At 61.9% G+C, this 225,213-nt stretch carries 210 protein-coding genes, 2 tRNA genes and 33 pseudogenes (2 of these 245 running past the window's edge); 115 read left to right on the top strand and 130 right to left on the bottom strand.

What is annotated here, in order from left to right; all coding sequences use genetic code 11:
• Both G5575_RS02945 and G5575_RS02940 read left to right on the top strand, forming a co-directional pair.
• A protein-coding gene (locus G5575_RS02945) for a complex I NDUFA9 subunit family protein (protein ID WP_164533017.1) crosses the window boundary here: on the top strand, positions 1-436 show its 3' portion. 572 nt of this gene lie to the left of the window's left edge; only the last 436 of its 1,008 coding nucleotides appear in the window; its start codon lies beyond the left edge, outside the window; its stop codon occupies positions 434-436.
• Between the two features lie 152 nt (positions 437-588).
• The gene (locus G5575_RS02940; RefSeq protein ID WP_164533016.1) at positions 589-1,332 is read left to right on the top strand and encodes a PadR family transcriptional regulator; all 744 of its coding nucleotides are present in this window, start codon (positions 589-591) and stop codon (positions 1,330-1,332) included.
• 49 nt (positions 1,333-1,381) lie between these two features.
• On the opposite strand, the gene G5575_RS02935 is transcribed toward G5575_RS02940, so the two are convergent.
• The 13 genes and pseudogenes from G5575_RS02935 to G5575_RS02875 all read right to left on the bottom strand — a co-directional run bounded on the left by G5575_RS02935 (position 1,382) and on the right by G5575_RS02875 (position 19,472).
• Positions 1,382-1,762 (bottom strand): DUF2147 domain-containing protein, encoded by a 381-nt coding sequence (locus tag G5575_RS02935; protein WP_164533015.1) that lies wholly within the window; start codon positions 1,760-1,762, stop codon positions 1,382-1,384.
• A gap of 157 nt (positions 1,763-1,919) precedes the next feature.
• Positions 1,920-2,837, bottom strand: a complete 918-nt coding sequence (locus G5575_RS02930) for a methyltransferase (RefSeq protein ID WP_235935531.1) — start codon at positions 2,835-2,837, stop codon at positions 1,920-1,922.
• 366 nt (positions 2,838-3,203) lie between these two features.
• Positions 3,204-3,770: a NifU family protein gene (locus tag G5575_RS02925; RefSeq protein ID WP_164533014.1), complete on the bottom strand. Its 567-nt coding sequence runs from the start codon at positions 3,768-3,770 to the stop codon at positions 3,204-3,206.
• A 128-nt stretch (positions 3,771-3,898) separates the two neighbouring features.
• A complete protein-coding gene (locus tag G5575_RS02920; RefSeq protein WP_164533013.1) occupies positions 3,899-4,372 on the bottom strand; it encodes a universal stress protein in 474 nt (157 codons plus the stop codon).
• A 9-nt stretch (positions 4,373-4,381) separates the two neighbouring features.
• On the bottom strand, positions 4,382-5,413 hold the full coding sequence (gene trpS, locus G5575_RS02915) for a tryptophan--tRNA ligase (protein ID WP_164533012.1): 1,032 nt from the start codon (positions 5,411-5,413) through the stop codon (positions 4,382-4,384).
• A 146-nt stretch (positions 5,414-5,559) separates the two neighbouring features.
• Positions 5,560-6,938: pseudogene (gene murJ / locus G5575_RS02910) on the bottom strand (murein biosynthesis integral membrane protein MurJ); the annotation flags it as partial.
• A 364-nt stretch (positions 6,939-7,302) separates the two neighbouring features.
• Complete coding sequence (locus tag G5575_RS02905; RefSeq protein ID WP_164533011.1) at positions 7,303-10,104, bottom strand: [protein-PII] uridylyltransferase; 2,802 nt, start codon at positions 10,102-10,104, stop codon at positions 7,303-7,305.
• A pseudogene (gene mutS / locus G5575_RS02900) lies at positions 10,085-12,783 on the bottom strand (DNA mismatch repair protein MutS). The gene G5575_RS02905 and the pseudogene mutS overlap by 20 nt, the downstream one beginning before the upstream one ends.
• An 82-nt stretch (positions 12,784-12,865) precedes the next feature.
• A pseudogene (locus G5575_RS02895) lies at positions 12,866-13,686 on the bottom strand (DUF2189 domain-containing protein).
• Between the two features lie 140 nt (positions 13,687-13,826).
• Positions 13,827-15,464 (bottom strand): glycoside hydrolase family 43 protein, encoded by a 1,638-nt coding sequence (locus G5575_RS02890; protein WP_164533722.1) that lies wholly within the window; start codon positions 15,462-15,464, stop codon positions 13,827-13,829.
• Positions 15,465-15,609: 145 nt separating this feature from the next.
• Positions 15,610-16,917 (bottom strand): xylose isomerase, encoded by a 1,308-nt coding sequence (xylA, locus tag G5575_RS02885; protein ID WP_164533010.1) that lies wholly within the window; start codon positions 16,915-16,917, stop codon positions 15,610-15,612.
• On the bottom strand, positions 16,914-18,374 hold the full coding sequence (xylB, locus tag G5575_RS02880) for a xylulokinase (protein WP_164533009.1): 1,461 nt from the start codon (positions 18,372-18,374) through the stop codon (positions 16,914-16,916). Before xylB ends, xylA begins: the two co-directional genes overlap by 4 nt.
• A gap of 87 nt (positions 18,375-18,461) precedes the next feature.
• On the bottom strand, positions 18,462-19,472 hold the full coding sequence (locus G5575_RS02875; RefSeq protein ID WP_164533008.1) for a LacI family DNA-binding transcriptional regulator: 1,011 nt from the start codon (positions 19,470-19,472) through the stop codon (positions 18,462-18,464).
• 152 nt (positions 19,473-19,624) lie between these two features.
• Between G5575_RS02875 and G5575_RS02870 the strand changes: the two genes are divergently transcribed.
• From G5575_RS02870 to G5575_RS02865, 3 genes are all read left to right on the top strand, one after another.
• Positions 19,625-20,635, top strand: a complete 1,011-nt coding sequence (locus tag G5575_RS02870) for an aldose epimerase family protein (RefSeq protein WP_164533007.1) — start codon at positions 19,625-19,627, stop codon at positions 20,633-20,635.
• Positions 20,636-20,708: 73 nt separating this feature from the next.
• Positions 20,709-20,918: a helix-turn-helix transcriptional regulator gene (locus G5575_RS21440; protein ID WP_328765810.1), complete on the top strand. Its 210-nt coding sequence runs from the start codon at positions 20,709-20,711 to the stop codon at positions 20,916-20,918.
• Entirely contained in the window at positions 20,906-21,412 is a 507-nt protein-coding gene (locus G5575_RS02865; protein WP_328765809.1) for a helix-turn-helix transcriptional regulator, read from the top strand. The genes G5575_RS21440 and G5575_RS02865 overlap by 13 nt, the downstream gene beginning before the upstream one ends.
• A gap of 50 nt (positions 21,413-21,462) precedes the next feature.
• Here G5575_RS02865 and G5575_RS02860 read toward each other — a convergent pair whose 3' ends face one another.
• From G5575_RS02860 to G5575_RS19870, 5 genes and pseudogenes are all read right to left on the bottom strand, one after another.
• Entirely contained in the window at positions 21,463-21,825 is a 363-nt protein-coding gene (locus tag G5575_RS02860; protein ID WP_207632977.1) for a DUF1294 domain-containing protein, read from the bottom strand.
• 8 nt (positions 21,826-21,833) lie between these two features.
• A complete protein-coding gene (locus G5575_RS02855) occupies positions 21,834-22,100 on the bottom strand; it encodes a cold-shock protein (protein ID WP_164533005.1) in 267 nt (88 codons plus the stop codon).
• Between the two features lie 60 nt (positions 22,101-22,160).
• The gene (locus tag G5575_RS02850) at positions 22,161-22,613 is read right to left on the bottom strand and encodes an NUDIX domain-containing protein (protein ID WP_164533004.1); all 453 of its coding nucleotides are present in this window, start codon (positions 22,611-22,613) and stop codon (positions 22,161-22,163) included.
• Positions 22,610-23,608, bottom strand: coding sequence for a YifB family Mg chelatase-like AAA ATPase (locus G5575_RS19875; RefSeq protein ID WP_328765808.1), 999 nt, complete (start codon positions 23,606-23,608; stop codon positions 22,610-22,612). Before G5575_RS19875 ends, G5575_RS02850 begins: the two co-directional genes overlap by 4 nt.
• Before the next feature lie 26 nt (positions 23,609-23,634).
• Positions 23,635-24,134: pseudogene (locus tag G5575_RS19870) on the bottom strand (magnesium chelatase domain-containing protein).
• A 235-nt stretch (positions 24,135-24,369) separates the two neighbouring features.
• Here G5575_RS19870 and G5575_RS02840 point away from each other — a divergent pair.
• The 4 genes and pseudogenes from G5575_RS02840 (at position 24,370) to G5575_RS02825 (ending at position 28,045) form a co-directional block, all read left to right on the top strand.
• On the top strand, positions 24,370-25,149 hold the full coding sequence (locus G5575_RS02840; protein ID WP_235935530.1) for a glycoside hydrolase family 25 protein: 780 nt from the start codon (positions 24,370-24,372) through the stop codon (positions 25,147-25,149).
• Positions 25,150-25,238: 89 nt separating this feature from the next.
• Positions 25,239-26,230: pseudogene (locus G5575_RS02835) on the top strand (SPFH domain-containing protein).
• 7 nt (positions 26,231-26,237) lie between these two features.
• Complete coding sequence (locus tag G5575_RS02830) at positions 26,238-26,687, top strand: NfeD family protein (RefSeq protein ID WP_164533003.1); 450 nt, start codon at positions 26,238-26,240, stop codon at positions 26,685-26,687.
• Between the two features lie 98 nt (positions 26,688-26,785).
• Positions 26,786-28,045: an outer membrane beta-barrel protein gene (locus G5575_RS02825; RefSeq protein ID WP_164533002.1), complete on the top strand. Its 1,260-nt coding sequence runs from the start codon at positions 26,786-26,788 to the stop codon at positions 28,043-28,045.
• Here G5575_RS02825 and galU read toward each other — a convergent pair.
• Positions 28,042-28,924, bottom strand: a pseudogene (gene galU / locus G5575_RS02820) (UTP--glucose-1-phosphate uridylyltransferase GalU). The gene G5575_RS02825 and the pseudogene galU overlap by 4 nt on opposite strands.
• A gap of 96 nt (positions 28,925-29,020) precedes the next feature.
• On the opposite strand from galU, the gene galE reads away from it, so the two are divergent.
• From galE to G5575_RS02800, 4 genes and pseudogenes are all read left to right on the top strand, one after another.
• Positions 29,021-30,004, top strand: coding sequence for a UDP-glucose 4-epimerase GalE (gene galE, locus G5575_RS02815; protein WP_207632975.1), 984 nt, complete (start codon positions 29,021-29,023; stop codon positions 30,002-30,004).
• Positions 30,005-30,006: 2 nt separating this feature from the next.
• Positions 30,007-30,896, top strand: a pseudogene (locus G5575_RS02810) (lytic murein transglycosylase); the annotation flags it as partial.
• Positions 30,879-31,199 carry a peptidoglycan-binding domain-containing protein gene (locus G5575_RS02805; protein WP_207632974.1) on the top strand — a complete coding sequence of 107 codons (321 nt, stop codon included), beginning with the start codon at positions 30,879-30,881 and terminating at the stop codon, positions 31,197-31,199. The pseudogene G5575_RS02810 and the gene G5575_RS02805, both read left to right, overlap by 18 nt.
• A gap of 71 nt (positions 31,200-31,270) precedes the next feature.
• Positions 31,271-32,473 carry an SGNH/GDSL hydrolase family protein gene (locus tag G5575_RS02800; RefSeq protein ID WP_164532999.1) on the top strand — a complete coding sequence of 401 codons (1,203 nt, stop codon included), beginning with the start codon at positions 31,271-31,273 and terminating at the stop codon, positions 32,471-32,473.
• 204 nt (positions 32,474-32,677) lie between these two features.
• Here G5575_RS02800 and G5575_RS02795 read toward each other — a convergent pair whose 3' ends face one another.
• From G5575_RS02795 to rph, 8 genes and pseudogenes are all read right to left on the bottom strand, one after another.
• The gene (locus tag G5575_RS02795) at positions 32,678-33,304 is read right to left on the bottom strand and encodes a MarC family protein (protein WP_164532998.1); all 627 of its coding nucleotides are present in this window, start codon (positions 33,302-33,304) and stop codon (positions 32,678-32,680) included.
• Positions 33,301-34,245, bottom strand: a pseudogene (gene gshB / locus G5575_RS02790) (glutathione synthase). The gene G5575_RS02795 and the pseudogene gshB overlap by 4 nt, the downstream one beginning before the upstream one ends.
• Before the next feature lie 4 nt (positions 34,246-34,249).
• Complete coding sequence (locus tag G5575_RS02785) at positions 34,250-34,639, bottom strand: YraN family protein (protein ID WP_164532997.1); 390 nt, start codon at positions 34,637-34,639, stop codon at positions 34,250-34,252.
• A complete protein-coding gene (locus tag G5575_RS19865; protein ID WP_235935528.1) occupies positions 34,608-34,910 on the bottom strand; it encodes an SAM-dependent methyltransferase in 303 nt (100 codons plus the stop codon). The genes G5575_RS02785 and G5575_RS19865 overlap by 32 nt, the downstream gene beginning before the upstream one ends.
• An 86-nt stretch (positions 34,911-34,996) precedes the next feature.
• Positions 34,997-35,485 (bottom strand): 16S rRNA (cytidine(1402)-2'-O)-methyltransferase, encoded by a 489-nt coding sequence (gene rsmI / locus G5575_RS19860; RefSeq protein WP_328765807.1) that lies wholly within the window; start codon positions 35,483-35,485, stop codon positions 34,997-34,999.
• Between the two features lie 13 nt (positions 35,486-35,498).
• A pseudogene (gene hemW, locus G5575_RS02775) lies at positions 35,499-36,651 on the bottom strand (radical SAM family heme chaperone HemW).
• A complete protein-coding gene (rdgB, locus tag G5575_RS02770) occupies positions 36,644-37,288 on the bottom strand; it encodes an RdgB/HAM1 family non-canonical purine NTP pyrophosphatase (protein ID WP_164532996.1) in 645 nt (214 codons plus the stop codon). The pseudogene hemW and the gene rdgB overlap by 8 nt, the downstream one beginning before the upstream one ends.
• Positions 37,289-37,466: 178 nt before the next feature.
• Complete coding sequence (rph, locus tag G5575_RS02765; RefSeq protein WP_164532995.1) at positions 37,467-38,183, bottom strand: ribonuclease PH; 717 nt, start codon at positions 38,181-38,183, stop codon at positions 37,467-37,469.
• Positions 38,184-38,322: 139 nt separating this feature from the next.
• Here rph and hrcA point away from each other — a divergent pair, with 139 nt between their 5' ends.
• Positions 38,323-39,405 carry a heat-inducible transcriptional repressor HrcA gene (hrcA, locus tag G5575_RS02760; protein WP_164532994.1) on the top strand — a complete coding sequence of 361 codons (1,083 nt, stop codon included), beginning with the start codon at positions 38,323-38,325 and terminating at the stop codon, positions 39,403-39,405.
• 63 nt (positions 39,406-39,468) lie between these two features.
• On the top strand, positions 39,469-40,050 hold the full coding sequence (gene grpE / locus G5575_RS02755; protein WP_164532993.1) for a nucleotide exchange factor GrpE: 582 nt from the start codon (positions 39,469-39,471) through the stop codon (positions 40,048-40,050).
• Positions 40,051-40,084: 34 nt separating this feature from the next.
• On the opposite strand, the gene pncA is transcribed toward grpE, so the two are convergent.
• The 3 genes and pseudogenes from pncA to pabB form a co-directional block, all read right to left on the bottom strand.
• Entirely contained in the window at positions 40,085-40,717 is a 633-nt protein-coding gene (pncA, locus tag G5575_RS02750; protein ID WP_164532992.1) for a bifunctional nicotinamidase/pyrazinamidase, read from the bottom strand.
• Positions 40,714-41,085, bottom strand: coding sequence for an aminotransferase class IV (locus tag G5575_RS02745; RefSeq protein WP_328765900.1), 372 nt, complete (start codon positions 41,083-41,085; stop codon positions 40,714-40,716). Before G5575_RS02745 ends, pncA begins: the two co-directional genes overlap by 4 nt.
• Before the next feature lie 278 nt (positions 41,086-41,363).
• Positions 41,364-42,470 (bottom strand): annotated as a pseudogene (gene pabB, locus G5575_RS02740) (aminodeoxychorismate synthase component I); the annotation flags it as partial.
• 146 nt (positions 42,471-42,616) lie between these two features.
• Between pabB and G5575_RS02735 the strand changes: the two are divergent.
• From G5575_RS02735 to dnaJ, 3 genes are all read left to right on the top strand, one after another.
• The gene (locus tag G5575_RS02735; protein ID WP_164532990.1) at positions 42,617-42,949 is read left to right on the top strand and encodes a hypothetical protein; all 333 of its coding nucleotides are present in this window, start codon (positions 42,617-42,619) and stop codon (positions 42,947-42,949) included.
• Positions 42,950-43,171: 222 nt separating this feature from the next.
• Positions 43,172-45,085 carry a molecular chaperone DnaK gene (gene dnaK / locus G5575_RS02730; RefSeq protein ID WP_164532989.1) on the top strand — a complete coding sequence of 638 codons (1,914 nt, stop codon included), beginning with the start codon at positions 43,172-43,174 and terminating at the stop codon, positions 45,083-45,085.
• A 341-nt stretch (positions 45,086-45,426) separates the two neighbouring features.
• On the top strand, positions 45,427-46,563 hold the full coding sequence (gene dnaJ / locus G5575_RS02725) for a molecular chaperone DnaJ (protein WP_164532988.1): 1,137 nt from the start codon (positions 45,427-45,429) through the stop codon (positions 46,561-46,563).
• 108 nt (positions 46,564-46,671) lie between these two features.
• Here dnaJ and G5575_RS02720 read toward each other — a convergent pair whose 3' ends face one another.
• Positions 46,672-47,079: a VOC family protein gene (locus tag G5575_RS02720; protein WP_164532987.1), complete on the bottom strand. Its 408-nt coding sequence runs from the start codon at positions 47,077-47,079 to the stop codon at positions 46,672-46,674.
• 94 nt (positions 47,080-47,173) lie between these two features.
• Here G5575_RS02720 and G5575_RS02715 point away from each other — a divergent pair, with 94 nt between their 5' ends.
• The 3 genes from G5575_RS02715 to pyrF are packed head-to-tail and all read left to right on the top strand — an operon-like array spanning position 47,174 to position 49,096.
• Positions 47,174-47,719, top strand: coding sequence for an NADPH-dependent FMN reductase (locus G5575_RS02715; RefSeq protein WP_164532986.1), 546 nt, complete (start codon positions 47,174-47,176; stop codon positions 47,717-47,719).
• Between the two features lie 3 nt (positions 47,720-47,722).
• Positions 47,723-48,361 (top strand): histidine phosphatase family protein, encoded by a 639-nt coding sequence (locus G5575_RS02710; RefSeq protein WP_164532985.1) that lies wholly within the window; start codon positions 47,723-47,725, stop codon positions 48,359-48,361.
• A gap of 12 nt (positions 48,362-48,373) precedes the next feature.
• A complete protein-coding gene (gene pyrF / locus G5575_RS02705; protein WP_407924846.1) occupies positions 48,374-49,096 on the top strand; it encodes an orotidine-5'-phosphate decarboxylase in 723 nt (240 codons plus the stop codon).
• A 109-nt stretch (positions 49,097-49,205) separates the two neighbouring features.
• Here the strand turns inward: pyrF and G5575_RS02700 are convergent, their stop codons facing one another.
• Both G5575_RS02700 and G5575_RS02695 read right to left on the bottom strand, forming a co-directional pair.
• The gene (locus tag G5575_RS02700; protein WP_164532983.1) at positions 49,206-50,210 is read right to left on the bottom strand and encodes an adenosine kinase; all 1,005 of its coding nucleotides are present in this window, start codon (positions 50,208-50,210) and stop codon (positions 49,206-49,208) included.
• Positions 50,211-50,272: 62 nt separating this feature from the next.
• Complete coding sequence (locus tag G5575_RS02695; RefSeq protein WP_164532982.1) at positions 50,273-50,833, bottom strand: TetR/AcrR family transcriptional regulator; 561 nt, start codon at positions 50,831-50,833, stop codon at positions 50,273-50,275.
• Positions 50,834-50,887: 54 nt separating this feature from the next.
• Between G5575_RS02695 and G5575_RS02690 the strand changes: the two genes are divergently transcribed.
• Positions 50,888-51,328 carry a DUF2214 family protein gene (locus G5575_RS02690; RefSeq protein WP_164532981.1) on the top strand — a complete coding sequence of 147 codons (441 nt, stop codon included), beginning with the start codon at positions 50,888-50,890 and terminating at the stop codon, positions 51,326-51,328.
• On the opposite strand, the pseudogene nth reads toward G5575_RS02690, so the two are convergent.
• A pseudogene (nth, locus tag G5575_RS02685) lies at positions 51,325-52,022 on the bottom strand (endonuclease III). The gene G5575_RS02690 and the pseudogene nth sit on opposite strands and share 4 nt — an antisense overlap.
• Positions 52,023-52,059: 37 nt before the next feature.
• On the opposite strand from nth, the gene G5575_RS02680 reads away from it, so the two are divergent.
• On the top strand, positions 52,060-52,551 hold the full coding sequence (locus G5575_RS02680) for a DUF2244 domain-containing protein (protein WP_164532980.1): 492 nt from the start codon (positions 52,060-52,062) through the stop codon (positions 52,549-52,551).
• Between the two features lie 71 nt (positions 52,552-52,622).
• Positions 52,623-53,489 carry a methylated-DNA--[protein]-cysteine S-methyltransferase gene (locus G5575_RS02675; protein WP_164532979.1) on the top strand — a complete coding sequence of 289 codons (867 nt, stop codon included), beginning with the start codon at positions 52,623-52,625 and terminating at the stop codon, positions 53,487-53,489.
• 36 nt (positions 53,490-53,525) lie between these two features.
• On the opposite strand, the gene G5575_RS02670 is transcribed toward G5575_RS02675, so the two are convergent.
• Positions 53,526-54,140 carry a 2,3-bisphosphoglycerate-dependent phosphoglycerate mutase gene (locus tag G5575_RS02670; RefSeq protein ID WP_164532978.1) on the bottom strand — a complete coding sequence of 205 codons (615 nt, stop codon included), beginning with the start codon at positions 54,138-54,140 and terminating at the stop codon, positions 53,526-53,528.
• 17 nt (positions 54,141-54,157) lie between these two features.
• Positions 54,158-54,969, bottom strand: a pseudogene (dapB, locus tag G5575_RS02665) (4-hydroxy-tetrahydrodipicolinate reductase).
• Between the two features lie 114 nt (positions 54,970-55,083).
• On the opposite strand from dapB, the gene G5575_RS02660 reads away from it, so the two are divergent.
• Entirely contained in the window at positions 55,084-55,434 is a 351-nt protein-coding gene (locus tag G5575_RS02660) for a VOC family protein (protein ID WP_164532977.1), read from the top strand.
• Between the two features lie 106 nt (positions 55,435-55,540).
• Here G5575_RS02660 and coaA read toward each other — a convergent pair whose 3' ends face one another.
• From coaA to hisB, 7 genes are all read right to left on the bottom strand, one after another.
• Entirely contained in the window at positions 55,541-56,491 is a 951-nt protein-coding gene (coaA, locus tag G5575_RS02655; RefSeq protein ID WP_164532976.1) for a type I pantothenate kinase, read from the bottom strand.
• Positions 56,491-56,808 carry a phosphoribosyl-ATP diphosphatase gene (locus G5575_RS02650; RefSeq protein ID WP_164532975.1) on the bottom strand — a complete coding sequence of 106 codons (318 nt, stop codon included), beginning with the start codon at positions 56,806-56,808 and terminating at the stop codon, positions 56,491-56,493. The genes coaA and G5575_RS02650 overlap by 1 nt, the downstream gene beginning before the upstream one ends.
• A complete protein-coding gene (hisF, locus tag G5575_RS02645; protein ID WP_164532974.1) occupies positions 56,805-57,611 on the bottom strand; it encodes an imidazole glycerol phosphate synthase subunit HisF in 807 nt (268 codons plus the stop codon). The genes G5575_RS02650 and hisF overlap by 4 nt, the downstream gene beginning before the upstream one ends.
• Positions 57,608-57,922: a hypothetical protein gene (locus G5575_RS02640; RefSeq protein WP_164532973.1), complete on the bottom strand. Its 315-nt coding sequence runs from the start codon at positions 57,920-57,922 to the stop codon at positions 57,608-57,610. Before G5575_RS02640 ends, hisF begins: the two co-directional genes overlap by 4 nt.
• The gene (gene hisA / locus G5575_RS02635; protein WP_164532972.1) at positions 57,919-58,647 is read right to left on the bottom strand and encodes a 1-(5-phosphoribosyl)-5-[(5-phosphoribosylamino)methylideneamino]imidazole-4-carboxamide isomerase; all 729 of its coding nucleotides are present in this window, start codon (positions 58,645-58,647) and stop codon (positions 57,919-57,921) included. Before hisA ends, G5575_RS02640 begins: the two co-directional genes overlap by 4 nt.
• A gap of 140 nt (positions 58,648-58,787) precedes the next feature.
• A complete protein-coding gene (gene hisH / locus G5575_RS02630; protein ID WP_235935526.1) occupies positions 58,788-59,441 on the bottom strand; it encodes an imidazole glycerol phosphate synthase subunit HisH in 654 nt (217 codons plus the stop codon).
• Between the two features lie 140 nt (positions 59,442-59,581).
• A complete protein-coding gene (hisB, locus tag G5575_RS02625; RefSeq protein WP_164532971.1) occupies positions 59,582-60,169 on the bottom strand; it encodes an imidazoleglycerol-phosphate dehydratase HisB in 588 nt (195 codons plus the stop codon).
• Positions 60,170-60,433: 264 nt separating this feature from the next.
• Here hisB and hslV point away from each other — a divergent pair.
• Together hslV and hslU are read left to right on the top strand one after the other, a co-directional pair.
• Positions 60,434-60,986: pseudogene (gene hslV / locus G5575_RS02620) on the top strand (ATP-dependent protease subunit HslV).
• Between the two features lie 66 nt (positions 60,987-61,052).
• Positions 61,053-62,357, top strand: a complete 1,305-nt coding sequence (hslU, locus tag G5575_RS02615) for an ATP-dependent protease ATPase subunit HslU (RefSeq protein WP_407924833.1) — start codon at positions 61,053-61,055, stop codon at positions 62,355-62,357.
• A 114-nt stretch (positions 62,358-62,471) separates the two neighbouring features.
• On the opposite strand, the gene G5575_RS02610 is transcribed toward hslU, so the two are convergent.
• From G5575_RS02610 to G5575_RS22040, 4 genes and pseudogenes are all read right to left on the bottom strand, one after another.
• Complete coding sequence (locus tag G5575_RS02610) at positions 62,472-62,840, bottom strand: helix-turn-helix domain-containing protein (RefSeq protein WP_164532969.1); 369 nt, start codon at positions 62,838-62,840, stop codon at positions 62,472-62,474.
• Entirely contained in the window at positions 62,837-63,418 is a 582-nt protein-coding gene (locus G5575_RS02605) for a Smr/MutS family protein (RefSeq protein WP_164532968.1), read from the bottom strand. Before G5575_RS02605 ends, G5575_RS02610 begins: the two co-directional genes overlap by 4 nt.
• Before the next feature lie 24 nt (positions 63,419-63,442).
• Positions 63,443-63,790, bottom strand: a complete 348-nt coding sequence (locus G5575_RS19855) for a Tim44/TimA family putative adaptor protein (protein WP_235935525.1) — start codon at positions 63,788-63,790, stop codon at positions 63,443-63,445.
• Positions 63,791-63,821: 31 nt separating this feature from the next.
• A pseudogene (locus G5575_RS22040) lies at positions 63,822-64,166 on the bottom strand (Tim44/TimA family putative adaptor protein); the annotation flags it as partial.
• A 165-nt stretch (positions 64,167-64,331) separates the two neighbouring features.
• Here G5575_RS22040 and G5575_RS02595 point away from each other — a divergent pair.
• Both G5575_RS02595 and secB read left to right on the top strand, forming a co-directional pair.
• A complete protein-coding gene (locus tag G5575_RS02595) occupies positions 64,332-64,790 on the top strand; it encodes an FxsA family protein (protein ID WP_164532966.1) in 459 nt (152 codons plus the stop codon).
• Between the two features lie 84 nt (positions 64,791-64,874).
• Complete coding sequence (secB, locus tag G5575_RS02590) at positions 64,875-65,393, top strand: protein-export chaperone SecB (RefSeq protein WP_164532965.1); 519 nt, start codon at positions 64,875-64,877, stop codon at positions 65,391-65,393.
• Between the two features lie 82 nt (positions 65,394-65,475).
• On the opposite strand, the pseudogene dnaQ reads toward secB, so the two are convergent.
• The 4 genes and pseudogenes from dnaQ to G5575_RS02570 form a co-directional block, all read right to left on the bottom strand.
• Positions 65,476-66,182 (bottom strand): annotated as a pseudogene (gene dnaQ, locus G5575_RS02585) (DNA polymerase III subunit epsilon).
• Entirely contained in the window at positions 66,182-66,778 is a 597-nt protein-coding gene (gene coaE, locus G5575_RS02580) for a dephospho-CoA kinase (RefSeq protein WP_164532964.1), read from the bottom strand. The pseudogene dnaQ and the gene coaE overlap by 1 nt, the downstream one beginning before the upstream one ends.
• Before the next feature lie 3 nt (positions 66,779-66,781).
• Positions 66,782-67,612: a shikimate dehydrogenase gene (locus tag G5575_RS02575; protein WP_164532963.1), complete on the bottom strand. Its 831-nt coding sequence runs from the start codon at positions 67,610-67,612 to the stop codon at positions 66,782-66,784.
• Positions 67,609-68,226 carry a Maf family protein gene (locus G5575_RS02570; RefSeq protein WP_235935519.1) on the bottom strand — a complete coding sequence of 206 codons (618 nt, stop codon included), beginning with the start codon at positions 68,224-68,226 and terminating at the stop codon, positions 67,609-67,611. The genes G5575_RS02575 and G5575_RS02570 overlap by 4 nt, the downstream gene beginning before the upstream one ends.
• Positions 68,227-68,660: 434 nt before the next feature.
• On the opposite strand from G5575_RS02570, the gene hemE reads away from it, so the two are divergent.
• From hemE to G5575_RS02530, 8 genes and pseudogenes are all read left to right on the top strand, one after another.
• Positions 68,661-69,695 carry a uroporphyrinogen decarboxylase gene (hemE, locus tag G5575_RS02565; protein WP_164532962.1) on the top strand — a complete coding sequence of 345 codons (1,035 nt, stop codon included), beginning with the start codon at positions 68,661-68,663 and terminating at the stop codon, positions 69,693-69,695.
• A gap of 18 nt (positions 69,696-69,713) precedes the next feature.
• On the top strand, positions 69,714-70,139 hold the full coding sequence (hemJ, locus tag G5575_RS02560) for a protoporphyrinogen oxidase HemJ (protein ID WP_164532961.1): 426 nt from the start codon (positions 69,714-69,716) through the stop codon (positions 70,137-70,139).
• A 170-nt stretch (positions 70,140-70,309) separates the two neighbouring features.
• On the top strand, positions 70,310-71,575 hold the full coding sequence (rho, locus tag G5575_RS02555) for a transcription termination factor Rho (protein ID WP_164532960.1): 1,266 nt from the start codon (positions 70,310-70,312) through the stop codon (positions 71,573-71,575).
• A gap of 21 nt (positions 71,576-71,596) precedes the next feature.
• Positions 71,597-72,889, top strand: a complete 1,293-nt coding sequence (gene mnmE / locus G5575_RS02550) for a tRNA uridine-5-carboxymethylaminomethyl(34) synthesis GTPase MnmE (protein ID WP_164532959.1) — start codon at positions 71,597-71,599, stop codon at positions 72,887-72,889.
• Between the two features lie 80 nt (positions 72,890-72,969).
• Positions 72,970-74,832, top strand: a complete 1,863-nt coding sequence (mnmG, locus tag G5575_RS02545) for a tRNA uridine-5-carboxymethylaminomethyl(34) synthesis enzyme MnmG (RefSeq protein WP_164532958.1) — start codon at positions 72,970-72,972, stop codon at positions 74,830-74,832.
• Positions 74,832-75,473, top strand: a complete 642-nt coding sequence (gene rsmG, locus G5575_RS02540; protein ID WP_164532957.1) for a 16S rRNA (guanine(527)-N(7))-methyltransferase RsmG — start codon at positions 74,832-74,834, stop codon at positions 75,471-75,473. Before mnmG ends, rsmG begins: the two co-directional genes overlap by 1 nt.
• Before the next feature lie 19 nt (positions 75,474-75,492).
• Positions 75,493-76,292, top strand: a pseudogene (locus G5575_RS02535) (ParA family protein).
• Between the two features lie 9 nt (positions 76,293-76,301).
• A pseudogene (locus G5575_RS02530) lies at positions 76,302-77,176 on the top strand (ParB/RepB/Spo0J family partition protein).
• On the opposite strand, the gene holA reads toward G5575_RS02530, so the two are convergent.
• The gene (gene holA / locus G5575_RS02525; protein ID WP_164532956.1) at positions 77,177-78,199 is read right to left on the bottom strand and encodes a DNA polymerase III subunit delta; all 1,023 of its coding nucleotides are present in this window, start codon (positions 78,197-78,199) and stop codon (positions 77,177-77,179) included.
• The gene (gene leuS / locus G5575_RS02520) at positions 78,196-80,793 is read right to left on the bottom strand and encodes a leucine--tRNA ligase (protein ID WP_164532955.1); all 2,598 of its coding nucleotides are present in this window, start codon (positions 80,791-80,793) and stop codon (positions 78,196-78,198) included. Before leuS ends, holA begins: the two co-directional genes overlap by 4 nt.
• Before the next feature lie 128 nt (positions 80,794-80,921).
• Between leuS and G5575_RS02515 the strand changes: the two are divergent.
• The 3 genes and pseudogenes from G5575_RS02515 (at position 80,922) to G5575_RS02505 (ending at position 82,983) form a co-directional block, all read left to right on the top strand.
• Positions 80,922-81,609, top strand: a pseudogene (locus tag G5575_RS02515) (YggS family pyridoxal phosphate-dependent enzyme).
• A gap of 136 nt (positions 81,610-81,745) precedes the next feature.
• Entirely contained in the window at positions 81,746-82,429 is a 684-nt protein-coding gene (locus G5575_RS02510; RefSeq protein ID WP_164532954.1) for a response regulator transcription factor, read from the top strand.
• Between the two features lie 95 nt (positions 82,430-82,524).
• Positions 82,525-82,983 (top strand): Crp/Fnr family transcriptional regulator, encoded by a 459-nt coding sequence (locus G5575_RS02505; RefSeq protein ID WP_164532953.1) that lies wholly within the window; start codon positions 82,525-82,527, stop codon positions 82,981-82,983.
• Here G5575_RS02505 and G5575_RS02500 read toward each other — a convergent pair.
• From G5575_RS02500 to G5575_RS22030, 6 genes and pseudogenes are all read right to left on the bottom strand, one after another.
• Positions 82,980-83,792, bottom strand: coding sequence for an exodeoxyribonuclease III (locus G5575_RS02500; protein ID WP_164532952.1), 813 nt, complete (start codon positions 83,790-83,792; stop codon positions 82,980-82,982). The genes G5575_RS02505 and G5575_RS02500 overlap by 4 nt on opposite strands.
• A gap of 135 nt (positions 83,793-83,927) precedes the next feature.
• Complete coding sequence (gene rplS, locus G5575_RS02495; protein WP_164532951.1) at positions 83,928-84,488, bottom strand: 50S ribosomal protein L19; 561 nt, start codon at positions 84,486-84,488, stop codon at positions 83,928-83,930.
• Positions 84,489-84,720: 232 nt separating this feature from the next.
• A complete protein-coding gene (trmD, locus tag G5575_RS02490; RefSeq protein WP_164532950.1) occupies positions 84,721-85,443 on the bottom strand; it encodes a tRNA (guanosine(37)-N1)-methyltransferase TrmD in 723 nt (240 codons plus the stop codon).
• Entirely contained in the window at positions 85,440-85,976 is a 537-nt protein-coding gene (gene rimM / locus G5575_RS02485; RefSeq protein WP_164532949.1) for a ribosome maturation factor RimM, read from the bottom strand. The genes trmD and rimM overlap by 4 nt, the downstream gene beginning before the upstream one ends.
• A gap of 54 nt (positions 85,977-86,030) precedes the next feature.
• Positions 86,031-86,357 carry a DUF4893 domain-containing protein gene (locus tag G5575_RS22035; RefSeq protein ID WP_407924845.1) on the bottom strand — a complete coding sequence of 109 codons (327 nt, stop codon included), beginning with the start codon at positions 86,355-86,357 and terminating at the stop codon, positions 86,031-86,033.
• Positions 86,240-86,623, bottom strand: a pseudogene (locus G5575_RS22030) (DUF4893 domain-containing protein); the annotation flags it as partial. The pseudogene G5575_RS22030 and the gene G5575_RS22035, both read right to left, overlap by 118 nt.
• 74 nt (positions 86,624-86,697) lie before the next feature.
• Here G5575_RS22030 and G5575_RS02475 point away from each other — a divergent pair.
• Positions 86,698-87,078: a hypothetical protein gene (locus G5575_RS02475; protein WP_164532947.1), complete on the top strand. Its 381-nt coding sequence runs from the start codon at positions 86,698-86,700 to the stop codon at positions 87,076-87,078.
• A 21-nt stretch (positions 87,079-87,099) separates the two neighbouring features.
• Here G5575_RS02475 and G5575_RS02470 read toward each other — a convergent pair whose 3' ends face one another.
• From G5575_RS02470 to htpX, 12 genes and pseudogenes are all read right to left on the bottom strand, one after another.
• Positions 87,100-87,474 (bottom strand): metallopeptidase family protein, encoded by a 375-nt coding sequence (locus tag G5575_RS02470; RefSeq protein WP_164533717.1) that lies wholly within the window; start codon positions 87,472-87,474, stop codon positions 87,100-87,102.
• A gap of 53 nt (positions 87,475-87,527) precedes the next feature.
• Positions 87,528-88,934 (bottom strand): 3-isopropylmalate dehydratase large subunit, encoded by a 1,407-nt coding sequence (gene leuC / locus G5575_RS02465; RefSeq protein ID WP_164532946.1) that lies wholly within the window; start codon positions 88,932-88,934, stop codon positions 87,528-87,530.
• Between the two features lie 92 nt (positions 88,935-89,026).
• Complete coding sequence (locus G5575_RS02460; protein ID WP_164532945.1) at positions 89,027-89,824, bottom strand: lipopolysaccharide biosynthesis protein; 798 nt, start codon at positions 89,822-89,824, stop codon at positions 89,027-89,029.
• On the bottom strand, positions 89,779-90,249 hold the full coding sequence (locus G5575_RS02455; protein WP_164532944.1) for a hypothetical protein: 471 nt from the start codon (positions 90,247-90,249) through the stop codon (positions 89,779-89,781). The genes G5575_RS02460 and G5575_RS02455 overlap by 46 nt, the downstream gene beginning before the upstream one ends.
• Positions 90,246-90,383 (bottom strand): hypothetical protein, encoded by a 138-nt coding sequence (locus tag G5575_RS02450; RefSeq protein ID WP_164532943.1) that lies wholly within the window; start codon positions 90,381-90,383, stop codon positions 90,246-90,248. Before G5575_RS02450 ends, G5575_RS02455 begins: the two co-directional genes overlap by 4 nt.
• Positions 90,384-90,477: 94 nt before the next feature.
• Positions 90,478-92,060: pseudogene (gene purH, locus G5575_RS02445) on the bottom strand (bifunctional phosphoribosylaminoimidazolecarboxamide formyltransferase/IMP cyclohydrolase).
• Between the two features lie 65 nt (positions 92,061-92,125).
• Positions 92,126-92,797 (bottom strand): heparinase II/III-family protein, encoded by a 672-nt coding sequence (locus G5575_RS02440; protein ID WP_328765899.1) that lies wholly within the window; start codon positions 92,795-92,797, stop codon positions 92,126-92,128.
• Entirely contained in the window at positions 92,797-92,985 is a 189-nt protein-coding gene (locus G5575_RS02435) for a hypothetical protein (protein WP_164532941.1), read from the bottom strand. The genes G5575_RS02440 and G5575_RS02435 overlap by 1 nt, the downstream gene beginning before the upstream one ends.
• Positions 92,986-93,011: 26 nt before the next feature.
• Complete coding sequence (locus G5575_RS02430; RefSeq protein WP_164532940.1) at positions 93,012-93,731, bottom strand: hypothetical protein; 720 nt, start codon at positions 93,729-93,731, stop codon at positions 93,012-93,014.
• A 108-nt stretch (positions 93,732-93,839) separates the two neighbouring features.
• Positions 93,840-94,214: an RsmB/NOP family class I SAM-dependent RNA methyltransferase gene (locus G5575_RS20940; protein ID WP_164532939.1), complete on the bottom strand. Its 375-nt coding sequence runs from the start codon at positions 94,212-94,214 to the stop codon at positions 93,840-93,842.
• The gene (locus G5575_RS02420; RefSeq protein ID WP_164532938.1) at positions 94,189-95,184 is read right to left on the bottom strand and encodes a transcription antitermination factor NusB; all 996 of its coding nucleotides are present in this window, start codon (positions 95,182-95,184) and stop codon (positions 94,189-94,191) included. The genes G5575_RS20940 and G5575_RS02420 overlap by 26 nt, the downstream gene beginning before the upstream one ends.
• Positions 95,185-95,189: 5 nt before the next feature.
• Positions 95,190-96,173, bottom strand: a complete 984-nt coding sequence (gene htpX / locus G5575_RS02415; protein ID WP_164532937.1) for a zinc metalloprotease HtpX — start codon at positions 96,171-96,173, stop codon at positions 95,190-95,192.
• A 97-nt stretch (positions 96,174-96,270) separates the two neighbouring features.
• Here htpX and G5575_RS02410 point away from each other — a divergent pair, with 97 nt between their 5' ends.
• On the top strand, positions 96,271-96,459 hold the full coding sequence (locus tag G5575_RS02410) for a DUF1674 domain-containing protein (RefSeq protein ID WP_164532936.1): 189 nt from the start codon (positions 96,271-96,273) through the stop codon (positions 96,457-96,459).
• Between the two features lie 119 nt (positions 96,460-96,578).
• Here G5575_RS02410 and G5575_RS02405 read toward each other — a convergent pair whose 3' ends face one another.
• The 6 genes from G5575_RS02405 to ccmA form a co-directional block, all read right to left on the bottom strand.
• A complete protein-coding gene (locus G5575_RS02405; protein WP_164532935.1) occupies positions 96,579-96,728 on the bottom strand; it encodes a Flp family type IVb pilin in 150 nt (49 codons plus the stop codon).
• A 61-nt stretch (positions 96,729-96,789) separates the two neighbouring features.
• A complete protein-coding gene (locus tag G5575_RS02400) occupies positions 96,790-97,323 on the bottom strand; it encodes a DsbE family thiol:disulfide interchange protein (RefSeq protein WP_164533716.1) in 534 nt (177 codons plus the stop codon).
• Complete coding sequence (ccmD, locus tag G5575_RS02395; protein WP_207632972.1) at positions 97,323-97,469, bottom strand: heme exporter protein CcmD; 147 nt, start codon at positions 97,467-97,469, stop codon at positions 97,323-97,325. Before ccmD ends, G5575_RS02400 begins: the two co-directional genes overlap by 1 nt.
• Positions 97,466-98,227, bottom strand: coding sequence for a heme ABC transporter permease (locus tag G5575_RS02390; protein WP_164532934.1), 762 nt, complete (start codon positions 98,225-98,227; stop codon positions 97,466-97,468). Before G5575_RS02390 ends, ccmD begins: the two co-directional genes overlap by 4 nt.
• Positions 98,224-98,901, bottom strand: coding sequence for a heme exporter protein CcmB (gene ccmB / locus G5575_RS02385; RefSeq protein ID WP_164532933.1), 678 nt, complete (start codon positions 98,899-98,901; stop codon positions 98,224-98,226). The genes G5575_RS02390 and ccmB overlap by 4 nt, the downstream gene beginning before the upstream one ends.
• Positions 98,898-99,485 (bottom strand): heme ABC exporter ATP-binding protein CcmA, encoded by a 588-nt coding sequence (ccmA, locus tag G5575_RS02380; RefSeq protein WP_328765898.1) that lies wholly within the window; start codon positions 99,483-99,485, stop codon positions 98,898-98,900. Before ccmA ends, ccmB begins: the two co-directional genes overlap by 4 nt.
• Positions 99,486-99,680: 195 nt before the next feature.
• Here ccmA and acnA point away from each other — a divergent pair, with 195 nt between their 5' ends.
• The 3 genes and pseudogenes from acnA (at position 99,681) to G5575_RS02365 (ending at position 104,027) form a co-directional block, all read left to right on the top strand.
• A complete protein-coding gene (gene acnA, locus G5575_RS02375; protein WP_164532931.1) occupies positions 99,681-102,371 on the top strand; it encodes an aconitate hydratase AcnA in 2,691 nt (896 codons plus the stop codon).
• A gap of 303 nt (positions 102,372-102,674) precedes the next feature.
• Positions 102,675-103,408: pseudogene (locus tag G5575_RS22025) on the top strand (DUF1223 domain-containing protein).
• Positions 103,409-103,643: 235 nt separating this feature from the next.
• Positions 103,644-104,027, top strand: coding sequence for a DUF2794 domain-containing protein (locus G5575_RS02365; RefSeq protein ID WP_164532930.1), 384 nt, complete (start codon positions 103,644-103,646; stop codon positions 104,025-104,027).
• A 119-nt stretch (positions 104,028-104,146) separates the two neighbouring features.
• Here G5575_RS02365 and G5575_RS02360 read toward each other — a convergent pair whose 3' ends face one another.
• Entirely contained in the window at positions 104,147-104,644 is a 498-nt protein-coding gene (locus G5575_RS02360; protein WP_164532929.1) for a GNAT family N-acetyltransferase, read from the bottom strand.
• 75 nt (positions 104,645-104,719) lie between these two features.
• Positions 104,720-105,445, bottom strand: a complete 726-nt coding sequence (locus G5575_RS02355; protein ID WP_164532928.1) for a Bax inhibitor-1/YccA family protein — start codon at positions 105,443-105,445, stop codon at positions 104,720-104,722.
• 201 nt (positions 105,446-105,646) lie between these two features.
• Here G5575_RS02355 and thpR point away from each other — a divergent pair, with 201 nt between their 5' ends.
• The 7 genes and pseudogenes from thpR to G5575_RS02325 all read left to right on the top strand — a co-directional run bounded on the left by thpR (position 105,647) and on the right by G5575_RS02325 (position 109,604).
• Entirely contained in the window at positions 105,647-106,186 is a 540-nt protein-coding gene (gene thpR, locus G5575_RS02350; RefSeq protein ID WP_164532927.1) for an RNA 2',3'-cyclic phosphodiesterase, read from the top strand.
• A 207-nt stretch (positions 106,187-106,393) separates the two neighbouring features.
• Positions 106,394-106,915 carry an invasion associated locus B family protein gene (locus tag G5575_RS02345; protein ID WP_164532926.1) on the top strand — a complete coding sequence of 174 codons (522 nt, stop codon included), beginning with the start codon at positions 106,394-106,396 and terminating at the stop codon, positions 106,913-106,915.
• 82 nt (positions 106,916-106,997) lie between these two features.
• Positions 106,998-107,501 (top strand): invasion associated locus B family protein, encoded by a 504-nt coding sequence (locus tag G5575_RS02340; protein ID WP_164532925.1) that lies wholly within the window; start codon positions 106,998-107,000, stop codon positions 107,499-107,501.
• 1 nt (position 107,502) lies between these two features.
• Positions 107,503-107,727, top strand: coding sequence for an amino acid transporter (locus G5575_RS02335; protein ID WP_328765806.1), 225 nt, complete (start codon positions 107,503-107,505; stop codon positions 107,725-107,727).
• Entirely contained in the window at positions 107,724-107,846 is a 123-nt protein-coding gene (locus G5575_RS20935) for a hypothetical protein (protein ID WP_268904370.1), read from the top strand. Before G5575_RS02335 ends, G5575_RS20935 begins: the two co-directional genes overlap by 4 nt.
• Positions 107,847-108,019: 173 nt before the next feature.
• Positions 108,020-109,230: pseudogene (gene rlmN / locus G5575_RS02330) on the top strand (23S rRNA (adenine(2503)-C(2))-methyltransferase RlmN).
• Between the two features lie 29 nt (positions 109,231-109,259).
• Positions 109,260-109,604 carry a restriction endonuclease gene (locus G5575_RS02325; protein ID WP_164533713.1) on the top strand — a complete coding sequence of 115 codons (345 nt, stop codon included), beginning with the start codon at positions 109,260-109,262 and terminating at the stop codon, positions 109,602-109,604.
• Here the strand turns inward: G5575_RS02325 and G5575_RS02320 are convergent.
• Genes G5575_RS02320 through G5575_RS02310 form a run of 3 tightly spaced genes read right to left on the bottom strand, consistent with a single transcriptional unit; the run spans position 109,601 to position 111,304 of the window.
• Positions 109,601-109,759, bottom strand: coding sequence for a YqaE/Pmp3 family membrane protein (locus tag G5575_RS02320; RefSeq protein ID WP_164532924.1), 159 nt, complete (start codon positions 109,757-109,759; stop codon positions 109,601-109,603). The genes G5575_RS02325 and G5575_RS02320 overlap by 4 nt on opposite strands.
• 55 nt (positions 109,760-109,814) lie before the next feature.
• A complete protein-coding gene (locus G5575_RS02315; RefSeq protein WP_164532923.1) occupies positions 109,815-110,663 on the bottom strand; it encodes a 23S rRNA (adenine(2030)-N(6))-methyltransferase RlmJ in 849 nt (282 codons plus the stop codon).
• Positions 110,660-111,304 (bottom strand): LysE family translocator, encoded by a 645-nt coding sequence (locus tag G5575_RS02310; RefSeq protein WP_164532922.1) that lies wholly within the window; start codon positions 111,302-111,304, stop codon positions 110,660-110,662. Before G5575_RS02310 ends, G5575_RS02315 begins: the two co-directional genes overlap by 4 nt.
• A gap of 109 nt (positions 111,305-111,413) precedes the next feature.
• Between G5575_RS02310 and G5575_RS02305 the strand changes: the two genes are divergently transcribed.
• Together G5575_RS02305 and G5575_RS02300 are read left to right on the top strand one after the other, a co-directional pair.
• Positions 111,414-112,637: an argininosuccinate synthase gene (locus G5575_RS02305; protein WP_164532921.1), complete on the top strand. Its 1,224-nt coding sequence runs from the start codon at positions 111,414-111,416 to the stop codon at positions 112,635-112,637.
• Between the two features lie 135 nt (positions 112,638-112,772).
• Positions 112,773-114,899 carry a putative bifunctional diguanylate cyclase/phosphodiesterase gene (locus tag G5575_RS02300; RefSeq protein WP_164532920.1) on the top strand — a complete coding sequence of 709 codons (2,127 nt, stop codon included), beginning with the start codon at positions 112,773-112,775 and terminating at the stop codon, positions 114,897-114,899.
• Between the two features lie 5 nt (positions 114,900-114,904).
• Here the strand turns inward: G5575_RS02300 and G5575_RS21435 are convergent, their stop codons facing one another.
• Positions 114,905-116,242, bottom strand: coding sequence for a PAS domain-containing protein (locus G5575_RS21435; protein ID WP_328765897.1), 1,338 nt, complete (start codon positions 116,240-116,242; stop codon positions 114,905-114,907).
• 457 nt (positions 116,243-116,699) lie between these two features.
• On the opposite strand from G5575_RS21435, the gene typA reads away from it, so the two are divergent.
• The 5 genes from typA to G5575_RS02270 all read left to right on the top strand — a co-directional run bounded on the left by typA (position 116,700) and on the right by G5575_RS02270 (position 122,457).
• Positions 116,700-118,514: a translational GTPase TypA gene (gene typA, locus G5575_RS02290; RefSeq protein ID WP_164532919.1), complete on the top strand. Its 1,815-nt coding sequence runs from the start codon at positions 116,700-116,702 to the stop codon at positions 118,512-118,514.
• A 144-nt stretch (positions 118,515-118,658) separates the two neighbouring features.
• Positions 118,659-119,267 carry a DedA family protein gene (locus tag G5575_RS02285; RefSeq protein WP_164532918.1) on the top strand — a complete coding sequence of 203 codons (609 nt, stop codon included), beginning with the start codon at positions 118,659-118,661 and terminating at the stop codon, positions 119,265-119,267.
• A gap of 136 nt (positions 119,268-119,403) precedes the next feature.
• A complete protein-coding gene (locus G5575_RS02280) occupies positions 119,404-119,706 on the top strand; it encodes a YggT family protein (protein ID WP_164532917.1) in 303 nt (100 codons plus the stop codon).
• Between the two features lie 159 nt (positions 119,707-119,865).
• A complete protein-coding gene (locus G5575_RS02275) occupies positions 119,866-122,004 on the top strand; it encodes a sodium-translocating pyrophosphatase (RefSeq protein ID WP_164532916.1) in 2,139 nt (712 codons plus the stop codon).
• A gap of 201 nt (positions 122,005-122,205) precedes the next feature.
• Complete coding sequence (locus G5575_RS02270; RefSeq protein ID WP_164532915.1) at positions 122,206-122,457, top strand: VOC family protein; 252 nt, start codon at positions 122,206-122,208, stop codon at positions 122,455-122,457.
• Between the two features lie 39 nt (positions 122,458-122,496).
• Here the strand turns inward: G5575_RS02270 and G5575_RS02265 are convergent, their stop codons facing one another.
• Together G5575_RS02265 and G5575_RS02260 are read right to left on the bottom strand one after the other, a co-directional pair.
• Positions 122,497-122,682: a hypothetical protein gene (locus G5575_RS02265; RefSeq protein ID WP_164532914.1), complete on the bottom strand. Its 186-nt coding sequence runs from the start codon at positions 122,680-122,682 to the stop codon at positions 122,497-122,499.
• A gap of 118 nt (positions 122,683-122,800) precedes the next feature.
• Positions 122,801-123,160, bottom strand: a complete 360-nt coding sequence (locus tag G5575_RS02260) for a MarR family winged helix-turn-helix transcriptional regulator (RefSeq protein ID WP_164532913.1) — start codon at positions 123,158-123,160, stop codon at positions 122,801-122,803.
• Between the two features lie 78 nt (positions 123,161-123,238).
• Between G5575_RS02260 and G5575_RS02255 the strand changes: the two genes are divergently transcribed.
• Positions 123,239-123,763 (top strand): cytochrome b, encoded by a 525-nt coding sequence (locus G5575_RS02255; protein ID WP_164532912.1) that lies wholly within the window; start codon positions 123,239-123,241, stop codon positions 123,761-123,763.
• Positions 123,764-123,950: 187 nt separating this feature from the next.
• On the opposite strand, the gene G5575_RS02250 is transcribed toward G5575_RS02255, so the two are convergent.
• A complete protein-coding gene (locus tag G5575_RS02250) occupies positions 123,951-125,327 on the bottom strand; it encodes a serine hydrolase (RefSeq protein ID WP_164532911.1) in 1,377 nt (458 codons plus the stop codon).
• Between the two features lie 59 nt (positions 125,328-125,386).
• Positions 125,387-125,920, bottom strand: a complete 534-nt coding sequence (gene ppa, locus G5575_RS02245) for an inorganic diphosphatase (RefSeq protein WP_164532910.1) — start codon at positions 125,918-125,920, stop codon at positions 125,387-125,389.
• A 128-nt stretch (positions 125,921-126,048) separates the two neighbouring features.
• Here ppa and G5575_RS02240 point away from each other — a divergent pair, with 128 nt between their 5' ends.
• Positions 126,049-126,615 (top strand): hypothetical protein, encoded by a 567-nt coding sequence (locus G5575_RS02240; RefSeq protein WP_164532909.1) that lies wholly within the window; start codon positions 126,049-126,051, stop codon positions 126,613-126,615.
• On the opposite strand, the gene G5575_RS02235 is transcribed toward G5575_RS02240, so the two are convergent.
• Positions 126,609-127,064, bottom strand: coding sequence for a tellurite resistance TerB family protein (locus tag G5575_RS02235; protein ID WP_164532908.1), 456 nt, complete (start codon positions 127,062-127,064; stop codon positions 126,609-126,611). The two genes, G5575_RS02240 and G5575_RS02235, sit on opposite strands and share 7 nt — an antisense overlap.
• A gap of 206 nt (positions 127,065-127,270) precedes the next feature.
• On the opposite strand from G5575_RS02235, the gene G5575_RS02230 reads away from it, so the two are divergent.
• From G5575_RS02230 to G5575_RS02190, 10 genes and pseudogenes are all read left to right on the top strand, one after another.
• Positions 127,271-128,077 (top strand): ImuA family protein, encoded by an 807-nt coding sequence (locus tag G5575_RS02230; protein WP_207632971.1) that lies wholly within the window; start codon positions 127,271-127,273, stop codon positions 128,075-128,077.
• A gap of 25 nt (positions 128,078-128,102) precedes the next feature.
• Positions 128,103-128,315, top strand: coding sequence for a hypothetical protein (locus tag G5575_RS02225; RefSeq protein WP_164532906.1), 213 nt, complete (start codon positions 128,103-128,105; stop codon positions 128,313-128,315).
• Positions 128,312-129,844 (top strand): Y-family DNA polymerase, encoded by a 1,533-nt coding sequence (locus G5575_RS19825; RefSeq protein ID WP_235935514.1) that lies wholly within the window; start codon positions 128,312-128,314, stop codon positions 129,842-129,844. Before G5575_RS02225 ends, G5575_RS19825 begins: the two co-directional genes overlap by 4 nt.
• Positions 129,750-131,794: pseudogene (locus G5575_RS21430) on the top strand (error-prone DNA polymerase); the annotation flags it as partial. The gene G5575_RS19825 and the pseudogene G5575_RS21430, both read left to right, overlap by 95 nt.
• Entirely contained in the window at positions 131,780-132,601 is an 822-nt protein-coding gene (locus G5575_RS19210; RefSeq protein WP_407924844.1) for a helix-hairpin-helix domain-containing protein, read from the top strand. The pseudogene G5575_RS21430 and the gene G5575_RS19210, both read left to right, overlap by 15 nt.
• Entirely contained in the window at positions 132,577-133,098 is a 522-nt protein-coding gene (locus G5575_RS19205; protein ID WP_164532903.1) for an OB-fold nucleic acid binding domain-containing protein, read from the top strand. The genes G5575_RS19210 and G5575_RS19205 overlap by 25 nt, the downstream gene beginning before the upstream one ends.
• Positions 133,099-133,202: 104 nt before the next feature.
• Positions 133,203-134,897, top strand: coding sequence for a diguanylate cyclase domain-containing protein (locus tag G5575_RS02205; RefSeq protein ID WP_164532902.1), 1,695 nt, complete (start codon positions 133,203-133,205; stop codon positions 134,895-134,897).
• A complete protein-coding gene (locus tag G5575_RS02200) occupies positions 134,804-135,511 on the top strand; it encodes an EAL domain-containing protein (protein ID WP_328765805.1) in 708 nt (235 codons plus the stop codon). Before G5575_RS02205 ends, G5575_RS02200 begins: the two co-directional genes overlap by 94 nt.
• Before the next feature lie 134 nt (positions 135,512-135,645).
• Positions 135,646-136,392 (top strand): N-acyl amino acid synthase FeeM domain-containing protein, encoded by a 747-nt coding sequence (locus tag G5575_RS02195; protein WP_164532901.1) that lies wholly within the window; start codon positions 135,646-135,648, stop codon positions 136,390-136,392.
• 109 nt (positions 136,393-136,501) lie between these two features.
• Positions 136,502-136,894, top strand: a complete 393-nt coding sequence (locus G5575_RS02190) for an MAPEG family protein (protein WP_164532900.1) — start codon at positions 136,502-136,504, stop codon at positions 136,892-136,894.
• A gap of 27 nt (positions 136,895-136,921) precedes the next feature.
• Here the strand turns inward: G5575_RS02190 and G5575_RS02185 are convergent.
• The 6 genes from G5575_RS02185 to hemC all read right to left on the bottom strand — a co-directional run bounded on the left by G5575_RS02185 (position 136,922) and on the right by hemC (position 141,314).
• A tRNA-Thr gene (locus tag G5575_RS02185) sits at positions 136,922-136,997 on the bottom strand.
• A 12-nt stretch (positions 136,998-137,009) separates the two neighbouring features.
• Positions 137,010-137,300 (bottom strand): hypothetical protein, encoded by a 291-nt coding sequence (locus tag G5575_RS02180; RefSeq protein WP_164532899.1) that lies wholly within the window; start codon positions 137,298-137,300, stop codon positions 137,010-137,012.
• Positions 137,300-138,394, bottom strand: a complete 1,095-nt coding sequence (locus G5575_RS02175) for a heme biosynthesis protein HemY (protein WP_164532898.1) — start codon at positions 138,392-138,394, stop codon at positions 137,300-137,302. Before G5575_RS02175 ends, G5575_RS02180 begins: the two co-directional genes overlap by 1 nt.
• Complete coding sequence (locus G5575_RS02170; protein WP_164532897.1) at positions 138,391-139,629, bottom strand: COG4223 family protein; 1,239 nt, start codon at positions 139,627-139,629, stop codon at positions 138,391-138,393. The genes G5575_RS02175 and G5575_RS02170 overlap by 4 nt, the downstream gene beginning before the upstream one ends.
• A gap of 24 nt (positions 139,630-139,653) precedes the next feature.
• Entirely contained in the window at positions 139,654-140,388 is a 735-nt protein-coding gene (locus tag G5575_RS02165; RefSeq protein ID WP_164532896.1) for a uroporphyrinogen-III synthase, read from the bottom strand.
• Positions 140,376-141,314: a hydroxymethylbilane synthase gene (gene hemC / locus G5575_RS02160; RefSeq protein WP_164532895.1), complete on the bottom strand. Its 939-nt coding sequence runs from the start codon at positions 141,312-141,314 to the stop codon at positions 140,376-140,378. The genes G5575_RS02165 and hemC overlap by 13 nt, the downstream gene beginning before the upstream one ends.
• 53 nt (positions 141,315-141,367) lie before the next feature.
• Here hemC and tsaD point away from each other — a divergent pair, with 53 nt between their 5' ends.
• From tsaD to G5575_RS02140, 4 genes are read left to right on the top strand one after another with little or no spacing between them, the layout of a single operon-like run.
• Positions 141,368-142,447, top strand: a complete 1,080-nt coding sequence (gene tsaD, locus G5575_RS02155) for a tRNA (adenosine(37)-N6)-threonylcarbamoyltransferase complex transferase subunit TsaD (protein WP_328765804.1) — start codon at positions 141,368-141,370, stop codon at positions 142,445-142,447.
• A complete protein-coding gene (locus G5575_RS02150; RefSeq protein WP_164532894.1) occupies positions 142,437-143,423 on the top strand; it encodes an NAD(P)H-dependent glycerol-3-phosphate dehydrogenase in 987 nt (328 codons plus the stop codon). Before tsaD ends, G5575_RS02150 begins: the two co-directional genes overlap by 11 nt.
• A 2-nt stretch (positions 143,424-143,425) precedes the next feature.
• The gene (locus tag G5575_RS02145; protein WP_164532893.1) at positions 143,426-143,719 is read left to right on the top strand and encodes a YciI family protein; all 294 of its coding nucleotides are present in this window, start codon (positions 143,426-143,428) and stop codon (positions 143,717-143,719) included.
• A gap of 4 nt (positions 143,720-143,723) precedes the next feature.
• Positions 143,724-144,158: an EVE domain-containing protein gene (locus G5575_RS02140; RefSeq protein ID WP_164532892.1), complete on the top strand. Its 435-nt coding sequence runs from the start codon at positions 143,724-143,726 to the stop codon at positions 144,156-144,158.
• A gap of 527 nt (positions 144,159-144,685) precedes the next feature.
• Here G5575_RS02140 and G5575_RS02135 read toward each other — a convergent pair.
• The 4 genes from G5575_RS02135 to dapF all read right to left on the bottom strand — a co-directional run bounded on the left by G5575_RS02135 (position 144,686) and on the right by dapF (position 148,973).
• Complete coding sequence (locus G5575_RS02135; protein ID WP_164532891.1) at positions 144,686-145,318, bottom strand: septation protein A; 633 nt, start codon at positions 145,316-145,318, stop codon at positions 144,686-144,688.
• 188 nt (positions 145,319-145,506) lie between these two features.
• Positions 145,507-146,742, bottom strand: coding sequence for a signal recognition particle-docking protein FtsY (gene ftsY, locus G5575_RS02130; RefSeq protein WP_164532890.1), 1,236 nt, complete (start codon positions 146,740-146,742; stop codon positions 145,507-145,509).
• Between the two features lie 120 nt (positions 146,743-146,862).
• Positions 146,863-148,125, bottom strand: coding sequence for a tRNA (N(6)-L-threonylcarbamoyladenosine(37)-C(2))-methylthiotransferase MtaB (mtaB, locus tag G5575_RS02125; RefSeq protein ID WP_164532889.1), 1,263 nt, complete (start codon positions 148,123-148,125; stop codon positions 146,863-146,865).
• Positions 148,125-148,973, bottom strand: a complete 849-nt coding sequence (gene dapF, locus G5575_RS02120) for a diaminopimelate epimerase (protein WP_216629838.1) — start codon at positions 148,971-148,973, stop codon at positions 148,125-148,127. Before dapF ends, mtaB begins: the two co-directional genes overlap by 1 nt.
• A 239-nt stretch (positions 148,974-149,212) precedes the next feature.
• Here dapF and G5575_RS02115 point away from each other — a divergent pair, with 239 nt between their 5' ends.
• Both G5575_RS02115 and G5575_RS02110 read left to right on the top strand, forming a co-directional pair.
• Positions 149,213-150,388 (top strand): GNAT family N-acetyltransferase, encoded by a 1,176-nt coding sequence (locus tag G5575_RS02115; RefSeq protein ID WP_164532887.1) that lies wholly within the window; start codon positions 149,213-149,215, stop codon positions 150,386-150,388.
• Positions 150,385-151,337 (top strand): annotated as a pseudogene (locus tag G5575_RS02110) (cupin-like domain-containing protein). The gene G5575_RS02115 and the pseudogene G5575_RS02110 overlap by 4 nt, the downstream one beginning before the upstream one ends.
• Positions 151,338-151,369: 32 nt before the next feature.
• Here the strand turns inward: G5575_RS02110 and G5575_RS02105 are convergent.
• Complete coding sequence (locus tag G5575_RS02105) at positions 151,370-152,533, bottom strand: GNAT family N-acetyltransferase (protein ID WP_164532886.1); 1,164 nt, start codon at positions 152,531-152,533, stop codon at positions 151,370-151,372.
• A 294-nt stretch (positions 152,534-152,827) separates the two neighbouring features.
• On the opposite strand from G5575_RS02105, the gene ffh reads away from it, so the two are divergent.
• Together ffh and rpsP are read left to right on the top strand one after the other, a co-directional pair.
• Entirely contained in the window at positions 152,828-154,411 is a 1,584-nt protein-coding gene (ffh, locus tag G5575_RS02100; RefSeq protein ID WP_164532885.1) for a signal recognition particle protein, read from the top strand.
• Positions 154,412-154,436: 25 nt separating this feature from the next.
• The gene (gene rpsP / locus G5575_RS02095) at positions 154,437-154,802 is read left to right on the top strand and encodes a 30S ribosomal protein S16 (protein ID WP_164532884.1); all 366 of its coding nucleotides are present in this window, start codon (positions 154,437-154,439) and stop codon (positions 154,800-154,802) included.
• 127 nt (positions 154,803-154,929) lie between these two features.
• Here the strand turns inward: rpsP and leuB are convergent, their stop codons facing one another.
• From leuB to argC, 4 genes are all read right to left on the bottom strand, one after another.
• Positions 154,930-156,030 carry a 3-isopropylmalate dehydrogenase gene (gene leuB / locus G5575_RS02090; protein WP_164532883.1) on the bottom strand — a complete coding sequence of 367 codons (1,101 nt, stop codon included), beginning with the start codon at positions 156,028-156,030 and terminating at the stop codon, positions 154,930-154,932.
• Between the two features lie 12 nt (positions 156,031-156,042).
• Positions 156,043-156,432 (bottom strand): RidA family protein, encoded by a 390-nt coding sequence (locus G5575_RS02085; protein ID WP_164532882.1) that lies wholly within the window; start codon positions 156,430-156,432, stop codon positions 156,043-156,045.
• 9 nt (positions 156,433-156,441) lie between these two features.
• Entirely contained in the window at positions 156,442-157,047 is a 606-nt protein-coding gene (leuD, locus tag G5575_RS02080; RefSeq protein WP_164532881.1) for a 3-isopropylmalate dehydratase small subunit, read from the bottom strand.
• A gap of 588 nt (positions 157,048-157,635) precedes the next feature.
• Positions 157,636-158,589: an N-acetyl-gamma-glutamyl-phosphate reductase gene (argC, locus tag G5575_RS02075; protein WP_164532880.1), complete on the bottom strand. Its 954-nt coding sequence runs from the start codon at positions 158,587-158,589 to the stop codon at positions 157,636-157,638.
• 190 nt (positions 158,590-158,779) lie between these two features.
• Between argC and deoD the strand changes: the two genes are divergently transcribed.
• Both deoD and G5575_RS02065 read left to right on the top strand, forming a co-directional pair.
• Positions 158,780-159,424 carry a purine-nucleoside phosphorylase gene (gene deoD / locus G5575_RS02070; RefSeq protein WP_235935508.1) on the top strand — a complete coding sequence of 215 codons (645 nt, stop codon included), beginning with the start codon at positions 158,780-158,782 and terminating at the stop codon, positions 159,422-159,424.
• On the top strand, positions 159,421-159,789 hold the full coding sequence (locus G5575_RS02065) for a DUF1304 domain-containing protein (protein WP_164532879.1): 369 nt from the start codon (positions 159,421-159,423) through the stop codon (positions 159,787-159,789). Before deoD ends, G5575_RS02065 begins: the two co-directional genes overlap by 4 nt.
• Positions 159,790-159,968: 179 nt before the next feature.
• On the opposite strand, the pseudogene G5575_RS02060 reads toward G5575_RS02065, so the two are convergent.
• Positions 159,969-161,360: pseudogene (locus G5575_RS02060) on the bottom strand (M20/M25/M40 family metallo-hydrolase).
• A 120-nt stretch (positions 161,361-161,480) separates the two neighbouring features.
• Here G5575_RS02060 and G5575_RS02055 point away from each other — a divergent pair.
• From G5575_RS02055 to G5575_RS02005, 11 genes are all read left to right on the top strand, one after another.
• Entirely contained in the window at positions 161,481-162,254 is a 774-nt protein-coding gene (locus G5575_RS02055) for a FadR/GntR family transcriptional regulator (RefSeq protein WP_164532878.1), read from the top strand.
• A 210-nt stretch (positions 162,255-162,464) separates the two neighbouring features.
• On the top strand, positions 162,465-163,988 hold the full coding sequence (locus G5575_RS02050) for a glucan biosynthesis protein (RefSeq protein WP_235935507.1): 1,524 nt from the start codon (positions 162,465-162,467) through the stop codon (positions 163,986-163,988).
• A complete protein-coding gene (locus G5575_RS02045; protein ID WP_164532876.1) occupies positions 163,985-164,122 on the top strand; it encodes a hypothetical protein in 138 nt (45 codons plus the stop codon). The genes G5575_RS02050 and G5575_RS02045 overlap by 4 nt, the downstream gene beginning before the upstream one ends.
• Positions 164,123-164,132: 10 nt before the next feature.
• On the top strand, positions 164,133-165,902 hold the full coding sequence (gene mdoH, locus G5575_RS02040; RefSeq protein WP_164532875.1) for a glucans biosynthesis glucosyltransferase MdoH: 1,770 nt from the start codon (positions 164,133-164,135) through the stop codon (positions 165,900-165,902).
• Complete coding sequence (locus G5575_RS02035) at positions 165,889-167,115, top strand: OpgC family protein (RefSeq protein WP_164532874.1); 1,227 nt, start codon at positions 165,889-165,891, stop codon at positions 167,113-167,115. The genes mdoH and G5575_RS02035 overlap by 14 nt, the downstream gene beginning before the upstream one ends.
• Before the next feature lie 88 nt (positions 167,116-167,203).
• A complete protein-coding gene (locus tag G5575_RS02030) occupies positions 167,204-167,461 on the top strand; it encodes a GlsB/YeaQ/YmgE family stress response membrane protein (RefSeq protein WP_164532873.1) in 258 nt (85 codons plus the stop codon).
• A 21-nt stretch (positions 167,462-167,482) separates the two neighbouring features.
• On the top strand, positions 167,483-167,983 hold the full coding sequence (locus G5575_RS02025) for a YidB family protein (RefSeq protein ID WP_164532872.1): 501 nt from the start codon (positions 167,483-167,485) through the stop codon (positions 167,981-167,983).
• 223 nt (positions 167,984-168,206) lie between these two features.
• Complete coding sequence (locus tag G5575_RS02020; protein ID WP_164532871.1) at positions 168,207-168,749, top strand: DUF6538 domain-containing protein; 543 nt, start codon at positions 168,207-168,209, stop codon at positions 168,747-168,749.
• A gap of 2 nt (positions 168,750-168,751) precedes the next feature.
• The gene (locus G5575_RS02015; protein WP_164532870.1) at positions 168,752-169,654 is read left to right on the top strand and encodes a tyrosine-type recombinase/integrase; all 903 of its coding nucleotides are present in this window, start codon (positions 168,752-168,754) and stop codon (positions 169,652-169,654) included.
• Positions 169,655-169,816: 162 nt separating this feature from the next.
• Entirely contained in the window at positions 169,817-169,987 is a 171-nt protein-coding gene (locus tag G5575_RS19200; protein WP_207632968.1) for a hypothetical protein, read from the top strand.
• The gene (locus G5575_RS02005) at positions 169,981-170,187 is read left to right on the top strand and encodes a hypothetical protein (RefSeq protein ID WP_164532869.1); all 207 of its coding nucleotides are present in this window, start codon (positions 169,981-169,983) and stop codon (positions 170,185-170,187) included. The genes G5575_RS19200 and G5575_RS02005 overlap by 7 nt, the downstream gene beginning before the upstream one ends.
• 296 nt (positions 170,188-170,483) lie before the next feature.
• Here G5575_RS02005 and G5575_RS02000 read toward each other — a convergent pair whose 3' ends face one another.
• The 6 genes and pseudogenes from G5575_RS02000 to G5575_RS01975 form a co-directional block, all read right to left on the bottom strand.
• Positions 170,484-171,971 carry a hypothetical protein gene (locus G5575_RS02000; protein ID WP_164532868.1) on the bottom strand — a complete coding sequence of 496 codons (1,488 nt, stop codon included), beginning with the start codon at positions 171,969-171,971 and terminating at the stop codon, positions 170,484-170,486.
• A gap of 168 nt (positions 171,972-172,139) precedes the next feature.
• On the bottom strand, positions 172,140-172,880 hold the full coding sequence (locus G5575_RS19815; RefSeq protein WP_164532867.1) for an AAA domain-containing protein: 741 nt from the start codon (positions 172,878-172,880) through the stop codon (positions 172,140-172,142).
• A pseudogene (locus G5575_RS19810) lies at positions 172,829-175,183 on the bottom strand (AAA domain-containing protein); the annotation flags it as partial. The pseudogene G5575_RS19810 and the gene G5575_RS19815, both read right to left, overlap by 52 nt.
• Complete coding sequence (locus tag G5575_RS01985) at positions 175,144-175,848, bottom strand: serine/threonine-protein kinase (RefSeq protein ID WP_164532865.1); 705 nt, start codon at positions 175,846-175,848, stop codon at positions 175,144-175,146. The gene G5575_RS01985 and the pseudogene G5575_RS19810, both read right to left, overlap by 40 nt.
• Positions 175,849-175,991: 143 nt before the next feature.
• On the bottom strand, positions 175,992-176,918 hold the full coding sequence (locus tag G5575_RS01980) for a nuclease-related domain-containing protein (protein ID WP_164532864.1): 927 nt from the start codon (positions 176,916-176,918) through the stop codon (positions 175,992-175,994).
• A gap of 769 nt (positions 176,919-177,687) precedes the next feature.
• Positions 177,688-178,671, bottom strand: a complete 984-nt coding sequence (locus G5575_RS01975) for a helix-turn-helix transcriptional regulator (protein ID WP_164532863.1) — start codon at positions 178,669-178,671, stop codon at positions 177,688-177,690.
• Positions 178,672-178,756: 85 nt separating this feature from the next.
• On the opposite strand from G5575_RS01975, the gene G5575_RS19805 reads away from it, so the two are divergent.
• The 5 genes and pseudogenes from G5575_RS19805 (at position 178,757) to G5575_RS01960 (ending at position 186,741) form a co-directional block, all read left to right on the top strand.
• Positions 178,757-179,254, top strand: coding sequence for a hypothetical protein (locus tag G5575_RS19805; protein WP_235935868.1), 498 nt, complete (start codon positions 178,757-178,759; stop codon positions 179,252-179,254).
• 76 nt (positions 179,255-179,330) lie between these two features.
• Positions 179,331-181,355: pseudogene (locus G5575_RS19800) on the top strand (TM0106 family RecB-like putative nuclease); the annotation flags it as partial.
• Positions 181,301-182,095, top strand: coding sequence for a DEAD/DEAH box helicase (locus G5575_RS19795; protein ID WP_328765803.1), 795 nt, complete (start codon positions 181,301-181,303; stop codon positions 182,093-182,095). The pseudogene G5575_RS19800 and the gene G5575_RS19795, both read left to right, overlap by 55 nt.
• 94 nt (positions 182,096-182,189) lie before the next feature.
• Positions 182,190-182,420: a DUF4357 domain-containing protein gene (locus G5575_RS01965; protein WP_207632967.1), complete on the top strand. Its 231-nt coding sequence runs from the start codon at positions 182,190-182,192 to the stop codon at positions 182,418-182,420.
• A gap of 409 nt (positions 182,421-182,829) precedes the next feature.
• Positions 182,830-186,741, top strand: a complete 3,912-nt coding sequence (locus G5575_RS01960) for a DUF3883 domain-containing protein (protein WP_164532862.1) — start codon at positions 182,830-182,832, stop codon at positions 186,739-186,741.
• Positions 186,742-187,051: 310 nt separating this feature from the next.
• On the opposite strand, the gene G5575_RS01955 is transcribed toward G5575_RS01960, so the two are convergent.
• The 7 genes and pseudogenes from G5575_RS01955 to G5575_RS01930 all read right to left on the bottom strand — a co-directional run bounded on the left by G5575_RS01955 (position 187,052) and on the right by G5575_RS01930 (position 192,872).
• Positions 187,052-187,216 (bottom strand): hypothetical protein, encoded by a 165-nt coding sequence (locus G5575_RS01955; protein ID WP_235935504.1) that lies wholly within the window; start codon positions 187,214-187,216, stop codon positions 187,052-187,054.
• A gap of 1 nt (position 187,217) precedes the next feature.
• Positions 187,218-187,517: a hypothetical protein gene (locus G5575_RS01950; protein WP_164532860.1), complete on the bottom strand. Its 300-nt coding sequence runs from the start codon at positions 187,515-187,517 to the stop codon at positions 187,218-187,220.
• Positions 187,514-188,548: a site-specific integrase gene (locus G5575_RS01945; protein WP_164532859.1), complete on the bottom strand. Its 1,035-nt coding sequence runs from the start codon at positions 188,546-188,548 to the stop codon at positions 187,514-187,516. Before G5575_RS01945 ends, G5575_RS01950 begins: the two co-directional genes overlap by 4 nt.
• Positions 188,545-189,768 (bottom strand): hypothetical protein, encoded by a 1,224-nt coding sequence (locus tag G5575_RS01940; RefSeq protein ID WP_164532858.1) that lies wholly within the window; start codon positions 189,766-189,768, stop codon positions 188,545-188,547. The genes G5575_RS01945 and G5575_RS01940 overlap by 4 nt, the downstream gene beginning before the upstream one ends.
• A gap of 857 nt (positions 189,769-190,625) precedes the next feature.
• Positions 190,626-190,895 (bottom strand): annotated as a pseudogene (locus tag G5575_RS01935) (hypothetical protein); the annotation flags it as partial.
• A gap of 441 nt (positions 190,896-191,336) precedes the next feature.
• Positions 191,337-191,462: a hypothetical protein gene (locus G5575_RS20930; protein WP_268904369.1), complete on the bottom strand. Its 126-nt coding sequence runs from the start codon at positions 191,460-191,462 to the stop codon at positions 191,337-191,339.
• 276 nt (positions 191,463-191,738) lie between these two features.
• Positions 191,739-192,872 (bottom strand): cysteine desulfurase family protein, encoded by a 1,134-nt coding sequence (locus G5575_RS01930; RefSeq protein ID WP_207632966.1) that lies wholly within the window; start codon positions 192,870-192,872, stop codon positions 191,739-191,741.
• A gap of 94 nt (positions 192,873-192,966) precedes the next feature.
• Between G5575_RS01930 and G5575_RS01925 the strand changes: the two genes are divergently transcribed.
• The 8 genes from G5575_RS01925 (at position 192,967) to G5575_RS01885 (ending at position 207,055) form a co-directional block, all read left to right on the top strand.
• Positions 192,967-193,947: a DUF4007 family protein gene (locus G5575_RS01925; RefSeq protein WP_164532857.1), complete on the top strand. Its 981-nt coding sequence runs from the start codon at positions 192,967-192,969 to the stop codon at positions 193,945-193,947.
• A complete protein-coding gene (locus G5575_RS19790; RefSeq protein WP_235935503.1) occupies positions 193,944-198,122 on the top strand; it encodes a phosphoadenosine phosphosulfate reductase domain-containing protein in 4,179 nt (1,392 codons plus the stop codon). Before G5575_RS01925 ends, G5575_RS19790 begins: the two co-directional genes overlap by 4 nt.
• A 269-nt stretch (positions 198,123-198,391) precedes the next feature.
• The gene (locus G5575_RS01910) at positions 198,392-199,540 is read left to right on the top strand and encodes a hypothetical protein (RefSeq protein ID WP_164532856.1); all 1,149 of its coding nucleotides are present in this window, start codon (positions 198,392-198,394) and stop codon (positions 199,538-199,540) included.
• 32 nt (positions 199,541-199,572) lie between these two features.
• A complete protein-coding gene (locus tag G5575_RS01905; RefSeq protein ID WP_164532855.1) occupies positions 199,573-200,001 on the top strand; it encodes a hypothetical protein in 429 nt (142 codons plus the stop codon).
• Entirely contained in the window at positions 200,001-201,650 is a 1,650-nt protein-coding gene (locus G5575_RS01900) for a hypothetical protein (protein ID WP_164532854.1), read from the top strand. Before G5575_RS01905 ends, G5575_RS01900 begins: the two co-directional genes overlap by 1 nt.
• On the top strand, positions 201,647-202,414 hold the full coding sequence (locus G5575_RS01895; RefSeq protein ID WP_164532853.1) for a hypothetical protein: 768 nt from the start codon (positions 201,647-201,649) through the stop codon (positions 202,412-202,414). Before G5575_RS01900 ends, G5575_RS01895 begins: the two co-directional genes overlap by 4 nt.
• Positions 202,327-204,582, top strand: coding sequence for a hypothetical protein (locus tag G5575_RS01890; RefSeq protein ID WP_164532852.1), 2,256 nt, complete (start codon positions 202,327-202,329; stop codon positions 204,580-204,582). The genes G5575_RS01895 and G5575_RS01890 overlap by 88 nt, the downstream gene beginning before the upstream one ends.
• A complete protein-coding gene (locus G5575_RS01885) occupies positions 204,539-207,055 on the top strand; it encodes an FtsK/SpoIIIE domain-containing protein (protein ID WP_164532851.1) in 2,517 nt (838 codons plus the stop codon). Before G5575_RS01890 ends, G5575_RS01885 begins: the two co-directional genes overlap by 44 nt.
• A gap of 399 nt (positions 207,056-207,454) precedes the next feature.
• Here G5575_RS01885 and G5575_RS01880 read toward each other — a convergent pair whose 3' ends face one another.
• From G5575_RS01880 to G5575_RS01855, 6 genes are all read right to left on the bottom strand, one after another.
• Entirely contained in the window at positions 207,455-207,682 is a 228-nt protein-coding gene (locus G5575_RS01880) for a DNA-binding protein (protein ID WP_164532850.1), read from the bottom strand.
• Between the two features lie 438 nt (positions 207,683-208,120).
• Positions 208,121-209,998: an AAA family ATPase gene (locus G5575_RS01875; RefSeq protein ID WP_164532849.1), complete on the bottom strand. Its 1,878-nt coding sequence runs from the start codon at positions 209,996-209,998 to the stop codon at positions 208,121-208,123.
• Positions 209,999-210,134: 136 nt separating this feature from the next.
• Complete coding sequence (locus tag G5575_RS01870; protein WP_164532848.1) at positions 210,135-210,899, bottom strand: hypothetical protein; 765 nt, start codon at positions 210,897-210,899, stop codon at positions 210,135-210,137.
• A gap of 638 nt (positions 210,900-211,537) precedes the next feature.
• A tRNA-Ala gene (locus tag G5575_RS01865) sits at positions 211,538-211,613 on the bottom strand.
• 50 nt (positions 211,614-211,663) lie between these two features.
• Positions 211,664-212,680, bottom strand: coding sequence for an NAD-dependent epimerase/dehydratase family protein (locus tag G5575_RS01860; RefSeq protein WP_164532847.1), 1,017 nt, complete (start codon positions 212,678-212,680; stop codon positions 211,664-211,666).
• Positions 212,680-213,687: a Gfo/Idh/MocA family protein gene (locus G5575_RS01855; RefSeq protein ID WP_164532846.1), complete on the bottom strand. Its 1,008-nt coding sequence runs from the start codon at positions 213,685-213,687 to the stop codon at positions 212,680-212,682. Before G5575_RS01855 ends, G5575_RS01860 begins: the two co-directional genes overlap by 1 nt.
• Positions 213,688-213,846: 159 nt before the next feature.
• On the opposite strand from G5575_RS01855, the pseudogene G5575_RS01850 reads away from it, so the two are divergent.
• From G5575_RS01850 to G5575_RS01840, 3 genes and pseudogenes are all read left to right on the top strand, one after another.
• Positions 213,847-215,183 (top strand): annotated as a pseudogene (locus G5575_RS01850) (hypothetical protein).
• 5 nt (positions 215,184-215,188) lie between these two features.
• Positions 215,189-215,974, top strand: coding sequence for a COG3904 family protein (locus G5575_RS01845; RefSeq protein ID WP_235935502.1), 786 nt, complete (start codon positions 215,189-215,191; stop codon positions 215,972-215,974).
• A 75-nt stretch (positions 215,975-216,049) separates the two neighbouring features.
• Positions 216,050-216,337, top strand: coding sequence for a hypothetical protein (locus tag G5575_RS01840; RefSeq protein ID WP_164532844.1), 288 nt, complete (start codon positions 216,050-216,052; stop codon positions 216,335-216,337).
• A 107-nt stretch (positions 216,338-216,444) separates the two neighbouring features.
• On the opposite strand, the pseudogene G5575_RS01835 reads toward G5575_RS01840, so the two are convergent.
• A pseudogene (locus tag G5575_RS01835) lies at positions 216,445-217,400 on the bottom strand (LLM class flavin-dependent oxidoreductase).
• A gap of 257 nt (positions 217,401-217,657) precedes the next feature.
• On the opposite strand from G5575_RS01835, the gene G5575_RS01830 reads away from it, so the two are divergent.
• Both G5575_RS01830 and G5575_RS01825 read left to right on the top strand, forming a co-directional pair.
• Entirely contained in the window at positions 217,658-218,254 is a 597-nt protein-coding gene (locus G5575_RS01830) for an acyloxyacyl hydrolase (RefSeq protein WP_164532843.1), read from the top strand.
• A gap of 106 nt (positions 218,255-218,360) precedes the next feature.
• Complete coding sequence (locus G5575_RS01825) at positions 218,361-218,909, top strand: acyloxyacyl hydrolase (RefSeq protein ID WP_164532842.1); 549 nt, start codon at positions 218,361-218,363, stop codon at positions 218,907-218,909.
• Position 218,910: 1 nt separating this feature from the next.
• On the opposite strand, the gene G5575_RS01820 is transcribed toward G5575_RS01825, so the two are convergent.
• Both G5575_RS01820 and G5575_RS20925 read right to left on the bottom strand, forming a co-directional pair.
• Positions 218,911-219,753 carry a BaiN/RdsA family NAD(P)/FAD-dependent oxidoreductase gene (locus G5575_RS01820; protein ID WP_268904367.1) on the bottom strand — a complete coding sequence of 281 codons (843 nt, stop codon included), beginning with the start codon at positions 219,751-219,753 and terminating at the stop codon, positions 218,911-218,913.
• Positions 219,674-220,102, bottom strand: coding sequence for an FAD-dependent oxidoreductase (locus G5575_RS20925; RefSeq protein ID WP_268904366.1), 429 nt, complete (start codon positions 220,100-220,102; stop codon positions 219,674-219,676). The genes G5575_RS01820 and G5575_RS20925 overlap by 80 nt, the downstream gene beginning before the upstream one ends.
• Positions 220,103-220,417: 315 nt before the next feature.
• Between G5575_RS20925 and G5575_RS01815 the strand changes: the two are divergent.
• The 4 genes and pseudogenes from G5575_RS01815 to G5575_RS22015 all read left to right on the top strand — a co-directional run.
• A pseudogene (locus G5575_RS01815) lies at positions 220,418-221,462 on the top strand (aspartate-semialdehyde dehydrogenase).
• On the top strand, positions 221,463-221,930 hold the full coding sequence (locus G5575_RS01810; protein WP_164532841.1) for a GNAT family N-acetyltransferase: 468 nt from the start codon (positions 221,463-221,465) through the stop codon (positions 221,928-221,930).
• Between the two features lie 18 nt (positions 221,931-221,948).
• Positions 221,949-222,281, top strand: a pseudogene (locus tag G5575_RS22020) (EamA family transporter); the annotation flags it as partial.
• A gap of 233 nt (positions 222,282-222,514) precedes the next feature.
• Positions 222,515-222,727 (top strand): annotated as a pseudogene (locus tag G5575_RS22015) (hypothetical protein); the annotation flags it as partial.
• Between the two features lie 116 nt (positions 222,728-222,843).
• Here the strand turns inward: G5575_RS22015 and G5575_RS01800 are convergent.
• Complete coding sequence (locus G5575_RS01800) at positions 222,844-223,089, bottom strand: EF-hand domain-containing protein (protein ID WP_164532839.1); 246 nt, start codon at positions 223,087-223,089, stop codon at positions 222,844-222,846.
• A 296-nt stretch (positions 223,090-223,385) separates the two neighbouring features.
• Positions 223,386-224,024, bottom strand: a complete 639-nt coding sequence (locus G5575_RS01795) for a carbonic anhydrase (RefSeq protein ID WP_164532838.1) — start codon at positions 224,022-224,024, stop codon at positions 223,386-223,388.
• Between the two features lie 71 nt (positions 224,025-224,095).
• Here G5575_RS01795 and G5575_RS01790 point away from each other — a divergent pair, with 71 nt between their 5' ends.
• Positions 224,096-224,302 (top strand): DUF1737 domain-containing protein, encoded by a 207-nt coding sequence (locus G5575_RS01790; RefSeq protein ID WP_164532837.1) that lies wholly within the window; start codon positions 224,096-224,098, stop codon positions 224,300-224,302.
• Between the two features lie 211 nt (positions 224,303-224,513).
• On the opposite strand, the gene G5575_RS01785 is transcribed toward G5575_RS01790, so the two are convergent.
• Positions 224,514-224,930, bottom strand: a complete 417-nt coding sequence (locus G5575_RS01785) for an SRPBCC family protein (RefSeq protein WP_164532836.1) — start codon at positions 224,928-224,930, stop codon at positions 224,514-224,516.
• On the bottom strand, positions 224,927-225,213 hold the 3' portion of the coding sequence (locus G5575_RS01780) for a DUF1801 domain-containing protein (protein ID WP_164532835.1). Its footprint extends 109 nt past the window's final position; 287 of the gene's 396 nt are visible here — the last part of the coding sequence; its start codon lies off the right edge, out of view; the stop codon is at positions 224,927-224,929. The genes G5575_RS01785 and G5575_RS01780 overlap by 4 nt, the downstream gene beginning before the upstream one ends.

The following is a 225,213-nucleotide window of genomic DNA, read 5'->3' as shown; positions in this document are numbered from 1 at the left end:
CGTCTTTGTTGGCGATGTTGCCGAAGCTTTCGCCAAGGCGGCGGAAGGCGAGGTGCCGACCGGTCGTGCCTATGAGCTGGGCGGTCCAACAATCGAGACGCACAAGGCGCTGCTGCAGCGCATCTTACGCGAAGCCGGACGCAAGCGAGCATTGATCCCGCTGCCAAAGCCCTTGGCAAAATTCACCGCTGCGGTGCTGGGCATCCTGCCTGTGCCGGCCTTGATCACCGGCGACCAGGTGGAGTTGCTTGGCGTCGACAATGTCGTTTCGCCCGAGGCGATCGCCGAAAGCCGGACCTTTGAGGCCTTTGGCATCACGCCCAAGAGCATGGACGAGATCCTGCCGACCTATATGTGGCGCTTCCGCCGCCATGGGCAGTTCGACCGCGATGGCATGAGCGAAGACGCTGGCGTCAATCCCAGCGTCACCAGCTAACGCTACACAGCAAAGACCCAAGACTTGGCGCGCCCGCCTGTCCGGGCGCTGGCGTCGCTCGTGCCATTTTTCTTCCAAGATATATCTTGAAACCCGCGCAAATGGTGCCGATCTCCTACGCAAGGGTTTGATGATATATCTGGAGACAGAGCATGGCACACAAAGACAATGACATCGACTGGAAACGGTTCGAGCAAATGGCGCGCCGCGGTTGGGGTCGCATGGCGCGCATGGCCGGCGACGAGTTCGGCAATCTGGGCAATTGGGGCGGAAACCTTCGGGTGGGCCGCATGCTGGCTTCGGGCGACCTGCGCCTCGTCGCGCTTTATCTCATCGAGCAGCAGCCGCGGCACGGCTATGACCTGATCAAGGCGGTAGAAGAACGCTCCAAAGGCGTTTATTCGCCGAGCCCAGGCATCGTCTATCCGGCGCTGACCTATCTTGAAGAAGCGGGCTTCGTGACGTCCTCCGCCGACGGCAACAAGAAGCTCTATGCCATTACCGATGAAGGCCGGAAGCATCTCGAGGAAAACCGGGACGCCGTGTCCGGTACGCTCGACTTTCTTGCCCGTACCGGCGAGCAGATGAACCGGTTCCGCGAATTCGTGAAGGCGGACTGGCCGTTCGGTGGCGAAGGCCGTGCTGAGGACGGTAACGTGCCGCCCAACTGGGGGAACGCGGCCCGCATCGTGGTCCTCGCCACGAGCATGCGCCTGACCGGCCTATGCATGACGCCGTGCCGGAGCTTGAAGCTGCCCGCAAGACGCTCAAGGATGCCATCAAGAAAGCGCGTCGCGGTAGCGACGAGCAGCAGCGGCAGGCCGCAGAGATCCTGCGCCGCGCGGCGGCGGAAGTCGTGGCCCTTGGCGACGACGACGTCGATCTCTAAGCAGTAAAGAAAAAGCCCCGGACCAAAGTCCGGGGCTTTTTTCAGATCAGGCCCAATTAAGTGCGGGCGTAATCGATGCTGTTGCAGAGGATGCCTTGGCAACCCGTGATCTTGAGGGTGTTGGCATCGACCAGCTCGACGATGGCCTTGGCATTGCCGCCGTTGAGCGAGATGTTGCCTTCCCACTTGTTGGGGCCGGTCGGGACGCCTTGAACAACCTGCTGGTTGACGAAGGCCAGGTTTTCTTCGGTGCGCGAGTCACCCTGAATGTCGTTCAGCGTGCCGCAGAGATTGGTGTTGCCATCACCACAAAGCGAGAAGGTGAAGGTGGTGCCCCAACGGTCTTTCCAGGTGCCTTCCGGCGAAGCGTCCTGAGCAAAGGTCGGCACAGCAAAGAGAGCTGCGATCGATGCAGCGGCAAGAATCGTTTTCATCATGGCGGTTCTCTGATTTGTCGGCACATGGAAGTCCACGCGCCGGATTACGTTAGCCCTGCCCACCAAACGCTCGGAGTGGACGAGAGTTGCGCAGGTTACCGCGTAAACGTCGCGGCCAGCTCGATGTGGGTCGACCACGCGAACTGATCCACGGCAATTAGACTTTCCAGCCTGAACCCGGCCTGAACGAGAATAGCGGCGTCGCGGGCAAAGGTTTTGGGGTCGCAGGCGACGTAGACGACGCGCTTGAGCTTGAGAGCGCAATCTCCCGCACCTGCGCCTCGGCGCCGGCGCGTGGCGGATCGAGCACCACGGCGTCAAAGCCGAGCTCGAAACGGGTGAGCGGGTCGCGGAACAGGTCACGCGGCTTGGCGGTAATTGCCTTGAGCCCCTTGGCAAAGCGTGTGGCCTTGCTCAGTGCTGCGGTCGCCGCCTTGTCGCTGTCAGCGGCAAGGACCTGCGCCTTCTCCGCCAGGCGCAGCGCAAAAGGCCCGATCCCGCAGAACAGATCCGCCACAGTTTTGCTTTTGCCGATGGCCGAGGTGACATAGTCGGCAAGCACCTGCTCTGCTTCCGCCGTGGCCTGGAGGAAACTGCCGATCGGCAGGTCGACTTCGGCCTTTCCCATGCTCACGCTAAGCTGCTGGCGCTGCGCGATCATCTCGTCGTCGAGTGCCAGCCGGGCGAGGCCGAGCTGGTTGACCATTGGCACCAATTTTTCGACGCGGGTGCCCTTGGGTGCCTTGCGGATGGCGACGTCGATGCCGGCATTGGTGGCGGTCAGACTGATGTCGCATTCACCCACGGCGGCACCGAGCGCGCGGGCTATCTCGGGTGCACGCTGCTGCAGGGCAGGGACGAGGATCGGGCAGGCCTCGATGTTCAAAAGCTCATGGCTGCGGATGCGCATATAGCCGGCAGCATCTTTTCGGGCATGCAGCGTTGCGCGGCGGCGGCCTTCGCCATGGGCCAGAACGAAGCGCTCGACCTTGGCGTCGAGCCCAGCATAGCGGAGCGGGGTTTCGACCAGTCCGGTCTTGAAAGCGATGTAGGCGTCGGCACCCAGATGCTGCAACTGGCAGCCACCGCAGGTGCCGAAATAGGGGCAAAAAGGCTCGATGCGATCGGGGGAGGGGTTAGGACCTCGAGCAGCGTGCCGCGCTCGCCTTCCGCCTCGATCGAAACGGTTTCGCCCGGCAGCGCGAAAGGCACGAAGACGCGGGCTCCATCGAGCGTGGCGATGCCTTCGCCCTTTGGCCAAGAGCTTCGATCGTGGTGGTCAACGGCATGCGGTGCTCTCGGATAACACAAAGGCCCGACCATTGCTGATCGGGCCCTTGGGCTTGCTGCTTATTGGAAGGCCACCAGCCATTCAACCATAGCTTTCATGGCTTTGCCCGCTAAAACAGGCCCACTGGGCCCGTTTTGCCTGCGGCCGCGTTCAAACCTGCTGAACAGCCTCCACACCCGGTACGAAGTGGCGGAGGAGGTTTTCGATGCCGTTCTTGAGCGTTGCGGTCGAGGAGGGGCAGCCGGAGCAGGCGCCCTGCATGTGAAGGAAGACGGTACCTTCCTTGAAACCCTTGAAGATGATGTCGCCGCCATCCATGGCAACCGCAGGACGGACGCGGGTCGCCAACAATTCCTTGATGACTTCGACCATTTCCTTGTCGTCGTCTTCAAAGAACTCATCGACTTCGCTGAAGTCGACCAGGGGCGCGCTGTCGTCTAGAACGACCGGCTTGCCGGAAAGGAAATGGTCCATGATGACGCCGAGAATCGCCGGCTTGATATGGGCCCAGTTGGTCTCGTCCTTGGTCACCGAAATGAAGTCGGAGCCGAGGAAAACGCCTTCGACGCCGGAGATGGCGAAAAGGCCCATAGCGAGGGGCGAGGTAGCGGCGGCTTCGGGGGTGCGGAAGTCACGCGGCTCGCCCGGCAGCACGTCGCGGCCTGGCAAAAATTTCAGCGTCGCCGGGTTCGGCGTGGCTTCTGTCTGGATGAACATGGGACTTTCCGCGTTAGAATGTTTCTAAAATAGACCTCTGCACTCAAGATGCAAGGGGCGCTTTGCATGGGAGCCGAGCAAAAACAGCGACCACAGTAGCCCTCATCCTGAGGGCTTCGGAAGAATCTCTAACAGATCGCGATGACGTCCTCGTCCGACATGTGCCCAGGCACGATGGTGAGGGGGATGGGAAGCACATTGGCGCGGGCGGCGAAGTGGGTGACCATGGGTCCCGGACCATCGGGCGACTTGGACGCGGCAAGGACGAGAATGGCGATGTCGTTGTCACGGGCGATCACCGCTTCGATTTCTTCAGGCCCATTGCCCTCACGCACTACGGTCTCGGTGCGGATGCCGCCGATGTCGCGCATGCGGGCGAGGCGGGCATCGAGATTGCGCTCGGCTTCTTCGACCGCTTCGGCACGCAGCACGTCTTCGACGCCCAATCCGATGAATTCAGGCGCAGGGATCACGGTCATCAGAACGACGGTGCCGCCGGTGCGCTTGGTGCGATAGGCGGCAAAGGTCAGGGCGCGATCGCATTCCTCGGTCTCGTCGATGAGGACCAGGAACTTTCGGCGGTATTCGGCTTCGGACACCATCGTCATCTCCTAGCGCACGAAGCCGACGATGTTTCGCACATCGGCCATGATCGGCTGGGCGATGGCGCGGGCGCGATCGGCACCGTCGCGCAGGATGCGGTCCATTTCGCCGCGATCGGCAACGAGCCGCTTCATTTCATCGGCAATGGGCGAAAGCGACGCGACGGCAAGATCGGCCAAAGCCGGCTTGAACTTGCCCCAGCCTTGCCCGCCAAATTCGGCTAGCACCTGGCCGACATTCTGGTTCGACAAAGCCGCATAGATGCCGACGAGATTTTCGGCTTCAGGACGATTTTCGAGGCCGGCGGCTTCGGAGGGCAGGGGCTCGGCATCGGAGGTGGCGCGCTTGATCTTTTTGGCGATGGCGTCGGCGTCGTCCATCATGAAGATCGTGGCAAGGTCCGAACTTTCCGACTTGCTCATCTTCTTCCCGCCGTCCTTTAGCGATTTGACGCGCATGGCGGGACCGGTGGCCAGCGTTTCGGTGATGGGGAAGAACTCGTCTTCGCCGCTCAGCGCCTTGATCTGTTTTTTGAAGTCGTGATTGAATTTCTTGGCGATGTCACGCGTCAGCTCGAGGTGTTGGCGCTGGTCTTCACCCACCGGCACGGCCGTAGCCTTGTAGAGGAGGATGTCGGCCGCCATCAGCGAGGGGTAAGCGAACAAGCCCAGCGACACCTGTTCGCTGTTTTCGCCGGCCTTGTCCTTGAACTGGGTCATGCGCGCCATCCAGCCCATGCGGGCGACGCAGTTGAAAATCCAGCTGAGCTCGGCGTGTTCGACGACCTGGCTCTGGTTGAAGATGATGGACTTGGTCGGATCGACGCCCGCAGCGATGTAAGCGGCAGCGATCTCGTAGGTCCAGCGCTTCAGATCTTCCGGGTCCTGCCAGACGGTGATCGCGTGCATGTCGACCACGCAATAGATGGTCTCATGCGTATCCTGCAGCGGCACAAAACGGCGGATGGCGCCAAGGTAATTGCCCAGGTGCAGATCGCCCGAAGGTTTGATGCCGGAAAATACGCGGGGTGTGAAAGTCATGAGAAACCCGAACTGTTAGTGTGGGACATCTATCTCTGATCACACGCGATGTCATCCCGGCCCTGAGCCGGGATCCATCCTGAGATCTCAAGATGGGCCCCGGCTCAAGGCCGGGGTGACACCCGGTGGGTGAGTAAATTGGGTGCTTACTTTGACCGCCGCAGTCTGCGGAACAGCATGCCCAGGCGCTGGGTGCCGGAGATGTGGGCGAGGGTGAAGTAGGTGACGAAGCCGAAGAGCATGATCACCGAAAGGACGCCGAGCTGCTGCCAGAGCGGTACGCCCGGGTCAAGGTAGTGGGCACCGCGATCGGCAAGGATCCAGAGCGCGGAGCCCATGATCAGGCTGATGAGGACAATGGCGAGTTGCGCCAGCCACTGATGCCGCGTGAGGCGGAAATGGCCGCGCAGGGCCAGGGTTACGGCCAGGAGGGCAACGTTGACCCAGGCCGAAGCGGCGGTCGCGATGGCGATGCCGACATGGATCAGGGTGGGGAAGAGCCAGATGGAAATGGCGATGTTGACCACGACGCTGACACCGGCAAAGAGCGTCGGCGTGATCGTGTCCTCGCGGGCAAAAAGCCCGGTTGCAGAACCCGGATCAGCACATAGGCGGGGAGGCCGGTGGAGAAGGCGACCAGCGCCTGCGCCGTCTGCACCGTGGCGATGGCGTCGAACTGGCCGCGTTCGAAGAGGACGCGGACGATGGGTTCGGCCAGTGCGATCAGGGCGACGGCGGCCGGCATGGTCAGCAGCATGGAAACGAAAAGGGACTGGTCCTGCGACGCGCGGGCCTCGGCTTCGCGGCCACCCTTGAGGTGACGGCTGAGTTCGGGGAGCAGGACGGTGCCGATGGCGATGCCAATAATGCCCAGCGGCAGCTGGTAAAGGCGATCGGCATAGGAGAGGACGGAGATCGCGTTATCGGCGCCGGAGGCGATGATTGTGCCAACGAAGATGTTGATCTGGGTAATGCCGCCGGCAAGAATTGCCGGAATGGCCAGAACCCAGAAGCGGCGCACTTCGGGATCGAAACGCGGCAGCTGAAAGCGTGGGCGGAAGCCGGCGCGATCGATCGCCGACCAGACCAGCCAGAGTTGGGCGACGCCGCCGGCCATGGTGGCGATGGCCACCCAGATCGTCGCATCGGCAGGGCTCATTATCCAAAAGGTCGCGAGCGGGATCATGACCGCGATGTTGACGAGGTTGAGCAGCACCGGCGCGAAGGCAGCGGCAAAAAAGCGCCCGAGCGTGTTGAGGATCGCCCCATAGGCCGCCATCAGCGACATGCAGGCGAGATAGGGGAACATGATCCGCGTCAAAAGCACGGTGAGGTCGAATTTTTGCTGATCGTCGACGAAGCCGGGGACGAAGGCCACCATGATCTGCGGCATGAAGATTTCGACGACAATGGTGACGACGATCAGCATGGCGACGAGCCAGCTCATGACGCGCGCCGCCAGCAGTTTTGCCCCGTCCTCGCCCTGCTGTTCGAGCGCACCGGAGAACATGGGCACGAAGGCAGTATTGAAGGCGCCTTCGGCAAAAAGGCGGCGGAAGAGGTTGGGAAAACGAAAGGCGGCAAAAAGGCGTCGGCGGCAGGGCCGGTGCCGAGCACGGCCGCCATCAGGGCGTCACGGGCAAAGCCGGCGACCCGGGAAACGAGAGTTAGGGAGCCGACGGAGAGAAAGTTGCGGAAGAGGCTCAAGAGGAAACTACCCCCACCCTAGCTGCGCTACGGCCAGGTGGCCGAGCTGCGCTACCCTCCCCACAAGGGGGAGCGAGGGGTTCAGCGCAAGCGGATAGATCTGGCGCCTCCCTCCCCTTGATGGGGAGGGAACGAGGGTGGGGTGGGGCCACACGCACAAGATGCTGGGTGCGTGCCCCAAATCACCCATTCGCCACCCGCTTCTCCTCTACCGGACGCTTTTCGAAGACGCTCATCAGCGCGTCGTGGATTTTACGCTGCCGCTGTTTCACGTGAATCTTCTGGCCGGTGAGGTCGGTGACGTAGAAGACGTCGACGGCCTTTTCGCCATAGGTGCCGATATGGGCGGAGCCGATGGTGAGGCTGAGGTCGGAGATTTCGCGCGTGAGGGCGTAAAGAAGACCGATCCGGTCGAGGCCCGAGACCTCGATGACGGTGAACTTTTCCGAGATGGCATTGGATACCGAGACCTCGGCCGGCAAAGCGAAGGGTTTTAGGCGGCGGTTGTGTCGGGATTCCTTGCCGAGGTCGATCAGCACGGTGCGTTTGCCTTGCAGCAATTGCTTGACCGTATCGATAATGCGGGTAGCGCGGACCTTTTCGTCTTCATCGGAGGTGAAAGAGCGGCGGAGGCGAAAAGTGTCGATGGCATAGCCGTCGCGGGTCGAAAAGATCTGCGCGCCGATGATGGACGCATCCTGCATGGTGCAGGCGCCGGCGATCAGAGACAGCAGCCGTGGATGGTCGGGGACGTAGAAGCTGACCTCGGTAATGCCCTCGAAGGCCTTGACGCGGATGGAGCCGGCAAAGGCCTGCGCCGTCGAGTCCGCCTGGCGGATCAGGCGCGCATGCTCGGTTTGCAGTTCCGGTTCGGCGCGCAACCAATAATGGTCGTAGTGGCGGGCGATATAGGTCTCGATGGCGTCCGGCGCCCAGGTGGTGAGCGTGGCGGCGAGCGCCCGGCGTGCCTGCTCCACGCGATCGGACTGGCTGACCTGCGAGTGGCCGCCGGAGAGCAATGGCTCGGTGGCGTAGTAGAGGGCACGCAACAGCGAGCCCTTCCAGCCGGTCCAGACGCCGGGACCGACGGCGCGAATATCGCAGGCGGTGAGGATCATCAGCAGCGCCAGGCGCTGCGGCGACTGCACCACATCGGCAAAAGCGATGGCGGTTTCGGGGTCCTGGATATCGCGAGCCTGGGCGATCTCGGACATCAGCAGGTGATATTCGATCAGCCAGGCGACAGTGTCGGTTTCGGCGGCGGAGAGGCCAAAGCGCGGACAGAGTTTTCGCGCGATGCGGGCGCCGGCAATGGAGTGATCCTCCGGGCGGCCCTTGGCGATGTCGTGGAGGAAGAGCGCCACATAAAGCAGCCGCGTATCGTTGAGCTGTGGCAGCAATTCATGGGTCAGCGGCAGTTCCTGGCGCATGCCGCCATTGGCGATATCGGCCATGACGCCCACCGAGCGGATCAGATGCTCGTCCACCGTATAGTGGTGGTACATGTTGAACTGCATCAGTGCGACGATCTTGCCGAAATCGGGGACGAACTTGCCGAGCACGCCGCTCTCGTTCATCTGCCGCAGGATGCGCTCGACCGAGAGAGGGCTCGTGAGGATGGCGAGGAAATGCTCGTTGGCCTTGGGATCGTTCTGCAAGTGATTGTCGATCAGGCGCAGCGAGTCCCGGATGACCTTGATGGCGTCGGGATGGAACAGCAGTTCCTCGCGTCCGGCGACCAGGAAGGCGCGGATGATGTTGACCGGATCGCGCTCGAAGACGTCCGGCGTTGCAAGATTGAGCCTTCCGGTATCGACGATGAAGGCGGTTTCGCCCTTGATCTTGCTCTTGCCTGAGCGGAACGGGGCCAGCACTCGGCCAACCAGATCCATGTCCTTGGCGTGGTGGAATTCGAGACTGGCGCAGATGATGCGGGTGAGGTCGCCGACATCCTTGGCGACCAGGAAATAGCGCTTCATGAAGCGCTCGACGCCCAGCATGCCGAGGCGCTGCGCATAGCCCATGCGCGAGGCGAGTTCGGGCTGAACGTCGAAGGTCAGTTTTTCGTCGGCGCGGCCGGTGATGTAGTGAAGGTGGCAGCGCACGGCCCAGAGAAAGTCTTCGGCGCGCGAAAAGAGCTTGTACTCGCCCGGATTGAGCACGCCCTTGCCGACCAGCTCCTGCGAAGTTTTGACCTGGTAGAAGTATTTGCCGATCCAGAACAGGGTGTTGAGGTCGCGCAAACCTCCTTTGCCGTCCTTGATATTGGGCTCGACCACATAGCGGGTATTGCCCATCTGCCGGTGCCGTTCATCGCGCTCAGCCATCTTGGCGGCGATGAATTCGGGTCCGGTCTTGGGCATGATCTCGGTTTCGAAGCGATGCACCAGCTGGTCGAAGAGCGTGCGGTCGCCGGTGAGGAAGCGAGCTTCAAGCGTTGCCGTACGCACCGTCATGTCAGCGCGAGCCATGCGGATGCATTCGTCGACCGAACGGACGGCATGGCCAACCTTCTGGCCAAGGTCCCACAGCATATAGAGGATATATTCGGTGACCTGCTCGCCCCAGGGCGTCTGCTTATAGGGCAGGATGAAGAGGAGATCGATGTCGGAGCCCGGCGCGAGGGTGCCGCGGCCATAGCCGCCGACGGCGGAGAGCGCGATGGCTTCGGCGCCGGAGGGGTTGGTCACCGGATAGACCCGCGTCGTCGCAAAGCGATGAATGGCGGTGATGATTTCGTCCTGCGCGGCGGAAAGGTTCTGCGCGCAGCGGGTGCCCTTGCCGGTTGCCAAGAGCTCGGCCTCGGCATTCTGACGCGCCGCGGTCAGCGTTTCGCGGAAATGAGCGAGGACGGCCTGGCGGGCAGAGGTGTCCCTGGCCGAACCCTCGCCCACAAGGGCATCGAGCTCGGCAATGATCTGATCTGCGGTCTTAAGCCCGAACTGCGGCTTTTTGGGCCGTGCCTCAGTTTCGGCGAGCGTCATCACGGATTTTCTTCAAGTGGTAAAGCGCCTCAATGGCCTCACGCGGGGTCATCTCATCCGGCCGGATTGTATCCAGCGCTTCGTGAACAACGTCCTTAGCCTTTTCGGCGGGGGCGGGCCGATGGGCAAAGAGCGGAAGATCGTCTAGCACGCTGGCCTTGTCCTTGGAAGACGCCGTGCCGACCGAGCGCTGCTCAAGCACATCAAGAACTTGTTTGGCGCGGGCGATGACCGGATCGGGGAGGCCGGCGAGCCGCGCCACCTGGATGCCATAGGAGCGATCCGCGGCGCCGGGGCCAACCTCGTGCAGGAAAACGACCTCGCCCTCCCATTCGCGCACTTTCATGGTGACGTTGGAAACCCGGCTCAGCGTCTTGGCGAGACTGGTCAGTTCATGGAAGTGGGTGGCGAAGAGCGCGCGGCAGCCAGTGGTCTCGTGCAAGGCCTCGACGGCGGCCCAGGCGATGGAGAGGCCGTCAAAGGTCGCGGTGCCGCGGCCGATTTCGTCAAGCACAACCAAGCTGCGACGAGTCGCACGGTTCAGAATGGCGGCGGTTTCGACCATTTCGACCATGAAGGTCGAGCGGCCATGGGCGATGTCGTCGGAAGCGCCGACGCGGGAAAAGAGGCGGTCGACGACGCCGATATGGGCCGAGTCGGCGGGGACGTAGCAGCCCATTTGCGCGAGGATGGCGATCAGGGCGTTCTGGCGGAGGAAGGTGGATTTACCGCCCATGTTTGGGCCGGTGACGAGCCAGAGCGAGCCGCCGCCTTCGGCGTCGCTGCCGGAAAGGTCGGCGTGGTTGGCGACAAAGCTTTGGCCTTCGGTCTTAACCATGAGCTCGACCACGGGGTGGCGGCCGCCTTCGATCGCGAAGGCAAGGCTGTCATCGACCTCGGGGCGGCAATAGGCGCGGGTGGCGGAGACTTCGGCGAGGGCCGCGGTGACGTCGAGTTCGGCGAGGGCATCGGCGAGGGCCTGCAACTCGAGCGTTTGCGCCAAGACCGCTTCGCGCAGGCGGGTGAAGATCGCGATTTCAATATCGAGCGCGGCGCCGTGGGCCTGGGCGATGCGGGTTTCGAGCTCGGCCAGTTCGGTGGTGGTGAAGCGCATGCAATTGGCAAGCGTCTGGCGGCGGATAAAGGTTTCGCGGAAGGGGGCTTCCAAGAGCCGGGCGCCATGGGCGGCGGGCACTTCGACGAAAAAACCGAGGACGCCGTTATGCTTGATCTTGAGCGATCGCAAATCGGTTTCGTCCATCAGCCGGGCCTGGAGGGCAGCGACCACGGCGCGGGTTTCCGAGCCCAGCGCGCGTTCTTCGTCAAGGCGCCCGTCATAGGCCGGGCGGACGAAGCCGCCATCGCGGGAAAGGAGCGGGAGGTCGTCGTCGAGCGCTGCGGCAAGCTCGGTGGCGAGGTCGCGCGGCGCCGCGGCGAGGGTCGCGGTGAGCTCTTGGAGGTTCTCCGGCAAGTCCGGCTGGCGCCCAAGTTGCTCAGCCAGATTGAGTGCAGCCGCGATCGCCCTCCCGGCACAGGCGAGATCGCGCGGTCCACCGCGTTCCAGCGCCAGCCGGGAAAGGGCACGTGCAAGGTCGGGGGCGGCCTTGAGGTCGGCGCGAAGCTGGGCACGCAGCAGCGTATCGTCGACGAGCCGCGCCACGGCATCGAGCCGGCGATTGATGGCCTTGCTGTCGCGCAGGGGCGCAGCGAGGCGGCTGGCAAGGAGGCGGGCGCCGGGCGCGGTGACCGTCAGGTCGATGGCGTGGCGCAGCGAGCCCTTGGATTGACCGCGCTGGGTCTGGAGGATTTCGAGCGAGGAGCGCGTTGCCGCATCGATCGCCATCGTCGTGCCGGTCGCCGCTGTAACCGGGGGCGCAACGGCGCGCGGCGGCCTTTTTGCGACTCGCCGACATAACCGACCAGCGCTCCGAGCGCAGCCCGGCTGGCGCGCGACAGCGAGGTCGGATCAAAGAGGTCCGCGGCAAAGGCCTGCCGCAGGAGAGGCATGGCAACTTCGCTATCCACCGTCTCGATGATCGTCGCGATGGGCAACCAGGCGGGCGGATAAAGATGCCGCTCGGTCAAAAGAGCGCGCGTCGCATCGGTCAACAACAGTTCGGCCGGGTCGATGCGGGCCATTTCGTCGGCAAGCTCGGCGGCAGTGAGATCTGCGACAAAGGTTTCGCCGGTAGAAATATCGGCCCAGGCGAGGGCGAAATCGGTCTCGCCGTGGCGCACCATGGAGAGCGCTGCAAGGTAATTGGACGATCGCGCGTCGAGATGATCGTCCTCGGTCAGCGTGCCGGGGGTGACCAGCCGGACGACGTCGCGTTTGACGACGGACTTGGAACCGCGCTTCTTGGCTTCGGCGGGGTCTTCCATCTGCTCGCAGATGGCGACGCGGTGGCCGAGTTTGATCAGCTTGTTAAGGTAGTCGTTGGCCGCGTGGATCGGCACGCCGCACATGCCGATCGGCTGACCCAGATGCGTGCCGCGCTTGGTGAGGACGATGCCGAGAGCAGCGCTCGCGACCTCAGCGTCTTCAAAGAAGAGCTCGTAGAAATCGCCCATGCGATAAAACAGCAGATAGCCGGGATTGACCGCCTTGATCTCGAAATACTGCGCCATCATCGGCGTCAGGCCCTGCGGCTGGGCGGTATCGATCGGCGTCTGGTCCATCAAGCAGAAAGGTCCCGGCGGAAAGCCGAGACCTTATGACCTTGCACCAAAAAAACAACCGCCCCGGCCAAGCTTTGCCCCGCTAGTTGCTGGCCGTGCGGATCACCGAGGCCGGTTCGACAACTTTGCGATAGAGGTGCCAGGTGGCGTGGCCGAAAATCGGCAGGACCACGGCGAGACCGACAAAGAGCGGCAGCGAGCCGAGGAAGAGGCCGGCACCGACGATCAGGCCCCAGGCGAGCATTGGCACGGGATTGTGCATCACCGCACGCAACGAGGTTTCGATGGCGACATAAGCGCCCACGTCGCGATCAAGCAGCAGCGGGAAGGCGATAACGGTGGTGCAGAGCACGACAAGGGCGAAGAGCGCGCCTAGCGCGGAGCCGGCGGCAAGCAGCGTCAGGCCACCGGGTTCGGATGTTACCTGGGTCAGAAGTCCGGTCAGCGTGCGGGGCGTCGAGGCGCCGAAGAGCGACTCGTAAAGCGCCTGGGCGCCGGTCAGCCAAAGGGTGAACAGCACCAAAAGCATGGCGCCGACAGCCAGGATTGAGCCGATGGCCGGGGAGCGGAAGACACTCAGTGCCTCGCTCCAACTCGTGTCCTCCCCATCTCGCGGCGGCGCGAAATTTCGTAAAGCGGGAGGGCGGCGATGGGTCCGAGGAGGGCGAAGCCACCCACCAGAGGATACAGCAGCGGCCAGGTGTGGAAACCTTCCATCCACACCGTCAGCACGATGCCGATGATCGGGTAGATCAGGATCAACAGAATGTAGTGGCTGGGCTTGGCCCAGAAATCGGCGGCGCCGCGGCGCAGAACGTCGCTGAGGTCGGCGGTGGAAATGGTGCGGATCGCCGGCATGTCGAGCTTATCGCCGACGCCGGCCATGATATGCATTCGGGCCATAAAGGTCTCTCCTCGGGTAAGGAGGCCGCAAGACCCGGCGTGGCGCCGATTGTGGCACGTGACGCAGAACCTGCGACCGCTACAAAGGAAAGCCTACGCCTCGCGCCGGAGGTTGTCGCCCCCGGCGCGAGAAATCGTGATCAGGCGGAGTAGCCGCGACCGGCGACCAGTTCTTCGACTTCATAGCGATCGCTTGGGTCGTGCTGCGGGCGATAGATGAAGTAGTCGAAATCGGCAGGGCTGGCAGTGCCGTTGAGGTCATGGGCGGCGACGCCGACGAAGGCGCCGGTAAAACTGCCATGGGCCTGGTGGCCGCCGCACTCGTCCGAAAGGATCGAGGCATCGAAGACCGGGCCGATCGGCTGCAGTGCCTGGCCTTCAAGAGCGTAGAAGAACTGGAGGGCGCGGCCGCGAATGGTGAGGGCCAGCTTGACCTTGCCCTCATTGGGGATCTGCACCGGAGCGGCGGGGAATTTGAGCTTGCCGTCGGGCCAGCTCATTTCCGACGACATCAGCAAGAGTTCGCGCTGGCCATCGGCATGGGCGGTCACCGCCAGGTAGAAAAAGTTGTAGCGGCTGTAATAGGCGGTGAGACCCGCCATGGTGCGCTCGTCGGTTGCCTTGAAGTCGACAACGGTTTCGGCATCGTAGGAAAAGTGCGTCTGGCGGCGGGCAACCAGCGCCTGTTCGAACCAGGAGCCGATGGATTCGCGGCCAAACAAACGAAGCTTGCCGCCCTCGGTCGAGAAGATGCGCTCCGGTTCAGGGGTACGCAGCCACTGGAAATCCTTGTGCAAGCCGTTTTCGAACGTGTAGCGCTGCTCGGCCCAACAGACCTGTTCATCCCGGGTACCCGGGACCTCGACATGAAGGGACGGCACGGGCCCGTTCTTGACGTAAAGCCAGTCGTCGTCACCCCAATAGGCTTCCTGGATCGAGGTTTCGCGGCCAAGCACGCAGCGGCGCTCCTGCGTGGTCGGGCGGCCGCCGAGATGGACGAGATAGGTCTTGCCATCGGGGGTTTCGACGATGTCGCCATGGCCGGCGCGCTGGATGGCGGCGAGCGGCGCGTCCTTGGAGGTCAAAATGTGCTTGTCGGGATGGGTCTCGTATTGCCCGTCGAGGGTGCGCGAGCGGGCAAAGGTGCAAGCATGGTCATAGGCCGTGCCGCCTTCCGCGGTGAGGAGGTAATACCAACCGTTACGCTTATAGATATGCGGGCCTTCGACGAGCTTGAGGTCGGTGCCCTTGTAGATATTGGTGATCGGGCCGACGAGCTTTCCAGCCTCGGGATCGAATTCCTGGATGACGATGCCCGAGAACAACAACGGACGAACGCGGTGGTCCCAGGTCATGTTAACGAACCATTTGCGGCCGTCGTCGTCATGGAACAGCGAGGGGTCGAAGCCCGAGGAATTGGTATAGATCGGGTCGGACCAGGGGCCTTCGATGTTTTCGGCCCAGACGATGTAGTTGTGCGCGTCCTTGAACGAGCCGTCCTTGCGCTTGACGTCGGTATAGACCAGCCAGAAGCGCTCGCCGTCATGGGTCAGGTCTGGCGCCCAGACGCCGCAGCTATCCGGATCGCCGCGCATGTCGAGCTGCGTCTTGCGGGTCAGGGGCCGGGTGACGAGGTCCCAGTTGGCGAGATCCTTGGAATGATGGATCTGGACGCCGGGAAACCATTCGAAGGTCGAGGTGGCGATGTAGTAATCGTCGCCGACGCGGAGGATGGAGGGATCCGGGTTGAAGCCGGGGAGGATGGGGTTGGTCAGCAATGGCATGACGATGCAGCTCCAGCGCCTCCCTCCCCCTTGAGGGGGGGAATGAGGGTGGGGGTCGTTTAGTGGATCACCGAGGGACCCCCACCCCCAGCCCCTCCCCTCAAGGGGGGAGGGAGCCGAGGGCCGGCGGCCCGCGATGTCAAACGTACCGATTAACCAGGTTTTCGAGATATTCCTGGCGGCCGGACTTGGGCTGCGGGTTGATGTTGTCGGCTTCAACCTTGGCCGCGATGTCGGCGAGGCTGAGCTTGCCGCCCAGGATGTCGGCGCCGATGCCGGAATTCCACCCGTCGTAGCGGTCATCGAGGAGCTTGTCGAATTCGCCGTCCTCGATCAGCGCGGCAGCGCCCTTGAGGCCGCGGGCCAGCGTGTCTAGGCCGAGGATGTGGCCATGCAGCAGGTCGGCGGGGTCGAGCGACTGGCGGCGCACCTTGGCGTCGAAGTTGAAGCCGCCCTTGCCGAGGCCGCCTTGCTTCAAAATGTAGTAGAAGGCCAGCGCCATTTCGCCCGCATTGTTGGGGAAATGGTCGGTATCCCAGCCGGACTGGAGGTCGTTGCGGTTGGCGTCGACCGAGCCGAGCTGGCCGAGCGACGAGGCGACGGCGAGTTCGTGCTCGAAGCTATGGCCGGCAAGGAAGGCGTGGCCGACTTCGATATTGCACTTCACCTTCTTTTCGAGACCGTACTTCTGCAGGAAGCCATAAACGGTGGCGACGTCGAAATCGTACTGGTGCTTGGAGGGTTCCTGCGGCTTGGGCTCGATCAGGATCTGGCCGGTAAAGCCGATCTTTTCGGCATGCTCGATCACCAGCGTCAGGAAACGGGCCATCTGGTCCTGTTCCTGGCCGATCTTGGTGTTGAGCAGGGTTTCGTAACCTTCGCGGCCACCCCAGAGCACGTAGTTTTCGCCGCCCAGTTCATGGGTCAGCTCGAGCACGGTCTTCACCTGGCCGGCGGCATAGGCGAAGACGGCCGGATCGGGATTGGTCGCGGCACCGGCCATGTAGCGGCGGTTGGAAAAGAGGTTAGCCGTGCCCCAGAGGAGCTTCTTGCCGGTTTCCTGCATCTTTTGCGCAATGATGTCGCCGATGACGCGGAGGTTCTTGTTGCTCTCGGCCAGCGTTTCGCCTTCGGGCGCGACGTCAACGTCGTGGAACGCAAAGAAGGGCACGTCGATGAGGTTGAAGAATTCGAAGGCCACTTCGGCCTTGAGCTTGGCGCCTTCAAGACCCTTGTCGAACCAGGGACGATCGAATGTGCGGCCGCCGAACGGGTCGCCGCCTTCCTGCGCCAGCGTGTGCCAATAGGCGATGGCGGGGCGGATATGGTCTTCCATGCGCTTGCCGGCGACCAGTTCGTCCTTGTTGTAGTGGCGATAGGCCAGCGCATTCTTGCTGGACGTGCCTTCGAACTTGACCTGTTCCAGGCCCTTGAAAAAATCGCTCACGAACGTGCCTCCTCGATGGCGGGGTAGAGTGCGCGGTAGCGCGCATATTGATCGGAATAGGCGGCCGACAGGGATCGGTCGGGCGCAATGGTTGTCTTTATCGGCGGCATGGTCATGACGTCGGCCGGGTCGGCGCCGGTTGCCGCGCAAAGCCCGAGCCGCGCCGCGCCCAGCGCACCGCCAAAATCGCCGTCCTCGGGGAGGGCGATCTCCATGTCAAGATTGGTGGCCAGCATCTTGAGCCACAGGGCAGATTTCGACCCGCCACCAACCGCCAGGAGGCGGTCGATCCTTGTGCCGGCATCGGCGAGCACACGCTGGCAATCGCGCATGGCGAAGGTTACGCCTTCCATGACGGCCTGGGCCAACTGCGCGGTTTCGGTCGACTGGCTGAGGCCGGTGAAGGAGCCGCGCGCGCCAGCATTGTTATGTGGCGTCCGTTCGCCGGAAAGGTAGGGCAGGAAGATGGTTTCGCCCGGGCCCTTGAACTGCGCTTCGGCTTCGGCCGAAAGCTCGGCCTGCTTCTTGCCGGTGATGCGGCTGAGCCAATTCAGCGAATCGGTGGCCGAGAGGATGACGCCCATCTGGTGCCAGGTATCGGGGATAGCGTGGCAGAAGGCGTGGACGGCGCCTTCGGTATTGGGGCTGAAGCGGTCGTTGGAAACAAAGAGCACGCCGGAAGTGCCGAGCGACACGAAACCTTCGCCGGGGCGGATGGCGCCGATGCCGCAGGCGGCAGCAGCGTTGTCGCCGGCGCCGCCAGCAATCACCACCTTGCCCATGCCCCAGCGCGCGGCGAGTTCGGGCTTGAGCTCGGCGGCAATGGCCGAGCCTTCGACGAGGCGCGGCATGTGGGCGCGGCTAAGGCCAGTGACACCGAGCAGTTCATCGGACCAGTCGCGCTTCGCCACATCGAGCCACAATGTGCCGGCAGCGTCGGACATGTCTTCCACATGCTCGCCGCTCAGCAAAAGCCGCACATAGGATTTGGGCAGCAGAACTTTCTTGAGTTGGCGGTAGATGTCGGGCTCGTGCTTGCGGACCCAGGCGATTTTCGGTGCGGTGAAGCCGGGCATGGCGATGTTGCCGGCGAGGTCGCGCAGGTTGGGCAGCGCCGCTTCCATTTCGAGGCATTCGGCGGCGGAGCGGCCGTCGTTCCACAAAATAGCCGGGCGCAGGACCTCGTCGTTGTCGCCGAGCAGCGTTGCCCCATGCATGTGGCCGGAAAGGCCAATGCCCTTGACGGCAGCGAGTTCTGCCGGATGCTTGGCCTTGAGCGCGTCGATGGCACCGAGCGTGGCGGTCCACCAGTCCTGGGGGTTCTGTTCGGACCAGCCGGGATGCGGGCGGACGGGCTCAACCGCAGGGGCAGAAGCGTCGCCGATGGGCTTACCGACGTCGTCGATCAGCAGCGCCTTGACGCCGGACGTGCCGATATCAATGCCGAGAAATGTCATGAGGCACGTACCTCAAGAACCTTCATCACAAACATCGATCATCCTCCCTCGGCCTTTTGGCCGCGCCGCTTTTCGCATGGCGCTTACTTACCTGAGATTGTCGCGCAGGAAAATCCCAATTTCAATGGGGTTTGTTTCAGCGCTGCGGCCGGTGCCAAGGGCCAGGGCGCGGGCGGCGCTGATGGCTTCGCGAATTTCGCCGTCGGGGTTTTGGTCGAGCACGACGTCGATGGCGCCACTGCGGAGTCCGGCGCGCGTCGGGGCGGTCAATTCATGAGCAATGACGCGAAGATGGCTCGAACACCCGTTGCGCTCCAACGCTTCGACGAGGCCGGCATTGCCGGCGCCGAGATTGTAGAGGCCGGCAAGATCGGGGTGCTGGTCGAGGAGGCCGGTGACGATATCGCCTGTTTCGGCGCGCTCGTCGTGACCTTCGGCCAGGCCGATGATCTCGACGCTTTCGAACTCGGCGGCAAGCGCCGATTTGAAGCCTTCAAGCCGCTCGGCATGATCGCGCAGGTGAAGCGAGCCGGCGACGACCGCGACCTGGCCGCCACCCGGCAGGAAGCGACCGAGAAGGGAGGCTGCGGTGCGGCCGGCTGCGACATTGTCGATGCCTATGAAATTGCGCCGGGCTGAGCCGGGAAGGTCCGATACCAGGGTCATCACCGCAATGCCGCGGCGATGGGCGGCGTCGACGGCGGCGATGATTTCGGGCTCTTCGCTGGCAACGATCACTGCGCAGTCGCAGGCGCGCGGATCGAGGGCATCGAGGTTTTGCGCCAGAGCCAGGGCATCAAGCGCCCGCATGCGGCGGGTTTCAAGATGCATGCGATCGGCGAGGGCTGGGCCGAAGCGGCGGTCGACGGCAGCGGCAAGGCTGTCCATGAATTCGTTGGAGCCGTCGGGGATGAAGAAGATGACGTGGAGATCGCGAGCCCGCGCCATCAGCGAGGCATTGAGGTCGCGCGAAAAGCCGAGCTTGCTTATGGCGTCTTCGACTTTTTCCGCCGTAGCGGCGCGCACGCCGGGCCGGCCATTGAGCACCCGGTCGACCGTTGCCAGCGATACGCCCGCGGCTCGCGCAACATCGTGCACGGTGGCCCGGCGCCTTAAGCTTTCATCGGTCAACCTAGAACCCTCACCATCCGTCGCAAAGACTTGCGGGCGTTGCGCCCCACCGTCAAGTGCGCCGTTGCGAGCGGCGCATGATCGGGCTAGACCTCACGCCGCAATTGGGAGGGAAGAACATGGCTGTCACGGTTTCCGAATTCGGTACGTTCCGCGGCCAGCGGGTCGATCAGTTCCGGCTGGTGAGCGATACCGGGGTCGAGGTCGATATCATCTCCTATGGCGTCGTGGTGCGCGACTGGCGGGTGCCGGTTGCTGGGGGTACGCGTAGCGTGGTCCTCGGCTTTGACACGTTCGAGCCCTATCCCGAGCATTCGCCGCATTTCGGCTCGATCGCCGGGCGCGTCGCCAATCGCATCAAGGATGCAAGCTTTACGCTCGACGGCGTGAAGCACGAGCTCGTTGCCAACGAGGGATCGCTGACCCTGCATGGCGGTCCGGAGGGCTTGGGCCGGCAGGTGTGGAATGGGCAGGTCGACAGCGCCAACAACGCGGTGCGCTTTACCCATCATTCCCTGCATGGCGCCATGGGCTTTCCGGGGAGCGTCAATTTTTCGGCGACCTATACGCTCAAGGGCAACCGCTTGCGGCTCGAGCTCGATGCCACGACCGACCGGCCGACGCCGCTCAGCGTCGTGCAGCATCAGTATTTTAACCTCGGCACGACCGAAACGGTGCTCGATCACACGATCCAGGTGAACTCCTCGGCCTATTCCGAAGTCGGCCCCGACCTTTGCCCCACCGGCGCAATCCTCCCCTCGCGCGGCACCATCTATGACCTGCGCCAAGGGCGCACCATGCGCGATGCCCAGGGGCAGGGCGTGGACTACGATATCGGCATGATGCTCGACAGCGGCCGCAACAAGGCCGAGCCGATCGCAACCGTGGTCTCGCCGAACCAAGACCTCACCCTCAAGCTTTGGAGCGATCGGCCGGCTGTACAGGTCTATAATGGCGTCTGGACCGACGTTGCGGTGCCCGGTCTTGGCGGCAAGCGCTATGGCAAGTCGTCGGGCTTCTGCCTCGAGGATCAGATGCTGAGCGATGCGCTGCACAATCCCCATTTCCCCAACATCATCTATTCGCCCGAGCGCCCCTATTCGCATTGGAGCGAGTTCGAGATCGCGTAAGGCTTGGCAAAGGCTAGCAGTCTGCTAACCGATCGAATTTGGATGCGACGAAAAGCGAAGCGCGGGAGACGAAATGGATAAGACAGAGCGTCTTTTTTCCATCATGGACGCCCTCCGGCGTCATCGTCGGCCGATCACTGCCGCCGCGCTGGCCGAAGAGCAGAAAGTGTCGGTGCGCACGCTGTATCGGGATATCCAGACGCTGATCGGGCTGGGCGCGCCGATCGATGGCGAAGCGGGCGTCGGCTATATGCTGCGGCCTGGTTTTTCTTGCCGCCGCTGATGTTTAGCCCCGAGGAACTCGAGGCGCTGGTGCTGGGCGCACGTTGGGTCGAGACGCAGCCGGACGATGATCTTGGCGCGGCCGCCCGCAACGCACTGGCGAAGATCGCCACGGCGTCGCCGGAAGACCTGCGTGACCGGATCAGCGACACGGCGCTCTGGCCGATGGCGGTGTGGGGGCGAAGCAAGCGGCCCATTCCGGTCCTCGGCGACATTCGCCTCGCCATGCGGCAGGAGCGGGCGGTGCGGATCGATTATGAGGACGAGCAAGGCCGCTCGACGTCGCGGATTATCTGGCCGGTGGGGCTGGCTTTTTACGAGGGCAAGCAGACGATTGCTGCTTTTTGCCTGTTGCGGCAGGCGTTCCGCAGTTTCCGGACCGACCGCATCGGGCAGCTGGTGATCACCGAAGAGCGCTATGGCAAGCGCCGTGCGGTGCTGGAGCGGGAATGGCGTGACACCTGGCGCAATGAGGCGCAGGCGGCCGAGCTTTAGGTTTCACGTGAATCAGGAATGTGGATTCACGTGAAACAGTTATCCACAGGCTAAAGGCCGACGAGGCTTGCGAGGTCGCTGGGCTCGATAAAGCCTGTAGCCATGCCGGCCAGCCAGAGCAGGTGGACACCCGCCAGCAGCACAGTGGTGGCGACATAGCTCGATTTGCGCGTCTTGTGTCGGTAGACGGCCTGTCCGGCAAGCCCGCCAATGATGCCGAAGCAGAGGTCGACACCCAAGAGGGTCACCTCGCTGATGCGCCATTGATTCTGCTCGGCAAAATTCTTGTCCATGCCATAGAGCACGAACGCGACGCCGCCCATCGCGGCATAGATCAACCCCGTTTCCAACGGTATTTGGCCGAGGACGATGCCACCGATCAGAGCCAAGGCCATGATCCCCGCCACGGGCATGCGCCAGTCTAGCGGTCGCGCTTCCGGCGGCAGGCCGCGTTGCAAGACTTCACGTGTCGGACGGGGATGGCACCGGCGATGGCGACCATCATGGCCTGTAGTCGGCCTTCCCTGTCCTTGCTCGAGGTGAATGTCACGCGGTCCCCGGCTCGGGGGCGATTGACTATACGGGCAATGGAGGTGATGTGGACGAAATATCGAACGCCATCGTCCCCGGCGATGAAGCCGAAGCCGCGTTCATCATTCCATTGCACCAGTTCGCCGCTTAGCTTCATCTTGCCCCTCGCCACGGCAAAACTAGCCGCTGCGCGCTTAAAAAGTGCTGAGCGAAATGGCTAGAAAATCGACTGACGCAGTGGCAGCTTGATGGGCGATGCAAGGCCACGCTCGAGATCGGCCCAAAAGCCTTTGCGCAGTATTTCGGGAAAGACATGGCCTTGGGGCAGGGCATGGCGCGAAAACCAGCCGGCCTCGACGATGCTTTCGTTTTTTGCCGGATTGTTGCCGGTGTCGATTTCGCCTGAAAGGTAGTCGGCGACAAACCAGAATTTGACGGCACGGCCGGTGTTGTCGATGAGCTCATCGATATAGGCAAGGGTATGGGCGCGGACGCTGATGCCGGTTTCCTCTAACGCCTCGCGCTCGGCCGCCTGATGCAGCTCTTCGCTGCCCTCGACACCGCCGCCCGGCCCAGACCAGAAATCATGCCTGCCCGGCCGAAAGTGGCGGACAAGAAGAATACGGTCGTCGCGCAGGGCCAGCACACCGGCGGAAATGCGGTGCCTCATGCCGAGCCAAAATTGAGGCGATAACTCAGGGCCTCGGCAATGTGGGGGCGCGCGACTTTTTCGGAGCCCGCAAGATCGGCCAGGGTCCGGGCGACCTTGAGAACGCGATGATAGGCGCGGGCAGAAAGGTTGAAGCGTTCGGCCGCCTGCAGCAGCAGGCTCTGGCTTTCCCGATCAGGCTCGACCATGCGCTCGATCAGGGCTGAAGAGGCGGCAGCATTAGTGAGGATATCGGGATGACCGGCAGCTTCGTAGCGGTGACGTTGACGCTCCCGCGCAGCGGCGACGCGGCTGGCCACGGTAACGGACGGTTCGGGCGCAGCGCCGGCGACGATCATGTCACTGGCAGACACGGCGGGCACGTCGATGCGGATATCGATGCGATCGAGGAACGGCCCCGATATGCGGGCCTGGTAGTCTGTCGAACAGGCAGCGCCGCGCTTGCAGGTGTGGCCCGGCGTTCCCGCCATGCCGCATTTGCAAGGGTTCATCGCCGCAATCAACTGAAAGCGGCTGGGATAGGAGACGCGGGCATTGGCGCGCGCAATGACGGTTTCACCGCTTTCCAAGGGCTGGCGCAGGCTGTCGAGCACGCTGGGCTGGAATTCCGGCAGCTCATCGAGAAACAGTACGCCATTATGCGCCAAGCTCGCTTCGCCGGGCCGCACCTTTAAACCGCCACCGATCAAGGCGGCCATCGAGGCAGAATGATGCGGCGCGCGGAATGGGCGGCGATCGGACAAGGCTCCGCCGGCAAGTTCGCCCGCGATGGACTGGATCATCGATACATCCAGCAATTCGCGTGGCGTCAGCGGCGGCAGGATGGAAGGCAGGCGCGCGGCAAGCATGCTTTTACCGGCACCGGGTGGGCCGACCATAAGCAGATTATGGCCACCGGCAGCGGCGACTTCCAGCGCCCGCCGGGCCACGGCCTGGCCACGCACATCCATGAGGTCAGGCAGATCGCCTGCGGCCAGCAGCTGTTTGCCAGGCACGGGGCGGCCCTGCAGCTGGTGGCCGGTCAGGTGATTGACCAGCGCGAGAAGGAGTCGGCGGCAATAATGTCGACGTCTTCGCTGGCCCAGGCGGCTTCCGGCCCGGACAGTTTGGGACAGACGATGCCCAGTCCACGTCCATGAGCGGAAATCGCGGCCGGCAGGATGCCGCCGACATGGGCGAGGCGACCATCAAGGCCCAACTCGCCTAAGGCCAGATAGCCGTCCAGCGCATCTTGCGGAATGGCGCCGATGGCGCTCATCAGCGCGAGGGCGATCGGCAGGTCATAGTGACTGCCTTCCTTGGGCAGGTCGGCTGGCGCCAGATTGATGGTGATGCGCTTGGGGGCAGACCGAGACCCGAGGCGATCAGCGCCGCGCGGACGCGCTCGCCGCTTTCGCGCACGGCCTTGTCGCCCAGCCCGACGATGACCAAAGCGGGCAAGCCGGGGGCGATATGAGCCTGCACATCGACCGGCACGGCGTCGATACCCTGAAACGCTACCGTGGCTACGCGGGTGACCATGCCGCCTCCCAAATTCCTCATTAATTGGACGCTAGCAGAGCAAGAAAAGAACGTAAAGCGAACATATTAGAGTGCGTTAACCATGCCGCCTTCGAGTTTGGTTACCCTAAGGGCCCATTAACCGCGCCATGTTGATTCAATCCCAGTTTCGTCTTGCTGCAGAGTGCTCGGATTGATCATCGCTTCCCGGCTTGTCCGCTCCCTACCCGCCTTCGCCCGCGGTGCGATCCTTAGCTTGACCGTTGCGGCTCTGGCAGCTTGCGCCAGCGGTGGCGGACTTTATGGCGCCATTCCCGGTGACAACCGCCCGCACAAGGCCGTGGACCGGGCGCGGACCATGCCGATCCAGGGCATCGACGTGGCGCGCTATCAGGAAAACATCGATTTTCCGGCGGCACGTGCGGCCGGCATTCACTTCGTCTTCATGAAGGCAACGGAGGGGCGGGACTATGTGGACCCCTATTTCCGAAGCAATTGGGAGCGCGCCCGTACGTCGGGCATGGCGCATGGCGCTTATCACTTCATGACCTGGTGTTCGCTTGCTTCCGAGCAGGCCGCCTGGTTCATCCAGAACGTGCCGCAGGATCCGAGCGCACTGCCGCCGGTGCTCGATCTCGAATGGAACAACCATTCAAGCTGCAAGACCAAGCCGAACCGGGCCGATGCGCTGGAAAAGATCCGCGTCATGCTCGACGCCATGGAACGCCACACCGGCAAGCTGCCGATCATCTATACCGACATGAATTTCCACCGCGACGTGCTCGACGGCGAATATTTCCCCAATGCCTTCTGGCTGCGCTCGACCGCTGCCGAGCCGCATGAGCGCTACAACAACCGCCCCTGGACCTTCTGGCAGTATACGCAGACCGGCGTCGTCCGCGGCATCAAGGGCGAGGTCGACCGCAACGTCTTCTACGGCAACCAGGAAGATTGGCTGCGCTTCCTGTGGACCGGCTGCGATCCACGCGCCATTGCGGCGCTGCAGCCGACCGGACGCTGCCTGCCGGCGAAATAGCCAAGCAGCCGCCAGGATTTTTCTGAGGTTTTCATCTCCCGTGCATGCGCTAGTGTGCACGGGAGATTTGTTTTTAAGGGGTGGCACCAATGGGTAACGAATTCGGGCTCGACGGTCTCAGCATCTCGCTGCTGGTCTTGGGCATCCTATTTCTTCTGGTGCTGTTTGCCGGCGCCAAGACCGTGCCGCAGGGCTATAATTTCACCATCGAGCGCTTCGGCAAATATACAAGGACGCTGAAGCCCGGGCTCAACCTCATCGTCCCCTTCATCGACGTGATCGGCAAGCGCATCAATGTCATGGAGCAGGTGCTCGACGTTCCGCACCAGGAAGTCATCACCCGCGACAATGCAACGGTAACCGCCAATGGCGTGACCTTCTACCAGATCCTCGATGCGGCGGCCGCGGCCTATGAGGTGACCAATCTCGAAAACGCCATCCTCAACCTCACCATGACCAATATCCGCTCGGTCATGGGGTCGATGGATCTCGACGAGCTGTTGAGCCATCGCGACGAGATCAATGACCGGGTGCTGCGCGTGGTGGATACCGCGGTCTCCCCTGGGGCGTCAAGATTACCCGCATCGAGATCAAGGATATCGATCCGCCCAAGGACCTAGTCGAATCCATGGGCCGGCAGATGAAGGCGGAGCGTGAAAAGCGCGCCACAATTTTGGAGGCAGAAGGACGCCGGCAGGCCGCCATCCTCAAGGCCGAAGGCGAAAAGCAGGCGCAGGTGCTGGAAGCCGAGGGCCGGCGCGAGGCAGCCTTCCGCGATGCCGAAGCGCGCGAACGCGCGGCAGAAGCGGAGGCCAAGGCGACGCAGCTCGTTTCGGACGCCATTGCTTCCGGCAATGTGCAGGCGATCAACTATTTCGTCGCCAACAATTACATCGAGGCCCTGGGCAAGATTGCGACCTCGCCGAACCAAAAGGTGCTGATGCTGCCGGTGGAAGCCGCCAGCGTCATCGGCTCTATCGGTGGCATTGCCGAGATCGCGCGCGAAACCTTTAGCGGTGGCGCTTCGCCGCGGACGGTGCCGACGCCAGGCCGCCCGCCCAGCGTCGGGTCGACAGAGTGAGGTTCTGATGGAGGTGATCGGGTTTCTTGCCGAATATGGCGCCTGGAGCTGGATCGTCGCCGGACTGATCCTTTTGGCGCTCGAGCTTGTGGTGCCGGGCGGTTACCTGGTCTGGACCGGGGTAGCCGGGATCTTGACGGGGCTCATCACGCTTGTGCAGCAGCCGCCCTGGCCGGTGCAATGGCTGATCTTCGGCATCCTGTCCCTGGTGTCGATCCTGGCCTGGATCCGTATCTCGCGCAATCGGCAGGAAGAAAGCGACCGGCCGCTGCTCAACGAACGGACGCAGCAGTTTGTCGGGCAGGAAGCGGTGCTCGACCAGCCGCTGATCAACGGCTTTGGACGCCTGGCGTTGGGCGATACGGTGTGGCGCGTATCGGGACCGGACCTGCCGGCAGGGCAGCGGGTACGGATCGTCGGTGCCGATGGCAATGTCTTGCGGGTTGTGACGAGCTAAGCCGTTTCAAGGCTTCGTTAACTATAAGCTGAAAGGATCGCGGCGGGGCTTAAGGCTTCGCCCGGCGTGATTCCGCCGGGAGTTCGGCGGAGCGGCGCGTGACACGGCGACATCTGACATTGCTGACGCTGCTGACGGCCTCTACGCTGACTGGCACGGCCCTGGCCGATCCGCTCAAGCCGATATCGGAAGAGCGGTTGCGTCCCGGCCTTTACCCGGCAGCTCCAGTTCCGGAAGAATTTGCCGTTGCGCCGCCCGAGCCTGGCCATCCGCCCTTCGATCTCGACTGGTCGGTGGGGCTCAAGGGCACCTATACAAGCGCGAATACCGGCAACAGTTTCGTTTCGACGCTCAATCCGCGCTTCACGGCAACCCGTGACGGGTTGCGCGCCAATGTGGTGGTCGACGGTGTTGCCGAGATCGCCAAGCCCTGGCAGCCGCAGGGCGAGATGGAAGTTCCGGCGCTGCGCCTCGGCATCACCGCCACGGCGCCGATCGACAGCACCACGACGGGTTTTGCCAATGCGTCGCTGGCCCTCAACCAGCAGCTGCGCACCACGCCGGGCCTCGATCCGCTGATCATCCAGCCGCCTGAAGTGTTTACCGGCACGGCGGGCGTTGGCGTCGATCGCGCCTTCGGCAAGTTTACGCTTGCGGCACGCGGCACGGCCGAGCGCAACATCTTTGGCGCGACAACCCGGCGCGACACGGGTGTTACCGACAACACCGCATCTAATGTTTGGGAGCTCGATTCGAGCCTACGCCTCGGCTTTCAGGCAACGCCGATCATCGAAGTCTTTGCAGAAGCAAGCACGGGCCGCGACTATTTCGATAAGCCGTCGGATTTTGGCGTTCGCAGTGACGCGACGGACATCGCGCTCCGTGGCGGCGTGGCCGGCGAGTGGAACAGCGTGCTTTCCGCCAGCGCTTCAGCCGGATACGGCTACCACAATTTCGACGATGCAAGCCTCGCCGACGTGGCGACGCAGCTTTACGACGCCAGCATCACCTATCGGCCCGATCCGACGATCAGCCTGACGGCGCGATACAATACCAGCATAGAGCCGGTGGGCGCCGATGCACGTGGCACCGCGCGTATCTCGCAGACCGCGGTGGCCGACGTTTCCTATATCGCCAATTCCTGGCTGCGCCTGCGCGCTTCAGCCGATTGGGGCCGTTCGGCTCTGACCGGCAGCACCGAGACCGAACAGCGTTACGGCGCCGGGGCCGGCGCCGATTACAAGATCAATTCGCGCACTGCGGTTTCGGCCGACTATGGCTACCTCAACCGCGACAACTCTGTCACCGGAGTCGTCGACAGCCACACGGTCAGCTTGGGCCTGACGCTGCAGCGCTAGAGCTGGTCGCTGAGATCGAGGGCTCGCAGCTCCTTGAGGAAGCCGGGGCGGATATCTTCACGGTCGAGTGCGAAGACGACGTTGGCCGTAAGAAAGCCGAGCTTGGCGCCGCAATCGAACACCTTGCCCTCGTATTTGACGCCGGTGAACTTCTGCTGGTTCATCAGGTTCTGCATGGCGTCGGTGATCTGAATTTCGCCGCCGGCGCCTTGGTTGCTCAGCGAGGAGCGAAAAGATTTCGGGCTGGAGGATATAGCGGCCGGAAATGAAAAGGTTGGACGGAGCGTCCTCGCGCTTGGGCTTTTCTACCATGCCGTCGATGCGGAAACCGGTATCCGGACCCTCGCCGCGGACGACGACGCCATAGGAGGAGACGTCTTCCCAGGCGCATTCTTCGACGCCGATGATATTGCCGCCGGTCTCCTCATAGGCATCCATCATCTGCCGCAAAACGCCGGGCTTGGCGCGGAAGACCATGTCGGGCAGCAAGAGGGCGAAGGGTTGGTCGCCGACGATGTCGCGGGCGCACCAAACGGCGTGGCCAAGACCCAGGGGTTCCTGCTGGCGGGTGAAGCTGGTGCGGCCGGCCGAGGGCAGGTCCTTGCGCAATTCGTCGAGCGCGGGATGCTTGCCGCGGGCTTCAAGCGTTGCTTCGAGCTCGAACTGGCGATCGAAGTGATCCTCGATAACGCCCTTGTTGCGGCCGGTGACGAAAACGAAATGCTCGATGCCGGCTTCGCGCGCTTCATCCACCGCATATTGGATCAAGGGGCGGTCGACCACGGTCAACATTTCCTTGGGCATGGCCTTGGTCGCTGGAAGAAAGCGGGTGCCGAGGCCTGCAACGGGGAATACGGCGGTACGAACGCGCTTGGACAAAACTCACTCCTGGTGACACGGTGTCGGCGTAAATCTAAATCAACGTCTGCTTTATATCACTGTGCCCTAGCATTTCTCTAACGGAGAACAATCCGCATGACCGTTCTTGTGACCGGCGGAGCCGGATATATCGGCAGCCACATGGTCCTCAACCTGGCCGACAGCAATGAGAAGGTCGTGGTTCTCGACAATCTCGTTACCGGCTTCGACTGGGCGATCGATGGTAGGGCCATCTTCGAGCCAGGAAATGCCGGAGACGTGGATATGGTTCTTCGCTTGATCGAAAAACACGGCATTACCGAGATCGTTCACTTTGCCGGTTCGATCGTGGTGCCAGAATCGGTCAGCAATCCGCTAAAATATTATGCAAACAACACCGCAACTTCCCGCAACCTGATCGAGGCGGCGGTCACGGGCGGGGTGAAGCACTTCATCTTTTCCTCGACCGCTGCCGTCTACGGCATGACGGGCCTCGCGCCGGTGGTGGAAGACACGCCGCTCAATCCGATGTCGCCCTATGGCCGGTCGAAACTGATGACCGAGTGGATGCTGGCCGATGTCGCCGCAGCGCATCCGATGACCTATGGGGTCTTGCGCTATTTCAACGTTGCGGGCGGTGATCCGCAAAAGCGCAGTGGGCAATCTACCCCCGCTGCAACGCATCTGATCAAAGTCGCGTGCCAGGTGGCGCTCGGGCAGCGCGAGAAGATGGACATTTTCGGCACCGACTACGAAACGCCAGATGGTACCTGCATCCGCGACTATATTCACGTGACCGACCTTATCGCCGCCCATGCGCTGCTGCTGAAACACCTGCGTGGTGGCGGGGCATCGACGACCATGAACGCGGCCTATAACCAGGGTTATTCGGTGCGGCAGGTGGTGGATACGGTCCGCTCGGTCTCCGGCATCAACCTCCGTGCGGACGAGGGACCGCGCCGTCCCGGCGATCCGGCTTCGGTCACCGCTACGGGCGGAAAGCTGCGGGAGCTGGGCTGGACGCCCGAGCATGACGATCTTGATGAAATCGTGCGCCATGCCTACGATTGGGAACGCCACCTGATGACGCGGAACCGCTGACAATGCGGCGCGCGGCTCTTCTCTGGCTCCTGCTTGCAACACCTGCCTTAGCGCAGCCAAGCGGCAGCTTTTCCGATTTCGTCGCCGAGTTCCGCGGCGAAGCCTTGGCCAACGGAGTCAGCGCGCAGCTTTACGACAGCATCATGCCGGCGCTGACGCCCGACCCCAATGTGCCCAACCTGGTCGAGACTCAGCCCGAGTTCACGACGCCGGTCTGGGACTATATAGACGCTCGGGTTTCCGCTTCGCGGGTCGAGCGGGGCAGAGCAGCGCTCAGCCGCAACAGCGATCTTTTTGCCGCCGTGGGCCAGCGCTACGGCGTCGATCCCTATCTGCTCGGCGCCATCTGGGGCATGGAGACCGATAATGGTGGGGTGCTGGGCAATACGAGCCTGATCCGACCGATCGTGCGCTCGCTGGCGACCGTCGCCTGGCAACGTCGCAGCCGCTTCGTCGAGGACAAGGCGGATCTTGTTGCAGCGCTTCAGCTTACCGAGCGCAATGGCGGCAGCTCGCCGATCGGCTCCTGGGCAGGAGCCATCGGGCACCTGCAGGTCAACCCGAGCAATGTGGTCAAGCACGGAACGGATGGCGATGGCGACGGGCGCGTCGATCTCCACAACTCGCTGGCCGATGCGCTGGCAACCAGCGCCGTTTTCATTCGCAGCCTCGGCTATCAGCCCGGCCAGGATTGGGGCTTTGAGGTTTCGGTGCCGGAAGGCTTCGATTATCTGCTTGCGACGCGCGACGAGCTTCGCCCGATCAGCTTTTTTGCCGAACGAGGCATCGCCCGCGTGTCGGGCCGGCCTTTGCCGAAACCGGAACACCGGTTTTCCTTTATGTGCCAGCCGGCAAGAGCGGCCCGAAATTTCTGATGACCGCCAATTACCTGGTGCTCAAAGGCTATAATTTTTCCGACAGCTACGCCATGGCCGTGGCGCATCTGACCGATCGACTGAAGGGCGGCGGCAGCTTTGCGACGCCCTGGCCGCGGAGTACCGCCTTTCCGGATCTGGCACAGCGAAAGGCCATTCAGCAGGCGCTGGGTTCACTCGGCCTTTATAGCGGCGCGGTGGACGGCCGCCTTGGTCCGGTCACGCAGGCAGCCTATGCCCGCTTCCAGGCTGCGCGCGGCGAAGTCGCCGACGGCTTTGTAACCCGGGCGGCCTATGAGGCGTTAGCAGCGACGCGGTAATGCGTCCATGACCAGCGTGGTCAGGAGACAACCGTGGTGCTAAAACGGGGCTGGATGGAAATGGAACGGTGATGAAGCGCTTCGTCCTGCTCTTTTTGATCGCAATGCTTGCCGTGCTCGACACCGCGCCTGCCTTCGCGCAAGCGCCGGGTGACGACACGCTTGTGGTTGCGCAAGCGCAGACCGGACGCCGGCGCACGCTGTTCGACCTGTTGTTCGGAGAAGAACCAGCGCCACCGGCCGCTCCCGTGCCCGAGCCGCGCCGGGCTGCACCACGCGCCTCGGCCCCCGCTGCAGCGCCGGTTGCCGCAGCACCGCCACCCCCGCCCGAGCCCGATGTAACTAAGGACCCCGATGCCACGCGGCTCGCGGTCTTCGGGGATCTGCTGGCCATCGATCTTACCAAGGCGCTGGAACGCTTTTATGCCGAGGACCCCAATATCGTAGTCGTTGGGCAGGGGGTGTCGTCTTCCGGCTTCGTGCGCAACGATTATTTCGACTGGAACCAGACCATCGAAGAACAGATCGCCGCGGACAGTTTCGATCTGGCCGTCGTTATCATCGGCATCAATGACCGGCAGGACATTTCGGCGAATGGCCAGAACTATGAAACGCTGACCGAAGGCTGGAAAGCGGCCTATCAGGCGCGGCTTAACGATTTCCTCAATCGCCTGCGCGCAGCCCGCAAGCCGGTGGTCTGGGTGGGGCTGCCACCCATGTCCAAGAGCGATTATTCCGCCGCCATCAGCCAGATCAGTGCCCTACAAAAGCTCGCGGCCTTTTCGGGCGGTGCGGAATTTTTGGATATCTACGACCGCTTCCTTGGCGAGGACGGCAAATACTCATCGCAAGGTCCGGACGTGAACGGGCAGAACGCACGCATGCGCAAGGATGACGGAATTCACTTTTCCAATGCCGGTTCCGACAAGCTGGCCTTCTATATCAGCCAGGCGCTGAGCGCATTTTATCGCGGCGGCACGATCAGCGTAGCGGTGGCCGATCCACTGTCCGGCACCGACGCTGCGGCCATGTTGCGACCGCCGTACCAAGGCCTTGGGCAGACACGTCTGCTCGAAGTTGCTGGGGCGGTGACGCCAATCAGCCGGGCGCCGCAACGTGCTTCGGACCTGCTCATGGCGACGGGCTCGAGTGAGGCGGCGCCAGCCTTCAGTCTCGATCAGCTAATGCAGGCGCCCACGGGTCGGGTCGATGCGTTTGGCGTTGGGATCGATCCTGAGGGCGACCTACCGGACGAGCCCGAAGTGCTTCAGTAGCCTTCGGTCTTGACGGTCGCGGAGGATGCCGGGCCGGTTTTGGCCACGCTCGTGCTGAGGATCGTGAACATCAGCAGAATAAGGGCAGCGGCGACACGCATAGATTGCTTTAGAAACGATCGGTTGGCCATTCATGAGCGAAACGCCCCGGGGCGGTAAACCGCGTACTTAAGCTTTCCTTAACCATAAATTTTGCTGAAAAGTTTACGCTCCCAAAAGTCCGCTGGCCTTGATGCCGTCGAAGACGAACTGCACCGCCAGCGCCGCCAGCAGGATGCCGACGACGCGGGAGACGACGGAAAGTCCGGTGAGACCCAAAAGACGCTGGATCGGGATGGCGATCAGGAGCGTCAGCCAGGCCAGCGCCAAAATGGTAACGAGAGCCGCGAGCACCATCCAGAATTCAAGATCAGACTGAGCGCCGGTGGTCAGGAGGATGACGGCGCTGATAGCACCTGGTCCTGCCAGCAGGGGCATGGCCAGGGGGAAGACGGAAATATCCTGCGCCCGCCGCGCCTCGCGTTCTTCTTCATCCGTCGTGCCGGTGCCGCCTGAATGGCGTGCAAACACCATGTCGATGGCGATCAGCAACAAGAGGATGCCGCCGGCCGTGCGCAAGGCCGGGATAGTGATGCCGAAAACATCGAGGATGGCATTGCCGAGCACGGCAAAGAACATGAGGATCGCCAACGCAATCAGCACCCCGCGGGTGGCAAAGGTTCGCCGTTCGGCCGGCGTATTGTCCTTGGTCAGCGCTGCGAAGATGAAGGCGATGTCGGCTACGCCGACCGTTGCGAACAGGGTGGCGAAGGCGACCAGGAAGGCGTTCATGAACGCCGCTTTTCGATGGCGTCCCAGATCAGAGCGGCGATGTCGGGGCCGCCGAAGCGTTTGATTTCGCGGATGCCGGTGGGGGAGGTGACGTTGATTTCGGTGAGATAGCCACCGATGACGTCGATGCCGACGAAGATCATGTCGCGCTCCTTGAGTGCGGGGGCGATGCGGGCGCAGATTTCGAGCTCGCGCTCGGTCAGCGGCGAAAGTTCGGGGCGGCCGCCGACATGCATGTTGGAGCGGGCTTCGCCTTCGGCCGGGATGCGGTTGAGGCCCATGATGGGCTCGCCGTCGATGATGATGATCCGCTTGTCGCCCTTGCGCACGTCGGGCAGGTATTTCTGGATCATGAAGGGTTCGCGGTAATTCTGCTCGAACAGTTCGAGGAGCGAGGCCAGGTTGTGGTCGCCCTCCTGGAGGAAGAAGACGCCGGCGCCGCCATTGCCGTAAAAGCGGCTTGACGATGATGTTGCCGTGCTCCTTGCGGAAGGCATGAATTTCAGCGCGATCACGGGTGACCAGCGTGGGCGGCATCAGTTCGGGAAATTCGGTGACCAGGATTTTTCCGGCGCATTGCGCACGGCTGCAGGTGGGTTGACCACCAGGGTCTTGGGGTGGATACGCTCGAGCAGGTGCGTGAGCGTGATATAGTTCATGTCGAAGGGCGGGTCTTGGCGCATCAGGACCACGTCCTGCGTCGAAAGGTCGATGCGCTGTGCCTCGCCCAGGGTGAAATGCTGGCCTTTTTCAGTATCGGTGACGGTGATGGGTTGTACGAGGGCGCTGACCTTGTTGTCGCGCATGGACAGCGTGTCCGGCGTGTAATGAAGCAGCGAATGGCCGCGCGCCTGGGCCTCCAGCATCATGGCGAAAGTGGAATCGCCGCGCGGATTGATGGTGGCGACATGGTCCATCTGGACGGCGACTTTGAGCGACATGAGCTTACTCGCTTACGGAAAAGGCGTGCTTGAGATGGCGCGGCCAGCGGCCGGGCGCAAGGAAAATTACATCGAAGCGGCAGTCCTTATCGGCGTCTTTGGGATGACGGGAGAGCCAGTATTGTGCGGCGCGGACGATGCGGGACTGGTTGACGGCGCCAAGTGCCATGGCTTCTTCGCCGCCCTTCGTCCTTTGTTTCACCTCGACAAAGACGAGAGTGCCGGCTTTTTCGGCCACCAGGTCGATCTCGCCGACTGGCGTTTTGTAACGGCGGGCGCGGATGCTGTAGAGCTTGGCCTGGAGATACCATGCCGCCAGCGCTTCGGCGCGGTGGCCGGATCGATGCGCCTGTTGTCGGCGCTCAGTCGCGGTCTTTGAGCGTGAGTGCGGCATCGTAGACCTCCTTGCGCTTGAGCCCGTATCGTGCGGCAATGTCGTCTACGGCTGCGCGAAGAGGCTGATCTGCCATGGCTTCGGTTAGCGCTGCTTGCCAGTCTTCCGCCGCAGGGGCACTCGGCTCAGCCGCGCCAGCTACGGTGATGACGGCTTCTCCCTTGGTTTCGTCTTCTGCAAAGAAAGCGGCGAGTTCGGCGAGACTGCCCCGTTGGGTGCGCTCGAAGCGCTTGGTAAGTTCGAGGGAGACGGCAGCCTGGCGGTCGCCCAAAACCTCTTCCATTGCCGTCAGGGTATCTGCGAGCCGGCGCGGGGACTCGTAGAAGACCAGTGTTTCACGTGAAACGGCGTATTTTTTCAGAGCATTGGCTCTGGCACCAGCTTTGGCGGCAGAAAGCCGTGGAAAGCGAAGGCGTCGGTCGGGAGGCCCGCGACCACCAGAGCCGAAAGCAGAGCAGAGGCGCCGGGGATAGGAAAGATGGGCAGGTTCTGCTCGGCCAGCGTGCGGATAAGCGGGAAGCCCGGATCAGAGAGAAGCGGCGTGCCGGCATCGGAGATAAGAGCAATCGCAGCCCCGGCGGCGATGCGATTGGCGATGTCTTCGGCCTTATCGCGCTCGTTGTGCTCATGGAAGGCGACGCGCTTCACGCGAATGCCGTAGTGATCGAGGAGCTTGGCGGAAGTACGCGTGTCTTCGCAGAGCACGGCCTCCGCTGCGGCGAGGGTTTCGATCGCTCTAATAGTTATGTCGCGCAAATTGCCGATCGGGGTCGCAACGACGTAAAGGCCGGGAGCCAAGTCCGGCGCCGAAAATTGCGTGCCGGCGATGTAGTAGTCATGGCTCACGCGTCACCTCCGGTCAGGCGGCAAGGTCGGCCACGACTGCGTCCAACACCGGAAAGCCCTTTTCCGTGACGCGGATATTGCCATTGGGCAGGGTTTCCACAAAGCCGTAGCCTTTGAGCGCGGCGATTTGGGCCTCGGAAATGCCACGGCCGGAGATCGACATGAAGCGGGCTGGAGAAATGCCTTCCTTCATGCGCAGGCCCATGACCAGGAATTCGTCACCCTGTTCTTCCCAGGTGAGCACGTCGTCGGTGACCATGCCATGGCCCTTGGCATTGACCTTGGCGAGCCAGTCGAAGGGCATTTTTCGGTGGCGGTAGCGTGGCGCTGGTTGTTGACCAGAAGCCGGCCATGGGCGCCCGGACCGATGCCGGCATATTCGCCATAGCGCCAATAAAGCATGTTGTGGCGCGATTCCTGACCGGGCACGGCGTGATTGGAGATTTCGTAGGCGGGCATGCCGGCCGCCTTGGTCAGCTCCTGCGTGAGCTCATAGAAATCGGCGGCCAGATCCTCGTTGGGCATCTGCAGCTTGCCGGCATTGAAGAGGTCGAAGTAGCGCGTGCCCTGCTCGATGGTGAGCTGATAAAGGCTCAGATGCCCGCGCGCCATCCAGATGGCTTCCTTGAGCTCGTCTTCCCAATCTTCCAGCGTTTGCTTCGGACGGGCGTAGATCAGGTCAAAAGAGCTGCGGTCAAAGATCGATTGGGCGATGCGCACGGCGGTAACGGCTTCTTCCACCGTATGGCGCCGGCCGAGCTCGGCGAGCGGACCGGGCCGCAGCGATTGAACGCCGAGGGAAACACGATTGACGCCAGCGGTGCGGAAGCCGCGGAAGCGGTCAACCTCCACAGAGGTTGGATTGGCTTCGAGCGTGATTTCGGCCTTGCGATCGATTTCCCATTCTTCGGCCACGGCATCGATGATGGCGGCCACGGCCTTGGGCGACATCAGCGACGGGTGCCGCCGCCAAAAAAGATCGACTGCACCAGCCGGCCGGGCGAGAGTGAGGCCATATGGGCGATCTCGCGCCTATAGCCTTCGACAAAGGCATCCTCGTCGAAGGCGCCGCGATGCACGTGCGAATTGAAATCGCAATAGGGGCACTTCGAGGCGCAGAAAGGCCAGTGGACATAGATGCCGAAGAGGTCGTTGGCGCTAGCCATGCTCGATCTGCTCTTCGATGAACTTGGCGAAGGCACGGGCACGGTGGCTCAGGCCCTGCTGTCCCGGCGACCAGTTATTCTTGGTCTCTCGTGTCATTTCGCCGAACGTCTGGTCGTATCCATCGGGCATGAACATAGGGTCATAGCCGTGGCCGATGTCGCCGCGCGGCGGCCAGACCAAGGTGCCGTCGCAGCGACCGACGTAAAGCACGTCGCGGCCATCGGGATGGGCGAGGCATAGGGTGGCGTTGAAGGAGGCGCGGCGCTGACTGGGCGAGTTTGCGCCGATGGCCTGAAGGGCGTCTTCGACGCGCTTCATGGCGCGGCCAAAATCACGCGGCACGCCGGCCCAGTCGGCGGTGTAGACACCGGGCTCACCGTTGAGCGCGTCGACGCAGATGCCGGAGTCGTCGGAGAGCGCGAGCATGTTCGCGCCCTTGGCGGCGGCATGGGCCTTGGTGCGGGCGTTTTCGGCAAAGGTTGTGCCGGTTTCCTCCGGCTCGGGCAGGCTAAGTTCGCCGGCGGACACCAGCTCAAGGCCGAAGGGCGCAAAGAGCTCGCGGAATTCGGCCAGCTTGCCGGCATTGTGGGTGGCGATGCAAAGACGCGTGCCGGGCTTGAGGCGGGGCAGGGTCATTTTGCCTCCAGCGCACGTTGAATGTCGTTCCAGATGGCGCAGTTGGGCGCCACAGTCCTGGAGACCTCACCCTGAGCCTGTCGAACCACGAGGTCGGGCTTTGGTGCCGAGACCTCGTGGTCCGACAGGCTTACCATGAGGTCTAGAGACTTCGGTGTGCGCTTGAAAAGAAAGCCCATCATGCGGAGAGCGCCTGTTTTTGCAGGACCGACAACTCGCCGATGCCTTTTTCGGCGAGAGTCATCAAAGCTTCGAGTTCGCTGCGATCGAAGGGGGCGCCTTCGGCCGTGCCCTGGATTTCGACGAACTTGCCCGAACCGGTGATGACGAAGTTGGCGTCGGTCTCGGCTTCCACGTCTTCGAGGTAATCGAGATCGAGGAGCGGGGTACCGCGATAAATGCCGCAGCTGACGGCGGCAACCGAATCCTTGAGCACGACGCCTTTGGTAAGCTTGCGCACTTCCATCCAAGCAATGGCGTCGGCAAGGGCAACATAGGCGCCAGTGATCGAGGCGGTGCGGGTGCCGCCATCGGCTTCAAGCACGTCGCAATCGAGCGTGACCTGCACTTCGCCCAAAGCCTGGAGATCGACGACAGCGCGGAGCGAACGGCCGATAAGACGCTGAATCTCCTGGGTGCGGCCGGACTGCTTGCCGGCGGTGGCTTCGCGTCGGGTGCGCGATCCGGTGGCGCGCGGCAGCATGCCATATTCGGCAGTGACCCAGCCCTGGCCCTTGCCGCGCAGCCAGCCCGGCACGCTGGTTTCGACCGATGCGGTGACCAGGACCTTGGTATTGCCGAAGGAAACGAGGCAGGAGCCTTCGGCCTTCATCGCAACGTTCCGCTCGATCTTGACGGCTCGCATATCGGTGGGCTGACGTCCGGAAGGGCGCATGGGGAATCCAGAAAATGTGCTGTTAACCGCCTCTTAACCCTCCAGCGCCCCGCTCACAAGCTTTGGCCGCTTGGCGCTTGGCTTCTATGCGCTTAAATGAGGTCTCAAGGTTAAAGGTGACGAGTTTATTCAAACCACGATGACCAGGGCTCCCGAAGATTTTTTGAGCGTGCTCAATGCCCGCAGCCAGGAGATTTTCCGGCGGCTGGTGGAGCGCTATCTCGATACCGGAGTACCGGTGGGCTCGCGGGATTTGAGCCGGCTGCTGCAGGTGGAACTCTCGCCCGCCTCGGTGCGCAATGTCATGGCCGATCTCGAAGACTTGGGGCTGATCGCGGCGCCGCACACATCGGCAGGGCGGGCGCCAACGCAGCAAGGCCTGCGGTTCTTCGTCGATTCGATGCTCGAAGTGGGGGCGGTGGATGAAGACCATCGCAGCCAGATTTCGCGGCAGATCGAAGGCACTGCCGGGCGGGGCAAGATCGAGGATCTCTTAAGCGAAGCGAGCTCGCTTCTTTCCGGCCTCAGCCAGGGTGCCGGGGTGGTGATCGCCACCAAGGCCGACATGGTGCTAAAGCATATCGAATTCGTGCGGCTCGATGCGACGCGGGCCATGGCCATCCTGGTCGGCCAGGATGGGCAAGTGGAAAACCGCATTCTTGACCTGCCGCCAGGGTTCACCGCCAGCGCGCTGCAACAGGCGAGCAATTACCTGGCCCATTATGTCGTGGGCCGAACCCTCGCCGAAGCGCGGCGGGTGCTCAACGAACGACGTGCCGAGCAGCGGGCCGAACTCGACGAGCTGACGCAAAAGCTCGTGGATGCGGGAATTGCGACGCTGAGCGAGCCGGGCGGCAATGGCTCGCCGACCGTTATCGTGCGCGGCCGCGGCAATCTCATCAACGATACCATGGCCAGCGACGAACTGTTGCGCATGCGGCAGCTCTTCGACGAACTTGAAAGCAAGGATGGATTGCTGGAGCTTTTGGGCGATGCAGAGCGCGGACAGGGGGTTCGCATCTTTATCGGCTCGGAAAACAAGCTGTTTTCGCTGTCCGGCTCGTCGGTGATTCTGTCGCCCTACAAGGATGCCAACGATCGGGTCGTGGGCGTGCTCGGGGTGATCGGGCCGACGCGGCTCAACTATGCGCGGATCGTGCCGGTGGTGGATTATACCGCTCAGATGATCTCACAGATGATGGCGCGCGGGCGGAAGGGTTGAAATAGCCCGCCGCTTGGCCGATATGGCGGGCAGAACCCTTTATCGTTTACGGAAGAAGACAAGATGAGCGACGAAAACGCCGCCCAGGGCGAAACGCCGGACCTCGACCTGCCGGAAACCGAAACCGCAGAAGTCGATCCCGTCGAAGCGCTGCAGGCCGAAAATGCCGAGCTCAAGGACCGGGTGCTGCGCACCGTTGCCGAGATGGAAAACCTGCGCAAGCGCACCGAGCGCGACGTTTCCGACACCCGCTCCTATGCGATTGCCGGTTTTGCGCGCGACATGCTCTCGGCCACCGACGCGCTGAGCCGGGCCTTGCTGGTGATTCCGCAAGAAACCCGCGACACGGCAGAAGGCACGCTCAAGAGCCTGATCGAAGGGCTGGAACTGGCCGAACGCGAAATGCAGCGCCTTTTGGGCAAGCATGGCGTCAAGCCGATCGAAGCGGCCGGCCAGAAGTTCGACCCCAACAAGCACCAGGCCATGTTCGAGGTGCCGAACCCCAATGTGCCGGAAGGCACGGTGGTGCAGGTGGTGCAGCAGGGTTTCGCCATTGGCGAACGGGTGCTGCGTCCGGCCATGGTGGGTGTTGCGAAGGGCGGCAGTGCCGGCGGTGGGGACGAGGGCGTCGATAAGAGCGCTTGAAGTTGGAGGGGGCGTCCGGTGGGCGCCCTTTTTGTTAGCCCAGAATATCGCGGCTTTGCACGCGCTCGACGCCGGCCTCAGTCATATCGGTCCAGGCCTGCTCGAGCGAACCATTCGAATCAATGGCACGGGTCGCGTCCTCGATGACCGTGACATCGAACCCGCCTGCGGCAGCGTCGAGCGCGGTCCAGGCGACGCAGAAATCAGTGGCGAGGCCGACCACGAAGAGGCGCCCGATGTCGCGCTCGTTGAGATAGCCGGCCAGGCCGGTCAGCGTTTCCCGATCGGCTTCCTGGAAGCCCGAATAGCTGTCGATGCCGCGATTATAGCCTTTGCGGATGATGAGCTGTGCCTGCGGCACGTCGAGGTTATGGCTGATCTCGGCGCCATGAGTGTTCCAAACACAGTGGTCGGGCCAGAGCACCTGCGTGCCATAGTCGAGCTCGACGGTTTCGAACGGGGTTTTGCCCTCGTGCTGGCTGGCAAAGGAGATGTGATCTGCCGGGTGCCAGTCCTGGGTCAGCACCACATGCTTGAACTTTTTGGCGAGCTGGTTGATCAGCGGCACGATCTCGTCGCCGCCCGTGACGGCAAGGCTGCCATTGGGCAGGAAATCGTATTGCACATCGACGATCAGCAGCACGTCTTCGGGTTCGATCTCGATCATGGATGGTCCTTTATCCAGTGGGCGGGGATCAGCCCGCGGACGGAATTGCCAAGATAGATTGCCTCGGCGCGATGGAGATCGGCAAGCGTCAGCACGCGCTCGATCGCTTCGCCGCTCGCGATCAGCTCGGCGCGCAGGGTGCCGGGCAAGAGACCGGAGGAAAGTGGCGGGGTCGTGAGCTGGCCATCCAGCTCCACGAAAAGATTGGTGAACGAGCCTTCGGTCAGCTCGCCACGCTCATTGGCGAAGACGAGCTCGTCGAGGCCAAATTCATCATGAGCGCGCTGGCGCGGCTGGTCGTAAAAGGCGCGATTGGTGGTTTTGTGCGCGAGCCACAGCATGCCGGGATCGAGTGGCTCCGGGTGGATGGCGAAACGGAACCTGGCCGGACTCGGGGGAGGGGAGTGGCGGTCAGCGCAAGGCCTGCATCGGACAGCGTCAGTCGGACACGCATGGCTTGGGTCCAGCTTTGGGCTTGGTCCGACAGGTACGCCTTGGCGCCGCTGGCATCGAGGGCGAAATAGGCGGCGGAGTCCCGAAGCCTCGCAAGGTGTCTATCGAGGAGGACGTAGCCCTCTTCGGGGGTCCACTTGAAAGTCTCAATCAAGGTGACGGGCGGTGCGGGGTGGGCGAGGAAGCTGAGCTTGAGCAAAGCTTCGGCATACTCCTCTTCGGCGACGCTGTCGGCGACGATGCCGCCGCCAATGCCGATCTCGCCGACGCCGTCGCGGATCGTTGCGGTGCGGATGGCGACGTTGAACGCAAAGTCGCCATTGGGGGCGATATAGCCGATGGAGCCGGTATAAAGGCCGCGCGGCCCGGCCTCGACCTCGTGGATGATCTCCATCGCCCGCAGTTTGGGCGCCCCGGTGATCGAGCCGCAGGGGAAGAGGTTGTCGAGCACTTCCGCAATGCCGATACCGGGCTTTTTCCGCGCCTCGATGCCCGAGGTCATGGTGTGGAGGCTCGAAAAGGTTTCGACGGTGAACAGGTCGGTGACCTCGACCGACCCGGTTTTGGCAATGCGGCCGAGATCGTTGCGCAGGAGGTCGACGATCATCAGGTTTTCGGCACGGTTCTTTGCGTCGGCGGCCAGCGCGGCCCGGCCCGCCTGATCCTCGGCAAGCGTCTTGCCGCGGCGCAACGTGCCCTTCATTGGCCGCGCCTTGAGCACATCACCGGCGCCGGAAACGAAAAGTTCCGGCGAGCGGGACAGCACCCAGTGGTCGCCGGCATGGATCAGGGCGCCATAGGCCGTCTTCTGGCTCTGGGCCAGGGTGCGGTAGAGCCCCAGCGGATCGCCTTCGAGTGTGAAGCCGGCCTTGAAGGTGAGGTTGACCTGATAGGTGTCGCCGGCTTCGATCAGCGATTTTACCTGGTCGAAGGCCGTGCGGTATTGCGCCAGTGTTTGCGAGGGCTGGATGTCGGACGCGGTACCCACGCTCGCTTTCGAAAGAAGGGCCTCTACATCGACCGAGGCCCGTCCGTGATAAAGCCCGAACCAGAGCAGGGGCGTCGCGCTGCGTTCGGGCAAGAGGTGCGTCAGGCGCTCTTCGAACAAGAAGCCAAACTCGTAGGCGAGGTACCCGGCCGCCCAGAGACCGTCCCGGCCTGCGGTTTCCAGGCGTTTGAGCGTCGAGCGCGCATCTTCGGCCGTGTGCGCGACAAGAATTTCCACCGGGTCGGTGAACAGCAGGTTCTGCCCTGTGGGGGTCAGATTGTCGTGGAGCAGCACACTGCCGGAGATCAACATGGGCCGGTTCTAAAGCAAAGCGGCGCTTGGAGTGAACTATTTTCACATCTGATCTAGCGCCCTGCGAATCACCCCTTGGCGGATAAATGCGCCAGTGGCAGATAATAGCCATCCGGGCGGCTCACGCCCGGCTTGAGGGCACTTTCATGAACAAATTCGTCCTGGGTGGCTTAGCCGCCCTCGCGCTCGTGGCCGACGTGGCGCCCGCCGCGGCGCAGACCGTGGAATTTACGGTGATCAACAACAGCTCGGTCGACCTGCACTATTTCTACACCACCCCGAGCAACGACAACAATTGGGGCACCGATCTCCTCGGCGAGACCGGTATCCTCGAAGCCGGCTACCAGGCGACGGCCACGATTGGCGACGGCTCGGATCAGTGCCTTTATGACTTCCGCTTCGTGATGTCGAACGGCTCGGAACTGGTCGAACCCAAGATCGATATCTGCAAGCTTTCGAGCTACACGATTAACGACTGATCTTGCCGCGCCGCCTTACAAGGCGGCGCTTTTGCTTTGCGGGACCGCCCAAAAATTTCTCGCCTCCCACGCGCTTGAAGCCCTTCGCGCACCCCCTATATACGCCCCAGGCCTCGAAAGGGGCACATCCTAAACCTACGAGGGACCCGGTCGTTCGCGGCCAGAAGCTGCTTTCGCTGAAAGGGCTTCGCAGTGGGTTCGCTAAAAGAGAGGCTAGAAACAATGGCTAAAGTTATCGGTATCGACCTCGGTACGACCAACTCCTGCGTCGCCGTCATGGACGGCAGCAATCCCAAGGTCATCGAGAATGCGGAAGGCGCGCGCACCACGCCCTCCATGGTCGCCTTTTCCAAGGATGGCGAACGTCTCGTCGGCCAGCCGGCCAAGCGTCAGGCCGTGACCAATCCGGAAAATACCCTGTTTGCGGTCAAGCGCCTGATCGGCCGCCGCTATGATGATAAGGTCGTGGCCAAGGACAAGAACCTTGTGCCCTTCAAGATCGTCGCTGCCGACAATGGCGATGCGTGGGTCGAAGCCTCGGGCGACAAGTATTCGCCTTCCCAGGTCTCGGCCATGGTCCTTCAGAAGATGAAGGAAACGGCCGAAGCCTATCTTGGCGAAAACGTCACCCAGGCGGTGATCACCGTTCCGGCTTACTTCAACGACTCGCAGCGCCAGGCGACTAAGGATGCTGGCAAGATCGCCGGCCTCGACGTGCTCCGCATCATCAACGAGCCGACGGCAGCTGCGTTGGCCTATGGCCTCGACAAGAAGAATTCGGGCACCATCGCGGTCTATGACCTTGGCGGCGGCACCTTCGACGTCTCGATCCTCGAGATCGGTGACGGCGTATTCGAAGTGAAGTCCACCAATGGCGACACCTTCCTCGGTGGCGAAGACTTCGATATGCGCCTCGTCGATTACCTCGCCGACGAGTTCAAGAAAGAGCAGGGCATCGACCTGCGCAACGACAAGCTGGCTCTGCAGCGCCTCAAGGAAGCTGCCGAAAAGGCCAAGATCGAACTTTCGAGCTCGACCCAGACCGAAATCAACCTGCCCTTCATCACCGCAGATGCTTCGGGCCCGAAGCACCTGACGCTCAAGCTCAGCCGTTCCAAGCTCGAATCGCTGGTTGATGACCTGATCCAGCGCACGATCGACCCGTGCAAGCAGGCCATGAAGGATGCCGGCGTTTCGGCATCGCAGATCGATGAAGTCGTGCTGGTCGGCGGCATGAGCCGCATGCCCAAGGTCCAGGAAGCGGTCAAGCAGCTGTTCGGCAAGGAGCCGCACAAGGGCGTCAACCCGGACGAAGTCGTGGCGCTGGGCGCTGCGATCCAGGGCGGCGTCTTGCAGGGCGACGTCAAGGACGTGCTGCTGCTCGACGTGACCCCGCTGTCCCTCGGTATCGAAACGCTGGGTGGCGTCTTCACCCGCCTCATCGATCGCAACACCACGATCCCGACCAAGAAGAGCCAGACCTTCTCGACCGCCGAAGACAACCAGAATGCGGTGACTATCCGCGTCTTCCAGGGCGAGCGTGAAATGGCAGCCGACAACAAGCTGCTTGGCAACTTCGACCTCGCCGGCATTCCGCCCGCACCGCGCGGCGTGCCGCAGATCGAAGTGACCTTCGACATCGACGCCAACGGCATCGTCAACGTGTCGGCCAAGGACAAGGGCACCGGCAAGGAGCAGCAGATCCGCATCCAGGCCTCTGGTGGTCTTTCGGATGCGGACATCGAAAAGATGGTCAAGGACGCCGAAGCCAATGCCGAAGCCGACAAGCGCAAGCGCGAAGCGGTGGAAGCTCGCAACCAGGGCGAGTCGCTGATCCATTCGACGGAAAAGTCGCTCAAGGATTATGGCGACAAGGTCTCGGCCGAGGACAAGACGGCCATCGAAACCGCCATCACCGACCTCCGTTCGGTGCTTGAAGGCGACGATGCCGAAGCGATCAAGACCAAGACGGCCACCCTTGCCGAAACCTCGATGAAGCTTGGCGAAGCCATGTACAAGGCATCGCAGGCAGAGGCAGAAGCGAAGGCCAACGGCTCGATGGACGATGATGACGACGACGTGGTCGATGCCGACTTCGAAGAAGTCAAAGGCGACGACGACAAGAAGTCGGCCTAAGCGCTAAGCGGATGACAAGGGCCCGGTGGAAACACCGGGCTTTTTTGTTTGGACCCACGATCCTACCGAGACCTCATCCTGAGCTTGTCGAAGGACGAGGTCGGGCAGGCTGAAATCTCTACTCGCTCGACCTCGTGGTTCGACAGGCTCACCATGAGGTCTCCGTTGCGAGAGCGTGCAGAAGTTTCACGTGAATCCATTTGGTTGATCCTCCGACCTGCCCTTGCTAATACCCGCGCGCCTGCCCATATGCGGGTCACCATGCCGGTGCTGCCGGCCGTTGTTTTACCCATTCCAGCGCGACGACACTGTTTCCGGCGCGACGCAGGAGATTTTCGATCTTGGCTAAACGCGATTTCTACGAGGTGCTCGGCTGCCAGAAAGGCGCCGACGAGGCCACCCTCAAGAGCGCTTATCGCAAGCTCGCGATGCAATTTCACCCGGACCGCAACCCCGGCAATGCCGAGGCGGAAGGCAAGTTCAAGGAAATCAACGAGGCCTACGATACGCTCAAGGACGGCCAGAAGCGCGCCGCCTATGACCGCTTCGGGCACGCCGCCTTCGAAAATGGCGGTGGCCGCGGACCGGGCGGTTTCGGGCCGGAATTCTCATCTTCGATGTCGGACATTTTTGAAGACATCTTTGGCGACTTCATGGGCGGGGCTGGTGGCGGCCGCCGTGGCGGCGGTGCGGCCAAGACGCGTGGCTCGGACCTGCGCTACAATCTCGAAGTCACGCTCGAGGAAAGCTTTGAGGGTCGAACCGTCGAGATCGACGTGCCGACGCTGGCTACCTGCGAGACCTGCGAAGGTTCTGGCGCAAAGCCGGGCACCGGCACCCATACCTGCCGACAGTGCAATGGCCATGGCAAGGTTCGGGCGGCGCAGGGGTTCTTTACCATCGAACGCACCTGCCCGGTCTGCCAAGGCCGCGGCGAAATGATGGACCAGCCTTGTACCGATTGCGGTGGCCAGGGTCGCCGCCAGCAGAACCGCAAGCTTTCGGTCGACATTCCCCAGGGTATCGAGGACGGCACGCGCATTCGTCTCGCCAATGAAGGCGAAGCGGGATTGCGTGCCGGACCGCCTGGCGACCTTTATATTTTCGTCTCGATCAAGCCGCACCAGCTGTTCCAGCGCGACGGGGCCGATCTTTATGCCCGCGTGCCGATTTCCATGACCACGGCTGCGCTTGGTGGCGAGTTCGAAGTGCCGACGCTCGATTCTGCGCGAGCCAAGGTCAAGGTGCCGGCCGGCACGCAGCCGGGCCAGCGCGTGCGCCTCAAGGGCAAGGGCATGCCGGTTTTGCGCAGCAAGGATGTCGGCGATCTTTACGTGCAGCTCGACATCGAAACGCCGCAGAACCTGAGCCGCAAGCAGCGAGAGCTGCTGGAAGAATTTGCGCGGCTGGAGACGGAAGAGACCAGCCCGAATTCGGGCGGGTTCTTCGACAAGCTGAAGAAGATGTTCGACGCTTAAGTCACCCCCACTCGGCCTCCCCTTTAGGAGGGGGAGGAGCTCGATCGAGTCTTAACCACCGGCAGTGCTCCTCCCCCGACTAACGGGGAGGCGGGGTGGGGGCCGAGCTCACTCGGTCGGAAAGCTGCTCATATCCATCCAGACATATTCCCAGGTGTGACCATCGGGATCGGCGACGGCGCGGGAATACATGAAGCCCATGTCCTGCTTGCCGCGCGTTTCGCGCCCGCCATTTGCAAGGCCGGCCTCGGCGATCTGGTCGACGGCGTCGCGCGAGTCGCGGGAGAGGGCATAAAGCGCCTGCCGGCCTTCCTTGGCGTCGGGGATTGGCAGATCGGTGAACTGGTTGAACTTGTCGTAGGTCAGGACCATGACATAGATGGTGTCGCTGATGACGATGCAGGCTGCCGTGTCATCGGTAAACTGAGGATTGTGGTCGAAGCCCAGCGCCTTGTAATAGGCCATCGAGGCTTGAAGATCGCGGATCGGCAGATTGACGAAGATCTGGGCAGGCATGATGATTTCCTCTGGTGTGCAGCCACGTTAGCATGTCGCTTCTGATCTGACGACGAGGCGGCAGTCGCCGGTTCGACACGCTCAAGGAGATAAAATGAAGACGGCGCTGACACTGTCCGGATCGATCCGCAAGGGCTCGTGGAACCGCGTGCTGCAGCAGCATATGGACCGCAAGCTCGCTGAAGCCGGCGTCGCGGTCACCAGCATCGATCTCGCCGATTTTCCAATGCCGATCTTCAACGAAGATCTCGAGGCCGATAACGCGCCCGTAGCGGCGGCGCGGCTGGCCGAACTTTGGCGCAGCCATGAGATCGTTTTTATCGCCTCGCCTGAATATAATGGCGGCGTTTCTCCGCTTCTGGTCAATACCGTCACCTGGCTCAGCCGACAGAAACCGTCGCCGTTCCGCCACGCCGTCTTCGGCATCGGTGGCGTGAGCTCGGGCAAGTATGGAGCGATCTGGGGGCTGAGCCACCTAAGGGAGTCGCTGACCAAACTGGGCACTCTGGTGGTGCCGACGCTTTTGGGGATCGGGCCAGCCAATGGGGCATTCGATGCAGATGGCAATCCGACCGAAGCCCCGATCATCCGCAAGGTCGAGCAGATGATCGACGAACTCACCCATTTCAGCCGAGCCTAGCCCATGCGCGCGATCTACCTCACGCATCCCGAGGTTCGGATCGACGCCGCTGTTCCCGTGCCGCTGTGGGGCCTCTCCGAAATAGGACGGGCCCGTGCGCAAGCCTTTGTGGACAAGCGCCTGGTACCGCGTGGCACTATGATATTTTCGAGCCGCGAGACCAAGGCGCTGGAGCTGGCGGAGCTCGTGGCCGACGCTGCCGGGACGCTGGTTCTGGCCGATCACCTGATGGGTGAAAACGATCGCAGCGCAACCGGCTTCCTGCCTCCTGCGCTTTTCGAAACCACCGCCGACCGCTTCTTTGCCGAGCCGCAGCACAGCGTCGACGGCTGGGAGCGCGCCATCGATGCGCAGGCGCGGATCGTGGCGACGGTGACGACGGCCATGGCTTCGGTGCCCGCCAACACCTTTGCGATCTTTTGCGGCCATGGGGCTGTCGGCACGCTCCTTAAGTGCCATCTCGGCCAGCGGCGGATTTCGCGCGAGGAAGATCAGCGCCGGATCGGCGCTCCCGGTGGTGGCAATGCCTTTTTGTTCGATCTTGAGGCCAGGCAGTTGCTGACCGACTGGCATCCGATGGAAGAGATCGATCGCGGCTGGTTCCGTATGCCCGCGCTTGTCGCCGCGGCGGAATTGGGCTAGCCCCAAGCCATCATCACATCGAGGGGGAAGAGCATGGCTGGCCAGTTGATCGTGGGCCTCGACGTTTCGTCTCGCGCCCGCGCCGAGGATATCGTCACCGCCCTGGGCGACAGCGTTTCCTTCTACAAGATCGGCTATCAGTGCTTTTATGGGGCCGACGGCTTCAATCTTGGCAAGGCGCTGATCGCTGCGGGCAAGCAGGTGTTTTTCGACCTGAAACTGCTCGACATCGACAACACGGTCGAAAAGGGCGTCGCTGCCTTTGCGGAAACCGGCGCGGCGATGCTGACCGTCCATGCCTATCCCAAGAACATGGCTGCCGCTGCCAAAGGCGCGGCGGGGTCGGGGCTGACCGTTTTGGGCGTCACGGTGCTGACCTCGATGGACGATCAGGACGTCAAGGACGCGGGCTATGAACGCGATGCTGCGGGGCTCGTCGCCCTCCGTGCCCAGCAGGCACGCGAGGCCGGCATCGGCGGCATCGTGGCGTCGCCGCAGGAAGCCGAAATGGTGCGGACCATTGTCGGGCCGAAGCTGGCGATCGTTACGCCAGGCATTCGTCCGGCGGGGGCAGCGCGCGGCGACCAGAAGCGGGTCATGGGCCCGGCCGAAGCCCTGGCGGCAGGAGCGAGCCACCTGGTCGTGGCACGGCCGATCGTCGAGGCCGCGGATCCGGCTGCCGCGGCGCGGGCGATCCTCGCGGAAATGGACGGCAAGCGGACGAGTTTTGCGTGAGGGGTACAACCCCCACCCGGCCTCCCCATTAGGTGGGGGAGGAGTCCGATCGAGTTTTGACCACCAGCAGTGCTCCTCCCCCGACTTACGGGGAGGTTGGGTGGGGGTCTTACCCCACCAATCCATGCTGGCGCGTCAGATCTGCCAAATCCAGCTGCGGCCTTGCGCCGATGTGGCTGATCACTTCGCTGGCGGCGAGGCAACCGGTGCGCAAAGCCGATTCCACCGTTTGACCCCGGGCCATGCCGAGCAGAAAACCAGAGGCAAAAAGATCGCCAGCGCCGGTTGCGTCGACGACTTTGTCGACGGGGTAGGCAGGTACCGAAACGATCTCGCCATTGATCACCGCCATGGCGCCATCGGCGCCCATGGTGATGGCGGCGACTTCGGCGTCCTTGGCGATCTGGCGCACGGCCTCGCCCAGGTCGTCGGTCTGGTACAAAGATTTCAGCTCATGAACATTGGCAAAGACATAGTCCATGGTCTTGGAGCGAATGAGATCGAGGAACTCGGCACGGTAGCGATCGACGCAGAACGGGTCCGATAGGGTAAAGGCCGCGGCGCGTTCGTTCTTGTGCGCGTAGTGCGCGGCGAGGACGAAGGCCTTCTTGGCTTCGGCCGGGTCCCACAAAAACCCTTCCATATAGGTGATGGCGGCGCCGCCGATCTCGTCGGGCTTGATGTCCTGTTCGGTCAGCTGGTGGCAGGCGCCAAGATAGGTGTTCATGGTGCGCTCGCCGTCTTCGGAAACGAAGATCATGGAGCGCGCCGTCAACGCACCGCCCTTGAGACGGCTTGTCGTGTAATGAACGCCCGCCGCGGTAAGGTCGGTCTCGAAGACGTCGCCGAGTACGTCATCGGCCACCTTGCCGACAAAAGCCGCACGGCCGCCAAGTGAAGCGACGCCGGCAGCGGTGTTGGCCGCCGAGCCGCCACCGATCTGCTGCTTGCCCAGGGGCATCTTGCCGTAAAGGTCTTCCGCCCGATCCGTCTCGATCAGGTGCATGATGCCTTCGGTCATGCCCTCGCGTTCGATGAAGCCGGGTTCGGCGGGTGCGATGATATCCACGATCGCGTTGCCGATGGTCAGCACGTCGAAGCGGGTCTGGGTCATTAGGGGATCCGGCATGAGGAAAGGCCGTGAGCCGGTTTAGAGCATGATCGCCGCTGCGGCAACTAAAGGCCGGCAATGATCTGGGCGATCAGGGCCTCAGTATCCTCGCGCGGGCGAATGGTAATCTGTCCGTCGAGCAGCAGCACCGCCAGGCCATGCACCTTGGCCCAGGCCGCCAAAGCCTGGATGCGTCCCTTTTCCATGTCGCCATCGATGAAGTGGCGCATGGTGTCGAAGGCCGCATCGGCTGCCATACGCAGGCCCGGGCGGTTTTCGCGCTTGAGCTGCGGCGAGAACATCAGACGAAAAAGGTTGGCGTTTTCCAGCGCAAAGAGCACGTAAGTCTTGCCCATGGCCGCCATCTTGTCTTCCGGGTCGCCGGCAGCGACCTCTTCCATGCGGGCGGCGAAGCGCTGGAAGCCGGTGACGGCCAGGGCTTCAAGCAGGGCAGCCCGGCTATCGAAATGGCGATAAGGCGCCGCGGGCGACACCCCGACGGCCCGCGCAAGATCGCGCAGGCCTAGGCCCGCCTCACCCTCCCGTGCCAAGATGATGAGCGCCGCTTCGAGCAGAGACTGGCGCAGAGTGCCGTGGTGATAAGGAGCATTGGACAATGTTGACATCGTTCACACCATGCGTCACTCATGTAAGCGCTGTCAACTTGAGGGGGTTCGGCGATGGACTGGGATTTCGTCCTTGCTTGCGCGCACCATCTAGCAGTGTTCACATTGGTGGGGATTTTTGCGGCTGAGTTCGCGCTGCTTCGGCCTGGGATCGGCGCGAGCCAAGTCAGGCAGTTGGCTAAAGTTGACGCTGCTTACGGCGCTGTTGCCGGTCTCGTCATAGTCGTTGGCATCATCCGAGTCATCTTCGGCGACATGGGCTGGCAATACTATCTCGGCAATCACGCCTTTTGGGGCAAGATGACGGCCTTCCTGATCATGGGCCTTCTGACCGTCCCGCCCACCATCGCCATTCGCCGCTGGGACAAGGCCGGGGCAGGGGCACCGCCGGCCAACGAGGTCGCCGCCAGCCGCAGGTTCGTCCATCTGCAAGCGGGCGTGTTGCTGTTCATCCCGATCTTTGCCGCGGCCATGGCGCGGGGCTATGGCAGCTAAGCCAGTGGCAAGGCCTTCTTGGCAGGCTTGTTGGGGAAGGGTGTCTTGGGTTCGTAAAGGCACCACTCCCTGATCGGGCAACGCCAGCATTCCGGCGTCCGCGCCTTGCAGATGTAGCGGCCATGCAGGATCAGCCAGTGATGCGCGTGGAGCATAAAACGCTCCGGAACGATCTTTAACAGCTTCTGCTCCACAGCTAGCGGCGTGGGCGCTGGCGCCAGACCCGTGCGATTGCTGACGCGGAAAAGGTGGGTGTCCACGGCAATGGTCGGCTGCTTGAAGAAGATGTTGAGCACCACATTGGCCGTCTTGCGGCCGACGCCGGGCAGGGCCTCCAGCGCCTCGCGCTCGCTCGGAACGTCGCCGCCATTCTTTTCCAGCAGCAGCTGTGACAGCGCGAAGACGTTCTTGGCCTTGCCGCGATAAGGCCGATGGTGCGGATATGCTCAGTAATGCCTTCTTCGCCCAAAGCCACCATGGCTGCGGGGGTCGGGGCACGCTCGAACAAGCGTTTGGTCGCCTTGTTGACCCCGACGTCGGTGGCCTGCGCCGAGAGAACCACGGCCACCAGCAACGTGAAGGCGTTGACATAGTCGAGCTCGCCCTTTGGCTCGGGCTCGATCTCATGAAAACGGATGAAGATGGCTTCTGCCGTGGCGCGGCTGAGCTGTTTCACTTTTCTCGGCGCGGCCATGTTCCTGCCTTCGAATCTGTCCTAGTATTTCGATGCAATGACCGCTCCGACGCAAGCCACCTCAACCACACCGCTGTTCTCAGCAACACTCAAGCCGGAGCGTTCGCTCCATGCTGCGGGCGGTTGGGTCGGTCTGGTGCTGGCCGGCATTGTCGGAACGCCATTCCTGATTGCCATGCCAGAATTCCTGTTTCCCGGACTTGCCGCCTTCGGGCTTGCGGGTGGCGGGCTCGGTGCCCTGGGCATTCGCCAGGGCAGGCTTAAGCGGCAAAGCCAGGCCATTTCGGTTTGGCCGGATCAGCTTGAACTGGTGATCACCGGACCCGGCCAGCAAAAGCAGTTGCGGCGCTTCGACAGCAAGGCGATTCGTATTCGCCTCGTGCGTGACGGATATGAGCGGACGACGGCGATCTTTCTCCGTCACGCCGAAGAGGAAGTCGAGCTTGGCGGCTTCTTGTCGGTGGACGACAAGTCGAGCTTTGCCAAAGCCTTTGGCAGTGCCTTGCGGCAGGCGCGGCGCTCGATCTGACGCGTCATTTTCGGGTCGCTCCCCGCCCTTTGGGGTTCTAGATTGGCCGCACCGACGACCAAGGTTTGGCCATGAACCAGCTCAGCACGCTCCAGCCCGAAACAGATTACGACACGATCCGCGCCGCCATTCGCTATCTTAGCGAAAATGGCCCGGACGAGGCCGACCTTCCGGCCTTTTCGCGTGCGCTGGGGCTCACCGAGCGGCAGCTGACTGATCTCTTTCGCCGCTGGTGTGGCCTCACCCCCAAAAGCTTTGCCCAGGCCGTGGCGCTCAATCATGCAAAAGGCCTGCTGCAGGGCCAGGCCAGCGTGCTCGACACCACGTACGAAGTGGGCCTGAGTTCTACGTCTCGTCTCCATGACCTGTTCGTCACCTATGAAGCCATGCCGCCCGGCGTGTTCCGCGCCGGTGGCGCCGGGCTCGACATGTTCTGGGGCGTCGCGCCTTCGCCGTTCGGACTGGCCGTGGTGACCGCCACCGACTACGGCATTTCAGGCCTTGGCTTCGCCGATGCTGAAACCTCGATCAAAGACGCTTTTGCCGATCTTGCCACCCGCTGGCCCAATGCACGGTTCACACGCGACGACGCCCGTGTTGCGCCTCTGGTCGCCCCTATTTTCGAGCCCGGCCGCTGGTCGGCCGAGCATCCGGTGCGCGTGGTGCTGATCGGCACTGATTTCGAGGTCAAGGTGTGGGAAACACTGCTCAAGATTCCGGTCGGGCGGGCGGCAACCTATAGGAGCGTCGCCAACCATATCGGCCGGCCAAAAGCCTCGCGGGCCGTTGGCGCCGCCGTGGGCAAGAACCCAATCAGCTTCGTGGTGCCCTGCCACCGCGTCGTCGGCACTTCGGGTGCGCTCACGGGCTATCATTGGGGCGTCCCGCGCAAGCGGGCGATCCTGGGCTGGGAGGCAGGGGTAATTTCGGCCCGGTGATCCACGTGAATCACCGAAGCCCCCGAGGCTTGTTGCTTAGAGCGTAACCCGCTCTTCCAGCTTCCCATCCGTGCCGATCTTGTAAACCGTCGGCTCGCCGGTGGCGATTTCGCGGGCGAGGATTTCGTCGGGCGTCAGGCCTTCGATCGACATCACCAGCGCGCGTAGCGAGTTGCCGTGCGCTGCCACCAGCACGGTCTTGCCGTCGCGCAGCTGCGGCAGGATCTCGGCTTCATAATAGGGCAGGGTGCGAGCGGCGGTGTCCTTGAGCGATTCGCCGCCCGGAGGGGGGACGTCGAAGGAGCGGCGCCAGATGTGGACCTGTTCCTCGCCCCACTTTTCGCGCGCATCGTCCTTGTTGAGGCCGGAGAGATCGCCGTAGTCGCGTTCGTTGAGCGCGACATTGCGGGTGATGGTGACGTTGAGGATGCCCATTTCCTCGAGCATCAGGTCCAGCGTGTGCTGGGCGCGGCGCAGGGCGGAGGTGTAGTAAAGATCAGGGACGATGCCGGCGGCCTTGAGCGCCTGGCCCGTAGCGCGGGCTTCGCCCTCACCCTTTTGGGTGAGGTTGGGATTGCGCCAGCCGGTAAAAAGGTTCTTGAGGTTCCAGTCGCTCTGGCCGTGGCGGACGAGGATCAGCGTGCCGGTCATCTTTTTGTTCCTGTCAGTCAGTCGTTGAGGCCGAGAACGTCGGCCATGGAATAAAGGCCCGCGGGCTGGTTGGCAGCCCAGAGCGCAGCGCGAGTGGCGCCATTGGCATAGATGGTGCGGTCCTGCGCGCGATGGGTCAGTTCGATGCGCTCGGACGGTCCGGCGAGGATCACCGAATGATCACCGATCACGTTGCCGCCGCGTAGGGTTGCAAATCCGATCGTCCCCGCCTGGCGGGCGCCGGTATGACCGTCGCGGCTACGGACCGAATTGTCCTTGAGCGAGATGTCGCGACCGCGTGCCGCCGCTTCCCCAAGGAGCAGGGCGGTGCCGGAGGGGGCATCGACCTTGAGGTTGTGGTGCATTTCAAGGATTTCAATGTCGTAGTCCGCCAGGGCCGCCGCGGCTTTTTCGACGAGCACGGCGAGGGCAACCATGCCGGGGAGAAATTGCCGGACTTGACGATGCGGGCGCCATTGTGGCCCGCCTCGGCAATGGCGGCGTCGTCGGCTTCGGAACAGCCGGTGGTGCCGATAATGTGGACGAGGCCGTGCTGGGCGGCGAGTTGTGCCAAGGCAACGCTGGCGGCCGGCGTGGTAAAATCGATGATAGCATCGGCGTGGCCCAGCAGCGACGCCGCATCGTCGGTGACCGGAATGCCCAAGGCATCTATGCCGGCCAGAGTACCAGCATCCTTGCCGAGAGCCGCAGCGCCGGGACGGTCGACGGCACCGACCAGTTCCAGTTCTGCATGCTGCGCGACGGCCCTGAGGTTGGCGGCGCCCATGCGTCCGCCGGCCCCTGCCACGATGATGCGCAATTTGCTCATGCCCTGCCTCCCAAACTCACCCGCCTATAGCAGCGCCGTGCTGCGCCGCCAACCGGGGTGGCACTTGCCCTTCGGTGTGTTACGATTCGTCCCAAGAGCAAAAAGCGGGCACCCATGACAATAACCAATGTGCTGGCCGGCATTGCCGTTGAAGATTTGAGCCTGTCGCTGGTCTGGTACGAGTATCTATTCGGCCGCACAGCCGATGCACGAACCATGGCCGACGTCGCCGAATGGAAGCTGCCCGGCGGCGGTTGGGTGCATGTGATGACCGATCAGGACCGCGCTGGCGCCAGCGTCACCATGCTGATCGTTGATGACCTTGCCGAGGAGCTGGGCCGGCTCGAAATGCACGGCATCAAGCCGGTGAGCAAGGCGACGGGGCACTTTTTCAACACGGCGAAGCTGCGGGATCCGGACGGGAACCTGATCGTGCTGAGCCAGCCACAGCCGGGGACGTATTAGGGTAGACCCCCACCCAGCCTCCCCGTCAGGCGGGGGAGTTGTTACATCGCGTTCAACCCACGGTCCTGCTCCTCCCCCTTCTGCAGGGAAGGCTGGGTGGGGGTCCTTACAACCGCCTCAGCCTCACCTCACCGACCCGGTGATTGCCGCCCTTCTTGAGCACAAGATCGGCGCGGCCGCGCGTTGGGAGCACATTTTCGATCAGGTTCGGCAGGTTGATGTCGCGCCAGACCATGCGCCCGAAAGTGCCTGCCTCTTCCTCGCTCATTTCGGCGAAGCGGCGAAAGAAGCTGTTGGGATCGCGGAAGGCGGTTTCACGTAGGCGGTAGAAGCGCTCGAGAAACCAGCGCTCGAGGTCTTCGTTGTCGGCGTCGATATAGATCGAAAAATCGATGAAGTCGGAAGCAAAGAGGATCGGATTGCCGGTCTTGGGCAATTCGCCCGGCTGCAGGATGTTGAGACCCTCGACGATCAGGATGTCCGGCCGGTCGATGGTGATCTCTTCGCCAGGCACCACGTCATAGACCAGATGCGAATAGACCGGGACGCCGACATTCGCCTTGCCGGACTTGATATCGGCCAGAAAAGCGACAAAGCGGGCGCGATCGTAGCTTTCCGGAAAGCCCTTGCGCGACATCAGCCCGCGTTCTTCGAGCACCGCATTGGGATGGAGGAAGCCGTCAGTGGTGACGAGATCGACCTTGGGGTTAGACGGCCAGCGGCTGAGCAGCGCCTGCAGAATTCGCGCCGTAGTCGACTTACCCACCGCCACCGAGCCAGCGACGCCGATGATGAAGGGCACCTTTTCGGAGGGCGAGCCAAGGAAGCGGTTGGAGACGAGATGCAGCCCCTTGGTCGCCTCCACGTAATAGGAGAGGAGGCGCGAGAGCGGCAGGTAGATCTCTTCGGCTTCCGAAAGGGAGATCGGATCGGAGAGCGACCGCAGCCGATCAATATCGGCCTGCGTCAGCGTCATCGGCGTGCCGTCGCGCAGCGCGCTCCATTCGGCCTTGGTGAAGCTGCGATAGGGGTCGAGCACAGCGGGGCGCCTCGCCATCAAAGCGTATCCTTGCGCGCGGCCTTTTCGGCCAGCCCGGACTGGGCCGTGCGCGTATCGAGTTCGTCCATGACGTCGCTTAGGGGCACGCCGGCGGCCTTGAGCACGACGAGGAGGTGATAGAGCACATCCGCGCTTTCCTTCACCAATTCCGCGCGGTCGCCGCTGACGGCCGCGATCACCGCCTCGGTCGCCTCTTCGCCCAGCTTCTGGCTTGCCTTGTTGATGCCGCGGGCGATGAGCTTTGCGGTGTAGCTTTCGTCCGGCGAGGCAGCGGCGCGCAGCGCCACGCGCTGTTCGAGTTCTTCGAGGGTCATTTTACCTCCGGGCTCAAGTCCATGCGCATGGCGATGCCATGCTCGGCCATGTAGCGTTTTGCCTGCGGGATGGTGAAGGTACCAAAATGGAAGATCGAGGCCGCCAGCACAGCGCTGGCATGGCCTTCCGTCACGCCATCCACCAGATCCTGCAGCGTACCGACGCCGCCCGAGGCGATCACCGGCACTTCGACGTCATCGGCAATGGCGCGGGTGAGTTTGAGATCAAAGCCCGACTTGGTGCCGTCGCGGTCCATCGAGGTCACCAGCAATTCCCCGGCGCCGCGTTCGACCATGCGGGCGGCAAATTCCACCGCGTCGATGCCGGTCGGCTTGCGGCCGCCATGGGTGAAAATCTCCCACTCCGACCGGTTGTCGCCGCCAACCGCCTCGCTCAGCCGCTGCTTGGCGTCGACCGAAACGACGATGCACTGATTGCCGAACTTGTCGGCGGCGCGGGCGATGAAATCCGGATCGTTGACGGCGGCCGAGTTGATCGCGACCTTGTCGGCGCCCGCCAGAAGAAGCTTGCGGATATCCTCGATGCTCTTGACCCCACCGCCGACCGTCACCGGCATGAAGCAATGCTCTGCCGTGCGCGCCACGACGTCGAAAATGGTGTCGCGGCCTTCGTGGCTGGCGGTGATGTCCAAAAAGGTCAATTCGTCGGCGCCGGCCGCATCATAGGCCATGGCGGCTTCGACGGGGTCGCCGGCATCGATCAGGTCGACGAAATTGACGCCCTTGACCACGCGGCCGCCAGCAACGTCGAGGCAGGGAATGATGCGGGTCTTGAGGGTCATGGCATCAAAGCCTTCCGCCGCCAGGCAATATAGTGGATCACAAGCAGGACGAACCAGACGATCAGCGCGCCGCCGCCAAGGGGGATGGTGGCGAGCATGAACCAGCCCATCATGCCGGTGAAATAGAGCGTTTCGCCCCAGTCGCTGCCCCCGATCATGCAGGAATGGACCGAACCTTCGTCGACGACGCAGCCATTGGCCTCAGCAACGTATGCGGTAAAGATCACGGACAAAAGCGGGGCCGCGGCGATCAGCACGATGACCACGAAAGTGATCACATAGGCCTTCCAGGGGAAGCGGCCGTTGCTCATGCCGCCCTCAACCGTGCCAATGCTTCACGTGAATCAATGCGGCCGTCGTAAAGCGCGCGGCCAGAAATAGCGCCTTCGAGAACCGCGGCATCGGGTTGGGTCAAGCGCTCGATGTCGGCCATGGAGGCAAGGCCACCGGAGGCGATCACCGGGATTGAGGTCGAGCGCGCCAGCTCGAGCGTCGAGTCCCAGTTGATGCCGGCCAGAATGCCGTCGCGATCGATATCGGTATAGATGATGGCCGCAACGCCAGCACCTTCGAAGCGCTTGGCGAGCTCGATCACCGAAAGCTCGGACGTCTCCGCCCAACCTTCCACCGCGACCATGCCTTTGCGGGCATCGATGCCGACAGCGACCTGACCGGGCCATTTCTGGGCCGCTTCCTTGACCAGCGCTGGATCGCGCACCGCCACGGTGCCCAGAATGACCCGGGCCAAGCCGCGATCGAGCCAAGCTTCGATATGGCCAAGATTGCGAATGCCGCCGCCCAGCTGCACGGGGAAGTTTACAGTCTTGAGGATGGCTTCGACCGCTGCGCCATTGACGCTCTCGCCGGCAAAGGCCCCGTTGAGGTCGACCACGTGGAGATATTCAAACCCCTGGTCCTCAAAACTCTTTGCCTGCGCCGCGGGATCGTCATTGAAGACGGTAGCCTGCTCCATGTCGCCAAGCTTGAGGCGCACGCACTGGCCGTCCTTGAGGTCGATGGCGGGGAAGAGGATCATGGTGCAGTGCTCGCGGGTACAACCCCCACCCGGCCTCCCCCTGCACAAGGGGGAGGAGCAGGTCGGTGTATGGTCTTGGATAGTGCCACAAGCGCGATGTGGCTCCTCCCCGACTTACGGGGAGGTTGGGTGGGGGCCCTTCATGGCGTCCAACCCAAAAAATTTTCGATCAGCTTGAGCCCCAGCGCCTGCGATTTTTCCGGGTGGAACTGCGTGCCGAAAATGTTGTCGCGGCCGACGCAGGCGGTGAAGTCGCCGCCGTAGTTTGTGGTGGCCACGAGGTCATCCGACCTGTCGGTCGCCAGGTGATAGGAGTGGACAAAATAGGCGTGGAGGCCGTCCGGACCATCCTGAATACCGTCCATCAAGGCATGCGGCTTGGTGAAGGTGATGGTGTTCCAGCCCATATGCGGGATCTTAAGGCTCGGGTCGTTCGGCTTGATCTTTTCACGGGACCGGGGATCCAGCAAAGGCCTGGCGTCACTGCCTTTTCGCGGCCTTCGCTTGCCAGCAATTGCATGCCGACGCAGACGCCCAGGAACGGGCGCGCCGCCGCGGATCACCTTTTCATCCAGCGCCTCGACCATGCCGGGCACCGCATCGAGCCCGGCCTTGCAATCGGCAAAGGCGCCGACGCCGGGCAGCATGACGCGATCGGCCTTCAGCACGCGTTCGGGATCGGCGGTGACTTCGATGACGTGACCCTGCCCAAGATCGCTGGCAACGCGCTCGAAAGCCTTGGCAGCCGAGCGCAGATTGCCGGCGCCGTAATCGATGATGGCGACAATGCTCATCGTTGGAGTGCTCCACACCCACGATGTCATCCCCGCAAAGGCGAGGATCCATCCCGAAATCTCAAGATGGGCTCCGGCTTTCGCCGGGATGACAATCCAGTTTGAGGCTGACTTAGTGCAAAAGCCGTGGCAGCGGAAGCCTAGAGCGTACCCTTGGTGCTCGGGACGCGATCGGCGGTACGCGGATCGATCTCCACGGCATCGCGCAGGGCCCGGGCCACGGCTTTGAACATCGACTCGGCCAGATGGTGGTTGTTGTCGAAGTAGAAGTTTTCGATGTGGAGCGTAATGCCGGCATTGATCGCCAGCGCCTGGAAGAATTCGCGGAAAAGCTCGGTGTCGATCTCGCCGATCTTGCCTTGCGAGAACTCGGCCTTGAAGACGAGAAAGGCGCGGCCTGACACGTCGAGCGCGGCGCGGGTGAGCGTGCCGTCCATCGGCAGATCGCAGGAGGCGTAGCGGCGGATTCCCTTCTTATCGCCCAGCGCTTCTTTTATGGCCTGGCCCAGGGCAATGCCGACATCTTCCACCGTGTGGTGAAAGTCGATGTGAAGGTCTCCTTTACGGCGGACATCCATGTCGATCAGCGAGTGGCGCGAGAGCTGATCGAGCATGTGATCGAAAAAGCCGACGCCGGTTTTCATGGAATGCGCGCCGGTGCCGTCGAGATCGATCGAGACGGCGATCTCGGTCTCATTGGTCTTGCGGGCGATGGAAGCGGTGCGCATGGGCGGTCTCCGAAAGGTCGGCGGCTCCCTAGCAGATAGGCATGGGCGCGTGAAGATTGGGTTAGTTGGGGCCACGCCCTCGTGGTTCGAGGCTTCGCCTTGCTCCGCACCTCACCATGAGGGCTACTCCGTCCCCGTGCACCAGTAGCCCTCATGGTGAGGTGCGAGTTCTTCACGAGCCTCGAACCACGGGGGCGTGGCAGGACGTTGCAATCGCTCATCCCGCTCCTAAATAGTACTCAACAGTTCGGAGTACCTCCCCCAATGAGTGATAGTTCTTTTCCCGGCTGGCACGGGACGACCATCGTTTCCGTGCGCCGTGACAACAAGGTCGTGGTGGCTGGCGATGGCCAGGTTTCCATGGGCCAGACGGTGATGAAGCATGGCGCCAAAAGGTGCGCCGGCTTGCCGGTGGCAAGGTGATCGGCGGCTTTGCCGGATCAACCGCCGATGCCTTTACCCTGTTCGAGCGCCTCGAAGGCAAGCTCGAGCAATATCCCGATCAGCTGATGCGCGCCGCCGTCGAGCTCGCGAAAGACTGGCGCACCGATCGCTACCTGCGCAAGCTCGAAGCCATGATGATCGTCGCCGATAGCAAAGACACGCTGGTGCTGACCGGCAATGGCGACGTGCTGACCCCGACCACGGCGTCATCGCCATCGGCTCGGGCGGCAATTATGCCCATTCCGCAGCCTTGGCGCTGCACCAGGCGACCGACCTCGATGCCGAGGACGTGGCCCGTCGCGCCATGAAGATCGCCGAAGAAATCTGCGTCTACACCAATGGCAACGTGACCGTCGAAGCGATCGAGATCTAACACCCTGCCGGCCTTTTTGGCGGCAGCAAGAGGATCGGCTCTCGAGCGATCCGAAAGGCAATGAAAGTGACTGAAACCAATTTTTCGCCGCGCGAGATCGTGTCCGAGCTCGACCGCCATATCGTGGGTCAGGCCGATGCCAAGCGCGCCGTGGCGGTGGCCCTGCGCAACCGCTGGCGCCGTCAGCAGCTTGCCCCCGAGCTGCGGCGCGAAGTTTCACCCAAGAACATTTTGATGATTGGCCCTACCGGCGTCGGCAAGACCGAGATTTCGCGCCGCCTAGCTCGCTTGGCACAAGCACCCTTCGTCAAAGTCGAGGCCACCAAGTTCACCGAGGTCGGCTATGTCGGGCGCGATGTCGAGCAGATCGTGCGCGACCTCGTCGAGGCTGGCATTACCGTCCTGCGCGACAAGCGCCGCCGCGATGTGGAAGCGCAGGCGCATCACAATGCCGAAGAGCGCGTGCTCGACGCGCTAGTGGGCACTTCGGCGACGCCATCGACCCGCGACAGTTTCCGCACCAAGCTGCGCAACAACGAACTCGACGACAAGGAAATCGAGCTCGAAATGACGCCGGCCACGCCGCAGGGCATGGATTTCCCCGGCATGCAGGGCGGCGTCGGGATGATCAATCTCTCCGACATGTTCAAGCAGGCCATGGGCGGGCGCGGGGTCAAGCGCAAGATCAAGGTCAAGGATGCCTATGAACCGCTAATCGCCGAGGAAGCCGACAAGCTGCTCGACCAGGACCAGCTGAAGGCCGAGGCCATCGAGCTCGTCGAAAACCACGGCATCGTCTTTATCGACGAAATCGACAAGGTCGCGGCCCGCGAAGGTGGCGTCCAGGGCGGGCCATCGCGCGAGGGCGTGCAGCGTGATCTTTTGCCGCTGATCGAAGGCACGACGGTTTCGACCAAGTATGGACCGGTCAAGACCGACCATGTGCTATTCATTGCCTCGGGCGCCTTCCATGTATCGAAGCCCTCGGACCTGCTGCCGGAGCTTCAGGGCCGCCTGCCGATCCGGGTGGAGTTGAAGGCGCTAACGCGCGAAGACTTCATCGCCATCCTCAGCGACACCGAAGCCAGCCTCATCAAGCAGTATGTCGCCTTGATGGGCACGGAAGGCGTGACCCTGTCTGTCAGCGTCGACGCCATCGAGGCAATCGCCGATGCCGCCGTTTTGGTCAATTCCACCGTCGAAAATATCGGTGCCCGTCGCCTGCAGACGGTGCTTGAGCGGCTGGTGGAGGACATCAGCTTCGACGCCCCTGACCGCGCCGGCCAGACCGTCAACATCGACGCCGCCTTTGTGCGGGAGAAGGTGGGCGTCTTGGCTAAGGATACGGATCTGAGCAAGTTCGTGCTTTAGTTCCCCTCAGCCGCCGCAAACTCGATTGTCACCCCGGCGGAAGGCCGGGGCCCATCTTGAGATATCAGGATGGATCCCCGCCTTCGCGGGGATGACATCGTGGGTGTGGTGAGTTCAGCGCTTCCGCGCGCTCCGCTTCACCAGTTCATCCCGCAAAAATCGCAGATCCTCCGGCTCCAGCCGGTCGATATTGTCCCGCAGCCGATTGGTGAGCTCCGTCGCCTCCGGGGTAAGCCCGCCGGTGTCGATCGTGACTTTCGGGTCTGAAATTTCAGCCAGCCGCTGCAGTTCTTCGGCTTCGTCCCAGATGACGTTGAAAAAGGCGATGATGCGGTGGAGCAAAAAGCCTGTCGGCTTGCCGCGGCGACCATGTTCCAGCGCCGACAGGTAAGCGCTCGAAACGTTGAGCGCGGCGGCCATTTCCTTGAGCGAGATGCCGCGCGCCTCACGCAGGGCGCGGAGCTTGGCGCCGAGCGGGGTCATTGGCGGCGCAGGCGCACATACCAGGCGCCCTCCCCACCATGGCCGCGTGCCGCAAGGCTCCATCCCGAAATCATATGCGCAAGACCCGGTTCGGACAGCCAGATTGGCAGCATGGTGCGCAAGATGCCGCGCTCGCTCATCGCAGCGATATAATCGTTGTCGGTCTTGAGCCCCTTTCCGGTGATCACCAGGATCGTCCGATCGCCGCGCCACGCCCGTGCACCGATATAGCGGCGCAGCGCTTCTCGGGCTTCGGTCTGGGTCATGCCATGAAGGTCGATCGTGCCATCGATCTCGATGCGGCCGCGGCGGACCTTTTTATGGATGGCGGGATCGACAGCCTTGTCCGGCACCGACAGCATGGGACTCGGCGCCTGATAGGGCGGCAGGAAAGGCTTGCCAGCCTTCAGTGGCTTGGGCCCGGGCTTGATCGCGGGCTTTGGCTCCGGCTCGGGCAGGGGCAGGGCGCCCTGGCTGAGCTTCAGCAGACCCTTGCGGCGCAGCGGCTCCACGGTGGAGCTGACGCTGGTCCACAAGTGAAAGTCATGCGGCAGGCGCTTGGTGTCGCGCTTGGACATTGAAAAAGCACCCGCCGCAAAAGATCAGTCGAGCTGGCTGGTGGAGACGACTTTCCAGTTCGGATCGCGCGATTTGGGATTGCGCGCAAAGGTCCATTCGTCGGCGATGGTTTGCACCTGGTCGGCATTGCCTTCCACCAGCGTGCCATCCTTGTCGCGCGTTGCCGACACGACTTCGGCATGGAAGCGCACGGTGACGGAGACGTTCTTGCCTTCGTATTCGGCTTCGGAGATTTCGATCTTGGGCAGGCCGACAAAGGTGAAATCGACCTTCTGGCCGGCCGCTTCGCGGTCGCTGATAGCGCGGGCGAAGCTCTCGAAGATGTCCTTGTCGAGAAAGGTTCTTGAGCGTCTGGCGGTCGCCTTCGGCATAGGCCGTGACGATCATCTCGTAAGCCTGCTTGGCGCCTTCGAGGAAGGATTTGGGCGTAAAGGTCGCATCGGCTTCGGCCGCGGTCTTGAGGCCGGCCTTGAGCGCTTCGTCGCCGCGCGAATGCTGCTCGATCTCGGCTTCGAGCTTGCGGGCCCGACGTTCATCGTCCAGCTCCGGCTGCGCGCTGCGGGGCCGCATCGGCACGACGGTATCGTCCTCGGTGCCCGCTTTCTTTTCCACTGGCGTTGAGCGGCTGCGGTCGACTGGCGGGCGTTCTGTCCCGGTCCGCGTTCCCAGCACCGAGCGGAGCCGGAACAGCACGAAGACTGCCACGACAATGGCAATCAGGGTGGGCAGATCGAGAAAATCGTCCATTATCTTGGGCACCTTGCGCGGGACGCGTCTTATCAAAAAATCCGGGCTGGCGCTCGTTCCGCGCCGGGGCTGGCCTATATATAGGGAAAGCTTTAGCCCAAAACCAGTTCACCCATGGGCGAGTTGCATTATGCCGCGCCGACACCCTTAATAAAGGACCGCCTAGTGATCCGTCTTTTGCCCCTTGGCTTCCTCCTGTTGCCGCTGGTGGAAATCGCCCTGTTCATCATCGTCGGCCGGGCGATCGGGCTGTTTCCGACGCTGGCGCTGGTGATCGGCGCTGCGCTCCTGGGTGTCGTGCTGCTGCGCCAGCAGGGTCTGGGCGTCCTGTCGCGCATGCGGAGCAACCTTGGTGCCGGCACGCTGCCGGGGCGCGAACTCTTTGATGCCATGCTGATTGGCCTCGCTGCGCTGTTCCTGGTGCTGCCGGGCTTCCTCAGCGACATCGTCGCCCTCCTGCTTTTGGTGCCGGGCGTGCGCGGCTGGATTTTCTCCTCCCTGGCCCGCCGCGTCACCGTGGTCGATACCGGCGCCTACCGTCGCTATTCGGCCGAGGATGGCCGATTGCAGCGGCCGACCACGATCGACCTCGACAATGACGACTGGCGCGATGGGCGCCAATAAGCGGTCAAGCTTGTCGGAAACCGGCAAAAGTGCTAGCCAGCCGGCCAAGATGCTGCCGATAACCCGTTAAAAGGACCAAGCATAATGGCCGACGATACCCAGGGCGCGACCACTCCGCAGCCCGCCACCGCTCCCAGCATGAACCTTGTGGGTCAGTATATCCGTGACCTTTCGTTCGAAAATCCGGGTGCGCCGGCAACGCTTTTGTCCGGCGGCGGCAATCCGGCCTTCAACGTCTCGATCTCGGTCGGCGTCAAGAAGCAGAACGACGAGATCTATGCGGTCGAGCTGACGCTCAACGCCAAGGCCAACCGCGAAGAAACCGTGCTCTTCAATGTCGAGCTGGTTTATGGCGGCATTTTCCGCCTCAAGAACGTGCCGGAAAATCAGCTTTCGCCGCTCCTGATGATCGAATGCCCGCGCCTGATTTTCCCCTTTGCGCGCCAGGTTCTCGCCAGCGTCACCCAGCAGGGCGGCTTCCCGCCGCTGATGATGGAGCCGGTGGATTTTTCCGCCATCTACCGCCAGAACCTCGCCAAGCTTGCGGCCCAGCAGGGCGGTGCGGGCGCCGCAGCTCCGGCCGATGGCGAGACGCTGAACTAAGGTTTTGTTGTTTTAAATTAGAAAGCCCCGGTCATGTGCCGGGGCTTTTCTCTTGTGGGAAGGTGGGAGGGGTGCCTTCCTTCTACTCTGCCGCAGCTTTCTCTTCGTACTGCGCCCAGATCGCGCTCTCGCCCATCTTGGCAATAAACGCTTCATGCGCCTCGGCCTCGTTGAGGCTGATGCGGCCGGGCAGGGGTACGGGTCGGGGTCGTACGGCGATGCGCGATTCAGAGAGGCTGATGGTGGTGACTTCGACCTCGGCCACAAGCGCCAGGCTCACCTGCTTGCCGCCGATCAGCTCGAGATAGACTTCGGCCAGGATCTCGCTATCGAGCAAGGCGCCATGCAGCGTGCGGCGGCCATGTCGATGCCGTAATGCTTGCAGAGCGCATCGAGGCTGACACGGGCGCCCGGGTGTTTTTGACGCGCGACCATCACCGTGTCGATCACCGGATTAGCGAGGGTCTTGAAACCCGTGCCGGTAAGCTCATGGTTCAAAAAGCCCATATCGAACGGCGCGTTGTGGATCACCAGCGTCGCATCGCCGATGAAATCGAGAAATTCCTGGGCTACCGCTCGGAACACCGGCTTGTCGGCCAGAAATTCATCGCTCAGCCCGTGCACGCGGAACGCTTCTTCCGGCATCGCGCGCAGGGGATTGATATAGACGTGGAAGGTCTTGCCGGTGGGGATGTGGTTGATCAGCTCGACACAGCCGATTTCCACCAGCCGGTCGCCGCCCTGGGGCGAGAGACCGGTGGTTTCGGTATCGAGTACGATTTCCCTGATCATTTGATCTTTTGTCTCGCCCTGATGCCGTCCACAAGCTCGGACACCATGTCCTCGATTTCTGCGCGCTTGCGCCCGGTGTCGAAGAGATAGGTGGCCCGTGCCTTCTTTTCCGCCTGCGGCATCTGCCGGGCAAGCAGCGTCTCAAGCTTTTCCACGGTCATGCCCGGACGCACCATAACCCGCTCGCGCTGAATGGCGTCGTCGACATGCGTGACGGCGATGGCATCGAAACCATAATCATACCCGCTCTCGAACAAGAGCGGCACTTCCACCGCCGCGGCGACCGCTCCGACCCTTTCGGCCTCAACGAGAAACCTCGCGATACGGGCTCGAACCAAGGGATGAACCACCGCTTCAAGTCGCTTGAAGCCGGATGGATCGGCGGCAAGGCGGCGCGCCAGTTCCTGCCGATCCACGACACCGCCCTTGGAAACTCCAGGAAACAGCGCTTCGACGGGCGCCACAGCATCGCCAGCGTAAAGCTCGGCTACCGCCTGGTCCGCGGAAGACACGGGCACATCGGCTTTGGCGAACGCTTCCAAAAGCGTCGACTTGCCCGTGCCGATCGAACCGGTAACCCCGATTTTCCACATGGGTCAGTGCACCAAGGTCGCTTCGATTTTCTGGCGCAGGGCTGAGGTGACTTCAGGCGTCACGCCGAACCAGGCGGCAAAACCCGGCACCGCCTGGTGCAGCAGCATGCCCAAGCCATCGACCGTTTTCAAACCGTGCGCCTGAGCTTCTGCCAGAAGCGGCGTTACCAGCGGCGTATAAACGATATCGGTCACCAGCGTTGTCTGGGGCAGCAGCGCCATATCGAGCCAGTCGAAGCGGCTTCCATGCATGCCGATCGAGCTGGTATTGACGACAAGTCCAATTTGCGGCGCCAGGCGAGCAAAGTCCTCAAAACCATGCGCCTCAAACGGTCCGTCGATATCATCGACCAGCGCTTGGGCATTGGCGAGTGTACGATTGAGCACATGAACCTTGCCGCCATCTCGCCGCCGCAACGCCACCAGAACCGCCCGCGCCGCGCCGCCGGCACCGATGATCATGGCGTCGCGTGGTCCATCCGACCAGCCGGGTGCTTCAGCATCGAGATTGCCCAAAAATCCCAGATAGTCGGTATTGGTGCCATGCACCTTGCCATCGCGAACGATCAGCGTGTTGACGGCGCCGATGGTGCGCGCCAAGTCGTCGACACTGTCGCAAAGCGCGAACACCGCTTCCTTATGGGGAATGGTGACATTGCCGCCCCTGAACTCTCCGGAGCGCAAGCGTTCAAAGAAGGAAGGTAACTCCCCGGGTGCTACGTCGATCGCTTCATAGCTGCCGTCGATATTGTGCTCGGCGAGCCACGTGCCGTGGATCAGGGGCGAGCGCGAATGGGCGATGGGGTGGCCGATAACGAAGGCTTTGATGGTCAATCAAGTTTGTCCGAAGCGTTAAAGAGCGTTGGCTCGATGTCCCGCAGCGCCCCGAGCAGAGGCAGAAGCGGCAGACCGAGAATGGTGAAGTAATCGCCCGATACGCTTTCGAAGAGGCGAATTGATGGACCCTCGAGCCGATAGCCGCCGACCGAGTAAAGAATGTCTTCGCCTTCGAGGGCGAGCACGAGATCACGCTCGGACTGGGTGAAGCGGCGCATGCTGAGCTCGGCCGTTTCGACCGCGGACCACAGAACCTCACCATTACGAACCAGGCTTATGCCCGCATGAAGGCGATGCGTCTTGCCGCAGAGCTGGTCGAGTTGCGCCGCGGCATCCACCATGGTGGCCGGCTTGTGCAGCAGGGTGGTGCCCAAGGCCAGCGTCTGGTCGGCCCCGATGACCAGTGCATCCCTATGGTTAACGGAAACATTGCGCGCCTTATGCTCGGCCAGGAGACGCGCAACATCCCGACAATCCGCTCCGGCAGCCAAAGCTTCGGCCTCCAGCGCGCGTTCGTCAATAGTCGGCCCTATCGCTTCGAAAGGCACTTTTGCCTGCATCAGCAAGGCTTTGCGGGTGGCGGAGGTGGAAGCAAGGATCAGCATCGGCATTAGGTTTTCCACACTGCTATCCCCAGCTCAAGGCCAAGATGTGTTCTCGACTCGTAACTTTCGCCTATCGCCCGACTTGTTCGACCTAGGTAAGAATTCATTAACACTTTGGCCACAGCCGGTCCCCGGATCGAGGTAAGGATAGGTCTGTGGGAAAGCAGTTCCGGCGGCGAAAAGTTATGAGTCCAGACTCGCACAGGCTGAATCGAATCCTTGACTCGGGAGTCGCCCGGTTAATCTCTCGTTAACTATTTCGGTTTGGTCGGCCGCTATCGCCCTCGCAAAATGATTCACACCTCGTTAACCAAGGCCCTGCGCGCTCGTGTCGCCACCGTCGCGATTGTGGATCATCATGAATTGTCGCAAGACACCGCTATGAAGATAATAAAGCGAAGCAAGAAAGACTCTTATTGGGTTTTGAAGGGGTCTTTTCGATGAGCACCGTGGTTCACAAACCAATGCTGGCCACCGTGCTCGGGCAGCGGCAGGAACGGCCTCCGGTATGGATCATGCGCCAGGCTGGTCGCTACCTGCCGGAATATCGCGAGACGCGGAAGCAGGCCAAGAACTTCCTCGAGCTTTGCTACACGCCCGAGCTTGCCGTCGAGGTGACACTGCAGCCGCTACGCCGCTTTGATCTTGATGCCTCTATCCTCTTTTCCGACATCCTCGTCATTCCCGATGCCCTGGGCCAACCGGTACGCTTTGAAACCGGCGAGGGGCCAATCCTTGATCCGGTGGATGAGACCAGTATCGATGGGCTTGAGAAGGGGAGGGCTCTCGATCATCTTGCGCCGGTCCTTGAAACGGTGCGGCGGCTTCGGGCTGCCATCAAGCCGGAACAGACACTGATCGGCTTCTGTGGTGCTCCTTGGACCGTGGCGACCTATATGCTGGGTGGCCGCGGCTCGCCGGATCAATGGGTGGCGCGCAAATTCGCCCTGCAGCATCCGCAAGCCTTTGCCAAGCTCATGGATATCTTGGTCGAGACCAGCGTCGATTACCTCGCCGCGCAATTTGAAGCCGGCGCCGACGTGGTGCAGCTTTTTGAAAGCTGGGCGCTCAACCTCGATGACGCCGCCTTTGCCCTTCAGGTAATGGAGCCCAACCGCCGGATCGTCGAAGGTCTGCGTGAGCGCATCCCGAATGCGCCGGTTATCGGTTTCCCGCGCGGTGCTGCCGGCAACCTGGCGCGCTATGCCGCCTATACCGGCGTCAACGTTTTGGGCATCGACTACGCCACGCCGCTCGATTTCGTCCGCTCGGCTCTGCCAAACACGCTTCCGGTGCAGGGCAATCTCGATCCGCTGCGGCTGGTCGTCGGCGGCGAGGCCATGACCAGCCAGGTCGACAGGATTTTGGGCGCGTTCTCAGATCGCCCGCATATCTTCAACCTGGGCCATGGCATCGTGCCGGAAACGCCGATTGCCCATGTCGAGCAGCTGATCGCTCGCGTCAAAGGCCGTTAACGCTCAAGGAGATACGGGATGGAATGGGTCAAGGCAGGCCATGTGATCGCGGTGATCGCCTGGATGGCGGGCATGCTCTATCTGCCGCGCCTGTTCGTTTATCACTCGGTCGCCGAGATCGGTTCGGACAAGTCCGAAACCTTCAAGATCATGGAGCGGCGCCTTTTGCGCGGGATCATGACCCCGGCGATGATCGCCACCTATGTCTTCGGGCTCTGGATGATCTTTGGCGGCTGGGTGGACTTCGCCACCGCCTATTGGCTTCACGCCAAGCTCTTTTTCGTGCTGCTGCTCACCGCCTGCCACGGCATCCTGGCCAAATACACGCGCCTTTTCGCCCAGGACAAAAACACCAAGCCGCAGAAATTCTTCCGCATCATCAACGAAGTCCCGACGGTGTTGATGATCCTGATCGTCATTCTGGTCGTGGTGAAGCCGTTCTAGTCCCCGATGTTCCACGTGGATCGGGTGCCATCTTGAATATTGGCCCGGATCAGGCTACATGAGCGTCAGGCACCCACCAAAAACGCGCGATCGCCCGATTGCAGCTGCGGTGCCTCGAACTCCCCCACTTCATAAATCTCTACGATCTCCCTCAAGGGTCCGTCGCTTCCATGCAGAATATCAAGCTCAGCGAGCTCAAGGCCAAGTCTCCTGGCGAACTTCTGGCCTTTGCCGAGGAACTCGAGGTCGAAAACGCATCGACCATGCGCAAGCAGGAGTTGATGTTCGCGATCCTCAAAGAGCTCGCTGCGCAAGACATCAATATCGTCGGCGAAGGCGTGGTCGAGGTTCTGCCGGATGGCTTTGGCTTTTTGCGCTCGCCCGATGCGAACTACCTGCCGGGCCCTGACGACATCTACGTCAGCCCGAGCCAGATCCGCCGCTTTGGCTTGCGGACCGGCGATACGGTCGAGGGCGAAATCCGCTCTCCCAAGGAAGGCGAGCGATATTTTGCTCTTCTCAAAGTAAGCACCATTAACTTCGAAGATCCCGAGGCAGTTCGCCACAAGGTCAACTTCGACAACCTGACGCCGCTTTATCCTGAAGAGCGGCTGCGCATGGAGCTGCCGGATCCAACCTTAAAGGACCGTTCGGCCCGACTGCTCGATCTTGTAGCACCGCTCGGCAAGGGCCAGCGCGCGTTGATCGTTGCGCCGCCTCGTACCGGTAAGACCGTATTGTTGCAAAATATTGCACAGTCGATTGCGACCAATCATCCGGAATGCTATCTCATCGTCCTTCTGATCGATGAGCGCCCAGAAGAAGTTACGGACATGCAGCGCTCCGTGCGCGGCGAAGTCATCTCCTCGACCTTTGACGAACCCGCTTCGCGCCACGTCCAGGTTGCCGAAATGGTCATCGAAAAGGCCAAGCGCCTCGTCGAGCACAAGCGTGACGTCGTCATCCTTCTTGACTCCATCACCCGTCTCGGCCGAGCCTACAACACCGTTGTCCCAAGCTCCGGCAAGGTTCTTACCGGCGGTGTCGATGCCAATGCGCTGCAGCGCCCCAAGCGCTTTTTTGGTGCTGCCCGCAATATCGAAGATGGCGGTTCGCTAACGATCATTTCCACGGCGCTGATCGACACCGGCTCGCGCATGGACGAAGTGATCTTCGAAGAATTCAAGGGCACGGGTAACTCCGAAATCATCCTCGACCGTAAGGTTGCCGACAAGCGCATTTTCCCGGCGCTAGACATCACCAAGTCCGGTACCCGCAAGGAAGAACTGCTCGTCGAAAACGACACGCTCAAGAAGATGTATGTCCTCCGCCGTATCCTCAACCCGATGGGGACGATCGACGCGATGGACTTCCTGATGGACAAGGTCCGCCAGACCAAGACCAATTCGGACTTCTTCGACTCGATGAACACCTAACAGCCAGGCTCGAACCCACCAATGCAGGCGAGCGACACAATCATGGCGCTCTCCTCCGGAGCGCTGCCGGCCGGAGTTGCGGTGATCCGTTTGTCAGGGCCGAAGGTTCGGGCCGCGGTTGAGTTCATCTCCGGCAAGCTGCCTTCGCCACGGACCATGGCACTGCGCCACATTGGATCAGCCCAGCGGCTCGATCATGGCTTGGTCGTCTTCTTCCCAGCGCCGCACAGCTTTACCGGCGAAGACTGCGCTGAGCTTCACGTTCATGGATCCGCTGCCACTGTAAAAGCAGTCCTGGCTGAGCTGCACGAGCACGGTCTCCGACTCGCCGAAGCAGGTGAATTTACGCGCCGCGCTTTCGAAAACGGCAAGCTCGATCTTCTGGAAGTCGAAGGTCTCGGCGATCTCATAAATGCTGATACCGAAGGCCAGAGGGCCCAGGCCCTTGCGCGCTACGATGGGCAACTGACCCGAAAGGTTGAGCAGTGGCACGATCTGCTGCTTGATCTCCGCGCAGAAATCGAAGCAAGGCTCGACTTCTCCGATGAAGGCGATGTCGGCGATGATCTGCCACCAAGCTGGCACGCTCAGCTAACCCAGCTAGAAAATGAGCTTGGAAGCGCGCTTGCCTCGGTCAACAGCGGTCGCATCGTGCGTGAAGGGATACGCGTTGCCTTGGCCGGCGCACCCAATGCCGGCAAGTCCAGTTTGCTGAACGCCTTGGCAAAGTCGGACATCGCGATCGTTTCCGACGAGGCCGGAACAACCCGAGATGTCCGCGAAGTTCCGCTTGATATCGGCGGGCAGCTTTTCATCATTCTTGATCTGGCAGGCCTTAGGGATACCGACAGCCGCGCGGAAGCCGAGGGGGTTAGGCGCGCCGAGGCGTCCATCGCGTCGGCCGACATTGTGCTTTGGCTTGTCGCGCCGGATGTAGAAGATGTGCCGCGACCGACGATCAATGGGCATTTGCTGGTTGCATCCACCAAGGCCGATCTTCAAACGGCTTCAACTGAAGACCTCGCAATATCCGTACAATCCGGCCAAGGGCTCGACGCTTTGCTGAAACGACTTCGCGATCTTGGTCAGCACATGGTCGGCAGTGAACCATCACTGATCAGCCATGAACGCGATCGACTTGCTTTGTCGGATGCGATCAACCGATTGTCTGAGGTCCAGCGCTCACTTCAAGATTGGGAACTCGCCGCTGAAAGCCTCCGCGGCGCATCAGCCGCCCTGGAAAGGCTAATCGGCCGTATGGATGCCGAAAAAGTGCTTGATCGCCTCTTTTCCAGTTTTTGCATCGGCAAATGATTCACGTGAAACAAAGCTGACCGCAGCTTGAATTGATTCACGTGAAACAATGGCCTATGGCCTCAGCATAGGAGATTGCCATGTCGGATTATGCAGTCATTGTTGTTGGTGGAGGCCATGCAGGCACGGAAGCGGCGGCGGCGTCAGCGCGTCTCGGCGTGCCGACCGCCCTCATCACACATCGTTTTGCGACAATTGGTGAGATGAGCTGCAATCCGGCTATTGGAGGCTTGGGCAAAGGTCACCTTGTCCGAGAGATCGACGCCATGGACGGACTGATGGGCCGGGTTGCCGATGCGGCTGGCATTCAGTTCCGGGTTCTGAACCGTCGCAAAGGTCCTGCCGTTCGCGGACCGCGCGCGCAAGCGGATCGGAAGCTATACCGAGAAGCCATGCAGGCAGCGATTTTGGCGCAACCGAACCTTGACGTCATTGAGGGTGAGGTTGACGACCTAACCGTTAGCGAAGGCGTGGTCAGCGGCATTGTTCTTCTGGACGGTCGCCGCATCTCCGCAAAAGCAGTTGTTCTGACTACCGGTACCTTCCTTAGGGGCCTCATCCATCGTGGTGAAGAGACTACGCCCGCTGGCCGCCTAGGGGAAAAGCCGGTTCTCGGCTTGTCCACCAGGCTTGAGCACCTTGGTCTGCAGCTTGGGCGTTTGAAGACGGGGACGCCGGCGCGGCTGGACGGATCGACGATTGATTATAGTGTGCTCGAAGAGCAGCCGGGCGACGAACCGCCTGAAGCCTTTTCGGCCCTGACGCAAAACATCACCAATCCGCAGGTGCCGTGTCACATCACGCGGACGACCGCTGAAACGCACCGTATCATCGCTGATAACCTTCATCGCTCAGCGATGTATTCCGGACGCATTCAATCTCGCGGCCCGCGCTATTGCCCGTCCATTGAAGACAAGATCGTGCGCTTCGCCGATCGGGAAAGTCACCAGATCTTCCTTGAACCTGAAGGCCTCGACGACACCACGGTGTACCCCAATGGCTTGTCGACCTCACTGCCCGCGGATGTCCAGGAAGCCTTCCTGAGGTCCATGCCAGGCTTGGAGAACGCTACGGTTGTTCGGCCGGGCTATGCAATAGAGTATGACTATGTTGATCCCCGTGAGCTTCGCGCCACCTTGGAGGTGAAACGCCAACCCGGCCTCTACCTGGCAGGTCAGATCAACGGCACGACGGGGTACGAAGAGGCGGGAGCCCAAGGACTGCTGGCTGGTGCCAATGCTGCGCTAAGCGTTATAGGCGCCGATCCGATGATCCTGTCGCGAACGGAAAGCTATCTGGGCGTCATGGTCGACGACCTGATTACACGCGGCGTCAGTGAACCTTATCGCATGTTCACTTCACGCGCGGAGTTCCGCCTTCATCTTCGCGCCGACAATGCCGATCAGCGCCTTACGCCCATGGCAATTGATCGGGGGCTCGCTGGCGAACAACGGCGTGAAGTCTATCGGTTAAAGACAAAGGCGATCGTTGAGGGACGGAAGCTCTTACAATCCCTCACAACGACCCCAAGCGAAGCCAGGAAGGCCAGGCTTGCCGTGAACGAAGACGGCAAGCGAAGGTCGGCGTTTGAGTTACTGTCTTACCCGGAAATGACCATCGATGATCTTGCGCGCCGATGGCCTCAGATTAGTGACATCAGTCCGTCTGCGTTAGAGCAGATTAGTGTCGATGCTCAGTACGCCGTCTACTTGGATCGACAACGCGCCGATATCGAGAGCGTTCGTCGAGACGAACAACGCGTTATACCAGATGCCATCGACTACGCTTCCATACCTGGTCTCTCGATGGAACTGCGCCAGAAGCTCGGTCAGCACAGGCCGCAAACCATTGCTCAAGCTCAGGCCATAGACAGTATGACGCCGGCTGCGATTACGCTCCTTTTAGCGGTTATCCGTCGTGGCGAGATCAGCAAGGCGAGTTGATGATTTCCGCCATCGGGCGATATGCCGACTTCATCAACAGGCCTATTCAGGATGTTGAACGGGATCTGGAATCCTATGCTCAGCTGTTGCGTAAATGGCAGCAGGTACAGAATCTTGTTTCACGTGAAACATTGGATGAAGTTTGGACGCGTCATTTCGCAGACAGTCTTCAGGTACAGAAGTTTCTGCGATCGACCGACCACAACTTCCTCGACATCGGCAGCGGCGGTGGCCTTCCAGCTTTGCCGCTCGCTATAGCGAACAAGGGGTCTAATCGACAGTTTGTTCTGGTCGAACCCACCGCTCGAAAGGTCAGCTTTCTCCGGACCGTTTCCCGTGACCTTCACCTCGCTACCACCGTTATTGGTTCCAGGAGCGATGAGGTTGATTCACGTGAAACACAAAAGCCAGACATGATTACGTCCCGTGCGCTGGCTGCTCTGCCGCAGCTTACGGCGTGGATAGCACGGTTCTTCGGCCCTGAAACACGAGCGCTCCTTCATAAAGGGCGTGAACATGTTGAAGAGATCGAGGAAACGCGTGCGTGTTGGGATTTCGATGTGTTAATACATCGTAGCGACACCGATCCGAGTGGTGTCATTCTCGAGATTTCGAATCTTCGTTCGAAGTCAGCGCGTTAGCGGCAACGCGGAGGCTTTTTTGGCACCCCGAATCCTTACTCTGGCCAATCAAAAGGGCGGTGTCGGCAAAACGACCACCGCCATCAATCTGGCAACCGCCTTGGCTGCGATTGGCGAACGCGTACTCATCGTTGACCTCGACCCGCAGGGCAATGCCTCCACCGGTCTAGGGATTTCACGCACTGACCGTGATGTTTCCGCCTACGACGTTCTCGTGGGTGAAGCGACTGTCGTCGAAGCAGCGATCATGACTAGCGTGCCAAACGTGGCGATCGTCCCTTCGACCATGGACCTTTGGGCGTCGAGCTGACCATTGCCGGGCAAGCCGACCGTGCATTTAAATTGCGCAACGCCTTTAAGCAGATCAATGAACTGCTGATCAATGAACGGCCGATCAGCTACATCCTGATCGATTGCCCGCCGTCCTTGAACCTTCTCACGATCAACTCGCTTGTGGCAGCCGATGCCGTCCTTGTGCCGCTACAATGCGAATTCTTTGCGCTCGAAGGTCTCAGCCAGCTGCTGCAAACGATCGAACAGATCCGCTCGACGCTCAACCCACGCCTTTCCATACAGGGCGTGGTGATGACCATGTTCGACAAGCGAAACAACCTTTCTGAGCAAGTTCTGGCGGACGTACGCAGCGAAATGGGTGACCTGGTCTATGACACGGTTATCCCTCGCAATGTCCGCTTGAGCGAGGCGCCGTCCTACGGCAAGCCCGCGCTTCTCTATGATCTCAAATGTGCCGGCAGCCAGGCCTACTTGCGATTGGCAACCGAAGTTATCCGCCGCGAACGGCGGCTCAATGCAGCCTAGGAGCGGGCGATGAACGAAAAACCTACCCGTCTTGGCCGTGGCCTTGCCGCGTTGATTGGCGACATGGCGGCCATGGAGGGCGCGCGTGTCACCGAGTCCTCTAGTGGGAAGCGGCTGCCGGTCGACTTCATCATCGCCAACCGGGCTAACCCACGGCGCACCTTCGATCCCGATCAGCTTGAAGAACTGACCAATTCGATCCGCGAAAAGGGTGTAATGTCGCCGCTTCTCGTGCGTCCGACTGACGATCCGCATGTGTTCGAGCTGATCGCGGGCGAACGTCGCTGGCGTGCGGCGCAGAAGGCTGGCCTCCATGATGTTCCGGTGATTATCCGTGAGGTCGACGACAAGGAAGCCCTTGAGCTCGCTATCATTGAAAACGTACAGCGCGCCGACCTCAACCCGCTCGAAGAAGCCATGGGCTATGGCCAGCTGATGGAGCAATTCAGTATACGCAGCAGGATCTGGCACAGGTGATCGGCAAAAGCCGCTCACATGTCGCAAATACGTTGCGGCTTCTAAAACTGCCCGAAGACGTTCGCGGAATGGTCGCTGGCGGTACGCTCACAGCCGGTCACGCGCGCACCCTTATCACCGCAGATGATCCTGCAGCGCTCGCCCGCCAGATCGTTGATCGTGGTCTTTCTGTCCGTGAAGCCGAGGCCTTGAGCCAGCAGCGTGAGGTTGCTCCTAAGCGCAAATCTGAGCCTGAAAGCGCGCCGCGAAACGCGGATACGCTGGCCCTCGAGCGCAAGCTCGCCGATGCGCTTGGCCTCACCGTTGCCCTCAATCATTCTGAACGGGGCGGGCGGGTCGAGATTCGCTACAAGACGCTCGAGCAGTTGGACACGATCTGCGAGCGTCTCACGGGGCGGCCAAACTAACTAGAAAGTTGCGGCCATCATGCAGAGCGACAGGGTCGTTCTGCGCAGAATAGCGTCGGCCAGAGCCGGCCGGCGCCGCGTGTCGGACACAGCCTGCAACAGCCGCTCGGATGCTGTTCCGAGTGCCGTCTCGTTCCAAAGCCGCAACTGTTGTTCCATTCCCCCGATCCGCGAAAAGTGTGGCTTAGGCTTTACCGCGTCGAGCACCGAGCGCGGTGTCTTGCCGCCATCCACCTCCGTGCGCCAACGACGCAGGTTGGCAAAGTGTGTCGTGAGCATGGATAAGAGCTGCTGCGGATTGACATTGGCAGCCAGCGCCCGGTTCAGCGCCAGTTCGAGCTTTTCGGTATGCCCGCCGCCCGTCGCATCCAAAATGGCGTCGATGGCCAACGCCCCGTTGTCAGCGCAGAGGAGCAGCACGTCCTCGCGCGTCAGGCTCTTGGTCGCCGCAGCATAGAGCGTCAGCTTTTCCAGCTCGCGCCTGGTCACCTCGCGATCGTTGCCTAAAATCTCGCGCAAGGTCGGCACGACATCCTGGTCGGTGCGAATACCGGCATGATTGAAGGTCTCGCGCATCAGCGCCATCAGCGTTTCGTCGGTGTCCGGATAGCAGGGCAGGGCGCGGCCGAGCTTGGCCGCCTCCACCAGCGCGCGCAGCGTCGCGCGCGGCGGCAAGTTGTCGGCCTCGAGCACGATCGCCGTGCCGCCCGGATCGTCGCGCAACTCGGTCAGCGGCATGACCAGCGCCTTGGTGGCGTTGCGCACGCGGATGATGCGCTTGCCGCCAAAGAGCGATACGGATCGCGCTTCAAGCACCAGTTGCGACGGATCGGCGGTCAGTTCCGGCCCGTCAAAGATCGTGACATTGGCGGAAGCGGGATCATCACCGCTCAAATGCCGGATCAGCCGTTGCGCCGTTTCGCGCACCAGCCCTCCGTCAGGCCCATAGGCGAGGAAAATGCCCTCGCTCAGATCGGGGCGCGCCAGGTAGCGCGCCACTTCATGGGCCTTCAGCGCCGTCATACGACGATGTTGACGATCCGGTCGGGTACGACCACGATCTTCTTGGGCGTTCGGCCTTCCAGGGCCTTTTGCACGGGTTCGAGGCCCAAGACGCGACCTTCGACCTCAGCCGGGGCCATGCCCTTGGCCACGGCGATTTCGGCGCGGCGCTTGCCGTTGATCTGGATGGGCATGGTGACCTCATCGTCGACCAAAAGCGCAGGGTCGACCTCGGGCCATGGCGCGTCTGCGACCAGACCGCTTTCACCCAGCACCTGCCAACAGGTTTCGGCCAGATGCGGCATCATCGGACTGATGAGCTGGATCAGCGTGCGGACACCTTCGCGCATGGCGCTGACGATGTCGGCTGCGCCGGCGTCACGAGCCTTGGCCAAGGCGTTTGTGAGTTCGTAGATCTGCGCCACGGCACGATTGAAGCGCAGGCCTTCGATGTCGCGCGCGACGCCGTCGGCAGCGCGATGCGTCGCCCGGCGCACCGCCAAGGCCTCGGCAGAAGTGCTGACGCCTTCATTGTCGCCCTGGGCCACTACATCATGCACCAGACGCCAGACGCGCTGCTGGAAGCGGCTGGCGCCTTCGACGCCGGCCTCGGTCCATTGCACGTCGCGCTCCGGCGGCGAGTCCGAGAGCATGAACCAGCGCGCAGTATCGGCGCCGTAGCTGCCGACGATCTCATCGGGATCGACGACGTTCTTCTTGGACTTGCTCATTTTTTCGACCGAGCCGATCTGGATCGGTGCACCGGTCGAGATATGACGGGCTGTGCGTGCGTCGCCGGTTGCTTCCAGCACGACGTCGGTGGGCGGTACCCAGGCACCGTCTTCGCCCTTATAGGTTTCGTGCGTCACCATGCCTTGCGTAAAAAGGCCCTTGAAGGGCTCGTCCATGCCGACGTGACCGGTGGCCTTCATGGCGCGGGTGAAGAAGCGCGAATAGAGCAGGTGGAGGATCGCGTGCTCGACGCCGCCAATATATTGATCGACCGGCAGCCAGCGATTGGCGACACCGGGAATGGTCGGCGTTTCCGCCTGCGGCGCGGTGAAGCGGGCGAAATACCAGGAACTATCGACAAAGGTGTCCATGGTGTCGGTTTCGCGCCGCGCGGGCGCGCCGCATTGTGGACAGGCGACATGCTTCCAGGTCGGGTGATGGTCAAGCGCATTGCCGGGCTTGTCGAAGCTCACATCCTCGGGCAGCACGACCGGTAGGTCTTTCTTGGGCACGGGTATGGTGCCGCAGACCTCGCAATGGATCACGGGGATGGGGCAGCCCCAATAGCGCTGGCGGGAAATGCCCCAGTCGCGCAGGCGATAGTTGACCTCAACCTTGCCCTGCGGCCGGTTATCGACCGCGCGGGCCGCGAAATAATCGGCGATCTGACGCTTGGCCTCGTCGATGCTGAGCCCGTCCAGGAAACCTGAATTGAAGATCGTGCCGGCGTCCGTATAGGCCTCGGTTCCGACGGCAAAGCTCGCCGGATCCTCGCCTTGGGGCAGCACAACCGGCTTTACCAAGAGACCATATTTGCGGGCAAGGTCGAGGTCGCGCTGGTCATGCGCTGGGCAACCGAAGATCGCGCCGGTGCCATAATCCATGAGGATGAAGTTGGCGACATAGACCGGCAGCGTTTCACCTTCGATAACCGGATGCTTGACGCGCAGACCCGTGTCAAAGCCCTGCTTCTCAGCCTTTTCCAGCGTTTCCGTTGCCGTGCCATGGCTGTGGCACTCGGCGACAAATGCCGCCAGAGCCGGATTGGCTTCCGCCAGTTCGGTGGTCAAACGGTGGTCGGGGGAGAGACCGACGAAGCTGGCACCGAAAATGGTATCCGGGCGGGTGGTAAAAACCTCGATGCTGGCAGTATCGGTCTTGTCGCTCGGCACCATTTCGAACAGCAGGCGCAGGCCCTCGGACCGGCCGATCCAGTTGCGCTGCATGGTGCGCACCTTCTCCGGCCATTCGGTCAAGCCGTCGAGTGCTTCCAGCAAGTCCTCGGCAAAATCCGAAATCTTGAAGAACCACTGCGTCAGCTCGCGCTGCTCGACCGGGGCGCCGGAGCGCCAGCCCTTGCCGTCGATGACCTGCTCATTGGCGAGCACGGTCATGTCGACCGGGTCCCAATTGACCTTGGACGACTTGCGGGTAACGAGACCGGCTTCCAGCATGTCGATGAACATGGCCTGCTGGTGCCGGTAATAGTCCGGCGAGCAGGTGGCAATTTCGCGCGTCCAGTCGATGGAAAGACCCATCGACTTGAGCTGCTTTTTCATCGCCTCGATGTTGGAATAGGTCCAGGTGCCCGGATGGGTCTTGCGCTCGATGGCGGCATTCTCGGCCGGCAAGCCGAAGGCGTCCCAGCCCATGGGGTGGAGCACGTTCTTGCCCTTAGCACGATGGTAGCGCGCGACGACGTCGCCCATGGCATAGTTGCGCACATGGCCCATATGGATGCGGCCGGACGGGTAGGGGAACATCTCAAGGACGTAATAGGGCTCGCGCGGATCGTCGTTGGCGGTGACGAAGCTCTGGCGTTCATCCCAGATCTTCTGCCATTTCGGTTCGCTTTCGCGCGGATTGTAGCGTTCGCCGCTCACTGCACATGTCCTTGGAATTCGTGGCAAGCGCGCACGGCAAAAGGCGGCGCAGCTTGCGTTAGGGGTGTATTTGTTTACCGGACCATCACCAGAAATCCTCCCTTAGGTCAACAGCAACGGGGCTTTCCATGTCGGCTACCGCCACCGATGCCGCGTCGAGACTTGCCGAGATCCGGCAGCGCATTGCTGCGGCGCAGCGCCGGTTTGGTCCGCCGCCCGAAACGGTTGAACTGGTCGCCGTGTCCAAGACCTTTTCCGCCGACGAGATCACCCCGTTCCTTGAAGCCGGTCAGCGCGTCTTCGGTGAAAACCGTGTGCAGGAAGCCAAAGAGAAGTGGCCGGGCTTGCGCGAGCGCTTTCCGGACACGAGCCTTCATCTGATCGGGCCGCTGCAGACCAACAAGGCGCGCGAGGCGGTGGCCCTGTTCGACGTCATCCAGACCGTTGATCGCGAGAAGCTGGCGGGCACCCTGGCGCAGGAGATGGCCCGCGCCGGTAGGCAGCTTCAATGCTATGTGCAGGTCAATATTGGTGCCGAGCCGCAAAAGGCGGGGATTGCCGTGGAAGATGCCGTCGCGTTCACGCAGCGCTGCCGCGACGTGCATGGTCTCAACATCGTGGGCCTCATGTGCATCCCGCCGGATGGCCAACCGGCGGGCCCTTTTTTTCGCGCTTCTCAGCACGCTCGCAAAAGAAGCGGGCGTTCCGAATCTTTCGATGGGAATGAGCGGCGATTTCGAGACGGCGATTGCCATGGGCGCCACGCATGTACGCGTAGGATCAGCACTTTTCGGTCGGCGTCAGACCGCGGCTTGAGGGCCTCTCCTGCAACTTTTCTTCTCCGCGTTACGTTGCTTGCAACTGAATGAGTTCGACGTGACAGGCTGGCCAGAATAGCGCGGCCCACCGTGTGGCCCTTGGTCTGCCAAATGGCAAAAGACCGGAGAAAACAATGAACAAGCGACGCATTCTAGTCGTGGACGACGACGCAGAGTTGCGCCAAACGCTGGTCGAGCAGCTCGAAGGCGAACCTGAATTCGATATCCTTCAGGCAGACAATGCCAATGACGCGCTCAAGGCCGTGCGCGAAAACAATATCGAGCTGACCATTCTCGATGTCGGCCTGCCGGACATGGATGGCCGCGACGCCGTCAAGCTGATGCGGCAGGAAGGCTATATGAGTCCAGTGCTGATGCTAACCGGCCATGATAGCGACGACGACCAAATCAAGGGTTTGGAGTCGGGTGCCAATGATTATCTGACCAAGCCGTTCCGCTATCCGGTGCTGCTGGCCCGCATTAACTCGGCGCTGCGTCAGCGCGACCAGAGCGAGGACGCAGTCTTCACCATCGGCCAGTACAACTTCCAGCCGGCCGCCAAGGTGCTCGAGACAAATGATGGCATCAAGGTTCGTTTGACCGACAAGGAAACCTCGATCCTCAAATATCTTTATCGCCAGGGTCCCAAGACCATCACACGCGATGTGCTGCTCAAGGAAGTTTGGGGCTACAACAATCGGGTGACGACCCATACGCTTGAGACCCACATCTACCGGTTGCGGCAGAAGATCGAGCGCGATCCCTCCAATGCCCGGTTGCTGGTGACCGAAGACGGCGGCTATCGCCTGGTGCCATAACGGACAAAAGGGTTCATTCCCGCTCCGAACTGACTTATAGCTTTTGCGAAAGGCCGCTTGCCCTGCAGGCGGCCTAGCCGCATGGGTCTTGCGACATGAGAATGGACGATGCGGCCGGGGTGCTGGCCCGGGCCGACTTCTTCGATATCTGCGATGACGAAGAACGGCGCATGCTGGGCTTTGCCGGAGATCGCCAGCGCTTTGCTGCCGGAGAAATGATCTACAAGGCCGGCGACACGCCGATGGGCGCCTATGTGATTGTTTACGGCACTGTCGAAGCGCGTCATGAGGGCGACGAAGCAAGTGCACCCTATAGGCTGAGCGAACCGGGCAGCGTCATTTCGCCCACGGCCATGATCATCAGCAAACCGAGGCCGGTGACCTTTTCGGCGCTGACCGATTGCGAACTGCTGTTCGTGCCGCGCTCGGCCTTTCTGAAATTGGCGCGTCAGGATCCTGACCTGGCGCAACGCGCCGCCGATCGCATTCAGCAAGATCTGGGCCGCTATATGCATGCGCTCGAGCCACTGCGGCAGCGCATGAAGGGCGGCTAAGGAAGCGCGAAGCGCGCGATCACCGGTACATGGTCGCTCGGCTGGGGACTATAGCCCCGATAATCCTTGATGATCTCGGCGCCGATCGATTTTTCCGCCACGTCTGCAGTAGACCAGATGTGGTCGAGCCGGCGGCCCTTGTTAGCGTTTTTCCAGTCAGCGCTGCGATAGCTCCACCAGGAATAGAGCTTTTCGTCATAGGGCACGTGCTTGCGCACGAGATCGACCCAGCCATGCCCGCCGGTCAGCAATGCGTCGAGCCGTTCGGTCTCAGCCGGCGTATGGCTGACGATCTTGAGCAGTTGCTTGTGGCTCCAGACGTCATTTTCGTGCGGCGCGATGTTGAAATCGCCGGCGATCAGATGACCGCGCTGGAACAGGGGTTCGCCAAACCAGGTCTTGAGTTCATCGAGAAAGCCCAGCTTGTGCTTGAACTTGGGATTGATCTCCGGGTCCGGCTCGTCGCCGCCTGCGGGAATGTAAAAATTGTGCAGCGTAAAAGGCCCATGCCCCAGGTCGACCAGCGCCGAGACGTGGCGGGATTCCGAAATGTCGAAGAAGACGCGGCTGGAGATATCAGTCAGCGGATATTTCGAGACGATGGCAACGCCATGGTAGCCTTTCTGTCCATGCACCGCCTGGTGCAGATAGCCGGCTTCGGTGAAGGCGTTGCGCGGAAACTGGTCGTTGGTGCACTTGATCTCCTGCAGCATCAGCACGTCGGGCTGATACTTGCCGATGAAATCGAGCACCATGGGCAGGCGCAGGCGGACCGAATTGATGTTCCAGGTGACGACGGAAAGGGTCATGGCGGTCCTGCGAATTGGGAGTGCGCCCTTATCGCCAAGCCGGGCGGCAGGGTAAAGCCGAAATGTTCCACGTGAATCCAGCCAACAAAAAGCCCGGCACGATGGCCGGGCTTTTCAAAAGTATGATCGCTAAAATTATTCGCTCTTGGCTTCCGTTTCGGCAGCGTTTGCAGCAGCGGCGTCTTCGGCGGCCTTGGCTGCGGCTGCAGCTTCTGCATCCTTGGCAGCCTGTTCGGCGGCAAAGGCCTCGGCAGCTGCGATCTTTTCAGCTTCGCGGGCTTCCTTGGCAGCCTGGGCGGCAGTGCGCTCGCCGGCTTCGATCTTCTTGGTGCGCGAATTAGTCGATTCGAAAATACGTGCCGACTTACCGCGACGATCGCGCAGGTAGTAGAGCTTGGCGCGACGGACCTTACCGCGCTTGATCACTTCCACCGACGAAATGTTGGGAGAGTGCAGCGGGAATACGCGTTCCACGCCTTCGCCGTAGGAAATCTTGCGCACGGTAAAGCTGGCGGTGATGCCGCCGCCGTTGAGGGCGATCACGACGCCTTCATAGGCCTGGAGGCGTTCTTTTTCGCCTTCGCGGATCTTGACCCACACCTTGACGGTATCGCCATGGGTGAAATCGGGGAGTTCACGCTTTGCGGAAAGCGTAGCAACCTGCTCGGCATTGAGCTGTTCGATGATGCTCGACATGATGATCCGTTCGATCTTTTCATAGGAGCGACTTTTTGGGCCCCAAAGAGCCTGTCGCCCGGTCTTGGTTGGTAACGGAGGGTAGTGTTCTTGGTTTTTGTCACGGCCGGTCCGAAACCCCAGGCACGCGAATGGGCGGCTCATAGGGGATTTTGACCGCGGAGTCTAGTGCGCTCTGCCCAAAGACCTCATCCTGAGCCTGTCGAAGGAAGAGGTAGCGAGAGTGGAGGTTTCAGCGCGCACGACCTCGTGGCTCGACAGGCTCACCATGAGGTCTGGCAAGCAAATCCGGCCGCCTCTGTTGCGTCAGCTCCAGTGCCTGCTCGTGCCGCCATTTGGCGATCTTTTTGTGATCGCCCGAAGTCAGCACCGCTGGAATATCGTGCCCCTCGAACACTTGCGGTCGCGTGTAGTGCGGATATTCGAGGAGACCGTTCTCGAAGCTTTCCTCATCGCGGCTGTCTAGCGCGCCGAGTACGCCCGGAATAAGGCGCACGACGGCCTCCAAGAGCACCATGGCGGCTACTTCCCCGCCTGCAAGCACATAGTCGCCGATCGAGATTTCCTCGAGCCCGCGGGCGTCGATGACCCGCTGGTCCACGCCCTCGAAGCGCCCGCAGACGATAACGGCGCCCGGGCCCACAGCCAGTTCATGCGCCCGTGCCTGGGTCAGCGGCACCCCGCGGGGCGACATCAGGATGCGGGGGCGGGGATCGTGCTGCGGCGCCACCGTGTCGATGGCGCGGGCGAGAATGTCGGGTTTCAGCACCATGCCGGCACCGCCACCAGAGGGCGTGTCGTCCACGGTGCGATGCCGGTCGGTGGCAAAGTCGCGCAGCTGCGTGGCCCTGAGGCTCCACAATCCCTCGCCCATGCCGCGGCCGAGCACTGAAGCGCCCAGGGGCCCCGGGAAAAGCTCGGGGAAGAGCGTGATGATATCGGCCGAAAAGCTCAATCCGGCTCTTCCTCGCCCGGGTCCGCATCGAGCGGCGGGGAGATCACCAAAAAGCCTTCGGCGATGCGGATCGTCGGCACCACGGCTTTGGTGAAGGGAAAGAGGAAGGTGTCGCCCTTTAGCTCGTCCTGGATCTCGATGAGGTCGCCGGCGCCGTGATTGTGGAGCGCAATGACGCGGCCAATACTGACGCCGGTGTCGAGCCGCGCATCAAGGCCGATCAGGTCGGCGTGGTAGAAATCGTCTTCGTCGTCATGCTCGGGCAATTTGGCGCGCTCCACAAAAAGGGACACACCATTAAGCTTTTCCGCGGCATCGCGATCCCTGATCCCCGCCAGCCGGGCGATGAGGACGTTTTTTTGCAGGCGGGCCACTTCGATGGTGATGGCAAGGCCGGGGCGGTCGGTCGAGAGCGGCCCATAGGATGCGATCGCCTCCGGATCCTGGGTGTGCGAGGTGATGCGCACCTCGCCCTTGATGCCATGCGCAGCGCCGATCGTGCCCAACAGGATCAGACTGGAAGTATCAGCCATCGTGCCATCTCGAAAAAATCTCCCGCGTCCCTTAGCAGGGCCTTGGGCAGTCGCCTAGCGAGAGCGGCGCAGTTCGATGACGTCGAAAGTGGATTCGTGGATCGGGTAGGGCAGTTCGAGCCGGTAGACCTCTTGACCAGCCAGTTTGACCAGACAACCGACCTGGTCGAATTCGGGATCATCGCCATAAGAGCGCGCCGGATCGTTGTTGTAGTGGATGGCGCCCTGGTAGAAGAGACCGCCATCCCCGGGGTCAGCGTGCCGGTAAAGCGCTGCGAGCCGGAGACTTTTTCGATACGGCTGCCGTCCCCGGAAACGTCGCAGTCGAAATAGCCATAGACCGTCAGCGGCAACAGCCCGCCGAGCTTGAGTGTCCGGCATTGGTAAGTGCCGTCCGGAATGGCGCCGAACTCTTCCGTGTCGGGGCTGAACACGGCAGCAACCGCAGCGCGCTCTTTTTCGAACGTGCCGAGCATGGCTTCGGCCAGGCCGCGCACCCGTGACGTTTCATAGTTTTCCATCCGCTCGGCATCGACGGTGCTGAGATCGACGCCGTCCGGCACGGTGCAGGCGGTTGGCGCAAGAACCGGCAGGGATAGGAAGGCTGCAGCAGCCAGCGTTGGGAGGCGAGAGGCATATAGGGGCATGAGCTTCTCCTTGGATCGAAGCGGAACCTTGCACCGCAACAAGGCTTTTCCAAGCAAAGCCAAGGAGTGTTTTCATGTCCAAGATTTTGACTGACCATGCCGAGATCCGCCAGTGGACCGAGGCGCGCGGTGGCCACCCGCTCCTGATGGACACGCCAGATGGCACGGGCACGCGCACTCTCCTGCAGCTCAGCTTCGGCCAGCATGCGCTCAACGGCACGGGCGACGAAGGCCCGGATCGTTTGACTGGCTGGGAGCTTGCCAGCTGGGACGACTGGTTCGCGGCGCTGGAAGAGGCCGATCTCGCGGTCCAGGTGTCGGACGATCCGGCCGGCGGCAATGAAGCGGAATTTCAGTTCGTGTCGCGTAGCGAGGAAGGCGAAATCACCGATGCCGCCAAGAAACCGGCCTCTATCGTGACCGAAGGTCCGGACCCCTCCAATCGCGGTTTCTAAGCTTGTTGCGGAGCGGGTGAACTAATCCCGCCCTTCCGCATCGGCTGCCGCCTCGATGGCTTCCATGTCGTCGTCGGAAAAGCCGAAATGGTGGCCGAGTTCGTGGATCAGCACATGGCTGATGACTTCACCCAGCGTATTGTCTTCGTTTTCGGCCCAGTAATCGAGTATGGCGCGGCGGTAAAGAAATACCGTGTTCGGCAATTGCCCGGTCTGCGGCACTGCACCGTCTTCGGTGAGGCCAATGCCGACAAAAAGGCCCATCAGCTCGAAGGGGCTCTCCATGCCAAAGCCTTCGAGCACATCGTCTTCGGCATAGTCGGCGACCGAGCAGGTGACATCCGCCGCCAGTGACTTGAACGGCTCTGGCAATTCGGCCAGGGCCTTGCTGGCCATGGCCTCGAAGTCATCGATGGTCGGCGCAAAAAGCCCCGACCAGTCCGTTCCGCTCAGTGCCACTCGCGGATATCGACGAAGTGGCCGGCGATGGCGGCAGCTGTCGCCATGGCGGGCGACACGAGATGGGTGCGGCCCTTGAACCCCTGGCGGCCTTCGAAATTGCGGTTGGAGGTCGATGCGCAACGCTCTTCGGGCTTGAGCTTGTCCGGGTTCATGGCAAGGCACATGGAACAGCCCGGTTCGCGCCACTCGAAACCGGCTTCCTTGAACAACACGTCCAGCCCTTCGGCTTCCGCCTGCTCCTTGACCAGACCCGACCCGGGCACCACCATGGCGGACACGTGTGGCGCCACCTTGCGGCCACCGATCACGGCGGCGGCGGCGCGCAGGTCTTCGATGCGGCCATTGGTGCAGGAGCCGACAAAGACGCGGTCGAGCTTGATGTCGGTGATCGGCGTGCCGGGCTTAAGGCCCATATAGTCGAGCGCGCGCCACTTAGAGGCCCGCTTGGTTTCGTCGGCGATATCGTCCGGGTTGGGCACAGCGCCGGTGATCGAGATGACGTCCTCTGGCGACGAACCCCAGGAAACGATCGGCGGCAGCTTGGCGGCGTCGAGGATCACGACCTTGTCGTAATGCGCGCCCTCGTCGGTATAGAGCGTCTTCCAATAGTCGAGCGCCATGTCCCAAGCCTGGCCGGTCGGGGCGCGGGGGCGATCCTTGACATAGGCGAAGGTCGTTTCGTCGGGCGCGATGAGGCCGGCGCGGGCACCGCCTTCGATGGTCATGTTGCAGACCGTCATGCGGCCTTCCATCGACAGCGACCGGATGGCTTCGCCGGCAAATTCGATGACGTGGCCATTGCCGCCTGCCGTGCCGATCTCGCCGATGATCGCGAGGATGATGTCCTTGGCGGTGACGCCGGGCGGCAGCTGGCCATCGACACGCACCAGCATGTTCTTGGCCTTCTGCTGGATCAGCGTCTGCGTCGCCAGCACATGCTCGACTTCCGAGGTGCCGATGCCGTGGGCCAAAGCGCCGAAAGCGCCGTGGGTGGACGTATGGCTGTCACCGCAAACGATGGTCATGCCGGGAAGGGTGAACCCCTGTTCCGGGCCGACAATGTGCACGATGCCCTGGCGGCGGTCGAAGGCATCATAATATTCGATGCCGAATTCGGCCGTGTTTTCGGCCAGGGCCGCGATCTGCGTCGCGCTTTCCGGATCCGGATTGGGCAGCGAGCGGTCGGTCGTGGGCACGTTGTGATCGACCACGGCCAGCGTGCGCTCGGGATGACGCACCTTGCGGCCGTTCATGCGCAGGCCTTCGAAAGCCTGCGGGCTCGTCACTTCGTGCACCAGGTGCCGGTCGATATAGAGAAGGCTCGTGCCGTCCGGATTGTTCTGGACCAGATGATCGTCCCAGATCTTGTCGTAGAGCGTGCGGGCCTTGGTCATTGTCGCGTGTTCCGGGGCAGGAATGGAGTTTGGTCTGGTTCTAATCTCAGCCAAGGCTGGAGGTCAAGCAGAACCGTACTCATGGGTACGGCTCAGGTTGCCGGGGCATCCTTGGCGCTTTGGATGGCGAAGACGCCAAGAAGGCTCGTGTCCAAACCGATGCGCAGGCGGCAATAAAGGGCGATGGCCATCTGCGCGAGAATGCGCGAGCCCATGTTGACCGCAGCCGCGCCGACGACGCCCCAGATCGGGATCACGATGATCTGAACCAGGAAGCCGACGCCCATGATGCCGCCAAAGAGGGCGACATAGGCGCGTTCATGCCCAGTCATCATCATCACGATCTTGGACGGGCCGGTGATGGCATCGAAGAGCAGCCCGAAGGCCAGGAGCAGCAGGACCAGGACGCCTTGCGAATAGGAGGGTCCGAACAGCGATAGGATGAAATCGCCGGAGACCAGGAACAGCGAAAAGATCACCAGCGAAAACAGGAACCCGGCCCAGGCGCAAAGCGCGGTGATCGCCTGCGCCTTGCGCATGTCGCCGGCGTGGAAATGTTCGGCGACCATGGGGGCGATGACCAGCTCGATGGCGAAGGTGAAAAGCGTCATCAGCCCGGCGGTGCGGAAGGCGTTGAAGTAGAGGCCGGAGGATTCCAGATCGAGCATCAGGCCGACGAGGATCACGTCCGCGTTGAGCGTGAAGGTTTCGATCAGCGCGCCCAGCAGGAGCCAGGTGCTGAGCGAGCCCCATTTCCGCCAATGCGCAGGCACCGGCCGGCGGCGCGGCATGATGGCGTAGCGGCGGCGCTGCGCCACGTACATTTGCAGGGCCAGCGTTCCCATCAACAGCGCGGCCGACAGCGTGAGTGCGTCTGGGCCGCTGAGCACGATGCCAAGCGAAAAAGCCCGATCACCGAGGCGGGCAGCGCCAGGCGCCAGCCGATGTCGCGCGGCAACAGCGCGGTCCAGAGGGAATTCTGTGCCCGAAGCACCGAGGAATTATACTCTGCCAAAGCCAGCGGCATGATCAGGAAGGCGGCGCCGAAGAAATGGTTGGCCGTATCGCCTTCGGCCAAAAACGGCATGTAGATGACGGCAAACAGGCTCAGCAGTGCCGCAAGGACGAGGCTCGCGCCGATGGTGATGGCAGAGCCAGCCGCGACGACCGCACCGGCACTGTCTTCGTCTCCGCCAGTGCGCAGTTGCGGCCAGAGCCGCAGCACCGCGGTGGACTGCCCGACGCCGGCAAGAATGGCCAAAACCGTCGCCAGCGACAGGCCAAAGGCAAAATGGCCATATTCGCTTTCGGTCATGGTGCGACAGACAGCACCACATAGGTGAGATAGGTCAGGCCTGCAGTGGCGACCTTGATGCCGAGCGACCCCACCGAGCGCAAAAAGCCGGTGGAGAGCAGGGCGCTCAGATCGGACGGAACGGCAAGACGCATAAAGGCTCCAGGCGCCAGTCAGCAGTTCTGGCGCCCCACCATCGCAGGTGCGCGTCAAAAAGGTCTTACCTCGGCCTCCGGCTTCCTACGTGTTTCAGTGCCGGAAGTGACGCATTCCCGTCATCACCATGGCAATGCCGGCCGCATCGGCCGCAGCAATGACTTCGTCATCCCGCATCGAGCCGCCCGGCTGGATCACGGCCGTTGCGCCCGCGGCAACCAGCGCCTCGAGACCATCGGCAAAGGGGAAGAAGGCGTCGGAAGCGACAACCGACCCTTGCGTCAGCGCACCCTCGAGACCGGCAGCCTGCGCTGCATCGATGGACTTGCGATGGGCGACGCGGGCGGAATCGACGCGCGACATCTGCCCGGCGCCGATGCCCGCGGTGGCGCCATCCTTCACATAGATGATGGCGTTGGATTTGACATGCTTGGCCACCTTGGCCGCGAGCTTGAGGTCGATCAGTTCCTGATCCGTCGGCTCGCGCTTGGTCACAACCTTGAGGTCGCAATCGTCGACATTGCGGTTGTCGCGACCCTGGACCAAAAGACCGCCGGCAACGGATTTGACCACCAGCCCCTCGGCCTTGGCGTCGGCGACGCCGCCGGTCAGCAACAGGCGCAGGTTCTTCTTGGCCGCGATGATGTCCTGGGCCTCCTGCGTCGCCGATGGCGCGACGATCACTTCGGTGAACACCTTGACGATCTCGGTTGCCGTCTCCGCATCGATCTCTCGATTGGTGGCGACGATGCCGCCGAAGGCGGAGACCGGATCTGTGCGCAGGGCATTAAGGTAAGCGGTCTTTAGATCGGCAGCGACGGCGACGCCGCAGGGATTGGCATGCTTGATGATGGCGACGGCTGCGTTTCGGCCGGATCGAACTCGCTCACCAGTTCGAAGGCGGCATCAGTATCGTTGATGTTGTTGTAGCTCAGCGTCTTGCCCTGCACCTGGGTCGCGGTGGCGACACCTGGGCGGTTCTCGCCGGTCTTGTAGAAGGCGGCCCGTTGATGCGGGTTTTCACCGTAGCGCATGACTTCGCTCAAGGTGCCGGCAAAGCTGCGATAGGTCACGTCCTGGAAGTCGATCTCGCGTGCAAACCAGGCCGAGATGGCGCTGTCATAGGCGGCGGTGCGGGCATAGGCCTTGGCCGCCAGCCGCTGCCGCAGTTCAAAGGGAATGCCGCCATTGCGAATGGCGTCGAGGATTGCCGGGTAGTCACCCGGATCGACGACCACCGTCACATAGGCGTGGTTCTTGGCCGCCGAGCGCACCATGGCAGGACCGCCGATATCGATGTTCTCGATGATCTCGTCGTAAGAGGCGCCGGAGGCGACGGTCTTTTCGAAGGGGTAGAGGTTGACGGCGACGAGATCGATCGGCCCGATGTCATGGGCGTCCATGGCCGCCTGATGCTCGGCATTGTCGCGCACCGAAAGGAGGCCGCCATGCACCTTGGGGTGGAGCGTCTTGACGCGGCCATCCATCATTTCGGGGAAGCCGGTGAGGTCCGAAATTTCACGAACCGGGAGCCCGGTTTCCGAGATCAGTCGGTGGGTGCCGCCGGTGGACACGAGTTCGACGCCGGCTTCGGACAGACCGCGGGCGAAGTCGGCCATGCCGGATTTATCGAAAACCGAAAGCAGTGCCCGCCCGACCTGAACCGTCTTGCCCATAACAACGTCTCGCGCTTGGAAGTGTTAGCGCTCCGCTAACACAAGGGCATCCAAACGCCAATCGCTTACTGGTCCTTGGTAAAAATCCAGGCGATTTCCCCACCTTCGACGACGTCGGCTTCCAGCACCAGCTGCCGCGTACGGTGAAAGCCGAGATAGGCGGACTGGCGGACGCTGTCCTCGTCGTGAAAGCGCGCCCCTTCCCAAAGAAAGCTCCAGACCGAGCCGTTTGGCAGCACCAGCCGGGCGATATTCTCGCCCAGGGTCGGCCGCACCTTGATCCCCGGCGCCAGGTGAAACCGAACCGCCAGAACGCCTTGCGGCTTGCCGGTGACGACGATCCGGTCCTGGCCCACAAGGGTCGTGCCTTCCGCCAGAAGCGTCAGCCGCCGCTCGATTTCGACGCCAAAGCGTTTCGCATAGCCAAGGGTCGCCATGGACAGTGTGTGCTCGGCGCTTTCGAGCGTTATTGCCCCGGATTTCCCCGCGGGAGGCACCGCGTCTTCGGCGTCGATGGTGGCCGAGGAGTGGGCAAGCGCCTGCCGGAACAAGGGCTTGCTTTCCGGCATGTCTGCAGGGGCGGGGCCGCAGGAGCCGACGATCAGCGCCGAGCCATGGCTGAACTCGAAACCCAGCGCCCCGGCATGCGCGTCGCCATCGAACCCCTTCGGCTGCTGGAGTCCACTATCGGCAATGACGACGCTGTCGCCAAAGCGCACGACGCCATAGCCGCCGATCAGCTTGAGCGCCGCTTGTCCGCCGGACCATTGGCCTGCACGGCGACCAGGATGTCGTGCGGCAACTGCCCGCAGCCGTTGAAATAAACCGGTTCGCCGCTCGAAAGCGTCAGGGCATCGAGCGCCTCATGCATGCGATCGATACGATGGCCGAGCTCGGCCATGACCGGGCTGCCGCGCCGGCCCATGGCGCGGCGCAGGCTCGCTAGCTCTGTCAGCAGCTGCAGCTGCAGTTTCGGATTGCGGGTGAGATGGAGACCATCGACATCGAGCTGGCTTGCCAAAACCGCATCGAGCCGTCCCACCGCAGGCTCCACATCGGGCACGTCGGCGGCATTGCAGAGCTCGGCGCCGACCAGGCCGATGGCGGCAAACAGGGTCTCAACCGGGTCGGAAGAGAGATTGGCGCGCACCCGAAGGCTTTGCACCTGTGTGCCCAAGCTGCGCTGGATGGTGGTCTGGCCTGCTCCGGCGTGGCGCCGTCGAGCACCAGCGTCAAGTGGCGCAGCCAGTTCAGCACCCGCTGGGCGGTGAGGCTCAGGGTCCAGCTATCGTGCTCGAACTGGCCTTCGCGGCTGATCCAATCGAGCACGAGCGTGCGGGCAAAATACTTCTCGCCGGGATCGCGCACGTCGCGAAAGTGCCGGAGCCAGGAAAAGCTATGGAGATTGTTCCACCAATCGGCGTGGTCGACCTCGAGCGAAAACGGCGAAGCTCCCTGCGTCTCGAAAAGTTTCGACGCCAGGAGATAGCGCCCCGACATCATGTCACGCACGGCGTCCTGGTCGGAGGGGCGGAAGTCGGGCAGGTCGCCGGCAAAGGCGTGATCGATCTGGCCGCGCCAGGTCCAGCGCAGGAGCGGCATGGTGACCAGGCCGTCGGCCATGCCGAGGGCCAGCCGGCGGCCACGGCCGATCAGCCGCCCGCCTACCATGGCTGCGCAGCCCTCGAAGGGGCGCGGCCGGATGGTCTCATGCCGGTCAAGTTCACTTATACTGTCCCTCGTGGCGCCGCCTTCCCAGCGGCGCCAAGTGTAAGCCCTTCAACGACAATGCGGATTTTGTGCGCAATGCGTTAGGAAAGGCTTAACCCTTTCGCGTGAATCGCGCCACGAAGAAGCCGTCCATTCCCCATCACTTTCACCCGGCCGCATGGCGGGGTGGGTGCGGACAAGTCCCTTGGCACTGACGGCACCTGGGAGACCTGGGAGTTCATCGGCCCGAACCGGGGAAAGTTCGAGCTCCGGCAAGGCGTCCAGCGCCCATTGCACCTGATCCTCGCCTTCAGCCGCTTCCAGCGAGCAGACGCAATAGATCAGCGTGCCACCGGGTTTGAGCGAGCGCAGGGCATTGCTGAGCAGCGAGCGCTGCAACCGCACGCGGCCGGCAATATCATTGGCCGACCGGTGCCACAGCACTTCCGGATGCCGGCGGAAGGTGCCGGTGGCGGCGGAGGGGGGCGTCGAGGAGAATGCCGTCGAACAGCGTCTGCGGCGCATAATGGGCCGCGTCGGCCTCCACGACATCCGGCGCATAGCCAAGCCGCGCCATGTTGCTCCTCAGCCGCTCGAGCCGGACGGCATCGCTATCGAGCGCGGTGACCTTGTACCCGGCCTTGCTCAGCTGCGCGGTCTTGCCACCCGGCGCTGCGCAGAGATCGAGAACGGTGCTGCCCTCTGGCAGGCGGAGCAAGCGAGCGGGAATGGCGGAGGCCACGTCCTGCACCCACCAGCGGCCTTCGGCAAAGCCGGGCAGGGCATCGACCGAGCGGTCGCGGCTTTCCACGCGCACCGTATCGCCGCTCAGCCGCTCAGCGCCGAGTGCCTCGATCAGCTTCGCGTCATCATCGCGCAGTGTGAGGTCGAGCGGCGCGCCGGCGACCAAGGCATCGGTGAAGTGCTGCACCGCCTCAGCGCCATAGGCCGCGCGCCATCCATTGCTGAGCTCGGGCGGCAGCAGCATGCGGTCTTCGAGAAGACCATAGCGCGCGGAATTGCCCTGCGCTTTGCGCAAAACGGCGTTCATCAAGCCCGAAAGGTGGCGCGCTTTGGGATCGCGCTTGATGGCTTCGACGGCAAGGAACAGCGCCGAGTGGGCGCCAAGATCGGGAAGGAACACGAGCTGCGCCAAAGACAGGCGCAGCACGGCTTCAAAACTCCCCGACTTTGCCGGCATGCCCTTGTCGAGCAGGTCGCGCATCATGAAGTCGATCTGGCCGTGGCGGCGCAGGGCGGTGGTGATCAGCCGATTTGCGAGCGCACGATCGCGGCCATCGGGCAGCTCGGCCGCAGACAGAGGTGAAAAATGTTCGCCGCCCAAAACGGCACGAAGCCGTTGGGCGGCGGCAAGGCGGAGCTTTAGCCCCGCCGGATCGCTGCGTTGCGCCACGTATTCTATCCCCAGGGACCGCGCGCACCGCCATCGTCTTCGGTGCGCCCCACGGTCGGCACGCGCCAGCCGCCGCCGATATCGCTGCCAACGGAGGGGCTGCGCGGACGGGGCTGGGGCCGGCGGCCCTTATCGTCCACACTCATCTCGGCTGCAAGCTTTTGCAGCGCGGCAATGCGATTGCCGGTGTCGGGGTGGGTTGAGAAGAGGTTGTCCATCCGCTGCCCGGACAGGGGGTTGATGATATACATATGCGCCATGGCCGGGTTGCGCTCGGCCGCGACATTGACCTGACGGCCGGCAAGCGTCGCGATCTTGTTAAGCGCCGAAGCCAGCGCCAGCGGATCGCCGGAAATGGCCGCGCCGTCGGCATCGGCCTCGTATTCGCGCGTGCGACTCACCGACATCTGCACGACCATGGCGGCGAGCGGGGCCAGAAACACCATCAACAGCGCGCCGATGCCGCCTAGAGGATTGTCGCGATTGTTGCCGCCACCGAAGAACAGGCCGAACTGCGCCAGCGCCGAAATCGCACCGGCCAGGGTCGCGGTGATGGTCATGGTCAGCGTGTCACGGTTCTTGATGTGGGCCAGCTCATGCGCAACGACGCCGGCGACCTCGCGCGTCTCAAGCTGCCGCAGCAGGCCCGAGGACACGGCGACGGCGGCATTGTTGGGGTCACGGCCGGTGGCAAAGGCGTTGGGCTGCTCGGACTGGATCACATAGACCGCCGGGGTCGGAATGCCGGCCCGCTTGGAGAGGACATCGACCATGTCATAGAGCTCGGGCGCCTGCGAGCGTTCGACGGGGACGGCGTTCTGCATGCGCAGCACCATCTTGTCGGAGTTCCAGAACGCAAAGACGTTGGTCGCGGCGGCAAAGGCCAGCGCCAGGAACATGCCGCTGGTGCCGCCGATGAAATAGCCGACGACCATGAACAGCGCGGTCATGCCGGCCAGAAGAACGAAGGTGCGCATGCCGTTGAACATGGGTCGTGCCCCTTGGGTTGGATCTCTTGACGAACTATGTTGTGCGTCACCGAGTTCCGCGCAAGCGGGCACCCCTATTTGTCATGGAGCGAGAGCGATGGACGAGGAAAGCCAGGCCAAGGTGCTGTCCCCGGCAGCGCAGCGAGCACTTGAGGAAGCCGAACAACGCCGCCGCGAGATCGATGCCGCGACCGCCATGGCGCCCAAGGAAAAGGGCGGCCGCGGCGGGCTCGAGCCAAGCCGCTATGGCGATTGGGAGATCAAGGGGCTGACGAGCGATTTTTAGACGCTGTCCTAGTCAAATTCGCGATGTCATCCCCGCGAAGGCGGGGATCCATCCTGAGATCTCAAGATGGGCCCCGGCTCAAGGCCGGGGTGACAGCCGGTGGGTGGGAGAATGGGCGCTCACCCCGGCAAAATATCGGTAATATTGAAGCCTACCGCAGACACGGCAAAGGTCGTTACCACCGTCACGATGGCAGCAATCAGCGCGTATTCGACGGCGCTCACGCCGGTCTCGTCTCGCAACAGATTTCGCAATATACGCAACAACATAGGCTTACTCGACCGCATAGGTCCAAGATGCACAAGCAATCCTGAACAGGAGGTGAATGGCCTAGCTTTGCGCCTTTGCGATGGCGGGGAGCACTTCGGTTTCGATCGTTTGCGGCGTCAGCGGGCCCACATGCTTGAAGACGATGGTGCCGCTCCGATCAACCAAAAAGGTCTCGGGCACGCCATAGACACCCCAGTCGATGGATACGCGACGGTCACGATCGGCGCCGATGGCATCATAGGGATTGCCCAGTTCGGCGAGGAAGGCCGCGGCATTTTCCGGCGCATCGGAATGATTTATGCCGAATAAACGGATGCCAGTCTCGGCTTTCACATCCTCAAGCAGCGGATGCTCGTCGCGGCAGGGAATGCACCAGGAAGCAAAGACATTGACCAGGGTCGGCGCGCCCTGAAGCGCTGCAGTGTCGAAGCCAGGCACGTCGATGCCATCGACCGCAGCCAGGGTAAACTGCGGCGCGGGCTTGTCGATCAGCACGGAGCGGACAAGACTGGCGTCGCGGTCGATGGAAGTAGCGAAAACGGCGACCAGCCCGATCAGGGCTAAAAGCGGCAGCGGGAACAGGAGATAACGCATCAAGGGCGTTTATCTCCAAGCTCGACCAGCCGTGCCGCGGTGCGCCGGGCATCGAAAATGGTCCAGCCGATCAGCGCTGCGACGCCGAGGAACACGCCGCAATAGGCGCCGATGATAAATTCGGCGTGCTGGCCCAGTTCGATCATGAGGCGTCTCCCCGCGCAGCCTTCCGCTCCAGCGTCATCACCCGCCGGCGCTTGACCTCGGTATGCATGGCCACGAGCTGCAGCGTGATGAAGAGGAAGGTGAAGGCAAAGAACATGACGAAAAGCGGCGTCAGGATCGAGCCCGGCATTCTGGGGCCGTCGGCAGTAAAGACGCTGGCCGGCTGATGCAGCGTCGACCACCAATCGACGGAAAACTTGATGATCGGCACGTTGACCGCACCAACGAGGGTAAAGATCGCAACGATGCGCGCGGCCTTCAGCTGGTCGTCGAAAGCGCGCCAAAGGGCGACGATGCCGAGATAGATGAAAAGGAGAATGAGGGTCGAGGTCATGCGACCGTCCCATTCCCAGAACGTGCCCCAGGTAGGTCGACCCCAGAGCGAGCCGGTGAAAAGCGCCATGGCCGTGAAAGCTGCGCCGAGCGGGGCCGCGGCCTTCATCGAGACGTCAGCCATGGGATGGCGCCAGACCAGGGTGCCGAGCGCTGAAACTGCCATGGTGCCGTAGACGAACTGGCTGAGCCAGGCGGTGGGCACATGCACATACATGATGCGCACAGTGTCACCCATCTGGTAGTCGGCCGGCGAATTGAAGAAGGCAAAGTAGAGACCCGCCGCAAACAGCAGCGCCGTCAGGGCGACCAGCGGCCAGATCAGCGGCCGCGTCCACTGGACGAATTGTCCGGGATGGGCCAGCCGGTTCCACCAGTTCATTTTGGGTGTGGTGTCGATGCTCATGGTGGCGCTCTACTCCTCCCCCATGCTATCGCAAGCGCGGCGGCAAAGGGAGTGAGTGCCAGCGCCATGAGACTGAGTGCCGCAAGAAAGAGCATGGCGGCAGTGCCTTGGCCCGGTCCGCCCAGCGGCGCGATGACGCCGATGCCGAAGATCAGGATCGGTACGCAGAGTGGCGCAATCAGGATCGGCGCCAGCAGGCCGCCGCGGCGTATGGCGACGGTGACCGCGGCCCCAAAGGCCCCGAATGCTGCAAGGGCAGGGGTGCCGAGCAGCAGCGACAATACCGTGCGCCAGAAAGTGTCGAGATCCATGGTGAGGATCACGGCAAGGAAGGGCGAGGCGACGATCAGCGGCAAAGCCGAGGTCAGCCACTGGACGATCACTTTTGCGGCAATCACGGCGGAGAGCGGCAGGTCGGCAAGGCGGTAGAGGGCAAGAGTGCCGTCTTCGAGATCGGGGCGGAACAGACGGTCCAAGCCAAGGAGCATCGACAAGAATGCCGCGATCCAGACCACGCCGGGCGCAATCCGCGACAAGAGCTCCTGGTCCGGGCCCACGGCAAAGGGCACGATGGCGCCGACGATAATGAAGAACAAGAGCAAGGTAAGCACGTCGCCGCCACCAGCAAAGGCGAGACGCAGGTCGCGACGGATGACGCTCAGGAAGCCGGTCACGGCGCGGCTCCCAGCTGCAATGTCGTGAGCGCGGAAACGGCGATATCGTCATGGGTGGCGATGACAGCGAGCCCGCCTTCGGCCAGATGGGCGCTCAGCAATTCCGCCAGCAGCACGCGTCCATCCGCGTCCAGAGCCGCACTGGGTTCATCGAGAAACCACAGCGGGCGGCGCGACACCAGAAGCCGTGCCAGCACCAATCGTCGCTGCTGGCCCGCCGACAGGTAGCCGGCATCCAGTTTTGCCGTCTTGCCGAGTCCGACGCGCTCCAGCGCCGCATCGGCACCCAAGCCGGTGTGGCCGTTGAGCGCCGCCCAAAAGTCCAGCGTTTGCCGCACTGTTATCCTGGCCCTGACGGCATTGCGGTGGCCGCAATAGTGGAGGGCAGGGCCGTCGTCCGGGTCGTGTCCCTCGATCGTCACCGTGCCCTCGACCGGCGCGAGAAGACCCGCCAGCGTCAGCAGCAGCGTCGACTTGCCGGACCCGTTCGGCCCCCGCAGCAGGAGCCCCGAGCCACCGGCAACGTCCAGCGCCAGACCGCGCGCCAGAATCGTCTCGCCGCGGCCCACGGCTAGCCCTTGGATGCGCAGCGATAGGGGGAATAGACTTGCCCTTGGGTCATGACCCCATCTCGTATTGGAGCCAAGGTAGAACTGGCAAGGCCTCCCACGATTGACTATAAGCCCTTAGAGATTGGAAACATTCCAGAAAACGCATGACTTTCGATCGGCCCCACCGCCCGAAAGCTTTGTGTTTCGAGCAGCAAAGGGCGGAGCCAAGTGACTTCTGTAGACAGCTTCAAATCCAAGTCGACGCTCACGGTCGGCGGCAAGACCTACACCTATTACTCCATCGCCGAAGCCGAAAAGAACGGCCTGACCGGCGTTTCGCGCCTGCCCGGCTCGATGAAGGTCGTGCTCGAAAACCTCTTGCGCTTTGAAGACAACCGCACCGTCACCAAGGCCGATATCCAGGCGGTCGCCACCTGGCTGGTCGAGCGCACGTCTGACCACGAAATCTCCTATCGCCCGGCGCGCGTCTTGATGCAGGATTTCACCGGCGTTCCCGCGGTGGTCGATCTGGCTGCCATGCGCGACGCCACCGCCAAGCTCGGTGCCAATCCGCAAAAGATCAACCCGCTGGTGCCCGTCGATCTCGTCATCGACCACTCGGTGATGGTCGACAATTTCGGCACGCCGCTGGCCTTCGAGCAGAATGTCGAGCTCGAATACGAGCGCAATGGCGAACGCTACGAGTTCCTGCGCTGGGGCCAGTCGGCCTTCGACAATTTCCGCGTCGTTCCGCCCGGCACCGGCATCTGCCACCAGGTGAACCTCGAATATCTGGCCCAGACCGTCTGGACCAAGGAAGAAGACGGCGAGACCGTCGCTTACCCCGATACCCTGGTCGGCACCGACTCGCACACGACCATGGTCAACGGCATGGCCGTTCTCGGTTGGGGCGTCGGCGGCATCGAAGCCGAAGCCGCCATGCTCGGCCAGCCGATCACCATGCTGATCCCCGAAGTCGTGGGCTTCAAGCTGACCGGCAAGATCAACGAAGGTATCACCGCCACCGATCTCGTGCTGACGGTTACCGAAATGCTGCGCAAGAAGGGCGTGGTCGGCAAGTTCGTCGAGTTCTTTGGCCCGGGCCTTGACTACCTCAGCCTCGAAGACCAGGCGACCATCGCCAATATGGCGCCCGAATATGGCGCGACCTGCGGCTATTTTCCGGTCGATGCCGATACGCTCAAGTTCTTGGCCACCACCGGCCGCGACGCCGATCGCGTGGCGCTGGTCGAAGCCTATTCCAAGGCGCAGGGCATGTTCCGCACCACGGAAAGCGAAGACCCAACAACCTTTACGTCCACTCTCGAGCTCGATCTTTCGACCGTCGTGCCCTCGCTCTCGGGCCCCAAGCGCCCGCAGGACCGCGTGGCGCTCAAGGACGTCACCCCAGCCTTCCTCAAGGCGCTGCCCGATCTTTCCGCCGGCCGTGGCGACGACATCGCTCCCTTCACCGAAGGCGCTGTCGCCGGTGCCGACTACACCATCACCGATGGTTCGGTGGTGATTGCCGCCATCACCTCCTGCACCAATACCTCCAACCCGTCGGTGCTGGTCGCCGCCGGTCTCGTCGCCCGCAAGGCGCGTGCGCTGGGCCTCAACTCGAAGCCCTGGGTCAAGACTTCGCTGGCCCCCGGCTCGCAGGTCGTCACCGACTACCTCACTGCCGCCGGCCTCCAGGACGATCTTGACGCCATCGGCTTCAATCTCGTCGGCTATGGCTGCACCACCTGCATCGGCAATTCCGGTCCTCTGCCGCAGGCTATTAGCGACACCATCAACGAAAAGCGCCTCGTCGCCGCCTCGGTCCTTTCGGGCAACCGCAATTTCGAAGGCCGCGTGAACCCTGACGTGCGTGCGAATTATCTCGCCTCTCCGCCGCTGGTGGTCGCCTATGCGCTGCTCGGCACGCTCAATGTCGATATCACCACCGAACCGCTCGGCACCGGCTCGAACGGCCAGCCAGTCTATCTCAAGGACATCTGGCCCTCGAATCATGAGATCGCCGAAATCGTGCGCCAGCACGTCAATGCCGACATGTTCCGCTCGCGCTATTCGGACGTCTTCAAAGGCGACGAGCACTGGCAGGGCATCGCCGTCGAAGGCAGCGAAACTTATGGCTGGAACGGCGGTTCGACCTATGTGCAGAACCCGCCCTATTTCGAAGACCTGACCATTGAGCCCAAGGCGGTCACCGATATCGTTTCGGCTCGCGTGCTGGCGCTCTTCCTCGACTCGATCACCACCGACCACATTTCCCCAGCCGGTTCGTTCAAGTCGGGCACACCGGGCGGCAAATACCTTATGGAGCATCAGGTTGCGCCCAAGGACTTCAACTCCTATGGCGCCCGTCGTGGCAATCATGAAGTCATGATGCGCGGCACCTTCGCCAATATCCGCATCAAGAACATGATGCTCGATGGCGTCGAAGGCGGCTACACGCTTGGGCCCGACGGCTCGCAGATGGCGATCTACGACGCCGCGATGGCCTACCAGAGCCAAAACACGCCGCTGGTGATCTTTGCCGGCAAGGAATATGGCACCGGTTCTTCGCGTGACTGGGCGGCCAAGGGCACCAATCTCCTCGGCGTCAAGGCCGTGATAGCCCAAAGCTTTGAGCGTATCCACCGCTCCAACCTCGTCGGCATGGGCGTCATCCCGCTGCAGTTCATGGACGGTGACAGCTGGCAGAGCCTTGGCCTCGATGGCACTGAAACGGTCGACATTCTCAATGTCGAAACCATCGTGCCGCGTGCCGTGGTCAACGTGAAGATCACCCGTGCCGATGGCTCGGTGCTCAACGTCGAAACCCGCTGCCGCATCGATACGGCCAACGAACTCGACTACTTCAAGAATGGCGGCATTTTGCACTACGTGCTGCGCAGCCTCGTCGCCGCGTAAGCAGCGCTTACATTTTCGAGAAATGATGGCGGTCCTTCAGGGCCGCTATTTTTAGGTGCGCGGCCCCCACCCCACCCAGCTCCGCTAAGCCTCACGGCTAAGCTGCGCTACCCTCCCCTCAAGGGGAGGGAGATTAAAGAGCCGCTAGTATCGGGCTCTAAGCGGATGTTCATCGCCTCCCTCCCCTTGAGGGGGAGGGAATGAGGGTGGGGTGGGGTGGGGCAGAGGCAACAGCGCTCAAGAATTTGCCTCTCACCCCGTTTTGACTAGCCGGTCTTAACTTCTCCGGCCTACAACATCCTCATGTTCAGCCGCCCCGTTTTTGCCTTAATCGCTGGCGCTTCCGCGCTTCTGCTCCCCGCCTCAGCCGGGGCGGAAACGCTTCGCGGCGAGCCCAAGGCCGTGGTCGAGCTTTTCACCAGCCAGGGCTGTTCTTCCTGTCCGCCCGCGGACGCGATGCTGACCAACCTTGCCGGTCGCGACGACGTTGTGGCCTTGGCCTACCATGTCGACTACTGGGACTATATCGGCTGGCAGGACACCTTTGCTGCCCCCGCCTTTTCCGATCGCCAGCGCGGCTATGCCAAGAGCTGGGGTCGTCCAGCATCTTCACCCCGCAAATGGTAATCAATGGCGAGGAAGGCGTTGTTGGCTCTCGCCGCGACGAAGTCCAGGACGCTGTTGCCTCGGCGCAGCTGCCGCTGGCGCTGACCATGGAAAAGCACGGTGACATGCTCAAGATCGGCATTCCCGCCGATGCCGGGCTGGGCGATGCCGGGATCTGGCTGGTCCGCTATCTCGACCGCGCCAAGGTCGATATCGACAGCGGCGAGAATGCCGGCAAGGCAATGGTCTATACGCAGGTGGTGACCGACCGGCAGATGCTGGGCATGTGGGAAGCCAAGACCGGCGCCCAGATCAAGCTGCCGCTTGCCGAGCTTCGTGGCCAGGACAATGGCGGCTTTGCCCTTCTCGTGCAGCAGGAGCGCAACGGCATGCCGGGTCCGATCCTGGGTGCTGCCGTCTACGAGTTCTAGCGCAAAAGAGCCCGCTCCTTGGGGGCAGGGAGCGGGCGACTTGACTCTATTGGAGGATCGGCAACCGGGTTTCAGGTTTGGGGGCTCAGATGCCCGGCTGCCGATGCGTGCAACCTGATCTTTCATTCTGGCTTCATCGCGGGCAAAGCGTGACCAAAATGGGGAATTTTCCGCCCTTGTTTTCGCCACCGAATGGGCCGATCATGACCGTGTCGTGACAGAGTAGAGGGCCGCGTTGCAGGGTCCACCAGATCAATCCAAGGCCAATCTTTCGCTGGTGCATGTGGGCGAACCACAGCCGCAACCAGTGCGTCCGGCGCCTCCCGTCGTGGCCTTCGAGCGCCGCGAGTTGATGCTGATCCTCTCTGTCTATGGCCGCAAGGTCGCCTCCGGCGACTGGCGAGATTATGCCATGGACTTCCTCAAGGACCGGGCGCTGTTCTCGATCTATGCCCGTGTGTCCGAACGCCCGCTCTTCGTCGTCGAAAAGAACCCCAAGCTGCGCAACCGGCAGGGCCAGTTCATGGTCACCAACCAGCAGGGCCGCGTCCTCAAGCGCGGCCACGACCTCGCGCAGGTGCTTCGCGTGCTCGATCCCGATCTGATGGTGGTCGGCTAGGTAGACTGATCTGAGACCTCATGGTGAGCTTGTCGAACCACGAGGTCGGGCGCGTAGATGGTGCCACGACCTCGTCCTTCGACAGGCTCAGGATGAGGTCTATTGGGTTTCCAGCGTCGCTACAGCGCGCGCTGCAGGTGCACGATGTCGTGCCAGCGGTCGAACTTCAGTCCCACGGCCTCATAATAGCCGACGCGCTTGAACCCGAACTTTTCGTGGATGGCGATGGAGTTGGCGGTGTCCGCAGTGATTACGGCCAGCATCTGCTTGAAGCCAAAGGCGCGCGACTGCTCCAGCAATTCGGTGAGCAGCGCCTTGCCGATGCCGCGACCCTTTTCCTCGGGATCGAGGTAAATCGAGTCTTCGCAAGTAAAACGATAGGCCGCCCGGGGACGGTAAAAGCTTGCATAGGCGTAGCCCACGGTCCGCCCTTCGCGCTCGGCAATGATCAGCGGGTGGCCGAGTTTTTTGAGCCCGGCATATTTTTCGGCGATCGCTTCCTCGCCCGGCGCTTCGGTGTCGAAGGTGATGGCGGTGTGGTCGACATAATGCCGGTAGATCGTCGTGATCGCCGGAACGTCGGACCACTGGAAAGGGCGAAGCTGGAATGAGGACATGGCGGACCAAACAAAAAGACCGCAGCCCTTTTAGGCTGCGGTCCGATTGGTCGTCCAACCAATTTTAGGCCGATGTTACTCGCGGTTGCCGAAGAGGCGGAGCAGCATCATGAAGAGGTTGATGAAGTCGAGGTAGAGGCTCAGAGCGCCCATGATGGCGTTCTTGGCCATAACGTCGGCGCCGTAGTGTTCCGAATAGCTTTCCTTGATCTTCTGGGTGTCGTAGGCGGTAAGACCGGTAAAGATCAGCACGCCGAGCACCGAGATCGCGAAGTCGAGCATGGTCGAACCCATGAAGATGTTCACGATCGAGGCGATGATGATGCCGATCAGGCCCATCATCAGGAAGTTGCCCATGCCGGTGAGGTCGCGCTTGGTGGTGTAGCCGTAAAGGCTCATCGCGCCGAACGTTGCGGCCGTGATGAAGAACACCTTGGCGATGGAAGCGCCGGTATAGACGAGGAAGATCGAGCTCAGCGACAGGCCCATGACGGCTGCGAAGGCCCAGAATACGGCTTGCGCGGCAGGCACGGAAAGCTTGTTGATGCCAAAGCTCAGCACCAGGACGAAGCCCAGCGGAGCGAGCATGATCACCCAGGCAAGCGGGCTGCCGTAAAGCAGTTCGGCATTGGCCTGGCTCGACAGAGCCCACTGGCTGGTGAAATAGGCGACAAGGCCCGTGACAACGAGGCCGACGCCCATGTAGTTGTAAACGCGCAGCATGTAGCTGCGAAGGCCCTCGTCGATGGCCAAGGCCGAGCCGGCCCGCGCACCGAGGGTCTGACGGTCATATTCAGCCATTCTTTGGTTCCCTTTCCCAAATGAACTTGCGGTCTTGTTACCGCCGGTGGGCATTGGCACTGCCACTTGCCGGTGAATATGGGGACGCTATCGCCCAATGACAAGGATTAATGGCCGCCTGCGACACGGTGGACTGGTCCACTGGGCATGCTGTGCTAGGCTCAAGCGACGAATCGTGCGCCTGCCGCCAGGGAGGAAACCATGCCCCGGCTCTTTACCGGTCTCGAAATCCCGCCCGATCTTGGCTTCGCCCTATCGCTCAAGCGCGGCGGGCTGACAGGCGCGCGCTGGATCGATCCCGAGAACTACCACATAACGTTGCGCTTCATCGGCGATATCGATGCCCAGACCGCCAATGACGTGGTCGATAGCCTGGACCGGCTCTCCAACTCCCTGCGCTTCCTAGTGCGCCTCACGCATCTGGGCAGTTTCGGCGGAGACAAGCCACGGGCGCTTTTCGCCGGAGTCGAGCCTTCCGAGGCGCTTTCACGGCTGCAATCGGCGCAGGAACGCGTGCTGCAGCGCGCCGGTCTTGAGCCCGAAGGCCGACGCTTCGTGCCGCATGTGACGCTTGCCCGGCTGCGCGGCACATCGGCCGAAGAACTTGCGCGCTTCATCGCCGAAGCCGCCATGTTCGAGCCGCTGAGCTTCGTGCCGGCCCGCTTCGTCCTTTATTCGAGCCGCGAGTCCACGGGCGGTGGGCCCTATGTCGTCGAAGAGACTTACCCGCTCTCCTCGTGATCTCTCACGCCCTTGTTAGTGCTTCCTTTACCGTTCCGGACGAAACGGGAGACCGACACAAGCTTGGTGCCCAAATGCCGCCGCCTTTGGCTTCCATTTGAGGCAAATACGGTCAAGACCGGCGGGATTTGACGTCTTGGTAACCATGTTGGGGCACTGTGCGGGCAGGCAGTCTCCTAAGATTTTTATTTAGAGGATGAATAGGCGATGACGACGAAAACCACCGGCCTCCTTTTCGGGCTTGCGGTCGCTTCAGTCATGGCTCTGGCGCCCGCCGCCCAAGCGCAGCAGGCGACCGAGCTTGGCACCTTCAATGCCTGGTCGGCTTATACCGCGACCGACCAGAGCGGGCAGCTTTGCTTCATCATCGGCGAGCCGCAGTCGAGCGAACCCGCCGGCGCCAATCGCGACCCGATCAAGTTCCTGATCGTCCATCGCAAGGGGATGGGCTCAAAGAACGAAGTCCAGACCCAGATCGGCTATCCCTATAACAGTTCGGATGCCAAGGCCTCTGTTGCCATCGATGGCAAGAGCTACACGATGGCGGCGCGCGACTCGACCGCCTGGCTGGCCTCCAATGCCGACGAGCCCGGCTTCGTCCAGGCCTTCAAGGGCGGATCGCAGATGGTGGTGCGCGGCACCTCGCAGCGCGGAACCAATACCGTGGATACCTATTCCCTGTCCGGTGCCACCGCCGCGGTCAACGCCATCGATGCGGCCTGCCAGTAAGGGCTTGCCCCGCACGCCGCAAACGCCATAACTGGGCGCCGGGTCCTGCCCGTCGCCCTTTGCTATTTAAGAGCCCGCATCCATGATCCAGAAATCCCTCAGCCTCGCCCTTCTCCTTGCCGCTGCGGCAGTGCTGCCTGCCCAGGCGCAATCGGCGCGCGTGCTCGGAGATTTCCGCGATTGGTCGAGCTATGCCGCCGATGACGGTTCTGGCTCGATCTGCTTTGCCATGAGCCGGCCGAAAACGACCGAACCCGAGCCTGCTGGCCTTGGCGATGCCTATCTTTATGTGACTGACCGCCCGGGTGAGGATGTCGCCGGCGAGTTCAATGTCGTTGCCGGCTACACCTTCCAAACCGGGTCGGTTGCCACCGCCAGTGTCGGCGGCCAGGAATTTGCCTTGTTCACCCAGGGCGACGCTGCCTGGCTCGACGATGCCGGACAAGCATCGAACCTTGCCGCCGCCATCCGCGCCGGCTCGACGCTTGTCGTTACCGGCACGGCGGCGGACGGCACCAGCGTTACCCAGACCTATTCGCTGTCCGGCGCCACCGCCGCGCAGCAAGCCGTCGGCGCCGAATGCTGAGGTGAGCAACAAGCTGGTCCGAAACGAACAGCGGAAGTTGACAGCGACGTATCTTAATGGCGTCGGCATGGCCGTTCTCGGCGTTGGTGGTTTTGCGCCGGTGGTGTCGATGACGCTGAGCGGGCCGACGTCGTCGATCGTTCCCGTTCTGGTGTTTGGTTGTATCTTGGCCAGTAGCGGCCTACATTTGCTGGCAAGACAAACTCTAGGAGGGTTGGAAGAATGACGGATCCCATGCTCCTGCTCAGCTATGGCGTCTTCTTTGCTGGCGTCGGATTTATCGCCTGGTGGGCCACCACGCTTGATCGGCCGAAGAAGCCTCGTCACCCGGCGGCCGGCGAATAGGGCACATCCGCTTCCCTACGACCGGCCATTCTAGCATAGCTCTCTTGGCCTTCTTGCCTCTGATCGCTCCCCGGAGCGATCAGCCCTTCGTGACGGCTCGAAGCTTTGCGCTTTTGCGCACCATATGCTATTGGCCTCGTCACTCCCCGATCATCCGGACCTTTGTGCCTGCCATGAGCATTGCGCTGAACCTTGACCATTCGACCGCCCTTCGTCCCGCCTCGTCGGCGCGGCCGTCGCTTATCGGTCTTTCCAAGGCGGATCTGGCGCAGGCGCTGGTCGGCCATGACGTGGTCGGCGAAAAAGAGGGTCGGATGCGGGCCAGCCAGCTCTGGAACTGGCTCTACGTTAATGGCGTGACCGACTTCGACCGCATGACCAATGTGGCCAAGCCCGTGCGTCAGAAGAAGCTTGCCGACACCTTTGTTCTCGACCGGCCCGAAATTGCGTCCGAGCAGATTTCAGTCGATGGCACCCGCAAGTGGCTGTTCCGCTTCCGCGATCCGCAAAACCCAAACATGCCGGCGGTGGAAGTCGAAACCGTTTACATCCCGGAAAGCGACCGCGGAACGCTCTGCGTGTCCTCCCAGGTCGGCTGCACGCTCACCTGCTCGTTCTGCCATACCGGTACGCAAAAGCTCGTTCGCAACCTGACGGCTGGCGAAATCCTGGGCCAGATCCTGATGGCGCGCGAGCGTCTTGGCGATTTCCCGGGCGGTTCGCGTCCCGCCGACGGTGGTCTCGTGCCTGGTGGCGAGTCTCGCGCCATCACCAATATCGTGATGATGGGCATGGGCGAGCCGCTCTACAATTACGACAACGTCAAGCAGGCGCTGCTGATCGCTTCGGCCGGCGACGGCATGTCGATTTCAAGCGCCGTATCACGCTTTCGACCTCTGGCGTCGTGCCCTATATCGAGCCGACCGGCCGCGAAATCGACGTCATGCTTGCCATTTCGCTGCATGCCGTGCGCGACGACCTGCGCGATGTGCTCGTGCCGATCAACAAGAAATGGCCGATCGCCGAGCTTCTCGACGCGTGCCGCAATTATCCGGGACTTTCCAACGCACGCCGCATCACCTTCGAATATGTGATGCTGGACGGCATCAACGACAGCGATGCCGAGGCCAAGGAACTGGTTCGCCTGCTCGCGGGCATCCCCGCCAAGATCAACCTGATCCCGTTCAACCCTTGGCCGGGTTCGAACTACGGCACGTCGCCGTCTTCACGCATCGAGCGCTTCGCCGATATCGTCAATCGCGCCGGTTATGCTTCGCCGGTGCGCACCCCGCGTGGCCGCGATATCTTTGCCGCCTGTGGCCAGCTCAAGAGCGAATCGGAACGCTTGAGCAAAAAGGACCGCGAGGCGATCCTGGCGCTGTGAAGCCATCGCAACGCCGCGTCGACGAGGCCATTGCGGCAGCAGAAGCTGCTGCCGCCCGGCGTGCGCCGGATATCTGCCCGCTCTGCGAACGGCCGATCCCTGCCGATGCAAAATCCAGCCGCCATCACCTGACGCCGCGCCTCAAGGGCGGGACGCACAAGGGCACGGTGCGCCTCCACCAGATCTGCCACAGCGCCATCCATGCCCGGTTTTCGGAAACCGAATTGGCCAAGAGGTTGGCGGACGTGGAAAGCCTGCGCAGCGATCCCGAACTTTCCGAATTCATCGCCTGGGTGAAAATTAAGCCGCCGAACTTCCATGCGCCGACGCGCATGACCAAAGCGCGCAGGGGCGCCAAGCGTCAGCGTGACTAGCGGCGCAGGATCACCCAGATCGCATGGATCAGGCCCGGGAAATATCCCAGCAGCGTCAGCAGGATATTGAGCCAGAATTGCAGGCCCAGTCCCACCTGCAGGAATACGCCCACGGGCGGAATAATCACGGACAAGATGATGCGAAGAATATCCACGCTGCGTTTCCCTCTGGTTCGCGGGCAAAACGAGGATGGCGGCGCAAACGTTGCTCTACTCGCCTGCGACCCAATCGACCGACCAGCGTCCCCGATCCTCGTCGCTCAGCAGCTTCGCCAAAACCGGGAGCACCGTGCGCATTTCTTCTTCCAGCACGAAGGGTGGATTGACCACGACCATTCCCGTGCCATGCAGCCGTGCTGGTTGCGAAGCAGGTCGGATTGTCAGTTCGATGCGCAGGATCTTGGGAATGCCGGTCGCTTCAAGGTCTTTTACAAAGCCTTCAACCTCAGCGGGTTCCTTGATCGGGTACCAGTAGGCGTAGATGCCGCCCGGCCAGCGCACATGGGCCTTTTGGAGGCTTGCGACCATGCGGCCGAACTCGCCCTTCTCTTCGAAAGGCGGATCGACGAGTACAAGGCCGCGCTTTTCCTTTGGCGGCAGATGGGTGCCCAGAGCTGCCCAGCCGTCGAGATTGGTGACGCGCACCTGAAAGTCGTCGGCAAAGTTTTTCTTGAGCGCCCAGGCGTCACCCGGATGCAGCTCCAGCGCCATCAGCCGGTCCTGTTCGCGGAGCAGCTGCCGGGTGATCATGGGCGAGCCGGGATAGTAGCGCAGCGTGCCGTTCGGATTGCGCGCGCGGACCGAGGCGAGATAGGGCTCGAGCAAAGCGGCGACAGGCTCGGGAAGTTTCACGTGAATCAAACGGCCGATGCCGTCCTGCCACTCGCCGGTGCGTTCGGCCTCGTTGCCGAAAAGGTCGTAGATGCCGACACCGGCATGGGTGTCGATCACCCGGAAAGCGGCGTCCTTGCGCATGAGATAGGCAAGGATGCGGGTGAGGATCGTGTGCTTGACGACGTCGGCGAAATTGCCGGCGTGAAAGGCGTGACGGTAGTTCAATGCCGGGCCTGCGCGGTCAGGATGGTGGCGGCGAACGCGGTGAAGATTGCCGCAAAGCTCCAGTTCAGCGCGCGCTCGACCCAGATCGACCGCTTGAAGGCTGCAGCCAGCCAGTCGGCAGCGAAAACCGTGACGAGCCCTAACGGTATCGAGATGAACACAAATTCGAGCCCCAGGAAGAACAGTTTGCCGGTGGCGCCGGGATCGTGCGCCTCAACGAATTGGGGCAAAAAGGTCATGAAGAACAGAACGACCTTGGGATTGAGCAGGTTGATGCCGATCCCTGTCATGAAACTCTGCCTTACGCTGGGCGCGCGCGGTGCGGCCGCGGCGATGCGCAGGCCACCGCCTTGGGTGATAGCGCCATAGGCGAGGTAGAGGAGATAAACCGCGCCGGCGATCTTGAGCGCCAGAAACAAGGGCGGCGCGGCAACGATCAGAACCGAAATGCCGAAGGCAACGAGGGTGGTGTGCACCACTATGCCCGCCATGGCCCCGAACATTGCCGCCAGCCCATGCGGGCGTCCGTAATTGATGGCGCGGCTGAGCTGCAGCGCCATGTCGGGACCGGGGGTAATGGCAAGGATTACCGTCGCCAGGGCAAAGGCGAGGATGACAGGCACGTCGGGGACGAAGGGCATGGTGGTGGCTCAAGAATCTTGGGCCGGACAATTGCACCAATGCCCGGTCCTGACTAGGGTGCGCCCGATTTGACGGGCCTTGGCGCCCCTTTGCACAAGCGTGAACACCATGGCGAATGACATCAAGAAGATCGTGCTGGCCTATTCGGGCGGGCTCGACACCTCCATTATGCTGAAATGGCTGCAGGAGCACTATCAGGCCGAGATCGTGACCTTTACGGCCGACCTCGGGCAGGGTGAAGAGCTCGATCCCGCACGCAAGAAGGCGGAGATGTTCGGCATCAAGGACATCCGCATCGTCGACTTGCGCGAAGAATTCGTGCGCGATTTCGTGTTCCCGATGTTCCGCGCCAATGCGCTTTACGAAGGCCAATACCTTCTCGGCACCTCCATCGCCCGCCCCGTGATCGCGCGCCATCTGGTCGAGATTGCCCGCGAAACCGGCGCCGATGCCATCGCCCATGGCGCCACCGGCAAGGGCAATGACCAGGTTCGCTTTGAGCTCACCGCCAATGCGCTGATGCCTGGCCTCAAGGTCATCGCCCCATGGCGCGAATGGGACCTTCGCTCGCGCACACAGCTTCTGAGCTATGCCGAGCAGAACCAAATCCCGATCGCCAAGGACAAGCGCGGCGAAGCGCCGTTCTCGGTCGACGCCAACCTCCTGCACACGTCTTCCGAAGGCATGGTGCTGGAAGACCCCGCCGTGCCGTTCCCGGACTATGTCGCTCAGCGCACCACCGATCCGGAAAAGGCGCCCGACCAGGCCGAGATCATCACCATCACCTTCGAAAAAGGTGATCCGGTCGCCATCAATGGCGAACAGCTGTCGCCGGCAGCACTTCTAACCAAGCTCAACGAGCTCGGTGGCAAGCATGGCGTCGGCCGGCTCGATCTCGTCGAAAACCGCTTTGTCGGCATGAAGTCGCGCGGCCTCTACGAGACCCCCGGCGGCACGATCCTGCTGGCGGCCCACCGTGGCATTGAATCCATCACGCTCGATCGTGGCGAAGCGCATCTCAAGGATGAGCTGATGCCCAAATATGCCGAGCTGATCTATAATGGCTTCTGGTATTCGCCGGAGCGCGAGATGCTGCAGGCCCTGATCGACAAGTCGCAAACCTATGTGTCGGGCGACGTGCAGGTAAAGCTCTACAAGGGCTCGGCCAATGTCATTTCCCGTTCCTCGCCGCACTCGCTCTACAACATGGATCTCGTGACCTTTGAAGAGGGCGCGGTGGCCTATGACCACCACGACGCCGAAGGCTTCATCCGCCTCAACGGCCTCCGTCTCAAGACTTGGGCTGCCCGTAACGCCAAGGCCGGGCAGTAGACCTAACCACTTCTGGCGCCTTCATTTGTGATCGATGATATCGATTGCGGAGGCGCCATTTAATCCTGCGTTAAACCTGTCACAGTAGCGTCACACGTCGGGCCTTATTTGGCTCTTGGACAGATGGGGTGACTAATGCGGTCGGAAGACGCCGGCTCCATGAGTGAAGTTGCCGAAGCGCTGCTGCTCGATGCGGCGCTCGAAAACATTCCTTATGGCTTTTGCGTGTGGTCTCCGCAGTTCCGCCTCGTCATGTGGAACAAGCATTACCGCGACTTCTACGGCTTTTCCGAAGACGCCATCCATCGCGGCATGACGCTCGAGGATATCGTCCATCTCTCGGTGCGCTTGGGCAATCACCCCGGCCAGACCGCCGAAGCCTTCTACGAGCATTATTCCAGCCAGTTGCTGAACAACAAGGCCGGTGCGAGGGCGAAAAGCCAGGAAATGGCGGTCGGCAATCGCATCATCGAAACCGCCAATGTCTATTCCGACAAGCTCGGTTGGGTGGTTACGCATGAGGATATCACCGACGAGATCGCGCGCGCCGAAATCGTGCAGAAGCGCAAGATGGAGCTCGAGCGGCAAAACATCCGGCTCGACGCTGCGGTCAACAATATTTCGATCGGCCTTTGCATGATGGACGCGTTGGGTCGGCTGGTGATCTGCAACGAGCCCTATGCGCGGATCTACAACCTGCCGGTCACCTACCTGCGCCCCGGTACCCAGCTCGAAGACATTTTGGGCCATCTCTTCGACCAAGGCATGGAAGCGGGCGGGACCAAGGACGAATATATCGCATGGCGCCGCGAGGTCATTGCCCGCCGCGAATATGGCAAGAACGTCCACGAACTCAACGGCCGCACAATTTTGATGCAGCACCATCCGATGAAGGATGGCGGCTGGGTGTCCACGCATGAGGACATCACCGAGCAGCGCCAGGCCGAAGCGCGGATCCAGCACCTGGCGCGCCACGATGCGCTGACCGACCTGCCCAACCGTATCGAGTTCCTGGAGCAGATGGCCAAGACCGAGGCGGCGCTAGGGCGCGGCGAAATGGCCGCCGTTCTTTATATCGACCTCGACCACTTCAAGGCGGTCAACGATACGCTCGGCCATGCGGTAGGCGACGAGGTGATCAAGCAGGCCGCCGTTCGGCTTTGGGGCACGACGCGGGAAACCGATCTCCTCGCCCGGCTGGGTGGCGACGAATTTGCCCTTCTGTTGCGGCCTATCGACGGCACGGACGCTGCGGCCCGCGTTGCCGATCGCATCGTCAAGGCCATGCGCGCGCCCATGAATATCGGCGGCCAGCAGATCGAGATCGGCGCCTCGGTCGGCATTGCGGTCGGGCCCGGGGATGGCACCACCACCGACCAGCTGGTCAAGAACGCCGATCTTGCGCTCTACAAGGCAAAGGCCGAGGGGCGCTCCACCTACCACTTCTTCGAGACTGGCATGGATGCCGAGCTGCAGCAGCGTCGCTCCATAGAGGCCGGCTTGCGCCTTGCCATGAGCCGCAACGAGCTGCGCCTGATGTTCCAGCCTCTGCTCGGTCTCGACAACAACAGGGTCACCTGCGTCGAAGCGCTGCTGCGCTGGGACCATGACGATCGCACCGTGTCACCGGCCGAGTTCATCCCGGTGGCTGAGGAAACCGGGCTCATCGTGCCGATCGGGGAGTGGGTATTGCAGCAGGCCTGCCTTGCCGCCGCCACCTGGCCCGAGGACGTGCGCATTGCCATCAATCTCTCGCCCGTGCAGTTCCGGCAGAAGAACCTCGTCGCGCAGGTCAAAGCGGCGCTGGTTGCCGCTAGGATCGACGCCACGCGGCTCGAACTCGAAATCACCGAGTCACTGCTTTTGACCGATAGCGAAACGACGATCGCGGCTCTCCATGAGCTGCGCGCCATGGGCATTCGCATTTCCATGGACGATTTCGGCACCGGCTATTCGTCGCTGAGCTATCTGCGCAGCTTTCCCTTCGACAAGATCAAGGTCGATCGCTCGTTCATGGCCGATATCGCCACGCGCGCTGACAGCCAGGCCATCATCAAGGCCATTATCGGGCTCGGCCAGGCCTTGGGCATGACCACGACTGCCGAAGGCGTCGAGACCGAAGAGCAGATGGCGATCGTGCGCGAACACGGCGTCTCCGAAGTCCAGGGGTTCCTGTTCTCCCCGCCGCTGCAGCCGGCTGCGCTGGCCAATCTGCTCCATTCCGACGCCGCCAAGAAGCAGCTGCGCCAAAAGGCGTCTTGAGTCCGCTAGACGGCGCTCGGCTCGTCCCGGGCAAGATGCGAAACCAGAGCGGTCACCTCGAACAAGAGGCCTTCCGGCCTGAAATCCATCTTGGCATTGCCGCCGGTTTCGAGCGCCAGCGAAGTCTCGATAATGCGCGAGCCGAAACCGCGCCGCTTGGGCGCTTCCACCTTGGGTCCGCCCATTTCCGCCCAGAAGAACCGCATCAGCGGGCTATCGTCGTTCTGATCGATCTCCCAGTGGATGGTCACGGTGCCTTGGGGCACCGACAGTGCGCCATATTTTGCTGAATTGGTCGCAAGTTCATGCAGCGCCAGCGAAAAGGCCGATACGGCGCGGGCGCCCAGCATGATCCGCGGGCCCGCAACGCGGAAGGCGCCACCGTCGAAGGCCTTGATCGCCGTCTTGACCGTGCCTTCGAGGCTCGCCGCGGTGAAACCCTCCTGGGTCAGAAGGTCCTGCGCGCTCGACAGCGCCTGCATGCGACCAAAGGCAATGGTCTGGGCTTCTTCCAGCGTCGTCGCCGAACGGATGGACTGCGCAAACACCGATTGCGCAATGGCCAGCGAATTCTTGACGCGATGATTGAGCTCGCGAGACAGGAGCTTTCGATGCTCCTCGGCCTCTTTCTGCTCAGTGATATTCAGCGAGACGCCCACCATCGAAAGCGGCTGGTCGGCCGCATCGACGTTGATCTGGCCCTTGATCTGCACCCAGCGCAGCTCGCCGCTTTCGGTCGTGACGCGGTACTCGATGTCGAAATCCGACCGGCTTTCGATCGCCGCGGCAATGTCGAGCTCGAAGCGCTGGCGATCGTCGGGATGCATGATGCCCACCACATCTTCGAAGTTCATGGGCTTTTCGAGCGGATAGCCATAGTTGATCTTGCACTGCTGGGAGACGATCAGCCGGTTGGTGGCAAGATCCATCGTCCAGAGGCCAAGGCCTGCCGCGTTAAGCGCAAAACGGGTTCTTTGCTCGTGCTGCATGAGGTCGAGCATGCGCCGCTCGATCTCGCCCTCGATGTCGTCATGCGAAGATTTGATCTCCTTAAGCTTGTTGCGATCCGGAGAAACATCGAACTGGGACGCAAAGAAATAGGTGAGGTTGCCGTTTTCGTCGAAGACCGGCGAGATCAGCAGCCGGTTCCAGAAGGTCGTATCGTCCTTGCGGTAATTGAGGAGGTCGATCTCGATCGGTTCACGCCGCGCAATCGCACTGCGCACGCGCACGATATCGGCCTCGTTTGTCCCTGCGCCCTGCAGGAAGCGGCAATTGCGCCCCATGATCTCTTCGCGCGTGTAGCCGGTGAGCTTGAGGAAAGCGTCATTGACGAAGACGATTGGATTGTCGTGCTGATGCGATCGGTGATGATCATCGGCATGCGCGTGGTGCGCACCGCTGCCGCAAATGGATCATGCGACGCAGCAGCCCGGTGGATCTCGTCTTCGATCCGCTGCTCTTCGTTTTGATCCATTCGCCTCACATCCATATCGAAGACTATATCGGTCCGGTCTGCACGTGTTGGCTTATGGCACGGCCCGCTTGTGCAAGACCATACGTGTCCAATCGGTCGGCAGATTGACGCAAAGGGCAACCCTCCGGTTCCCTACTGCATCGCCGCCTTGCGCATAGCGACCTTGTGCAAAAGTCTCCTCTCCTATATGCAGCCCGCGACCCTGCCGGGCCCACTCCCATTTGTTCCGGCATATTCATACCGCATGGTTTGTCCTAGCCCGCCCATCCGCAACAGCGCCTGGGGTGGTTTTACGGATCATGCCAATCGAGGCTGTTCCATCTATGTCCCTGCGCAATATCGCCATCATTGCCCACGTTGACCACGGCAAGACCACGCTGATCGACGTGCTGCTCAAGCAATCCGGCTCTTTCCGCGAAAACGAACGCGTCGAAGAACGCGCCATGGACAGCAACGACATCGAACGCGAGCGCGGCATCACCATTCTCGCCAAGGTGACCTCGCTGCTCTGGAAAGACACGCGCATCAACATCGTCGACACGCCCGGCCACGCCGACTTCGGCGGTGAAGTCGAGCGCATCCTCTCGATGGTCGATGGCGTGGTGATCCTCGTCGACGCCGCCGAAGGCCCGATGCCGCAGACCAAGTTCGTGCTCGGCAAGGCGCTGGCCCAGGGCCTTCGTCCCATCGTTGCCATCAACAAGATCGACAAGGCCGACGAGCGCCACCTCGAAGTGCTTGAAGAAATCTTCGACCTCTTCATCGCCCTCGACGCCTCGCCCGAACAGCTCGATTTCCCGGTTCTTTACGGCTCCGCCAAGCAGGGCTGGATGGCGATGGAGCCCGAAGGCCCCAAGGAAAATCTCGGACCACTGCTCGACAAGGTCATCGAACACGTGCCTGAGCCGCAGGTGGAAGAGGGCGCGTTCCGCATGCTCGTCACCACCATCGAGCGCAACCCCTTCCTCGGCCGTATCCTCACCGGGCGCATCACCTCCGGCTCGGTCAAGGCGAACGATCCGATCCACACGCTTAACCGCGAAGGCAAGGAAGTCGAAAAGGGCCGCGTCTCCAAGGTCCTGGCCTTCCGCGGCCTCGAGCGCACCCCGGTCGATATCGGCGAAGCCGGCGACATCGTCGCCATTGCGGGTCTTGTGACCTCAACCGTGGCCGATACGCTGTGCGCCACCTCGGTCACCAAGCCCATCGAAGCGAAGCCGATCGATCCGCCGACCCTGTCGGTCACCTTCCGCATCAATGACGGCCCGCTGGCCGGCCGCGAAGGCGACAAGGTGCAGTCCCGCGTCATCCGCGAACGCCTGATGCGCGAAGCAGAAGGCAATGTCGCGATCCGCGTGACGCCGGGCGACGACAACGACAGCTACGACGTTGCCGGCCGCGGCGAACTTCAGCTCGCCGTTTTGATTGAAAACATGCGCCGCGAAGGCTTTGAGCTCACCATTGGTCGCCCCAAGGTGCTGTTCAAGGAAGAGAATGGCGAAACCCTCGAGCCGGTCGAAGAAGTCATCATCGACGTCGACGACGAATTTACCGGCGCTGTCGTCCAGAAGCTCACCGAGCGCAAGGGCGAGCTCACCGACATGCGTCCGTCCGGCGTTGGCCGCACCCGCATCCAGCTCCTGGTCCCGACCCGCTCGCTGATCGGCTATCAGCCCGAACTGCTCTCCGACACGCGCGGCACGGCGATCTTCAACCGCCTGTTCCACTCCTTCGTGCCGTTCAAGGGCGAGCTCCCGGGCCGCCGCACCGGCGTGCTGATCTCCAACGGCACCGGCCAGTCCGTGGCCTTTGCCCTTTGGAACCTCGAAGATCGCGGTCCGATCATGATCGACGCCGGCGTCGACATCTATGAAGGCATGATCATCGGCGAGCATTCCCGCGAGAACGACCTCGAGGTCAACGCGCTCAAGGGCAAGCAGCTCACCAATATCCGCACCACGTCCAAGGACGAAGCAGTGCGCCTGACCACGCCCAAGAAGCTGACGCTGGAACAGAGCCTCGGCTACATCGCCGAAGACGAGTATGTGGAAGTGACCCCCAAGTCGATCCGCCTGCGCAAGATCTGGCTCGACCCCAACGACCGCAAGCGCATGAGCCGCGCCGCCAAGTCGGCTTAAGCTGACTGCATCCACACGCACGGTGTCATCCCCGCGCAGGCGGGGATCCATCCTGAGATAACCCAACGTTCACCGAACGTGAGTAGACCCCAGGATGGGCCCCGGCCTTCGCCGGGGTGACATTCAGTGCTTGAGGAGCCACGCATGACCGACTGGATCATCCAGACCATTTCCGAACTCGGATATCTGGGCATTTTCCTGGTCATGCTGGCGGAGTCTATCTTTCCGCCGATCCCGTCCGAACTCATCATCCCCTTTGCCGGCTTTGCCGCCGCCAATGGCGATCTCAACCTTTTCGGCGTTATCGCCACCGCCACAATCGGCGCCGTGGTGGGCATGCTGCCCTGGTATTTTGCTGGCCGCTTTTTCGGGCTTGACCGCGTCCGCTATCTGGCCGACCGTTTTGGCCGCGTCATGGCCTTCAATGCCGACGAGATCGACACCGCCGTCCATTGGTTCAAGCGCTTCGGGCCCGTCATTGTCCTTTTCGGCCGCCTGATCCCGTTGATCCGCACGCTGATCTCGATCCCCGCCGGCCTCTCACGCATGAGCCTCCCGGTCTTTCTCCTCGCCTCGACGGCCGGCGCGCTGATCTGGAACACCTTCCTGACCTTGGCCGGCTATCTCCTCCACGAACACTACGAGGTCATCGAGGTCGTGCTCGATCCACTGAGCTACCTCGTCCTCGGCCTCGTCGTCGTGCTCTACCTCTTCAAGGTCATCACCTGGAAGCCGAGCAAGGCGCGCGCCTGACGTTCTTGCCTTTCTTACCTCGCCCCTTCGGGGAGAGGTCGGCCGCAGGCCGGGTGAGGGGCCTTCTCTTGTCGGCCCACTTGCCGCAAGGCGCGCCAGACCCTAGATAATCCGCATTCCTCATCCGGAGACGCCCATGCGCGCCGTGCTTGATATCATCCTGATCCTCCTCCAGCTCTACTGGTGGGTGCTGCTCATCATGATCATCATGAGCTGGCTGATCTCGTTCAACGTCATCAACACGCGCAATCAGTTCGTCGCCGCCGTCTGGCGCGTTCTCAACCAGCTGACCGAACCGGTGCTGGGGCCGATCCGCCGCTTCATGCCCAATTTCTCGGGTCTCGATCTCTCCCCGCTGATCGCCTTCCTGATCATCTTCTTCTTGCAGTCGATCATCGGCTACTACGCCTATCCGGCCGTGGTGCGCGCCGGTATCTAGGCCTGCGACAAATCACCGCAATAAGCATTGCCTAACCACGAAATCCCAGCCATCCTCGACCCCGGAAGGGGCCCGATGGAGGGCGGGGCGGTTATGGGCGCTTAGACCCAGCCGGCCGGTTGCGGGTCCCTCGGAGGAAACTTTTCGGGGACTTGATCAATGGATCTGGCACTTTGGCTGATCGTCCTGTGCGGCGGCCTGTCTATCGTCTATGGCATTCTGACAACCCAAACCCTGCTCCGCGCCGACGCCGGTTCGGCCCGCATGCAGGAAATCTCGGCGGCCGTGCGTGAGGGCGCCTCGGCCTATCTCAAGCGGCAATATACCACCATCGCCATTGTCGGCGTCGTCATCCTGATTGCCGCCTTCTTCCTGCTCGGGCCCTATGCGGCCGTCGGCTTTTTGATCGGCGCAGTGCTGTCGGGAGCTGCCGGCTTTATCGGCATGAACGTTTCGGTGCGCGCCAATGTGCGCGTCGCCCAAGCCGCCGTCGGTTCGCTCGCCCGCGGCCTCGACCTTGCCTTTAAGTCCGGCGCCGTCACCGGCATGCTCGTGGCCGGCCTCGGTCTTCTCGGCGTCACGCTTTATTTCCTGATCCTCACCGGCATGGGCTTTGACCCGACCAGCCGCACCGTCATCGACGCGCTGGTGGCTTTAAGCTTTGGCGCTTCGCTGATCTCGATCTTCGCCCGCCTCGGCGGCGGTATCTTCACCAAGGGCGCCGATGTTGGCGGCGACATGGTGGGCAAGGTCGAAGCCGGAATTCCGGAAGACGATCCGCGCAATCCCGCGACCATCGCCGATAACGTCGGCGACAATGTCGGCGACTGTGCCGGCATGGCCGCCGACCTCTTCGAGACCTATGTCGTCACCATCGTCGCCACCATGGTGCTTGCGGCTATCATCCTGCCGGACGCCTATAAGCTGATCGGCATGGTCTTGCCGCTGGCAATCGGCGGCGCCTGCGTCGTCACCTCGATCATCGGCACCTATTTCGTCAAGCTCGGCGCCGACAACAACATCATGGGCGCGCTCTATAAGGGAGTTATCGCCTCGGGCGTTCTGTCGCTCGTCGTGCTGCTGCCGGTGCTGTGGCTGCTGTTCGGCGACATGAATGTCGCCATCGAGACCGCGTCGAAAACCTTTACGCCCTGGTCGCTGTTCTGGTGCGGGGTCACCGGCCTCGTGATTACCGGCCTCATCATCGTCATCACCGAATATTACACCGGCACCAATCGGCGCCCGGTCAATTCCATCGCCGAAGCCTCGGTCACCGGCCATGGCACCAATGTCATCCAGGGCCTCGCCGTCTCGCTCGAATCCACCGCGCTCCCGGCGCTGGTGATCATCGGCGGCATCATCGTCACCTATTCGCTGGGTGGCCTTTTCGGCATTGCCATCGCCGTGTCGACCATGCTCGCCCTCGCCGGCATCATCGTGGCGCTCGACGCCTTCGGGCCGGTCACCGACAATGCCGGCGGCATTGCCGAAATGGCCGGCCTCCCCAAGGAAGTGCGCCACAACACCGATGCGCTGGACGCCGTCGGCAACACCACCAAGGCCGTGACAAAGGGTTATGCCATCGGCTCGGCGGGCCTCGGCGCCCTCGTGCTCTTTGCTGCCTATACCGAGGACCTCAAGCACTATTTCACCGACCTCACGGTCAACTTCGACCTCGCCAACCCCTATGTCGTGGTCGGGCTCCTCTTCGGTGGCCTCTTGCCATTCTTGTTCGGTGGCATGTCGATGACCGCGGTGGGCCGCGCCGCCCAGTCGGTGGTGGTGGAAGTGCGCCGCCAGTTCAAGGCCGATCCGGGCATCATGGCGGGCACCTCAAAGCCCGACTATGCCCGCGCCGTCGACATGCTGACCAAGGCCGCGATAAGGGAAATGATCGTCCCCTCGCTTCTGCCGGTCCTCTCGCCCATCGTCGTCTACTTCGCCATCCTCTGGATCGCCGGCCAGGCCAATGCCTTTTCGGCCCTGGGCGCCATGCTCATGGGGGTCATCGTCACCGGCCTTTTCGTCGCCATCTCGATGACGGCCGGCGGCGGCGCCTGGGACAATGCCAAAAAGAGCTTTGAAGACGGGTTCACCGACTCGCACGGCGTCGTCCATCACAAGGGCGGCGACGCCCATAAGGCCTCGGTCACCGGCGACACCGTCGGCGACCCCTACAAGGACACCGCCGGCCCCGCCGTCAACCCGATGATCAAGATCACCAATATCGTGGCCCTGCTGTTGCTGGCCGTGCTGGCGAACTGGGGGTTTAGGCAGACGTTGTCTGCACTGGAATGAAGAAGGCCCGGGAGCGATCCCGGGCCTTTTTTAAAATTGTCGAAACGGGTCGGTCCCAAGCGTCGATAGGGCATCAACAAGGGAGCTTTCGATGACCACGATCACAGTCCAAGGCATTTATGCCGGCATTTCCGTCGCCGATTTCGAGCGCGGTCTCGCCTTTACACGCGCCTCATGGGTCGTGCGCCAGATGATCGTCCCATGCCCAATATGGCGCAGTGGCGCAATATGGGTGCGGCCGGCCTTCAGCTCTGGCACGATGCCGAGCGCGCAGGCAAAAGCAACACCACTATCGTGGTGCCCGACCTTGCAGCAGAACGGATGCGCCTTGCCGAAGCCGGCCTCGATCTCGGCGCTATAGCCACCGGCGAATTCGGCGCCGTCGCACAGATTTCCGACGATGAAGGCAATCGCCTTACCCTCGCCGAGCCACCCAAGGGCTTTGTCGGCTAGGTTCGATAAAGTGCGGCAGCAGGTGTCGGGGATACGGGGTTACACCCGGCGCCGCCGCGCGAACCACACCAGCGCCGCGCCAATCACCGCCACGACGATGCCGATATAGAGCCACTGGCTCTGGCCAGACATGACGCTGCCGCCGACGATGTTGGCGCCCTGCAAGATCCAAAGCGCGCCCAGCAGGATCAGCAAGATGCCCGCAATTGTTCCGGCCAGTTTCATGAACGTTCTCCTGTCGGGATGATCCTGCGCCCGGAGACGGGCTTTGGCTACCCCTGAGCTTCCAGCACCCCGATCACCTTCTTCATCGTCGCGATGAATTGCGTCCGTTCCTCGGGCGTCAGCTGTTCCAGCACCAGGGCGTTGATGGTGCGGGCGGCGTCTTCAACTTGCGGGAGTTTTTGCGCGCCAACGGGGTTAGCGCTACCAGCATCGAGCGGCCGTCATCGGGGTTGGGGCGGCGGGTGATGAGGCCGTCGCGCTCCATCCGATTGAGCGTGCCTGTCATGGTTTCCTGCCGCACCGAAGCGCTTTCGGCGATCTCCTTTTGCGGCCGTTCTCCCGCTTCGAGCGCCAGCAGCACCGGCATATGCGCGGGCGAAAGGCCGGCATGGCTGAGGTGGCGTTCAAGCTCACGCACGAGGAGGCGCGCCGCCCAATTGGTCAGGTAGCCGATCGAGGTATCACGATTGAGAGCCATTTACATAGGACGCTAACTAGTTATATAGTTGCCTATCTATATCGCTTGACCGCCGATCGTCCAAGGGAGTTGCCAAAGATGTCGCTAAAATCCACCGCGCATAGATATGGAAACATGGCCGTCGCCATCCACTGGCTGTCCGCCCTCGCCGTGATCCTGATGCTGGTGTCGGGCCTCGCCATGGGCAACAACGACGATCTCGTGCCCCGCGTGCTGCCGTTCCATCTGATCCTCGGCATCGTGGTTGGCGTGTTGACGCTGTTCCGCGTGCTTTGGTGGTTGGTGTTCGACAAGCATCCCGAGCCCGCCGATCCGGCTAATTCCCTGCAGAACCGGCTGGCGCAGGTGGTGCATCTTGGGCTTTACGTCGCCATCCTCGTCATGGTCGCTTCCGGCATTGCCACGGTCGCCCTTACCGGCGCGGCGCCCGCGATCTTCGGCGGCGGTGCCTTGCCAGACTTCGAAGACGTTGCGCCCTTCATAACCCACAGCCTCCTCAGCCGCCTGCTGATCGTCCTCGCCATCGGCCATATCGGCGCCGCGCTGTTCCACCAGTTCGTGCGGCGGGATGGTTTGATCCGGCGGATGATGCCTTCACGGTAGTCGCGTAGCGTAAATCGCTCCAATGGAGCGATTTAAAACCGAGATGCCATGAGAGCTAAGCTCGAATGGCGCATGAGGGGCCTACCCCCACCCAACCTCCCCGTAAGGCGGGGGAGGAGCTCGATCGAATTAAGCCCACCGGCGCAACTCCTCCCCCGACTTGCGGGGGAGGCGGGGTGGGGGGCCGTTACTCCCGTACCCCCGGCAGATCCTGCCCGTTCTGGTGCAAGACCACCGACACCGTCCCGTCCTCGCCCGTTACAAAGCTCAGCTGTGCCTCGACGACCTTGTAGAAAAATTCGGTCTCGCTCATTGGAAAAATCTCGAACCGCTGCTGGCCGGTGAGCTGGGCAAAGAGCCGGTCCTGTTCCGTCGTGACGCTCAGCACCACGCCGGGCGCCAGCACATAGTCGCCAACATAGTTGGGCAATACGGTGGGATCGATCTCGACCGCGGCGCGCGGCACCGGCTGCACGCGCAGCGGCAGTGATGGATCGAGCAGGTGCATGCCGATATCGTTGATGCCGGCTTCGGTCGACATGTTGGAGAGCACGACGACGCCATTGCCGCTGGTGCGCTCGAAGCCGGCAAAGCTCGAAAAGCCGCCAGTGCGGCCATTGTGCCAGACGATCTCGCCCGAACCGGTCGGGGTGATGAACCAGCCGAGCCCGATGGAGCCGGTGTCGAGCGGCCGCACGCGTTCCAGCATCTTTTCAAAGGCCGGCCTTAACTCGGTTTCCGTCGCGCCGTTGGCGGCGGCAATGAACTTGGCAAGGTCGGAAGCGGTGGTGATCAGCGCGCCGGCGGGGGCCACGGCGTCGAAATCCCAATAAGGCGCCGGCGTGCCGGAAGCATCGTGCCCGATGGCCATGCCCTCGGGCTTTTCGGCGCCCAGCGACAGGGTCGAGCTTTCCATGCCGAGCGGAAAGAGAATGCGCTGCTCGACCGTCTTGGCGACAGGCTCGTCGGTCACGCCCTCGATCACCTCGCCCAAAAGCGCGACGCCCGCATTGGAATATTCGAACCGCTCGCCGATCGGGCCGACGAGCTGTTGCCGGCTCAACCAGTCGAGAAGCTGGGCGTCGGTATAGCCGGAATAGGGGTTTGCGAGCCCGGCCGCGGTGATCTCCTCGGGCAGGCCGGACAGGCCCGACATATGGGTGGCAAGATCAAACGGGGTGATCGGCTTGCCATCGAGTTCGGGCACCACCGTGCCCTCGGGGAGGTAGTCGGCAATTGGCGCATCGAGGTCGATCTCCCCCTCCAGCGCCAGCTGCGCCAGAAGAAGGCTGGTAAAGACCTTGGTGATCGAGCCGGCTTCGAAGGGGGTGAACTCGTTGACCGGCGCGGGATCGTCGCGGCCGATCGTGCCATGCGACACGAAGCGGATTTCCCCGCCTTCGATCACGGCCACGGCGATGCCGACATTGGCTTCGTCGCGGTCGATACGGTCGGCGAGGATCTGGCTGATCTCGCCATTGGCGGGCATGGCCGCTTCCTGGCTCACGGTCGGGGTCGCCGCAAGGGCAAGAAGCGTCGCGGCGGCAAAGAAGCGTTTGGTCAAAATCGTGGTCTCCCAGGCGTCATGTCAATGGACAACGCCTGGAAGCCCGATTGGCTCGATTACTTCTGGCCCTGGGCCATCTTAATCGAATCCTCGATCACCTTGCGCGCATCGGCGAGGTTGCCGATCCGGTCGATCTTGGCCCACTTGCCGGGCTCGAGATCCTTGTAGTGGGTGAAAAAGTGCTTGATGCGCTCGAGCTGGATTTCAGGGAAATCCTCGATGTCCTTGATCCCGTCATACATGCGGGTGAGCTTGGATACCGGCACGGCGATGATCTTTTCGTCCTGGCCGCCATCGTCTTCCATGAAAAGGACGCCGACCGGACGCGAGCGCACGACCGAGCCCGGCACCAGCGGACGCGAATTCATGACGATGACGTCGAGCGGATCGCCATCGCCGCATAGCGTATGGGGCACAAAGCCGTAGTTTCCGGGATAGCGCATCGGCGTATAAAGGAAGCGGTCGACGAAGAGCGCGCCCGAGTCCTTGTCGATTTCGTACTTGATCGGCTCGCCGCCCAAGGGCACTTCGATGATGACGTTGAGGTCGTCGGGCGGGTTCTTGCCGGTCGGGATCGCGTCGATGTTCATTTGGTTTTCATCTGCCGTTCAGGGAGGTGAGGTTTATCTGGCGTTCTGCCCATCTCGCGGAGCAAAGGCAAGCCGCAAATCCGCCGCAGCGATGGTGAGTATCGCAAGCGCAACATCGAGGACCCCCTATGCCGCATAAAACCGCTGCAAGTTTGAGCCTGGTGCTCGCCATGTGTCTCACGACGCTGCCGGCTGCGGCGCAATCGGGTTTTACCAGCGCTTATACCGACATCAATCTCGACCAGTGCATGGTGCTCGAAGCCGACGATTTTGGCGCGTCCTGGTCGTGCCCGGGCTACAAGGGTTATCCGCTGATGGTGCAGGAGGGCGACCTCAGGTTTTCCCTCCAATATGGCTTCAACGTCGACACGAACGATGCGGGAAGCCAGACGCTTCCGCCGTTCAACCACCTTGGCTCCAAGCTCGAATGGCGCCTCTCCAATGCTTCCGGCCGCTGGCTGCCGATCGCTACGATCGTGCGTTACCACACTGCCGACAGCGATACCGGCGTCGATAGCGGCGAAGTCCTGGTGGTGACCCAGCTCAAGGAAGGCGACACCTGCCACATCGCCTATGTGGACGCCAAGGCCAACAAGGATGCCAACGAACTGGCGCGGCAAGCCGCTGACAAGGCCGGCGATTTTTCATGCATGGCGGACGAGGTCGAGACTATCGGCAGGTTCGAGGCTTACTGATCCTCGACGGTTTCCTCGGCCGCGCCCCGCACCTGGTTGCGCAGGATCGTGCGGTCGCGGCTCGAAACCCCGATCAGCTCGGCAATGCGCCAGACCATGTTGTCCTCGAGCTCGTGGTTCTTGTTGTCGGCAAAAACCACGGTCCACATCATGCGGATGACCTCGATGCGGTCTTCCATCTCGAGCCGGGTCAGGCCGCTGGTGAATTTATAAAAATCCACTGCCTCGGCATCCTGGCGCGCCGCTTCGCGGATCAGCTTGTCGACGCTGGTTTCATCGAGCGCATAATGATCCATCAGCGCGGTGCGGATCGCCCGCCGCTCGCCTTCGCCTATGCTGCCGTCGACGGCAGCCAGATGCACCAGGAGCGCGGCCACGGAAAGCTTGGGATCATCCACATCCACCGGCGCCTCGGTGCGGCCAAACAGGCGGGTCAGGGCCTCGAACATGGGTTTTGATCCATTGGTTGGAAAAGAAAATCGCACGGTGGAAAACCTAAGCATAAGTCGTGCCGACTCAATGAGTTCCGCCTAAGCGCCATCCCTCGCGCATAGCCCCGATGCATCCCGCCCACAGCATCAGCGCACAAAAGGGACTCGACTCTTGCCGGATTCAGAGTCACCATGTTCCTGTTTTGTTCACTTAGCGGTCTATCATGTCGCCCCAAAGCCAACAACAGCGCCTTGCCGCGCTGCGGCATACCATTGCTGATATTGAACGAAAACCGGCCTTGCTGGAGCCGCGGCAACGGCTTGAGCGATCGGCAGCGTCCAATTTCCCGGTCCTGCCCGGTGGCCTCGTGCAGGAAGTTTTTGCCGATGCAATTCGGGATGGCGGCGCAAGCCTGGGCTTTGCCCTGGCGCAAGCCAAGACCCTGATGAATGCCCGCCGGCCCAGCATTTTTTATGTGCAACTGGCCCAGGAAGGCCAGGCATTCGGCCTTCCCTATGGTCCAGGTCTCGATTGGTTCGGGGTTGATCCGGCTCGGCTGGTTATCGTCCGCACTGCAGACATGACCGAGTTTTTGTGGGCTGCCGAGGAGATGATTGCCTGCCGCTCGGTTGCGGCTGTGGTTGCCGAGGTCAAGGGTGAGCCTAAAATGCTCAACTTTACCGCCAGCCGACGCCTCAGCCTTCGGGCCAGTACCAGCAAGGCATCGCTGTTTCTGCTGCGCTACGGGCAACAGCGTGAAAGCAGCGCCGGTCATCTGCGCTGGCGGTTGACGCCCCATCGCAGCGGTCGAAATGCATATGACGGGAAAGGCTTGGGGGCATCGCGCTGGCAATTGCGGCTCGAGAAAGGACGCATAGCCGGCAATCAGGTGGATTGGTCGCTGGAATGGACGAAAAATGGCTTGGCAGTCTTCTCCTCCGCTCAAAATGCGTCTTTCCGGCGCCCCGCGACGCCGTTTTCTCGTTCTGCACCTGCCCTTTTGGGCGACCGATTATCTCAAGCGGGTTGAGCCGAACTTACGCGAAAGGCCCTTGGTGCTGTTTGAGCACATCAAGGGCGGATTGCGCCTTGCCGCCATCGATCAATCGCTTATCCGCGAAGGTCTGCGCATCGGTCAAAACCTGGCCGATGCTCGTGCCATAATCCCCGATATGGAGGTGCGCGAGATCGATCGCAGCCTTCTCGAAACAGCTTTGCCGGTTTTGCCGATTGGCACTCCAATGCCAGTCCGCTGGTGTCGGTCATGACCGACCAGCAAGCCTTTGGCGATCTGGTGCTCGACATTACCGGTGTCGATCATCTGTTCGGGGGCGAAACTGCAATGCTCCGCTTTTTGCTGACCCGGTTGCGGCAGCTGGGCTATCAAGTCAGCGGCGCAGTTGCGTCTACCATTGGCGCAGCCTGGGCCATCAGCCATTTTGCTCGCAGCCAGGTGGTGGAAGACGATGCGCTCGTGGCAAGTCTGGATGCCCTTCCGGTTGCAGCCTTGCGTCTTGCGGACACTCAGATATCGAGCTTTACCCAGATGGGCCTCACCTTGGTGGGTCATCTGCGGCAGCGCCCGCGCAAGCAACTTCAGGTGCGCTTCGGCGCCCATTTGCTGGTAAGGCTCGACCAGGCTTTGGGTGATATCGAAGAGCGCATGAGCCCGCGCCTGCCGGAGGTCGAACACCATGTCGACCGTCGCCTTGCCGAGCCGATCAGCCTTTTGGACGACGTCTTGCTGGTGACGCGAGACCTTGCCGTCGAGCTTTCTACTCATCTTGAAACTGAAGGGCTCGGCGCTCAGGGCTTTCATCTTTTTCTTTATCGGGTCGACCACAAGGTAATGACGCTGTCGCTCAATGCGGCGCGCGTGACCCGTGACCCTCAACATATCGCCGAACTCTTTCGCCATCGGGCGCAACGGCTTGAAGCCGAGTACGACCCCGGTTTTGGTATCGACATGGTCCGCCTTGCCGCCGGCAGCCTCGAACGGCTGGACGGCGTTCAGGTGGGCGCCTTTTCAGACCAGAGCGGGCTTGAAGATATCGACCGGCTCAACGACCGGCTGGCCAGCCGTCTCGGCACCATGGCGGTGCTGAAAACCGAACTGGTGGCCAGCCGCCTGCCGGAACGGGCCGTGCGTCTGGTTCCGGCACTGGCAAAGATCGATACGCCGCTCGATACCCCTTCTTTTCGACGACCCTTGCGCCTGCTGCCGATGCCCGAACGCGTGGTCATCACTGCTGAAGTGCCCGATGGCCTGCCGGCCGCCATGGTCTGGCGCAGGGAAAACTATCGCCTAGTCAAAGGCGAAGGCCCCGAACGGCTGGGTGGAGAATGGTGGCGCAGCGGCAACCGGCTGAAACTTATCGAACTGCCAGCCTCCACAATGCCGGAGCCAGGCGAGACACCCTCTTCTTCATCACCCTATGTTCCCGACCTGCCGCTTTACCTGCCCGATGATGCAACGCGCGATTACTACGTTGTCGAGGATCAGGACGGACGGCGTTTTTGGGTATTCCGGCAAGGCTTTTATAGCGCTGCTTCTCCCCGTCCTGGTATCTGCACGGGTTCTTTGCATGAGCCTAAGCGCACAATTTCCCGAGCCGATAAAGCTTGCCTCGCCGCATTACGCCGAGCTCGTCACCACCAGCAACTTTTCCTTCCTGCGCGGTGGTTCGCATCCCGAGGAATTGGTGGCGCATGCCATGGCTGCGGGCATGACCGCGCTCGGGCTTTGCGATCGCAACAGTTTTGCGGGCGTGGTCCGCGGCTATGGCACGGCACGTGACAACAAGGAGATGAGCCCGGATTTTCGTTATCTCGTCGGCGTGCGGCTGGTATTCGCCGATGGCACGCCGGATATCATTGCATATCCTGAGGACCGCATTGCTTATGGCCGGCTCTGCAAGCTTCTGACCATCGGCAACAAGCGCGGCGAGAAGGGCAATCCGGAATTGCACCTTAAGGATCTCTTCGGGCTCGGTGACCTTGCCGTCTCCGATATTCATGGTCCGCCCGAAGATTTTTCCCAAGGCCAGCTCTTTATCCTCATGCCCGATGAGGCCAATTGGGGCCTTACCGAGAAAACCTTGGATCACCTGTGCCGGCAAGCGCCTGACCGGGTATGGATTGCCGGCGTTCCCCGTTTCGATGGTCATGACCGGTCGCGTCTTGCTCGTGTCGATGCGCTTGCTCACCGGCATGGCGCTCGCATGATTGCCAGCAACGATGCATATTATCATCAGCCCGATCGCAGCATCGTCCTGGATGTGGTTACCTGCATTCGCGAGCATGTGACGCTGGAAGAGGCTGGTTTTCGCCTTTCTGCCAATGCCGAACGGCATTTGAAGCTGCCCGAGGAAATGGCGCGGCTTTTTGCTGACTACCCCGACGCCATTGCGCAAACCCAGGTTTTTGCCGGGCGCATCCGCTTTTGCCTCAGCCAGCTCAAGTACAATTACCCCGAGGAAACGGTTGGCAACGGCGAAACTGCGCAGCAGACGCTGGAGCGGCTGACTTGGGAAGGCGCGGCCAAACGCTACCCCAAAGGGGTCAGCGATGCGGTCAAGCGCAGCCTTTGGACCGAGCTCTGCCTCATCGGCTTTAAAGGCTATGCCGCCTACTTCCTCACCGTGCACGACATCGTCAATTTTGCTCGATACGAGCGCAAGATCCTGTGCCAGGGCCGCGGCTCTGCCGCCAATTCGGCGGTGTGTTTTTGCCTCGGGATCACCGAGGTCGATCCGACCCAGCGCACGCTGGTTTTCGGCCGCTTCATCTCCACCGAACGCGACGAGCCGCCCGATATCGACGTCGATTTTGAGCACGAGCGGCGCGAGGAGGTGATGCAATATGTCTATCAAAAATACGGTGGCCGCCGCACCGGGCTGACCGCCAATGTCACGACCTATCGCTCCAAAAGCGCCATCCGCGAAACCGCAAAAGTGTTCGGGGTTTCCGACGACACCATCGCTTCGTTCAACCAGTTGCACTGGGGCTGGGGCAGCAAGCTGGACCTGCGCGATCTTGCCACTCTGGGTCTTAATCCCGATGATCCGGTGCTGGCGCAGATGTTCGAGGTGGTTAAAGTGCTACGCGGCTTTCCGCGCCACCTCAGCCAGCATGTCGGCGGCTTCGTTATCACCCGTGACTCGCTTGAAAGCCTTGTGCCGATTGGACAATCGGCCATGGACAGCCGTGCCATCATCGAATGGAACAAGGATGACATTGACGTCCTCGGCATTCTCAAGGTCGATATCCTGGCGCTGGGCATGCTGTCCTGCCTGCGCCGCGCCTTCGAACTTTTGCACGTCCATTACGACAAGCAGTATCAGCTTACCGACCTTTTATCCGAAGAAACCGGCCAGGGCCCGATGGACAAGGCGCGCGTCTATGCCATGACCCATCGGGCAGACACCATTGGCGTTTTCCAGATCGAAAGCCGGGCGCAGATGACCATGCTGCCGCGCCTAAAGCCCTCGCGATTCTACGATCTCGTCATCGAGGTCGCCATCGTCCGGCCGGGGCCGATCCAGGGGGCATGGTGCACCCTTACTTGAAGCGGCGCGACGGCAGCGAACACTGGGCGCCAAAGCCAGGCGACCCCCTGGATGAAGTGCTGAGCGAAACCCTGGGGATCCCGCTGTTTCAGGAACAGGCCATGCAGATGGCCATCAAGGGCGCGGGCTTTACGCAAGGGGAGGCCGATCAATTGCGCCGCGCCATGGCAGCCTGGCGCCGAACCGGCAAGATGGCAGTTTTCGAGGAACGGTTTATCCTGGGCATGGTGGGCAATGGCTATGAGCAGGATTTTGCCGAGCGCTGCTTTGCCCAGATCAAGGGCTTTGCCGAATATGGCTTTCCGGAAAGCCACGCCGCCAGCTTTGCGCTTCTGGTTTATGCCTCATGCTGGTTCAAGTGCCATTACCCGGATGTCTTCGCCTGCGCCTTGCTCAATTCCCAGCCGATGGGCTTTTATGGCCCGAGCCAGATCGTGCGCGACGTGCGCGAACACGGCATCGAAGTTCTGGCAGCCGATATCAATCATTCAGACCTTGAATGCGTTCTCGAGCCCGGTGCCGGCCAGGTAAGAGAGCGGATCTGGCCGCGTCACCGCGACATGGCCGACGATATTCTTTCGCAAAAAGCCATTCGCCTGGGGCTCAATTTCGTCGAGGGCCTGGCGGAAAACGACATCAACCAGCTTGTCGCTCGCCGTCCCCGAGAAGGCTATCGGTCCGTGCGTGAAGTGTGGGCACGCAGCGCTATCCCTATCGCCAGTCTTGAAAAGCTGGCGCGCGCCGATGCTTTTGCCTCGCTTGGCCTCAATCGGCGCGAGGCCCTGTGGGCAGTAAAAGGGCTTATCGGCACGCATGGCGCCGAAACCCTGCCACTCTTTGCAGCTGCAGGTCCGTCGCGAGACCTCGTCGCCGAAGAGCCCGCCGGTTTGCCCTTGATGGGACCGGGGAAGAGGTCATCCACGATTATTCGACCCTCACGCTATCGCTCAAGGGACACCCGGTGCAGTTCCTTCGTCCCATGCTGATGGAGCGCGGCACGACCCGCTCGGAAAACCTGCCCAGCGTGTCTGTCGATGTGCGGATCGAGGTGGCCGGGCTCGTCCTTGTGCGCCAGCGTCCAGGCACGGCAAGCGGGGTCATTTTCGTAACGCTCGAAGATGAAACCGGCGTCGCCAATATCGTGGTCTGGCCCAAGCTTTTTGCCGATGACCGGTTGCGAAAGATTTTGCTTTCGAGCCGAATGCTGGCGGTGCGCGGCAAGGTGCAGTCCGGCCACGGCGTCATTCATGTGATTGCCGAGGAACTGGAGGATCTCACCCCGCAATTGCTCGATCTGTCCCATGGCAAGGACATTGGCGACCACATTCTGGCGCGTGCCGACGAAGGCAAATCTGGCCCGGATCGGCCGGAAAGCCGCAATCGCGATGCGCTCCGCGAAATTGAGCAGGCCCGCCGCCGGGCCTATGCGGCGCTGCCGGGGGACGGAATTTCCACTAGTCGGCGCAGTCCGGATAAGTGTTAACCCGCGATTCAGCCTCCGGCACAAAAGCGGGCAAGGTCAAGGCTTGACGCAAGGGGTTGTTAAATCCTTTTGCCCTCAATGGCGTAGGTAACAGGGATCCTTCCGTGCTGACCTCGGCCCGCAAGACAATGCCGCATCTCGACTATGTGTCGATCATCCGCTCGGTCTATGCCGACGGCAACACGATGCTGGCCGGTTCCCTTGCGAGCGCCTTCGCCGCCCTCCTCACCGCCTATCAGGCAAAGTCGCTGCCGCTTGTCGTCGTATCGATGCTGTTCGTGCTGGTCGGGCTGGTGCGGTTTTTCAACATGCGTGCCTTCTGGAACGCCAAGATCGGCAATGAAGACGCCGAGGCCGCCGAACGCTGGGAAAACCGCGCCGTCATCATCGGCGCACTCCTTGCCCTGCTGCATGGCAGCTGGTGTTTTGTCGCGATGCTGATCGTTCGCGAGCCCTTTTCGGAACTGGCGAGCTTCTCGCTCACCATGGCGGTGATGGTGGGCATCTGCGCGCGCAATTTCGGCCTTGACCGGCTTGTCACCATCCAGATGGTGATGGTGATCATTCCCCTCTCGCTCAGTCTGCTGCTCCGGTTCGACGGCTACCATCCGCTCCTGGCGCTTCTGCTCTTCGTGATGCTGTCGGGCTTTCGCAAGCTGGCCGCCGGCATTCGCGAAATCCTGCTCAGCGCCGTCCATGGCAGGGTGGAGGCCTCCCGCCTTGCGGCCGAGCTCGATATCGCCATCACGACGCTCGAACATGGTCTCCTGATGCTCGATGACGACGGCAAGGTCACGCTGTCCAATGCCAAAGCCAAGATCATGCTGTCGGCCCTCGGCATTTCCGTGGCCAATGGGCAGGACTTCAAGACCATTCTCGAGCGCATCGCCGGAAGCGGCATCGCGCCGGCCAAGACGCTTGACCGGTTGTCGGACATTGCGACGCACCGCCAGTCCGGCAAGGTGATGATTCCCTTGCGGGATAATCGCTATTTCGAAGTCACGATCAGTTCGCGCCAGCTGCGCAGCGTGCTCCTTTTCGAAGACATTACCGAGCGCATGACGGCCGAAGAGCGCATCAATTTCATGGCCCGCCATGACGCGCTGACCAAGCTGCCCAACCGCTCCTATTTCAACGCCCTGGCCCAGGACGAGCTCATCCGGCGCGGCGCCAAGAGCCTTTCCAGCGCGCTTTTGGTGATCGATATCGATGAGTTCAAGCACGTCAATGACAGCTTCGGTCACGTGATCGGCGACGAATTGCTGCGCCAAGTCGCCGACCGGCTGCGCTATTCGCTGCCCGAGGGCGCCATTCTCGCGCGCCAGGGCGGCGACGAATTCGTGGCGCTGGCTCCCGTTGGCGGCAGCGAAAGCGAATTGCGCGAGGACATCGACCACGCGCTTGCCGCCTTCGAGACGCCCTTCAACCTCAAGGGCATCAACCTGCCGGTGCGCGTCAGCATCGGCCTCGTGGTCACGCCGCGCAGCGAGGACGAGCTCGACGAGCTGATGACCAAGGCCGATCTGGCGCTTTATGGCGCCAAGGCTGACGGCAAGGCGCGGGCGCAGATTTTCCACGAACAGATGGACATCGACTACCATTATCGCCAGCGGCTCAAGGCCGATCTGCGCCAGGCCGTCGCCGATGGTGCGCTGAGCCTTGCCTTGCCTTCCAGCCGCTGCTCGATATCGAAACCCGCAAGATCGTGTCCTGCGAAGCCTTGGCGCGCTGGACCCATCCCGAACTCGGACCGATTTCCCCGGCAACCTTTATTCCCCTGGCCGAGGAGATGGGGCTGATCTCCGACATCACCGCCTTTGTGGTGGAAAGCGCCACAAGCGAATGCGCCAATTGGGCCGGGTCAGTGGGCGTTGCCGTCAATGTGTCGGCTCGCGACTTCCGCGGCCTCGATCTTTTGTCCGTCGTTGGCAGATCGCTCAATCGGGCCGGCCTGCCGGCCAATCGGCTAGAAATCGAAGTCACCGAAACGGCGGTGATCGAAGAACGCGATCTTGCCAATAGCGTGCTGCAGGGCCTTGCCGAACAGGGCATCGTCATCGCGCTCGACGATTTCGGCACCGGCTATTCGTCCTTGAGCTACCTTCACGCGCTGCCGTTCAACAAGCTCAAGATCGATCGCTCCTTTGTTGCCGATATCGGTAAGGACCCGCGGGCGCTGCTCTTGCTCACCAATGTCGCCCGGCTTGGCCGTGATCTTGATCTCACCGTCGTCGCCGAAGGCGTCGAAACCGAAGAGCAGCTGGTCTTGATGCAGCAGACCACGAGCGTCCAGCAGGTTCAGGGCTATCTCTTCAGCCGCCCCCTGCCGGCTCGCGATATTGCCGAGCTCATCGGACGAATGAACGGGCCAAACAGTTTCAGGCCCGCCGACCAAAAACGGCTACGTGGTTAACCGGCGTTAAGCTTTTACACTTACAAAGCTTTTTGCCTCAGGTTAGCGTAGCGCGACCCTGTCCTGCAAATTTCACGGTATTAAGATCCTTAATAAAGGGTTAAAAACTGTGAGGACCCAGCAGGATAGTGCTTATGCAGCCGGAAGCGGCCCCCGCCACGAATTCTCGTTTCGCCACCACGTTGATCGAGCTTTTGGATTCGGTCCGTTATCGCAGAGTAAGTGCCGACCAGCAGTTCGATCCGGTCTACCGGCTGCGCTACGATGCTTATCGACGCGAGAATTTCATCCCCATCAATTCGCAGCAGGTGACGCGCGACAGCTATGACGATGCCGCCAACTGCTATTGTTTCGGTGTCTATATCGACGACACGTTGGTCAGCTCCATCCGCTTCCATCATGTCACCGGGCAGGATCGCACCTCGCCCAGCCGCACCATCTGGCCCGAAGTGCTGGAGCCGATCCTTGATCGTGGCGACAACTACATCGATCCAAGCCGCTTCACGGCCGACCATGATGCCTCGCTTGCCATTCCGGCGCTGCCCTATCTGACCCTGCGCATCGTCGCCATGGCCAGCATTTTCTTCTCCGTGCGTTACACGATCTCCTCGGTGCGCGCCGAGCATTCCGCCTTTTACCGCCGCGTCTTCGGCTCGCATCGCCTGGCCGACGAGCGCTATTGGGGCGAATTGCAGTTTCCGGTCTGCCTTTATGCGGCGGACGTGCCCACCATCCGTAACCGTGTCTTCGAGCGCTTTCCGTTCTTCATGTCGACCGCCGAAGAGCGCGAAGCCCTGTTCGGCGCCGATCCGGACCTGCGTGCCGTGGCCCCATCCGCCCGGCAGGCGCATCGCCTCGAACTCCTGGAGCGCGTAGGCTAGAGCCGTTCGGCCAGCCCCCGCAAAATACAGATTGGTTCGGAAGCGCCAATCTGCTCCTGTCCGGAGAGTTGGCGCTCGATCACCGAGCGCCGTCCCCGGATCAACACCCATGCTTTATCTCGTCCTTCTCGGACTTCTGCTCGCCCTGGTTCAAAGCTTTATCCCGGCCGCCTTCAAGGCCCGTGCCAATGACCCGGCCAAGATCAGCGGGCCGCAGGACGACCTGGTGTGGACGCCCCAGGGCGACCGTGCACAGCGCGCGCTGCGCAACCTTCACGAAACGCTGCCGATCTTTTTGACTCTGGGTGTCCTCGCGATCGTCTTCCGCCTCGACGGCGGCACCGTCTTTTGGGGTGCGCTGATCTACCTGATTGCCCGCGTCATCTACATCCCGCTCTTCATCAGCGGCGTCTCGAACTTCCGCTCGATCGCCTACCTCGTCTCGCTCCTCGGCCTCGCCATGATGGCCTACGCCGTGCTCACGGCCACGCCGCTGCCCTGAGGACCGATACCGAGCATGTAAGGGAAGTGGTGCCGCTTAGGTGACTCGAACACCTGACCCCATCATTACGAATGATGTGCTCTACCAACTGAGCTAAAGCGGCAACGCGGGTCTTTTACTGGGCGTTTTCGGCCGGCGCAAGGGGCAAGAGGGCTTCGCTCTGCGCCGGCAGCGCGGCCTGCTCCGGCGCCGCCGGGGGCAGAGCCGCGGGGCGGGTGCTGCTGGCAACCGGCACTTTCCATTCGAAGGCATCGAGACGCCCGGTCACCGGCGAAAGCGGCTCCCATTCGTCGCTGATGATGCCGTCGGCGGTCCAGGCCGGATCGCGTGGCGCGCGCATGGCGCGGGCGAGCCATTCGCGGGCCTTGCCCTGGTCGCTGCTCTGGCCTTCCTCGATTTCCGCCATCAGGCTGCCGACGCCCTGCGTTGCGTCTGCGCCGGCAAAGGTTCGAGCGCCGTGCGCGCCAGGGGCCAGTCATAGGCATCGATGGCGGCGCGGGCGAGGGCCATGCCGGCAGCGCGATGGGGCGGCGGCATGTCGATGATTTCGCGCAGGCGCTTGAGCCGCTCCACCGCCGAGGCGCCGGGATGGGAGTGGGCATAAAGCGCTGCGACATCGGGGTGACCGGTGGCGCGCCAGATACGGCGCAGGAGGCTTTGCGCGCGCCGCGCTTCGCCGCGATTGATGTAGATGCGCGAAGCGATCAGCGCTGCCGGGACGAAATCGGGCAAAAGCTTCAGGGCGGTCAGCGCGTGGTCCAGCGCTGCATTGGGCTGGCCGACTTCGCTTTCGCGCGCCCGTGCGGTTTCAATCACCGCCTGCTTGCGGCGCTTTTTGGCCTTGTCCTCGCGGCTCGGCGCCTGCTCGGTATTGACCATGGCCACCGCTTCCGCCCATTGGCCGCGTGCGGTGAGGTCATCAAACACGGCCTGCGAGGCCCACTGGGTTTGCGGCGCCAGCGCCAACGTCTTTTTGGCAAAGGTGATGGCGACGTCTTCGCGGTTTTGCGCCCGCGCCTGGTCGTAAAGCCCGGTGAGGGCGGCGACGGCCGTGCGTTCATTGTCGATCAGGGCGCGATAATGCTCGCGCGCCGCTGGCATGTCGCCCAGCGCCAGGTCGGCGCGGGCTTCGAGCAGCTTTGCGGCGCCGCTGCCGGGGAGGCGGGCCTGGGCTTCGCGCGCCATGAGGCGAGCACGGGCGGGATCGCCGGATTGGAGCGCGATGACCGCGTCGGAAAGCGCCTGCACGCCCTGTTCGCGCCGGCGCTTGGCACTGCGCCGTGCCATGGCACGCGGGGCGCCGAGCACGCGGCGAACCACGGACCACACGATGATGATCAGCGCTGCCGACACCAGCAGCAGCACGACCGCCGTGCCCAGTCGCGGCTGCATGCGCCAGCCGGCGACTTCAAGCGTCAGCGTGCCGGGCAGCGAAATGACCCATGCGGCGATGGCGGCGATGACAAGGCTTGAAACGATCCAGGATGCGAGGCGAATCATGCGCCGCCCTCCGCGCCCAGCGCAGTGCTGCGCAGCTCGGTGATCAGCGTCGCGGCGGCGGCAAGGGCGGCGATGTCGTCGCCCAATGTGCCGGCGGCGGCCTGCATGGTCTGGGGCAGGGCGGCGAACTCAGCCTCGGCGGCAACGAAATCGCGCCGGGCCACGGCCGCTTCGAGGCGGGCGATCATGGCATCTGGGCTGTCGCCATCCACATCGCCTGCGGGGCGCATGGCGATGACGCCGCGGAACCAGTCGGCGGTAGCATCCTGCCAGCCGGCATCGGCGGCAACGGGGCGGCCGGCGAGCATGTCGGGCAGAACGGCATCGAGCCGGCGCGCCACATCGTCGGGACGCGGCAGGCCGCTGGCGGCATTGTCGGAGAGGGCGCGCGGCACGGTGGCGTCCGGTTGCGCAGTTTCGAGCGCCGTCAATTCGGTCTCGAAGGGACGGCCGGTGGCAAAGGCGCTTTCCAGCCCCGAAAAGATCAGCGGCAGCCGGGCGTCGCCGTTTTCAGTGGCCGTTTGCGCGGCCGCACTGGCCTCGAGCGCAGCGACGTCATCCTGCGTTGCCGCGACATCGGCCTGCGCCTGGGCGACTGTTTCGCTGAGGGCGGCAAGCTCGGCGCGGAGCGCATCGAGCGCACCGGTATCGGTGGCCGCAGGCTGCGCCGTCCCGGCCAGTTGCTCCACCCGGGCAGACAGGTCTGCGATGGCCTGCGAATAGTCTTCGGATGGTGCCGGTGCTGCAGCCGGTGACGGCAGTTCGGCAAGCGAGGTTTCAAGGCCGGAAACGCGGCCGTTGAGCGTCGAGAGCTCATCCTGAACCGTGTTGGTCACGGTCTGGAGTTCCGGAATCGCCGTCGCAAATTGTGCGACGCGCGGATCGGCTGGCGCCGGCGCCTGTGGCGTGGTCGGCCACAGCCCGGCATAGGCCAGGCCATAGGCCGCGCCAAGGCCGACAAGGCCGCCAAGCAGGCCCGCGATCCAGGGCGAGCCGCCGCTTTCCTCGCGGTCGCGCTTCACCACGGGCTTGGGCGGTGGCATCGACGCGGCTTTGCCCAAATCCGGCTTTGCGGCCGGCTTTTCGGCAGGTTTGGGCGCTTCGGTTTTTGGCGCAGGCTTGCTTTCGGCCGTGGCCGGGCGCGCCGTGCCTTCGAGCACCGGTGGCTTGACCGGGCCGGTGGGGCCCACCGCCTTGGGATCGGGCTGGGAATCTTTGCCGGGCGTATCAGCCATGAGATGTCCTCTTCATTGTTCCGATCATGATCGAGATTGCTCCCGCGAAAAAGCCAAAGCCAGCGCCATCATCGCCTCTTCGCTCGGATGATCGGCCAGATGAACGCGGCTGAAATGGGCCGACAATAGCGGCGCCGCGACATTTTCCGAAAGGCACAGCATCGGCAGGTGCCGCCGCTCTTCCGGGGCAATGTGCGCGGCAGCAAGCGCGGCGAAGATTTCGGCCGTGCGCCTCGAATAAATGAGTGCCGCATCGAATTGCGTGAGGTCGGATGCCGCTTCCGGCAGGCGGGTTTCCGCGACCATGTCGTAGATGGCAACGGTTGCGACCATCAGCCCGTGCGGCGCCAGCGCATGGGCGAGATCGCCGCTCAAATGCCGTCCGCAGGGATAAAAGACCGGCCCTTCGAGCCGCGCCAGGGCAATGGCCGTCACCAGCGAGTCGAGCGTACCATCGGCGGCCATGACTTCGGTAAAGCCTAGCATCCGCGCTTCGTGCGCCGTGCGGTCGCCGACCGCAAAGACGGGCTTGTGACGGAAGGGTTCGAGCGCATCCTGGTCGTCGAGTGAGCGCAGCGCGTTGGTGCTGGTCAGCGCCATGGCGGCAAAGCCGTCGGGGCCCGGCAGGTGCGCCTGGATATTCTGCCGGGTCAGCAAGGGCGCGGCGACATAATCGATGCCGAGCGCCTCGAGCCGCTCGCCCGTGGCCTGCGCATCGGGCTCCGGCCGTGTCACCAGCATGCGCATTACTGGTGCCATTGCCTAAACCATTCGGACCCGGCCTGCCGAACCAGTTCGCGGCCGACCTGTTCGCCCAGCGCACTGGGGTCGCTGCCGGCGCCTTCGGCATGGAACGAGGTCTGGCCATCAAGGCTCAGGATTTCGCCCTTGAGCAAGAGTTGTCCATTTTCGACCCGGCTCAAGGCACCCACCGGGGTGCGGCAGGAGCCATCGAGAATGGCGAGCATGGTCCGTTCGGCGAGGATTGCCGCATGCGTTGGGGCATGGTCGAGCGGCGCCACGGCGTCGGCGAACCGCTCGTCATCGGCACGGATGGCAATGCCGATGGCGCCCTGTGCCGGGGCGGGCATGAAATGGCTGGTATCGAGCAGGGCCGTGGCGCGATGCGCTTCGCCGAGCCGATTGAGACCGGCAACCGCCAGAAGCGTGGCATCGGCGACGCCATCGAGCAGCTTTTGCAGCCGCGTATGCACATTGCCGCGAAACGGCACGATGCGAAGGTCCGGCCGCAAGCGCCGGGCCTGGGCGGCACGACGAATGGAGGAGGTTCCAAATTTTGCGCCTTCAGGAAGGTTGTCGATGCCCTTGGCCGTCACCGATAAAAAGGCGTCGCGGACGTCCTCGCGCTCCAGGAATGCAGCCATCCGCATGCCATCGGGCAGGGCAGTGGCGACGTCCTTGCTGGAATGAACGCCGATATCGATGCGCCCGTCGAGCAGTGCCTCGTCGATTTCCTTGGTGAAGACGCCCTTGCCGCCAATGGTCGACACTGGCGCATTGCCGGCCTGGCTGCGATCGCCGCCGGTGGAGAAGACCTCGATCTCGATCTCGTCCTCGGCCACGCCATGGGCCTTGCTTAGAAGCGCGCGCACGAGTTTCGCCTGGGTCAGGGCAAGCGGGCTTCCGCGCGTTCCGATCCGGGCAAAGGGGGTGGGCGATTGCATTGGCAAGGGGTCCTATAGTAGGCGATAGGCCTTACGGGAGTAGACAGTTCGTCGTGACCGGGCAAGCATCAACCACCATTCTCGGGATCGAGACCAGCTGCGACGAAACCGCCGCCTCGGTCGTCGTGCGAGATGAATCCGGACGCGGACGCATTCGTTCCAATGTGGTGCGTTCGCAGCTCGATGAACATGCGGCATTCGGCGGCGTGGTGCCCGAGCTTGCGGCGCGGGCGCATGTGGAATGGCTCGACCACATCATCGCCCAGGCCATGGACGAGGCGGGGCTGGCGCTCGACGAGGTCGATGCCATCGCCGCGACCGCCGGGCCGGGGCTGATCGGCGGTGTTTTGGTCGGCCTCACCACCGCCAAGGCGCTGGCCGCCTCGCTCGGCAAGCCGCTCTTGGCCGTCAACCACCTCGAAGGCCATGCGCTGACCGCACGGCTGACCGATGGGGTCGCCTTCCCCTACCTGATGCTCCTGGTCTCGGGCGGGCACAGCCAGTTCGTCCTCGTGCGCGGCGTTGGCGATTACGAGCGATGGGGCGGCACGATCGACGACGCTCTGGGGGAAGCCTTCGATAAGGTCGCAAAGCTCCTCACCCTCGGCCACCCCGGCGGCCCCGCCGTAGAGCGCATCGCCAGGTCCGGCGATCCCCAACGCTTCAAGTTCCCGCGCCCGCTTCTGCGGGAAGAGCGGCTCGATTTTTCGTTTTCCGGTCTTAAAACCGCCGTGCGCCTCCAAGCCGAAGCGCTGGCGCCGCTCACGGATCAGGACGTCGCCGATATTGCGGCAAGTTTTCAGGCCGCGGTCACCGATATCGTCGTCACCCGCTCGCGCCAGGCGCTCGAGCGGTTCAAAGCCGAGCTTCCGGCCGAGCCGGCGCAACTCGTCGTCGCCGGTGGCGTTGCGGCCAACCAGGAAATTTCCGCAGCTTTGCGCGCGGTCGTCGCCGAGACCGGCGCGCGCCTCGTCTTGCCGCCGATTGCGCTTTGCACCGACAATGGCGCCATGATCGCCTGGGCTGGGGCAGAACGGCTGGCGCTCGGGGCGCATGACAAGCTCGAGGTCGCGGCGCGGCCGCGCTGGCCGCTCGATACGCCGGACATGAAGGTGAACAGCGATGCAGCTTGAAACGGTTTCGGTGATCGGCGGCGGCGCCTGGGGCACGGCATTGGCGCAAGCGTCTGCCATGGCGGGCCGCGCCGTGACGCTGGTCCTGCGCAATGAAGCGCAGGCCCAGGCGGTGAACTCGTCCCGCCGCAATGACGCGGCGCTGCCGGGGCAGGAGCTTCATCCAGAGCTTGAGGCCGCCGGCGCCTTCACCGGCACCGACATCGTCATTCTTGCCGTGCCGGCGCAGGCGACGCGCACGCTTCTTTCCACCATCGACCCGAACTTGCTCGCTGGGCGCCCCGTCGTGCTGTCTGCCAAGGGCCTCGAAACCGGCACCCTGGCGCGGCAGAGCGAAGTGCTCTTGGCCATGGCGCCCGACGCCATTCCCTACGTGCTTTCCGGCCCGAGCTTTGCCGCCGATGTCGCAGCGGGCCGACCCACTGCCGTGACGCTTGCCGGTGACGATGCCAACAGCACATCCGAGCTTGCCGCGGCTTTGGCCGGGCCGACCTTCCGCCCCTATGCCGCCGATGACCGCATCGGTGTCGAGATCGCCGGCGCGCTCAAGAATGTCTATGCCTTGGCCTGTGGCGCCGTCGATGGCGCCCAGCTTGGCGCTTCGGCGCGCGCGGCGCTGATCGCCCGCGGCTATGCCGAAATGGCGCGCATGGTTACCGCCATGGGCGGCTCCGCCCATACGCTGACCGGCCTTGCCGGGCTGGGTGACCTGACGCTGACCTGCACCTCGACGCAGTCGCGCAATTACCAGTTCGGCATGGCTTTGGGCGCCGGGCGCCCTACCGCCGAAATCCTTCAGTCCGGCGCCAAGCTCGCCGAAGGCGTCGCCACCGCGCCTGTCGCTGCCGCGCTGGCCAGGAGTTTTGGCGTCGATGCGCCGCTGATCGATGCCGTCGATGCGGTGGTCGCCGGCCAATCCGACATTGCCACGATCGTCGCGGGCCTCATGTCCCGCCCGCTAAAAAGGGAACACTGACTATGCTTTTCGCCATGATCGCCAAGGATGCGCCGGACGCCCTGCAGAAGCGCCTCGACACCCGCCCGGTGCATCTCGATCACCTCAATTCCTTGGGCAAGAAGCTCGTCTTTGCCGGCGCGCTGCTCAACCCCGAAGAGCAGCCGGAAGGCTCGATCGTGGTGTTCGAGGCTGAAACCCTCGCCGAGGCGCAGGCCATGGCCGATGCCGACCCCTTCGTTGCCGCCGGGGTTTTCGCCTCCTACGAGGTCAAGCGCTGGCGCGTCGCCATCAACACCACCGGCGTGGAGTTCTAAAACCGTGGCCTATTGGCTGATGAAGTCGGAGCCGGACGTCTTTTCCTTCGACGATCTCGTCGCCAAGACCGAGCGCGGCGAAGTGGAAGAATGGCATGGCGTCCGCAACTATGCGGCGCGCAACAACATGAAGGCCATGGCGGTCGGCGACGAGGCCTTTTTCTACCACTCCAATATCGGCAAGGAGATCGCCGGCATCATGCGCGTGGTCGCCGCCGCGCATCCCGACTCCACAGCCGAACTCAACGCCAAGGGCGAAGTAGTCTGGGAATGCGTCGACACCCAGGCCGTCAAACCCCTGCCGCGCCCGGTGACCCTGGCCGAGATCAAGGCGACGCCGGAGTTGAGCGAGCTAGAATTGGTCAAGCTCTCCCGGCTGTCGGTCAGCAAGGTGTCCGAGGCCGAATGGAAGTTGCTGTGCAAGATGGGCGGGCTTTAGCTTTCTCTTTCCTCCCCCGCCTGCGGGGAGGGGGACCATGCAAAGCATGGTGGAGGGGTGCCCCAAGCTCAAAGCGTCGAGTTTTTCAATACTCCATTCAAGTTGCCCCCTCTCCACCACGCTTCGCGCGGTCCCCTCTCCCGTGAACGGGAGAGGTAAGAAGGTGCCACTTATCCCCCTTATCCCCACCCCCAAACCTTGCGCTAATCTCCCCCATCCCCGCCAAACACGCGGTGCCGACGAAGCATCGGGCGGGGAGACGGGTCTTTCGGGGTCGCCTGAGAGAGTGCGTGGATGCCGACGCCGGTCAGGTGAGCGTGCGGATTTGGGGAAATGGGAACTCGCGCACCCGCCTCAGAACCAAGCAATCGCCGTCACCACTGGGTGGACTGCCCGAGGCGTGCGCAAAAAATCCCGATCGTGCGAAGCGGCTTTCGCCCCTTCTCCACACTTCCCCCTTCGGGGCGAAAGCCGCTTTTCACCGTGTCACCGCGACGCCTCCGGGCCGGGCGGCGCTGGTGCTCGTCTCAGGTTTCGACGACGACGGGCGGCGTTTGCGGCGCGGTTTCGGTCAGCGCGTATTTTTGCAGGAGCGGCAGCTGGCTCATCGAAAACAGAACCGTCAGCGGCATCACGCCCCATACCTTGAAGGCCACCCAGAAGTCGGTATCGAAATTGCGCCACACGACCTCATTGGCGACGGCGAGCACGACAAAGAACAGGCCCCAGTTGAGCGTCATCTTCCACCAGCCCTCGGGCCGGAGCTTATAGACGTCGCCGAACACGTGCTTGAGCAGCGAGTGGCGGAACAAGAGCCCGCCCAGCAGCACCGCGGCAAAGAGCGAATTGGTGATGGTGGGCTTCATCTTGATGAAGGTATCGTCCTGGAGCCAGAGCGTCAGGCCGCCGAAGACGAGGACAACGACGCCGGTCACCAGCGGCATTACGGCGATCTTCTTAAGAAGGATCCAGCTCAGCGCCAGCGAAATGACCATAGCCGCCATGAACCAGGCGGTGGCGACAAAGATGTCGGCGCGGCCATTCATGATGAAGAACACGACCAAGGGACCAAGCTCGAGCGCCAGCTTGATGATCTGGGGACGCAGCTCGTCCCAGTTGACGTCCTGTTCGGCGGTTTTGTCGGTCATGTTTTTGTCCATTGGCCCAATCTGATGGGCCGCGCGATCCGATGCAAGCTGCCTGTAAGGATAAAGCGTGGTGAGATTTGGGCTAAGGCCCCCACCCAGCCTCTCCCGTCAGTCGGGGGAGGAGCCGCATCGCGTTCAGTTCCGGATCGAGCTCCTCCCCCTCCTAAAGGGGGAGGTTGAATGGGGTCGTGCGGATGCAATCAATCGAAGCCAGCAATGGCCCGGGCAAAGTCGCGGGCCTCGAACGGCTCGAGATCCTCGACCCCTTCGCCGACACCGATGAAGTGCACCGGCAGGCCGAACTTCTGCGCGATGGCAACGAGGATGCCGCCCCGCGCCGTGCCATCGAGCTTGGTCATCACCAGCCCGGTGACGCCTGCGCGCTGGCCAAAGATCTCGACTTGCTTCAGCGCATTCTGCCCGGTCGTGGCATCGAGGGTGAGAAGCGTTGCGTGCGGGGCGGAGGGCTCGACCTTCTTGATGACGCGGATCACTTTTTCGAGCTCGTTCATCAGCTCGTCGCGGTTCTGCAGCCGTCCGGCCGTGTCGATGATCAAGACATCGCGGCCCTCGGCCTTGGCTTGCGTCACCGCATCGAAGGCAAGGCCCGAAGCGTCCGAGCCAGCCGGCCGGGTGATCACCGGAGCGCCAGTGCGCTGGCCCCAAACCTGCAGCTGCTCGATCGCTGCGGCGCGAAAGGTATCGCCCGCCGCCAGCATCACCGACCTGCCGTCACGGGCAAATTTTTGCGCCAGCTTGCCGATGGTCGTGGTCTTGCCCGAGCCATTGACGCCGATCATCAGGATAACGAAAGGCTTGTGCAGCGTGTCGATGGCGAGCGGCCGCGCCACGGGCACCAACACCTTTTCGACTTCCGAGGCGAGCACATTGCGCACGTCGTCGCCCGATACATCGCGATCAAAGCGGTCGCGGCGCAGGGTTTCGGTGATGGCGGTAGCCGTATCGATGCCAAGGTCGGCCTGGATCAAGACGTCTTCGAGTTCGTCCAGCGTCGCCGCATCGAGCTTGCGCTTGGTGAAAACCGAAGTGATCGAGGTCGAAAGATTGTCCGACGAGCGCTTGAGGCCAGAGGCCAATCGCTGAAACCAGCCCTGCGGCTCGGCAGCCGCCGTTGCCGGCGCGGGGATGACCGGCACACTGTCGAGCCGGGCTGCGGCCAGGTCCTCCACATCCTCGACATAATCGGGCGTCGTTTCCGGCGGGCCGGGCGGCGGCAGCTCGTCCGGCTCTGGCGCGGGAGCGGGAACCACATCGGGTTCGGGCGCGGGCGGTACCGCTTCGGGAACAACGGGAATTGGAGCGAGCGGCGCATCCGGCAAGGCTTCGGGCGGCGCGGGCGGCGGCGGTGCCGGACGCGGCTCGTCCGTCATCGCATCGTAGAGCCGCCTGAAAAAGCCCGGCTTTTTGTCGCTCATTCAAATGCCTTCCGTGACACGACCTCGTCCTTCGACAAGCTCAGGATGAGGTCTACTGCTTGGCTCGATAGAAAAGTAGCCCTCATGGTGAGCCTGTCGAACCACGAGGGCGTGGCGCAATCACGCCGCTACACGCAGCGCTTCGCCCAAGAGGCCTTTGGCGTCCATGCCGGTGATGCGCATCGCTAGCAGATCGCCAGCCGGGTTATCCGGAACGCGCACCGGCACAAATTGTTCGGTTCGCCCCACGCCGCCACGTTCGACCAGAACGCTTTCGATCTTGCCAATCCTTGAGGCACAGAGTTTTGCGACCTGCCGCTCCCCCGCCTCGCGCAACATCGCCGCCCGCAACTTACTCACGGCGCCGTTGACCTGTGGCATTCTCGCTGCCGGGGTGCCGGGCCGCGGCGAATAGGGAAAGGCGTGGATATAGGTGAGGTCGGCCTCGACGATAAAACGCAGCGAGTTTTCGAACATGGCGTCGGTTTCTGTGGGGAAGCCGGCTATGATGTCGGCGCCAAACACCATGTCCGGCCGGTTTGCGCGCAGCTTTTCCACCACCGCCAAGGCGTCATCGCGCAGATGCCGCCGCTTCATGCGCTTGAGAATCATGTCGTCGCCGGATTGGAGCGAGAGATGCAGGTGCGGCATCAGCCGCTTGTCTCTGACCGCTTCATAGAGCGCTGGGTCGGCTTCGACGGAGTCGATCGAGGAGATGCGAAGGCGCGGCAGGTCGGGCACGTGGCGGAGAATGGCTTGCGTCAGCACGCCAAGCGTGGGTGTGCCCGGCAGGTCCGGCCCATAGGAGGTGATGTCGACGCCGGTCAGCACCACTTCGCGGCAGCCGTTGCCGACGAGTTTTTTAATCTGTTCGACGACAACCCCCATCGGCACCGAACGGCTGGGGCCGCGGCCGAAGGGAATGATGCAGAAGGTGCAGCGATGGTCGCAGCCGTTTTGCACCTGAACAAAGGCACGCGTCTTGCCATCCATGCCCTCGATCAGGTGACCGGCGGTTTCGCGCACGCTCATGATGTCGTTGACCTGGCACTTGTCGTTGAGCGCGGTGCCAAAGACGATCGGGGTGTAGCTTTCGGCCCGGAGCTTGTCGGCATTGCCGATCACGAGATCGACCTCCGCCATGTCGCCAAAAGTGCGCGCCTCGGTCTGCGCGGCGCAGCCGGTGACGATGATGCGCGCGTCCGGATTATCGCGCTTTGCACGCCGCACCGCTTGCTTCGCCTGGGTCACTGCCGATTGAGTAACGGCGCAGGTGTTGATGATGATGGCGTTGTCGAGCCCGGCCTTTTCGGCCTCGGCCTTCATCACCTCGCCCTCATAGGCGTTGAGGCGGCAGCCAAAGGTCAGCGTTTGCACGCTCATCAGGCGGCCTCGCTGCGCGTCCAGGCGCCGGTCGCAGGATCGAGATCGCCGCGCCATTCAAATTCGGCGGGGCCGGTCAGCGTCACATGGTCGTTGTCGAGCCATTCGACGACGAGGTCGCCGCCGGGCACGGTCACCGTCGCCTTGCGGGCCGTGCGGCGGGTGCGGGCGCCGTTGACCAGGGCAGCACAAGCCGCCGTGCCGCAGGCCTCGGTCAGTCCCGCGCCACGCTCCCAGGTGCGCAGGATGATGCGGTCGGGCGCCGGCACATTGGCGATCGAGATATTGGCGCGCTCGGGAAACAGCGGATGATTTTCGAGCAATGGTCCGAAGCGATCGAGCGCATAGCTCCAGACATCGTCCTTGACCCAGAAGGTCGCGTGTGGATTGCCCATGGAGGCGACCGACGGCGAATGCAGCACGGGCGCGTCGATCGGTCCGATCTGCAGCTCGACCTGGCGGGTGTCGGCGAATTCCTCATTAAGCGGAATGTCGTACCAGGCAAACTTTGGCGTGCCCATGTCGACGGTGATCTGCCCGTCCTCGGCCTCTTCGCCGAAAAGAATGCCGGCCAGGGTTTCGAAGGTGAACCGTCTCCGGCCCTCTTCGGCGCCCAGCGCCTGCACGACGCAGCGCATGCCATTGCCGCAGGCCTGGGCGCGCGAACCATCCGAATTTATGATCTCGATGTAATAGTCGGTGCCCGGCGTCCGCGCGTCATGGATCGCCATGATCTGGTCGAACTTGGTTTGCGGCTGCGCATTGATGGCAATCGCCGCTTCCGGGGTAACGCGCGCCTTGCTGCCGCGCATGTCGGCGACGACGATCTGGTTGCCCAGCCCATTCATCTTGAGAAACGGCACCCTGCTCACGCCGGAGCCTCGCATGCTGGAGAAGATCGTACGCCCTATATGGCGCAAGGTGACCCCGATTGCCAGCGGCGGGCGAAATCTGATGCATCGATAAAGTTTTATGCAATTTGGCGCCAGTCTCGCAACAGCCTGTCTCTATTGTGCAATTGGCTGCTTAACCACTTTGGCAGCCAGGACACTGCATCACGCCGAGTGCCACTAGAATGGGCCACGTCATGACCACCGAGACCGCTCTCGCTGCTGCGCCTGCCCGCTCGCTGCGTCCTGCCTCAGCGGCCGGCCGTTTGGCGTTTGGCGCCGTGCCGGTTGCGGACTGGGCTTCGCTGGTCGAGACCGCCATCGAAGCCAATGCGTTTTTCGATCCGGCCTATGCACTTCCGGTCGCCCGCTTCACCCGTGGCGGAGACGCGACCAAGGCTTTGTGCGCCTTTGACGACAAGCAGCTGAGCGGCCTCGTGCCGGTGCGGAGTGCCTGGCAGGTTTATCGCCTGCCGATCCCAGCGCTGGTCTCGCATCAGCCCTATACCGTGCTGGGCTCACCGCTGCTTTCCAATGAGGACGCTGCGACGGCGCTGCTGGACAATGCCGCGCGGAGCGGCGCGCATCTTCTGGTTTTGCATATGGCCGACCTGGATGGTCCCGCCATGATAGCAATGCGAGCATCGGCCAAGCGTCGATCTCTCGCCATCACTGTCCAGGATGAGCATGAACGCGCTGCGCTGCGCGTGCCCGAGGATGCCGAGGCTTATCTGCGCGCCGGCATGGGTGCCAAAAAGCTTAAGGAGCTGCGGCGCCTCCGGCATCGGCTCGATGAAGAGGGCGAAGTGGTTTTCACCGTCGCCCGCGACGAAGCTACAATCCTTCCGGCGCTCGAACGCTTCCTGACGCTTGAGGCCGCCGGCTGGAAAGGCGAGCGCGGCACCGGTCTTGCCCAGAACCAGGGCGACACGCGCTACATTACCGAGGTGGCGCTCGGCCTTGCGCCCAAATCGGGCATCGAGATCGTCGAACTGAGCGTCGCTGGCAAAACCATCGCCGCCGGTCTCGTCCTGCGCCAGCAGCGCACGGCCATGTTCTTCAAGATCGCCTTCGACGAAGCCTATGCCCGTTATTCGCCCGGCGTGCAGCTCACGGTCGAGCTGACCCGCCACTTCACCGAAAATCCTGCCATCGACTTTGTCGACTCCTGCGCCCTGCCGGGTCATCCGATGATCGACCATGTGTGGCGCGAGCGCCGTCGCGTCGGCAATGTCCTGATCGCCACCCGGCCCGGCCCGGTCGCCGCGCTCTGCGCCCGGCTCATCCTGCTTCGCGGCGAGGCCCGCGAGACCGCCAAAAGCCTTTTGCATCGAACCCGAAACGCCCTCAAAACCCGAGAGATCCGCAAATGACTGCGACGCTGATGGCCGACGAGGCCGCCTTCGAAAACCTTTTCCCCAACAAGCCCTTCCGGATCCAGCACAAGCTGGTCGGCGATCCGCGGCTGACGCTTCCGGCCATTTTGGACTTGGTCAAGCAGATGCCGCGCGACCGGATCGAATACAATTCGGGCAAGGCCAATGTCAGCCAGGATCCGACCACGACGCCGTTGGTCGATCTCGACCCGCAGGAAGTCGTGCGCCAGATCGAGACCGCCGGCGCCTGGATGGTGCTGAAGCGCATCGAGATCGTGCCGGCCTATAAGGAATTGCTGGAAACCGCCTTGCAGTCGGTCGCCAGCGCCCAGGGTTACAAGAGCCTCGAAGCCGCCGGTTTCACCGATGTGCAGGGCTTCCTTTTTGTTTCCTCGCCGGGCTCGACCACGCCCTTCCACCTCGACAGCGAAGACAATTTCTTTGTCCAGGTTCATGGCGACAAGCAGTTTGCCGTGTTCGACAACACCGACCATTCGATCGCCAGCGAAGAGCAGATCGAGCATGCGATCACCAAGCATCGCAACATCAAGTACGAAGATCGCTTCGCCACCCGCGGTACGGTCAACGAGCTCAAGCCCGGCGAGGGCGTCTTCGTGCCCTATATCTGGCCGCACTGGGTCAAGACCAAGGATACCTATTCCATCTCGGTCGCGATCACCTGGAAGACCCGCGAAGTGAAGCGCCGTAATGACCTCTATGTGGTCAATTCCATGCTGCGCGATCGTGGCCTGCCGCAGTCCGCTCCCGGCGTCAAACCGGCCCTCGATGCTGTAAAACTCGGTGCCTTCCGCGTCGCCGCCGGTGTCGCTGCGCCTCTGCGCAAGTCCGAAGGCCTTCGCCGCCTGATCCGCCAGGTCGTCGTCTTGGCAAGGACGCCAACTACTATTATGGCGAAAAGAAAAAGTCCGGCCAGGTCGGGATGTAAGCAAAAGGGCCGCGGTGCAAACCGCGGCCTTCTTATTTGCCCGGTCGCAGGTGGTGCAGCACCCGGCGCACGCCGCTTGCCGCCTGCCAGAGTTTTGGATTTTGCTTGATGGTGCGCTTGAGCTCCGACCGACCCGTCAGCGCCAGTGCCGCCAACCGTCCTGCGGCCGTTAGCGGCAAGAGGCTGTTGTAGACGGGCTGCGGCTCGGTCCAGCGCGCCTTGTAGTGGAAGTCGCCGAGGCCGATGTCGAAACTGGTGATGCCCATGTCGATGAGATCATCCATGAGGTCGGCGATCAGGATGCTCATGAGGCTGAAGCGGCTGGCGTCACCGCTTTCGGTCGAGTTGATATAGAGCGAATAATGGTCACCCGCCGTGGTGCCCCAGCTTGTGGCAGTGACGACGCCATTGGCCATGAGGCTATGGACGAGAAGGGGAGGGCGCTCCTGGCCGAAGCCGGCGAGTGCCGCCTCATGGAAGAAGGCGCGGAATACCGGTTCTTCGAAGACATTGTCGACGCCCATCTCGTCGAACCGCTCACGCCGTTGTTCGAGAAACCGCTCGTGCACATGCTCCAGCGTCGCGGCGTCCTGAACCCGAACGAGTTCGACTGTGCCCAGCGCTTCTTCCATGCGCCGCCGGCTGCGCTGCAGGTCGCCACGGCGCTTGGGGGCCAGGCGGGTGCTGATGAACGGCTTGGGCACGTTGGCGAGAGAGGTGAAATAGAAGTTGGACGGGCCAATCATATGCGGCAGCTGCAGCAGCAGATTGGCCATGCCGTTCCAATTGGCAGGAAGATTCTGAAGGCTCAAGATGTCGATGCCGCCGACCTGCCGCGCAATGTCCGCGACGATCGCGCGCAACTGAGTAGCATTGGCGGCAAAGTCGGGTGTCGCGAGCATCCAATCGACATTGGAATAGTCCGTGCCGAGGAGCCGCGCGGTCCGCAGACCAAGGCGCTGGTGAATCGCCAAGGGCAAGAGCGCGACGATTTCTTCGGCAAGCGAGACCACGGCGATGGCGATCCGACTGTTGGGCTCGGCTCCGGCATCGAGAAGCAGCTTGAGCCAGTCGAAGCGCTGGTAGGGCGTCAGCGTGCCGACCGCCTCGAGTTCGCGCCAGGCCTCTTCCGCGGCCTCGATGCTGTTGAGCACTGTAACGTCGAAAACCATAGGTGCCGGCGCGGTCGTGGTCATGAGGCCAAATGCTTGATTACAGTGCGCTGACAAATTACCCGCCAATCAAGAGACTAGTGTTAATGTCACGCGATTTTCTCGATCCGGCCTCAAACCTTGACTTGGCCGCGCTCTTCGCTTAGAGGCAGCGCTGTTCATCAGGCTTTTGCTCCTGACCAGCCGACCGGGACCCCGCCAGGGTTCGACGATCCCGGAGGCCAACATCCGCCAGCGCGTTGCGCCCGCGGGTGGGTTTTGCATTTGCCCAAACGAACACCACATCTCGGCGGACTTCCCGAACGAGTAGGACCCAAAATGTTCGAGAGCCTTTCCGACCGGCTTGGCAAAATCTTTGACGGACTTCGTGGACGCGGCGCGCTGAGCGCGGCCGATGTCGATGCCGCCATGCGCGAGATCCGCCGGGCGCTGATCGAGGCCGACGTTTCGCTCGAAGTGGTCCGGGCCTTTGTCGAGCAGGTGCGCGAGCGCGCTGTCGGTGCCGAAGTCACACGTTCGGTGACGCCGGGCCAGCAGGTGGTCAAGATCGTCAATGACGAATTGGTCCAGGTGCTCGGTTCGGATGCCGTCACCATCGATCTTAATGCCCCGGCGCCGGTGACCCTTCTGATGGTCGGTCTCCAGGGTTCGGGCAAGACCACGACGACTGCCAAGATCGCAAAACGCCTCAAGGACCGGCAGAAGAAAAAGGTCCTCCTTGCGTCGCTCGATACCCGCCGCCCGGCTGCCATGGAGCAGTTGCGCGTGCTTGGCGAACAGGTGGGCGTCGATACGCTTCCGATCGTTGCGACCGAAACGCCGGTCGAGATTGCCCGCCGCGCCGAGCGCGAGGGGCGTCTTGGTGGCTACGACGTCCTGATCCTCGACACCGCTGGCCGCACCCATGTCGATGAAGAGCTGATGGTTGAAACCGTCAGCATCAAGGACATTGCCCAGCCGCACGAAATTCTCCTGGTCGTCGACGCGCTGACCGGCCAGGACGCGATCAACGTCGCCCGCTCGTTCGACACGCGCCTCGATGTCACGGGCATCGTCATGACCCGCGTCGACGGCGATGGCCGCGGTGGCGCGGCGCTTTCGATGCGTGCCGCCACGGGCAAGCCGATCAAGCTGATCGGTGTCGGCGAAAAGATGGATGCGCTGGAAGATTTTCATCCCTCGCGCATCGCCGACCGCATCCTTGGCATGGGCGACATCGTCAGCCTGGTCGAAAAGGCGGCCGAGCATGTCACCGCCGAAGACGCGGCCAAGATGGCCAAGAAGCTCAAGAAGGGCTCCTTCGACTTCGACGACCTGCGCAGCCAGCTGACGCAGATGAAGAAGATGGGCGGCATGGGCGGGCTGATGTCGATGATGCCGGGTGCAGGCCAGCTCAAGAAAGCCATGGCCGGCGCCAATATCGACGAAAAGGTCTTCGACCGGCAGATCGCCATCATCAATTCGATGACCAAGAAGGAGCGGGCCGAGCCCGATCTTCTCAATGCCAGCCGCCGCAAGCGTATTGCCGCTGGTGCCGGTGTCGAGGTCAGCGAAATCAACAAGCTTGCCAAGCAGCACCGCCAGATGGCGGACATGATGAAAAAGGTCTCCAAGGGCGGCATGGGCGCGCTTGGTGGTATGTTCGGCGGCAAGATGGGCGGCATGCTTGGTGGCATGCCGGACCTTGCAAAGATGGATCCCAAGCAGCTCGAGCAGATGGCGCGCCAGGCTGGGATCAATCCCGAGCAGCTCAAGGGCCTGCCTTCGGCCGACCTGCCCATGACCGACAAGCTGCCGACCGATGTCGGCTCGCTTCTGAAATCCTCCGGCGGACCGGCCTTGCCTGGTCTTGGCGGAGCGCCCCATTTCCCCGGCCTTCCCGGCCTGGGCAAGAAAAAGTAACCCTTCCAACCTTTCAGGAACCAAGATGTCCCTCAAGATCCGCCTTGCCCGCGCTGGCACCAAGAAGCGCCCCTTCTACCACATCGTCATTGCCGACGCCCGTTCGCCGCGCGATGGCCGCTTCATCGAGAAGCTGGGCACCTTCAACCCGCTCCTCGCCAAGGACGCCGAAAACCGCGTCGTGCTCGACACCGAACGCGCCAAGCACTGGGTTTCGGTCGGCGCCCAGCCGACCGACCGCGTGCTGCGTTTCCTCGACGCTGCCGGCCTCATGAAGCGCGAAGCCCGCAACAACCCCAAGAGCGGCGAGCCGGGCGCCAAGGCCAAGGAACGCGCCGAAGAGCGCGCCGCCAAGGCTGCTGCCGGTTCGGAAGAAGCTGCTGCCGAGTAATCGCTGCGCTTGGTTGAAAACAGAATATCCCCGGTCGTGAGGCCGGGGATATTTTTTCGTCCTGTGGTCACCGCCCCCGCCCTTCGAGGCCGCTTTGCGGCACCTCAGGGTGAGGTCTACTCGGGGCCTACTGCTTCAGCTTTGCCAGGATTGCCGCGCCCATTTCTTCGGTGCCGACTGTCTTGCGGTTGTCCTGGGCGATGTCGCCGGTGCGCAGGCCGTCGCTTAGCACGGCCGAGATGGCGTTTTCGATGCGGGTGGCGAGTTCGATCATGTTGAACGAATAGCGCAGGGCCATGGCGACGGAGGCGATCATGGCGATGGGGTTGGCGATGCCCTTGCCGGCAATGTCCGGCGCCGAGCCGTGCACGGGCTCGTAGAAGGCCTTGCGCTTGCCGGTTATCGGATCGGGCGCACCCAGCGAGGCCGAGGGCAGCATGCCGAGCGAGCCGGTGAGCATGGCGGCGACGTCGGAGAGGATGTCGCCGAAGAGATTGTCGGTGACCATGACGTCGAACTGCTTGGGATTGCGCACAAGCTGCATGGCGGCATTGTCGGCCAGGATATGGTGCAGCTCGACATCGGCATAATCCTTGCCAACGCCCTTGACCACTTCGTCCCAGAGGACGCCCGACTTCATGACATTCTTCTTGTCGGCCGAATGCACCTTGTTTTTGCGGGTGCGGGCAAGATCGAAGGCGACGCGGGCGATACGGTCGATTTCGTAGGTCTCGTAGACCTGGGTGTCGATGGCGCGCTTCTGGCCGTTTTCCAGATCGGTGATGGTCTTGGGCTCGCCGAAATAAACGCCGCCGGTCAGTTCGCGGACGATCAGGATGTCGAGGCCTTCCACCAATTCGCGCTTGAGCGAAGAGGCATCGGCCAGCGCCGGATAGCAGATGGCGGGGCGCAGATTGGCGAAAACGGCGAGTTCCTTGCGGAGGCGCAGCAGCGCGGCTTCCGGACGATGCTCATACGGGACATTGTCCCATTTGGGGCCGCCAACGGCGCCGAAGATCACGGCGTCCGCAGCCTTGGCCTTTTCGGTGTCCTCGCCGGTGATGGCGACCTGGTGCTTGTCATAGGCTGCGCCGCCGGCAAGGCCGCTGTCCGTTGAAAAATCGGTCAGCTGTTCGCTGTTGGTCCAGTCGATCAGCTTTTCCACCTCGACCATGATCTCGGTGCCGATGCCGTCGCCGGGCAGAAGGAAAAGGGAATGGGTGGCCATGACGATTTCCTTTTAGGAGTTGGCAGCGCCGATGCGGGCGGTGACTTCGATTTCGATCTTCATGCCGGCTTCGATCATCTGGACGATCAGCATGGAGGCAGCGGGACGGATGTCCTTGAATACGGGACCGACAGCGGCAACCACGTCGTCGACCACGGATCGGTCGCCGACATAGTAGACGACGCGAACGGTATCCTCGATCGACGAGCCGGCTTCGCGCAGGGCCTTGTCGATGGTGGCCAAGGCGTTTTTGGCCTGCTCGCCGACGGCCTCCGGCATGGTCATGGTGGCATAGTCATAGCCGGTGGTGCCGGAGACATAGACGGTGTCGTCGTGGCGCACAGCGCGGGAATAGCCGAAGGTGGCTTCGAACGGGGAGCCGGTGGAAACGCGCTGGACCATTTTTGTTCCTTAGAGCCAGGGACGCTGGGTGGCCATTGTGCCCTCGAAGGACGAAATGGCGGGATCGGATTTGAGCGTGCCGGCGATGTCATCGAGCCCTTCAAGCAGGATCTGCTTTCGCGCCGGGTCGATGTCGAAGTGGAGCGTGCCGCCGTCCGGACCCTTGATGGTCTGGGCTTCAAGGTCGACGGTCAGCGTCGCATTGGCGCCACGTTCGGCGTCGTCGAGCAGCAGTTTGAGCTGATCGGGAGTCACGACCAGCGGCAGGATGCCGTTCTTGAAGCAGTTGTTGTAGAAAATGTCGGCAAAGCTGGTGGAGATGACGCAGCGGATGCCGAAGTCGGCCAGGGCCCAGGGCGCGTGCTCGCGGGAGGAGCCGCAGCCGAAATTGTCACCGGCGATGACGATCTTGGCCTGGCGATAAGCGGGCTGGTTGAGAACGAAATCGGGGTTCTCCGAGCCGTCCTCGTTGTAGCGCATTTCGCTGAACAGCGCGACGCCGAGGCCGGTGCGCTTGATGGTCTTCAGGTACTGCTTGGGGATGATCATATCAGTGTCGATATTGATGATCGGCAGGGGCGCCGCGACGCCGGTCAGAGTGGTGAACTTTTCCATGGGGCAAGGGACCTCGCTGTTGCCAGCGTCATGCCGTGAAGCGGGATGGTGGTCAAGCAGAAACCGTACGCGTGGGTACGGTTGCGGCATGCACGAAAACGCCGCCTGGCCCTAAGGCGTCGCGGTTACACGGTGTGAAGCGGCTTTCGCCCCGAAAGGGGGTAGAGTGAAGAGGCGAAAGCCGCTTCGCACGATCGGGATTTTTTGCGCACGCCTCGGGCAGTCCACCCAGCGGTGACGGCGATTGTTTGGTTCTGAGGCGGGTGCGCGAGTTCCCATTTCCCCAAATCCGCACGCTCACCTGACCGGCGTCGGCATCCACGCACTCTCTCAGGCGACCCCGAAAGACCCGTCTCCCCGCCCGATGCTTCGTCGGCACCGCGTGTGTGGCGGGGATGGGAGAGATTAGCGTAAGGTTTTGGGGGTGGGGATAAGGGGGATAGATCGAGATTTTGGAGAGGCCGACACCCCCTTCCGAGCTGCGCTAAGGCGCGGCGCGCCTAAGCTTCGCTTGCCTTCCCCTCAAGGGGAAGGTGAAGGTGGTGGGTGTGGCACTATCTCGTCAAACACTCCTCGGAAGGGGGTGCCTCAGGCGGCGAGGCTCTCGCGCGGATTGACACCGAGCATGATGTTCAGATTCTGCACGGCGGCGCCGGAGGCGCCTTTGCCGAGATTGTCGTAGACGGCGGCGATGACGGCCTGGTTGATGTGGTCGTTGGCGAAGACGTGGAGGGTCAGCGTGTTGGTGCCGTTATGGACCTGCGGGTCGAGCGCCGGGGTCTTGCCGAGCTTTTCGTCATAGGGCGCGACGCGGACGAAGCTGTCGGGGATCGACGCGTAATGATCGGCCAAAACTTCGTGGAGGCGCTTGCCCGTGGGGATGTCGGCGACCATGTCGAGGTGGAGCGGCACGGAAGTGTGCATGCCTTGCGCGAAATTGCCGACCACCGGCTCGAAGAGCGGCGAGCGGTTGAGGTGGGCGTATTGGCTCATTTCGGGCAGGTGCTTGTGCACGAAGGTCAAGGCATAGGGCGCGAACTGACTCATCACCGCGCCGGGCGCTTCATATTCTTCCATCATCTGGCGGCCGCCACCGGAATAGCCGGAAATGCCGTGGTAGGAGACCGGGTAATCGCCCGGCACGATCCGTGCTTCAACCAGAGGACGCAAGGCCGCGATGAGGCCCTGAGGCCAGCAGCCGGGATTGGCGACATAGCGGGCATTGCGGATTTCCTCGGTCTGCGCGACGTCCATTTCGGCAAAACCATAGGCCCAGCCTTCGGCGACGCGATGGGCCGTCGAGGCGTCGATGACGCGGGTCGTGTCGTTTTCGATCAGCCGCACGCTTTCCTTGGCTGCCTCGTCGGGGAGGCAGAGGATCGCGACGTCGGCCAGGTTGAGGAGGCGCTTGCGTTCGTCCTGGTCCTTGCGCTTTTCGGGCGCGATGGAGAGCACTTCAAGGTCGCGGCGGTCGGCGAGGCGCTCGCGGATCTGCAGACCCGTCGTACCGGCTTCGCCATCGATGAAGATTTTTGCGACCATGTTCGTCTCCTTGGGTGACGGACCTAGATGGCCCCGGCCTGCCGTGACGTCAATAGAGCCAGCATTGCGAATATCGAGGTCGGATGGCATTGATTTGACGCCTGAGATCCAAGGAGCCGCCGATGACTACGCCGCACAACCATGCCAAGCCGGGCGACTATGCAGAAGCGGTTCTGCTGCCGGGGACCCGTTGCGGGCAAAGTGGATCGCCGAGACGTTTTTCGAGGGGCCGCGCCTCGTCAATTCGGTGCGCAATTGCCTCGGCTATACCGGCACGTGGAAGGGCAAGCCGGTGTCGGTGCAGGCCTCGGGCATGGGGCAGCCGTCGCTTGGCATCTATGTGCACGAGCTGATCAATGTTTATGGGGTCAAATCGCTGATCCGCGTCGGCACCTGTGGCGGGCTCAACGCCAAGGTCAAAGTGCGCGATGTCATCCTGGCGCAGGGGGCGACGACGGATAGCTCGATCGTCAAGGGCCGGTTCGGGCCCTATAATTATGCGCCGATCGCCGATTTCGGGCTGTTGCGCTCGGCGGCGGACAAGGCGGATGCCAAGGGGCTGAAATTTCACGCCGGCAACATGCTGAGCTCGGACATCTTTTATCATCAGGACGGGTTTGCCGGCTATGACAAGCTGCCCGAGCACGGAGTGATCGGCGTCGAGATGGAAGCGGCGACGCTTTATACGCTGGCGGCGCGGTTTGGTGTGAAGGCGCTGACGATTTGCACGATGACAGACTGCCTCGTGACGCATGAGGAGATCAGCGCCGAGGAGCGGCAATCGTCGCTGTCCGAAATGGTGGAACTGGCGCTGGACGTGGCGGTGGACGCATGAGCGACGCCATTGCCTTCGTGATCATCGCCGTGGTGGCGCTGATCCACATCTATATCGTCCTGCTCGAAATGGTGTGGTGGGACACACCGCGAGGGCAGAAGGCGTTCGGGATGACGCCGGAGTTTTCGCGGTCGACTAAGGTTCTGGCGGCGAACCAGGGGCTTTATAACGGGTTTTTGGCGGCGGGGCTGATCTGGAGCCTGGTGCATCCCGATCCTGCGACGCGCTGGCAGATCGCGGTGTTCTTTTTGGCTTGCGTGGCGGTGGCGGGGATTTTTGGCGCGGTGACGACGAGGAGCCGGCGAATATTGTTGTTGCAGACGGTGCCTGCGGTATTGGGGATTGTGGCGCTGGCGGTGTTTTAGGGGAGAGACCCCCACCCGGCCTCCCCCTGCAGAAGGGGGAGGAGTACGGCCGGTGGGTGTGCGGAGATCTTTTTACTAGCTCGGTGTCATCCCCGCGCAGGCGGGGATCCATCCTGAGATCTGGGGATGGGCCCCGGCCTACGCCGGAGTGACAGCCGGTGGGTGTTAGAACGAGGCGCCTAAGCGGCCAAAGCACCTAGCACCCGCACCCAGCTCCTGATGCCGCGGTGGAAGCTTTCGAGGTCGTACTTTTCGTTGGGCGAGTGGATCTGGTCGTCCACGTGGGCGAAGCCGATGAGGAGGGTGTCTAGCCCTAAGATCTTCTTGAAGTCGCCGACGACGGGGATCGAGCCGCCCGAGCCGGTGATCACAGCCTGCTTGCCCCATTCGCTGGTCAGCCCTTCAAGCGCCTGGCGCAGGAATTCGCCTTCTGCGGGGACGGTGATGGCGGGGAGTTGCCATGGGGGTGAATTTGACCGTGCAGTCGGGTGGCAGCATCTTTTCGACATGGGCGCGGAAGGCGGCGCGGATCTTGTCGGGCTGCATGCCGGAGACGAGGCGGAAGGAGATCTTGGCGCTGGCCTTGGAGGGGATGACGGTCTTGAAGCCGTCGCCGGTATAGCCGCCGATCATGCCGTTGATTTCGCAGGTCGGGCGGGCCCAGAGCATTTCGAGCACCGAGCGGGATTGTTCGCCGGCGGGGGTCGCGAGATTGACGCTGCCGAGGAAGGCCTTTTCGTCAAAACCGAGACCGGCCCATTGCGCCTTGAGCTCGGGCGAGATTTCGGCGACGTCGTCGTAAAAGCCGGGCAGGGTCACCGAACCATCGGGGGCGCGCAGGCTGGCAATGATCTCGGCGAGGACCTGGTTGGGATTGCGCGCGGCATTGCCGAACATGCCGGAATGAAGGTCCTTGTCGGCGGCGGTGATCTCGATCTCGTCGGCGACGAGGCCGCGCAGCATGGTGGTGATCGAGGGGTTTCACGATCCCACATATCGGTGTCGCAGACGAGCGCGATATCGGCGCGCAGCTCGTCGGCATTGTCGCGCATGAAGGGCGGCAGGTTCTTGCCGCCGGATTCCTCCTCGCCTTCGAGCATCAATGAGACGCGGATGGGCAATGAGCCGGTTGCCGCCTTCCAGGCGCGGCAGGCTTCGATAAAGGTCAGCATCTGGCCTTTGTCGTCGGATGCACCGCGGGCGACGATGATCTTGCGGCCGTCGCGCTCGACGATTTGCGGATCGAAGGGGTCGGTGTGCCAGAGATTGAGCGGGTCGACCGGCTGGACGTCGTAGTGTGCATAAAAGAGGACATGCGGGCCGGCTTGCTCCGGACCATGCGCGACGACGACGGGGTGGCCGGGGGTCGGACGCGCGGCGGCATCGAAGCCCAAATTCTGGAGTTCTGCGGCGATCCAGTCGGCGGCCTTCTGGCATTCGGCAGCAAAGGCCGGGTCGGTCGAAATGGATTTGATGCGCAGGAGCGCGAACAGCCGCTCGAGGCTCGCATCGAGCCCGCCATCCACCGCTTGGAGAATCTGGTCGATCGTGGCGGGGCTGGTCATAGGCATATCCTTTGATAACGAAACGGCTGCGACCATGGCGCGGCGAAGCGCCCAATGTCTAGCCGCGTGTTATTGTCATACTTATGGGCCTGTGATTAGGTCGCGACGCATGAGGGAGGCGATGGCATGGACAGGTCCGCAGGACGCGCGCGGCATTCGGGCGATTTGATCGCCGCGCTCTCCGGCCGCAATCCGGCGCGCAACCTCCATACCGACGTGCTCTGGCAAATGGGCTTTGCCATCGTTTCTGGGCAATATGCGGAAGGCTCGATCCTGCCGGCCGACACCGAGCTTTTGGAGCGGTTCGGCGTGTCGCGCACCGTCTTGCGCGAGGCGCTGAAGACGCTGGCGGCCAAGGGGCTGATCGAAGCACGGGCGCGGATCGGCACGCGTGTCTTGCCGCGCAATCGCTGGAACCTCTTTGATGCCGATGTGCTCGCCTGGTTTTTCGAGCTCGGGCCCGATGTCAGCTTTTTGCGCAGTCTGGCGGAAGTGCGGATCGGCATCGAAATCGAGGCAGCGGCGCTGGCGGCGGAACGCGCCGATAAGGAGCAGGTCAAGGCGCTGGTCGCCTGCGTGGAAAATATGGCGGGGGCGGAAACGCCAGCCGACTTCGCGCGTTACGATCTCGAATTCCACCGTGTCGTGGCAGAGGCTTCGGGAAATCCGTTCATGGCCTCGATCAGTGCCCTGGTGGAAATGGCCTTGACGGCGGCGTTTACGATTTCGTCTCCCGTCAACCAGCCGTCGGCCCTGGCGGTTACCGTCGATGTGCATCGACGCATCGCCGAGGCCATCGGGCAGGGTGACCCGGCGGCTGCCCGGCAGGCTATGCGCGAAGCCATCGCGCAGGGGTTCGACCGGGCCGCGGGACGGATGGAACAGCCCGCCGAGGCCTGAGGCAAAAGCCTGTTAAGCAGTTGAGAAAACGGGTTTTTGTCATGCTTCTCGCGCAAGGGAGCTATGCGTCAACTTTTTGATCTAGTCGCCGTTGCGCAGTTGCCGAAGAACAGGGCGAGTACCAACCACAGGCAACGATGTGACGCGTTTTCAGTCCCCCAGCCCAATCGCCGGAGCGTTCTGGCTGGCCTGGGCTTTTCGCTGCTGCTTATGTCCTCGACCGCGCTCAGCCGTCCGGCTTTTGCGCAGGGCGATGATAGCTTTGCCTTCGACTTCGACAGTTTTTCCGCCCGCATGAAGGATCTGGCCGCTGGGCCGCATGCTCCGATCATTCCGGAAATTGCGCCGGCCTTCCAAAGCCTCGATTACGACGCTTATCGGCTGATCCAGTATCGCGCCGAACGCAGCAAGTGGGCTGACGATCCGGCCGGCTATCGCCTCCAGGCCTTTCATCCCGGCTGGCTTTATACCGAGCCAGTCAAGGTGTTCGAAATCGATGGCGGCACGGCAAGCCTGGTGCATTTTGGCGCCGACGACTTCCTTTATCATGACGTTGCAGTGGGCGACGCCGCACAGGGCGAATTCGCCGGCGTCGCTGGCCTTCGCGTCAACTATCCGCTCAATAGCCCCGACGCGCCGCTCGACGAGCTGGTGTCGTTTTTGGGCGCCAGCTATTTCCGGGCCCTGGGCCGCGGCAATATTTATGGCGCCAGCGCACGCGGGCTTGTGGTCAATTCCTGGATCGACCTGCCGGAAGAGTTTCCGCATTTTTCCGAGTTCTATGTCGAAAAGCCCGAGGCCGGCGGGCCGCTGACGGTTTACGCGGCAATGGAATCGCCCAGCGTGACAGGCGCTTATCGCTTCGTGATCCAGCCGGCCCATGACGGGGCGCAGGAAACCACGATGGACGTCACGGCGCGGCTTTATTTCCGTACCGATGTCAAGGAAGTGGGCGTGGCGCCGCTGACCTCGATGTTCCTCTACGCCGAAGCCAATCGCGGTGGTTTCGACGACTATCGGCCGCAAGTTCATGACAGCAACGGTCTCTTGGTCGAGCGCGAAAGCGGCGAGATCATGTGGCGGGCCCTCAACAATTCCGCCTGGCTCGGCAATTCCTATTTTGCCGAAACCAATCCCAAGGCTTTCGGGCTATATCAGCGTGGCCGCGATTTCGAGACCTACCAGGATGCGGGCGCCCACTATGAGCGACGTCCCTCGGTGCGGATCGAGCCGCAGGGCGCCTGGGGCGCCGGCATGGTGCGGCTGATCGAAATTCCGGCAAAGCTCGAGGCGGACGATAATATCGGTGCCTTCTGGATCCCTGCCGAGCCGGCCCTGGCTGGCGAAAGCCGCGAATATAGCTATCGCGTCGTCTGGGGCGACCTCGATCCCGAAAACAATCCGGCCATGGCCTATGTCGCCGAAACGCGTGGCGGTGTAGGCGGCGTTTCCGGTGTCGAAAACGCCGCAAGCCTCCGCAAATTCGTGGTCGACTTCAAGGGCGGCGAGCTCGATGCCCTGCCGCCTGGAACCCCGCTCGATGTGCTGGCGACCGTCGGCGGCGGCGTAATGCGCAATTCCGTGCTGTCGCGCGTCGATGCCAATGGCGCCTGGCGCCTGGTGATGGACGTCGAGACCGAGCCGGGAGCGACGGTCGAACTCAAGGCCTATCTCGTCGGTCTTGGTCGCAAGCTTACCGAAACCTGGCTCTACCAGTGGAGGCCCAACGCATGAAACATTCTGGCGAATTCCCCTTCTTCGCTGGCCTGCCCGATGCGCCGCTGGACATGCCCAAGCAGCAGCTCGAGACACGTCGCTCGTTGATGCAGACGCTGCGCGCCACACTTTGGCCGTTCGCGGGTCGTTAACAAAGCGGTGATGATCAGACCGTCCCTTTTCCGCTGTGGTGCCTTGCTGCTGGCCTTGGGCCTCAGCCTCTATGGCACATGGCTCTTCCTGAGCTTTACCGGCGTTGGGGGACTGACGGCACTGGATCTCGTTCGTGCCGCGCTCGTTGCCTTCAGTGGCTTCTGGCTGGTGTGGGGCAGCGCGGCTGCCGTCATGGGGGTCTTTGCGCCGTCACGGCGAAAGCCGATGCCGGGCGGGCCGCTCAAGAGCCGCACCGCCATTCTTGTGCCAATCTACAACGAAGACCCGATCGCCACCTTTTCGCGCATTGCCGCGATGAACCGGAGCTTGCTCAAGCTCGGCGTGGCGGAGCATTTCCATTTCGCGGTCCTCTCCGATACGCAGGCGATTGAGGCGGCGGCGCAGGAACTGGTGCAGTTCGAGCGGCTCCTGCTCGAGCCCGACAGCGCCAGCCGCATGTTTTACCGCCGGCGTGAGCGCAATGTCGGACGCAAGGCCGGCAATATCGAGGACTTCGTTTCGCGTTCCGGCGCAGCCTATGATTTCGCGCTGATCCTTGATGCCGATAGCCTCATGGAAGGCGAGACCATCCTCGAGATGACGCGGCGCATGGAGGCCGATCCCGAGCTTGGCCTGCTGCAGACCGTGCCGCATATCGTCCATGCCAAGACGCTGTTCGGCCGCTCGATCCAGTTTTCGGCGGCCTACCTGTCGCCCACCTTTGCGCGCGGCGCAGCGCTGATGCAGGGCAAGGAAGGTCCTTATTGGGGGCATAACGCCATGGTGCGGGTGCGGGCCTTTGCGGCCTCCTGCGGACTGCCGGAACTTTCGGGCACTCCTCCCTTTGGCGGTCATATCCTCAGCCACGACTATGTCGAGGCGGCGCTGCTGTCGCGTGCCGGCTGGAAGGTCGAGGTCGATCCGGCGCTCAAGGGCTCCTATGAAGAAGCCCCGGACAACCTCATCGAATATGCCAAGCGCGACCGTCGCTGGTGCCAGGGCAATATCCAGCATGGCCGGTTGATCGGCGCGCCCGGGCTCAAGTTTTGGAGCCGCTTCACCTTCGTCCAGGGCATCATGGCCTATTTGGCCTCGCCCCTGTGGCTGGCGCTGTTGGCGACCAGCATGGCGGCGGCGCTGTTCCCCGACCAGCCCGTGGTCGTGGCAGATTTCGGTGAAGTGACGCTGTCGCCGTGGGTGCTGGGCCTTGCCGTGGCCGTGATCCTCGTGGCGCCCAAGATCCTGATCCTTCTGCGCGGCATGGTCGATGGCCAGAACCGCCGCTTTGGCCGCACGCCGATGGTGACGCTGTCGGTGATCGGCGAGATCGTGCTGTCGACGGTGTTGGCGCCGACCATGCTGCTGATGCAGAGCCGCGCCGTGGCGCAGGTGCTGCTCGGCCTTGACGGCGGCTGGCCGGCAACGCAGCGCGGGCAGAACTTCGTGAGTTTCAGGACTGCGCTGCGCGCCAGCTGGTGGATGGTGCTGGTGGCTTTCGCCGCTCTCGCCAGTACCCTGGTTTTTGCGCCTGACACTGCCCTTTGGGTTGCGCCGGCAACCGTGCCGGCCTTGGCGGCGCCATTCCTGATCTCACGAACCTCGCGTCCGACGCGGCGGAAATTGCCCTGGCTGTTCCGAACGGAGATGGAAGCCTCGCCGTCTCCCGTGATAAGGGAGCAGCAGGCGATCGTGGCCCAATGGGCCGCGACCGAGCCGATGATCGCGAACAGTCCGCCGCTCAAATCGGCGGTGCCGAGGACCGCCCATGTCGCTGCCTAGCGCGGCGCCCCGCTCTGCGGGGCTTTTTTCTGCCTTCCGCAATGCCTGGTTGCCCGCCTCCTCAAGGGACACGAGCGGCCTGCCGGTAGGCCGCGATCCGCGCCTCGACATGTTCCGCGGCATCGCCTTGGTGATGATTTTCATCAACCACGTGCCGGGCACGATCTACGAGAACTATACCAACCGCAATTTCGGCTTTTCCGACGCAGCGGAAGCCTTTGTGTTCATGTCGGGCATGGCGGCGGGCCTTGCCTATTCCAACGGTTTCCGGTCGGGCAGCCTGTGGTCGGCGATTGCGCGGGTATGGGCGCGGGCACGGCAGCTTTATTTCGTGCACCTCTCCATCACCATGATTTGCCTCGCAATCTTTGCGGCGGCAGCCTTGTGGTTCGACCTGCCGGAAGTTCTGACCAGGAACAACATCGCGCCGCTCTTCAGCCAGCCTTTGAGCAGCTTGATCGGCATTCCGTTGCTGACGCACCAGCTGGGATATCTCAACATCCTGCCGCTTTATGCGACGCTGTTGCTGATGACGCCGGTCTTCATGATGGTCGGGCTGAAGCGGCCGTGGCTGATGTTTGCCCTTTCGATCGCGCTTTGGGCGCTGGCCGGGCAGTTCCGCCTCAACCTGCCGAATTTTCCGACCGCTGGCGGCTGGTTCTTCAATCCGTTTTCCTGGCAGTTGTTGTTCGTGACCGGGCTTTTGTCGGGTGCGGCGATGAAGACGGGGCAGCGTTTCATCCCCTATCATCCGGCGCTCTTTGCCTTGGCCGCGGCTTTGGTGATCTTCATCCTGCTCTGGATGAAGATACCGGTAGTCGGGGATGCCGGGCGCGATGTCCTCGCCCACCTCGCAGACGCGGGGGCGCCGTTCTACATCACCTGGTTCGACAAGTCGTATCTGGCGCTGCCGCGGCTACTGCATGCGCTGGCCTTGTTCTATGTCCTGGGTCATCTGCCGCTGATGATGACCTTTGCACAATCTCGCCTTGCAGCGCCGCTGCGCGCCATGGGGCGGCAGGGTCTTGCGGTTTTTGCGACCGGGACCGTGCTCAGCATGGTGATGCAGGTGGTCAAGACTCCGCGGCAGCCTGATCCTTTGTTCGATGGCGTCATTCTAGGTGCCGGCATCATGTTTCTGGTGGGGCTCGCCTATGTGCTCAACCACACGGCGTCGCTGAAATCCGTTCAGGCTGCCAAGCCGCGCGCCTGACCGGCACACGAAAAAGTCACCATACCGCGTTGGGCCCGGAACCGGCTGTCCCAAAGCTCGTTTGATGTTCACCAAAAGGAGAGTGAGCATGGGCATTATCTGGACCATCATCATCGGCTTCATTGCCGGCGTTATCGCAAAGTTCATCGTACCGGGCCGCAACGAGCCGTCCGGTTTTATTCTGACGACGATCCTGGGCATCGTCGGTGCGTTCCTCGCAACCTTCCTCGGCCAGGCGCTTGGCTGGTATGGTCCTGACGACGGCGCAGGTTTTATCGGCGCCATCGTCGGCGCCGTGATCATCCTGGTCATCTGGGGCTTTATCGCCGGCCGTCGCCGCGTTTAATCACCATCAAGGAGACCGCAAATGGCACGCGGAACACCATCCATGGTCGCACTGCTTGGGCTACTGGCCGTTGCCGGCTACCAGCATCGCGACAAGCTGGGCGAATTGCTCAACGGTGCCGGCAACCAGACCCGCAATCCCAATGATCCCAACCCGTCGCAGGGCGGCTTTGGCGACATTCTGGGCAACCTCGGCGGCGCCTTGGGCGGCCTCGCCGGTGGCGCAGGTCTTGGCGGTCTCCTCGGCGGCCAGGGCGGCTCGGCTTCGGGCAACGGGCTTGGCGACCTGCTCGACAGCTTCCGCCAGGGCGGTCGCACCGACAAGGTGGATAGCTGGATCGGCACCGGCGCCAATTCGCCCGTGGAAGCGCGGGATCTTGAGGATGTGCTGGGTGAGGACACGATTGCCGAACTCACGCAGAAGACCGGGCTCAGCCGCAGCGAATTGCTGGATCGCTTGTCGGTGACGTTGCCGGAAGCGGTAGACAAGCTGACGCCGGACGGACGTTTGCCGGCCTACTAAGGGCTTGAAAATATACAAATAAACCCCGGCGCGGCCCTTGGCTTCGCTGGGGTTTTGTTTTTGCAAAAGTGGGGTGGTGGAGCTGAGCGGGCGCGCTCTCCCGAAGGATTTTTCACATTATTTCTTAACGAGATGCCTGTATTTCAGGGGTTTGAGGGTACCATAGTGGGGTACGCAGCGGGGTACTTTCATGGTGCCTCCGGATAATCCTTGGTGAGGCGCGATGAACCGGTCTTCGGCAACCGACACGAGCTATCTCGAAGAGAAGAACGGCAAGTGGCGGGTTAGCCTCAGCGTGCCGGCCCATCTCCGGAAAGCGATGGGCAAGACCAAGGTCAAACAATCTTTGGGCACCGACAGCCTCGCGGTGGCCAACGAGCTCAAATGGGACGTCCTGGCCACGCTCAAAAAGCAGATCCGTGACTTCGAGCGCGACGGCAAGGCGTTCAGCAATGCGGAACGGTTGCGTGTCCTTAATGAGGCGGCCGACATCGCCAAAGTGCTCGCCGAACATCCGGTGAAGGATCATCAGAGCCTGGCTGGGGAGTACCTCGGAAATCGGGTCACGGAAATCCTTGGAGCACCTGTCCGGTACGAACGGTTGAACGCTTGGGAAGCCCAAGACGATAAGGAGATGAACGCCGGGACTACCTTGCCGGTTTACGACAAGGAGCGCGAGCAGTTGGCTGCGCAGTTCATGGATATCGCGTTCCATGGCGGGGTCACCATCGGCAAGCATGATGAGGACTTCAAAAGAACCGGCTGAGGGTGTCCCCGCGAACCGAAGGCGACCATGACCGCGCTCTGGTCATGCTGGCCGCTTTCTGTATCGAGCGCGGGATCGGCGACGATATCCGTAAGGTCGATATTTGGGTGGTCATGGACTTCATCAATTCCCTAGAGCGGAAGGGTCTTGCTCCTCGGACGGCCAAGAAATACGTGTCTCGGCTCAAAATCTATTTCGAGTACGTCCTTGCTCAAAAGGTCATCACGGATAATCCTTGGGATAAGGGCAAAGTGCACATGCCGACAGCCAAGAATAGCGACAAGGAACGCCCCTTTACCGAGACCGAAGCGGCAAAACTTCTTATGGGCGACTGCAGCCAAGCGCTCAGGGACGCGATGATGATCGCGGCGTTGACCGGAGCTCGGCTGGATGCCGTGGTGGACCTGAGGGCCGACGATATTATCGATGGCAAGTGTTTCCGCTTTAAGCCGCAGAAGCGCGAGCCCGGAGTTCGGTTCGTTCCGATCCACCCCGACCTTCTGGATATCGTCAAGCGGCGGTTGGAAGGAAAGCATGGGACGGACAGTCTGTTCCCCGAATATCCCATCCCGGATAATCCGCGGCGGGAGCGTAGCTTCGCGGCGAGCAAGGCGTTCACAACCTATAGGCGCAAGCTCGGCGTCGACGAAGTCATCGACGGCAAGCGTAGGTCCCGCGTGAACTTTCACTCGTGGCGGCGTTGGTTCATCACCAAGAGCGAGCGCGCTGGAACACCCGATGCAACGATCGCGGCCATTGTCGGGCATACCCGCAAAGGCATGACCCTGGGCCACTATTCTGAAGGCCCAGAAATGGTTGCTGCACGCAAGGCAATTCGCAGGGTCAAGCTTCCCCCGCTCGATGGCTCACCGATTTTCGAACCGGAAGCAGTGACGCCCCGATAGTAGTGAGCAAAACTCGGCAGCGTCAGTTTCGTCAGTATCCAAAGTGACTGTCTGCAAAGTTGAACGCATCTTCACGGCTGCCGGAAATCATGACGGCTCTCGCGACGGAGTGGAGAACTACGCCAAGGAGATGAAGGACTGGCGTGCGCGGGCACGAAGGAATTGGTCACGAAGGTCAACAAGCTCTATAGAACGCATTCGGTGACCTTCGGCGCCGATCGCGATGACCGAACCCTGGCGACGATCAGGATCAACGGCGCCGATGTCGGTGACATGCTCATCTCCGAAGTGCTGGCCCGTCGCTGGCCCAGTGGCGAGGAGTTTTGGTGCTGATGCAGGTTCCAGTCGTCGATCCCGAGCGCAAGAATCTGATCCCCCATTTCGAGAAGAAGCTTGCCTACTTCCGGCGCATCGCTCCGTACCGAAGAGAAGAGCAGGCCGACGACGAGGGCGAAGCTACATGCCGGTTGATGCTGGCCGAGCTTCGAGCACCAAAGAGCAATCAAGAGGACGCAGCATCAGATGTCATGTAGCTGGACCAATGGTTCGATGAGATCGAGGAAAAACCGTTAGTGGCAAGCGATGAGACAATCGACTTAATTGCCAAGGTATGAGCAACTGGTCGCTTCACGGTGGTTGCATTCGAAGGTCGTCGTGAAGCGCAATCTACCGTATCTCGGTCTTTTTAGTTCATGAAAGCTCTCTTGCTCTAGAGATCTTCTCCATGCCCGCAGGTCGATTGCTCTCCCGCAACCACACTAGGCGAACTGCCTCGATAGAGTTCCCCCGCGACAGCCACCATGCTTTGCCGTTCACAGGGGAACAGACGTCATTCCGGGACTGAGCTTCTCATTTCACCCTCATCCGCGGTTGTACGTGCCAAGTCTTCGCGAATTCTACGTTCAAGCGTGTCTTCCTTGACGTACCTGTGCAACGAGTGCCCGACATATTCCGATGCTCGCTCGACTACACGGGGATCGAAACTGATGAAACCCAAAGGTACCGGCAGGCCGGCCCTGGACCCAATGGGAGCGTGGACTGACGCCGCGACCAGGACACCAGGAATTATTAGAAGTTCAAGGGTTTGGGGGAAAGCTGGCGCCTCGCTTTTGCAGACCTGAACGAACGCCTTTTTGATGTGCGCATCGGGCCAATTTGACACCAATCCAACAGTGGCCGCTGGACGGTCAGTGTTGTTATCGGTTCCGTTTCGCGACGCCATCATCCTTAGCAACTCAGGGAGTGTTTTCGTCGCGCCCCAATGCTTCACAATGGGCATCAGCCACAGCAAGGTCGACGGTCGTGACCTTGACCGAAGTGCTATGCTGTATGCCTCGGTAAGCTTCCGCACGTTGTCGCGAGTAAAAAGAGACCCGACAAATGCGATGGTCTGACGGTTCGACCGCACTTCGCCAACACGGTTGAAGGTTTCGCGATAATACTGATCGACTGCTAGGCCGCTCTTGCGGACGAATTCCTTGAGGAACTCAGGAGCTAGCGATATGAGCACCTCATAGGCTTCCCGATCTCCACTTCTCTGGGTGACGGAGAGGTCATCAACGAAAGCTGCCACGGCGTCCAACACCTCGGGGCGGTCTTCCTGTTCGACCTCGTTGCGCCATTCGCTTAGATCAGCCACACCTGCCCAAGGACGGAGCCCAGTGGACTTGATGGTCAACTTCACCGAGCTTGAAAAGCGATCTCCCGGAGTCACATGATCAATCGAGTAGAGCGATCGTTTGTCGAACGCAGCCTTGTCCCTTCTGCTGGCAATCTCCGGATACGATCTCCGGAAGGCTGAGTAGATGTTGGCAGCCGCGGCGCTGGCACGCTCAGGCTGTAGGAGTGGCAACTCTGGAAGAGCCCTCGAGAAGTCATCGAGGCCTCGATGATGTTCATAGGCAAGGGAGATGAGGTCGAAACCGACATTCTCACGCCGCGCTTCCACATCGAATATCTTCGGTTCGTCCGATCCTTCCATAAAAAGGCTCATACCCGAAGGGGTAATCCAAAGCCTACCTTCTCGCCGCTCGACGTATCCCAGCCCCGCGACCTCCGCGAGAACGAACGACATGTCCCTCAAACCAAAGCCGAAGAACAAGGCAGCCTCATTCTCGTCGATCCCATCTACCGATTTCACCAATCGCAACAAGAACTCGGCGGTGAGGGACACTCGACCGAGGACAGCTACCTTGTGATCGACATCGAACCGGCGGCAAGGAAGAAGTACATCGTAGCTCGCTAGTTCGAGATCCTTATCTTCCTCTGGTTTCAATAGCCCCGTCAGAGACAGGATAGCTCTTGTTTGCGTGATCATGCCGTGGCTACCGCTTCCTTGACCGCATCTCGCCGGTCGCCAACGTCCCCAGCAGCGCCGACGCCGAGATCACCTGAGCATCTCCGGCGCTGAAGCGATCCTCTACTGCTTCTGACAGCCGTTGCATCGGACTACCGACTTGCCAACGGGATTTCGCGCCAACGATAATCAAGCGATCCATGGCTCGACTAACAGCAACGTTGATGCGGTTCGGGCGCTGCAAAAGCCTGGCTTTATGGTGGCTAGCCCTCGCTCGGCTTGGCCCGAGACATTATTGCGGACAAGCGAAAGGACCACGATCGGATTTTCCTTGCCTTGGTAACTATCGACAGTGTCGATCTTGATAGTGCGGCGAAATGCTTCAGGTAGGTTAGCCGCCTGGATCTTCCTACGGATGAGATCCCGTTGCGCTGCATACATACAGATCACGCCTATCACGTGGGCATGCTTCGTTTGCTCCGCGATCCATTCTATAAAAGAAGCGGTTGCCGACCATTCCTTCAGAAGCGCAACGATACAATCGGCTTCCGCCGGATTTATCCTGCTGGTACCAGTGCTTTCGGTACGCTCTTCGCCGGCAGCGCCCAACGAGTCGGTGGTTATCCAGGTGAGCGGCTGTTCCAAGCCCTCGGGCAGTACTTCCGGATTTACTTCAGGCGTGGTCCGTCCAGCTTCAAGCATCCCTTCATAGAATGTTTCCGAAACAACCTGCCCGATCGGAGGAAGCATGCGATATTGGGTCTTGAGCCTGGCGCCTGCCGACTTGCCATAACCATTCTCGAATAGGCGCTCGAAATCGCTTGCACAACCGCGAGTTCCGAGGTGCCGAGTTCGCTCGCGACTTTCGACACGACGGTGGCGGGGTGCTGGGGCTCCAACTGCGCATGGTCGCCAACCAACACCACCCACCGCCCTGACTGCATGGGGACCGCCAACTCGCTTGCGGTACAACGTGCAGCCTCGTCTATGATGACGAGATCGAAGGGGGTAGTGGTAAGACCTAAAGACGTGCGACCAAGCCCGACGCATGTCCCGGCAACGATCTGCCGAGTACCGGCCAGGAATGCTTCGTAGCCTCGCTGCTGCGTAGATACGCTACCGACGAAGTCTTTTGCTAAGTTGAACACGGACCGCATCCTGCCGATCCTTTCGGGCGCTGGACGCTCGTTTGCTGGCAGACGGTCAACCACAGCCCGCAAGGTGTCGTCTAGCACCTGAAGCGGATCCTCCTCAAACAACAGGACGTCCGCTCCGGCTACGCTCTCGCCGAGAGCCTCCAGGGTGTTCGACAAGCTGTTTATCCGTTCATCTTCCGGCTCTGGCTGCTCCCGTAACTTTAAGATCCTCTCGGCGACAGGTCGCATGTGCACCTCGATGTCGATCATCGCTTCCACTACAGGCAATGGAATTCCAAGAGCTCTACCTGCTAACCTCATTCGGTCACGAAACTCGGCACCAAAGCGATCCTTGTAGAGCTGTTCCAGTCGGTCCGTATGAAATGGCATCAGCCGTCCGGAGACCACGCCTTCGTTACCGACGCGAAGAATGCTGGGTTGCTCATCCTGGTTTGCGAATAGCCTTAGCACCGCTTCGGCGGCATTGTTGACGGCCTCATGGGATTGGCTGGCCAGGAGGATATTTTTTGCCAGGCCACGCGTGAGCGCGAAGTGCGTAAGGGCGGCGATGAAGAGGGTCTTCCCTGTCCCTGGAGGACCTTGTAAAGCGCCCAAGGGGCGCACGGAAACAACCTTTCTGAAAGCCTCTCTCTGATCCTGGTTCAATCCGTAGCGAGCAAGATCTTCATCGCTCACCGCAAGATCCAGAGATGCCGGACGAAATTCGGTCTTGGGCTCGAATAGAGTTGGGATCGATTTTATACGAGCCTGCCCACTCAATGTCCGACTGATTGCAGATTCCCTACGTCGTAGGCTTTGAATTTCGAAGTGGCTGATGAAGCGCAGGCGCTGCTCTTCATTCACGAGAGCAGCGTTGCCGGTCGTAGTCCAGTCCGCCGCATCGATGAAAACCCGATCGGGTTTCGACCTGGCGATATCGAGTTCACCTATACGTTGCCAGGCGCCTTTGCGATCGAGTCTCTCGACACCAACGCGATCGTTTCGGTTGAAGTCGAATGTCCCGCTTGTTAGCTCGAAAGGCACGATATGCCGCTTGAGATCGCGATTGAACCCGCTGTCGGCCGCTGCCACGCCATCGGTGGTAAGATCACTCTCTGCCGTGATGAGTGACTGCCATAGCCGCCGTATATCGACGGTTGGCAGCTTAGGAATTGCTACTGCGGCTTGGCTGTCATTGAAGGCATCATAAGCCGTGTCATCGAAGGTAGGCTCTGGCTGGGCTTCGGGTATCTCCTCTCCTGCGGCGGTATCGATACCCTTGGTAGCCTGGTTACCCCAATTGGACAGGAAGGCCTCATCAGCGAGGAGAAAGCCGATATCGGTAAAGTTAGGGGCCACCGAGCTGGATATTTCTATCTCAGCCTCGAATTGCATGAACTCAAACCTCGCCAGTCGACTTATCTGCTTCTGATCGATCGTGCACCGCCGCGCGCGGAGAGGACGCATTCGATCATCCAGGAAGATTTCCAGTTCTTCGCACGCGCCACGTATGAAGAGGCTCGACCGGTTCACAGCTCCCTTCCGCACATAGAACTTTCCCTCGTCCGACAGCAGGGGACCTGGCGATATTCCAGGCACCTGAATCGTCAACTGACGTGCCGCTGCTTCTTCGAGCTGTGGAAGCAAAGCTAGTTCGAGCGCCTCCATCAACGGAAGAAGCGTGCCGTTTTCAGGCACGGTGTCTCGGCAACTATCGAGGGCAGCTGAGATCTTGGCTGCCACCGATGCATCAAGACCCGCCTCGGCTAATACCTCTTCCGTGATTTTTGTAACCGCGAAGCGATCTCGCTCGAGTCGACCGCCGGATGCGGGCGAATAGGCCGTATTGCTTGGCTCACCGTCGTCACTGGCCTGGAAGTCGAGGATGTCGATCAGAACGGGGGCGCCGTCCTCTGCCACGATTATGTTCTGAGGCTTGATGTCGCCGTGTGTGATACCGGCGTCATGGATCGACTTCACTGTAATGGCAAGCGACAGGCAGAACTCGATCGATTGCACCTGCTGACCATGGAAGCGGCCTTCTTCGCGAGCATCCGTTAGTACGCTGCCGTCAACCCAGCGCTGGATGATGGCCATAGCGTCGCCGAGCCAGTATGCACCTTGGATCGCTGCACATCCATCAAGGGGGACAGCTGCATTTCGTGTGCGTTGGACAGGAAGTCGAGAATGCGGGGACCTTCTCGGGTCTGGTCACCCCAAGCGGCCCTCTTCCATAGCTTGACCAGAACCGGAAGGCCTTCTGCATCTTCGCTTTTCCAGATGTCGACCCTGTCGCTTTCTTTGAGCATCTTGATCTCGGGAAAAGCAGAAAACAGTTGTCTCTGCGAACGATACGTCTCCCGGAACCTCTCCAGTCCCCTGATTACCTCCGCAGAATTAGGTCGGTCGGCAGTAGCCGAGTTGAACGCATCCAATGCCAATTGGGCATCAGCAAATCTGTCGTTGGGGTCAAGCGATAGACAGCGTTCTAGCCATCGGTGCAGAGACGCGAATTTGCCATCTGCGTCGATGGAAGGGTCCCACTCGAAAGGCATATCCTCCCCGCTGTCCCTGGCAGGTTGAACGCCCATCAGCAGCCAGTGCACTGCTGCTGCCACGAGAAAGACGTCCCTGCGCTTCGGGATGTTTTCGCCACCAAGCACGTCCTCGGGGAGCTTTGCGCTAGCGAGGAATTGGTACCTTCGCTCCCCAAGGGATTCGACTTGTGGAAACTTCGCTGCCATCAGGTGGGACAGCTTCACCGTTGAGGGAGACTCAAGCCATATACTATGGCCTCCCAAATCGAGATGGGCAGCGTCGGCAGCATGGAGCGCTGCCACCCTGGCTATGAGTTGGCGTGCCAGTTCGATCCTATGGTCACGCGCCAGGTGTGAATTTTCCGACGTTACAAATTCGGATAGACGCCGCAGGCGCTGACGCCGATCAAAAATCTCCCAGTATGCCACCCCCTCTCGGGATCTTCGGCCCGCGGGTGCAGAATTGCGTTTTCACACGCCTCGCTACGGTCTTTCAGATATTCTACGACACTACGTTCACGGCCTGCGACTTCCTGACGGGCCTCGTCGTTCTGGAAACGCGTGTCGGCTTTGGTGAAATCCCAGATACGTAAAGTCCCGAGGGTCTGGGCTGCGTTTTCGTCTACCGCATCGTACTCGCTATAAATCTTGCCCGGGTGCTGAAAGGTAGCATCGTCAGAGTTGGCGACGAAGTTGTTGTATCGACGTCTGCCGGGGACAATCGGACCGGTTCTAGCGTTGAAGAATTTGCTGAGTTGGTCTTTCCAGACTTTTTCCGTGAGAAAGCCATGCGATGAAATAGCTACTTTTCCGAATGTTTCGATCCGCGTGCCGGTCTTACTGACCGCCGAGATAAATTGCTCGTCGGTGAAAACGGATCCCTTCTCCGTTTCTGAGATGCCTGTCGTGTCTGCCTTGCCGGTCACGACTACCAGTCCGATTACCCGCGGAACTATCTCGCCTTTCATGTGACGCTTCAGGTGTTCCGTTAGAAGTTGCCCGACCGCCTTTGCGTTTGCATGGATCTTGCTAACCGGGGACGGCCCGGTATCCCTGCCGTTATGTATCCAGTTTCCGCTGCCGTCGCTCTCTATACGACCATGCCAATCTTTGAGATCGATTAGGAAAATACGGTCTTCGGAGACCAGCACAAGATCGATCTCTCGCGATCGCCCCCTCCCGGTAGCAAGATCAAGATTGGTGAACCCGTACCATTCATTAGGCAGCTTCCGCAGACGGTCAATGCCAACAACCTCGCGTATGTGCACGCCTCGCCCGCAGGTCGTAATCTGCATGAATTTTGCCCCCAAGTGTTCGATCTACGGTCGTTCGGAAATGACCGCTTTGCAATAGTTGATTGCTCCCAAAGAGATGACGTGCCCAAAAACATGTCGGGCTATAGATTATCCTACTGGATTCAGGCTCTCTCACGCTGGTTGAAATCTTTAAAATTGCTCTCTATTTGTTCATGCACGACCGAGATCCAGACCAAACGCGGATCTGCTACCCCTGCGCTTTCGGGCAGCCGCGCGATCGCGTCGTCTACTGGGCGGTCTACCTCGCGAGTATACGCTCATAGTTCAATGGGAAGACGCCACCGAGTGCTGCCGTGTTCCTTATCGCTACTATCGACATCGTCACGATTCATCCCGACAAGCGGAAGCCTTGCTCGCCGCGTCCGTTGTCCGTTCGCATGACGGGCTTCAGGGCCGGCTTCCGAAAACATCTTCCGGTAACCCAATGAACAATCAGAACCCGATGCGCCGGATGCGGCGCCATGACAACCGGCCAGATAGCGCGGCATAGATGCCCGTGTCATCGCCGGCGCGAGGACACACATCACTTCAAGACAAAACGACTTCGATCCTGACGAAGAATTCGACCCAAACCGAATCCTACCTCGTCAAGGTGACACCCAAGGACTAGCGGGTCGCGCTTGTGGCCACGAGCACCGCCCTTCTCCGCCCCATATCGAGCAGGCGACGACGGCCGGGGAACTCGGCGTATATCGCAAGGGCCCGGCATCATCGCCATCGTAGAAGCCCCCGCCGCCTGGGACAACAGCTATGGCAGAGAATTGAAGTCATTCCTTCGGTTATGTGCCACCAGATCACGTAATCCCTGGGGTTCTAATACTTCGACAGCATCACCCCACTGATAGAGGTGCCACGCCATCTCCACCCAACCCGAAGCACAGAATCGTACGAGAAGACTGCCATCGTCCAGAAAATCAACGGTTTGCTTTGGGTGAAAACAGAACTCGGCCGCCCTTGCAGCTGCGTGTGGCGCAAAACGCCAAATGACTTCGCCATATTGGGCGGGGTCCTGATAGACCCCGAAGGATTGCGCTGCATATTCCTCCAGCGAAAAGCCGGGCATCAGGCTAAAGCTCTCATCGATGGTCTGGGCGCTCAAAATCTGGTCCATGCGAAAGTTCAGCATGTCTTCACCGCGCGCCGGCTGGCGCGCCACCAGATAGCTGCGATGGCCCAGCAGGAGCCCGTGCGGCTCGATGATCCGTTCCGGCGCATCCTCGTCCCGGTAGCGCAGCCGCAGACGAAACGGGCCGCGCAGTCCCTCGATCACGGCATCGAGCACCGCCGGAGCTAGATTGACGCGTGGGCCCGGGCGCGTCACCGAGCCCATTGCCAGCAGGACCGCCTCGACGTCGGCCTCGGTGCGCAGCGCATCCTTTGGTGTCAGGCGCGCCAGCAATCCGTCGCGCAGGTCTTCGAGTGCCGCCGCGTGGCGTAGCCGGCCATCGCCGCGCGCCGTCCGGCCGGCGATCTCCAGCGCTTCGACCGCCGTTTCTTGGCGGGTCTGGAGCCGGTCGAGCATGGGGTCGGCAACACGCCAGCGCCGCCGACGGTCGTCGCCATCCATCGCTTCGACATTGGTGAACACGGTTTCCAATGCATCGGTCATGCGCTGCGCCGTGCGATGCGAAATACCGAATTCCTCGCAGATCTCATCGAGGCCGATCCCCGTCCGCCGCGTGGCGGCCAGACGCGCCAGCCTGATCAGGTCCTGAGCCTTGGCGAACGACATGATCCAAATCCTAGTCACAGACTATGTCAGATATTGACACCCACGCACGCTATGGCTGAACGTGCAATCTGTCGAGATGCAAGTCTTGTTGCAGATTGCGTTCGACGAGGGGGCGGTAATGCGAACTATTGAGGGGGATCGGATACTCCTGTCCGCATCGGATCTGATGCGGTTCATGGGCTGCGCTCACTCCACCACGCTTGATCTTGCTTATATGCAGGGCAAGGGGCCAGTTCCCCGCGAAGATACCGAGGATGCCGCGCTGCTCCAGAAGCAGGGCGATGCCCACGAAGCTGCCCATCTGGCCAAGCTCAAGGCATCGGATGTGTCGGTGATCGAAATCGACCGGTCCGACCTTGCCGAAAATGCGCAGGCAACCCGGGCGGCTTTGGCAAGCGGGCCGCAGATCGTCTTTCAGGGGCGCTGCTGGGCGACAATTGGGGCGGTTGGTCGGATTTTCTCGAGCGCGTCGAGCGCCCGTCGGATCTCGGCCCCTTCAGCTACGAAGTCACCGATACCAAGCTCAAGCGGCGGCCCCATCCCAAACATGTGCTGCAGCTGGTGCTCTACTCGGATTTGCTGACCGAGATTCAAGGCATCCCCCTGAATCAGCCCATGTTGAACTCGGTGATGGCTCCAGGGCGCAGCTACGGCTCGCGGATTATCAGGCCTATGCGCGCATGGCGCGTCAACGGCTCGAGGCCTTCTTAGAAAACCCTCAGCCGACCCGGCCGATCCCCTGTGCCGATTGTGGGCTTTGCCGCTGGGGCGATCACTGCGAAAGCCAGTGGCAGGCCGAAGATAGCTTATTCAACGTTGCCAATATTACCCGGACCCAGGTCAAGAAACTCGAGGCGGCTGGCATCACCACCATGGAGCGGCTGGCCGGACTCGATCATCCCATCCGCGGCATGGCCGAGACCACCCGGGCGCGGCTGGTAGCACAGGCGCGTCTGCAGCACGCTCGCAAGACCGGGGCGCCGGCCTTCGAGCTGCGTGAGGCTGAGCCTGGCAAGGGCTTTGATCTTTTGCCCGCACCGCAGCCGGGCGATTTTTTCTACGATATCGAGGGCGATCCGCATTACGAAGGCGGCCTCGAATATCTCCACGGCGTCTGGTTTGATGGCCAGTTCAAGGCCTTCTGGGCGCATGATCACGGCGCCGAAGCGCGGGCTTTGGCGGACCTTCTGGAATTTTTCCGGCAAAGGCTCGCGGCCCATCCCGAAGCGCGCATCTATCACTATGCGGCCTATGAGATCACCGCCTTGCGGCGGCTGACCGCCCAATATGGAATCGGCGAGGCCTTTCTCGATCGCCTGTTGCGCGAGCGGCGCTTTGTTGATCTTTTCGCGGTGGTGCGCGGCGCGCTGATCGGCTCGGAAGCCAATTACTCGATCAAGTCGATGGAAGCCTTCTATGGCCGGGTGCGCGAAGGTGAGGTCAAAACCGCCGGCGGCTCGGTCGTTGCCTATGAGCTTTGGCGCGAAACCGGCGAACAAACGATCCTCGACGAGATCGAAGACTATAACCGCATCGACTGTATCTCGACAGAGGAGCTGCGCGACTGGTTGGTAAGCATCCGCCCCGCCGCGCCCTGGCCGATGCTAGCGACCGATGCCGGCGACAAGGAAGTCGAGCAAGACGCCGATAAGCAGGCCCTGCGCGCGAGGCTTGCCGCATCCGGTCTGCCGCAGGAGCGGCAAGACATGTTGTTCAACCTCGGCCTGTTCCACAAGCGCGAGGCCAAGCCTGCGCAGTGGGCGGTTTTCGACAGCGCTGGCAAGGACGAGGACGAGCTGATCGACGATCTCGATGCACTGGCCGGTCTGCAAGCGATAGGTCCGGCAGAGCCCGTCAAACGCTCGGTGCTGCGCCGCTATCGCTTTCCGCTTCAGGAGACCAAGCTGCGGGCCGGCCGCAAAGCGACGGTGCCGGTTATAGACGGACCTCCGGCCACGGTCAGCATCGAAGAGCTCGACCGCTCCCAGCGGATCATCGCGATCAAGGCGGGGGCGGCCAAGGCGCATCTTTTGACCGACCGCCTGACGCTCCACCCCGACTGGCCGCTCAATACGGACGTTATTGCCGCGGCCCTGCGCGATGTGATTGACGATCAATGCGGCATGCGCCGCCTGACCGCGCTCGATGACCTGCTTGCGCGTGCGGCCCCGCGTCTGGTGACGGAACGCCGCGCCGATCTGCTCGATGGCGCCGATCCCTTGACCGGCACGATCGCGGCGATCGCCGCCATGGATGGCACGGTCCTGCCCATCCAGGGGCCGCCGGGAACAGGCAAGACCTATGTCACTGCGCGGGCAATCCTTGCGTTGGTGCGCCAGGGTCACCGCGTTGGCGTGGCCTCGAATAGCCATGAGGCCATCCGCAATGTGCTGATGGGGTGTCTTGCCACGCAAGATGATGGGGATCCTGTCCTGGGCCTGTGCATAGGGCACAAGGTCAGCAGCGGCGAAGACGGTTATCCGGACGGCTGTGCCGGCGTTATCCGCTCGACCGCCAATGACGATTCCTTGTGGAGCCGCGCCCATGTGGTCGGCGGCACCGCCTTCTTTTTGCCCGTTCGGAGCACGAGCAGGCGCTCGATTGGCTCTTCATCGATGAAGCCGGGCAAGTGGGGCTGGCCAATATGGTCGCCATGGGGCGCTGCGCGCGCAACATCGTCTTGATCGGCGATCCGCGGCAATTGCCGCAGGTCATCCAGGGTGCTCATCCCGATCCGGCCAACCTTTCTTGTCTTGAGTGGATGTTGGGCGAGCACGCTACCATCCCACCCGATCGCGGCATCTTTCTGCCGGTCTCGCGCCGTATGCATCCCGATGTCTGCGGGTTTATTTCGCGGCAGGTCTATGAAGGCAGGCTCGTTAGCGCGCCCGATACAGCCGTCCAGGCCGTCCGCGGGACGAGCTTTCCCAGAGCTGGCGCTTTCTGGGTGCCGATCGTCCATGAGGGCAATGCCCAGATCGCAGACGAGGAAGTCGCTGCCATTCAGGCTGCGATCGAAGATCTGCTCTCCGGAAGCTGGACCGATAAGGATGGGACGACGCGCGCCCTTGAACCCGCCGATATTATCGTCGTTGCGCCCTACAACGCGCAGGTTAATGCCCTGCAAGATACTTTACCCGCTGGCATTCGTGTCGGCACGGTTGACAAGTTCCAGGGGCAGGAAGCACCCGTCTGTCTGGTGTCCATGACCGCCTCCTCAGTCGAGGAAACACCACGGGGCATGGATTTCCTGTTCTCGCTTAACCGCATCAATGTCGCTGTCTCGCGCGCCAAAGGCCTGGCGCTCGTCTTTGGGGCGCCCCGGCTGCGCGAAGCAAAATGCAACACCGTTGAACAGATGCGCCTCGTCAACACGCTATGCGCACTGCCTGAACTCGGGCCAAACGAAGGAACAAACCAATGAGTGAGAACGACTGGTTTATGATGCGTCCGCAGAAGGCTCAGGCCCATGGCCGCCCTGAGGCCGGGGGTTCCTGGTCCGCAAAGGATCAACAGCAATGCGGGATGGTTCTCCGCGTGTGAAGCGGGATCGCGAGGAACGGGACCGGTTAGTGCGGCAAGGGGTCCTCGTGCCCGATACTGATCCGCACCTATACCGCTTTTCGCGCGACCACCTCTTCGGGAGCTCGAGTATAGCGGGTGGAATCGTTAAGGACGGTAATTGCAGCGGGCCCCAGAGCTGGCGCCGGCCAAGTGACGGAAAGTCGATCAAGGACGTATTCGGTTGAGGGTCCAGTTCGTGATGCTTAGGCGAAGTTCCTGAGAAAAAATGGACCGCCAATAGGTTTATGTAAAATGGATCGGATGCGCACAAAGCCATGAACGCAAAAAGCAATGCTGAAGCCGGAGAGGCGCATATGACGAGTGAGGCTTGGGCTGCGTTTCTTGACGCCGAGCTTCAATCGACGTGCAAAGCGTATCTTGAGAAGCCGGCCTTTCTTTTAGGGCATTCACGCACCGAGCAGCAGACCACGGCAGACTATGCCGGCCGTGAGCTTTTGGAGCTTGTTCAGAATGCGGCAGACGCCGCCAGTGAAATGGGCGGTTCTGGACGAGTCCTGATCGAGGTGACGCAGGGAGGCCCTCTATGTCGCCAACACCGGGCAGCCGTTCCGCAGAGGTGGCGTAGCGTCATTAATGACCGCCCATACCAGCGACAAGCCGACCCGCGCTGCGCGGATGATCGGCGCAAAGGGCTTGGGATTTCGCGCGATCCTGAATTGGACGGAGGCGCCGATCGTCAGCAGTGGTGCTCTAGAGTTGGGATTCTCACGAACCCATGCGCTTGCAGTGGTTGCCAAACTGGCCGGTCAGAACGCCGAGATTGCGGCCAACTTCAGCGGGGTAAATCCCAACTTGCCGCCGTTGCTCGTCTTTCCCGCCGCCGGCCCGGGACTGGAGAATCTCGATTCCGGTACGCAAACCGTGGTGCAGCGTGTCCGTAAAATTCGCGACGATGGCTACGACACGGTAATTGCAGCGCCTCTCCGGAGCGCCAAGTCATTGAAACACGCTATCGAGCAAGCAGGCCAGTTTCAGCCCAGTTTTCTCTTGTTTGTGAGAGCGCTGGAAGAGATCCGTATTCGGCTCCCGGGCTGTGACGAGAAGTGTTGGGTAAAAAAGTTGAAGGACAATGGCGATGTATCGCTATGGCTCGAATGTGGTCCAGATACCAGCACACAGGATTGGATTGTCAGGCAACAGGTGGGATGTATTGGAAAGGGCGAGAACGAACGGGAATTCGAGCTCGCCATTGCTATTAGGAGTGATGAAGCGAACAAACCGGGCAAACTGCACAGCTTCTTCCCAACTTCTCTACCGCTACCCTTTTCTGGCCTCTTTCACGCTACGCTGGAACTCGACTCTAGCCGCAAGACAATCAATGAGAATTCGCAGCACAATAACGAGGTACTGCAGGCCCTTGGTCGTCTTCACGCCGAGATGTTGGCCGAGCTTCGGAAATTGGCCCGCATTTCCGAGCCGTTGAACTGGCTTATTGCGCATCAGGAATTTCCCGATGTGCTGAAACCAGTTTCAGAAGCCGCGTGGCTGCGGGCGAGAGATCTGCCTATCGTGCAATGCATGGATGGTGCTTGGCGTAAACCCGTCAATTCACGAATTGGCCCGGTCCGATATGCTGAATACCTGCCGGCACGTCTTTTCGGCCAACTTGCCCGTATTAAGGCATCCAACACCGAGAACCTTCTTAGGCAAGAACTCGGCGTGCCAATAGTCGACACTAAAGACATAATTAATACGCTTCGGAGTGCCAATCTCAGCTTCTCAGAACGCGCAAAAGCGATTGTGGGCATTGCGAAGACCTTTCCTGAAGACAAACACGATCGGCGTCTACTGATCGACATAAAGAGTAAGGAGATGCCTTCGACGGCCACAGCATTTCCGCCTCCCACCGATGAAGCTAAGCGGCATGGGCTTCCCGATTGGGCCAACGCGCGGTTTATTCATCCAAAGCTTTGGTCCGAACTTTTGACTGAGGTGTCGGGAAACGTTGTCCGCGATAAAATCCATACTCTAAGAGGTTTTCGGGTCGTCGAATATAGTGCGGAGGCCGTCATTTCGGCGATCCGGAGCAGAGCTTCGGAACTACTGAAAAAGAACCGAAGCAATCCTGATCATTTGCAGGCTAGTCTACTGGCTACCGTTTATTCCTTACATGACCGGACGCGGAACAGGCCACAAGGGGTCTTCCGGGTACGATGCAAAGATGGGCAATGGCGTGACGTAACAACCGTGCACCTCTCTGAAAATTACGGAAGAGTCGGGCGAACTACCGCTGCTCTTTATTCTGGTCAGCCCGAACTACTCATCGGTACACCGCATGAGAACGGATTTGACGAAGAGCCGGATGACTTGGCAGAGTTCCTAGTGTGGTTGGGAATCAATCCATGGCCGCGGAAAATTACAGAGCCTTTGCCAGAGAAATGGCGTCAATCGATAGTCAACACGCTACCTGAGACTATTCAGGTTACCGACGGCAACACTTCGAGAGAGGTCAAACGCTCAGACTTGTCCTGGGGCTATACGGCCAAGGCAACTCACGACACTGTTGAGGCGCTTGACCGTATTCTCAGCGGTGCGCCATCAGAAGCAATCGTGGCGTGGCTTGCCCAAGATCCGCGTCTCGACCCGCTTGTGGCCGTTCCAACCTTTGCCGTGCAGCTGGAAGCCCGAGATAATGGGTTATCGAAGTTTCGAACATATGAGGGCACACTGCCCAACACGGTTCATCTCGATATTCAGACGAGCGCATGGCTCGATTGCCAAGATGGCCAGCATCACGCGCCCCGAGACACAATGATCGAACCAGGGGTTCTTTCCGCGCTGTTCCAGGCACCACGTGCTGCCAATTCGTCGAGCGAGCTAGAGTTCGGCCTGGACAAAGCTCATTGGCGGCGAGGTCTGGAGCGTGCTGGTGTCGTTCGCAATCTTGATGATCTCCCAGAACCACACGTCTACCGGCTCCTTTCTTCCCTTCCGTCACGGCAGATCAAGCCAGACGTCGGCAGCAGGCTCTTCTTGCAAATCTTGGAGCGTGAAACATTCGATCCCGAACTTGGAGGGGCGGACGGAATCGCATTTCGGGCCAAAGGCCAATTGCCTATCCAACTGGAAGGACGACGAGTTTGGGCTGATCGTGAGGGCGTGTACTACGCTCAGCGTGATGACTTCCCTTCGGCTGCAAAGCCACACCTGCGACTCCTCGATTTGCCATCTCGTCGGAATGCCAAACAGGTCCTGGCACGTTTCGGTGTTGCAACCTTGCAGAAGGATGCCCTCAAACTGAGGATTTGCTCGCTGGACGAGGTCGAGGAGGGAGCTTCGATAACTCTGCGTTCGCGTTTCCGTGATGCCAAACCTTACATAATGGCGCTGCGTAAGGCTTTATCTCCCGACGGCACTCACCTGCGCCGCTTCGATGCGGTTCAGCTCAAAGTCGCGCGCCGCGCCGAAATGGAACTCGCGATCGATGATGCTAAGATTGTGGAGGAGTTGGACCCATGGCGTCACAGCTTCGATGATGACGCGATGATCATAACGGTCGACGATACGGGCTCTTTCGAGGAAATGATGGATCTCGGATGCCATGCAATGGCGGATGGGCTTGCTGAGCTTTTTGAGCTGCAGAGCGGCGCAGATTTCGTGCCATTCCTGGCTTCTTCAACCGATGCATTGCGTCGTGCCCATCTCCAACGTGCTCTACCCTCACTTCGCGAGGACGAACTTGCTTCGTTGATCGGTGGCGTTGATCAGGCGTTTGTTTCACCGTTTGCGCCGGACGTAGATGCCGAGACCTTGGCTTCGGGTCCTGCCCCGGCCCGAACAAATTCGCGCGGGGCGGCGACCGCTTCGATGGGAGATAGTGGGGGTGATGAGCTCGATCGCGACCCGAACCAGGTATCAAGCGAATCTGACCCTTCCGAGGTGGAGCTAACTGTTCATCCGCGGCATCCGCAGAACTATTCCTCCCGGGCGCGCGCGATCTTCCCTCGCCGAACACTACGGGTCACGGGACCTACAGGTCCCGTTCCAAGTCCAAATGGCTCTGACCCCAACCGTGCCGCCGATGCGGAGCATTGGACAGCGGCGTTCGAGCGCGCCGACGGCCGCTGGCCTCTGCTCGTTGCCCACCTGCAAGGATCGAGAGCTTTTGGGTGCGACTATCTCTCCTTTGATAGTGAAGAGGATTGTGCCGAATTCCAGAAGGATCCGGATCGGATCGATCTGGTCAGCCGGTTCATCGAGACGAAGTCCGGCAGCGTGCGATTTTCGGACAACGAGTGGGTAGCCGCCAACAATCTTGGCGAACGATATCACATATATAGGATCAGCTTTGACGCGGCAGGGCGCAGTCAAGCCCAACTGACTATTGTGCAGAATCCGTCTGCACGAGCAGAGGCAATAAAGACCGAGAGAGAGTTGTTGGTCGACAAGGTGAAGGGCCGAGAGGAATTCGACCTAGTTGCGGTCGCCAATCCCGCAGGGGAAGAGCGTTTTGGAGAGCACGCTGCCACTGTCGATGCTGTCTGAGGCTGGAGAAGGCTCGACGGCAGGCCCAAGGCACCCGTCTTTCCCAGTGCTGTGATCGCTCAACCTTCCGGGCAATGGCCTTAAACGGCTGTCTGGTAGTTCCCCGCTGGCGGCTCGCCCTTTCCGAACCTGAGACCCTGACGCCGTGCTCGCAAACCCGGTTCGCCGGCCGCGACAACTCGAAGTGACGGGCCGTTGTGTCAGATCTGCGTGTATGACTTCGACTTATAGGGAATAGGCATAAAGCGCCGCCAGTCGTCGTCTGACCCGTGGAAGGCGCTGGGGGCGCGCGCTGCAGAGCACATCTCCCTCAGTGCCGACCCCGGCGCCGGCTCGGCTTGCCCGGTTTGGCTGCCACGTATTTGGTATGACGCTCTGAACCGGCATCGATGCGATCGACGACGGCCTTGCCAGTAATCAGGTACTTGCGTCCGGCCCTATGCTGGTGCGCCTCGATATGGCCCTTGTCGATCATCTTACTGACCCAGACCGCGCCGAAGCCGAGGATCTCGGCCACCGCCCCGGTATCTAGTAGTTTCCTCCTCGTCCAACACAACGATCGACACGGGGCGATTACGCACCATTACCGACAGGACGTTCTGCAACAGCTTGTTGACGCCGCGCGTCAATACCAGAGGGGCCGCGTCGCCGCCGGAGGCAAGGACATCATCATTGGCGGTTTCGGCAGCAATCAAGGCCATGAGGAGCCCTCTGGCCGCTGCACGGTCGTCCGTGTCCGGAGTGTAGCGGATGACCCGCGTATCGTTGGGCATCATGCTGCAAGCTCCCAGAGGTCGGTGTCGATATCGTTGTCGGGGGAAATGTTGGACGGCCAAGTCGGTGCGGCCGATTCGTAGAGCTCGAACAGATAGCCGTAGACGTCTAGCGTTACGACACTTGAGCTATGGCCGACCACTTCGGCTATATCGCGGTCTGCAAAACCCTTAAAAATAAGAAGGGCGACAAAGGCGTGGCGCAGGTGGCGAATGCCGAACGTTCCGGGAAACGTAGTTGCGCCATTGGGCAGACGCAACATGGCACCGATACCTAGCCGCACCTGCTCCATGCGCAGTATTCGGTCAAGTTCCCAGTGAGTTAGTGGCTCACCATCGAGATTGAGAATAAAATCGTCCGGAGCAAGGGTTGCGGAAGCTGTGTTCAGTGTCTCGTTGAGAACCGGACCCACAAAAACAAAACGTTGTCCGGCTCTAGTCTTAGGTGGTCCCTCAATGAATGAATCCCCCTCCTGCGACTTAAAAGCGGTGCAAACGTCGATCCTAGGCAAGGCGTGCTGCTTTGTGACAGACTTCAGGTGACGCTTTCGCAAGGCACGCGCCTCGTTACCACGCAACCCCGCAAAAATGAAAAGGTTGAGCGCTGTTCGTGCCAGTCCCGTCGAGTGGGTCGCCAAAAATTGCAACTGCACATAACTCGGCATGGCCAGCAAATGGGTCGGCTGGGCACGCCACCATTTGGTTACGGGATGTACGACAGCGATCGTAGTGAGGGCAGGATTTGCTTTCTCAGCCACCCAGTGCTTGGTGACGCCATAATCAAAGAAGGTCCGAAGCGTTTTGATAATGCTGCCTGCGAGCGAGGCCGAGCAGGTGAGACTCCAGCGCAGGCGCTGCAAGTCATCACCGGTTATGCGTGAGATCGTGTGATCACAAAAATAGCGCATGACGTGATTTTCGATGTGGCCTTCCATTGTCTGGCGCTTCTTGGCCGGGAGCCGTTTGTCCTGAGCAAGGTCCGCCAACCAAATATGGATGCCTGTCCGGAAGTCGATGTCGATGAGTTTTCTCATGCCAACAACTCGATATCGGCGACCGGTAGTGGGCGGTTGTCGTCGCGAACCAGGTATCGGCTATAGCGCATGAGGCTCTCAATCGAGTGGCGCCCCACCTTCGACTCAAGCGTCTTGAGACTGCGCACTGTGCCCGCAACGGCGATGATCGCGGCGTGCTTGAAGTCTGCCAACCCGTGCAAACCCCGGGGCATCCCGCGTTTGCGTACTGCTTCAGGCTTGCAACTCTTGGGATCCTTACCCGGAAGGTAACGCTGTTCGCCGACGAGGCCGGCTCGGACCTGTGCGCCATGGATCAGTTCTGCCACCTCCATAGACGACATGGCACTTCCGTCAGGCCTGAGCAAAAGAGCGTCGTCGGGCGAACATGTAAAGGAGACGGCACGCCAGCGCAGGATAGCGTTAAGCAACAGCTCGTCCATCGGGCGCCAACGCCCGTCCTCCCGAGCCGGATTGCGTTCGTTCTGTCCCGGCAACGGCGGGTAAGGAACGAAAATTCGGCCGCTAGCGAAATCGACGTCGCCCCAGTTCATGCGAGCAATGGCCTCCGCACTCGCGAAGACACCGACCGACAGCTCGAATACGAGGCTAGCGGCTTGCGCGGCCACAGCGCGGACTGATGCAAAGTGTTCCTCTGGCGGACCCTCATCATTGCGTAGCGAGCGCTGGACGGCGTGCTGGCGCACGATGGCCCCGGAAATGTCATCTGCGACGAAACCGTGTTGACGAGCTGCGGCGAAAAAACGCCCGATGATACGGGAGTATTCGTCCTTGGACTTAGATGCCAAAGATGTGGAACGCACTGGCTGAAGCACGTTCATCAGGTCGATCGGGGTGAGCTCGTCCATCGGGCGATCGGCTCGGTCTGGTGTCAGCAGACGCTTGAGGACTCTCAGATATCCCTTGATGGTGGCTTCGGAAACATTGCGTTCCCGTTCGTAATGGCCATACCAAGCGACAACAGCTCGCAGGGACATCTCGGCCCGAAGAGGAAAACTGTCAGTATCCCCGTAGAGGGCGATTTCAAGCTCCGCCTCCCACAACGTCGCGAAGCCCGGACGTGTCCGTCGGGGATCGTGCCCCTTGGCCTTACGGCTTGATGCAGTTTGACAAGCTGGTTCAGGAAGCGCGGGATATTTCTCGCAGACCCTCGGCACGAAGTCGACGATGGCGACGGCCTTGCGCCGCGAATTTGCCCCCGGTGTTATGATCTGTGCCATTGCTCGCTCCTACGTTCCCTTTTCGGCTAACATGGACCTAACCGCCAATGTCAACGGAGGGGCGGAGAGGCCAACGGCCGGGCTTTTGACAGGATGTAGTGTGCCAACAAAAGGATAGATTTGGCACGTGTAACTTAGCTAAGTCCCTGTAAACAAACGAATATTGAGGAATGCCTGTTATCGTCGGGTAGAATGGCGAAAAATCTTTTCAAATCAGAGGGTTAATTCGGTTTCGCGCGCGCGAATCAAGAAAGTACGGCCCATTTAGAAATTTGTACCTCCAGACGAGCGGCGCACGAATACCTGAGCACCGTCAGGGAGTTGACCGGGATTTGGGGGTGCCGGAAGCGGGTAACGGATCGGGTGTGTGCCGACACTTTTTCGAGGTTCTCCATTTCATGGATTTCGCTCCTGTCTCAAAGGATAGTATCGGCTCCGTACCAGACGGGCCGTTGGCGTAGCTTCCCCAATCCATCAGGCAAGAGCCCATATCACGCCGTCGAACATTGAGTGCTAATCCTTCCGATCCCAAACGTCGCCGGCGTTTCCCCACCATCGATGATAGCCGCTCGAAACACGCGATGGTCCAGATGTGTCGGAGCTGAAACTCGCTGGTAATCCTTGCGGGTGGGTCGTTCTAGCGCCCCCGAAAAGTTTCGATCACGATCGTGTTATCATTAGATTTTGCGTGTCGGAGTCGTCGTTCCGTAGGTTCGGAGACGCGATCGATCCGGGAACGGGTCTCGCGGAGTGCCCCACCGGGGTCAGATCAACGGGGCAACTGCTTTCGAGCAGTACCGTCCCCATTTGAGCTTTTCGGCACCTCTTGTTCCCATCAAAACGGGGAAAAGGCTTAACTAAATCGCTTCCCAAACCTTATTCAAAATCTTTGCCGCTATAGCCGACTTGTCTGGTGGGAGGAACCGGCCATAGTGCTGCTGCACCATCGCCGGCGTGTCCTGGATGGCATAGGACGCCTGTTCGAATGACCCAGTCTGCTTGAGGATATGGGTCGCAAGTACATCGCGAATGTTGTGGGGCCCGTGGGGCAGCAAACCTTTGATGGCGCCGCGCCCGGTCCAGGGATTGTAGATCCCATACCGCTGTATGGTCAGACGCCATGCCTGGGCTGCCATGGGCAAGAGCTGGCCGGTGCACCATTTCATAAGCGTGCGCTGATCCTGCGCCTCTCCGCGTGATGCCAACGCCAGGTAGAGGTGACGCACGCTGTCACCATGCCTGCGCATGTGCAGGTTAAGCGCATCTCCGAAGCCAGGCGGATCTTCCCACTGGGTGAAGAGAGCCTCCGGGTGCTCGAGTATTGGTTTCGGCGCCGGTCCGCGGCGAGATTTTGCCTTCTGTGCAGATTTATCGTCGGCAGTTTCTTGCCGCGTTTGCTTTGGCGGTGGCGGAGCGGTCTGGCCTTCCATGGCCACTGACCTCGCCACGGCATCCAGGACCGACTGCAGCTGAGGACCTGCTGACTTTAGTCTGCTCGCCTCAATCCCAGTGGCCTCGGCCAGCATCATCCAGTCCGCTCTACTGCCTTGGTAGGGTGGGTAAGCCATCTACTCGATAAGGGCGACGAGATAGCTCGTGATCACCTCGATCTCGTCACTGTCGAGAGCGGCCTTCAGCCTCAGCCGGCAGAAGTCCGAAATCATGCGCGGGGTGAGGGAGCGGGTCTTCGGCATCATCAACCTCCATGAATTTGGAGGATGGCGCTTGATCAAATTCACGGCGCGTTCAAGCTAACTCACCGAGGTTGCTGATGGATTTCCCCAAAATGTTGCGCTCATGAGTGTAGGCCAATGCAAATCAAAGGAGCAGCTCACTCAGCTTGTGGAGTTTCGCCGTCTTACCGCTACTCACGGTGAGGGGCATGGTGACGTTGATCACCAGCCGCACTCCGGCGACCGTCAGCTCCTGCCGCACAGCTGCCGGCGTTCGATAGCGCTTTCGCCGTCGCGCTAGGCAAGGCGTTTGATCGCTTCGCCGATCATCAACGCAGCTTTGTTTACGTCACTTAGTGTCGTTTCGTGCCCAACGCTAAACCTAATCGATTGGCTCGCTTTTTCTGTCGAAAGACCTATGGAAGTTAGGACGTACGAAGGTTCAAGACTGCCGGATGTGCAAGCTGAACCTGTTGAAGCTGCAATTCCGGGCTGTAGCAGTGTTAGCAATTGTTCAGCATCAACACCCGGGAGCCAAATATTTGCATTGCCGGCGTGCCGCTTATCAAACTCGGAGGTCCCGTTTAACTCAAACTCCAGTCCCTGTTTTCGCAGCGCGACAATGAAAGCATCACGCAATTTCGCCAAGGATTTTCTGCCTTCAGCTCCATTCCTCGCGATATCGCAGGCCACTCCGAAACCGACACAGAGCTGTAGCGGCAATGTACCGGGCCTGATTCCGAATTGTTGACCACCTCCATACATAATGGGCTTGATCAGGGGCTGAATGGACCGGGAGATATAGAGGGCACCAATGCCCATGGGGCCCCGCATCTTGTGCGACGAGATGCTCATCATATCGCAATGACCGGCGGCGCCCATTATGTCCGCCCCTTCGGGGGCCTGAGTCGCATCGCAATGGAACATCACGGGTCCCCTTTGCATTCCGATGGCAGCGATGTCCTGTATGGTCCCGATCTCGTTGTTGACGAACGCTACTGACATCAAGACGGCGCGGTCCATCCCTCCTTCAGCAAGGTAGGCAAGGTCGATTCTACCGTCCGTTCCGACGGGAACTTCATCCAACCGGAAACCATACTCCTCGACTAGCGCGTCACAAGCCGCAAGAACGCTCTTGTGTTCGATGGCCGGGCGCATCACGCTATCCCGGCGCTCGCTCCGCAGCTTTCTAACACCTAAAATCGCGAGATTGTTCGCCTCGGTTGCCCCTGAGGTGAAGAAGATTTCATCCGCATCTGCGTTAATTAGCGCGGCGACGCTCTCGCGAGCGCGCTCAACTTTGGCGGCCGCATCCCATCCGATCGAGTGACTGTTTGAATGCGGATTTCCATAACCCGCAGTCAACATTGCCTCAACAACCTGCGGGTGCATCAGTGTCGAGGACTGATTATCGAGATAAATGGGCTGCACTGCCAACTCCTCGACCTGGAGGTTCGGTCCAGTTCGCCGTTGACCCTAGCCTCTACCTCATCCTATTGTCACGTCGTATTCTTTGGGGAACGGCATGGCACGCGGGCCGCTTTACGAACCGGATTACCGTCCGCAATTTTCCGGCCACGAAACCTTTCCCTTGAAATATGGCTGGCTCAAGAAGGCCGTGGACGCGGTCGAGGCGACGCAAGTCGGCGTTTCCAACCGGTCCGTATTCCTTGCGGACGAAGCCATAGGCAACTTCGGCGTTGGCAAGAACATGGTGACCGCGATCCGCTATTGGGCGGAGTCGGTCGGAATGATCACACCGGCCGACGGCGAGGGAAGGATAGAGACCACCGCTCTGGGAAAACTGATTTTCGGCACCGGCGGGTTGGATCCTTTCATGGAGGTCGCGGCTACCTCGTGGCTTGCCCATTGGCGCCTTTGCGGTCGGCCCAACCGAACGACCTGGTATTGGGTGTTCGGATACCTTCCCGAGACCGACTTCGACCGCGAGCTCGTCTACCGGGCACTGACGGGCCTTGCCAAGGACCGCAAGTGGCAGCGCATTTCCGACGCCACGGTAAAACGTGACGTCGATTGCTTCATCCGCAGCTATGCATCGCGGGCCGTTACCGCAGGTGCCATACACGAGGACGAACTCGAATCCCCGCTCGTCGAGCTCGGACTGATCCGCGCCGTCGGACGCAAAGACGGTTTTCGCATGGTACGCGGCGCCAAGCCTTCGCTCGGACAAGGCGTTTTCCTTTATGCCCTTCTCGACTTCTGGGACCGCTACGCTAGCCTTGCGGCCTCGCGCCGGAATTCGCTCTCTTTCGAAGCCATAGCCTACGAGCCCGGATCGCCCGGTCGCGTATTTCTCCTGGACGAGACGGATCTTGCCGACCGCCTGGCTGAACTCGAAACTTTCACTGGTGGCGCACTGATGTGGTCGGAAACCGCTGGTCTTAAGCAGGTCCTGCGCCGGCGCGACATCGACGAAGCTGAGGCGCTCGAATTCGTGACGCGTGACTTTGCCGATGCCGCCGCGGAAATGAGGATCGCGTCATGAGCCTAATCGATCGCGTCGCTATCGAACCGCGCTTCCAACGCGCCGTCCGCATCGACACCGACCTTGGCAATCCCGATGCCCTGCGCGGTTTCGTGTGCCCGCCGTCTTCTCTCACTATCTTGCGCTCCATGGCCGAGCACGTTTCGGAAACGGGTCAAGCCGCCTTTACGTGGACCGGGCCATACGGCTCAGGGAAGTCCAGCCTGGTCGTCGCGCTTTCTGCGTTGATGAACGGCAATGCCGCGCTTCGGGACGAAGCAGCTGGCATCATCGGGCAGGATTTCGCTCGCGAGATCTGGACCAAGATGCCGCCCAAGAAGAAGGGTTGGCGTACCCTGGGAATCGTCGGACGCAAGGACGAGCCGGTCGCGATCTTCGGCGAAGCCATCGAGAAGTCGGGGATTTCGTCCGCTCCAGGCAGCGGTTGGACGGAAACGGCCGTGCTCGAGGCCTTGACGTCGGCCGCTTCCGAGAAATCTGACAAGCACGGCGGTCTGATCGTCTTCGTAGACGAGATGGGCAAGATGCTGGAAGCGGCCGCCCGAGGTCAGGGCGACGTACACCTGGTACAGCATGTGGCCGAGCTGGCGTCACGAAGCAGCGGCCGGTTGATCTTTGTCGGCATTCTCCACCAGGCTTTCGACGAATACGCCGCCAAGCTGTCCCGCGACCTGCGCGACGAATGGACCAAGATCCACGGCCGCTTCATCGACCTTCCCGTCAACGTCGGCAGCGAAGAACAGATCGCGATCCTGTCGCAGGCGATCAAGGGTGACCCCGAAGGTGTTGACCATTTGGCCGCAGCGGACGTGGTGGCGAGATCCATGACCGCCGGCCGCACCGATGCTGCCGGTCTTGCCGCCCTGCTCTCCTCCTGCTGGCCGCTGCACCCGGCGACGGCCGCACTGCTCGGGCCGATCTCGCGTCGACGGTTCGGGCAGAACCAGCGCAGCATCTTCGGCTTCCTTAATTCCGCCGAGCCGCACGGCTTCAGGGATTTCCTGCGACAGGCTGCCGGCGGCATGTTCGAACCCGATCGGCTTTGGGATTACCTCCGCTTCAATCTCGAGCCGGCTATCCTGTCCTCTCCCGACGGGCACCGTTGGGCAATTGCCGCGGAAGCCATCGACCGGTGTGGCGCCATGGGCGGCGACGAGTTGCACCTGCGTATCCTCAAGACGGTGGCCGTCATCGACCTGTTCAAGGACCGCTCCGGCGTAGCGGCGTCGGACGAGATCCTGGCCTCCTGTTTTCCCGAAACAACGTCCGAGGCCATCAAGACGGCGCTCGTGGCGCTCTCCAAATGGTCGCTGATCGTCTTCAAGAAGTTCCTGGGCTCCTACGCCGTCTATGCTGGCAGTGACTTCGACATCGAAGCCGCGATCGAGGACGAGATCGCCGAGCGCCCGCAGATCGACATGGCCCTCGTGCGTTCCCTGTCCGGCCTGCAGCCGGTCCTCTGCAAACGTCACTACCACCGCACCGGCGCGCTCCGCTGGTTCGATATGGACATTGTCCTCTCAAGCGCCGTGGAAAAGCACTTGCAGACGTACAAACCTGCTGACGGCACCATCGGACAGTTCGTGCTCGTGGTGCCCGACGGGGGCGAAACGACGCGGGAATTGGGTCGCATGCTCAAGGAGGTCGCCCCGGCCGCCGACGAGTGGGACACGGTGTTCGGTGTCGCGTCCAATACCGACTACATCCTCAACCTTGCGCGAGAGGTCCAGGCGCTGGGACGCGTGCGCGCGCACCCCGATCTGCAGGGCGACGCCGTGGCTCGGCGTGAAGTCGCCGCGCGATTGGCCGGCGCACAGGGCATGTTCGAAGCGGAGGTCGCCCGGGCTTTCGAGCTCGTTACCTGGTACCACGGCAAGGGACCTGCCGAAACCAAGCCACTGCGCTACGTCAGCCAAATGGCGTCTGAATACGCCGACCTGCGCTTCATGAATTCGCCCCTGCTGCACAGCGAGCTGCTCAACCGCATCAAGCCGTCCAGCAACGCGGTGGCCGGCCAGAACATGCTGCTCAAGGCCATGGTCACCGAAGGCCATCGAAACCGCCTCGGTATCGAAGGATTCCCCTCGGAGGGCGGGCTCTACATGTCTCTCCTCGCTAAGACGGGTCTGCACGGCCCATCCGAAACAGGCTACGGCTTCTGCGATCCGCGTAACGGCGAAGATCCGGTAGGTCTCGGGCCGGTTTGGGATGAGGCGGAGCGGCACCTTCGGATGCATGCCGGGCGATCGGTGTCGCTTGCCGAACTCTACGAGCTTTGGGGCCGCAAGCCGTTCGGCCTCAAGCGAGGGATTATGCCGGTTCTCGCCATCGCCTTGATGATGACCATGCGCTCTTCGCTCGCCTTCTACCGCGACGGCATCTTCCAGCCGACGTTGCGCGAGATCGACGTCGACTACCTGGTCAAGGACCCCTCGCTCCTGCAGGTGCGCTGGATGGACCTCAACCAGGATGCGCGCGAGCTGTTGTCGGGTTTGGCCGACGTCGTGCGCGAACTGGACCGGCAAAATTCGCTGGCCGACCTCGAACCCATCGACGTCGGTCGCGGCCTCGTCGCCATCTATGCGCGGTTGTCGCCCTGGACGCAGCGCACGCAGCGCCTATCGTCCAACGCCACCGCCGTCAGGAGCGTCTTCAAGAAGGCCTCCGATCCTAACAAGCTGATCTTCAACGACCTGCCCGGGCTCTTTGCCGCCGGTGCCGCCGGGCATGACGCGGTCATCTCGAACGTGCGCGAGGGGCTCGAAGAACTGGTCGCCGCCCATCCCGGAATGCTGCATCGCATGCGTTCGGAAATGCTGGCCGAGCTGCAGGTCCCGAACGCGTCGCCCAAGGCGATCGCGGACCTGCGCGCCCGTGCCGAAAACATCCGCGACCTGGCCGGCGATTTCCACCTCGAGGCTTTCGTGGGGCGCATCGCGACCTTCAAGGGCTCGGACGAGGACATCGAGGGTTTGGCCAGTCTGGCCGCCAACCGCCCGATGCGCGACTGGTCGGACGCAGACATCGATCGCGCCGCCATGGGGCTGGCGACGCTGGCGCAGAAGTTCAACCGGGCGGAAGCCTTCGCCCACGTCAAGGGTCGCAAGGACAAGCGCGAGGCGATGGCCCTGGTAGTCAGCGTCGGCGGCAGGCCCGAGCCGGTCTTCGGCGAGTTCGACGTTAGCGATGCGGACGCCTCCTTGGTCGATGACATGGTCGCCGACCTGACCGAGCGCTTTTCGGGGGCCGAGCGCAACCTGATCCTCGCGGCAATCACCCGGTTCGGCGCCGCCATCCTCAGCGCCCGGCCCGAAGACGACGAAAAAAAGAAAGGCGGCCTTCTGATGGCCCAACGTCATGTCCTCGGACTGTCCGGAGGGCGCGACAGCGCGGCCCTTGCGGTCTACATGCGGCACCACCACCCCGAAATCGAGGTGGAATACTTCTTCACCGACACGGGCAAGGAATTGCCCGAAGTCTACGAGTATCTCGGTCGCCTTGAAGGCGTCCTGGGCAAACCGATCCTGCGCCTTAATCCCGACCGTGACTTCGACTTCTGGTTGATGCAGTACAATTCCTTCCTACCCTCTGCACAGACGCGTTGGTGCACGCGGATGCTCAAGCTCCGTCCGTTCGAGGATTGGGTGAAGCCGATGCTCAAGGACGGGGACGAGGTCACCTCCTACGTCGCCATCCGCTCAGACGAGGATTACCGCGAAGGCTACAGCTCGAAATCGGCCAGCCTCAAGGTGCGCCTGCCGTTCCGCGAAGACGGGGTCGACAAGGCGGGCGTGATCGAGCTGCTCGACGCGTCGGGCCTAGGCCTGCCGTCCTATTACGAATGGCGTTCGCGTAGCGGCTGCACGTTCTGTTTCTTTCAGCAGAAGATCGAGTGGGTTCGTCTCATGGAGCGGCACCCTGAAGCTTTCGACGAAGCTAAGTCCTACGAGAAGTCGGCGGTGGAGCACGGCTCTCCGTTCACCTGGAGCCAGGGCGAGTCTCTCGAGCAGCTGTCGCGGCCCGAGCGGGTCGAGCAGATCCGCAACGATCACGCGATCCGGCTGGAGCGCGCCCGCGCCCGGATTCAACCCAACCCGCTACGCCCCGACGGCGAGCCGCTCGACATCGACGATCTCTACGGTCAGTCCAAGATGTGTCTGACTTGCCATAAGTAACAATTGCAGGCTCGACTTGGAGCCGTAGAGCCGATCTAATGAAGCAAAGCACTGTCGTGATTGGGTATTCGACGTGCCGGGAGGGGAATGAGCAATAACGCGCTGGTCGATTTTCTGGCGGCCTACGGGCCGACCTCGGACGGCAACAACATGTACGACGAATTCGTCGTCGCCGCCGCCGCCAAGGCCGGCGTCGAGCCCATTTCTATTCCCGAAACCAGGTCGAGGGAAATAGTCGATCTTCTGCGGGGACGCCTCCGCATTCGGTGGTGCTCACCGGTACGGCAGGCGATGGCAAGACCTACACCGCCCGAAAGGTGCTCGAGCTCTTGGGCGGCGGGACGACCGGGCTGGGCGAGCAGACCGCTTTCGACGATCCGGAGACCGGCCGTCGCGTCGTCTTCATCAAGGACCTTAGCGAAGTGAGTGCGTCGGACAAGGCGAGCCTCGTGCCCCGCATGATCAAGTCTTTCACCTCCCCGAATCCGGCGGAGCTCTTCGTCCTCTGCGTCAACGATGGGCATCTGCTGCGCTCATGGGAAGATCATCTCGGCGGCAGCACAGCCGGCCAGGAGATCTTGATCGCCTTCCGCGAACTGCTGCGCGACGACAAGGATACGCCGCTCGAAGGGTATTCCTTCCGCCTCTTCAACATGTCGCGTACGTCGCACGCGTCCACCATCGACGCGATCATCGACCAGATCTGCAACCATCCGCGCTGGGTGGACTGCGGCACGGGCTGCAAGGCGGGCGAAGGTGGTCGTTGTCCGATCCAGGTCAACCGGGAGGTCCTGTTGCGGACTGGAGATGCTTCCATGCGCTCCCGGCTTCGGGCCCTGATCGAGATCTCGGCCGCAGACGAGCGCCACCTTTCGATCCGGCAGATCATCATTCTCGTCGTCAATGCGCTGCTCGGCGACGCCAAGAACCTCTATGCGACCCCGTTGCTCAACTGCTCGCGTGCCGCCCAGCGTGCGGCCGACAGCGAATACGCGTTCACCGACCCCTACAACAACGTCTTCGGCGAAAACCACCCGCCGTTCCGGCGCTCGCAGAACACGGCCTTTTCGGCGCTCAACGACTTCGCGATCGGCTTCGAGACCAACAACTTCTTCGACGATGTCCTGATGGACGCCAAGTTCGCCGAGGTCGACCATCCGCAATACGGCAGCGCCGGCTATGCCGAAGTGAGAGCCAATTATCTTGAGAACCCGCCGGAGCATATCAGCGAGCTGCGCAAGATCCTGACCGCCCAGCGCCGCCGGTTGTTTTTCGAGTGGCCCGAGGCCGAGGGGATGCGCGCGAGCAAAGCCCATGGCAGCTTTCGGTCCACAGTTACGGCGATCATTTCCTCAACATCATCCTCTCCGAAGACAAGCGCGACGCCGAAAAGTTCCGCAAGACGCGCTCGCGGCTAGTCAAGGGTCTCAATCGCGCGCTGACGGGCTCGTTGACTGAGACGAGCGACCGTCTTTGGCTGACCCAACCCTCCGGCGTTTTCAAGGGTGCCGGCATCCCCATCCTCGTCACCGGTCCGATCGGCTGGAGCGGCAGGCCGTATAGCCTCAACCTCGCCGCACCGACCAAGCCCGGTCGTCCCCCGATGCTGCAGCTGAACGCGGCTTACCCGCCGGTTGGGACGCTGGCCTCCCTGCCGCTCACGCCAACCCTTTTCGAATATCTGATGCGGGTCAGCGACGGAGCTTTGCCGATGAGCTTTTCCAACCAGTGCTTCCAGGATGTGCGCAACTTCCAGATACGCTGCGTCGGACAGATCCTCGATCGCGAGGACGGCGATACCTCGAACTTCAAGGCCGTGGATACGGACGACGAATTCCTCGCCGAACGCTCGATCGGCGCCCTGGAGGGCAACTTCTGATGCTCGACGCGTTCGATACAAAAGCCGCAGGGCCGACGGCGCTGAAATCCCACCTCGGTGAGGACGGTAAGGGCGCCGACACCCTCATGTGGGTCCAGGAGCAAATCTTCGGCCACCGCTACGTAGAAGAGCAGCTGCCCTATATGCTTGTGCTCGAAGTCCTTTCGATCTGTCGCGTGCTGCAGATCGGCGACGACGGCAAACCATACGGCGAGACCCGTATCTTCACCCAGCGCGGCCACACGCCGGACGATCACGAGTCGATCGTCATCCCTATGGTCCGCTCCGTCGCCCTTCGCTACATTCTTTTCAAGGACATGTCCCTCGATCTGATCGCCAAGAACGAGCGCATCGCGCCCCAGGACAGGTTCGACGCCTGGGTGGACGCGCTCAATCGAGGCTTCGCCAACGAGGTGCGGATCGGCGTGGTCAACTTCGCCTATCTCAAGAAGCGCTTCGACGACAGGTTCGAGGACGCGAGGCAGGCGGTAAGGATACTCAAGGGCCTCGAACTCGATGTTCTCAACAACCGTCGGTACACGTCCAAATTTCTGGCCCCGCGCGGTCCCAGTCTCCTGCTCAACGACGTCAATCTCAAGTTCGTGGCGGACCGGTCCTTCTTCGGCCGCGGCGGCGAGATGATCTATCTGATGCTCAACCGCTCGGCGCTGTCCGAAGAGGTCGCGTCCCTCGTCAGGAAGTCATTCCTGAGTGATACCGACCCTGCCGAGAAGTTGGCCGAGCGTCTCGTGCCCGACACTGCCGACCGTACGGCGGGCGGCCAGATCGGTTACCTGCCGCTCGGGCGCCACCCCGCCTATGACCGGCTGGCCGAAGACTGGAAAGCGGTCCTGTCGCTCCGGAGTCTGCCCGCGCCGCAAAAGTTCGAGCCCCTGTTCAGGATGACGGCGCTGAACCTCGTCTGCTATTTCGCCGATCGGGCGCGCGAAGTCAGCGGCAACGCCGTCGACCCAATACCGCTCGACATGACGGGTGGCCGCAACGCCAATCTGCGCGACGTCTCCAAGAACTACCTCAACCGGCACAGGCAGGTGATCGAAGACGCCGTCGAAACCCACATCCGCGAGCGTATCGGCTACGTGCAGGGTTGGCTATCGGCCAATTCGCACGGCGACCGTCGTATCGCGTCAGATATGGCGGTGGAAGCCATCGTCAAGACCTTCGATGCCAAGCGGTGGGCGGAGAAGGCCGTTCAATCGGAGGGCGTCAGGGAGCCGGAAGCCTGGCTCAACGCCTTCATCTCCGCCGCCAAAAGGCGGGACCGGAACAGCGTCTCCTCGATGTTAAGCCCGTTGGGGCAGAATGCCGGCTTCGTCGTGGCGCGCCGCAGCGCCGGCACTTGGTTTTCGGCATCGGACGAACTGCTCGAGGCGCTTGTCCTAGCCGTCGTGCGGGGGCCAATCACCGTCGCCGACTTCCTCGAGCGGCTATACGACCGGTACGGCATCGTCATCGGGCCGACCGAGCAGCGCCGGGCGTTCGCCGAACCGCCCTGCGACATCGCCGCTTTCGAAGAGAACCTGCGCGAGTTCGAGAAGCGTCTGACGGGCCTCGGCTACGTCAAGCGGCTCTCCGACGACTGCGCCTTCGTTTCCAACGTCTACTGCCTCGACGGGAATCCCGCATGAACGCGATAACCGCAACGCCCGTGCCGTCTGACCGTCATGCCGAGGAACGCGCCGATCTGATCGGCCGGGTGATCTGGGGCATGGTCCGACAGGAGGCCGAACGTAAGGCGGGCCGCACCCTGATGTTGCTGGCCGGTCTCAAGCCCGAGCATCTTTCGGCGGTGGCCCGACATTATCCCGTCATCGAGGGCAAGACGGTGCAGCTGGCGATCGCCCGCGACGTCGATCCCGTGCTTGCCCGCACGCTCGATGCAAGGTTCATCACCGACAAGCCCGGGGTCCATTACCGCAACTCGGCGGAAGCGGACGTGGTGCTGTTCGCGGTGCCGGACGCCCAGCGCGATACGGTCGGCGCCAGCCTCAACCTGGTTACCAGGGTGGATCGCCGTTCGGTTCAGGCCAAATCCGACCTGTGGCTCGCGGCGATCCTCGACGGCGCCGGGGACGCCATCAAGGGCGAAGAACACCGCAACTGGATCTCGGCGATGCTCGAAGGCCTCGACGACGCCGACGTCACGAAGGATCTCGATCAATACGCCGAGTTCGTCCGCAGCTTCATGGCCCTCAAGGAAGAGCCTTTGGACAACCGGCTGCGCAAGTCGGCTCCGGCTCTCAAGCTGCCCCCTTGGCCAGTTTCGAAGGTGTTCCGGCCAAAGGTCAGCCGCGGGGCAAGCTCGTGTCCGATTTCAGGGCGATGTTCCGGGCTGCCTACCGCGACCTGTCCGATATCCCCTATCTGCTCGACGCCAAGTCGATGCGGATGATGGTGGACCCGATCCTCGACTTCATCGACAAACCCACAGTGGCCTTTAAGGCGGATGAAGCTGTCATGGCCGAGGCGATCCGGGACCTGATCGCCGACCGCAAGCATCTTCGGCACGGCGAATGGCGTCCGAGCCAGAAGCGGTTCTGCGAGGTAGTCGAATGGAACGACTTCGGCAAGAACGTCTTCGCTTTTAAGGCCAAGAAGCAGACGCCGACGCTGGTCCAGCGGACCAGGGACTTCATTGAGAACGAATATCCCAAGCGCCTCGAAGATCCGGCGACCAAGGAATATCTGGAGAAGCTCGAACGCGGTGAAAACAATCCCGAGCTCGACCAGGAGTTCTTCGACGCCTGGCAGGACCAAATCCGCACCGTCAAGGACAAGAAACTCTACGAAAGCTGGCGCCGGCATCTGTTCGACGAGGAGGTCAAAGAGACGGACCTGCTCTGCCTTATTGTTAAGGGCGTAAGGTCGCTGCTGATCAAGAACATGGACGAGGACGGTTCGATACCGCCAGATGCCGAGATCACCGTAAGGGTCAAGAACGGGGAGAAAACCTCAGCCTGGTCGGACCTCAATCCGCGGCTCGTCAAGCTTCTCCGCCTGGAAGGCCAGCTGATCGAGAAGGTCCTCGCACCGCACGTCAAGTTCGACTTCGGCAAATGGCTCACCGCCAAGGGCGAAACGCGTACCCAGTCCGCCGGCGCCAACCAGATCGAGTTCGAGCTCAGCCTCAAAACCGGCGGCGAACCCGCCAAGGCCCAGGTTCGCCTGTTCTGGCAACCGGGCTTTTCGAGTATCGCCCTGGCCTGGCCCGAAGACGTCGAGGCATTCCGCAAGGCTGCCGGTGACGGCATGGTCCGCGTCGCGGGTCATCACTTCGAGCTCAAGCAGGGCGCCGCCATCGGCGGCATCCCGGCCACGCTGAGCGACACTTCCAGTTTCGTCGACATCGCCGGCGGGGAAGCTGGCGCCACCGCCAATCCCGCCGACCACTCCGTCGACGCCGATTTCTTCGCCCTGATCCCCGCCAACCTCGACAAGGCGGTGGCCAGCCGCACGATCGAGCCCGAGGTCAGGGACATCATCTCGACTGCGGTCAAATCTTTCGGCAAGGCTTTCGGGGCTGTCATGACGGCCATCGCCGACCATCCAGCTTCCGTCTACGGCAGCGGGCTCGTCGAGGACCAGGCCTTCGCCTTCGGTGAGCTGTGCCGGATCGCGCGGGAATTGCTGGGCAACCGCACCACCGTGCGCGAAACGTTGCTGCGTCCGATCGTCGAATTCGGCCTGCTGCCGTCCTCCAACGGCCAGGCGATCGTCATTCCGGCCTGGCACCCGTTGCGTCTGCTCGAACGCCGGGGCAAGGCGCTCGACCTGGCGGAATTCATCGGTCTTGCCATCGGCTCCAAGACCACGTCGGTCGACGGCCTCGAGCGGGCTACCGAAGTGCAGCGTGCGATCTTCGCCGAGTGGTTCTTCCCCAAGATCGTTTCCTTCGAACTCAAGTCATACGGCACCGTGGAGGATTGCGCCGGCTACAGCCTCGCCGTTCCGATCGATTCGAAAGTGTCGGGCGAGCAGAAGCTCGAAGCCACGGCCGGTATCGCCTGCCGCGAATTCATGATGGCGTCGGACAAGTTTATCGAGCTCAATCCCCACGAGGAGGGCAACTTCTCGGCAGCACTCTACAACGCGGACGCCGTCAGCCTGGCGGGCCTGGTCGCCAAGGAGCTCGAAAAGCGCATGAGCAAGAAGGGGCACCTTCGGGCAAGCCTGCTCATCACGCACGACAGCTCCTCGCGACTGCGCGAGGTCTATACCAAGCAGAACGCTCGCCTCAGCGGGGAAAACCTCGACGAGAGGTCACCGAGGGCTTCCTGTCGAGGCTCCGCGTCGGCGTCGGGCGGGGGATGCCCTGAACCCGGGGCGCCGTTCGAACATCGACGTCGTGTTCCTCCACGACGCCTTCTACAAGCATGCCAGGATGGCGTGGGAGTTCGTCGACGGCGTGTCGGAGGGTCTGGCGGGCGAGGTCGATTTCCGGAACGCGTCCCTACCCCGGCGCCGGACGGATTCCGACGCGGCCGGCAACATCGCTACCAATGCGATCGAGATATTCATGACGGCATCGCGCCCGCCGCGCGCGGTCGGCCAGTTCAGTGACCTCTGCTACGTGGCCGCCGAGGACGCCAAGGTCCTGCCGCCCGGAAAGCGCGCCGTTCCGATCCAGCGCGTCAACTGGACCGACCAGGACGTCGGCAACACGATCCGCAAGGCCCACGATCTGGGCGAATGGGTCGTCAGCGTCGACACCATGTCCAGCCGCCAGATGCTGGCGGCCAACGGCATCAAGGTCATCCGCGACATCCAGCTGCCCGATATCGACATGCGGGTGCTGGTATCGTCCCGCGAGCCGAGTCAAAACCTCCTGCGCCATCTGCAGGACGATTTCTCGGGCATGCAGGACGGCTATCTGAGCACCCAGGCCGCCGCCCTAGCCCAGCTCGTGGTCAATACGGTCGTCGAAGTGTGCGGTCAGAAAATCCTGTCGTCGGCCCGGTCGAGAACGGCCGCACGCGAGATCGTCGGCCTTGCGGCGGCGACGGCCATCGTCGATCGCGAAAAGTCCGTCGCCGGCAGGAAGCCGATCTGGTTCTCGCTCGACGACAACCGCGCCTTCTTCAACCACAAGGGCAAGCTCGCCGACACCCTGGCGCTGACGATCCGGCGTGAAGGCGACAGCTTCGTGGTGTCGATGACGGTGGTCGAAGCCAAATGCGTGAGCTTGGCCTCCGAGATGATCGAGGCCAAATCCAGTCGCGAGCAGGTCGTCTCGACCCTAGGGACGATAGAGACCCATTTCGTGACGCAAGCCGACCTGATGGCGAAGCGCGCGTGGGGGCGGCAGCTGCTCTATCTGATGTCCCTGCGGCCCGACTACATCCAGTTCTTCGTCGACAACCGGGAGCTCGAGGAGTTCCGCCAGGCCGTTGCCGACGGCGAGGTCGATTACGAAGCCGACGGTCGGTCAGTGGTCGTGGTGCACGACGACGTCTCGTCGGCGTCGCTCTCTGTCGTGGCCTCCGAGAAGAACGACGCCGTGTGGCAGTATTCGGTTCGTCAGAAATCGTTGTCGGCACTGCTGCATGCCATGGCGGATCCGGCAGGCAACCATCTGCCCGAATTGCCGCGTCCGGCGCTGACCGCCGTTACTCCGCTTCCGGGTCGTGTCGCCCCTGCAGAAGATCTGCCTCAGTCCGATGAATCGGCGCCCGTTGTCGTGCCGGAGCCCGAAACGGTATCCGTCGAGCAAACGCTGGTGAATTCCGTGGCGCAAGCCGTATCGGCGATAGCTGGCGGCCCTGTCGCTGCGCCTGCGCCGACGCCGGCAGTGGCCGATGCTCCATCCGACACGGTGTTCTCTCACAATCCGGGTCTGCCGGCGGCGCTCGAGGCCGTCATGCGCGATGTGGCGGAAGGTAAGGGTGCCGGGGAGGTCAAGGAAGCCGAGGAGCGCTTTGCCGCCGATACGGCCCGCAACCTGCAGGCTGCCCTGACCGAGTTCAACATGGTGGCTCAGCTGGCGGTGCCGAACACGATCTCGACGCCGAACGGGGTTCTGGTCAACTTCGTCGGACATTCGACGCTGACCGTTCCCAAGCTCAACGGCAAGCTGACCGAGTTGCGTACGACCTTCGGGATGGACGTGACCGATATCCGCGCCGGGTTGGGCAAGATCTCGCTTTTCGTCGCGGCACAGGACCGGCGGGTCGTCGATCTGGCACGGGTCTGGCTGGAAACCAAATGGCCGCCCGGATCGCCCGACAGTATTTCCAACTTCCTGCTCGGCTTGCGCGAGGACACCGGTGAGCCATTGTGGCTGAACCTACGTGGGAACTACGGCCGCAACAGCGAGCACGGGCCCCACACCCTGATCGCCGGCGAAACAGGATCGGGCAAGGGCGTCCTGATGCAGAGCCTGTTGCTGCAGATGATCGCGCTCAATTCGCCGCAGAGCCTCAAGATCTACTTGATCGACCCCAAAATGGGCGTCGACTTCCCGTGGATCGAAAATGCGCCTCATATGGCGCGCGACATCATCACCGATCAGGAAGAGGCCGAGCTGGTTCTCGAAACCGTCGTCCACGAAATGGACCGTCGCTATGAGCTCATCAAGGAGAAGCGCGTCCCCAAGATCTCCGAATACAACCGCCTTGTGCCTAAAGAGGAGCAGCTACCCTACATCTTCGTCATCCATGACGAGATGGCGGATTGGATGGCCAGCTCCGACGAGTATCGCAAGGTCATCCAGCAAAAGGTGACGCGGCTTGCCGCAAAGGCGCGTGCATGCGGCATTCACGTCATAATGATCACCCAGCGCGCGGCTCAGGAGGCGATACCTCCGGGCATCAGAGATAACTTAAACAATCGCCTCGTGCTCAAGGTCGCCGGTGAAGCCGGTTCGGTGCTGGCGTTGGGCGTCAAGGGTGCAGAGCGTTTGCTCGGCAAGGGTCACCTCGCGGCGCGCCTGGGCGGCGACAAGCCGGCGGGAGAGGAATACTTCGTGGCGCAGGTGCCTTTTGCGTCGACCGAAGAGCTTCAAATATACGCCGATGCCGCGCTCGGTCTTTCGTAACCGATGCTCAAATAAAACTGCTGGATGAGGACACGCTCCACCTCATCCGAATTACTTCACCGGAGCGGCGGTCGTAGAGAAGGCCGGCGTTGCTCGGGACTTCGAGTACCCTGGCCGTCTAGGCGAGAAAGTGGGCGTCACTAGTTTTCATTTCACTCTTGGTCTCGCACGAAGCACTACACCGGCCTCGCGCGGCGGCTTCAGCGGATTTAGAGAAGGCGGCCGCTTCGACAATTGGCGTTGCGAAGCGGCCTGACCCGCCCGCGCGGAGATCACCTCGTGGGTGGGCTCCTAGGATTAGTCCAGCGGTCGATAACCACAGTCAAGGATTACCCTGGTCGTGGCAAAGGATTATCGCGGCCGAGCGATCACCGTTCGACCGCCTCCATTCTGATCGGCTCAAATACGGGGAAGACCCCGCCTGAACGACGCATTCTTCTCTTCCCGCTCGGTGATGAAGGCCATCAGGGTGGACTTCCGACACGCCAAGGTGGAGCCGACGCGAAAGATCGGTAGATGCTCCTGATACGCGGCATGATAGACCTGCCTACGGGTCATTCCCAGGAACGCGCCGATGGCCTCGGCGCCCCAAACCACGTCAGAGCTCAGATCGTAGTCAGTACTCATACGTAACAAACTCCCGGACAAAATGTGAGTGCATCACGCGTCCCGCCTTATGACAGGGCGACGTTTGGCCACGCGGAGGCGGGGCCATGACCGGAGATGGTGGCAGGTCCACTGGCTGGGCGGCGGCATTCGTGATGTGGCCCAGCCGATGGCGCCTATGGCGCGCAGCGGCCTTCCAGGAATCCGGATTTTCGCGAGTACCCGGGGGTGGTGTGTGTCTGCAGACGATGGGTGTTTGCATTTTGATCTCCATTGTATTCGGCCCTATGGGGCAGGAACCGCGCCAACGGCACCTGCCCACCGCAATCGCAGTGGCCACAATCAAGGAAGCCCCAGATTGCTTAAGGACTTGATAAGCCGTTGATGCGTCCGGGTGAATCGAAAGTCCCGTCAAAGTATGCTTGCGTCCGCATCAAACGTCGCCAAATGGAAGTCGCGTCAATTCTTGTTGCCGAAGTCGGGCCCGAACCCAACAAAGAAATCTTCGAGCTCGGAGCTCGTCAGATACTTCTTATCAGCAAGGCGGGTTGCGAGTGCAAAGCAGACGTCGGCATATTTGCGTATGAGTGCCTCGGCGGTATCGGCGTGCCGGCGTAGATCCCGCTCGACCGTTTCGAGGAACTGCCGATCCTTGGATAGAAGGGCGATTGCGTCTTTCGGTTCGGAGCGCCACACAAGTGAGTCCGCCCAACCGAAACTGGCATAGCCCTGCGAAATGACTTCCGTTACCAAGTGCAGGTCGGAACCGCGTTCGCCACCCGTGCCTATAGTGAAGCCTCCTCCCAGGAGTTCCCGTTCAGCTGCCTGTCCGGCGAGGGTGACGATAGCGGCACGCTCCAGGTCGTCCCTTGTCAGGGTCTGTCCAAGCTCGAAGCGCGTATGACCGCCCGTGTCGCCGACCGTGCGGATAGTGACGAAGATCGGCTTTTGTCCCAGCACCTGCCCAAGCACGCAATGGCCGGACTCGTGAACGGCCACGCGCCACAATTCGGATGGTGCGCGCGTTTCGCGGCCGATTGCTGCCGCCCAGAGGTCATCCAGGCACATTACACGGCCGGCGTTCCGGGCGGTCCGACGGGCTCCGCTGACCCACCCGGCAGCTGCGGCGCCGGTAGCGCCTTTCGTCAACATGACCAAAGGACCAATATCGTCCCCTGCAAGGTCCGAACCGAGATGCTGGCGCAATATTGCTTCCAATGCGTCGGAAGAGGGAGGCTCGATCTGCAGCAAACGCGACAGCCGGCCCGGCCGTACGAGGGCACCGTCCAGGTCTTGGTATCTGTTCGTCGCTCCCAGGACCACGATGCCGGTGCGATCGTTCAAAGACGAGTCCAACTGAACCAGAAAGTCGGTGATTACCGTCGTCCACCAAGACCTACCGCGGTCATCGAGCCTGTCCCTCGAAGGCAATGCGTCGAGCTCGTCGACGAAGAGGAGCGCGGGCGCTTTGGCCTTGGCTTCGTCGAAAACCGATCGCAACTTCTTCACGACACCGTCGAGGTGGCCATCCGAATTGGCGAAAAGGCTACCGATCGACGTCTGCACGAAGCGGAGGCCGCATTCGTTGGCGATTATGCGCGCCACCATCGTTTTCCCGGTTCCGGGCGGTCCCGCGAGGATCGCACCGGCTTCGATGGCCGAAAACCCGATCTGACCTGTTCGGTAGGCGTCAAGGTCGACCTTGAGGTCCATGCCCCATTGCTTGGCCGCATCGAGACCCCGGACTGAGGCAAGCGTCGGTATGTCGACGGCAGCCGCCGCGAGGGGCGGCCGCAAACGCTGCAGCCGCGCGACGGCAGTAGCGACCGTCGCACCCGGAGGGAAACATGCGCCCAAAAGGTTCAATTCGCATGGCCAACTTATTTCCGACTTCATCCTGGACGCGTCACCGACCAGTGTTCGCCTCGCGACCTCCCGCAGCGCCGCGCGGTCAGGCAATTTCAGCTTGAACCGATGGTCAGCTATTCTGAGGACGTCTTCTTCGAGGTCACCGGCTTCGACGATCGCTATGACTCGTCCCTTTTTCGCAATGACGTCGGACAAGCGACCGAGTTCGGCGCTCGATGCCTTGCCCGCGCGGGACGCCGATCTGATGAAGAGAGGATGCCGGACGACGAGTTCTCGCGCGGCAGCTGCGATCCAGTTTACCCAATCGCTACCAGGGACCTCGATGACGACGATACTGAACGCCTCGCTCAGCAGCTTGCCGTATACCGATGCGGGTATGGTCCTCTTGAGGCAGGCAAGCGCGATAGCCAGCCTCGGATCCGGAAACTCCGACTTGGTATCGAGCAGCATGTCGAGGGTCTGGTCCATATAGTCGTCATCTTCGTAATCGGCCATCTGGCGCTCGCTTCCGTCCGGGTTGGCGGACAGACCTAAGGCAGAACCGGCCGCTTGCCGACCGGTCCGAATACGTCGCACGGCAAGGATTTCGGTGATGGCGCAAGGATTACCGTAGACTGTCCGGCTTTTCCGTCCGATCGGTTGTTATGCTCGGAATGCTCGAGATCGCTTCCACTACCGGGTGATCGCCGAAACCGGTCGATGTACGGGCGCTCCGCCACAAGACCGTTCGTGCAGGAGGTCCGAGGACGACAAAAGGCAGCCACACCTTTCCGTGGTCGTGCCCGTCGGCGCGCCCTATCGAAAGCTCATCGCAAACTGAACAGGAGGGTGCATCGTGATCGTCGATCATCTTGGACTGACGGCGACGCATCTCGTCAATGCCGAAGGCGTGTTCCTGCACGTGCCCCACCGCGTGCCCGCCCATGGATTGATACTTATTTCGCCGGATCGAGCGGCGGCCGTGGTGATTGCGCCGGCCTGCGCCATAGAAGACCCGCGGCTTGCACCGTGGCTGTCCCTGCACGGAATCTACCGCGTGGAGGATCCCAGCGGATCGGTCGCGCGCATCGGCGAAGGAAAGGCCATCGACCGGCTGCGCCGGCATCGAGCAGCGCCGGTCGTGCTTCCGGCAAGAATAGTTGCCGCCTTCAGCGCCGAGGGCGAGTGGTCCGTGCCGGAGCGAAAATACCTTGAAACCGCCTTTGCTCACGCCTGGGTTGCCGAGGGCAACGTATTGTCCAGCACCACCTTCGATCGCCACAGCCATCTTTGGCTCGACCTGGCGCGGCGGGCCGAGTTGACCCGAGTGCTGACCAGCATTCTTGACCTGATCTTCCTGGGAGAAAGAGTATTGGACGGTGATGCGCACTTCAGTCCACTTCCGGCCGACGCGAAGGAATGGCCGATGGCACCCACCTCCGTTCCCGGTCCCGCCGACGAGGTAGTCGGGCCGGCCTTACTGATAGACTTGGCGCGCGAGCCGACGATCTATCGCCGCTTCGCGGTGGGATCACGACTGAGGTACGCCGACGGCAAGATCGCGGCCCTGGCAACGGTGCGGGACGGTTCGATCGTCCTGCACCCGGGGTCGAGCGTCTATACCCGGACGACCGTCAGCGTGGGCCAGCGCTATCGTTCAGCCCACGCCCGGTTTCTCCAAGCGGCGAGGGTGGTGGGCAACGCCGACGTCGGCATTACCAGGGTCGCGATCGCCGGTCGCACCGCCGCGTCCCTGATCAAGATGGTCACGGCGGGGTCGCACGCATGTCGCCTCGCGCTGGAGCATCAGCTGAAAATTCTTGCCGCAGGATATGGAGAACGTCGCCGGATCGTGCCTTCGGCGCTCGGAATGGCCTATGCCGTCATCCCGATTCCGGTGGCCACGCCGAGAGGATTTTCGGCTCTATTCTACGGGGTGCGCAAACCGGGTACTACTTGGGGTACGCGAAATTCTTTGCGCCCCCGCAAGGTGTTGTTTTCACAGGTGAATTTTCGGCAAAAATCGGATGGTGGAGCTGAGCGGGATCGAACCGCTGACCTCGTCATTGCGAACGACGCGCTCTCCCAACTGAGCTACAGCCCCTCACCGGCACCATATATGGCGAAAGTCTGTGGGGCCGACAAGGGCTGTTGCTAGACGAGGCGGTGCTCGACGAGGCTATTGGCGGTAGCGAGAATGGCCTCTTCGGATGGGATGAGCGGGCGGCCGAGGAGTTGGGTGGCAGCGCTCGAGTCTAGGCGCTTGGCGTAGCCGAGTTCGCCGATATTGTCGCGCACGTCGCGGTCAAAGAAGGCGTAGAGCCGGACGGCCCAATCGGGGAGTTCGACGCTCGGGATGCGCCGGTCGGGATAGTGCTGGCGCAGGAGGCGCGCCGCATCGATGAAAAAGAGCGCGCTGTCGCCCATGGGGAAGCGGCGGCCGCCGGCTTCGAAGCTGGTCATGGCGGCGACATGGGCGGCGGCGACGTCGCGCACGTCGACGGCGGTGATCGGGATCTTTGGCGCGGCGGGCACGGAGCCATCCATCAGTCGCTTGACCAGGGTAGCCGAGGTGCCGGGGTCATCGTCGAGCAGCGGACCGAAGATGGCGCTGGGGTTGATGGTGGCGAGGTCGTCGTGGCGGCCGGCAGCGTCCATGATTTCCCAGGCGCGGCGTTCGGCACGGGTCTTGGACTCGATATAGGCGTTGAGCGGGCGTTCGCCGAGCACGGTCCAGTCGCCAGGGCCGAAGGGTGCGGTGCGGGTCTTGTCGTGACCATAGGCGATTGCGGCCATGGAGGAGGTCAGCACCATACGATCGACACCGGCCGAGACTGCCGCATGGAGAGCACGTTCGGTGCCTACGACGGCCGGACCGATCAGTTCGTTGCGATCCTTGGGCATGGTAAGGGTAAAGGGCGAGGCAGTGTGCTGGAGATAGCGAACGCCCTCCATCGCCTCGGCCCAGTTGCGATCGGCGCTGAGATCGAGTTCGACGAAGTCCAGCCGGGAGATGTCGGCCCCAGCACGGCTCAGGGTCTGCTGGACTTTTACCGCCTTGTTCAGGTTTCGGACGCTGCCGCGCACCTCAAAACCGGCATTGAGGAGCGCCATGGCGATGTGACCGCCGAGGAAGCCTGAAATGCCGGTGAGGAGGACGCGGTCGGCCATTAGCGGGCGACGTTGGCCCAGCCGCCGCTGCGTTCGCTTTCGAAGATTGCATCGATCACCCGCATCGAGGCGATGGCATCTTCGGTGTCCCAGGGCAGGGGCTTGTTGCCGAGGACGGCTTGGGCGAAGGCTTCGGCCTGTTCGGTATATTGATCGACGGCGGGCAGGATTTCGCGGCGGGCGAGCGAGCCGTCGAAGGGTTCGCCGATATCGATGGTGATGGCGGTGCGGGTATCGGCCGGAGCGTTGAAGGGGATGACGATTTCGAGCTTGGCCTTGGAGCCCAGGACCTGGACGCGCTGGTGGCCGGCGGTCTGGGTGGAGCATGTGAAGTTGAGCTGCCGTCCGCCACCGAAATCGGCCATGACGCTGGCCAGGCGATCGGTGCCGAAATTCTCGTCCCGCTCGACCAGTGAAACGACACGCTTTGGTTCGGCCTCGAAGAGGTAACGCCCGGCGGTAATCGGGTAACAGCCGATATCCATGATGCCGCCACCGCCGATATCGGCCATGTTGCGCACATTGTTGGGATCGGCATTGAAGTAGGTGAAGACCGCATTGATGGAGCGGATATCGCCGAGCTCGCCGGAGCGGATGATCTCGCGGGCACGGGCCCATTGCGGGTGGAAGCGCACCATGAAGGCTTCGAGCACGATGATGTTCTTGGGCACCTCGCGCAATTGCTCGGCTTCTGCCGCGGACAGGGCAATCGGCTTTTCGCAAAGCACATGCTTGCCGGCGCGGGCTGCCGCCAGCGTCATCGGGATATGGAGGTGATTGGGGAGAGGATTGTAGATGGCGTCGATTTCGGGATCGGCGAAGAGTTCTTCGTAGGAGCCATAGGCCTTTTCGATCCCCAGCTCATCGGCTGCGGCGCGGGCCTTGGTCCCGTCACGCGAGGCGATGGCGACGACCTCGGAGCTGGGGGATTTCTGGATGGCAGGCGTTACCTTCTGCATGCCGATATTGGCGGTGGACAGAATGCCCCAGCGGACTTTTTTCGACATGTAGAGGTCTCCTCGTTATGGGTGCTTGGGTAGGCTTTCGCTCACCGAACTGTCAACGCCGCTCGATTAACCATCACCGGTGCTGCCACCGTTCCGCCGGGTTGGTTGTGTTAACGTCCGCTTAAGGCCCTGGGGAGGGCCATCAGCGTCGGGGCTTTCATGCAGCTTAAACCCAATGCCTACCGTCTCAGCGAAACCGTGCGCGGCGTCGAGACGATGAGCCGCTTCGCCTTGGCGGTGCTGGCGCTCGCCTCGGGCGTCTATACATATCTGGGCGTGCGCGGGCTGCTGGATGGCTCGGCGACCTTCGTCTTTTTGCCGCCATCATCTATTCGGCGGCGGTGTCGGTCGCGATCTACGCCTTCTGGACCTTCATGATGCGCTTCGTGCCGCTGGTGACGGGCGGCGTGCAGCGGGTAGGGCTTTTCATCACCATGGCCATCGGCTGCCTGATGATCATGGCGATGAGCTCATGGCTCAATGCGGCCGCTTTGGCTGGGTCGGCGGCGACCGAACAGCATATGGCGGTGACGCTTCAGGGCTACGCCGAGGACCTCGACCGTGCTCATGCCAATGCGCTGGCGGCGCAGTCGCTGCTGCCGGACGTGCAGCGTGCGGCAGAGCGGTTTTCCGGCCTTGCTGCGGATGAACGGGAATCCGGTGCGCTGACTGGTACAACCGGTTCGGGAAGCGTCGTGCAATTGCTGCAGCAGATGGGCACGCAGATGAACCAGCTGGCCACCACGATTACCAGCTCTCGCGACGAGGTCGCCTTGCAGTTCGAGCAGGGCTCGGCGCGGCTGGCGACGATGCGCGAATTGGTGTCGACGCCAGGCGCCATCGAGCCGCGTACCGATGCCTTCCAGGCCGAAGCGGTGCAGCTCACCGCGGTGATTGCTGCGCTGCAGCAGACCGGCGTTGCATCGTCGGTGCGGCGCGCTGCCGAGGATCTGTCGGCGGGCTTCATCGCGCCGGTCGCCGATGGAACGGTGGGCGATCTTGCCACGCGGCAAAATCAGGTGATCGAAACGGTTCGAGCCTCGGTTGCCGCACAGTCGGCGGCGCTGTCGACGGCAGCGGACGAAATCCTCGCGACCGAAGACGTGCCGCAGCGACGCTATGTGCCGCTGTCGAGCGCCGAGGCCGTGTTGCGCTATTGGCAGGACTTTATTCCGAGTTGGGCCGGCGCGATCTCGATCGACCTCCTGCCGGTGGTGCTGGTTTTAGTGCTGATGATCGTCAACGACGCGATGCGCAAGGATTCGCAGTCGCTCGAAGAAGCCGAGAACATCACCGCGGCAGAGATGCTGCGGGCGATGTCGATCTACCGGCAGATGGAGACCGCCGGCATCGATGTGGCGACGGGGAAACCGAAGGAAGAGTCTGAGGAGACTGTGCCACCACCAGCGGAAGTGGTCGCCGTTGAACCGGATACGACGGTGACGCCGATCGAAACGGCGCAGCGCAAACGGGGTGATGGGCCGCGTCCGGCATGACAACCTTGGCGCCGAAAACGAATGGCGGGCTTCGCGGCTGGCTGAGCGGGCTCGAAGACGGGGCGGTGCTGCGCTTTGCCTTTTACGCCTTGCTGGCGGGTACGGTGGGCGTGCTCTATCTCGACTTTCGCGAGATGGCATCGGTTGCCCCGCCCCCGGCCTTGACGCAGATGCCGCAGCCGATCCTGCCGCCGGCCACGACGCCGAGCGGCGGCGGGCAGGAGCGTCCGCCGGTTACCAGCAGCCCCGAGCTTCTGGAAGCGCCGCTCGAGATCGCGCTTGCGAGCGGCGGCAAGCTGACCCTGACCGGGACGATCGATCCGGGCTCGTCGGCGCGGTTCCTGGCCGAGATCGAGGCGCGCGGGGAATATGTGTCAACCGTGCTGCTGGATTCGCCCGGCGGCTCGGTCGACGATGCCCTCAGCATTGGCCGGCTGATTCGAGAGCGGGACCTCTCCACCGAAGTCGCCAATGGCGGATTGTGTGCTTCGTCCTGCCCGCTGATTTTTGCGGGTGGCACGGAGCGGATCGCCGGGCGCGAGGCAGCTGTGGGCGTACACCAGATCTATGCAGCGGCGCTGAGTGCCACTCCCATCGACGCGCTGAGCGTAGCGGGTGTTGCCATGGCCGATGCCCAGGCGGTGACGGCAGACATTACGCGATATCTGGGCGACGGCGGAGTGGATCCGGCGCTGTGGCTCCATGCGCTCGAAACGCCGCCGGACCAGCTTTACTACTTTTCACCGGAGGAAATGGAGACGCTCAAGCTCGTTACCCGCTGGACTGAATAAACAATACCCGAGACGGAACCGGAGGAGGACCGGTCCGTTTCACGGGGTAATCACAAAGAAACGGAGGAGGCTATCATGACACAAGCCCATATGCTGACGCGGCATCGGGATATCCAGAACTGGGTCAGTGACCGCAAGGGCACCCCGGCGATCGCGCGCGTGCGCAATGGCCTGGGTGAAGTGCGCGCGCAGCTCAAGCTGCGCTTTGCGCAGGGCGCGAAGCCCGCAAGCCTCAGCGTCGAGGACGGGATGAGCCCGTGCTCGTGGACCGCCTGGCTGGCGGAACTCGATCGACAGCAGCTGGCCTTGAAGGTCGAGCCGACGGGGCAGTGCGAGCTGGTGTCGCGGCAGGCGATGAACTAGGGGCAGCAGCTGCGAAGGCAGGCCCCCACCCGGCCTCCCCATTAGGCGGGGGAGGAGTACGATCGGGGTTAGGGCTGTTTTTGTGGGCTTGCTCCGGCAGGCCCAAGTTATGCAGCGTGCTGCTGCGCGAGGCGCGGCGTGACGCCCAGAGCTTCGGCGAGCAGCGCGTAAGAGCGGCGGCGCAGGTCGTAGGAGTGGATGGTCGTCGTGACCATGACTTCGTCGGCGCCGGCAGCCTTGGCTTTTTCGGTGATCGCCTCCGCCATTTGCTCGGGGTTGCCGACCAGCCAGAGCGTCGACTGCTGATCGATGACGGCCTGCTGTTGCGGGGTCAGCTTGTGCTTCAAGGCTTCTTCGGGCGAGGTCAGTTGACGCTGTTCGCCGGTGACGAAGCGGGCCCAGTTGACCGCCTGTGAAATGCCCAGGTGCCTGGCTTCTTCCCCGGTCGGCGCGCAGATCACCGAGAGGCAGAGAATGGTGCGGGGCTCAGGAAAATCCTCGGACGGCTGGAAGGCCTCGCGGTAAGCGGCGAAGGCTGGCGCCGCCGGGGTGTGGCTGAAATGGGCGGCAAAAGCATAGCCGAAGCCGAGCTGGCCGGCGGCCTGGGCGCTGGCGCCGGACGAGCCGAGCAGCCATTTGGGCGGCAACGATACGCCGCCGGGCGACACCGGGACACGCGAAAACGGGTGATCGGGCGGAAAATTGTCTTCGTCGAAGGCCATGAGCTCAGCCAGATAGGCCGAGAAGTCCTCGCCGCCGCCGGAGCGCAGGGCGCGCATGGCATAGCCGTCGCCCCCGGGGCACGGCCCAGGCCAAGGTCGATGCGCTCAGGATGAAGCGCTTCAAGCGTGCGATAGGCCTCGGCAATGCGCAGGGGCGCGTGATTGAGCAGCATGACGCCGCCCGAGCCGACGCGGATGTCTTTGGTCGCGGCGGCAGCGCTGCCGATCAGGATTTCGGGAACCGAGGAGGCGATCGACGGCATGCCATGATGCTCGGCATACCAGAGGCGGTTATAGCCCAGCTTATCTGCCGCCTGCGCCAGTTTTACTGTCTCGGCCATGGCTTCCACGGTGCTGGAGCCGAAGGCGATGGGTGCAAGATCCTGGAGCGAAAGGGCGAAGGGTGCGGGCATGATCGAAACAATCTGTGCTGAAAATCTTGATCGTTAGATCACGATGGAAGGCGGCAAGGTCAAGGCCGGATCGGGATTTTGTGACACAGCGGGCGCCATTTGCGCAGGGGAGGGCGGAAATACGCTTGACCGTAGCGGCTTGTGGGCCCCTTAGATAGCGGCGTCTGTGGCAAGGATGGCCGGCGATGAAGCGTGTCTTGAGTGCAGTTGCGACCCTAGCGATCCTGGCGGCAAGTCCGGCCCTGGCCCAGGATGCGGCGCCCGGTTCTTTTTCGGCCGGCGTTCTCGACATCGTTGATGAGGTTCGTATCGGCGGGCATTTCCATGAAATCTACTGGACCATGCTGCCGCAGAATCCGCAGGATTGGTATTGGAACCGCTTCGAGGACATCAGCTTCGACGTGCTGTTCACGACGCCGGATGCCGATGTCTTCCGCTGGATCGGCTCGCCGCGGCCAGAGCTAGGGGCGACGATCAACACCAAGGGGCAGGATAGCCTGTTCCATCTCGGCCTGACCTGGCAATTGCCGATCTTCGAGACGCCGCTTTACCTCGAAGGCACGTTCGGCGCCGCCGCGCATAATGGCTACCTGACCAATGCGCCGGAGGGTTATCGCAATTTCGGCTGCCAGGTGAACTTCTACGAGCGCTTCGGCGTCGGCGCCAACCTCACCGAAAATGCGACGGCGACGCTCACCTACGAGCACACGTCCAATGCAGGCCTATGCCAAGAAAATGCCGGGCTTTCCAATTTCGGCCTGCGGCTCGGCTGGAAGTTCTAACGTCCTCCGAGCGCCAGCATTAAGGCGCCGTTAGCGACAATTTTCGTCAAATCTTGCCTAATGGCACATGAGGCGTCTCTGTGGTGGTTCAGCCATGGAGACGGCCATGTTTCGCCTGCTCGCCCGTGTGACCCTTGTTGCTGCCGCCCTGTTCATGGCGCCGGCGGCCTGGGCGCAGATCGTGCCGTTCGAGGTTCGCGGCGGGGTCAGCATCGGGGGCGTGACCGACCCGGGCACGAGCCTCTTCGATCCGGATCGAATAGCTGAGGCCAATGTCGAATTGCTCTACAGTTTGCCCGGAATTGGCGATCTTGGCCTTCTGGGCGAAGTGCGGCCGCATCTGGGCGGCACGCTCAGCTTCAGCGGCGGCGAGCATCTTGTTTATGCCGGGCTGAGCTGGACGTTCCGGCCGCCGGTATTGCCGGTGTTCGGCGAAGCAAGCCTGGGCGGAGCGTGGCAGACTGCGTCGGACCCGGATGCACCGCAGCGCTTTGGGTGTCCGGCGCTGGGTCGCGCGGCCGCGACCCTTGGTGTCGATGTGCTGCCTGGCGCGTCGATCATGGCGACGGTGTCCCATGTCAGCGACTTCGGCGCCTGCGGCACGCCGGACAATGGGCGCACCGATGCTCTGCTGCGGGTCGGGATTCGGTTTTAGATCAGGCGACCTGTCCGGCGGCATAGCCGGAAGCCCACGCCCACTGGAAATTGTAGCCGCCGAGCCAGCCGGTGACGTCCACCGCTTCGCCGACAAAGAAGAGGCCCGGCACGGTTCGGGCCATTAGCGTCTTGGCGTCGAGGTCAGCCGTGTCGATGCCGCCCAGGGTCACTTCGGCGGTGCGATAGCCTTCCGAGCCGACGGGCTTGAGCGTCCAGCGATTGACCGCGTCGGCGGCGGCGGTGAGCTTTTTGTCGGAAAAGTCCCCGATCATGCCGGGCTGGTTGATGTTGTCGCCGACGAGCTGGGCCAGTCGCTTGGGCAGGCGCTCGGCGAGGGCGGTCTGGAGGTGCTGCTTGGGGGCGGACTGGCGGGCGGCGCGGAAGAAATCGAGTGCATCCTCGCCGGGCAACAGGTCGACGGTGATGGGGTCACCCTCGCGCCAATAAGAAGAGATCTGGAGGATTGCCGGGCCGGAAAGGCCACGGTGGGTGAAAAGGAGAGCTTCCTCGAACCGGGTCTTGCCGCGGCTGACTACGGCATTGGTGGAGACGCCGGCCAGTGGGGTCAGCTTTTCGAGGGCGCCGGGCTCGAAGGTGAGGGGCACGAGGGCAGGGCGGGTGTCGGTGAGCTTGAGGCCGAACTGGCGGGCGACGTCATAGGCAAAGCCGGTGGCGCCCATCTTGGGAATGGACTTGCCGCCCGTGGCGACGACGAGGCTCGTCGTGGTGACGCGGCCATCGCCGACCATGACGTCAAAACCATCACTGATCTTTTCGATGCTGCCGACGGCGCGGCCGGTCCAGATGGTGGCGCCCGCCTGGCGCAGCTCGTCGGTGAGCATGGAGACGATCTGCGTCGCGGGCCCGTCGTCGAAAGAGCTGGCCGAGGGTCTTTTCGTGGAACTTGATGCCGCGCTTCTTGACCTTGTCGATGAACATGTCGGGCGTGTAGCGCGACAGGGCGGAGAGAGCGAAGCGCGGGTTTTGGCTCAGGAAGCGTTCGCGACCGGCGGTGTGGGTGGCGTTCACATTGGTGAAGTTGCAACGGCCGCCGCCGGAAATGCGGATCTTTTCGCCTGGGTCGCGGGCATGGTCGACGACGAGGACCTTGCGGCCGCGACGGCCCGCTTCGATGCCCGCCATCATGCCGGCGGCGCCGGCACCGAGAATGATCACGTCGTAGTCGGGCATTGGGGAAGTCCTTTCGAAGCGCGAGCCCTAGCTCTCAAGACGGTAGCAAGCAAGGTAATTGACTATTTCCTATTTCGGCGTATGAGAAATCCTGCTCTTTGATAGGAAGCAACATCGTCATGGTCAGCATCGGCCCTATCGCCGCCTATGCCACCGCCCGGCTCACCGCCGGGGGCATGTTCACCATGACCAAAACCACCAAAACCGCCTGACGCTTTTCCCCGGGTCGCACTCCCGACGGGGAGAGGCGCGAAATTAGGACCGCGGTCAATATGATCGCGCGGGGGCGGAATGGTAAGGGACCGGAGTTCCAAAATGGGTTATCGCGTCGCTGTCGTCGGTGCCACGGGCAATGTGGGCCGCGAAGTTCTCAACATTCTGGCCGAACGCAAGTTTCCGGCCGACGAGGTTTATGCACTGGCCTCGTCCAAGTCGATCGGCCGAGAGATTTCGTTCGGCGACAAGATCCTCAAGGCGCGCGACCTGCAGCATTTCGACTTTTCCGAAGTCGACTTCGCCATCATGTCGGCGGGCGGCTCGATCGCCAAGGAATGGGGCCCCAAGATTGCGGCAGCCGGCGCCATCGTCATCGATAATTCGAGCTATTGGCGCTATCATTCGGACGTGCCGCTGATCGTGCCGGAAGTGAACGGGCACCAGCTCGACCGCTGGCTGGCCGACGCCAACCGCACCGGCATCATCGCCAACCCCAATTGCTCGACCGCGCAGCTGGTCGTGGCGCTCAAGCCCCTCCATGATGCGGCGACCATCAAGCGCGTCGTGGTTTCGACCTATCAGTCGGTTTCCGGCGCCGGCAAGGAAGGCGTCGACGAGCTCTGGAACCAGACCAAGGGCATTTTCGTGAACGACAGCCCCGGTCCGGGCAATAAGTTCCCCAAGCAGATCGCTTTCAACGTCATCCCGCATATCGATGTGTTCATGGAAGACGGCTACACCAAGGAAGAGTGGAAGGTGTTGGCCGAAACCAAGAAGATCCTCGATCCCAAGATCAAGGTCTCCTGCACCGCCGTGCGCGTGCCGGTTTTCGTGGGGCACTCCGAAGCGGTCAATATCGAGTTCGCCGATCCGATTTCCGCCGACGAAGCCCGCGACCTCTTGCGCGAGGCGCCGGGCATTTCGGTGCTCGATAAGCGCGAACCGGGCGGCTATGACGCCGGGTGGAACGGTTGGCGAATACGACACCTATGTTTCGCGCATCCGCGAAGACACCACGGTCGAGAACGGTCTTGCCATGTGGGTGGTCTCCGACAACCTCCGGAAGGGCGCTGCGCTCAACACGATCCAGATCGCCGAAACGCTGATCGAAAAGGGTTATGCGGCCCGCAAGAAGGCCGCGTAAGTGGCACAAGCGAGGGTGGCGCCGCAGGGCGTCACCTTTCGTGCCGCAAATGCTGAAGATGTCGATGCGATCGTCGACATTTTCGGCCGTTCGCGTGCCGTGGCTATGCCGTTTCTGCCGAAGCTGCATACGGCCGAAGAGGATCGTGGCTTTATCGCCGGCGTCATCAGCGAGGCACGGGTGACGCTCGTGTCTCTCGACAAGCCGATCGGCTTCATGGCGGAAACCGAGGGCTGGATCGATCACCTTTATCTCCATCCTGACTTTCGCGGCCGCGGCATAGGCGAGGCGCTGGTCCGCCAAGCCATGGCGCGGCAGGGACGGTTGCAGCTCTGGTGCTTCGCCGAAAACTATCCGGCGCGGCGCTTTTACGAACGCTTAAGCTTTGCCATCGAGCGCCAAACCAGCGGCGACAACGAAGAAGGGCTTCCGGACATTCTTTATGTGTGGCAACGAGAGCCCGCCTAACCGCCTTCTTTGGTGCCCATGCCCATTCGCCACGTCCTTCTTGCCCTTCTGGTCGTTGCGATCTGGGGCTTCAACTTCGTTGTCATCAAGCTCAGCGTCGAGGCGCTGCCACCGATCTTGGCAGCAGCCCTGCGGTTTTCTGCGGCTGCCATTCCGGCCGCGCTCTTCGTCAAGCCGCCGAAGACCAAGTGGTGGATCGTCGTTGCTTACGGAATAAGCTTCGGCTCTGCGCTTTATGCGCTGCTCAACCTTTCCATCGCCTGGGGAATGCCGGCGGGACTGAGCTCGATCGTGCTGCAGACGCAGGCGTTTTTCACCATGCTGATGGCGTTCCTGATCCTGGGTGAGCGACCAAGCCGGTTCCAGATCCTGGGGGCGGCGATCGCTTTTGGCGGCATCATGGTTATTGCCAGCGAGCGCATCGAAGGCGCGGGCCTGCTGCCGCTGTCGCTGACCCTCTTGGCGGCAATCAGCTGGGGATTGGCAAATGTGCTGACGAAAAAGGCGGGGCGCGTCAGCGCTTTGTCATTCACCGTCTGGGGGCGTTGGTCGCGCCGCTGCCATTGCTGGCGATCTCGCTCCTCGTGGAAGGACCGGCACGGGTGGCGGATGCGCTGGCCAATTTCGGCTGGGACGATGCGGGGCTTATCGCCTTTCTGGCCTATCCGGGGACGCTGCTGGGCGGCGGCATCTGGGCCTGGCTTCTGGCTCGGCATCCGGCGTCGGCGGTGGCGCCGTTCACGCTTCTGGTGCCGATCACGGGGCTTGCCTCGACCTATCTTGTGCTGGGGGAGATGGTGACGCCGTCTGAAGTTGCGGGCGCTGCATTGGTGATCGTGGGGCTGCTCGTCACCCTTGCGGAAGGTGCGCGCCTAGGGAAGGGCCGCCCGAGGGCGGCCCACCCGTTCCGGCCTTATTGCGCCGGGGCAGCGCTTGCGAGAAGCGCGTTATATTCCTCAACGGAGAGTTCGCCATTGCCGTCCGTATCGGCAGCGGTGAACGCTTCCTGGGTCAGATCAGGCCAGGCCACCTGCGCTTCGGCAAAGGTGACGCCACCGCTGATATCCGTATCCACCGAAGCAAAATCGGTGGCGGATTGCGCTAAGGCAGCGCCCGACAGGCCGAGGGCGAACAGGGAGGTCAGGACGATCTTCTTCATGGGATTTCTCCATGTGAGTTGGGAAAAGCAGCGGGTAAACCCCGCTGACGGATGCTCTCCGGCGATCCGTGAGAAGAAGATTGCCGGCCCAATGTGGCTCGTGCTGGCCCGGCAAAGGGCGAGGACGCACAAAAGTCTGGGCCATTTGCAGGCGAGAAAAAAGGCCCGAAAGATGGGCCTTTTCAAGTGATCACGGCGGCGTGAGCAAGCTTATTACCCGTGCGCTAAACTAGTTTGGCCGGTGAAATCTGGCGCGGCAAGTGCAATGGGGTGACCACAATGGGGCAGGCAAAAGTTCAGAGCGCGGGGCGAATGAAATCGCCATTGTGATCCATGACCCAAAGCTCGCCGGTCGAAATATCGAACCAGGCGCCATGGACCGCCAACTTTCCTTCCGCCTCAAGCGCGGCCACATAGGGGAAGGTGCGGAGGTTGCGGATCGAGTTGCGGATGGAGATGCGCTCGAGCGCCGTCTGCTGTTCGCTGGCGGTCATCATCGAATTGCTGCCGAGCTGGCTGGGCAGTTCCCCGAGCATGCTCATCCACTTGCCGATGAAATCGCCATCGTCGAGCGGGGTGTGTTCGGGGTTGAGCGCTGCCTTGATGCCGCCGCAGCGGCCATGGCCCATGATGACGATATTGGCGATGCCGAGGCCCTTGATGGCAAATTCGATCGCCGCGGACGTGCCATGCTGGCCGCCATCGGGCTGATAGGTGGGCACGAGGTTTGCCACGTTGCGCAAAACGAAGGCTTCGCCCGGCCCGGTATCGAAGATCATTTCGGGCGCCGCGCGGCTGTCGCAGCAGGCGATGATCATGGTGGTCGGCTTCTGGCCGGCCTCGGCCAGATCGCGAATGCGTTCTTTCTCGCGGGAATAGCGTCCCGACATGAAATTGGCGTGGCCGTCGAGCAGGTGCTGAGGAAAGCTGTGCATAGGCTTTCGATTAGCGCTAAGAGGCGACAAGATCAATTGCCGGCAGAGGGCGCCGGCTGGGGGAAACGTGCATGCTGATCTATCGGTTTTTGTCCGGTGAAGACGATTCCGCATTTTGCCACAAGGTGACCAAGGCGCTGTCGGAGGGCTGGCAGCTGCATGGCGGGCCGACCTATGCCTATGACCAGGTGAGCAAGAAGATGCGCTGCGGCCAGGCGGTGACAAGGGTGGCCAAGGACCAGCCTTATGATCCGGAGAAGAAGCTGGTGGATTTTTAGGGCGGCGGCGCTGCGCCCAATCCAAAAAGTCACCCCACCCCAGCGTCGCTAGGCCTGCGGCCAAGCTTTGCTACCCTCCCCATCTAGGGGAGGGAGCACCCCCCCCTCCCCTTTAGGAGGGGGAGGAGTTGGGCCGGTGCGAGGCTGATATCGAGCCGCATAACCAATCGGCTCCTCCCCCGAATTACGGGGAGGTTGGGTGGGGGCGTTTCTAAGCCCGGGCCACCACGGCTTCGAGCTTTTCCATAAAACCCTTCCAGCCGGCATGGGCGCCGCCATAGGCGGCTTTTTGGTCGGGACGGAAGCCGGTTTGCTCGACGCGCAGACGCGTGCCGGTGGCGGAGGGGGTGAGCGTGAAGGTGACGACGCTTTCGAGGGCGTAGGCGGGATCGTCGTTGGCAAAGTTCCAGCTATAGGCGAGCCTGGTGATCGGCTCGAGCGCCAGCACTTCGCAATCGAGTACGCCGCCCCAGTCGCCGCGGAGGGTGAATTTGTGGCCGAGTTCGGGGACGAAATCGTTGCGCATCAGCCAGTCTTCGATCAACGCCGGTTGGGTAAGGGCGCGCCAGAGTTTTTCCGGCGCATGCTCGAAGTCGCGTTCGATGACGACGGTCCTGGTTTCGCTCATGGCTTTTTGCTCTTGTTGAAGGCGATGGCCGCGCGGATGAGGTCGATGAACGCGGCTTCGTCGATCGGGGCGCCTTCCTTGAAATCGATGGCGCGGCGAGTGGCGCCCTCGAGGCTCGAGTTGAAGAGGTGCTTTGGATCGGGCAGGGCAGCCCCATGCGGAAAGGTGGTCTTGACGGCGGCCTTATAGACCTCGCCGGTGCAGATGATGCCGTCGAGCGCCCAGACCGGGACGTTCCATTTCCATTCCTCGACCACGCCGGGATCGGCCTCGTGGATCAATG

The sequence above is a fragment of the Devosia aurantiaca genome (assembly GCF_011058215.1).
In the GTDB taxonomy this organism is placed as follows: Bacteria; Pseudomonadota; Alphaproteobacteria; order Rhizobiales; family Devosiaceae; genus Devosia; species Devosia aurantiaca.
The sequence above is the reverse complement of the archived record's forward strand: the minus strand, read 5'-3'. Positions and strand labels throughout refer to the sequence as shown.

Excerpts from the sequence above, each read along its gene's own strand:
- G5575_RS01895 (WP_164532853.1), top strand. The coding sequence starts at position 201,647 with ATGAACGCGATAACCGCAACGCCCGTGCCGTCTGACCGTCATGCCGAG.
- G5575_RS02570 (WP_235935519.1), bottom strand. The coding sequence starts at position 68,226 with ATGCCGATGCTGATCCTTGCTTCCACCTCCGCCACCCGCAAAGCCTTG.
- G5575_RS01795 (WP_164532838.1), bottom strand. The coding sequence starts at position 224,024 with ATGCACAGCTTTCCTCAGCACCTGCTCGACGGCCACGCCAATTTCATG.
- G5575_RS01840 (WP_164532844.1), top strand. The coding sequence starts at position 216,050 with ATGACACAAGCCCATATGCTGACGCGGCATCGGGATATCCAGAACTGG.
- holA (WP_164532956.1), bottom strand. The coding sequence starts at position 78,199 with ATGACGGCGCTGAAGGCCCATGAAGTGGCGCGCTACCTGGCGCGCCCC.
- G5575_RS02720 (WP_164532987.1), bottom strand. The coding sequence starts at position 47,079 with ATGCCTGCCCAGATCTTCGTCAATCTGCCGATCCGCGATCTTCAAGCC.
- G5575_RS02860 (WP_207632977.1), bottom strand. The coding sequence starts at position 21,825 with ATGCCCGTGGCGGGGATCATGGCCTTGGCTCTGATCGGTGGCATCGTC.
- G5575_RS02855 (WP_164533005.1), bottom strand. The coding sequence starts at position 22,100 with ATGAAGCTAAGCGGCGAACTGGTGCAATGGAATGATGAACGCGGCTTC.
- grpE (WP_164532993.1), top strand. The coding sequence starts at position 39,469 with ATGAGCGACGAAAACGCCGCCCAGGGCGAAACGCCGGACCTCGACCTG.
- rdgB (WP_164532996.1), bottom strand. The coding sequence starts at position 37,288 with ATGACCCTGCCCCGCCTCAAGCCCGGCACGCGTCTTTGCATCGCCACC.
- G5575_RS02795 (WP_164532998.1), bottom strand. The coding sequence starts at position 33,304 with ATGAACGCCTTCCTGGTCGCCTTCGCCACCCTGTTCGCAACGGTCGGC.
- G5575_RS19210 (WP_407924844.1), top strand. The coding sequence starts at position 131,780 with ATGGCAGCCTGGCGCCGAACCGGCAAGATGGCAGTTTTCGAGGAACGG.
- G5575_RS01885 (WP_164532851.1), top strand. The coding sequence starts at position 204,539 with ATGACGGCATCGCGCCCGCCGCGCGCGGTCGGCCAGTTCAGTGACCTC.
- G5575_RS02300 (WP_164532920.1), top strand. The coding sequence starts at position 112,773 with ATGCGGTCGGAAGACGCCGGCTCCATGAGTGAAGTTGCCGAAGCGCTG.
- G5575_RS02025 (WP_164532872.1), top strand. The coding sequence starts at position 167,483 with ATGGCACGCGGAACACCATCCATGGTCGCACTGCTTGGGCTACTGGCC.
- hisB (WP_164532971.1), bottom strand. The coding sequence starts at position 60,169 with ATGCGCACCGCTTCCATCGCCCGCAAGACCAATGAGACCGAGATCGCC.
- G5575_RS22035 (WP_407924845.1), bottom strand. The coding sequence starts at position 86,357 with ATGCCGGACACTCAAGCTCGGCGGGCTGTTGCCGCTGACGGTCTATGG.
- hisF (WP_164532974.1), bottom strand. The coding sequence starts at position 57,611 with ATGACCCTCAAGACCCGCATCATTCCCTGCCTCGACGTTGCTGGCGGC.
- G5575_RS20935 (WP_268904370.1), top strand. The coding sequence starts at position 107,724 with ATGACGGATCCCATGCTCCTGCTCAGCTATGGCGTCTTCTTTGCTGGC.
- G5575_RS02450 (WP_164532943.1), bottom strand. The coding sequence starts at position 90,383 with ATGCGTCTTGCCGTTCCGTCCGATCTGAGCGCCCTGCTCTCCACCGGC.
- G5575_RS02020 (WP_164532871.1), top strand. The coding sequence starts at position 168,207 with ATGAACCGGTCTTCGGCAACCGACACGAGCTATCTCGAAGAGAAGAAC.
- G5575_RS02195 (WP_164532901.1), top strand. The coding sequence starts at position 135,646 with ATGCAGCCGGAAGCGGCCCCCGCCACGAATTCTCGTTTCGCCACCACG.
- G5575_RS02510 (WP_164532954.1), top strand. The coding sequence starts at position 81,746 with ATGAACAAGCGACGCATTCTAGTCGTGGACGACGACGCAGAGTTGCGC.
- G5575_RS02435 (WP_164532941.1), bottom strand. The coding sequence starts at position 92,985 with ATGGGCCGGCGCGGCAGCCCGGTCATGGCCGAGCTCGGCCATCGTATC.
- G5575_RS02455 (WP_164532944.1), bottom strand. The coding sequence starts at position 90,249 with ATGACCGAAAGCGAATATGGCCATTTTGCCTTTGGCCTGTCGCTGGCG.
- hemJ (WP_164532961.1), top strand. The coding sequence starts at position 69,714 with ATGGAATGGGTCAAGGCAGGCCATGTGATCGCGGTGATCGCCTGGATG.
- G5575_RS02905 (WP_164533011.1), bottom strand. The coding sequence starts at position 10,104 with ATGACGCTCGCCGAAACTGAGGCACGGCCCAAAAAGCCGCAGTTCGGG.
- G5575_RS01820 (WP_268904367.1), bottom strand. The coding sequence starts at position 219,753 with ATGCTCACCGACGAGCTGCGCCAGGCGGGCGCCACCATCTGGACCGGC.
- G5575_RS01955 (WP_235935504.1), bottom strand. The coding sequence starts at position 187,216 with ATGATCGACAAGGGCCATATCGAGGCGCACCAGCATAGGGCCGGACGC.
- G5575_RS02165 (WP_164532896.1), bottom strand. The coding sequence starts at position 140,388 with ATGGCACCAGTAATGCGCATGCTGGTGACACGGCCGGAGCCCGATGCG.
- G5575_RS02255 (WP_164532912.1), top strand. The coding sequence starts at position 123,239 with ATGTCGCTAAAATCCACCGCGCATAGATATGGAAACATGGCCGTCGCC.
- G5575_RS01830 (WP_164532843.1), top strand. The coding sequence starts at position 217,658 with ATGAAGCGTGTCTTGAGTGCAGTTGCGACCCTAGCGATCCTGGCGGCA.
- G5575_RS02920 (WP_164533013.1), bottom strand. The coding sequence starts at position 4,372 with ATGGTGTCCGAAGCCGAATACCGCCGAAAGTTCCTGGTCCTCATCGAC.
- G5575_RS02735 (WP_164532990.1), top strand. The coding sequence starts at position 42,617 with ATGAACAAATTCGTCCTGGGTGGCTTAGCCGCCCTCGCGCTCGTGGCC.
- G5575_RS02260 (WP_164532913.1), bottom strand. The coding sequence starts at position 123,160 with ATGGCTCTCAATCGTGATACCTCGATCGGCTACCTGACCAATTGGGCG.
- G5575_RS20925 (WP_268904366.1), bottom strand. The coding sequence starts at position 220,102 with ATGCCCGACTACGACGTGATCATTCTCGGTGCCGGCGCCGCCGGCATG.
- G5575_RS02715 (WP_164532986.1), top strand. The coding sequence starts at position 47,174 with ATGAAGACGGCGCTGACACTGTCCGGATCGATCCGCAAGGGCTCGTGG.
- G5575_RS02285 (WP_164532918.1), top strand. The coding sequence starts at position 118,659 with ATGACCGACTGGATCATCCAGACCATTTCCGAACTCGGATATCTGGGC.
- G5575_RS01800 (WP_164532839.1), bottom strand. The coding sequence starts at position 223,089 with ATGAAGAAGATCGTCCTGACCTCCCTGTTCGCCCTCGGCCTGTCGGGC.
- G5575_RS01825 (WP_164532842.1), top strand. The coding sequence starts at position 218,361 with ATGTTTCGCCTGCTCGCCCGTGTGACCCTTGTTGCTGCCGCCCTGTTC.
- G5575_RS02680 (WP_164532980.1), top strand. The coding sequence starts at position 52,060 with ATGACCGCTCCGACGCAAGCCACCTCAACCACACCGCTGTTCTCAGCA.
- rho (WP_164532960.1), top strand. The coding sequence starts at position 70,310 with ATGCAGAATATCAAGCTCAGCGAGCTCAAGGCCAAGTCTCCTGGCGAA.
- rpsP (WP_164532884.1), top strand. The coding sequence starts at position 154,437 with ATGTCCCTCAAGATCCGCCTTGCCCGCGCTGGCACCAAGAAGCGCCCC.
- G5575_RS02360 (WP_164532929.1), bottom strand. The coding sequence starts at position 104,644 with ATGTCCTCATTCCAGCTTCGCCCTTTCCAGTGGTCCGACGTTCCGGCG.
- G5575_RS02275 (WP_164532916.1), top strand. The coding sequence starts at position 119,866 with ATGGATCTGGCACTTTGGCTGATCGTCCTGTGCGGCGGCCTGTCTATC.
- G5575_RS02000 (WP_164532868.1), bottom strand. The coding sequence starts at position 171,971 with ATGATCACGCAAACAAGAGCTATCCTGTCTCTGACGGGGCTATTGAAA.
- G5575_RS01925 (WP_164532857.1), top strand. The coding sequence starts at position 192,967 with ATGGCACGCGGGCCGCTTTACGAACCGGATTACCGTCCGCAATTTTCC.
- ccmD (WP_207632972.1), bottom strand. The coding sequence starts at position 97,469 with ATGATCGAACTGGGCCAGCACGCCGAATTTATCATCGGCGCCTATTGC.
- rsmG (WP_164532957.1), top strand. The coding sequence starts at position 74,832 with ATGATTTCCGCCATCGGGCGATATGCCGACTTCATCAACAGGCCTATT.
- ftsY (WP_164532890.1), bottom strand. The coding sequence starts at position 146,742 with ATGAGCGACAAAAAGCCGGGCTTTTTCAGGCGGCTCTACGATGCGATG.
- thpR (WP_164532927.1), top strand. The coding sequence starts at position 105,647 with ATGCCCCGGCTCTTTACCGGTCTCGAAATCCCGCCCGATCTTGGCTTC.
- rimM (WP_164532949.1), bottom strand. The coding sequence starts at position 85,976 with ATGGCTGATACTTCCAGTCTGATCCTGTTGGGCACGATCGGCGCTGCG.
- G5575_RS02305 (WP_164532921.1), top strand. The coding sequence starts at position 111,414 with ATGGCGAATGACATCAAGAAGATCGTGCTGGCCTATTCGGGCGGGCTC.
- G5575_RS02280 (WP_164532917.1), top strand. The coding sequence starts at position 119,404 with ATGCGCGCCGTGCTTGATATCATCCTGATCCTCCTCCAGCTCTACTGG.
- G5575_RS02230 (WP_207632971.1), top strand. The coding sequence starts at position 127,271 with ATGTCGCCCCAAAGCCAACAACAGCGCCTTGCCGCGCTGCGGCATACC.
- dnaK (WP_164532989.1), top strand. The coding sequence starts at position 43,172 with ATGGCTAAAGTTATCGGTATCGACCTCGGTACGACCAACTCCTGCGTC.
- G5575_RS02145 (WP_164532893.1), top strand. The coding sequence starts at position 143,426 with ATGCTTTTCGCCATGATCGCCAAGGATGCGCCGGACGCCCTGCAGAAG.
- G5575_RS02605 (WP_164532968.1), bottom strand. The coding sequence starts at position 63,418 with ATGTCCAAGCGCGACACCAAGCGCCTGCCGCATGACTTTCACTTGTGG.
- rph (WP_164532995.1), bottom strand. The coding sequence starts at position 38,183 with ATGCGCCCTTCCGGACGTCAGCCCACCGATATGCGAGCCGTCAAGATC.
- G5575_RS02660 (WP_164532977.1), top strand. The coding sequence starts at position 55,084 with ATGACAATAACCAATGTGCTGGCCGGCATTGCCGTTGAAGATTTGAGC.
- G5575_RS02640 (WP_164532973.1), bottom strand. The coding sequence starts at position 57,922 with ATGAGCAACGGCCGCTTCCCCTGGAAGGCCTATGTGATCACTTTCGTG.
- mtaB (WP_164532889.1), bottom strand. The coding sequence starts at position 148,125 with ATGAGCGTGCAAACGCTGACCTTTGGCTGCCGCCTCAACGCCTATGAG.
- mnmE (WP_164532959.1), top strand. The coding sequence starts at position 71,597 with ATGCAGGCGAGCGACACAATCATGGCGCTCTCCTCCGGAGCGCTGCCG.
- G5575_RS02340 (WP_164532925.1), top strand. The coding sequence starts at position 106,998 with ATGATCCAGAAATCCCTCAGCCTCGCCCTTCTCCTTGCCGCTGCGGCA.
- hisH (WP_235935526.1), bottom strand. The coding sequence starts at position 59,441 with ATGAGCATTGTCGCCATCATCGATTACGGCGCCGGCAATCTGCGCTCG.
- G5575_RS02190 (WP_164532900.1), top strand. The coding sequence starts at position 136,502 with ATGCTTTATCTCGTCCTTCTCGGACTTCTGCTCGCCCTGGTTCAAAGC.
- G5575_RS02170 (WP_164532897.1), bottom strand. The coding sequence starts at position 139,629 with ATGGCTGATACGCCCGGCAAAGATTCCCAGCCCGATCCCAAGGCGGTG.
- hemC (WP_164532895.1), bottom strand. The coding sequence starts at position 141,314 with ATGCAATCGCCCACCCCCTTTGCCCGGATCGGAACGCGCGGAAGCCCG.
- G5575_RS02175 (WP_164532898.1), bottom strand. The coding sequence starts at position 138,394 with ATGATTCGCCTCGCATCCTGGATCGTTTCAAGCCTTGTCATCGCCGCC.
- G5575_RS02850 (WP_164533004.1), bottom strand. The coding sequence starts at position 22,613 with ATGAGGCACCGCATTTCCGCCGGTGTGCTGGCCCTGCGCGACGACCGT.
- G5575_RS02405 (WP_164532935.1), bottom strand. The coding sequence starts at position 96,728 with ATGTTGTTGCGTATATTGCGAAATCTGTTGCGAGACGAGACCGGCGTG.
- trpS (WP_164533012.1), bottom strand. The coding sequence starts at position 5,413 with ATGACTTTCACACCCCGCGTATTTTCCGGCATCAAACCTTCGGGCGAT.
- secB (WP_164532965.1), top strand. The coding sequence starts at position 64,875 with ATGGCCGACGATACCCAGGGCGCGACCACTCCGCAGCCCGCCACCGCT.
- G5575_RS02390 (WP_164532934.1), bottom strand. The coding sequence starts at position 98,227 with ATGAGCATCGACACCACACCCAAAATGAACTGGTGGAACCGGCTGGCC.
- G5575_RS01860 (WP_164532847.1), bottom strand. The coding sequence starts at position 212,680 with ATGGCCGACCGCGTCCTCCTCACCGGCATTTCAGGCTTCCTCGGCGGT.
- G5575_RS02695 (WP_164532982.1), bottom strand. The coding sequence starts at position 50,833 with ATGTCAACATTGTCCAATGCTCCTTATCACCACGGCACTCTGCGCCAG.
- G5575_RS02045 (WP_164532876.1), top strand. The coding sequence starts at position 163,985 with ATGAAACATTCTGGCGAATTCCCCTTCTTCGCTGGCCTGCCCGATGCG.
- G5575_RS02410 (WP_164532936.1), top strand. The coding sequence starts at position 96,271 with ATGGACGAGGAAAGCCAGGCCAAGGTGCTGTCCCCGGCAGCGCAGCGA.
- dapF (WP_216629838.1), bottom strand. The coding sequence starts at position 148,973 with ATGAATGGGCTGGGCAACCAGATCGTCGTCGCCGACATGCGCGGCAGC.
- G5575_RS02785 (WP_164532997.1), bottom strand. The coding sequence starts at position 34,639 with ATGCCGCACTCACGCTCAAAGACCGCGACTGAGCGCCGACAACAGGCG.
- mnmG (WP_164532958.1), top strand. The coding sequence starts at position 72,970 with ATGTCGGATTATGCAGTCATTGTTGTTGGTGGAGGCCATGCAGGCACG.
- G5575_RS02065 (WP_164532879.1), top strand. The coding sequence starts at position 159,421 with ATGAGCGACGCCATTGCCTTCGTGATCATCGCCGTGGTGGCGCTGATC.
- leuB (WP_164532883.1), bottom strand. The coding sequence starts at position 156,030 with ATGGCCACCCATTCCCTTTTCCTTCTGCCCGGCGACGGCATCGGCACC.
- G5575_RS02400 (WP_164533716.1), bottom strand. The coding sequence starts at position 97,323 with ATGCGTTATCTCCTGTTCCCGCTGCCGCTTTTAGCCCTGATCGGGCTG.
- coaA (WP_164532976.1), bottom strand. The coding sequence starts at position 56,491 with ATGGCGAGGCGCCCCGCTGTGCTCGACCCCTATCGCAGCTTCACCAAG.
- G5575_RS02310 (WP_164532922.1), bottom strand. The coding sequence starts at position 111,304 with ATGCCCTTCGTCCCCGACGTGCCTGTCATCCTCGCCTTTGCCCTGGCG.
- G5575_RS02935 (WP_164533015.1), bottom strand. The coding sequence starts at position 1,762 with ATGATGAAAACGATTCTTGCCGCTGCATCGATCGCAGCTCTCTTTGCT.
- G5575_RS02800 (WP_164532999.1), top strand. The coding sequence starts at position 31,271 with ATGAAGCGCTTCGTCCTGCTCTTTTTGATCGCAATGCTTGCCGTGCTC.
- G5575_RS02690 (WP_164532981.1), top strand. The coding sequence starts at position 50,888 with ATGGACTGGGATTTCGTCCTTGCTTGCGCGCACCATCTAGCAGTGTTC.
- G5575_RS02670 (WP_164532978.1), bottom strand. The coding sequence starts at position 54,140 with ATGACCGGCACGCTGATCCTCGTCCGCCACGGCCAGAGCGACTGGAAC.
- G5575_RS02180 (WP_164532899.1), bottom strand. The coding sequence starts at position 137,300 with ATGGCGGAAATCGAGGAAGGCCAGAGCAGCGACCAGGGCAAGGCCCGC.
- G5575_RS02830 (WP_164533003.1), top strand. The coding sequence starts at position 26,238 with ATGGAGGTGATCGGGTTTCTTGCCGAATATGGCGCCTGGAGCTGGATC.
- G5575_RS02500 (WP_164532952.1), bottom strand. The coding sequence starts at position 83,792 with ATGACCCTTTCCGTCGTCACCTGGAACATCAATTCGGTCCGCCTGCGC.
- G5575_RS02610 (WP_164532969.1), bottom strand. The coding sequence starts at position 62,840 with ATGACCCCGCTCGGCGCCAAGCTCCGCGCCCTGCGTGAGGCGCGCGGC.
- G5575_RS01960 (WP_164532862.1), top strand. The coding sequence starts at position 182,830 with ATGACCGCCCATACCAGCGACAAGCCGACCCGCGCTGCGCGGATGATC.
- G5575_RS02805 (WP_207632974.1), top strand. The coding sequence starts at position 30,879 with ATGACCGCCAATTACCTGGTGCTCAAAGGCTATAATTTTTCCGACAGC.
- G5575_RS02150 (WP_164532894.1), top strand. The coding sequence starts at position 142,437 with ATGCAGCTTGAAACGGTTTCGGTGATCGGCGGCGGCGCCTGGGGCACG.
- G5575_RS01940 (WP_164532858.1), bottom strand. The coding sequence starts at position 189,768 with ATGGCACAGATCATAACACCGGGGGCAAATTCGCGGCGCAAGGCCGTC.
- argC (WP_164532880.1), bottom strand. The coding sequence starts at position 158,589 with ATGGTCGCAAAAATCTTCATCGATGGCGAAGCCGGTACGACGGGTCTG.
- G5575_RS21440 (WP_328765810.1), top strand. The coding sequence starts at position 20,709 with ATGGATAAGACAGAGCGTCTTTTTTCCATCATGGACGCCCTCCGGCGT.
- G5575_RS01875 (WP_164532849.1), bottom strand. The coding sequence starts at position 209,998 with ATGGACCAGACCCTCGACATGCTGCTCGATACCAAGTCGGAGTTTCCG.
- G5575_RS01790 (WP_164532837.1), top strand. The coding sequence starts at position 224,096 with ATGCTGATCTATCGGTTTTTGTCCGGTGAAGACGATTCCGCATTTTGC.
- G5575_RS02475 (WP_164532947.1), top strand. The coding sequence starts at position 86,698 with ATGTCCAAGATTTTGACTGACCATGCCGAGATCCGCCAGTGGACCGAG.
- G5575_RS19825 (WP_235935514.1), top strand. The coding sequence starts at position 128,312 with ATGACCGACCAGCAAGCCTTTGGCGATCTGGTGCTCGACATTACCGGT.
- rplS (WP_164532951.1), bottom strand. The coding sequence starts at position 84,488 with ATGTCGAGCATCATCGAACAGCTCAATGCCGAGCAGGTTGCTACGCTT.
- G5575_RS01950 (WP_164532860.1), bottom strand. The coding sequence starts at position 187,517 with ATGATGCCCAACGATACGCGGGTCATCCGCTACACTCCGGACACGGAC.
- G5575_RS02105 (WP_164532886.1), bottom strand. The coding sequence starts at position 152,533 with ATGACCACGACCGCGCCGGCACCTATGGTTTTCGACGTTACAGTGCTC.
- G5575_RS02270 (WP_164532915.1), top strand. The coding sequence starts at position 122,206 with ATGCCCAATATGGCGCAGTGGCGCAATATGGGTGCGGCCGGCCTTCAG.
- G5575_RS02430 (WP_164532940.1), bottom strand. The coding sequence starts at position 93,731 with ATGGTAGGCGGGCGGCTGATCGGCCGTGGCCGCCGGCTGGCCCTCGGC.
- ppa (WP_164532910.1), bottom strand. The coding sequence starts at position 125,920 with ATGAACATCGACGCGATCCCGACCGGCAAGAACCCGCCCGACGACCTC.
- leuC (WP_164532946.1), bottom strand. The coding sequence starts at position 88,934 with ATGACCAAGGCCCGCACGCTCTACGACAAGATCTGGGACGATCATCTG.
- G5575_RS02050 (WP_235935507.1), top strand. The coding sequence starts at position 162,465 with ATGTCCTCGACCGCGCTCAGCCGTCCGGCTTTTGCGCAGGGCGATGAT.
- G5575_RS01880 (WP_164532850.1), bottom strand. The coding sequence starts at position 207,682 with ATGAGTACTGACTACGATCTGAGCTCTGACGTGGTTTGGGGCGCCGAG.
- G5575_RS02925 (WP_164533014.1), bottom strand. The coding sequence starts at position 3,770 with ATGTTCATCCAGACAGAAGCCACGCCGAACCCGGCGACGCTGAAATTT.
- ffh (WP_164532885.1), top strand. The coding sequence starts at position 152,828 with ATGTTCGAGAGCCTTTCCGACCGGCTTGGCAAAATCTTTGACGGACTT.
- G5575_RS02505 (WP_164532953.1), top strand. The coding sequence starts at position 82,525 with ATGAGAATGGACGATGCGGCCGGGGTGCTGGCCCGGGCCGACTTCTTC.
- G5575_RS02115 (WP_164532887.1), top strand. The coding sequence starts at position 149,213 with ATGACCACCGAGACCGCTCTCGCTGCTGCGCCTGCCCGCTCGCTGCGT.
- G5575_RS19855 (WP_235935525.1), bottom strand. The coding sequence starts at position 63,790 with ATGCCGAAGGCGACCGCCAGACGCTCAAGAACCTTTCTCGACAAGGAC.
- xylB (WP_164533009.1), bottom strand. The coding sequence starts at position 18,374 with ATGACATTTCTCGGCATTGATATCGGCACGTCCGGCGTCAAGGCGCTG.
- G5575_RS02085 (WP_164532882.1), bottom strand. The coding sequence starts at position 156,432 with ATGGTCCAGCGCGTTTCCACCGGCTCCCCGTTCGAAGCCACCTTCGGC.
- G5575_RS01975 (WP_164532863.1), bottom strand. The coding sequence starts at position 178,671 with ATGTCGTTCGCCAAGGCTCAGGACCTGATCAGGCTGGCGCGTCTGGCC.
- hisA (WP_164532972.1), bottom strand. The coding sequence starts at position 58,647 with ATGATCCTCTTCCCCGCCATCGACCTCAAGGACGGCCAGTGCGTGCGC.
- G5575_RS01945 (WP_164532859.1), bottom strand. The coding sequence starts at position 188,548 with ATGAGAAAACTCATCGACATCGACTTCCGGACAGGCATCCATATTTGG.
- G5575_RS02675 (WP_164532979.1), top strand. The coding sequence starts at position 52,623 with ATGAACCAGCTCAGCACGCTCCAGCCCGAAACAGATTACGACACGATC.
- G5575_RS02055 (WP_164532878.1), top strand. The coding sequence starts at position 161,481 with ATGGACAGGTCCGCAGGACGCGCGCGGCATTCGGGCGATTTGATCGCC.
- typA (WP_164532919.1), top strand. The coding sequence starts at position 116,700 with ATGTCCCTGCGCAATATCGCCATCATTGCCCACGTTGACCACGGCAAG.
- G5575_RS19790 (WP_235935503.1), top strand. The coding sequence starts at position 193,944 with ATGAGCCTAATCGATCGCGTCGCTATCGAACCGCGCTTCCAACGCGCC.
- G5575_RS02650 (WP_164532975.1), bottom strand. The coding sequence starts at position 56,808 with ATGACCCTCGAAGAACTCGAACAGCGCGTGGCGCTGCGCGCCGCTGCC.
- G5575_RS02470 (WP_164533717.1), bottom strand. The coding sequence starts at position 87,474 with ATGGCCAGCAAGGCCCTGGCCGAATTGCCAGAGCCGTTCAAGTCACTG.
- G5575_RS20930 (WP_268904369.1), bottom strand. The coding sequence starts at position 191,462 with ATGCCGAAGACCCGCTCCCTCACCCCGCGCATGATTTCGGACTTCTGC.
- G5575_RS02265 (WP_164532914.1), bottom strand. The coding sequence starts at position 122,682 with ATGAAACTGGCCGGAACAATTGCGGGCATCTTGCTGATCCTGCTGGGC.
- G5575_RS02700 (WP_164532983.1), bottom strand. The coding sequence starts at position 50,210 with ATGACCCAGACCCGCTTCGACGTGCTGACCATCGGCAACGCGATCGTG.
- G5575_RS02135 (WP_164532891.1), bottom strand. The coding sequence starts at position 145,318 with ATGGACAAAAACATGACCGACAAAACCGCCGAACAGGACGTCAACTGG.
- galE (WP_207632975.1), top strand. The coding sequence starts at position 29,021 with ATGACCGTTCTTGTGACCGGCGGAGCCGGATATATCGGCAGCCACATG.
- G5575_RS02035 (WP_164532874.1), top strand. The coding sequence starts at position 165,889 with ATGTCGCTGCCTAGCGCGGCGCCCCGCTCTGCGGGGCTTTTTTCTGCC.
- G5575_RS02870 (WP_164533007.1), top strand. The coding sequence starts at position 19,625 with ATGGCTGTCACGGTTTCCGAATTCGGTACGTTCCGCGGCCAGCGGGTC.
- hemE (WP_164532962.1), top strand. The coding sequence starts at position 68,661 with ATGAGCACCGTGGTTCACAAACCAATGCTGGCCACCGTGCTCGGGCAG.
- mdoH (WP_164532875.1), top strand. The coding sequence starts at position 164,133 with ATGATCAGACCGTCCCTTTTCCGCTGTGGTGCCTTGCTGCTGGCCTTG.
- G5575_RS02940 (WP_164533016.1), top strand. The coding sequence starts at position 589 with ATGGCACACAAAGACAATGACATCGACTGGAAACGGTTCGAGCAAATG.
- G5575_RS02345 (WP_164532926.1), top strand. The coding sequence starts at position 106,394 with ATGACGACGAAAACCACCGGCCTCCTTTTCGGGCTTGCGGTCGCTTCA.
- htpX (WP_164532937.1), bottom strand. The coding sequence starts at position 96,173 with ATGTTCAACGGCATGCGCACCTTCGTTCTTCTGGCCGGCATGACCGCG.
- G5575_RS02355 (WP_164532928.1), bottom strand. The coding sequence starts at position 105,445 with ATGGCTGAATATGACCGTCAGACCCTCGGTGCGCGGGCCGGCTCGGCC.
- G5575_RS01785 (WP_164532836.1), bottom strand. The coding sequence starts at position 224,930 with ATGAGCGAAACCAGGACCGTCGTCATCGAACGCGACTTCGAGCATGCG.
- G5575_RS02030 (WP_164532873.1), top strand. The coding sequence starts at position 167,204 with ATGGGCATTATCTGGACCATCATCATCGGCTTCATTGCCGGCGTTATC.
- G5575_RS01980 (WP_164532864.1), bottom strand. The coding sequence starts at position 176,918 with ATGCAGATTACGACCTGCGGGCGAGGCGTGCACATACGCGAGGTTGTT.
- G5575_RS02240 (WP_164532909.1), top strand. The coding sequence starts at position 126,049 with ATGCCGCATAAAACCGCTGCAAGTTTGAGCCTGGTGCTCGCCATGTGT.
- G5575_RS01855 (WP_164532846.1), bottom strand. The coding sequence starts at position 213,687 with ATGTCGAAAAAAGTCCGCTGGGGCATTCTGTCCACCGCCAATATCGGC.
- coaE (WP_164532964.1), bottom strand. The coding sequence starts at position 66,778 with ATGTGGAAAATCGGGGTTACCGGTTCGATCGGCACGGGCAAGTCGACG.
- G5575_RS01965 (WP_207632967.1), top strand. The coding sequence starts at position 182,190 with ATGCGGGATGGTTCTCCGCGTGTGAAGCGGGATCGCGAGGAACGGGAC.
- G5575_RS02235 (WP_164532908.1), bottom strand. The coding sequence starts at position 127,064 with ATGTTCGAGGCCCTGACCCGCCTGTTTGGCCGCACCGAGGCGCCGGTG.
- pncA (WP_164532992.1), bottom strand. The coding sequence starts at position 40,717 with ATGATCGAGATCGAACCCGAAGACGTGCTGCTGATCGTCGATGTGCAA.
- G5575_RS01900 (WP_164532854.1), top strand. The coding sequence starts at position 200,001 with ATGCTCGACGCGTTCGATACAAAAGCCGCAGGGCCGACGGCGCTGAAA.
- G5575_RS02710 (WP_164532985.1), top strand. The coding sequence starts at position 47,723 with ATGCGCGCGATCTACCTCACGCATCCCGAGGTTCGGATCGACGCCGCT.
- leuD (WP_164532881.1), bottom strand. The coding sequence starts at position 157,047 with ATGGAAAAGTTCACCACTCTGACCGGCGTCGCGGCGCCCCTGCCGATC.
- hrcA (WP_164532994.1), top strand. The coding sequence starts at position 38,323 with ATGACCAGGGCTCCCGAAGATTTTTTGAGCGTGCTCAATGCCCGCAGC.